This is a genomic window from Pseudomonas sp. BR20, assembly GCF_050780135.1.
Taxonomy (GTDB): domain Bacteria; phylum Pseudomonadota; class Gammaproteobacteria; order Pseudomonadales; family Pseudomonadaceae; genus Aquipseudomonas.
The window spans coordinates 5,492,964-5,680,000 of sequence record NZ_CP172012.1 but is presented as its reverse complement, the minus strand read 5'-3'; the positions used below and the strand labels follow the sequence as shown (position 1 = coordinate 5,680,000).

Annotated in this window: 158 protein-coding genes, 4 tRNA genes, 2 rRNA genes and 2 pseudogenes (2 of these 166 cut by a window edge); 96 read left to right on the top strand and 70 right to left on the bottom strand. The window is 60.4% G+C overall.

Going from position 1 to position 187,037, the window contains the following annotated elements; all coding sequences use genetic code 11:
- The 3 genes from ACHPFG_RS26185 to rrf form a co-directional block, all read left to right on the top strand.
- Window positions 1-18: transfer RNA gene (locus tag ACHPFG_RS26185), tRNA-Ala, on the top strand (it extends 58 nt beyond the left edge of the window).
- A gap of 249 nt (window positions 19-267) precedes the next feature.
- Window positions 268-3,159 (top strand): 23S ribosomal RNA (locus ACHPFG_RS26180).
- A gap of 151 nt (window positions 3,160-3,310) precedes the next feature.
- Window positions 3,311-3,426 (top strand): 5S ribosomal RNA (rrf, locus tag ACHPFG_RS26175).
- Window positions 3,427-3,891: 465 nt separating this feature from the next.
- On the opposite strand, the gene ACHPFG_RS26170 is transcribed toward rrf, so the two are convergent.
- Window positions 3,892-3,976 (bottom strand) — tRNA-Leu (locus ACHPFG_RS26170).
- Between the two features lie 108 nt (window positions 3,977-4,084).
- Between ACHPFG_RS26170 and queA the strand changes: the two genes are divergently transcribed.
- The 6 genes from queA to ACHPFG_RS26140 all read left to right on the top strand — a co-directional run bounded on the left by queA (window position 4,085) and on the right by ACHPFG_RS26140 (window position 10,162).
- Complete coding sequence (gene queA / locus ACHPFG_RS26165; protein WP_431700813.1) at window positions 4,085-5,134, top strand: tRNA preQ1(34) S-adenosylmethionine ribosyltransferase-isomerase QueA; 1,050 nt, start codon at window positions 4,085-4,087, stop codon at window positions 5,132-5,134.
- Between the two features lie 5 nt (window positions 5,135-5,139).
- Window positions 5,140-6,255: a tRNA guanosine(34) transglycosylase Tgt gene (gene tgt, locus ACHPFG_RS26160; RefSeq protein ID WP_003175976.1), complete on the top strand. Its 1,116-nt coding sequence runs from the start codon at window positions 5,140-5,142 to the stop codon at window positions 6,253-6,255.
- A 43-nt stretch (window positions 6,256-6,298) separates the two neighbouring features.
- Window positions 6,299-6,637: a preprotein translocase subunit YajC gene (yajC, locus tag ACHPFG_RS26155; RefSeq protein ID WP_003175975.1), complete on the top strand. Its 339-nt coding sequence runs from the start codon at window positions 6,299-6,301 to the stop codon at window positions 6,635-6,637.
- A gap of 62 nt (window positions 6,638-6,699) precedes the next feature.
- The gene (gene secD / locus ACHPFG_RS26150) at window positions 6,700-8,571 is read left to right on the top strand and encodes a protein translocase subunit SecD (protein ID WP_131697998.1); all 1,872 of its coding nucleotides are present in this window, start codon (window positions 6,700-6,702) and stop codon (window positions 8,569-8,571) included.
- A 9-nt stretch (window positions 8,572-8,580) separates the two neighbouring features.
- Window positions 8,581-9,495, top strand: a complete 915-nt coding sequence (gene secF / locus ACHPFG_RS26145) for a protein translocase subunit SecF (protein ID WP_259242820.1) — start codon at window positions 8,581-8,583, stop codon at window positions 9,493-9,495.
- 124 nt (window positions 9,496-9,619) lie between these two features.
- Entirely contained in the window at window positions 9,620-10,162 is a 543-nt protein-coding gene (locus ACHPFG_RS26140; RefSeq protein ID WP_131697996.1) for a glycine zipper 2TM domain-containing protein, read from the top strand.
- 114 nt (window positions 10,163-10,276) lie between these two features.
- Here the strand turns inward: ACHPFG_RS26140 and suhB are convergent, their stop codons facing one another.
- Window positions 10,277-11,092, bottom strand: coding sequence for a type III secretion system regulator SuhB (gene suhB, locus ACHPFG_RS26135; RefSeq protein ID WP_003175971.1), 816 nt, complete (start codon window positions 11,090-11,092; stop codon window positions 10,277-10,279).
- A 145-nt stretch (window positions 11,093-11,237) separates the two neighbouring features.
- Between suhB and trmJ the strand changes: the two genes are divergently transcribed.
- From trmJ to ACHPFG_RS26030, 21 genes are all read left to right on the top strand, one after another.
- Window positions 11,238-12,008 carry a tRNA (cytosine(32)/uridine(32)-2'-O)-methyltransferase TrmJ gene (gene trmJ, locus ACHPFG_RS26130; RefSeq protein WP_003210307.1) on the top strand — a complete coding sequence of 257 codons (771 nt, stop codon included), beginning with the start codon at window positions 11,238-11,240 and terminating at the stop codon, window positions 12,006-12,008.
- A gap of 2 nt (window positions 12,009-12,010) precedes the next feature.
- Window positions 12,011-12,793, top strand: coding sequence for a serine O-acetyltransferase (gene cysE, locus ACHPFG_RS26125; RefSeq protein WP_431700812.1), 783 nt, complete (start codon window positions 12,011-12,013; stop codon window positions 12,791-12,793).
- A gap of 303 nt (window positions 12,794-13,096) precedes the next feature.
- Window positions 13,097-13,588, top strand: coding sequence for a Fe-S cluster assembly transcriptional regulator IscR (gene iscR / locus ACHPFG_RS26120; protein WP_003194020.1), 492 nt, complete (start codon window positions 13,097-13,099; stop codon window positions 13,586-13,588).
- A 50-nt stretch (window positions 13,589-13,638) separates the two neighbouring features.
- Window positions 13,639-14,853 (top strand): IscS subfamily cysteine desulfurase, encoded by a 1,215-nt coding sequence (locus ACHPFG_RS26115; protein ID WP_017530022.1) that lies wholly within the window; start codon window positions 13,639-13,641, stop codon window positions 14,851-14,853.
- Window positions 14,854-14,952: 99 nt separating this feature from the next.
- The gene (gene iscU / locus ACHPFG_RS26110) at window positions 14,953-15,339 is read left to right on the top strand and encodes a Fe-S cluster assembly scaffold IscU (protein WP_010565229.1); all 387 of its coding nucleotides are present in this window, start codon (window positions 14,953-14,955) and stop codon (window positions 15,337-15,339) included.
- 28 nt (window positions 15,340-15,367) lie between these two features.
- Complete coding sequence (gene iscA / locus ACHPFG_RS26105) at window positions 15,368-15,691, top strand: iron-sulfur cluster assembly protein IscA (protein WP_048722793.1); 324 nt, start codon at window positions 15,368-15,370, stop codon at window positions 15,689-15,691.
- 8 nt (window positions 15,692-15,699) lie between these two features.
- Window positions 15,700-16,221 carry a co-chaperone HscB gene (gene hscB, locus ACHPFG_RS26100; protein WP_027605413.1) on the top strand — a complete coding sequence of 174 codons (522 nt, stop codon included), beginning with the start codon at window positions 15,700-15,702 and terminating at the stop codon, window positions 16,219-16,221.
- A gap of 51 nt (window positions 16,222-16,272) precedes the next feature.
- Window positions 16,273-18,135, top strand: a complete 1,863-nt coding sequence (gene hscA, locus ACHPFG_RS26095) for a Fe-S protein assembly chaperone HscA (protein WP_259242829.1) — start codon at window positions 16,273-16,275, stop codon at window positions 18,133-18,135.
- Between the two features lie 3 nt (window positions 18,136-18,138).
- A complete protein-coding gene (gene fdx, locus ACHPFG_RS26090) occupies window positions 18,139-18,480 on the top strand; it encodes an ISC system 2Fe-2S type ferredoxin (RefSeq protein ID WP_003175958.1) in 342 nt (113 codons plus the stop codon).
- Between the two features lie 14 nt (window positions 18,481-18,494).
- On the top strand, window positions 18,495-18,695 hold the full coding sequence (gene iscX, locus ACHPFG_RS26085; RefSeq protein WP_017846180.1) for a Fe-S cluster assembly protein IscX: 201 nt from the start codon (window positions 18,495-18,497) through the stop codon (window positions 18,693-18,695).
- Window positions 18,696-18,786: 91 nt separating this feature from the next.
- On the top strand, window positions 18,787-19,212 hold the full coding sequence (ndk, locus tag ACHPFG_RS26080) for a nucleoside-diphosphate kinase (protein ID WP_017846179.1): 426 nt from the start codon (window positions 18,787-18,789) through the stop codon (window positions 19,210-19,212).
- A gap of 29 nt (window positions 19,213-19,241) precedes the next feature.
- Window positions 19,242-20,390, top strand: a complete 1,149-nt coding sequence (rlmN, locus tag ACHPFG_RS26075) for a 23S rRNA (adenine(2503)-C(2))-methyltransferase RlmN (RefSeq protein WP_431700811.1) — start codon at window positions 19,242-19,244, stop codon at window positions 20,388-20,390.
- Between the two features lie 12 nt (window positions 20,391-20,402).
- Window positions 20,403-21,161: a type IV pilus biogenesis/stability protein PilW gene (gene pilW, locus ACHPFG_RS26070; protein ID WP_431700810.1), complete on the top strand. Its 759-nt coding sequence runs from the start codon at window positions 20,403-20,405 to the stop codon at window positions 21,159-21,161.
- Window positions 21,161-22,168: a RodZ domain-containing protein gene (locus ACHPFG_RS26065; RefSeq protein WP_431700809.1), complete on the top strand. Its 1,008-nt coding sequence runs from the start codon at window positions 21,161-21,163 to the stop codon at window positions 22,166-22,168. Before pilW ends, ACHPFG_RS26065 begins: the two co-directional genes overlap by 1 nt.
- A gap of 2 nt (window positions 22,169-22,170) precedes the next feature.
- Window positions 22,171-23,280, top strand: a complete 1,110-nt coding sequence (gene ispG, locus ACHPFG_RS26060; RefSeq protein ID WP_034115889.1) for a flavodoxin-dependent (E)-4-hydroxy-3-methylbut-2-enyl-diphosphate synthase — start codon at window positions 22,171-22,173, stop codon at window positions 23,278-23,280.
- A gap of 21 nt (window positions 23,281-23,301) precedes the next feature.
- Window positions 23,302-24,591, top strand: a complete 1,290-nt coding sequence (gene hisS, locus ACHPFG_RS26055) for a histidine--tRNA ligase (protein ID WP_431700808.1) — start codon at window positions 23,302-23,304, stop codon at window positions 24,589-24,591.
- 41 nt (window positions 24,592-24,632) lie between these two features.
- On the top strand, window positions 24,633-25,274 hold the full coding sequence (locus tag ACHPFG_RS26050) for a YfgM family protein (RefSeq protein ID WP_027605420.1): 642 nt from the start codon (window positions 24,633-24,635) through the stop codon (window positions 25,272-25,274).
- Entirely contained in the window at window positions 25,267-26,418 is a 1,152-nt protein-coding gene (bamB, locus tag ACHPFG_RS26045) for an outer membrane protein assembly factor BamB (protein WP_431700807.1), read from the top strand. The genes ACHPFG_RS26050 and bamB overlap by 8 nt, the downstream gene beginning before the upstream one ends.
- Before the next feature lie 134 nt (window positions 26,419-26,552).
- Window positions 26,553-28,022, top strand: coding sequence for a ribosome biogenesis GTPase Der (gene der, locus ACHPFG_RS26040; protein WP_053135513.1), 1,470 nt, complete (start codon window positions 26,553-26,555; stop codon window positions 28,020-28,022).
- 135 nt (window positions 28,023-28,157) lie between these two features.
- Window positions 28,158-29,306: a pyridoxal phosphate-dependent aminotransferase gene (locus tag ACHPFG_RS26035; protein ID WP_431700806.1), complete on the top strand. Its 1,149-nt coding sequence runs from the start codon at window positions 28,158-28,160 to the stop codon at window positions 29,304-29,306.
- Complete coding sequence (locus ACHPFG_RS26030; RefSeq protein ID WP_431700805.1) at window positions 29,294-30,085, top strand: amidohydrolase; 792 nt, start codon at window positions 29,294-29,296, stop codon at window positions 30,083-30,085. The genes ACHPFG_RS26035 and ACHPFG_RS26030 overlap by 13 nt, the downstream gene beginning before the upstream one ends.
- A 117-nt stretch (window positions 30,086-30,202) precedes the next feature.
- Here the strand turns inward: ACHPFG_RS26030 and leuA are convergent, their stop codons facing one another.
- The 4 genes from leuA to ACHPFG_RS26010 form a co-directional block, all read right to left on the bottom strand.
- Entirely contained in the window at window positions 30,203-31,882 is a 1,680-nt protein-coding gene (gene leuA, locus ACHPFG_RS26025) for a 2-isopropylmalate synthase (protein WP_145338389.1), read from the bottom strand.
- 324 nt (window positions 31,883-32,206) lie between these two features.
- Window positions 32,207-33,028 carry a M23 family metallopeptidase gene (locus ACHPFG_RS26020; RefSeq protein WP_145338390.1) on the bottom strand — a complete coding sequence of 274 codons (822 nt, stop codon included), beginning with the start codon at window positions 33,026-33,028 and terminating at the stop codon, window positions 32,207-32,209.
- 3 nt (window positions 33,029-33,031) lie between these two features.
- Window positions 33,032-34,411, bottom strand: coding sequence for an exodeoxyribonuclease VII large subunit (gene xseA, locus ACHPFG_RS26015; protein ID WP_167655178.1), 1,380 nt, complete (start codon window positions 34,409-34,411; stop codon window positions 33,032-33,034).
- A 10-nt stretch (window positions 34,412-34,421) separates the two neighbouring features.
- Window positions 34,422-35,312, bottom strand: coding sequence for a LysR family transcriptional regulator (locus ACHPFG_RS26010; RefSeq protein WP_431700804.1), 891 nt, complete (start codon window positions 35,310-35,312; stop codon window positions 34,422-34,424).
- 99 nt (window positions 35,313-35,411) lie between these two features.
- On the opposite strand from ACHPFG_RS26010, the gene ACHPFG_RS26005 reads away from it, so the two are divergent.
- From ACHPFG_RS26005 to guaA, 4 genes are all read left to right on the top strand, one after another.
- Window positions 35,412-36,179 carry a TSUP family transporter gene (locus ACHPFG_RS26005; protein WP_131697982.1) on the top strand — a complete coding sequence of 256 codons (768 nt, stop codon included), beginning with the start codon at window positions 35,412-35,414 and terminating at the stop codon, window positions 36,177-36,179.
- 137 nt (window positions 36,180-36,316) lie between these two features.
- Complete coding sequence (locus ACHPFG_RS26000; protein WP_065924854.1) at window positions 36,317-36,865, top strand: sugar ABC transporter ATPase; 549 nt, start codon at window positions 36,317-36,319, stop codon at window positions 36,863-36,865.
- 104 nt (window positions 36,866-36,969) lie between these two features.
- Window positions 36,970-38,439, top strand: coding sequence for an IMP dehydrogenase (guaB, locus tag ACHPFG_RS25995; protein ID WP_431700803.1), 1,470 nt, complete (start codon window positions 36,970-36,972; stop codon window positions 38,437-38,439).
- Window positions 38,440-38,520: 81 nt separating this feature from the next.
- Window positions 38,521-40,098 carry a glutamine-hydrolyzing GMP synthase gene (guaA, locus tag ACHPFG_RS25990; protein ID WP_053257860.1) on the top strand — a complete coding sequence of 526 codons (1,578 nt, stop codon included), beginning with the start codon at window positions 38,521-38,523 and terminating at the stop codon, window positions 40,096-40,098.
- Window positions 40,099-40,280: 182 nt separating this feature from the next.
- On the opposite strand, the gene ACHPFG_RS25985 is transcribed toward guaA, so the two are convergent.
- From ACHPFG_RS25985 to treR, 5 genes are all read right to left on the bottom strand, one after another.
- Window positions 40,281-42,584 carry an autotransporter outer membrane beta-barrel domain-containing protein gene (locus ACHPFG_RS25985; RefSeq protein WP_431700802.1) on the bottom strand — a complete coding sequence of 768 codons (2,304 nt, stop codon included), beginning with the start codon at window positions 42,582-42,584 and terminating at the stop codon, window positions 40,281-40,283.
- Window positions 42,585-42,914: 330 nt separating this feature from the next.
- Entirely contained in the window at window positions 42,915-43,694 is a 780-nt protein-coding gene (locus ACHPFG_RS25980; protein WP_431703524.1) for an alpha/beta hydrolase, read from the bottom strand.
- A 198-nt stretch (window positions 43,695-43,892) separates the two neighbouring features.
- A complete protein-coding gene (locus ACHPFG_RS25975) occupies window positions 43,893-45,965 on the bottom strand; it encodes a TerD family protein (protein WP_145338393.1) in 2,073 nt (690 codons plus the stop codon).
- 227 nt (window positions 45,966-46,192) lie between these two features.
- Window positions 46,193-49,249 (bottom strand): membrane-targeted effector domain-containing toxin, encoded by a 3,057-nt coding sequence (locus ACHPFG_RS25970; RefSeq protein WP_431700801.1) that lies wholly within the window; start codon window positions 49,247-49,249, stop codon window positions 46,193-46,195.
- Window positions 49,250-49,314: 65 nt separating this feature from the next.
- Complete coding sequence (gene treR / locus ACHPFG_RS25965; RefSeq protein WP_131697972.1) at window positions 49,315-50,019, bottom strand: trehalose operon repressor; 705 nt, start codon at window positions 50,017-50,019, stop codon at window positions 49,315-49,317.
- 238 nt (window positions 50,020-50,257) lie between these two features.
- On the opposite strand from treR, the gene treP reads away from it, so the two are divergent.
- From treP to ACHPFG_RS25940, 5 genes are all read left to right on the top strand, one after another.
- A complete protein-coding gene (gene treP / locus ACHPFG_RS25960; protein ID WP_431700800.1) occupies window positions 50,258-51,700 on the top strand; it encodes a PTS system trehalose-specific EIIBC component in 1,443 nt (480 codons plus the stop codon).
- Window positions 51,701-51,756: 56 nt separating this feature from the next.
- Window positions 51,757-53,403, top strand: a complete 1,647-nt coding sequence (gene treC, locus ACHPFG_RS25955; RefSeq protein WP_431700799.1) for an alpha,alpha-phosphotrehalase — start codon at window positions 51,757-51,759, stop codon at window positions 53,401-53,403.
- 53 nt (window positions 53,404-53,456) lie between these two features.
- Window positions 53,457-54,677: a maltoporin gene (locus tag ACHPFG_RS25950; protein WP_145338396.1), complete on the top strand. Its 1,221-nt coding sequence runs from the start codon at window positions 53,457-53,459 to the stop codon at window positions 54,675-54,677.
- 61 nt (window positions 54,678-54,738) lie between these two features.
- Window positions 54,739-57,264, top strand: coding sequence for a phosphoenolpyruvate--protein phosphotransferase (ptsP, locus tag ACHPFG_RS25945; protein WP_431700798.1), 2,526 nt, complete (start codon window positions 54,739-54,741; stop codon window positions 57,262-57,264).
- Window positions 57,265-57,266: 2 nt separating this feature from the next.
- The gene (locus ACHPFG_RS25940) at window positions 57,267-57,545 is read left to right on the top strand and encodes a PTS transporter subunit EIIB (RefSeq protein WP_431700797.1); all 279 of its coding nucleotides are present in this window, start codon (window positions 57,267-57,269) and stop codon (window positions 57,543-57,545) included.
- A gap of 49 nt (window positions 57,546-57,594) precedes the next feature.
- On the opposite strand, the gene mltF is transcribed toward ACHPFG_RS25940, so the two are convergent.
- Window positions 57,595-59,055 carry a membrane-bound lytic murein transglycosylase MltF gene (gene mltF, locus ACHPFG_RS25935; protein ID WP_027605438.1) on the bottom strand — a complete coding sequence of 487 codons (1,461 nt, stop codon included), beginning with the start codon at window positions 59,053-59,055 and terminating at the stop codon, window positions 57,595-57,597.
- A 286-nt stretch (window positions 59,056-59,341) separates the two neighbouring features.
- On the opposite strand from mltF, the gene purL reads away from it, so the two are divergent.
- On the top strand, window positions 59,342-63,238 hold the full coding sequence (gene purL / locus ACHPFG_RS25930; protein WP_259242899.1) for a phosphoribosylformylglycinamidine synthase: 3,897 nt from the start codon (window positions 59,342-59,344) through the stop codon (window positions 63,236-63,238).
- A 4-nt stretch (window positions 63,239-63,242) separates the two neighbouring features.
- The gene (locus tag ACHPFG_RS25925) at window positions 63,243-63,554 is read left to right on the top strand and encodes an NGG1p interacting factor NIF3 (protein ID WP_131697964.1); all 312 of its coding nucleotides are present in this window, start codon (window positions 63,243-63,245) and stop codon (window positions 63,552-63,554) included.
- 94 nt (window positions 63,555-63,648) lie between these two features.
- On the opposite strand, the gene ACHPFG_RS25920 is transcribed toward ACHPFG_RS25925, so the two are convergent.
- Window positions 63,649-69,375: a membrane-targeted effector domain-containing toxin gene (locus tag ACHPFG_RS25920; protein ID WP_431700796.1), complete on the bottom strand. Its 5,727-nt coding sequence runs from the start codon at window positions 69,373-69,375 to the stop codon at window positions 63,649-63,651.
- 251 nt (window positions 69,376-69,626) lie between these two features.
- Between ACHPFG_RS25920 and ACHPFG_RS25915 the strand changes: the two genes are divergently transcribed.
- The 3 genes from ACHPFG_RS25915 to ACHPFG_RS25905 all read left to right on the top strand — a co-directional run bounded on the left by ACHPFG_RS25915 (window position 69,627) and on the right by ACHPFG_RS25905 (window position 71,319).
- Complete coding sequence (locus ACHPFG_RS25915) at window positions 69,627-70,265, top strand: DUF6036 family nucleotidyltransferase (RefSeq protein ID WP_431700795.1); 639 nt, start codon at window positions 69,627-69,629, stop codon at window positions 70,263-70,265.
- Window positions 70,249-70,698, top strand: a complete 450-nt coding sequence (locus ACHPFG_RS25910) for a hypothetical protein (RefSeq protein WP_131697961.1) — start codon at window positions 70,249-70,251, stop codon at window positions 70,696-70,698. The genes ACHPFG_RS25915 and ACHPFG_RS25910 overlap by 17 nt, the downstream gene beginning before the upstream one ends.
- 360 nt (window positions 70,699-71,058) lie before the next feature.
- Window positions 71,059-71,319 carry a DUF6124 family protein gene (locus ACHPFG_RS25905; RefSeq protein ID WP_131697960.1) on the top strand — a complete coding sequence of 87 codons (261 nt, stop codon included), beginning with the start codon at window positions 71,059-71,061 and terminating at the stop codon, window positions 71,317-71,319.
- A 129-nt stretch (window positions 71,320-71,448) separates the two neighbouring features.
- On the opposite strand, the gene nagE is transcribed toward ACHPFG_RS25905, so the two are convergent.
- The 7 genes from nagE to ACHPFG_RS25870 form a co-directional block, all read right to left on the bottom strand.
- Entirely contained in the window at window positions 71,449-73,155 is a 1,707-nt protein-coding gene (gene nagE, locus ACHPFG_RS25900; RefSeq protein ID WP_431700794.1) for an N-acetylglucosamine-specific PTS transporter subunit IIBC, read from the bottom strand.
- Between the two features lie 26 nt (window positions 73,156-73,181).
- Complete coding sequence (ptsP, locus tag ACHPFG_RS25895; RefSeq protein WP_431700793.1) at window positions 73,182-75,692, bottom strand: phosphoenolpyruvate--protein phosphotransferase; 2,511 nt, start codon at window positions 75,690-75,692, stop codon at window positions 73,182-73,184.
- Between the two features lie 29 nt (window positions 75,693-75,721).
- Complete coding sequence (locus ACHPFG_RS25890; RefSeq protein ID WP_431703523.1) at window positions 75,722-76,732, bottom strand: SIS domain-containing protein; 1,011 nt, start codon at window positions 76,730-76,732, stop codon at window positions 75,722-75,724.
- On the bottom strand, window positions 76,725-77,831 hold the full coding sequence (gene nagA, locus ACHPFG_RS25885; RefSeq protein ID WP_431700792.1) for an N-acetylglucosamine-6-phosphate deacetylase: 1,107 nt from the start codon (window positions 77,829-77,831) through the stop codon (window positions 76,725-76,727). Before nagA ends, ACHPFG_RS25890 begins: the two co-directional genes overlap by 8 nt.
- Window positions 77,832-77,841: 10 nt before the next feature.
- The gene (locus ACHPFG_RS25880) at window positions 77,842-78,600 is read right to left on the bottom strand and encodes a GntR family transcriptional regulator (protein ID WP_131697956.1); all 759 of its coding nucleotides are present in this window, start codon (window positions 78,598-78,600) and stop codon (window positions 77,842-77,844) included.
- Window positions 78,601-78,863: 263 nt separating this feature from the next.
- Window positions 78,864-79,367 carry a L,D-transpeptidase family protein gene (locus tag ACHPFG_RS25875; protein WP_431700791.1) on the bottom strand — a complete coding sequence of 168 codons (504 nt, stop codon included), beginning with the start codon at window positions 79,365-79,367 and terminating at the stop codon, window positions 78,864-78,866.
- A 37-nt stretch (window positions 79,368-79,404) separates the two neighbouring features.
- Entirely contained in the window at window positions 79,405-79,953 is a 549-nt protein-coding gene (locus ACHPFG_RS25870) for an NUDIX hydrolase (RefSeq protein WP_131697954.1), read from the bottom strand.
- A gap of 146 nt (window positions 79,954-80,099) precedes the next feature.
- Between ACHPFG_RS25870 and ACHPFG_RS25865 the strand changes: the two genes are divergently transcribed.
- From ACHPFG_RS25865 to purT, 5 genes are all read left to right on the top strand, one after another.
- Window positions 80,100-80,702 (top strand): CoA pyrophosphatase, encoded by a 603-nt coding sequence (locus ACHPFG_RS25865; RefSeq protein ID WP_016971944.1) that lies wholly within the window; start codon window positions 80,100-80,102, stop codon window positions 80,700-80,702.
- Window positions 80,703-80,737: 35 nt separating this feature from the next.
- Complete coding sequence (locus ACHPFG_RS25860; protein ID WP_065939223.1) at window positions 80,738-81,262, top strand: gamma carbonic anhydrase family protein; 525 nt, start codon at window positions 80,738-80,740, stop codon at window positions 81,260-81,262.
- Entirely contained in the window at window positions 81,259-81,474 is a 216-nt protein-coding gene (locus tag ACHPFG_RS25855; protein ID WP_431700789.1) for a DUF1289 domain-containing protein, read from the top strand. The genes ACHPFG_RS25860 and ACHPFG_RS25855 overlap by 4 nt, the downstream gene beginning before the upstream one ends.
- Window positions 81,475-81,638: 164 nt before the next feature.
- Window positions 81,639-82,106, top strand: coding sequence for a VUT family protein (locus tag ACHPFG_RS25850; RefSeq protein WP_053135599.1), 468 nt, complete (start codon window positions 81,639-81,641; stop codon window positions 82,104-82,106).
- 69 nt (window positions 82,107-82,175) lie between these two features.
- Window positions 82,176-83,357, top strand: coding sequence for a formate-dependent phosphoribosylglycinamide formyltransferase (purT, locus tag ACHPFG_RS25845; protein ID WP_145338405.1), 1,182 nt, complete (start codon window positions 82,176-82,178; stop codon window positions 83,355-83,357).
- A gap of 96 nt (window positions 83,358-83,453) precedes the next feature.
- On the opposite strand, the gene ACHPFG_RS25840 is transcribed toward purT, so the two are convergent.
- The 3 genes from ACHPFG_RS25840 to ACHPFG_RS25830 all read right to left on the bottom strand — a co-directional run bounded on the left by ACHPFG_RS25840 (window position 83,454) and on the right by ACHPFG_RS25830 (window position 87,123).
- On the bottom strand, window positions 83,454-84,764 hold the full coding sequence (locus ACHPFG_RS25840) for an MFS transporter (RefSeq protein ID WP_431700788.1): 1,311 nt from the start codon (window positions 84,762-84,764) through the stop codon (window positions 83,454-83,456).
- Between the two features lie 295 nt (window positions 84,765-85,059).
- Window positions 85,060-86,298, bottom strand: a complete 1,239-nt coding sequence (locus ACHPFG_RS25835; protein WP_431700787.1) for a transporter associated domain-containing protein — start codon at window positions 86,296-86,298, stop codon at window positions 85,060-85,062.
- A gap of 12 nt (window positions 86,299-86,310) precedes the next feature.
- Complete coding sequence (locus ACHPFG_RS25830; RefSeq protein WP_431700786.1) at window positions 86,311-87,123, bottom strand: cytochrome C assembly family protein; 813 nt, start codon at window positions 87,121-87,123, stop codon at window positions 86,311-86,313.
- 234 nt (window positions 87,124-87,357) lie between these two features.
- On the opposite strand from ACHPFG_RS25830, the gene ffh reads away from it, so the two are divergent.
- The 9 genes from ffh to thrC all read left to right on the top strand — a co-directional run bounded on the left by ffh (window position 87,358) and on the right by thrC (window position 95,788).
- Window positions 87,358-88,734 (top strand): signal recognition particle protein, encoded by a 1,377-nt coding sequence (gene ffh / locus ACHPFG_RS25825; RefSeq protein ID WP_010207982.1) that lies wholly within the window; start codon window positions 87,358-87,360, stop codon window positions 88,732-88,734.
- A 250-nt stretch (window positions 88,735-88,984) separates the two neighbouring features.
- The gene (gene rpsP, locus ACHPFG_RS25820) at window positions 88,985-89,236 is read left to right on the top strand and encodes a 30S ribosomal protein S16 (RefSeq protein WP_003238923.1); all 252 of its coding nucleotides are present in this window, start codon (window positions 88,985-88,987) and stop codon (window positions 89,234-89,236) included.
- A 5-nt stretch (window positions 89,237-89,241) separates the two neighbouring features.
- Window positions 89,242-89,778 carry a ribosome maturation factor RimM gene (gene rimM / locus ACHPFG_RS25815; protein ID WP_408012369.1) on the top strand — a complete coding sequence of 179 codons (537 nt, stop codon included), beginning with the start codon at window positions 89,242-89,244 and terminating at the stop codon, window positions 89,776-89,778.
- On the top strand, window positions 89,760-90,533 hold the full coding sequence (gene trmD, locus ACHPFG_RS25810; protein WP_184743990.1) for a tRNA (guanosine(37)-N1)-methyltransferase TrmD: 774 nt from the start codon (window positions 89,760-89,762) through the stop codon (window positions 90,531-90,533). The genes rimM and trmD overlap by 19 nt, the downstream gene beginning before the upstream one ends.
- A gap of 45 nt (window positions 90,534-90,578) precedes the next feature.
- Window positions 90,579-90,929: a 50S ribosomal protein L19 gene (rplS, locus tag ACHPFG_RS25805; RefSeq protein ID WP_003175895.1), complete on the top strand. Its 351-nt coding sequence runs from the start codon at window positions 90,579-90,581 to the stop codon at window positions 90,927-90,929.
- A gap of 178 nt (window positions 90,930-91,107) precedes the next feature.
- Window positions 91,108-92,004: a site-specific tyrosine recombinase XerD gene (gene xerD / locus ACHPFG_RS25800; RefSeq protein WP_131697949.1), complete on the top strand. Its 897-nt coding sequence runs from the start codon at window positions 91,108-91,110 to the stop codon at window positions 92,002-92,004.
- 141 nt (window positions 92,005-92,145) lie between these two features.
- The gene (locus tag ACHPFG_RS25795; protein WP_431700785.1) at window positions 92,146-92,877 is read left to right on the top strand and encodes a thioredoxin fold domain-containing protein; all 732 of its coding nucleotides are present in this window, start codon (window positions 92,146-92,148) and stop codon (window positions 92,875-92,877) included.
- Window positions 92,878-93,006: 129 nt separating this feature from the next.
- A complete protein-coding gene (locus ACHPFG_RS25790; protein WP_027605461.1) occupies window positions 93,007-94,311 on the top strand; it encodes a homoserine dehydrogenase in 1,305 nt (434 codons plus the stop codon).
- A 67-nt stretch (window positions 94,312-94,378) separates the two neighbouring features.
- Entirely contained in the window at window positions 94,379-95,788 is a 1,410-nt protein-coding gene (gene thrC, locus ACHPFG_RS25785; RefSeq protein WP_027605462.1) for a threonine synthase, read from the top strand.
- Between the two features lie 81 nt (window positions 95,789-95,869).
- Here thrC and ACHPFG_RS25780 read toward each other — a convergent pair whose 3' ends face one another.
- Window positions 95,870-96,091 (bottom strand): hypothetical protein, encoded by a 222-nt coding sequence (locus ACHPFG_RS25780; RefSeq protein WP_122541847.1) that lies wholly within the window; start codon window positions 96,089-96,091, stop codon window positions 95,870-95,872.
- Between the two features lie 316 nt (window positions 96,092-96,407).
- Here ACHPFG_RS25780 and ACHPFG_RS25775 point away from each other — a divergent pair, with 316 nt between their 5' ends.
- Window positions 96,408-96,692 carry a DUF3509 domain-containing protein gene (locus ACHPFG_RS25775; protein WP_431700784.1) on the top strand — a complete coding sequence of 95 codons (285 nt, stop codon included), beginning with the start codon at window positions 96,408-96,410 and terminating at the stop codon, window positions 96,690-96,692.
- A gap of 170 nt (window positions 96,693-96,862) precedes the next feature.
- On the opposite strand, the gene ACHPFG_RS25770 is transcribed toward ACHPFG_RS25775, so the two are convergent.
- Complete coding sequence (locus ACHPFG_RS25770) at window positions 96,863-97,747, bottom strand: TIGR02285 family protein (protein ID WP_431700783.1); 885 nt, start codon at window positions 97,745-97,747, stop codon at window positions 96,863-96,865.
- On the bottom strand, window positions 97,747-98,946 hold the full coding sequence (locus ACHPFG_RS25765; RefSeq protein WP_431700782.1) for a CaiB/BaiF CoA transferase family protein: 1,200 nt from the start codon (window positions 98,944-98,946) through the stop codon (window positions 97,747-97,749). The genes ACHPFG_RS25770 and ACHPFG_RS25765 overlap by 1 nt, the downstream gene beginning before the upstream one ends.
- Before the next feature lie 148 nt (window positions 98,947-99,094).
- On the opposite strand from ACHPFG_RS25765, the gene ACHPFG_RS25760 reads away from it, so the two are divergent.
- The gene (locus ACHPFG_RS25760) at window positions 99,095-99,637 is read left to right on the top strand and encodes a YaeQ family protein (protein ID WP_032890801.1); all 543 of its coding nucleotides are present in this window, start codon (window positions 99,095-99,097) and stop codon (window positions 99,635-99,637) included.
- Between the two features lie 96 nt (window positions 99,638-99,733).
- On the top strand, window positions 99,734-101,443 hold the full coding sequence (gene recJ / locus ACHPFG_RS25755; protein ID WP_431700781.1) for a single-stranded-DNA-specific exonuclease RecJ: 1,710 nt from the start codon (window positions 99,734-99,736) through the stop codon (window positions 101,441-101,443).
- 136 nt (window positions 101,444-101,579) lie between these two features.
- Here the strand turns inward: recJ and ACHPFG_RS25750 are convergent, their stop codons facing one another.
- The 4 genes from ACHPFG_RS25750 to ACHPFG_RS25735 all read right to left on the bottom strand — a co-directional run bounded on the left by ACHPFG_RS25750 (window position 101,580) and on the right by ACHPFG_RS25735 (window position 106,129).
- A complete protein-coding gene (locus ACHPFG_RS25750) occupies window positions 101,580-102,860 on the bottom strand; it encodes a virulence factor family protein (RefSeq protein ID WP_431700780.1) in 1,281 nt (426 codons plus the stop codon).
- Entirely contained in the window at window positions 102,860-105,502 is a 2,643-nt protein-coding gene (mprF, locus tag ACHPFG_RS25745; protein WP_431700779.1) for a bifunctional lysylphosphatidylglycerol flippase/synthetase MprF, read from the bottom strand. Before mprF ends, ACHPFG_RS25750 begins: the two co-directional genes overlap by 1 nt.
- A gap of 266 nt (window positions 105,503-105,768) precedes the next feature.
- Window positions 105,769-105,845: transfer RNA gene (locus ACHPFG_RS25740), tRNA-Met, on the bottom strand.
- Window positions 105,846-106,052: 207 nt separating this feature from the next.
- Window positions 106,053-106,129, bottom strand: a tRNA-Met gene (locus ACHPFG_RS25735).
- Between the two features lie 281 nt (window positions 106,130-106,410).
- Between ACHPFG_RS25735 and dinB the strand changes: the two genes are divergently transcribed.
- Complete coding sequence (gene dinB / locus ACHPFG_RS25730; protein WP_115487213.1) at window positions 106,411-107,469, top strand: DNA polymerase IV; 1,059 nt, start codon at window positions 106,411-106,413, stop codon at window positions 107,467-107,469.
- Between the two features lie 75 nt (window positions 107,470-107,544).
- On the opposite strand, the gene ACHPFG_RS25725 is transcribed toward dinB, so the two are convergent.
- From ACHPFG_RS25725 to ACHPFG_RS25710, 4 genes are all read right to left on the bottom strand, one after another.
- Window positions 107,545-108,498, bottom strand: coding sequence for a hypothetical protein (locus ACHPFG_RS25725; RefSeq protein WP_431700778.1), 954 nt, complete (start codon window positions 108,496-108,498; stop codon window positions 107,545-107,547).
- Window positions 108,499-108,518: 20 nt separating this feature from the next.
- Complete coding sequence (locus ACHPFG_RS25720; protein WP_065925012.1) at window positions 108,519-110,234, bottom strand: proline--tRNA ligase; 1,716 nt, start codon at window positions 110,232-110,234, stop codon at window positions 108,519-108,521.
- Window positions 110,235-110,418: 184 nt separating this feature from the next.
- A complete protein-coding gene (locus ACHPFG_RS25715; protein ID WP_339452908.1) occupies window positions 110,419-111,951 on the bottom strand; it encodes an AmpG family muropeptide MFS transporter in 1,533 nt (510 codons plus the stop codon).
- Between the two features lie 43 nt (window positions 111,952-111,994).
- Window positions 111,995-112,357 (bottom strand): MGMT family protein, encoded by a 363-nt coding sequence (locus ACHPFG_RS25710; RefSeq protein WP_131697940.1) that lies wholly within the window; start codon window positions 112,355-112,357, stop codon window positions 111,995-111,997.
- Between the two features lie 144 nt (window positions 112,358-112,501).
- On the opposite strand from ACHPFG_RS25710, the gene ACHPFG_RS25705 reads away from it, so the two are divergent.
- The 5 genes from ACHPFG_RS25705 to groL all read left to right on the top strand — a co-directional run bounded on the left by ACHPFG_RS25705 (window position 112,502) and on the right by groL (window position 117,118).
- Entirely contained in the window at window positions 112,502-113,509 is a 1,008-nt protein-coding gene (locus tag ACHPFG_RS25705) for a DUF481 domain-containing protein (RefSeq protein ID WP_027605476.1), read from the top strand.
- Between the two features lie 94 nt (window positions 113,510-113,603).
- Window positions 113,604-114,335, top strand: coding sequence for a HugZ family protein (locus tag ACHPFG_RS25700; RefSeq protein ID WP_431700777.1), 732 nt, complete (start codon window positions 113,604-113,606; stop codon window positions 114,333-114,335).
- A gap of 66 nt (window positions 114,336-114,401) precedes the next feature.
- On the top strand, window positions 114,402-114,878 hold the full coding sequence (locus tag ACHPFG_RS25695; protein ID WP_024077215.1) for an FxsA family protein: 477 nt from the start codon (window positions 114,402-114,404) through the stop codon (window positions 114,876-114,878).
- Between the two features lie 246 nt (window positions 114,879-115,124).
- Window positions 115,125-115,421: a co-chaperone GroES gene (locus tag ACHPFG_RS25690; RefSeq protein WP_003175874.1), complete on the top strand. Its 297-nt coding sequence runs from the start codon at window positions 115,125-115,127 to the stop codon at window positions 115,419-115,421.
- A gap of 50 nt (window positions 115,422-115,471) precedes the next feature.
- On the top strand, window positions 115,472-117,118 hold the full coding sequence (gene groL / locus ACHPFG_RS25685) for a chaperonin GroEL (protein WP_131697937.1): 1,647 nt from the start codon (window positions 115,472-115,474) through the stop codon (window positions 117,116-117,118).
- Window positions 117,119-117,196: 78 nt separating this feature from the next.
- Here the strand turns inward: groL and ACHPFG_RS25680 are convergent, their stop codons facing one another.
- Window positions 117,197-117,916, bottom strand: a complete 720-nt coding sequence (locus ACHPFG_RS25680; RefSeq protein WP_431700776.1) for a phosphatase PAP2 family protein — start codon at window positions 117,914-117,916, stop codon at window positions 117,197-117,199.
- Between the two features lie 51 nt (window positions 117,917-117,967).
- Window positions 117,968-119,917 (bottom strand): LTA synthase family protein, encoded by a 1,950-nt coding sequence (locus tag ACHPFG_RS25675; RefSeq protein WP_431700775.1) that lies wholly within the window; start codon window positions 119,915-119,917, stop codon window positions 117,968-117,970.
- 201 nt (window positions 119,918-120,118) lie between these two features.
- On the opposite strand from ACHPFG_RS25675, the gene colR reads away from it, so the two are divergent.
- The 5 genes from colR to ACHPFG_RS25650 all read left to right on the top strand — a co-directional run bounded on the left by colR (window position 120,119) and on the right by ACHPFG_RS25650 (window position 123,890).
- On the top strand, window positions 120,119-120,802 hold the full coding sequence (colR, locus tag ACHPFG_RS25670) for a two-component system response regulator ColR (RefSeq protein WP_027605482.1): 684 nt from the start codon (window positions 120,119-120,121) through the stop codon (window positions 120,800-120,802).
- A complete protein-coding gene (locus ACHPFG_RS25665; protein ID WP_131697936.1) occupies window positions 120,792-122,072 on the top strand; it encodes a sensor histidine kinase in 1,281 nt (426 codons plus the stop codon). Before colR ends, ACHPFG_RS25665 begins: the two co-directional genes overlap by 11 nt.
- Before the next feature lie 189 nt (window positions 122,073-122,261).
- The gene (locus ACHPFG_RS25660) at window positions 122,262-122,942 is read left to right on the top strand and encodes a class I SAM-dependent methyltransferase (RefSeq protein WP_431700774.1); all 681 of its coding nucleotides are present in this window, start codon (window positions 122,262-122,264) and stop codon (window positions 122,940-122,942) included.
- 4 nt (window positions 122,943-122,946) lie between these two features.
- Window positions 122,947-123,666 carry a lipopolysaccharide kinase InaA family protein gene (locus ACHPFG_RS25655; RefSeq protein WP_431700773.1) on the top strand — a complete coding sequence of 240 codons (720 nt, stop codon included), beginning with the start codon at window positions 122,947-122,949 and terminating at the stop codon, window positions 123,664-123,666.
- Window positions 123,663-123,890 carry a hypothetical protein gene (locus ACHPFG_RS25650; RefSeq protein WP_431700772.1) on the top strand — a complete coding sequence of 76 codons (228 nt, stop codon included), beginning with the start codon at window positions 123,663-123,665 and terminating at the stop codon, window positions 123,888-123,890. The genes ACHPFG_RS25655 and ACHPFG_RS25650 overlap by 4 nt, the downstream gene beginning before the upstream one ends.
- Window positions 123,891-124,013: 123 nt before the next feature.
- Here ACHPFG_RS25650 and ACHPFG_RS25645 read toward each other — a convergent pair whose 3' ends face one another.
- The 3 genes from ACHPFG_RS25645 to ACHPFG_RS25635 are packed head-to-tail and all read right to left on the bottom strand — an operon-like array spanning window position 124,014 to window position 127,649.
- On the bottom strand, window positions 124,014-125,111 hold the full coding sequence (locus tag ACHPFG_RS25645; protein ID WP_167655189.1) for a DUF1513 domain-containing protein: 1,098 nt from the start codon (window positions 125,109-125,111) through the stop codon (window positions 124,014-124,016).
- Between the two features lie 2 nt (window positions 125,112-125,113).
- Window positions 125,114-126,178 carry an imelysin family protein gene (locus ACHPFG_RS25640; RefSeq protein WP_431700771.1) on the bottom strand — a complete coding sequence of 355 codons (1,065 nt, stop codon included), beginning with the start codon at window positions 126,176-126,178 and terminating at the stop codon, window positions 125,114-125,116.
- A gap of 31 nt (window positions 126,179-126,209) precedes the next feature.
- Window positions 126,210-127,649: a di-heme oxidoredictase family protein gene (locus ACHPFG_RS25635; RefSeq protein WP_431700770.1), complete on the bottom strand. Its 1,440-nt coding sequence runs from the start codon at window positions 127,647-127,649 to the stop codon at window positions 126,210-126,212.
- A gap of 140 nt (window positions 127,650-127,789) precedes the next feature.
- Between ACHPFG_RS25635 and ACHPFG_RS25630 the strand changes: the two genes are divergently transcribed.
- Window positions 127,790-128,353 (top strand): NAD(P)H nitroreductase, encoded by a 564-nt coding sequence (locus ACHPFG_RS25630; protein WP_431700769.1) that lies wholly within the window; start codon window positions 127,790-127,792, stop codon window positions 128,351-128,353.
- A gap of 124 nt (window positions 128,354-128,477) precedes the next feature.
- Here ACHPFG_RS25630 and ACHPFG_RS25625 read toward each other — a convergent pair whose 3' ends face one another.
- The 7 genes from ACHPFG_RS25625 to gap form a co-directional block, all read right to left on the bottom strand.
- Window positions 128,478-130,616, bottom strand: coding sequence for a methyl-accepting chemotaxis protein (locus tag ACHPFG_RS25625; RefSeq protein ID WP_431700768.1), 2,139 nt, complete (start codon window positions 130,614-130,616; stop codon window positions 128,478-128,480).
- A gap of 140 nt (window positions 130,617-130,756) precedes the next feature.
- The gene (locus ACHPFG_RS25620; protein WP_145337846.1) at window positions 130,757-131,158 is read right to left on the bottom strand and encodes a YbaN family protein; all 402 of its coding nucleotides are present in this window, start codon (window positions 131,156-131,158) and stop codon (window positions 130,757-130,759) included.
- Between the two features lie 112 nt (window positions 131,159-131,270).
- Window positions 131,271-131,879, bottom strand: a complete 609-nt coding sequence (locus tag ACHPFG_RS25615; protein ID WP_431700767.1) for a biliverdin-producing heme oxygenase — start codon at window positions 131,877-131,879, stop codon at window positions 131,271-131,273.
- Between the two features lie 135 nt (window positions 131,880-132,014).
- Window positions 132,015-134,579: a TonB-dependent receptor gene (locus ACHPFG_RS25610; protein WP_431700766.1), complete on the bottom strand. Its 2,565-nt coding sequence runs from the start codon at window positions 134,577-134,579 to the stop codon at window positions 132,015-132,017.
- Between the two features lie 117 nt (window positions 134,580-134,696).
- On the bottom strand, window positions 134,697-135,665 hold the full coding sequence (locus ACHPFG_RS25605; protein ID WP_431700765.1) for a FecR family protein: 969 nt from the start codon (window positions 135,663-135,665) through the stop codon (window positions 134,697-134,699).
- Window positions 135,666-135,739: 74 nt separating this feature from the next.
- Window positions 135,740-136,258: a sigma-70 family RNA polymerase sigma factor gene (locus ACHPFG_RS25600; RefSeq protein WP_167655116.1), complete on the bottom strand. Its 519-nt coding sequence runs from the start codon at window positions 136,256-136,258 to the stop codon at window positions 135,740-135,742.
- 142 nt (window positions 136,259-136,400) lie between these two features.
- Window positions 136,401-137,402 (bottom strand): type I glyceraldehyde-3-phosphate dehydrogenase, encoded by a 1,002-nt coding sequence (gap, locus tag ACHPFG_RS25595; RefSeq protein ID WP_145337849.1) that lies wholly within the window; start codon window positions 137,400-137,402, stop codon window positions 136,401-136,403.
- A gap of 221 nt (window positions 137,403-137,623) precedes the next feature.
- Here gap and edd point away from each other — a divergent pair, with 221 nt between their 5' ends.
- From edd to ACHPFG_RS25575, 4 genes are read left to right on the top strand one after another with little or no spacing between them, the layout of a single operon-like run.
- Window positions 137,624-139,450, top strand: a complete 1,827-nt coding sequence (edd, locus tag ACHPFG_RS25590) for a phosphogluconate dehydratase (protein ID WP_431700764.1) — start codon at window positions 137,624-137,626, stop codon at window positions 139,448-139,450.
- Window positions 139,447-140,403, top strand: coding sequence for a glucokinase (locus ACHPFG_RS25585; RefSeq protein ID WP_131697921.1), 957 nt, complete (start codon window positions 139,447-139,449; stop codon window positions 140,401-140,403). The genes edd and ACHPFG_RS25585 overlap by 4 nt, the downstream gene beginning before the upstream one ends.
- A 32-nt stretch (window positions 140,404-140,435) precedes the next feature.
- The gene (locus ACHPFG_RS25580; RefSeq protein WP_024077192.1) at window positions 140,436-141,170 is read left to right on the top strand and encodes a response regulator; all 735 of its coding nucleotides are present in this window, start codon (window positions 140,436-140,438) and stop codon (window positions 141,168-141,170) included.
- Window positions 141,160-142,629: an ATP-binding protein gene (locus ACHPFG_RS25575; RefSeq protein ID WP_340053490.1), complete on the top strand. Its 1,470-nt coding sequence runs from the start codon at window positions 141,160-141,162 to the stop codon at window positions 142,627-142,629. Before ACHPFG_RS25580 ends, ACHPFG_RS25575 begins: the two co-directional genes overlap by 11 nt.
- Before the next feature lie 24 nt (window positions 142,630-142,653).
- On the opposite strand, the gene ACHPFG_RS25570 is transcribed toward ACHPFG_RS25575, so the two are convergent.
- The gene (locus tag ACHPFG_RS25570; RefSeq protein WP_431700763.1) at window positions 142,654-143,583 is read right to left on the bottom strand and encodes an AraC family transcriptional regulator; all 930 of its coding nucleotides are present in this window, start codon (window positions 143,581-143,583) and stop codon (window positions 142,654-142,656) included.
- Window positions 143,584-143,910: 327 nt separating this feature from the next.
- Between ACHPFG_RS25570 and ACHPFG_RS25565 the strand changes: the two genes are divergently transcribed.
- Complete coding sequence (locus tag ACHPFG_RS25565) at window positions 143,911-144,252, top strand: antibiotic biosynthesis monooxygenase family protein (RefSeq protein ID WP_431700762.1); 342 nt, start codon at window positions 143,911-143,913, stop codon at window positions 144,250-144,252.
- Between the two features lie 42 nt (window positions 144,253-144,294).
- On the top strand, window positions 144,295-144,540 hold the full coding sequence (locus ACHPFG_RS25560; protein WP_431700761.1) for a hypothetical protein: 246 nt from the start codon (window positions 144,295-144,297) through the stop codon (window positions 144,538-144,540).
- 125 nt (window positions 144,541-144,665) lie between these two features.
- Here the strand turns inward: ACHPFG_RS25560 and ACHPFG_RS25555 are convergent, their stop codons facing one another.
- The 5 genes from ACHPFG_RS25555 to ACHPFG_RS25535 all read right to left on the bottom strand — a co-directional run bounded on the left by ACHPFG_RS25555 (window position 144,666) and on the right by ACHPFG_RS25535 (window position 151,875).
- Window positions 144,666-145,298 (bottom strand): flavin reductase family protein, encoded by a 633-nt coding sequence (locus tag ACHPFG_RS25555; RefSeq protein ID WP_431700760.1) that lies wholly within the window; start codon window positions 145,296-145,298, stop codon window positions 144,666-144,668.
- 366 nt (window positions 145,299-145,664) lie between these two features.
- Window positions 145,665-146,984, bottom strand: coding sequence for an MFS transporter (locus tag ACHPFG_RS25550; protein WP_131697917.1), 1,320 nt, complete (start codon window positions 146,982-146,984; stop codon window positions 145,665-145,667).
- A gap of 167 nt (window positions 146,985-147,151) precedes the next feature.
- Complete coding sequence (locus tag ACHPFG_RS25545; RefSeq protein ID WP_431700759.1) at window positions 147,152-148,486, bottom strand: sigma-54-dependent transcriptional regulator; 1,335 nt, start codon at window positions 148,484-148,486, stop codon at window positions 147,152-147,154.
- Window positions 148,480-150,246 carry an ATP-binding protein gene (locus ACHPFG_RS25540; protein WP_431700758.1) on the bottom strand — a complete coding sequence of 589 codons (1,767 nt, stop codon included), beginning with the start codon at window positions 150,244-150,246 and terminating at the stop codon, window positions 148,480-148,482. Before ACHPFG_RS25540 ends, ACHPFG_RS25545 begins: the two co-directional genes overlap by 7 nt.
- A gap of 105 nt (window positions 150,247-150,351) precedes the next feature.
- Window positions 150,352-151,875: a fumarate hydratase gene (locus tag ACHPFG_RS25535; protein ID WP_027605509.1), complete on the bottom strand. Its 1,524-nt coding sequence runs from the start codon at window positions 151,873-151,875 to the stop codon at window positions 150,352-150,354.
- A gap of 217 nt (window positions 151,876-152,092) precedes the next feature.
- Between ACHPFG_RS25535 and ACHPFG_RS25530 the strand changes: the two genes are divergently transcribed.
- Both ACHPFG_RS25530 and ACHPFG_RS25525 read left to right on the top strand, forming a co-directional pair.
- Complete coding sequence (locus ACHPFG_RS25530) at window positions 152,093-153,025, top strand: iron-sulfur-binding ferredoxin reductase (protein WP_431700757.1); 933 nt, start codon at window positions 152,093-152,095, stop codon at window positions 153,023-153,025.
- A 30-nt stretch (window positions 153,026-153,055) separates the two neighbouring features.
- A complete protein-coding gene (locus ACHPFG_RS25525; protein ID WP_431700756.1) occupies window positions 153,056-153,805 on the top strand; it encodes an enoyl-CoA hydratase-related protein in 750 nt (249 codons plus the stop codon).
- Between the two features lie 105 nt (window positions 153,806-153,910).
- On the opposite strand, the gene pyk is transcribed toward ACHPFG_RS25525, so the two are convergent.
- Window positions 153,911-155,362 (bottom strand): pyruvate kinase, encoded by a 1,452-nt coding sequence (pyk, locus tag ACHPFG_RS25520; RefSeq protein ID WP_027605512.1) that lies wholly within the window; start codon window positions 155,360-155,362, stop codon window positions 153,911-153,913.
- 175 nt (window positions 155,363-155,537) lie between these two features.
- Here pyk and ACHPFG_RS25515 point away from each other — a divergent pair, with 175 nt between their 5' ends.
- On the top strand, window positions 155,538-155,912 hold the full coding sequence (locus tag ACHPFG_RS25515; RefSeq protein ID WP_025854787.1) for a hypothetical protein: 375 nt from the start codon (window positions 155,538-155,540) through the stop codon (window positions 155,910-155,912).
- A 225-nt stretch (window positions 155,913-156,137) separates the two neighbouring features.
- On the top strand, window positions 156,138-156,497 hold the full coding sequence (locus tag ACHPFG_RS25510; RefSeq protein ID WP_431700755.1) for a PilZ domain-containing protein: 360 nt from the start codon (window positions 156,138-156,140) through the stop codon (window positions 156,495-156,497).
- Window positions 156,498-156,557: 60 nt separating this feature from the next.
- On the opposite strand, the gene ACHPFG_RS25505 is transcribed toward ACHPFG_RS25510, so the two are convergent.
- The 6 genes from ACHPFG_RS25505 to ACHPFG_RS25480 are packed head-to-tail and all read right to left on the bottom strand — an operon-like array spanning window position 156,558 to window position 163,219.
- Complete coding sequence (locus ACHPFG_RS25505; RefSeq protein WP_431700754.1) at window positions 156,558-157,889, bottom strand: DUF58 domain-containing protein; 1,332 nt, start codon at window positions 157,887-157,889, stop codon at window positions 156,558-156,560.
- A 7-nt stretch (window positions 157,890-157,896) separates the two neighbouring features.
- The gene (locus ACHPFG_RS25500; protein ID WP_431700753.1) at window positions 157,897-158,892 is read right to left on the bottom strand and encodes an AAA family ATPase; all 996 of its coding nucleotides are present in this window, start codon (window positions 158,890-158,892) and stop codon (window positions 157,897-157,899) included.
- The gene (locus ACHPFG_RS25495) at window positions 158,889-160,046 is read right to left on the bottom strand and encodes a DUF4350 domain-containing protein (protein ID WP_431700752.1); all 1,158 of its coding nucleotides are present in this window, start codon (window positions 160,044-160,046) and stop codon (window positions 158,889-158,891) included. The genes ACHPFG_RS25500 and ACHPFG_RS25495 overlap by 4 nt, the downstream gene beginning before the upstream one ends.
- On the bottom strand, window positions 160,043-161,563 hold the full coding sequence (locus ACHPFG_RS25490) for a DUF4129 domain-containing protein (RefSeq protein WP_431700751.1): 1,521 nt from the start codon (window positions 161,561-161,563) through the stop codon (window positions 160,043-160,045). Before ACHPFG_RS25490 ends, ACHPFG_RS25495 begins: the two co-directional genes overlap by 4 nt.
- Window positions 161,550-162,530 carry a stage II sporulation protein M gene (locus ACHPFG_RS25485; RefSeq protein WP_431700750.1) on the bottom strand — a complete coding sequence of 327 codons (981 nt, stop codon included), beginning with the start codon at window positions 162,528-162,530 and terminating at the stop codon, window positions 161,550-161,552. The genes ACHPFG_RS25490 and ACHPFG_RS25485 overlap by 14 nt, the downstream gene beginning before the upstream one ends.
- Window positions 162,527-163,219, bottom strand: a complete 693-nt coding sequence (locus tag ACHPFG_RS25480; protein WP_431700749.1) for an RDD family protein — start codon at window positions 163,217-163,219, stop codon at window positions 162,527-162,529. The genes ACHPFG_RS25485 and ACHPFG_RS25480 overlap by 4 nt, the downstream gene beginning before the upstream one ends.
- Before the next feature lie 166 nt (window positions 163,220-163,385).
- Here ACHPFG_RS25480 and sbcB point away from each other — a divergent pair, with 166 nt between their 5' ends.
- Window positions 163,386-164,813 (top strand): exodeoxyribonuclease I, encoded by a 1,428-nt coding sequence (gene sbcB, locus ACHPFG_RS25475; RefSeq protein WP_431700748.1) that lies wholly within the window; start codon window positions 163,386-163,388, stop codon window positions 164,811-164,813.
- A gap of 89 nt (window positions 164,814-164,902) precedes the next feature.
- On the opposite strand, the gene mvaT is transcribed toward sbcB, so the two are convergent.
- Entirely contained in the window at window positions 164,903-165,277 is a 375-nt protein-coding gene (mvaT, locus tag ACHPFG_RS25470; protein WP_003175830.1) for a histone-like nucleoid-structuring protein MvaT, read from the bottom strand.
- Between the two features lie 348 nt (window positions 165,278-165,625).
- Between mvaT and purU the strand changes: the two genes are divergently transcribed.
- Complete coding sequence (purU, locus tag ACHPFG_RS25465) at window positions 165,626-166,474, top strand: formyltetrahydrofolate deformylase (protein WP_131697904.1); 849 nt, start codon at window positions 165,626-165,628, stop codon at window positions 166,472-166,474.
- An 86-nt stretch (window positions 166,475-166,560) separates the two neighbouring features.
- Window positions 166,561-166,746, top strand: coding sequence for a hypothetical protein (locus ACHPFG_RS25460; RefSeq protein WP_431700747.1), 186 nt, complete (start codon window positions 166,561-166,563; stop codon window positions 166,744-166,746).
- Window positions 166,747-166,791: 45 nt separating this feature from the next.
- On the opposite strand, the gene ACHPFG_RS25455 is transcribed toward ACHPFG_RS25460, so the two are convergent.
- From ACHPFG_RS25455 to ACHPFG_RS25440, 4 genes and pseudogenes are all read right to left on the bottom strand, one after another.
- The gene (locus tag ACHPFG_RS25455; RefSeq protein WP_431700746.1) at window positions 166,792-167,535 is read right to left on the bottom strand and encodes a DUF2334 domain-containing protein; all 744 of its coding nucleotides are present in this window, start codon (window positions 167,533-167,535) and stop codon (window positions 166,792-166,794) included.
- Window positions 167,528-168,649, bottom strand: a complete 1,122-nt coding sequence (locus tag ACHPFG_RS25450; RefSeq protein WP_431700745.1) for a glycosyltransferase family 4 protein — start codon at window positions 168,647-168,649, stop codon at window positions 167,528-167,530. The genes ACHPFG_RS25455 and ACHPFG_RS25450 overlap by 8 nt, the downstream gene beginning before the upstream one ends.
- A 142-nt stretch (window positions 168,650-168,791) precedes the next feature.
- Window positions 168,792-168,974: pseudogene (locus ACHPFG_RS25445) on the bottom strand (hypothetical protein); the annotation flags it as partial.
- Window positions 168,970-169,354, bottom strand: a pseudogene (locus ACHPFG_RS25440) (chemotaxis protein); the annotation flags it as partial. The pseudogenes ACHPFG_RS25440 and ACHPFG_RS25445, both read right to left, overlap by 5 nt.
- 190 nt (window positions 169,355-169,544) lie before the next feature.
- Between ACHPFG_RS25440 and ACHPFG_RS25435 the strand changes: the two are divergent.
- Entirely contained in the window at window positions 169,545-171,023 is a 1,479-nt protein-coding gene (locus ACHPFG_RS25435) for a helicase HerA-like domain-containing protein (protein WP_431703522.1), read from the top strand.
- Window positions 171,024-171,027: 4 nt separating this feature from the next.
- On the opposite strand, the gene ACHPFG_RS25430 is transcribed toward ACHPFG_RS25435, so the two are convergent.
- Window positions 171,028-171,483, bottom strand: coding sequence for a DUF721 domain-containing protein (locus ACHPFG_RS25430; RefSeq protein WP_027605525.1), 456 nt, complete (start codon window positions 171,481-171,483; stop codon window positions 171,028-171,030).
- Between the two features lie 294 nt (window positions 171,484-171,777).
- On the opposite strand from ACHPFG_RS25430, the gene secA reads away from it, so the two are divergent.
- From secA to ACHPFG_RS25415, 3 genes are all read left to right on the top strand, one after another.
- Window positions 171,778-174,513 carry a preprotein translocase subunit SecA gene (gene secA, locus ACHPFG_RS25425; RefSeq protein WP_431700744.1) on the top strand — a complete coding sequence of 912 codons (2,736 nt, stop codon included), beginning with the start codon at window positions 171,778-171,780 and terminating at the stop codon, window positions 174,511-174,513.
- Between the two features lie 123 nt (window positions 174,514-174,636).
- Window positions 174,637-175,854 (top strand): bifunctional glutamate N-acetyltransferase/amino-acid acetyltransferase ArgJ, encoded by a 1,218-nt coding sequence (gene argJ, locus ACHPFG_RS25420; protein ID WP_027605527.1) that lies wholly within the window; start codon window positions 174,637-174,639, stop codon window positions 175,852-175,854.
- An 18-nt stretch (window positions 175,855-175,872) separates the two neighbouring features.
- Window positions 175,873-176,817 (top strand): Nudix family hydrolase, encoded by a 945-nt coding sequence (locus ACHPFG_RS25415; protein ID WP_431700743.1) that lies wholly within the window; start codon window positions 175,873-175,875, stop codon window positions 176,815-176,817.
- Between the two features lie 128 nt (window positions 176,818-176,945).
- On the opposite strand, the gene ACHPFG_RS25410 is transcribed toward ACHPFG_RS25415, so the two are convergent.
- From ACHPFG_RS25410 to ACHPFG_RS25400, 3 genes are read right to left on the bottom strand one after another with little or no spacing between them, the layout of a single operon-like run.
- The gene (locus ACHPFG_RS25410) at window positions 176,946-177,524 is read right to left on the bottom strand and encodes a cob(I)yrinic acid a,c-diamide adenosyltransferase (protein ID WP_184743942.1); all 579 of its coding nucleotides are present in this window, start codon (window positions 177,522-177,524) and stop codon (window positions 176,946-176,948) included.
- 2 nt (window positions 177,525-177,526) lie between these two features.
- On the bottom strand, window positions 177,527-179,560 hold the full coding sequence (locus ACHPFG_RS25405; RefSeq protein WP_145337862.1) for a sensor histidine kinase: 2,034 nt from the start codon (window positions 179,558-179,560) through the stop codon (window positions 177,527-177,529).
- Window positions 179,561-179,606: 46 nt separating this feature from the next.
- Window positions 179,607-180,524: a putative 2-dehydropantoate 2-reductase gene (locus ACHPFG_RS25400; protein ID WP_431700742.1), complete on the bottom strand. Its 918-nt coding sequence runs from the start codon at window positions 180,522-180,524 to the stop codon at window positions 179,607-179,609.
- 123 nt (window positions 180,525-180,647) lie between these two features.
- On the opposite strand from ACHPFG_RS25400, the gene ACHPFG_RS25395 reads away from it, so the two are divergent.
- The gene (locus ACHPFG_RS25395; RefSeq protein WP_053135814.1) at window positions 180,648-181,133 is read left to right on the top strand and encodes a YajQ family cyclic di-GMP-binding protein; all 486 of its coding nucleotides are present in this window, start codon (window positions 180,648-180,650) and stop codon (window positions 181,131-181,133) included.
- A 136-nt stretch (window positions 181,134-181,269) separates the two neighbouring features.
- Window positions 181,270-182,112 (top strand): mechanosensitive ion channel family protein, encoded by an 843-nt coding sequence (locus ACHPFG_RS25390; protein ID WP_431700741.1) that lies wholly within the window; start codon window positions 181,270-181,272, stop codon window positions 182,110-182,112.
- A gap of 188 nt (window positions 182,113-182,300) precedes the next feature.
- Here the strand turns inward: ACHPFG_RS25390 and ACHPFG_RS25385 are convergent, their stop codons facing one another.
- The gene (locus ACHPFG_RS25385) at window positions 182,301-183,599 is read right to left on the bottom strand and encodes an OprD family porin (RefSeq protein WP_098478850.1); all 1,299 of its coding nucleotides are present in this window, start codon (window positions 183,597-183,599) and stop codon (window positions 182,301-182,303) included.
- Between the two features lie 745 nt (window positions 183,600-184,344).
- Between ACHPFG_RS25385 and ACHPFG_RS25380 the strand changes: the two genes are divergently transcribed.
- Both ACHPFG_RS25380 and ACHPFG_RS25375 read left to right on the top strand, forming a co-directional pair.
- Entirely contained in the window at window positions 184,345-184,770 is a 426-nt protein-coding gene (locus tag ACHPFG_RS25380; RefSeq protein ID WP_431700740.1) for an HIT domain-containing protein, read from the top strand.
- Between the two features lie 3 nt (window positions 184,771-184,773).
- Window positions 184,774-184,980: a SlyX family protein gene (locus ACHPFG_RS25375; protein ID WP_027605535.1), complete on the top strand. Its 207-nt coding sequence runs from the start codon at window positions 184,774-184,776 to the stop codon at window positions 184,978-184,980.
- Window positions 184,981-185,049: 69 nt separating this feature from the next.
- Here the strand turns inward: ACHPFG_RS25375 and ACHPFG_RS25370 are convergent, their stop codons facing one another.
- A complete protein-coding gene (locus ACHPFG_RS25370; RefSeq protein ID WP_005790922.1) occupies window positions 185,050-185,652 on the bottom strand; it encodes a cold-shock protein in 603 nt (200 codons plus the stop codon).
- Window positions 185,653-186,081: 429 nt separating this feature from the next.
- On the opposite strand from ACHPFG_RS25370, the gene ACHPFG_RS25365 reads away from it, so the two are divergent.
- On the top strand, window positions 186,082-186,555 hold the full coding sequence (locus ACHPFG_RS25365) for a Dps family protein (protein WP_003193874.1): 474 nt from the start codon (window positions 186,082-186,084) through the stop codon (window positions 186,553-186,555).
- Between the two features lie 179 nt (window positions 186,556-186,734).
- A protein-coding gene (locus ACHPFG_RS25360) for a ribbon-helix-helix domain-containing protein (protein WP_431700738.1) crosses the window boundary here: on the top strand, window positions 186,735-187,037 show its 5' portion. 39 nt of this gene lie beyond the right edge of the window; 303 of the gene's 342 nt are visible here — the first part of the coding sequence; its start codon is at window positions 186,735-186,737; the stop codon falls past the right edge of the window.

Here is a 187,037-nt window from a genome sequence, read left to right as displayed (position 1 = left end):
TCCCGTTTGGCTCCACCACTACTGCTTCTACGTTATGAAAGCTTAGAAATGAGCATTCCATCCGTGTGATGGTGAATGTTGATTTCTAGTCTTTGATTAGATCGTTCTTTAAAAATTTGGGTATGTGATAGAAAGATAGACTGAACGTTACTTTCACTGGTAACGGATCAGGCTAAGGTAAAATTTGTGAGTTGCTCTTAATTGAGTATTATCGAATTTTCGGCGAATGTCGTCTTCACAGTATAACCAGATTGCTTGGGGTTATATGGTCAAGTGAAGAAGCGCATACGGTGGATGCCTTGGCAGTCAGAGGCGATGAAAGACGTGGTAGCCTGCGAAAAGCTTCGGGGAGTCGGCAAACAGACTTTGATCCGGAGATGTCTGAATGGGGGAACCCAGCCATCATAAGATGGTTATCTTGTACTGAATACATAGGTGCAAGAGGCGAACCAGGGGAACTGAAACATCTAAGTACCCTGAGGAAAAGAAATCAACCGAGATTCCCTTAGTAGTGGCGAGCGAACGGGGACTAGCCCTTAAGTGGCTTTGAGATTAGCGGAACGCTCTGGAAAGTGCGGCCATAGTGGGTGATAGCCCTGTACGCGAAAATCTCTTAGTCATGAAATCGAGTAGGACGGAGCACGAGAAACTTTGTCTGAATATGGGGGGACCATCCTCCAAGGCTAAATACTACTGACTGACCGATAGTGAACTAGTACCGTGAGGGAAAGGCGAAAAGAACCCCGGAGAGGGGAGTGAAATAGATCCTGAAACCGTATGCGTACAAGCAGTGGGAGCCCACTTTGTTGGGTGACTGCGTACCTTTTGTATAATGGGTCAGCGACTTATTTTCAGTGGCGAGCTTAACCGAATAGGGGAGGCGTAGCGAAAGCGAGTCTTAATAGGGCGTCTAGTCGCTGGGAATAGACCCGAAACCGGGCGATCTATCCATGGGCAGGTTGAAGGTTGGGTAACACTAACTGGAGGACCGAACCGACTACCGTTGAAAAGTTAGCGGATGACCTGTGGATCGGAGTGAAAGGCTAATCAAGCTCGGAGATAGCTGGTTCTCCTCGAAAGCTATTTAGGTAGCGCCTCATGTATCACTGTAGGGGGTAGAGCACTGTTTCGGCTAGGGGGTCATCCCGACTTACCAAACCGATGCAAACTCCGAATACCTACAAGTGCCGAGCATGGGAGACACACGGCGGGTGCTAACGTCCGTCGTGAAAAGGGAAACAACCCAGACCGTCAGCTAAGGTCCCAAAGTTATGGTTAAGTGGGAAACGATGTGGGAAGGCTTAGACAGCTAGGAGGTTGGCTTAGAAGCAGCCACCCTTTAAAGAAAGCGTAATAGCTCACTAGTCGAGTCGGCCTGCGCGGAAGATGTAACGGGGCTCAAACCATACACCGAAGCTACGGGTATCACGTAAGTGATGCGGTAGAGGAGCGTTCTGTAAGCCTGTGAAGGTGAGTTGAGAAGCTTGCTGGAGGTATCAGAAGTGCGAATGCTGACATGAGTAACGATAATGGGTGTGAAAAACACCCACGCCGAAAGACCAAGGTTTCCTGCGCAACGTTAATCGACGCAGGGTTAGTCGGTCCCTAAGGCGAGGCTGAAAAGCGTAGTCGATGGAAAACAGGTTAATATTCCTGTACTTCTGGTTATTGCGATGGAGGGACGGAGAAGGCTAGGCCAGCTTGGCGTTGGTTGTCCAAGTTTAAGGTGGTAGGCTGGAATCTTAGGTAAATCCGGGATTCTAAGGCCGAGAGCTGATGACGAGTTAACTTTTAGTTAACGAAGTGGTTGATGCCATGCTTCCAAGAAAAGCTTCTAAGCTTCAGGTAACCAGGAACCGTACCCCAAACCGACACAGGTGGTTGGGTAGAGAATACCAAGGCGCTTGAGAGAACTCGGGTGAAGGAACTAGGCAAAATGGCACCGTAACTTCGGGAGAAGGTGCGCCGGTGAGGGTGAAGGACTTGCTCCGTAAGCTCATGCCGGTCGAAGATACCAGGCCGCTGCGACTGTTTATTAAAAACACAGCACTCTGCAAACACGAAAGTGGACGTATAGGGTGTGACGCCTGCCCGGTGCCGGAAGGTTAATTGATGGGGTTAGCTAACGCGAAGCTCTTGATCGAAGCCCCGGTAAACGGCGGCCGTAACTATAACGGTCCTAAGGTAGCGAAATTCCTTGTCGGGTAAGTTCCGACCTGCACGAATGGCGTAACGATGGCGGCGCTGTCTCCACCCGAGACTCAGTGAAATTGAAATCGCTGTGAAGATGCAGTGTATCCGCGGCTAGACGGAAAGACCCCGTGAACCTTTACTATAGCTTTGCACTGGACTTTGAATTTGCTTGTGTAGGATAGGTGGGAGGCTTTGAAGCGTGGACGCCAGTCTGCGTGGAGCCAACCTTGAAATACCACCCTGGCAACTTTGAGGTTCTAACTCAGGTCCGTTATCCGGATCGAGGACAGTGTATGGTGGGTAGTTTGACTGGGGCGGTCTCCTCCTAAAGAGTAACGGAGGAGTACGAAGGTGCGCTCAGACCGGTCGGAAATCGGTCGTAGAGTATAAAGGCAAAAGCGCGCTTGACTGCGAGACAGACACGTCGAGCAGGTACGAAAGTAGGTCTTAGTGATCCGGTGGTTCTGTATGGAAGGGCCATCGCTCAACGGATAAAAGGTACTCCGGGGATAACAGGCTGATACCGCCCAAGAGTTCATATCGACGGCGGTGTTTGGCACCTCGATGTCGGCTCATCACATCCTGGGGCTGAAGCCGGTCCCAAGGGTATGGCTGTTCGCCATTTAAAGTGGTACGCGAGCTGGGTTTAGAACGTCGTGAGACAGTTCGGTCCCTATCTGCCGTGGACGTTTGAGATTTGAGAGGGGCTGCTCCTAGTACGAGAGGACCGGAGTGGACGAACCTCTGGTGTTCCGGTTGTCACGCCAGTGGCATTGCCGGGTAGCTATGTTCGGAATAGATAACCGCTGAAAGCATCTAAGCGGGAAACTAGCCTCAAGATGAGATCTCACTGGGACCTTGAGTCCCCTGAAGGGCCGTCGAAGACTACGACGTTGATAGGTTGGGTGTGTAAGCGCTGTGAGGCGTTGAGCTAACCAATACTAATTGCCCGTGAGGCTTGACCATATAACACCCAAGCAATTTGAGTCGAAAGGCCAGATTGCGGTGTGTGAAGACGCAATGAACCGAAAGTTCGATGCTCACAAAACACCGATAGCTGTCACATACCCAATTTGCTGAAGCGAGGCCAACTGGTCACGACTCAGTACCCGAATTTCTTGACGACCATAGAGCATTGGAACCACCTGATCCCATCCCGAACTCAGCAGTGAAACGATGCATCGCCGATGGTAGTGTGGGGTTTCCCCATGTGAGAGTAGGTCATCGTCAAGATTAAATTCCGAAACCCCATTTGCGAAAGCAGATGGGGTTTTGTTTTGCGCGGTCGAAAAGTGCCCTAAAATTTCTGGGTGATTTCATGAATGTTCTCAGCGATAAATTTGCTGCAGTCGCCTCATTTTTTCCTACTCGTAAGACGTCGGTTTCTCCAGGGCCTGCATCGCATCAATAAATGCGCTGACACGCTTCTGAATCCTGAAGAGTTCTGGCGCGGGCGGCATTCGTCCATCACGTGAAGCAGTATCCCCGCTCGAAGCTCGAGCGGTGCTTTGGGTGGGCTCTTTGATAATCAGAAGGGGGGTTGTAGCGGCCTTGCAAAGCCTCTGAGTGGGCTCGCTGGACTTTATAGTGGGTGGGGAGGCGGATGTGCTAACTCGCTCTCTGGGCGCCGTTGCGGCCTCAGGGCGCTTTTCTACAGACGAAAAAAAAGACCTTGAAATTCAAGGTCTTTCTTTAAGATGGTGCCCCGAGGGAGACTCGAACTCCCACTCCTTTCGAAAACGGATTTTGAATCCGCCGCGTCTACCAATTCCGCCATCAGGGCTCAATGGCGGCGAAGTATAGAGATGAGATTACCGTTGGTCAATCACGTTTCATGGTCTATTTTCACTATTTCCGCTAGACTTCCCGGCCCTGCTAGACGAACCCCATCATGCGCGTTGCTGACTTTACTTTTGAACTCCCTGATTCGCTGATTGCTCGCCACCCTTTGGCCGAGCGTCGCGCCAGTCGACTGCTGACCCTGGACGGGGCCAGCGGTACCCTCGCACACCGTCAATTCACTGATTTGCTTGAGCATTTGCGTCCGGGCGATCTGATGGTGTTCAACAATACCCGGGTAATCCCGGCGCGCCTGTTTGGCCAGAAAGCATCCGGCGGCAAGTTGGAAATTCTGGTGGAGCGAGTGTTGGACAGCCATCGTGTGCTGGCCCACGTACGCTCCAGCAAGTCGCCGAAGCCGGGTTCGAGCATCCTTATCGAGGGTGGCGGTGAAGCCGAGATGGTGGCGCGTCATGATGCGCTGTTCGAACTCCGGTTCGCCGAAGAGGTTTTGCCGTTGCTGGAGCGCGTCGGCCATATGCCGTTGCCTCCTTATATCGACCGCCCGGACGAAGACTCGGACCGTGAACGCTATCAAACGGTCTACTCCCAGCGCCTCGGTGCGGTTGCCGCGCCGACTGCCGGGCTGCATTTTGACCAGTTGCTGCTGGATGCGATCACTGCCAAAGGCGTCGAGACAGCCTATGTGACCCTGCACGTGGGGGCCGGCACGTTTCAGCCGGTGCGTGTGGATAACATCGAAGACCACCATATGCACAGCGAATGGCTGGAAGTCAGCCAGAACGTCGTGGACGCGGTTAACGCCTGCAAGGCGCGCGGCGGGCGGGTGGTTGCGGTGGGCACCACCAGCGTGCGCTCCCTTGAGAGCGCGGCGCGTGATGGCGTGCTCAAACCGTTCAGTGGCGACACCGATATCTTTATTTATCCAGGCCGGCCGTTCCATGTGGTCGATTGCCTGGTCACCAACTTCCATTTGCCCGAATCCACGCTCTTGATGCTGGTGTCGGCCTTCGCGGGTTATCCCGAAACAATGGCGGCGTATAAAGCAGCCATCGACAATGGATACCGTTTTTTCAGCTACGGTGATGCGATGTTTATCACCCGTAATCCGGCGCCGCGCGGCCCAGAGGAACAACTATGAGTCGTATGTCGTTTGAATTGCTCGCCACCGACGGCAAAGCCCGTCGCGGCCGCCTGACGTTTCCGCGCGGTACGGTAGAGACCCCGGCATTCATGCCGGTGGGCACCTACGGCACCGTCAAAGGCATGCTGCCGCGTGACATCGTCGCCACCGGTGCCGAGATCATCCTAGGCAACACCTTTCACCTGTGGCTGCGCCCGGGCACAGAGGTGATCAAGAAGCATGGCGACCTGCATGACTTCATGAAGTGGCAAGGCCCGATCCTTACGGACTCGGGTGGTTTCCAGGTGTTCAGCCTGGGTGCCATGCGCAAGATCAAGGAGGAGGGCGTGACCTTCGCCTCACCCGTGGACGGTTCCAAAGTGTTCATGGGCCCGGAAGAGTCGATGCAGGTGCAACGCGACCTGGGTTCTGACATCGTGATGATTTTCGACGAGTGCACACCGTACCCTGCTGATGAGGACGTTGCGCGGATTTCCATGGAGCTGTCGCTGCGTTGGGCCCAGCGCTCGAAGAACGCACACGGTGATAACACCGCTGCGTTGTTCGGTATCGTGCAGGGCGGCATGCACGAAAGCCTGCGCAAACGCTCGCTGGAAGGCCTCGATAAGATCGGCTTTGATGGCTTGGCCATCGGCGGTTTGTCGGTGGGCGAACCCAAGCACGAGATGATCAAGGTGCTGGACTACCTGCCAGGCCTGATGCCCGCTGACAAACCTCGTTACCTTATGGGCGTTGGCAAACCCGAAGATCTCGTAGAGGGTGTGCGCCGCGGTGTGGACATGTTCGATTGCGTGATGCCAACCCGCAATGCCCGCAATGGGCATCTGTTCATCGATACAGGCGTGCTGAAGATCCGTAACGCGTTCCATCGCCATGATGATTCGCCGCTGGATCCCACCTGTGATTGCTACACCTGCCAGAACTTCTCCCGTGCTTATCTGCACCATCTGGACAAATGCGGGGAAATGCTGGGTAGCATGTTGAATACCATCCACAATTTGCGTCACTACCAAGTCCTGATGGCTGGTTTGCGCGAGGCTATTCAACAGGGTACATTGGCCGCCTTCGTCGATGCCTTCTATGCCAAGCGCGGGCTCCCTGTGCCGCCCTTGGACTGAGTTTTCCGACCCTAAGATTCACTATTTGCAACTGGAGTGCTAAATGAGCTTTTTTATCTCTAACGCCATGGCTGACGCCGCTGCGCCTGCTGCTGCCGGCCCTATGGGCGGTGGTTTCGAGTGGATTTTCCTGGTCGGCTTCCTGGTCATCTTCTACCTGATGATCTGGCGTCCACAGGCCAAGCGTGCCAAAGAGCAGAAGAACCTGCTGGGCAGCCTGCAGAAAGGCGACGAAGTTGTGACCACCGGCGGTATCGCGGGCAAGATCACCAAGGTTTCCGATGCTTTCGTGGTTCTGGAAGTCTCCGACACCGTGGAAATGAAGTTCCAGAAGGGCGCCATCGCCGCCACGCTGCCAAAAGGCACGCTCAAAGCGATCTAAGTTCCAACCTTTACCAATCGACGGGGCGCGCAAGGCGCCCCGCGTTATAAGCGGGCGGCGTGATGCTGAACAAATACCCTCTGTGGAAATACCTACTGATCCTGGCGGTGCTGGCGATCGGTTTTATTTATTCCGCTCCCAATCTTTACCCTGATGACCCGGCGATCCAGATCACTGGCGCCAGCACTTCCCTGCAGGTCAACCAGGCTGATCTGGAACGCGCGAGCAAGGCACTGACCGACGCGGGTATCCAGGTTAAAGCGGCAACGTTGGCAGCTGGTGCGAAGGGCGGGTTGTTGCGCCTGACCAAGCAAGAAGACCAATTGCCGGCAAAAGATGTCGTACGCAAGGCCATGGGTGACGACTATGTCGTTGCGCTGAACCTGGCACAGACCACCCCACAGTGGTTGCGCAACATTGGCGCGCATCCGATGAAGCTGGGCCTGGACTTGTCCGGTGGTGTGCACTTCCTGCTGGAAGTCGACATGGACAAAGCTCTCGATGCTCGCCTGAAAGTCTACGAAGGCGACGTGAAGAGCTTGCTGCGTAAAGAGAAGCTGCGCTATCGCAGCCTGCCGCAGCTCAACGGTGCCATCCAGCTTGGCTTCTCTGACGAAGCCACCCGCGAACAGGCCCGTGCGCTGATCCGCAAGAACTTCAACGATTTCGACATCGTACCGGCCGACCTGAATGGTCAGGCTGTACTGCGTCTGGCGATGAGCCCGGCCAAAATCGCAGAAATCCGCGAATATTCCATCAAGCAGAACTTGACCACGGTACGTAACCGCGTCAACGAGTTGGGTGTGGCCGAGCCGATCGTTCAGCGTCAGGGCGCCAACCGCATCGTGGTTGAGCTGCCGGGCGTGCAGGACACCGCTGAAGCCAAGCGTATCCTGGGTAAAACCGCCAACCTGGAATTCCGTCTCGCGGCTGAGCCGGGTGCTTCCCGTGCGACTTCCGAAGAGTTCGAGTTCCGTGAAGGCAACCGTCCTCCAGCGCTGATCGAGCGTGGCTTGATCATCACCGGTGACCAGGTAACTGACGCCAAGGCTGGTTTCGACTCGCAGCACGGTAGCCCTGAAGTGAACATCCGTCTGGATGGCCATGGTGGCGAACTGATGAGCCGCGCCACGCGCAGCAACGTTGGTCGCAGCATGGCGGTGATCTTCATCGAGCAGCGCCCGGTGACCACCTACACCAAGCAAATGGTCAACGGCGTCGAGAAAGACGTACCGGTGCAGACCTTCAAGGAAGAGAAGAAGATCATCAGCCTGGCGACCATCCAGTCGCCGCTGGGTGCTCAATTCCGCATCACCGGCCTGAACGGCCAGGGCGAATCCTCGGAGCTGGCCCTGTTGCTGCGTGCCGGTGGCCTGGCCGCGCCGATGTACTTCGCTGAAGAACGTACCATCGGCCCGAGCCTGGGTGCCGACAACATCACCAAGGGTATCGACGCGGCCTTGTGGGGCATGCTGTTCGTGTCGCTGTTCATCATCGCCATCTACCGCTTCTTCGGCATCATTGCCACCGTGGCCCTGGCGGGCAACATGGTGATGCTGCTGGCCCTGATGTCGCTGCTGGGCGCTACGCTGACCCTGCCAGGTATCGCCGGTATCGTACTCACCATGGGTATGGCGGTAGACGCCAACGTGCTGATCTTCTCGCGGATTCGTGAAGAGATCGCCGCCGGCATGACCGTGCAGCGTGCAATCAACGAAGGCTTCGGCCGGGCATTTACCGCGATTCTCGACTCCAACCTGACCACATTGCTGGTCGGCGGGATTCTCTTTGCCATGGGCACCGGCCCTGTCAAAGGTTTTGCGGTAACCATGTCCCTCGGTATCTTTACCTCGATGTTCACGGCCATCATGGTGACCCGCGCAATGGTCAACCTGATCTTTGGCGGGCGTGACTTCAAGAAGTTGTGGATTTAAGGGGCTGCCATGTTACGTACAATCAACTTCATGGGCGTTCGCAACATTGCGTTCGGCGTCACCGTGCTCCTTACCGTTCTGGCGTTGTTCAGCTGGTTCCATAAGGGCCTGAACTACGGTCTGGACTTCACCGGCGGTACGCTCATTGAGCTGACCTACGAGAAGCCGGCCGACGTTACCCTGGTGCGCACAGAGCTGGTCAAGGCTGGCTATCACGAAGCCATCGTGCAGAGCTTCGGTGCGACCACCGACCTGCTGGTGCGCATGCCTGGCGAAGACCCGCAACTGGGTCACCAGGTCGCTGAAGCCTTGCAGAAGGTGGGTGGCGACAATCCGGCGTCAGTCAAGCGCGTCGAGTTCGTGGGCCCGCAAGTGGGTGAAGAACTGCGCGACCAGGGCGGCCTCGGCATGCTGATGGCGCTGGTCGGCATCATGATCTACCTGGCTTTCCGCTTTCAGTGGAAGTTCGGTGTCGGCGCCATTGTGTCGCTGATCCACGACGTGATCGTGACCGTGGGTATCCTGGCGTACTTCCAGATCACCTTCGACCTGACCGTGCTGGCGGCCGTGCTGGCGATCATTGGTTACTCCCTCAACGACACCATCGTGGTATTCGACCGGGTTCGTGAGAACTTCCGCGTGCTGCGCAAGGCGTCGCTGATCGAGAACATCAACATCTCCACCACCCAGACCCTGCTGCGGACCATGGCGACGTCGATCTCCACCTTGCTGGCGATCGCGGCACTGATGATCTTCGGCGGCGACAACCTGTGGGGCTTCTCCCTGGCTCTGTTCATCGGCGTCCTGGCGGGCACCTACTCGTCGATCTATATCGCCAACGTAGTGCTGATCTGGCTGAACCTCAACAGCGAAGACTTGATCCCTCCTGCTGCTACCGGCAAGGAGGTCGACGACCGTCCTTGATGGGCGCTTGTTGATCTGCTGTTACAAAGAAGGCACGAGTATTGAACTCGTGCCTTTTTTTTTGCTCCAAGGCTGGGTATAGCGCGGATCTTTCGGTCCGTTTGTGATGGTCAGGAGGTTCAACGTGAACAAGTCGTTACTGGTTGGTGCGGTATTGGGTGCTGTCGGTGTGACTGCCGGGGGTGCTGTTGCCACCTACAGCCTGGTAAAAAGCGGCCCTGAGTATGCGCAAGTGCTGGCGGTGCAGCCGGTGAAAACCCAGATTAAAACGCCTCGCGAGGTCTGCAAGGACGTCGCTGTGACCCGGCAGAAGCCGGTGCAGGATCAGCATCAGATCGTTGGTACCGTGGTTGGTGCACTTGCTGGTGGCCTGTTGGGTAACCAGGTCGGTGGCGGTAACGGCAAGAAGTTGGCCACCGTAGCCGGTGCGGTCGGTGGTGGTTACGCCGGTAACAAGGTTCAGGAAGGTATGCAGAACCGTGATACCTACACCACCACCCAGACTCGCTGTAACACCGTCAACGACATCAGCGACAAGGTAGTCGGCTACGACGTGCGTTACACCTTGGATGGCAAGGAAGGTTCGGTGCGCATGGATCGTGATCCGGGCGGCCAGATTCCAGTCGACAAGGAAGGGCGTCTCGTCCTGGGCCAGAACCAGCCGTAATCCCAAGGCCTGGTTCAATTCAAAGTGTGGGAGGGGGCTTACTGGTATTTAAGCCCGCATCAAATCCCAGGCATAAAAAAGCACCCCTAAGGGTGCTTTTTTTTGCTCGCTCGCTTAACGCTTCAGCGAAGCCGGCAGGTGCGGCTGGATCGCCGTCAGTACTGCCTTGAAGCATTTGGTGTTGCCGGCAACTACGTGGCCTTTTTCCAGGAAATCATGACCGCCGGTGAAGTCGCTCACCAGGCCGCCTGCTTCCTGGATCAACAGGGCGCCCGCAGCCATGTCCCACTCGGACAGGCCCGACTCCCAGAACGCATCAAAACGACCGGCAGCTACGTAAGCCAGGTCCAGGCTTGCTGCGCCAGCGCGACGAATGCCGGCGGTCTGGCCAACCAGGGCGCGGAACATACCCAGGTAGTTTTCCAGGTTGTCCATCTGGTCGTCACGGAACGGGAAGCCGGTACCCAGCAGAGCGCCATCCAGGCTGGTGCGACCGCTGACGCGCAGGCGACGACCGTTCAGTTGGGCGCCACGGCCACGGCTGGCGGTGAATTCTTCCTGGCGAACCGGGTCCAGTACAACGGCGTGTTCCAGGCGGCCACGGTATTTGCAGGCAATGCTGACAGCAAAGTGTGGGATGCCGCGCAGGAAGTTGGTGGTGCCGTCCAGTGGGTCGATGATCCACAGGTAGTCTTCGCCTTCGCCGCTGCCTTTGTGCAGGCCGGTTTCTTCGCCGAGGATGCCGTGGGTAGGGTAGGCCTTGCGCAGCGCGTCGATGATTTTCTGTTCGGCGGCGCGATCCACCTCGGATACATAATCCTTGGCGTCTTTTTCGTCGACCTTGATGGTATCCAGGCGCTCGATGGAGCGGAAGATCAATTCACTGGCGCTGCGGGCGGCGCGCAGTGCGATATTCAGCATGGGCTGCATGGATGTGTCACCTAAGGTTGTTAAAGAAAGCCGAGCATTCTAGCAGAAACTTTCTTCAGGTGAAGGACGACGTTAGCTTTCATGGCATAACCTTAGGCTGTTCTGTAAGATTTGCTCCCCTTTCCCATGTCCGAGAGCGCCTCCCTTGCTGCAAAACATTCGTGTCGTCTTGGTCAATACCAGTCATCCCGGCAATATCGGCGGGGTGGCGCGAGCCATGAAAAACATGGGGCTGACGCGCCTGGTGCTGGTCGAGCCGCGCGTGTTCCCGCACCACGAGGCCGATGCCCGTGCGTCCGGTGCCAATGACATCCTCGAAAAAGCCCAGGTCGTCGCCACTCTGGAGGACGCCTTGGTCGGCTGCAACCTGGTGCTCGGCACCAGCGCCCGTGACCGCCGTATTCCCTGGCCGCTGCTGGATCCGCGAGAGTGCGGTACCAAAGTCGTGGAAGAGGCCGCCGGCGGCGCTGAAATCGCCTTGGTGTTTGGCCGTGAAGATTCCGGCCTGACCAACGAAGAGCTGCAGCGATGTCATTACCACGTGCACATTCCATCAGACCCTGAGTTCAGCTCGCTGAACCTCGGGGCAGCGGTGCAGGTGTTGAGTTACGAAGTGCGCATGGCCTGGCTGGCCGCTGAAGGTCAGCCGAGCAAGGTAGAAAAGGATGAGGTTGCATCGACTAAAAGTGGCGAACTGGCCACCATGGACGAGCTGGAGCGGTTCTATGAGCACCTGGAGCAAACCCTGGTGGCCATCGAATTCCTCGATCCGGAAAAACCGCGGCACTTGATGGCGCGCCTGCGCCGCCTGTACGGGCGCAGCTCGGTCAGCCGGGCGGAAATGAATATATTGCGTGGCATCCTCACGGAAACCCAGAAAGCGGCCCGTGGCGAGCTTCTTAAGCGGAAGGATTAAAAATGTTCGAGCGTTTGCGAGAAGATATCCAGAGTGTTTTCCATCGTGACCCGGCGGCGCGCAACGCCTTTGAAGTGCTGACCTGCTACCCGGGCATGCATGCGATCTGGATCCATCGCCTGTCTGGTTCCTTGTGGAATATGGGCTGGAAATGGCTGGCGCGGCTGGTGTCGAACTTCGGTCGCTGGTTGACCGGGATCGAGATTCATCCGGGTGCCAAGGTGGGGCGTCGCTTCTTTATCGATCACGGCATGGGCATCGTCATTGGCGAGACTGCCGAAATTGGTGATGACGTGACCCTATACCAGGGGGTGACCCTGGGTGGTACCAGCTGGAACAAGGGTAAGCGCCACCCGACGCTGGAGAATGGCGTGGTGGTGGGCGCGGGTGCCAAGGTGCTTGGTCCGTTCACGGTAGGCGCTGGCGCCAAAGTCGGCTCCAACGCCGTGGTGACCAAGGCCGTGCCGGCCGGCGCCACCGTGGTAGGCATTCCGGGGCGGATTATCGTCAAGCCGGAAGTGGGTGATGAGCAGGAAGCCAAGCGCAAGGCCATGGCCGAGAAAATCGGCTTCGATGCCTACGGTGTCAGCGAAGACATGCCCGACCCTGTGGCGCGCGCCATCGGCCAGTTGCTTGACCACCTGCAGGCGGTGGATGGCAAGTTGGACGGTATGTGCGGCGCGCTGAAGGAGCTGGGCAGCAGCTACTGTGCGAAAGATTTGCCTGAGTTGCGCGAAGAGGATTTTGCCGAGATCAAGAGTGAGCCCGCCACCAAAGCTGGCTGAGTTCTTACATTCGCTGCAAAGCCCATGTGGAAGGGGGCTTGCCCCCGATGGCCATCTGTCAGTCACCCAATATATTGACTGATCCACCGCTATCGGGGGCAAGCCCCCTCCCACATTTTGATCTCCATTAGTCTCGGAATTCCTGTTCGGCCTTGTTCCCGCTGTTCGTCCCCACCCCATCCTGCTATGATTCGCGCGCCCTTTTTACGGGTAATCCTGACTAAAGTACTAGGTCTTATAGTTGACTTAAATACTCGGGAATCGCATACTTGCTCCCATTCTGAAACACCTTGGTACTTGTCCATGAGACTGACTACAAAAGGCCGATACGCGGTGACCGCCATGCTTGACCTGGCCTTGCACGCGCAAACTGGGCCGGTGTCCCTGGCCGATATCTCCGAGCGCCAAGGCATTTCCCTGTCCTACCTTGAGCAGTTGTTCGCCAAATTGCGCCGCAGCAATCTGGTCTCCAGCGTACGTGGGCCGGGTGGTGGCTATCAACTGTCTCGCGACATGCAGGGCATCCAGGTAGCCCAGGTGATCGACGCGGTCAACGAGTCCGTCGATGCGACCAAATGCCAGGGCCTGGGTGATTGCCACGCTGGCGACACCTGCCTGACGCACCACTTGTGGTGTGATTTGAGCCTGCAGATCCATGAATTTTTGAGTGGTATCAGCTTGGCTGATCTTGTGACTCGCCGTGAGGTGCAAGAAGTAGCCCAGCGTCAGGACCAGCGCCGTTGCAATACCAAGGCGCCGCGTCTGGACAAGATCGAAGCGTCCGCCGTCGAGTGACAGCCGAAGAGCTAACGGCACGCCAGCCAGCCTGATTTAGGAGAAAGTCCATGAAATTGCCGATTTACCTTGATTACTCAGCGACTACCCCGGTTGATCCGCGTGTCGCGCAAAAGATGAGCGAATGCCTGTTGGTCGACGGAAACTTCGGCAACCCGGCCTCCCGTTCCCATGTGTTCGGCTGGAAAGCCGAGGAAGCGGTCGAGAACGCTCGTCGCCAGGTCGCTGACCTGGTTGGCGCTGACCCGCGTGAAATCGTCTGGACTTCCGGTGCCACTGAATCCGACAACCTGGCTATCAAGGGCGCGGCGCATTTCTACGCGACCAAAGGCAAGCACCTGATCACCACCAAGATTGAGCACAAGGCTGTCCTCGACACCATGCGCCAACTGGAGCGTGAAGGTTTCGAGGTCACTTACCTCGAGCCAACCACCGACGGTATCGTCACCCCGGCCATGATCGAAGCCGCGCTGCGTGAAGACACCATCCTGGTTTCCGTGATCCACGTGAACAACGAAATCGGCACCATCAACGACATCGCGGCCATCGGCGAGCTGACTCGCTCCAAGGGTATCCTGCTGCACGTCGACGCTGCTCAGTCCACCGGCAAGGTCGATATCGACCTGTCGAAACTGAAAGTTGACCTGATGTCGTTCTCGGCCCACAAGACCTACGGCCCTAAAGGCATCGGCGCCCTGTACGTGAGCCGCAAGCCACGTGTGCGCATCGAGGCCACCATGCACGGCGGCGGTCACGAGCGCGGCATGCGTTCGGGCACCCTGGCGACTCACCAGATCGTTGGCATGGGCGAAGCCTTCCGCGTAGCCAAGGAAGACATGGCTGCCGAAAACGTACGTATCAAGGCCCTGAGCGATCGCTTCTACAAGCAGGTCGAGAACCTTGAAGAGCTGTACATCAACGGCAGCATGACCGCCCGTGTACCGCACAACCTGAATTTGAGCTTCAACTACGTCGAAGGCGAGTCGCTGATCATGGCGCTCAAGGACCTGGCGGTTTCGTCCGGTTCGGCCTGCACCTCGGCGTCCCTTGAGCCTTCGTATGTACTGCGCGCCCTGGGCCGCAACGACGAACTGGCACACAGCTCGATCCGCTTTACGTTCGGCCGCTTCACCACCGAAGAGCAAGTCGACTACGCCGCGCAGAAAGTCTGTGAAGCCGTCAACAAGCTGCGCGTCCTGTCGCCGCTGTGGGACATGTACAAAGACGGTGTCGATATTTCCAAGATCGAGTGGGCGGCACACTAACTATAGAAGCCGCCACCCAAGCTCTGTAGGAACGTGGCGGAAAACGCAGGCGTTTCTACAGGGTTCCAGAGCGGCCCTGATGAGTGAGGATTCAGTACCATGGCTTACAGCGAAAAGGTCATCGACCACTACGAAAACCCGCGCAACGTCGGCAAGATGGACGCGGAAGACCCTGATGTCGGCACCGGCATGGTTGGCGCTCCGGCGTGCGGCGATGTGATGCGCCTGCAGATCAAGGTCAACGAAGCTGGCGTTATCGAAGACGCCAAGTTCAAGACTTACGGCTGCGGTTCGGCCATCGCCTCCAGCTCCCTGGCGACCGAATGGATGAAAGGCAAGACCCTGGATGAGGCTGTGACTATCAGCAACACCCAGCTGGCCGAAGAACTGGCCCTGCCGCCAGTGAAAATCCACTGCTCCGTGCTCGCTGAAGACGCCATCAAGGCGGCCGTTCGCGACTACAAGCAGAAGAAAGGCTTGATCTAAGCATTTGGCGACGAGTAAGGAGTCAACGATGGCTATCAGCATGACAGAAGCGGCTGCGCGGCACGTGCGACGCTCCCTGGATGGGCGCGGTAAAGGTGAGGGGATTCGTCTGGGTGTTCGCACCACGGGCTGTTCCGGCCTTGCCTATGTGCTGGAGTTCGTCGACGAGGTGGTTGAGGAAGATCAGGTGTTCGAAAGTCACGGCGAGAAAGTGATCATCGACCCTAAAAGCCTGACCTACCTGGACGGCACCGAGCTTGATTTCGTCAAGGAAGGGTTGAACGAAGGCTTCAAGTTCAACAACCCCAACGTACGCGGTGAATGTGGCTGCGGCGAAAGCTTCAACATCTGAGGCTATTTGTGGGCACTCCTTGTCATTTCGCTTTATTCGAGCTGCAGCCGAGCTTTCGGCTGGACCTCGAGCAGCTTGCCACGCGCTATCGAGAATTGGCGCGTGGGGTGCATCCGGACCGCTTCGCTGACGCTTCCGAACGTGAGCAACGCCTGGCGCTGGAGCAATCGGCCAGCCTCAACGAAGCCTATCAGACGCTCAAGAGCCCTCCTAAACGCGCGCGTTACTTGCTCGCGATGAATGGTGGTGAGTTGCCGCTGGAAGTGACCGTGCACGACCCGGACTTCCTGATGCAGCAGATGCAGTGGCGTGAAGAGCTAGAAGACTTGCAGGACGAAGCCGATGTGGCGGGTGTAGCGGTCTTCAAGCGTCGTCTGAAAGTTGCCCAGGATGAGCTCAACGAAAGCTTCGCAGCCTGTTGGGATGATGCAGCGCAACGTGAACAGGCCGAACGCCTGATGCGGCGCATGCAGTTCCTCGACAAGCTCACCTACGAAGTGCGCCAGCTAGAAGAGCGCCTCGACGATTAACCCAGTGCTGTCCGTGATGCACGCCTGATAGACAGATAAGACCTGATTACCATGGCCCTACTGCAAATCGCCGAACCCGGTCTAAGCCCTCAACCGCACCAGCGTCGCCTGGCGGTGGGGATTGACTTGGGCACCACCAATTCCCTGGTTGCTGCCTTGCGCAGCGGCCTGTCCGAACCGCTGCCCGACGCTGATGGCCAGGTGATCCTGCCGTCCGCCGTGCGCTATCACGCTGATCGCACCGAAGTGGGCGAGTCGGCCAAGCTGGCGGCGTCTACCGACCCTTTGAACACCGTGCTGTCAGTCAAGCGCTTGATGGGTCGTGGTCTGTCCGACGTCAAGCAATTGGGCGACCAACTGCCGTACCGCTTTGTCGGTGGCGAATCCCATATGCCGTTCATCGACACCGTCCAGGGTCCGAAAAGCCCGGTGGAAGTGTCGGCGGATATCCTCAAGGTGCTGCGCCAGCGCGCGGAAACCACCTTGGGCGGCGAACTGGTCGGTGCGGTGATCACCGTGCCGGCTTATTTCGATGATGCGCAGCGCCAAGCCACCAAGGACGCGGCGAAGCTCGCCGGCCTGAACGTGTTGCGCCTGCTCAACGAGCCGACTGCTGCGGCGGTGGCCTATGGCCTGGACCAGCACGCAGAAGGCCTGGTCGCTATTTACGACCTGGGCGGTGGCACCTTTGATATTTCGATCCTGCGCCTGACCGGCGGTGTGTTCGAAGTACTGGCTACCGGTGGCGATACAGCGCTGGGCGGCGATGACTTCGACCATGCCATCGCGGGTTGGATCATCAGCAGCGCTGGCTTATCCGCTGACCTGGATCCGGGCGAGCAGCGTAATTTACTGCAAGCGGCCTGTGCCGCCAAAGAGGCCCTGACTGACGCAGCTTCTGTTGAAGTTTCCTACGGCAGTTGGTGCGCCCAGCTGACTCGTGAAGCCTTCGATTCGTTGATCGAGCCGATGGTCGCCCGCAGTCTGAAAGCCTGCCGTCGCGCCGTGCGTGATTCCGGTGTCGAGCTGGAAGATGTCGTTGCTGTGGTCATGGTCGGCGGTTCCACCCGTGTGCCAAGGGTTCGCGAAGCCGTTGCCGAGGCCTTTGGCCGCCAGCCGCTGACAGAGATCGACCCGGACCAGGTGGTAGCCATTGGTGCCGCCATCCAGGCCGATACCCTGGCCGGCAATAAGCGCGATGGCGGCGAACTGCTGCTGCTTGACGTGATCCCGCTGTCCCTGGGGCTGGAAACCATGGGTGGGCTGATGGAGAAGGTGATTCCACGTAACACCACCATCCCCGTCGCCCGCGCCCAGGACTTCACCACCTACAAAGATGGCCAGACGGCCATGATGATTCATGTGCTGCAAGGCGAGCGCGAGCTGATCAGCGACTGTCGCTCCCTGGCACGCTTTGAATTGCGCGGTATCCCGGCCATGGTTGCGGGTGCGGCGAAGATTCGCGTGACCTTCCAGGTCGACGCCGACGGCTTGCTCAGCGTAGCCGCGCGTGAGTTGGGTTCGGGCGTTGAAGCGAGTATCCAGGTCAAGCCGTCCTACGGCCTGACTGACGGCGAAATCGCCAAGATGCTCAAGGACTCGTTCCAATACGCCGGTGACGACAAGGTCGCGCGCGTACTGCGTGAGCAACAAGTGGATGCCCAACGCCTGCTCGAAGCAGTGCAGGGCGCCCTTGACGCCGACGGTGAGCGCCTGCTGGATGCCGAAGAGCGCATGGTTATCGACCTGCAGATGCAGGAACTGGCCGAACTGATGAAAGGCAACGATGGTTACGCCATCGAGCAACAGACCAAGCGCTTGTCGCAGGTCACCGACGCCTTTGCCGCCCGTCGCATGGATCAGACGGTGAAAGCCGCACTGGCCGGGCGCAACCTGAATGAAATCGAGGAATAATTAATGCCGCAGGTCATTTTTCTGCCACACGCCGAGCATTGCCCGGACGGTATGGTTGTTGAGGCTGAGACCGGCAAGTCCATCCTCGAAGTAGCTCATGACAACCACATCGAGATCGAAAGTGCCTGTGGTGGTGTGTGCGCCTGCACCACCTGCCACTGCATCATTCGCGAAGGCTTCAATAGCCTGGAAGAGGCCGATGAGCTGGAAGAGGACTTTCTTGACCGCGCCTGGGGCCTGGAAGCCACTTCTCGCCTAAGCTGTCAGGCTAAGGTCGGAACTGAAGACATCACCGTCGAAATTCCGAAATATTCGCTCAATCATGCTGCCGAAGCGCCGCACTGATTCAAGGAAGTGTCATGAGTCTTAAATGGGTTGATGTGCAAGAGATCGCTATCCTGTTGGCCGACGGCAACCCGGATATGGATCCCTATTCCCTGAATTTTGTTGCTTTGCGTGACATGGTCATGGCCTTGCCAGGCTTTGATGATGAGCGCGATCGCGGTGGCGAAAAGGTTCTGGAAGCTATCCAGACTGCCTGGAAAGAAGAACAGGACTGACGCCTCCCTTACGCAGTTAGGCAATACCTAAGAACCCGCGTATAATTCGCGGGTTTAATTTTTCGTAAATTACCGTTTCTGGAGTTACACCATGGCTGTTCAACGTACTTTCTCCATCATCAAGCCTGACGCTGTTGCAAAAAACGTCATCGGCGAGATCACCACTCGTTTCGAAAAAGCCGGCCTGAAGGTTGTAGCTTCGAAACTCAAGCAACTGTCCAAGGCTGAAGCTGAAGGCTTCTACGCTGAGCACAGCGCTCGTGGTTTCTTCGGCGACCTGGTTGCCTTCATGATCTCCGGTCCTGTTGTTGTTCAGGTTCTGGAAGGCGAAAACGCCATCGCTCTGAACCGTGAGCTGATGGGCGCTACCAACCCTAAAGAAGCAGCTGCCGGCACCATCCGTGCTGATTTCGCTGACTCCATCGACGCCAACGCTGTACACGGTTCGGACTCCGAAGCCGCTGCTGCTCGCGAAATCTCGTACTTCTTCGCAGCTACTGAAGTAACCACTCGCTAAGCATCGGCTTAAAGAGTGAGGGTGAATCCATGACGACATCGACTGTAAAAACCAACCTGCTGGGTCTGACTCAACAGGAAATGGAAAAATTCTTCGACTCAATCGGGGAGAAGCGTTTCCGTGCCGGTCAGGTAATGAAATGGATTCACCACTTTGGCGTCGACGATTTCGACGCCATGACGAACGTCAGCAAGGCCCTGCGCGACAAGCTCAAGACCATTGCTGAAGTGCGTGGCCCCGAAGTGGTCAGCGAGGACATCTCCAGCGACGGCACCCGTAAATGGGTGGTGCGTGTGGCGTCCGGCAGCTGCGTCGAGACCGTGTACATTCCCCAGGGCAAGCGCGGCACCTTGTGCGTTTCGTCCCAGGCAGGCTGTGCCCTGGATTGCAGTTTCTGCTCCACCGGCAAGCAAGGCTTCAATAGCAACCTCACCGCCGCCGAAGTGATCGGCCAGGTGTGGATTGCCAACAAATCCTTTGGCAGCGTCCCGGCGACCGTCGACCGTGCCATCACCAACGTGGTGATGATGGGCATGGGTGAGCCGCTGCTGAACTTCGACAACGTCATCGCGGCCATGCACCTGATGATGGATGACCTGGGCTACGGCATCTCCAAGCGCCGTGTGACCCTGTCGACCTCCGGCGTGGTACCGATGATCGATGAGCTGGCCAAGCACATCGACGTCTCCCTGGCGTTGTCGCTGCACGCACCCAATGACGCATTGCGTAACCAATTGGTGCCGATCAACAAGAAGTATCCGCTTAAGATGCTGCTCGAATCTTGCCAGCGTTATATGGCGACCTTGGGCGAGAAGCGCGTTCTGACCATTGAGTACACCATGCTCAAGGACATCAACGACAAGGTCGAGCACGCGGTCGAGATGATCGAACTGCTCAAGAACACCCCGTGCAAGATCAACCTGATTCCGTTCAACCCGTTTCCACATTCTGGCTACGAGCGGCCGAGCAACAACGCTATCCGCCGTTTCCAGGATCAACTGCACCAGGCTGGCTACAACGTTACCGTTCGCACCACCCGTGGTGAAGACATCGACGCCGCCTGTGGCCAATTGGTAGGACAGGTGCTGGACCGCACCCGTCGCAGCGAACGTTATATTGCGGTGCGCGAACTGAGCGCTGCCGACGATATGCCGCAAAGCGCTGTGAATCGAACCTGAGAGAGGATCTCTATGCCCTTGCGCCTTGCGCTGCTTCTGCTTGTTACCGGTCTCGTGGCCGGTTGTGTTTCATCGGGCCATGACAGCCCGCTGCAAACCGGCAAGGGCCGTGACGAGGCGCGAGTTGCCTATGTGCAACTGGGGTTGGGTTACCTGCGACAAGGCATGAGCGAACAGGCCAAGGTGCCGTTGAAAAAGGCCCTTGAGCTGGACAGCGACGATGCCGATGCCAATGCCGCACTGGCCCTGGTGTTCCAGGCCCAGGCCGAGCCTGAACTGGCTGACCGGTATTTCGACAAAGCTCTGGCCGCAAGGCCTGCCGACCCGAAGCTGCTGAACAATTACGGCAGCTTCCTGTTCGAGCAAAAGCGGTATGACCAGGCAGCCCTTTATTTCCAGCAAGCCAGCACTGATACCCTCTATCCTGAGCGCGCGCGGGTGTTCGAGAACCTTGGGGTGACCTCGATGCGCCTCGGCCAGCGCGACAGCGCACGGCAGCAGTTGGAAAAAGCCCTGCACTTGAACGGCCATCAGCCACGAGCGCTGCTCGAAATGGCTGAGTTGTCCTACGAAGACAGGCATTATGTGCCGGCACGTGACTATTACGAGCGTTTTAGCCTGCTCAGCGGGCAAAATGCACGTAGTCTATTGCTCGGTGTGCGCCTGGCGACGGTTCATGAAGAACGCGACACGGCCGCACGTTTTGGCCAGCAACTCGAACGACTCTATCCCGGTACGCCGGAATATCAGCAATACCTGTCGGAGCAATGATGAAAGCGGCGCACCCGGAAGTTGTAGCAGCTAATCGCGTAAACCCAGGCGACACCTTGCGTCAGGCCCGCGAAAGCAATGGTTGGTCGCTGGCGGAAGTGGCCCTCAAGCTCAATTTGACCACTACCTCCCTGGGGAACCTTGAGGCCGGCGCATTCGACAAGCTGCCTGGGCATACCTTCGCCCGCGGCTATATCCGCGCCTATGCCAAGCTGTTGGGCATTGACCAGGCCGTATTGGTCCAGCAATTCGATCAATTCACCGGTACCGACTCCCAGGGCAGCAATGTGCATGGCTTGGGTCGCATCGAAGAGCCGGTGCGGGTTTCCCACACGATTTTGCGAATTGTCAGTCTGTTGTTGCTGATTGCCGTGATCGGCGGCGGTTTTGTCTGGTGGCAAGACCAAGCGTCCCAGCGCAGCAAAGACATGACCAGCAACGCCATGGAGCACGTCGAAGTCGAGAGCGCCGACGGCACCACCCAGATTCATCCGCTGGATGAGCCGGAAGACCAGGCCGTTGCCCAAGGCCAGGCTGCCCCTGAAACCCCGGCCACCGTCGAGCAGTCCGAACCGGAAACTGCCCAGGCCCCGACAGTTGCCGTACCGACCCCAGTCACACCGGCCGCGCCAGCTCACACGCCAGCAGCCCCGGTTGCCCAGGCCCATACACCGGCCGCTCCAGCCCAGGCGCCAGCGACTACGGCGCCAGCTGCTCCGGCAGCCCCGGCGATTTCACCACCCACCACCCCAGCGTTGATCGCCGGTGACGGGCGTGTACAAATTACCTTCGTTGCTGACTGCTGGACGCAAGTCACCGACGGCAACGGCAAAGTGCTGGCCAGTGGTCTCAAGCGTAAGGGAGATACGCTCGACCTTGGCGGCAAGCCTCCTTTGACGCTGCGTCTGGGCTTTGCCCGTGGCGCGCAAGTGGCCTACAACGGCCAGCCTGTAGACGTAGCGCCGTTCACCACTGGCGAGACCGCTCGCCTGAAGTTGGGACAATAGTCATGCACGGCGAATCTCCAATCAAACGTCGCGTATCGCGCAAGATCTGGGTTGGCTCGGTGCCAGTGGGTGGCGATGCACCCATCGCGGTACAGAGCATGACCAACAGCGACACCAATGATGTCGCCGCCACCGTTGCCCAGATCAACCGTCTGGAAGCGGCCGGGGTAGACATCGTGCGGGTATCCGTCCCGGACATGGATGCTGCCGAGGCGTTCGGTCGCATCAAGCAGCTGGTCAAGGTGCCGCTGGTTGCCGACATTCACTTCGACTACAAGATCGCCCTGCGCGTGGCCGAGTTGGGCGTCGATTGCCTGCGCATCAACCCGGGCAACATCGGTCGTGAAGACCGTGTGCGCGCCGTGGTGGACGCTGCCCGTGATCGCGGGATCCCGATCCGCATCGGCGTCAACGCCGGCTCCCTGGAAAAAGACCTGCAAAAGAAGTACGGCGAGCCCACCCCCGCAGCGCTGGTCGAGTCTGCACTGCGCCACGTTGAACACCTGGAACGCCTGAACTTCCAGGACTTCAAGGTCAGCGTAAAGGCCTCCGACGTGTTCATGGCGGTCGAAGCCTACCGCCTGCTGGCTAAGGAAATCGTGCAGCCGTTGCACCTGGGGATCACCGAAGCCGGCGGTTTGCGCTCAGGCACAGTGAAATCTGCGGTCGGTCTCGGTATGCTGCTCGCCGAAGGAATTGGCGATACTATCCGCATCTCGTTGGCGGCAGACCCGGTAGAGGAAGTGAAAGTCGGCTACGACATTCTCAAATCCCTGCGTTTGCGTTCCCGCGGCATCAACTTCATTGCCTGCCCGAGCTGCTCGCGGCAGAACTTCGACGTGGTGAAAACCATGAACGACCTGGAGTTGCGCCTCGAAGACCTGCTGGTCCCGCTGGATGTTGCAGTGATCGGTTGTGTAGTCAACGGCCCGGGTGAAGCCAAGGAAGCCCATGTGGGCTTGACCGGCGGCACACCGAACCTGATTTACATCGACGGCAAGCCGTCGCAGAAGTTAACGAATGACAATCTGGTGGATCAGCTGGAAAAGTTGATCCGCGAGAAAGCGGCCGAAAAGGTCGCCGCTGACGCAGCGCTGATCGCACGCGGCTAAGAACGAATTTAAGGATTTGATGTGAGCAAGTCTCTGCAAGCCATTCGTGGCATGAACGACATCCTGCCGGAGCAAACGCCGCTGTGGCGCTACTTCGAGAGCACTGTCGCGCGCCTGCTGGATAACTACGGTTACAAGCAGATCCGCATGCCGATTGTTGAGTTCACCGAGCTGTTCAAGCGCTCCATCGGTGAAGTGACAGACATCGTCGAAAAAGAGATGTACACCTTTGAAGACCGTAACGGCGACTCCCTGACTTTGCGTCCGGAAGGTACCGCCGCGTGCGTGCGCGCCGTGCTCGAACACGGCCTCACCGGTGGCGGCCAACCGCAGAAACTGTGGTACATCGGCCCGATGTTCCGCCACGAGCGCCCACAGAAAGGCCGTTATCGCCAGTTCCACCAGATCGGCCTGGAAGTCTTCAATCTCGACGGCCCGGACATCGATGCCGAGCTGATCGTGCTGACCTGGCGCCTGTGGGGCATGCTGGGCATCCGGGATGCGGTCAAGCTTGAACTCAACAGCCTGGGCACCAGCGAATCCCGGGGTCGCTACCGCGAAGCCCTGGTCGAGTTCCTCTCCGCCCACCTGGACAAATTGGACGAAGACAGCCAGCGCCGTCTGAAAACCAACCCGTTGCGTGTGCTGGACACCAAGAACGCCGACACGCAAGCCGTATTGGTCGACGCGCCGAAAATGGCCGACTACCTGGATGACGAGTCCCGCACGCACTTCGAGGGCCTCAAGGCTCGCCTGGATGCGGCCGGTATTCCCTACGTAATCAACCCGAAGCTGGTGCGTGGCCTCGATTACTACAGCAAGACCGTGTTCGAGTGGGTCACCGACAAACTCGGCGCCCAGGGCACTGTGTGTGCGGGTGGCCGTTACGACGGCCTGGTCGAGCAGATGGGCGGCAAGGCGACCACCGGTGTAGGTTTTGCCATGGGCATCGAGCGACTGATCCTGCTGCTGGAAACCCTGGAACAGGTTCCGGAAGAAATCTCCCGTCAGGTGGACGTGTACCTGTGCGCCTTTGGCGAGGCCGCCGAACTGGCCGCCTTGGCCCTGAGCGAAAAAGTACGTGACCAGTTGCCCAACCTGCGCCTGCAGATCAATGCCGGCGCCGGCAGCTTCAAGAGCCAGTTCAAGAAGGCCGACAAGAGCGGTGCACTGTACGCACTGATCCTTGGCGATGACGAGCTGGCCCAGCAAGTGATAGGTTTCAAACCCCTGCGTGGCCAGGGCGAGCAACAGAACATTGCCTTTGATGCGCTCGCCGCGCACTTGGCCACCTGCGTCGTGCAGGGTTGAAGCTGTCGAACAGCCGAATTTAGCGATTAAGGAGTATTGGGGTGTCGAGTACTGATGATGAGCAACTGGCCGAGTTCAAGGACTGGTGGCAGCGTAACGGCAAGCCTCTGGTTACCGGCGGCCTGCTGGCTTTAGTGGTGGTGTTCGGCTGGCAAGCCTGGACCAAGTATCAGGCCAACCAATCCCAAGGCGCCTCGATCGTTTATCAGCAATTGCTGGAAACCACCCTGACGCCGGACGGCAAGCCTGATCCTGCGCAAGTGGCGGACCTGGCCGGCAAGCTGAAGAACGAATTCGGCGGTAGCACCTACGCCCAATACGGCAGCCTGTTCGTCGCGAAAGTCGCGGTCGACACCGGCAAGCTGGATGACGCCGCCGCAGAACTCAAGGCCATCGCCGACAAGCCGACCAACCCGACCCTGGGTGAAATCGCACGTCAGCGCCTGGCCCAGGTATTGGCGGCACAGAACAAGGCTGACGAAGCACTCAAACTGCTCGACGGCGATGCGGACAAGGCATTTGTAGCCACTCGCGAAGAGCTCAAGGGCGACCTGTTGGTCCAATTGGGTCGTACCGACGAAGCCAATGCTGCGTACAAGAAAGCCAAGGCGGCGCTGTCTGATGAAGCGGCGGTCGGTGGCTTACAAATCAAGCTGGACGACTTGGCCAAAGGGGATGCGTGACGTGATCCGTTGGAAACATGCAGCATTGCTGGCTCTGGCCGTTCTGGCCGCGGGTTGCAGCAGCAACAGTAAAAAAGAACTGCCTCCGGCCGAGCTGACCAGCTTCAAGGAAGAAGTCGTCCTGCAAAAGCAATGGAGCCGCTCCATCGGTGACGGCCAGGGCGAGACCTACAACATGCTGGTGCCGGCAATCGACGGTGACAACATTGTGGCCGCTGACGTGACCGGCGTGGTGATCTCCATGGATCGCATGAACGGCGACGTGAAGTGGAGGAAAGACCTCGAATTGCCCGTGTCCGGCGCCGTAGGCGTGGGTTACGGGATGGTCATGCTCGGCACGCTCAAGGGCGAAGTCGTGGCGCTGGACTCCAGCACCGGTGAAGAGAAATGGCGCGCTCGCGTGACCAGTGAAGTCCTCGCACCACCTGCCACCAACGGCGATATCGTCGTGGTGCAAACCCAGGACGACCGTGTGATCGGCCTGGACGCCAGCACCGGCGAGCAGCGTTGGTTGTACGACAGCACCCCGGCGGTGTTGACCCTGCGCGGTACCAGTGGTCCGGTTGTGACCAACAATCTGGCCGTTGCAGGCCTGTCGACCGGTAAAGTAGTCGCCCTGGACACCAGGAACGGCGTGCCGGCCTGGGAAACCCGTGTGGCCATCCCCCAAGGTCGTTCCGAGCTGGATCGCGTAGTGGACATCGACGGTGGCTTGCTGCTGTCGGGTGAAACCCTCTACGTTGCCACTTACCAGGGCCGCGTTGCCGCGCTGGACCTGCAGAGCGGCCGTGTTAACTGGCAGCGTGATGCTTCCAGCTACGCCGGTGTCGCCCAGGGGTTTGGCAGCGTCTACGTAAGCCTGTCGTCCGGCACCGTTGAAAGTGTCGACGAGCGTTCCACCACTGCACTGTGGAGCAATGACTCCCTGGCCCGTCGTCAACTGTCGGCCCCGGAAGTGTTCTCCAGCTACGTAGCGGTCGGCGACTTCGAAGGCTACCTGCACCTGCTGAGCCAGGTGGATGGTCGTTTTGTAGGTCGTGAGCGTATCGACAGCGATGGCCTGCGTGCCCGTCCGCTGGTCGTGGGCAACATGCTTTATGTGTTTGGTAACAGCGGCAAGCTGGAAGCCCTGACCATCAAGTAAGAACTATGCTTGGGGTAAAACCCAGGCGGCCCCGCTTCGGCGGGGCATGCGGCATTTGAATATGCTGCCCCGAGCACCAGCCGCTGCCTTGCAGCGGCTTTTGTATTTTCTGAAATAACGAAGTGGAGAGCCGCATGGTTCCCGTAATCGCCCTGGTGGGCCGACCTAACGTCGGCAAGTCCACCTTGTTCAACCGCCTGACCAGGACTCGTGACGCCATCGTCGGCGACTTGTCCGGTCTGACCCGTGATCGCCAATACGGTGAGGCAAAGTGGCAAGGGCGCTCCTACATTATTGTCGATACCGGTGGTATCTCCGGTGATGAGCATGGCATGGACGAAAAGATGGCCGAGCAGTCGCTGCTGGCCATTGAAGAAGCCGATGTCGTGTTGTTCCTGGTGGACGCCCGCGCGGGCTACACCGCTGCCGACCAGATGATTGGCGAGCACCTGCGCAAGCGCAATAAGCGTTCCTATCTGGTCGCCAACAAGATCGATAACATCGATCCTGAGGCGGCCCGTGCCGAATTCAGTCCGATGGGCCTTGGCGACGCGATCCCGGTCGCCGGTGCCCACGGTCGTGGTATCACCCAGATGCTGGAAATCGCCCTGCGCGACTTCCCGAAGGATGACGCCGAGGAAGAAGAAGGCGAAGAAGAGATCGTTGCCGAAGGCGAGGAAGCCAAGCGCATTCCTGGCCCAAGCGAAAAAGACGGTATCAAGATTGCGATCATCGGTCGCCCGAACGTGGGCAAGTCGACCCTGGTCAACCGCATGCTCGGTGAAGACCGGGTAATCGTCTACGACCAGCCCGGCACCACCCGCGACAGTATCTACATCCCGTTCGAGCGTAACGACGAGAAGTACACGCTGATCGACACCGCCGGTGTGCGCAAGCGCGGCAAGATCCACGAGGAAGTTGAAAAGTTCTCCGTGGTGAAAACCCTGCAGGCAATCAAAGACGCCAACGTGGTGATCTTCGTGATGGACGCCCGCGAAGGCGTGGTGGACCACGACCTCAACCTGCTGGGCTTTGCCCTCGAAGCCGGTCGGGCCTTGGTCATCGCGATCAACAAGTGGGACGGCATGACGCCGAGCGAGCGCGACTTCGTCAAGATCGAGCTGCAGCGCCGCCTGTTCTTCGTCGAGTTCGCCGATATTCACTTCATCTCGGCCCTGCACGGCACGGGTGTGGGTAACCTCTACGCTTCCGTACAGAACTCGTTCAAGTCCGCGGTCACCCGCTGGCCGACCAACCGTCTGACCCAGATCCTCGAAGATGCAGTCGGCGAGCACGCACCGCCGATGGTCAATAACCGCCGGATCAAACTGCGTTACGCCCACTTGGGTGGTGCCAACCCGCCGATTATCGTGATCCACGGTAACCAGATCGAGAAGGTGCCAAAGTCCTACGTGCGTTACCTGGAAAACACCTACCGCCGTGTCTTGAAACTGGTCGGTACGCCGATCCGTATCGAGTTCAAGGGTGGCGAGAACCCATACGAAGGCAACAAGAACACACTGACTGACCGTCAGGTGAACAAGAAGCGTCGTTTGATGACTCACCACAAGAAGGCCGACAAGAAGCGCCGCGACAAGAAATAGCCGCCGCTTCACGTTGTAAGCTACAGGCTGCAAGAGAGGGCTCCTTTGGAGCCCTTTTTTGTGCCTGGCGGTTTGTCGCTTGACCTGCTTGCAGCTTGCAGCTTAAAACTTGCAGCTCACCCGAAGGGGGCTCCCATGATCACCAGCAAGCTGCCAAACGTCGGCACGACCATTTTCACCACCATGTCGCAACTCGCTGCCGAAGCCGGCGCGATTAACCTGTCCCAGGGGTTTCCCGACTTCAATGGGCCTCAGGGCTTGCTCGATGGGGTGGGCAAACATATCGCCCTCGGTCATAACCAATATGCGCCGATGACCGGCCTGCCCGTGCTGCGTCAGCAAGTGGCGGCTAAGATTGCTCGCAGTTATGGCGCCACGGTGAATGCCGACAGCGAAGTGACCATCACTCCTGGTGCCACTGAGGCGATCTTCTGCGCGATCCAGGCAGTGATTCGCAATGGTGATGAAGTCATTGTGTTTGACCCCTGCTACGACAGCTATGAGCCCTCGGTCGAGTTGGCCGGTGGCCGCTGCGTGCACGTGCAATTGAGCCTGCAAGGCTTTGCATTGGACTTCGAGAAGATCAAGGCCGCGCTGTCGCCACGCACGCGCATGATCATCCTGAACACCCCGCACAACCCCACCGGCGCGCTGATCAGCCGTGCCGAGCTGGACCAGTTGGCCGAACTGATCCGCGACCGCGATATCTACCTGGTCAGCGACGAGGTCTACGAACACCTGGTATTCGACGGCATGCCCCACGTCAGCGTGCTGGCCCATGAAGAGCTGTACCCGCGTGCGTTCGTGGTCAGCTCCTTTGGCAAGACCTACCACGTCACCGGCTGGAAAACCGGCTACGTGGTCGCGCCACCGGCCCTGACAGCTGAATTGCGCAAGGTGCATCAATACGTCAACTTTTGTGGCGTAACCCCGTTGCAGTTCGCCTTGGCCGATTTCATGGCCGAACACCCGGAGCACGTCGACGAACTGCCGGCGTTTTACCAGGCCAAGCGCGATCTGTTCTGCGACCTGCTGGCGCCGTCGCGCTTCAGCTTTACCCGGGTGGCCGGAACCTACTTCCAGTTGGTGGATTACTCACAAATACGCCCGGACCTGGATGACGTCGCCATGTCCCTGTGGATGACCCGCGAACACGGGGTGGCGACCATCCCTGTCTCGGTGTTCTACCAGAGCCCACCGCAAGGCCAGCGCCTGGTGCGCCTGTGTTTTGCCAAGCGCGAGGAGACGCTGCGACAAGCGGCTGAAAAACTATGCGTGATCTGACTGCATTGCCTGACTTGAATATCGCCCTGGTCCAGACCACCCTGGCCTGGCACGACCGCCAAGCCAATCTCGAGCATTTCGAGGGGCTGCTGGAGCAGGCCCGCGGCGCCGACCTGATCGTGCTCCCGGAGATGTTCACCACCGGTTTCTCCATGGCCTCGCAAACCCTCGCCGAGCCGGAAAACGGCCCGACCCATCATTGGCTCCAGGCCCAGGCTGCGAAGTACAACGCGGTGATCACCGGCAGTGTGATCATCCAGGCCGCCGACGGCAGCCACCGCAACCGCCTGTTGTGGGCGCGGCCGGATGGCGAGGTGTTGCACTACGACAAGCGTCATCTGTTTCGTATGGCCGGTGAACACAATCACTACGCCCCCGGCGAGCGCCAGGTGCAGTTCGAGTTGAAAGGCTGGCGTGTTCGGCCGCTGATTTGCTACGACCTGCGCTTTCCGGTGTGGAGTCGGGATGCCCAGGACACTGACTTGCTGCTGTACACCGCCAATTGGCCGGGGGCGCGGCGCCAGCATTGGAACCGGTTATTGCCGGCGCGGGCTATCGAGAACCTGTGCTACGTGGCTGCAGTGAATCGAGTAGGCACCGACGGCAAGGGCTTTGCCTACACCGGCGATAGCCAGGTGCTGGATTTCCAGGGCGAGAGCCTGCTGAGTGCGGGGGAGGCGGACGGGGTGTTCCAAGTGTGCCTGGACGCGGCTGAACTGGCGGCGTATCGCGCGCGGTTTCCGGCGAACCTGGATGCCGATAGCTTTCAGTTTGTCTGAAGGACCGCTATCGGGGGGCTGCCCCGAAGAGTCCCTGACAGGCAACCCAAATCTGAAGCTCAATAAAAAGGCCCCTGGGTTCTCACCCAGAGGCCTTCTGTATTGCGGCAATAAAGATTACGCCGCTTTCGCTTCCTGCTGGCTCAGCGACCGGTTCAGCGCACTGAACAGCGCCTTGAAGCTCGCCGTGGTGATGTTTTCATCAATGCCCACGCCATGCACTGGACGTTCACCGTTCACACGCAGTTCGATATAGGCCGCTGCCTTGGCGTTGGTGCCCGCGCCGATCGCATGTTCGTTGTAGTCCATGATCTCCACGCCAATCGGCAAACCAGCCACCAGGGCTTCCAGTGCGCCGTTGCCCTTGCCCTTCCAGTGCAGGTTGGTTTCGCCCTGGCCCTTGCCCGAGACTTCCACTTCGACAAAGCTGTTGCCGTTCTCTTCCTGCAGGCGATGGCTGACCAGCGCGTACGGGGTGTTGGCTTGCAGGTATTCACGCTGCAGCAAGGCGTAGATCTGCGGTGCGGTCATCTCCAGGCCCACGCGGTCGGTTTCGGCCTGGACCACCTGGCTGAATTCGATCTGCATGCGGCGTGGCAAGCTGATGTCGTATTCCTGTTCCAGCAGGTAGGCGATACCGCCTTTGCCCGACTGGCTGTTCACGCGGATCACCGCCTCGTAGCTGCGACCGATATCGGCCGGGTCGATCGGCAAGTACGGTACTTCCCACAGCGCATCATCTTTCTGCTGGGTAAAGCCCTTACGGATCGCGTCCTGGTGAGAACCGGAGAAGGCGGTGTGCACCAGATCGCCGACGTACGGATGACGTGGGTGTACCTGGATCTGGTTGCACTCCTCGACGACTTTACGCACGCCGTCGATGTCGGAGAAGTCCAGCTGCGGATCGAGGCCCTGGGTGTACATGTTCAACGCCACGGTGACGAGGTCGACGTTACCGGTACGCTCGCCGTTACCGAACAGGCAGCCTTCGACGCGGTCCGCGCCGGCCATCAGGCCCAGCTCGGTGGCGGCTACGCCGGTGCCGCGGTCGTTGTGAGTGTGCAGGCTGATGATCACACTGTCGCGACGGTTGATATGGCGACCGAACCACTCGATCTGGTCGGCATAGATGTTCGGCGTGGCGCATTCGACGGTGGCCGGCAGGTTGAGGATCATCTTGTGCTCAGGCGTCGGGTTCCAGACCTCGATCACCGCGTCACAGACTTCCTTGGCGAACTCCAGTTCAGTGGCACTGAAGGTCTCCGGCGAGTATTCAAAGGTCCACTGGGTTTCCGGCTGCTGGGCGGCGTATTTGACGAACAGCTTGGCCGCGTTGACCGCGATGGCCTTGATACCGTCCTTGTCCTGGTTGAACACGATGCGGCGGAACGACGGCGACGTGGCGTTGTACAGGTGCACGATGGCCTTTTTGGCGCCGCGCAGGGATTCGAAGGTGCGTGCGATCAAGTCTTCACGGCCCTGGGTCAGCACCTGGATGGTGGTGTCCTCGGGGATGTGGTTGTCTTCGATCAGGGTACGCACGAAGTCGAAGTCGGTTTGCGACGCGGCAGGGAACGAAGCCTCGATTTCCTTCACGCCGACGGCGACCAGGGTCTTCCAGAAGCGCAGCTTTTTCACCGCGTCCATCGGCTCGATCAGGGACTGGTTGCCATCACGCAGGTCGGAGCTGCACCAGATCGGCGCGGTGGTGATGGTTTTGGAAGGCCAGGTGCGATCCGGAATATCGATGGTCGGAAACGCGCGGTACTTCGAAGACGGGTCTTTGAGCATGCTCATCGGGAAATCCTTTGTTGTAGGGGCCGAGAAAAGGCGGCCTGCCGTAGAACTGTTATTTGGGATACAGCTTTAAAGACGAGGCAGATCGATTCAGCCTGGCAGTCGTGCGCTGACGAGGCACAGGCTGCGGTGCTGGCGGAGCTGAATGAGGGTGTGAGAGGTTTTCATAAGCCCAACCCTAACCGTCGGGGTGAAAGATGGCAAGCAGTCGCTAAAAATTGAGAGAAGTTCTTTTATCTGCGTACGAAACGGGATTTTATGGTTGGGAATGACGCTGAGGCTAGATTAAATTGCGCGACCGTTATCGGGCGCGCAATCGCTTTATCACGGTTGGAACGCTCCGATGAAAATAGCCGGGTCGACTCGCGCATCGTTCAGGCTGACATTCCAATGCATATGGGGCCCGGTCGCGCGGCCGGTCGAACCGACTTTGCCCACTACTGCGCCGCGCACCAGTTGCTGACCGACCTTCACGTCGATCTTCGACATGTGGCAGAACATGCTGATAAAACCCTGGCCGTGGTCGACGAACACGGTGTTGCCGTTGAAGAAATAGTTGCCGACCAGAATTACCTTACCGTTTGCCGGCGTCTTGATCGGCGTACCGGCCGGCACCGCGAAGTCCAGGCCCGAATGGGGATTGCGCTCTTCACCGTTGAAGAAGCGGCGCACGCCAAACTTGCTCGACAGCGGCCCGTTCACCGGTTTGTCCAGCACCAGGTTGCTCGGCAGGTTCGGGCTGAAACTGCGATAGGCCTTGAGCTGTACGGCCAACTCGCCCTCGATGCGCTTGAGTTGCGCCGGGTCGGGGTTGACCTGGCTTTTGTTCTTCAAGGTGATGCGTTGTTCGGGGTACTTCTTGTAACCAACGATAAACGGCAGGTTGCGCCCGCCGCTGCTGATGCGCTCGTTGCCCGGCTTGACCGTCAGCGGGATGCCGACAATCGCCAGCCAGTTGTCCTGCTCCTTCACCACCAGCACCGGTTTGCCTTGGTACGTGGCTTTCGGCGCGGCAGCCGAAGGGCCCAGCTCAACCACCGCAACGCCGCCCGGCACCGGCTTGTTCAGGGTACGGCTGATATAGCTGTCGGCATGGGCGTTAACGGTAAGGCATAGCAGCAACAACACACTAAAGAGACGAGGCATCAATCAATCCAATAACGAAAGGGTGACGGGTGTCAGGTGGTTATCTTCCACCCGCACTTGCAATTGACCTTCACCGAGGCGCGCGGTGAGGCGTTGGCCGGTTTGGGTTTGCGCGGCGTTGCGGATGGCCTGGCCGCGCTCGTCGAGCAAGATGCTGTAGCCACGACCCAGCGTCGCCAGCGGGCTGACCACGTGCAGCGTCTGCACCTGGCTTTGCAGTTGCAGGCGACGCGCCTTGAGGCCTTCGCGCATCGCACGCGGCAGGCGTTCGGCGAGGCTGTCCAGGCGCTGGCGCAGCAGGGCCAACTGGCGGCCCGGATGCTGGCCGGCGAGGCGGGTTTCCAGGCGGATCAGGCGTTCGCGACGGGTATTGAGGCTGCGCTCGAAGGCGCGGCGCAGGCGCATATCCAGGTCATCCAGGCGCTGGGCTTGCTGGCGCAGACGTTCGCCGGGGTGACGCAGGCGCCGGGCCATGCCTTCCAGGCGCAGGCGGTCGTGGGTCAGGCGATTGCGCATCAGCATCACCAGGCGGCGATGCAGGTTTTCCACCTGGCGCACCAGATGGCTGGCGTCCGGTGCCAGCAACTCGGCGGCGGCGGACGGGGTAGGCGCGCGCACGTCCGCCACAAAGTCGCTGATGGACACATCGGTCTCATGGCCGACGGCGCTGACGATCGGCGTCACGCAAGCGTCCACCGCACGGGCCACGGCCTCTTCGTTGAAGCACCACAGGTCTTCCAGCGAACCGCCGCCACGGGCCAGGATCAGCGCGTCAAAGCCTCGGGCGTCCGCCAGCTTCAACGCCCGCACAATCTGCGGGATCGCTTCGCGGCCTTGCACGGCGGTAGGGATCAATGTCAGCTCGACGTTCGGCGCGCGACGACGGAACACGCTGATGATGTCGCGGATCACCGCACCCGTGGGCGAACTGATAATGCCGATGCGACGCGGGTGGGCCGGCAGCGGCACCTTGCGCTCGGCGCTGAACAGGCCTTCGGCGCTGAGCTTTTCCTTCAGGGCATCGAAGGCCAGGCGCAGCGCACCATCGCCGGCGGGCTCGACGGTATCTAGGATCAACTGGTAGTCGCCACGGCCCTCGAACAGCGAGACCTTGCCGCGTACCTTGACCGCCAGGCCATCCTTCAACGCCTGGCGGACCCGCGCGGCGTTATTGCGAAACAGCGCGCAACGCACCTGGGCGCCGCTGTCCTTGAGGGTGAAGTACACATGGCCGGAGGCCGGGCGGGCGAGGTTGGAGATCTCGCCTTCGACCCAGATATTGGTGAACACGTCTTCCAGCAACACCCGCGCGCGGCCGTTGAGTTGGCTGACAGTCAGGACTTCGCGGTCCAGGCCCAAGCGGGCAAAAGGATCTTTAATCATGGGCGGCAGTTTATAGGCATTCGTGCAACGTTTGACAGAATTGCTCCACCAACGCGCTCGGTGACTGCTGGCTGGCCAGGGCCACGGTGCTCAGGCAGTCCGGGTCGGCCAGGGGCAAGAAGTGCACGTTGGCCGGTGCGATGTCTTTCATGGATTTTGGTAACAGGGCAATACCGAAACCGGCTTGGATCAGTTGCAACTGGGTGGTCTTGCGTGACATCACCCGCGCAGCCTTGGGGAAAAATCCCGCACGCATGCACAACTCGGCTGACAGATAACTCAAGCCGCCACGCTGGGGATGGGGGATAGAGATAAACGCTTCATCCTTCAATTGCTCCAGTTCGATGGGGGCCTGGCTGCGCGACAGCTTATGGTTCGCAGGCACGGCCAGCAGCAATTGCTCGCTGTATAAAGGCATGACCCGCACACCTTCGCGCTGGCGCAACACGGGCAAACGCAGCACCCCGACGTCCAAGCGACCGTCGGCGATGTCTTCCAGTTGCGCTTCGGACGACAGTTTGACGATATCCATCGACACGCCGGGGCAGCGGTCCAGCCAGGTGCTGATGCCTTGCAGCAACACGCCGCTCATCGGCACAGTGCTCGAATGGCTCAGGCGCAGGGTGCCGAGTTGGCCATTGCCGACCTGTGTCGCCATTTCACTGGCCTTGTGCAGCTCACCCAGCAGGTTGCGCGCCCGAGGATAAAAGGCTTCGCCGGCAGCGGTCAGCCGGGGCTGGCGCGCGGTGCGTTCAAACAGCGGGGTTTGCAGTTGGGTTTCCAGTTCCTTGATCTGCCGGCTCAGGGCCGATTGCGCGACAAACAAACGTTCGGCGGCAGCACTGAAGCTGCCGCTGTCGGCGATTTCGACGAAGTAACGCAGTTGGCGGGTGGAAATCACGCGTCATGCCTTTTCGAGATGGGTGGAGGACTTTGAAGATATTAGTCGCAACCCTCGCCGCTGGCTAAAGTGATGGCTATCTCCTACAAGGAATACCCCATGAGCCCGGTTGAGCTGATGAATCAGTGGTCGTTTAGTGGTTTCGATTGGCTGGTGATCGGCCTGGGCATCGTCGTGGCCTATATCGTGTTTGGCATCGCGGGATTCGGCACGGCGCTGGTGGCGGGGCCGGTCCTGCTTGTGTTTATGCCACTGTCGAAGATCATCCCGTTGCTGGTGCTGCTGGATTTTGTCGCGGCCTTCGGCGGCCTGCTGCAAACGCGACGGGACGTGAACAAGCCGGAGCTGCTGCGATTGCTGCCGTGCATGGCGATTGGCTGCACCCTGGGTGTGGTGTTTCTGCTCAATTTGCATTCGGATCTGTTGCTGCTGTTGATGGGGCTGTTTATCAGCGCCTATGCGATTTACAGCCTGGCGGTGAAAACCCGGCCCACGCAATTGGCGGCGGGGTGGTCGATCCCGATGGGCACCGTGGGCGGGCTGTTTGGGGCGTTGTTCGGCAGTGGTGGCTTTTTATATGCAATCTATCTGAACAGCCGTTTGCCCAAGGACGCGGCACGCGCCACCCAAAGCGCGTTGATCAGTTGCAGCACGGTGGTGCGCCTGAGCCTGTTCCTGATCGCCGGGGTGTATGCTGATTGGCCGCTGCTGATGTTGGCACTGTGCCTGCTGCCGGCGATGGCCCTGGGGCTCTGGTGTGGGCGCAGGCTGACGATGCGCATGTCCCGTGAGGCCTTCGTCCGGTTGGTGACCTGGCTGGTATTGGCCAGTGGCATTGCATTGATTGGGCGGTACTTGAGCACTTGACCTGATTTCTTCAGGGATTAAGCTGCCGTCCTCCCGGGCGTCATCGCGGGCGAGCCCGGCTCCCACAGTTGAGTGCATTCCAATGTGGGAGCCGGGCTCGCCCGCGATGACGCCAGAAGCCACACCGCAGGACTCCCATGAATTCCCAAAGCATCCTTGTCCCGAAAATCTCCACCTTGCCTGTCCACGAACCCCGCGCCCGGGCGATCGTGCGCTGGCTGGTGCGCAAGAACATCATCAAGGAAGAACTGACCACCTGTGGCCGCACCGGCAACCGCATGGCCTACGCCCTGGCCGATGGCGCCCGCGCCGTGGTGCTGCACCCCGAAGCGCTGCCGTTCAACGAGCCGGTCAATGGCCTGGAGATCATCTACAAGCGCTGCATCTACACCCCGGCCAAGGGCTTTCTCGAAGAAGCCGGCTGCCCGGAATGCCTCAAGGAAGTCGGCGAGGCGTTGTTCGAAAGTCTTGAAGACTGGATGCCCGGCCACACCGACAACTTCACCTGCCCGCTGTGTGGGCATGAAGATGACATCAATGGGTTTCTGTTCTTGCAGGCGTGCGGGTTTTCCAACCTGGGATTCATCTTCAACAACTGGGCGGAGGCGGGGTTCAAGCAGAGCTTTATCGACGAATTCGCCGATTGGCTGGACCAGAAGATCAGTTGGGTCAAAGTCGAGCTGTAGTCCTTCTATCACTATTCCCAAATATGTCAGAGTTTTACATTGAGACCTGGGGGGTGTCTGAGTATAATGGCGCGCTTCCATTTTCCCGCTCGGGAGCCCCCGCGATGCTGCGTATCAGCCAAGAAGCTCTGACATTCGACGACATTCTCCTAGTGCCCGGTTATTCCGAGGTGCTTCCTAACGAAGTCAGTCTCAAGACCCGCCTAACCCGTGGCATCGAGCTGAATATTCCCCTGGTTTCCGCTGCCATGGACACCGTCACTGAAGCCCGTTTGGCAATCGCCATGGCTCAGGAAGGCGGCATCGGCATCATCCACAAGAACATGACCATCGAGCAGCAAGCTGCCGAAGTACGCAAGGTCAAGCGTTACGAAGCCGGTGTGGTGAAAGATCCGATCACCATCGAAGCCGACGCTACCGTGCGTGATCTGTTCGACCTGACCCGCCTGCACAACATCTCCGGCGTTCCGGTACTGTACGATGGCGACCTGGTCGGCATTGTCACTTCCCGTGACGTGCGTTTCGAGAACCGTCTTGAAGTCACTGTCCGCGAAGTGATGACGCCTAAAGAGCGCCTCGTGACTGTCATGGAAGGCGCCGACAAGAACGATGTGCGCGAACTGCTGCACAAGCACCGCATCGAGCGCGTGCTGATCGTCGACGACAAATTCGCCCTCAAGGGCATGATGACCGTCAACGACATCGAGAAAGCCAAGGCTTACCCGCTGGCCAGCAAGGACGATCAAGGTCGTCTGCGCGTCGGCGCTGCGGTCGGTACCGGTAAAGACACCGGTGACCGTGTAGCGGCCCTGGTGGCGGCCGGTGTTGACGTGGTGGTGGTCGACACCGCCCACGGTCACTCCAAAGGCGTGATCGACCGTGTTCGCTGGGTCAAGCAGAACTTCCCTGACGTGCAGGTGATCGGCGGCAACATTGCTACCGGCGCTGCCGCCAAGGCCCTGGCCGAAGCTGGCGCTGATGCGGTCAAGGTCGGTATCGGCCCCGGCTCGATCTGCACCACGCGTATCGTCGCTGGTGTGGGCGTGCCGCAAATCAGCGCCATCGCCAACGTCGCCGCCGCCCTTGAAGGCACCGGCGTGCCTTTGATCGCCGACGGCGGCATCCGTTTCTCCGGTGACCTGTCCAAGGCCATCGTTGCCGGTGCTTCCTGCGTGATGATGGGCTCGATGTTCGCCGGTACTGAAGAAGCGCCGGGCGAGATCGAACTGTTCCAGGGCCGTTCCTACAAGGCTTACCGCGGCATGGGTTCGCTGGGCGCCATGTCCCAGGCACAAGGCTCCTCCGACCGTTACTTCCAGGACTCCTCGGCAGGCGCCGAGAAGCTCGTACCGGAAGGCATCGAAGGCCGTGTGCCGTACAAGGGCACCCTGAGCGCCATCATCCATCAACTGATGGGCGGCCTGCGTTCCTCGATGGGCTACACCGGCAGCGCCGACATCGAAGAGATGCGCACCAAGCCAGAGTTCGTACGGATCACCGGCGCCGGCATGGCTGAATCCCATGTCCACGACGTGCAGATCACCAAGGAAGCGCCAAACTACCGCGTAGGTTGAGGCTTCCAGCAAAACGTTAAGTAACCGGGGCTGTTCTTTCAGCCCCGAGTTGTTTCTGATTCATTAGACGAGACTGACTTCATGGCCCTCGACATTCACGCCCACCGCATCCTGATCCTCGACTTCGGTTCCCAGTACACCCAGCTGATCGCCCGCCGCGTGCGTGAAATCGGCGTGTACTGCGAACTGCACCCGTTCGACATGGATGACGAAGCGATCCGCGAATTCGCACCGAAAGGCGTCATCCTCGCCGGTGGCCCCGAGTCCGTGCACGAAGCCAACAGCCCGCGTTGCCCGCAAGCCGTGTTTGACCTGGGCGTGCCGGTCTTCGGTATCTGCTACGGCATGCAGACCATGGCCGAGCAACTGGGCGGCAAGGTTGAAGGTTCCGAGCTGCGTGAATTCGGTTATGCCCGTGTCGACGTGGTCGGCAAAAGCCGCCTGCTGGACGGCATCGAAGACCACATCGACGCCGACGGCCTGTTCGGCCTCGATGTATGGATGAGCCACGGTGACAAGGTCACCAAGATGCCGGAAGACTTCCACATCCTGGCCAGCACCCCAAGCTGCCCGATCGCCGGCATGTTCAACGATGAGCGCGGCTACTACGGCGTGCAGTTCCACCCGGAAGTGACCCACACCAAGCAAGGCGGGCGCATCCTGTCGCGCTTCATCCTCGACATCTGCGAATGTGAAGCCCTGTGGACCCCATCGAAAATCGCTGAAGACGCCATCGCCAACGTGCGCGCCCAGGTCGGCACCGACAACGTGCTGCTCGGCCTGTCCGGCGGCGTTGACTCCTCCGTGGTCGCGGCACTGTTGCACAAGGCCATCGGCGACCAACTGACCTGCGTTTTCGTCGACAACGGCCTGCTGCGCCTGCACGAAGGCGAGCAAGTGATGGCCATGTTCGCCGAGAACATGGGCGTCAAGGTGATCCGCGCCAACGCCGAAGAGCAGTTCCTGAACAACCTGGCCGGCGAGTCCGACCCGGAGAAGAAGCGCAAGATCATCGGTCGCACTTTCATCGACGTATTCGATGCCCAGTCCAACAAACTGGACAACATCAAGTACCTCGCCCAAGGCACCATCTACCCCGACGTGATCGAGTCGGCCGGCGCCAAGAGCGGCAAGGCCCACGTGATCAAGTCCCACCACAACGTGGGTGGCCTGCCTGAGGAAATGAACCTCAAGCTGGTAGAACCGCTGCGCGAACTGTTCAAGGACGAAGTCCGCCGCCTTGGCCTGGAACTCGGCCTGCCGTACGACATGGTCTACCGCCACCCATTCCCAGGCCCGGGCCTGGGCGTGCGCATCCTTGGTGAAGTGAAGAAGGAATACGCCGACCTGCTGCGTCGTGCCGACCACATCTTCATCGAAGAACTGCGCAAGGCCGACTGGTACCACAAGGTCAGCCAGGCCTTCGTGGTGTTCCAGCCGGTGAAATCGGTTGGCGTGGTCGGCGATGGCCGTCGTTACGCCTGGGTCGTGGCCCTGCGTGCCGTGGAAACCATCGACTTCATGACCGCCCGTTGGGCGCACCTGCCGTACGAACTGCTGGAAACCGTCAGCGGCCGTATCATCAATGAAATCGAAGGTATTTCGCGCGTTACTTATGACGTGTCGAGCAAGCCACCGGCGACGATTGAGTGGGAGTAGGATTGGTCCGCAACTATCTGTTTTAAAAAATTCAGAGTGTTTGCGACTTTTCCACGTCATCAATGGTATTGCCGATATTCAGTTAGTCAGGTGACATCGCCAGACGCTTATTGGTTTTACCATCAGCCTGAAACAACAAAGCCCGCATTAGCGGGCTTTGTTGTTTCAGGCGAACACGTTGATCAGAAGTCGTAACGCACATTCGCGGTGAAGGTGTCGGCGTCGAAACCACTGCTGGTCAGGTAGTTGTACATCCCTCCCACGCTCCACGCGCCCACGCGGTAGTTCGCGCCCAGTCCCAGCTCGTAGCTGTCGCGCGCCGGTGTCGCGCCGGTGGTGGTGAACGGGGTACCGCCGAGCACGAAGGTGGAGGTGGTACCGGCCTTGTCGCCGATGAAATCGTGCCAGGCCATCAGCTTGGCTTCCGGTTCCAGGCTGCCTGCACCTACGTCAAAAGCGGCCGCCAGGCGAGCGCCCAGGCCCATTTCGCCGATTTCATAACGCTGGCTGCCGACGTTGAGGGCGGCTGAGCTGCCTTTTTCACGGTACGAATCAATCGATACGTTGGCATAGCGCGCACCGACCTGTGGTTCCAGCAACCACTGCTTGTCGAGCTGGAATGTGTAGCCTGCCAGTGCGTTGACGCCGAAGATCTCACTGTCGTAGTCGGCCTTGGCGCGGGTGCCGGCGATATAGCGTTTGGACTCGTTGTCGTTCCAGCCATACATCAGCGAGGTGTCGACAAAGAAGTTGTCACGGGCCCAGTTGCCGTACAGGGTCAGTGCATGGCCGCTGACGTCGGTTTTGTTGCCCAGGTCGGATTTGACGTCGCTGGTCAGGTAGCTGTAAGCCAGGCCCACGGTGGTATCGGTGTTGAGTTTGCCGTCGGCACCCACGGCGATGCCATTGGTGTTGGCGTCGTAGCCGTCGATACCGTGGCGGCTGTCTTGGTTGGCATCGCTGGACAGCGCTTGCAGCCATACGCCTTGTTCTGCCAGGACGTCACCGGAGGACAGACCGCTACGCGCTTTGCTGGCACGGCGGTTGATGGCACTTGCGACCAGGTTTTGGCTGTTGGTGGCGGCGTTGATCGCCCCACGGCTGACGTCCGGGGTCAAGGTTTCGGCAAGCTTGGCCAGCTCTTCACTGGTGGCAGCGTTGGCGAAACGCTGGAATACCGGGTCGCTTTCGTCCATCTGGCCCAGGACTGTGTTCTTGAGCGGCGTGATGGCGTTCACCGCGTTGCGCGAACCGCGGGCACCCAGCAGGTCTTGCGTGATCACCTCATCACTGCGGGTGGCAACCAGGGCTTTCACGTCCTGGCCTTCGATGCCGAAGTTCCTTACCTCAAGCAGCGCCGAGGAGGAAACCACGGACAGGTTCTGCGGATCTTCCCACGTGCCAGAATTAATGAGGGTGTAGCGGGTGCCCTGGGTCGACGTGCGGAAGTCGTCGGAGCGAGCCTGCAGTTCGATCTGGCTGCCTGGAGAGAAGAAGGTATTACCGGTGACTTTCAGGATCGGCGTGTTGGGCTGCGTGTTGTTATCCAGCAGCAGGCGCAGGCGCGCAGTGTCGCTGTCCATGTCGAGGTCGCCCAAGATCGTGGTCTGCGGGCGAAGCAGAGTCAGGCGGCCACCGTCGATATCGACGTAACCGGCGCGGATGGTCGAGCCATCGAACATCGCGTCCCCTTGCACCAGCACACCACTCAGGCCCAGCAGGTCACCCTTGACCTGACCACCCTGCCAGTAGAAATACGAAGGGGGGGCATTTTCGTCCGCCAGAATGGCTGCGGTGCCGCCTTCGATCAGGCCACCGGTTTGCCTGATGGAGAGGGTGTCGAAACCGCCGGAGGTGTCGAGGCTGCGAAAGCGGATACCGACCCCGTCAGCGGAGATAGTCCCGCTGTTGTTGATATCACTCTTGAAGGGAGCGCCTGTCATCTGACCCGTAAAGCGTGCCTTCTCGATGTCGATACCCACAGAGTCGATGCCGCGCGCGGTGATAGTGCCCGAGTTATTGATGCGCGCCTGGGTCGAGGTGATCAGCATGCCTTCGGAATTTGCGCCAGTCACAGTGATGTTGCCGTTGTTGTTCACTTCACCTGCGATATTTGCCAGATACAGGTCCAGCCCGAGGGCGGCGTTGCCGCTCACCGTAATGTCGCCATTATTTAACAAGTCGCCACCGACGTTGGAAGTGAGGGTCATGGCGATACCGAACGGGAAGTCAGTAGGGGTCGCAGCCGTCAGGTTGATGTTGCCCTGGTTGATCAGGTTGCCCGCCAGGGTCACATTCATCAGATCTACACCTGCGTTTTGCGACGTCCCGGTGAAGGTGGCGTTATTGAAAACATCACCGGAGCTGCTGTATGCCCCTGTGCTCAGGTCGTGATTCAGGTCGGGTGCGGGTGCGGCATGGACCGTGGCAGTGGTAGCCGCGACGGACAGCGCCAACAACGAGCGGCGCAGGTGGGAAATGTTCAAGGCAGTATCCTTACAAGGCAGAAACTGACAGGGAGTAACCCACGCGTCAGCGTCTGTTTTAGGCATCCCTGCCAGCTTGTCAGTGAAGTGCTGATTCAAGCGCGTGCAAATCTACACGATGCTTGTAGGACAATTCATCATAAAAAGAACCAATGGCGAAAAAAAAGCTAAAAAATGCGACGTTACAGACGTTTTTTGAGGATTTTTTCGATTATTCAGCAATAAGCGGAACTTTAGGGGTGTCGTTGCGGTCGCGCCCGGATCGGTCACTAGGGGGGGATAGTATGTGGATGTTTTTAAACGGACCTGCCCGCCCTGAATTTCAGGATTCTAATGTGCCAACGGTGTTTTAACCCATCGGCTCCATATCGCTTCCCACCCCCGATCATGGCTCACTCCTGGTACATGGACACATCGAGAGAGAGGCGAGCCAAGTGCCTGTTGGTACCTATCAGCTAATCCACCTGGAGTAATCAGGTCTGCTTCTCCGATGAGATGACGCTGGGGTAATAAGGCGAGTCGATTACGATAGTCCAGCGGATCCAGTGAACCGTCGAGTGGCGACAGTCCTTTCATCTTCGCCCACAGACGTGGACTGAGATTGCCAGCAAGGGTTTGCACCTGGGTAACATCATTGCGCTGCGCCGCTAACAATAATGCGAGAGCGGCTCCTCCCGAATACCCCACCAGTTCGAACTCTCTATTGCCATATCGCTGTTTTAATTGGTCCAGCGCCTGGCTGAGGCGGGTGACCACTTCCTGAGAGAATCGTCGATTGGTCCAGAGTGCTGATTGACAGGCTGCGGTCATGATGAACTGGCAGGGGCGTGCCAGGTACGCATTCGGTGTCGGATCATCGACCGCCAGCCGTGGCACTAACAGATTGTGCGGGCTCGGATCCAGGCTGGGTTGAGTGGCCGTCGCCCAGGAATGGCCATCGCCTTCCAGGTAGACACGCAGTCGAGTCATCTTGTCTGCAGTGCGCGGCGCAAGTATGACGAGGGGGAAGGCGTGTCCCGGCAGGACCTCCAATTGTCGGCCGTGCTCTTCAGCCAGTTGTTGCAGTGCCTCCCGTGGCGATTGGCAGGCGATGAGAAGCGCACTGATCATCACCATGCAGGCTTTATAGAAGCCGGCCAATGTCCGACGACAGGGAAAGTGTCTACTCATCATGTGTCATAACACAGCTTGGCAATGGAGGCGTCGGTAGGTTGTTTATCAGTATGCTGACTCGCAAATTGTTTTTGGGTAGAAAGTTTCGAAGCAAGAGCTGTCGTTTTCAATGAACGGCAAAGGCTGGCATAGGTATTAGAGAAACTGTGATCGAATCAAATCCGTATCGAACGGTGTTATCCCTTGATCAGGTGCAAACACCGCCTGTGCCTGCTGCGGTGAGGTCACTCGTTCTCCCCGTGCTCGAACATGTAAATCGAACAGAGTCTCAAGATCCGGCCTTGGTGTATGTACCAAAGCTCGCAGCATCAACGATACGCCACTGAGGTTGTTCTGGACGTTGTTCCACCGAGGAACTGAAGTGAGCCCCAGATCGGCCCAAATCATGCGTCGTTCCTGCAAGTCCATCACGAAAGGCAGGCAGATCCCTGTGTTGGATGCGATATCGATACGGTCGAATACGGAGCGCGGCTCGAATACTTCACCCGACGCCACGTCGACGCGGGCCATCCAGCCGGCGAAGCATTCTGGAAGATCACAGTACGGTTGCTGGGTGAATGAGTTGATAGAGGTGACGATATAGCGCACACCCTTCTCCACAAGGACATCGAGGTCTAGGTCGATGAACTCCGAAGCCCCTTCGGGCGCGTCTACGATGTCGCCACTGTGGTAGCCGCCGAAACCCTTCAAGTTGTAGTACGCGACCGTTTGTTTGAACACGAAGTTGGCGTCGAAAAATGCTGCGGACAAGTCGATGTCCGTGCGTTCACGGCCGTTCTTCCACCACAGGAACAGGCGAATGAAACGTGTGTCAGGCATGGGCAAGCGACTGCCTCGCACCAGCGTACGTAGCGACTTCGATGAGGCACGCTGTGCCAGCGGCACTCTGTATTCGCGTAATGCTGGATCGATGAAACAGCGGCCTAGTGGTGGTAGCGACGCAAAACGCGTTACAAGTGCGCCCTCGCAGATTCTGGCTGCACGAGTCAGTACGTCGTGAGCGAGAGGTTCGCGTCGATCCTTGATGCCATAGATTTTGGCGAATGCACCTTTCGGTGTGAAGGCTCGCAGGGGGAGGGGGCGCGGCGCACGTACCTGGGCCAGCAGCTGCAGCAGGACGGGTGACGACACCTGTGTCGCTACCGCCTCGAACGCATCAAGAACCGATTCTGGTTCAGTGGCACGCCGCAGGGTCGCGTCCAGCCGTCGTGCGAATTCACCAGGATGGCCCTGTAGGATGGGCGTAAGCGTGGCGATGTGACGCTGGGCAAGTAATGTTTCGACACGTGATCCAAATGAGTCAGGCGCTTCGTTGCGACGTGCTGCCGTGATGGCGGCCAGCGCTCGTGGGTACTTATCGGCGTAGTCGCCTGGATGAAGTACTTCAGCCAGGCGTTTCCATCGCTCAGCATGCCGCATCACGTCTTCTGCAGCGTTGGGTATGTGGTCGAGCAGGCGCAACAGCAGGCGGCGCATTGAGCGCTTCATCGCGGTGAAACGTGTCGACGCTGTCGTCAGTGACACGTCTCCCCCCGTCAGCGCGACCGCGAGTCGCAGCACGTCAGTCGCCGTTTCGACGTTTCGCTCCAGGAATGCGTCCACCCGAGCATCGCCGGCTACATGCAGGATAAGTGCGCCGCCAACCTGCGCACGGATCTCCCGGAACGGGACGGTCTCAGGCAGCAGACGGAACACATCGCTTTTGTAGTTTCGGATAAACCAGACGACGTCGGCAGTTTCCTCTTCAGAGAGCGAGGTGCGCGATGAAACCAGCGGTTCGAGCAGTGACTCGAACTCAGAGATGCTTCCCGGTTCGATAACGCGGGATATGAAGTTGCCTTCAAGCATCGCAGGTCGAGGGTGATCAGTCGGAGGTAAACGCCGAAGCGTGAGGTAGTGCCTGACGGCGTTAAGGTACAACTCCGCTTCTGATGCCGTCAGAACCTGTTCTGGAAAGTCAGGATAAAACGGCCTGTGGTGTACATGAGCGCCAGTTTCCCGCCGAAGGACTCCGACAATTTCGCGCAGCCAGTACTTGAGCTCTGTCGCTGACAACAGGCCGATTTGTTCAATCAAAGGCTCTGACAGTACGCATCGGAACGCCGTGACTTCACGAACAGCCGACGCGACCTGAGCGCGCGTGGCACCGCCAGTGCCCATCGGGACGTGAACTTTGCTACGGCGACGCAGGAACAGCGCCTGATTCATGCTTGATTTTCTCCCTGGGCCGCTGTCTTGGACGAGCTGCAGCATTGTTCTACAACTGATGTAAAAACGCCTGCAAGAAGCAGGCGCGGTGTGGAGAGCGAAACCCCTAGGTCATCAGAGGTTAGAAGGAAGGTGTTCCATAGCCACGGGGGGCATTCTACGTAAGGTTGAATCTGTTTGTCAGGTCGCTGCGTAGCTCAACGTAACAAGCTGCTTCGCCAGCTTTATCAAGCTGGAAGCCGGCTTTGCAGACTCATGCCCATATTGGTAAGGGCGCTGGACAGCTTTTCCAGCGTGGGGAACCCTATGTCATGCACGCCTGCCCAGGCCGGTCGGTCGATGTAAAAGCTGCCATCGGCCAGCCGATGGATGGGTGTCGCAACGATGCCCTTGTCTCTGCTGTGATGCCGCAAGGTGTAGTTGCCCTGGTTCTCGTCGATCAAGTACATGCCTTTGCGAAACAGTAGTCGCTGCTGTTGCTCCAGCGTCCTGAGCACTGGCGGCGCTTCCACTTGTACTCGCAGGTCGGCATGCAAGGTGTCGAAGCTATCCCCGACGCTTTCATGGGAGGGGGCATTGTCGCGATCAATGTCGATGCCGGGATCAAGGCGCACGTCGTTACCTTGGCCGGGAAGCACCTCTTCGATACGCAGCCCGATGCCACCTTCCAGTTCACTGACACCCGCGAAGCCATTGAAGGTGTTGATGTTTCTCGCGTTGGTCAGGACCAGCCATTTGCCGCCGCCGTTCAAGGTTCTGTCGGCCTGGATAAGGGTGTGCGCGAGGTAATTGCTCGTCACTTGCTCGGTAAGATCGGCGATGGGGTTGGGGTATTTGTAATGGGCTGCGCAGTCGATAGCCTGCACGCGTATGCCGTTGGCCCTGGCGGTCTTGACCAGTTCCAGTTCGTTGAATTGCCCGGATGGATCGGTGCCCAGCTTGCCAAGGTAGCTTTCCAGGTCGTCGGACATCTCGCCGGTCTGGAAATAGTGGTTCAGATCATCCTGTGCGAAGTCGTTGAGCAGGCGACGCATATACAGGGTTTTCACGCCCTTGCGCGCAAAGAGCGGCATGTTGTGGATCACCAGGCGGGTGCTGGTGATGCGGTCCAGGGTTTCGCCGATGACGTAGCCCGGTAGGTCTTCGGGCAGGCGTTCGAGGACGTCTTCGAAGGCCGTTGTCGGTTCAAACGCGGGAATGTCCGGACGAGGTGGCAGGCGGGTCCAGGACAGTTCCTTGTAGAAGTCCTGCGCCGATTGCAGCAGTTTGCGGTGCGTTTCGCCGAAGTAGTAGGTGAAGCGGTCAATGCGGCCGAAGCGGCTGTGAACATGGGTTTCAGTGAGGCCCATTGCCCAGCGTTTCACTTCCGGGCGGGTTGATGGCGGGGTATCGAAGGGGGTGGTCACCCTGCGCAGTGCGTGAGATGGCGTGGCCATCGCTTGCGGCGGTGGTGGGACTCGCGAGGGGGCCGGCCTGCGGGCGCTTTTGCTGGAGTTTCCCCCGCCGCCTTTCAAGCCGTTGCTGTCGGTCACACGCTCCCATTCGTTGAACTCGTTCAGGCGCACCGGCAGCGCGCCGGAAAAGCCATGGGGGTTGTTCGGGTCGACAATCGTCCAATAACCACGGCCGTTGGGGTTGGCTTCGTAGCGCACGTAATAGGCTTGATCATTCATCAGGATGGCTTGCTGTGGCATGCCGTCGGAAGTCCGCAGGCTATAGACCTGCTGGAACTTTCCGGGGGCGGTATCCAGGTGTTCTCCTTCCAGTATCAGGTTGGTCTGGTAGGCGGCGGGTACCGCCGGCGCAGGTATCGGCGCTGCGCTGGTGGGCTCTGTGGCTGGCATTGACCCAATGGGCTCCACCGCGACGGTGTCGGCCGCTTCGGCGATATCGGGCACGACCCCGTCGGCTTTCAACAGTGCGAGGTTAAACAGTGTGTCGATGGCACTCAGAATCGCACCCAGCTCCCCGGCACGGCGTTCGGCCAGGGTTTTGCCGTTGATGGCCTGGTCGATATTCAGGCCCAGATTGGCCACGCTGGCGCCTACCACCAAGGCCACCGGCCAGCCCGCCACCGCCATCGGGCCGAAGGTTTTGCCAAAGGCGTTCAGGTAGCCGATCCAGAGTTTCTTGCGCAGGTCGCCATTGCTGCGCAGGGAGAAGTCTGCATCGTTGTGCATGCGTGCCTGGCTCGATTGTGCCAGCCACGTAAAGGCGTCGTGTTCGATGGTTTGGTCGGTTTGATTGATCAGGTGGTGATCCCAGGTGCCCCAGTCGATAAACAGCTGGTCGAGTTGGTGGCCCAGGCCCTTGTCCACCCAGTCCGGCGGCAGGGTACCCGCCAGGGCCTGGGCGGTGCGATAGATCAGCACGGGGGTGAGCAGCATCTGCTTCCAGGTTACGGCGTCGGTGTCGTCCTGCTGGATCTGCGCCGACAGCGGGAAGTGAGCCATGAAGCGGGCGCGGTTATCCGGGTGGCTGGTCTGGTTCAGCAGCCAGAAATGCAGGTCGGCCGGGGTCTCGAAGCAGTGGAAGGCCTGAGACTCGCCCGGTACATAAAGGATTTGCCGTCCATCGCCGTCGACGATGCGCAGGATATCCGTGGCGATATGTCCGCCGATATCCAGCGCCGCCACGCGCAGCCCGCTGGCTGAAGTGACCTTGGCTTGCAGGTTGGACAGGGTTGGGGGCCAGGACAGATTGCTGGCTAGGGCCTGAAGCACTGTGTGCAACTGCGACTCGGTGAGATGCCCGGCCTGTCGCGCTTGCAGGGCCTGGGCCAGGCAGTTGACCTTGGCCAGGGTGCGGAAGTCGTCGAAGTGAACGCTCCAGAATGTCTCCATGTGTGTGGTGTAGCGGTCGCTGAAATTGATCGCCCAGAAGTCCTTGAGCACCGCGCTGGCGGACAACTGCACTTGGTTATGCTGATCGAACAACCGCGCCTCGGCACCCTCGCGATAAAAACCACCATCACCGTCGAGCAGGTCGGCATTGTCCTGGTCATGCACCTCGAAACGGTGAATGACCAACTGCGTCAGCGTCATCGACGCCTGGGGTTTTTCGTTGTGGCTCCAGCCCGTAAAGGTTGCCGGGTCACCGACACCACCGTTGAAACGGTGCCAGTACACCTGATCGGGATCCAGGCCCTCCAGGCCGTGCCTGGCGAGAATTTCACGGGCGGCCTCAATGGCCATCGTCTGCATATTCGGGCAGGCATCCAGCACCACCGGGGCCAGGGCGCGAAGTTTTTGCTGGGCTGCGGGGGATGTGTCGGTCAGCGGCATGCTGCTCTCCTTAAGGGGGAAGAGCCGAGCATGCCAAGCCGCTTAGAGGGGCGGTGGGTAGATAGTTAGCGCCTGGCGATATCCGAGAAGTAAAACTTATCCAACGTATGCCGTGACTCGGTGTACTCGAACTGCCGCCCATCCTGCAAAAACGTCTGGTTGCTCACCACGATCACATGGCTTTGGCCATCGAGGTCCAGATGGGTCTGGTCATCCTTGCTGCGGGGCAGGGCTTCGATGGTGCGCTGGGCGTAGCTGATCTGCAGTTGCAGGGTCTGTTCGATGAAGGCGTAGATCGACTGTTCGGCAATCGCCTGGTCCAGGCCGGGGATCAGGTCGGCGACGAAGTGGTTGATGTCGAGGATCACCCGTTTGCCGCCGATGCGCCGTACCCGTTTGATGCGTGTGATGAGGCTGCCGGGTTCGGCCTCGATGTGTTGCAACAGCGGGCCTTCCAGTGGCAACTGGGTGAATTCGACCACTTCGGTGCGTACGTCATCGCCCAGGTCGGCGTGGGTTTCGTGGAAGCTGACGATGCCGCCGAGTTGGAACTCAATCGGGTTGGGCGAGAGCACGAAGGTGCCCTTGCCGTGGATCTTTTGCGCAAACCCACGTTCCTGCAACTGCTCGATGGCCCGACGCACGGTGCCTCGGCTGGCCTGGTAGCTGTCCATCAATTCGGTTTCGGAGGGCAGGCGCGTGCCGCGTTGCAGGCGTTCGGTGGTGATGCTGGCAAGCAGATCGGTATAGATCTGGTTGTATTTGCTCATGGATAGGGCTCTGTGCCGCGTTGGCGTTCAAGGCAGGAACCTTAGAGGCAGAGAGGGGCTTTGTCCATTAGACCCTTGGATTTGTGCGGCTTGCAGCGGCGGGATGTCCTGCACGGAATAAACAAATCCAAACTCGTACAGACGAGTTGTTGCTTTAACTCGTCTGTACGAGTACTTTTGGCTTCGGCGTGCTGCCAATGACTGCCCCCAATAAAAAAAATCAAAGTGGAAACCAAGCATGAGCCACGACTATTCGAACATTGCCCGCGAGATCCTCGAACACCTCGGGGGCAGCGACAACCTTGAGCAAGCTGCCCACTGCGTGACCCGCCTGCGCCTGGCGCTCAAGGATCCGAGCCTGGTCAACAACAGCGCGTTGAACCAGGTCGATCTGGTCAAGGGCTCATTCTTCACCGGCGGTTTGTTCCAGGTGGTGATCGGCCCCGGCGAAGTGGAAAAGGTCTACGCCGCCCTGCGCGAACAGACCGGCCTCGCCGCCGCCACCGTCGCCGATGTGAAGAAGAAGGGCGCCGACAAGACCAATGCCATGCAGCGCCTGGTGCGGGTGTTCTCCGATGTGTTCATGCCTATCCTGCCCGCGCTGATCATTGCTGGCCTGCTGATGGGCATCAACAACCTGATGGGCGCCAAGGGCATGTTCATCGAGGGCCAGACGCTGCTGGAGGCGTATCCGAACCTGGATGGCCTGTGGAGCCTGATCAACCTGATGGCCAACACCTCGTTTGTGTTCCTGCCAGCGTTGGTGGGCTGGTCGGCGGCCAAGCGTTTTGGCGGCAGTGAAATTCTCGGCATTGTGCTCGGCCTGATGCTGGTGCATCCCGATCTGCTCAACGCCTGGAACTACGGCAAGGCGGTCGCCGGGCTCGACGGCCAGAGCCTGCCGTACTTCGATATTTTCGGCTGGTTCAAGATCGAGAAAGTCGGCTACCAGGGGCAGATCCTGCCGATCCTGATGGCGGCGTATGTGATGAGCGTCATCGAGAAATGGCTGCGCGCTCGCGTGCCCAACGCCATTCAATTGCTGGTCGTGCCGATCACTACCATCGTCGTCACCGGCGTGCTGGCGTTGGCGATCATCGGCCCGGTGACCCGTCACCTCGGCATCCTGATCACCGAAGGCGTGGTCACCCTGTTTGACCTGGCGCCGATGGTTGGCGGCGCGATTTTCGGCCTGCTGTACGCACCGCTGGTGATCACCGGCATGCACCACATGTTCCTCGCCGTGGACCTGCAACTGATCTCCACCCAGGGCGGCACGTTTATCTGGCCGATGATCGTCATGTCCAACCTGGCCCAGGGCAGCGCCGCGCTCGCGGTGTTCTACACCACCCGCAATGCGCGGGATAAAAGCATGGCCTCGACCTCAGCGATTTCCGCTTACTTCGGCATCACCGAACCGGCGATGTTCGGGGTGAACCTGCGCTTCAAGTTTCCGTTTTATGCGGCCCTGGTGGGCTCGGCGCTGGGCAGCATTTTCCTGTCGCTGAACAAGGTGCAGGCCTCGGCCATTGGGGTGGGGGGCTTGCCTGGGTTTATTTCGATCGTGCCGCAATCCATCTCGATGTTTGTGATCGGGATGGTCATCGCGATTGTCGTGCCGTTTGTACTGACCTGTGCGTTGAGCATGAAGATTGTTCGGCCCGGTTATCGCGTTGCCTGATCTACCGCTATCGGGGGCAAGTCGAACCGTCGCACCATTAATTGAAGGAACCCACCATGCAAGACTGGCAACACTCGGTGATCTACCAGATCTACCCCAAAAGCTTCCACAGCCACGCGGGTAACGCCACCGGTGACCTGCTGGGTATCGTGGACAAACTCGACTACCTCAAGTGGCTGGGCGTGGATTGCCTGTGGATCACGCCGTTCCTGCGCTCGCCGCAACGGGACAACGGCTACGACATCAGCGACTACTACGCCATCGACCCCAGCTACGGGACCATGGCCGACTGCGACCTGCTGATCAGCGAAGCGGCCAAGCGCGGCATCAAGCTGATGCTCGACATTGTGGTCAACCACACGTCCATCGAGCATGAGTGGTTCCAGCAGGCGCGCAGCAGCCTCGACAACCCCTACCGCGACTTCTACATCTGGCGCGACCAGCCCAACAACTGGGAATCCAAGTTCGGTGGTTCGGCCTGGGAATACGAGGCGCAAACCGGCCAGTACTTCCTGCACCTGTTCGACCACACCCAGGCCGACCTCAATTGGGACAACCCCCAGGTGCGTGCCGAAGTGTTCAAGCTGATGCGCTTCTGGCGTGACAAGGGCGTGGGCGGTTTCCGCCTGGACGTGATCAACCTGATCTCCAAGCCCGCCGATTTCCCCGAAGACAACAGCGACGGCCGCCGCTTCTACACCGACGGCCCGAACGTGCATGAATACCTGCAGGAGATGCACCGCGAAGTCTTTGAAGGCCATGACCTGATCAACGTCGGCGAGATGTCGTCCACCAGCCTGGAGCATTGCATTCGCTACTCGCGGCCGGAGTCGAAAGAACTGTCGATGACCTTCAACTTTCATCACCTGAAAGTTGATTACCCGAACCTGCAAAAGTGGGTGAAGGCCGACTTCGACTTCCTGCAACTCAAGCAGATTTTTTCCGACTGGCAACTGGGTATGCAAGCCGGTGGCGGCTGGAATGCGCTGTTCTGGTGTAACCACGATCAGCCCCGGGTGGTCTCGCGGTTTGGTGACGACGGTGAGTACCGCGTGGTCTCGGCCAAGATGCTCGCCACCGCGTTGCACTTCCTCCAGGGCACGCCGTTTGTGTATCAGGGCGAAGAGCTGGGCATGACCAATCCGGGCTTCGCCAGCATCGATCAGTACCGCGATGTGGAGACCCTGAACATCTTCCGCCTCAAGCGCGATGCCGGTGAATCCGAAGCGGCGAGCATGGCGGCGATCATGCAGAAGTCGCGCGACAACGGCCGCACGCCGATGCAGTGGAACGCGCAACCCAATGCGGGCTTCAGCACCGGTGAGCCGTGGATCGGCATCCCGGCGAATGCCGCGCAGATCAACGTTGAACACCAACTCGATGATCCCGACTCCGTGCTGCATCACTACCGCGCGCTGATCGCCTTGCGTCGTCACGAACCGCTGATTCAAGCGGGCGTTTACCGCCAACTGCTGCAAGACCATCTGCAGGTCTGGGCGTACCTGCGTGAAGGCCACGGCGAGCGCTTGCTGGTGCTGAATAATTTCTACCGCCAGCCCTGTGAGATCCAACTGCCTGACGACGTGATCGGCGCGGCGACCGAGCAACGCCTGCTGATCAGCAACTACCCCGACTGCCCGCAACGCACGGCCACGGTCGTCTTGCGTCCCTACGAATCGTTCGTGCTGTATCTGAAGGACTAAACCCCGGGCGCAGGGTGCTTCAAAAAAACATAATAAAAATATCGGAGTGCTTCATGAAAACAACAATAAAGCTGGGCCTCGTTGCCTCCTGCCTGAGCCTGCCATTCGGTGCGCAGGCCCTGGAATTTGCCGGTTACCTGCGCAGCGGCGCGGGGACTTCAACGGGCAGTGGCAAGCAGCAATGTTTCCAACTGCCGGGGGCGCAAACCAAATACCGACTGGGCAACGAATGCGAGCAGTACGCCGAACTGGAACTGCGTCAGGACCTGCTGACCCTCGACGATGGCTCAGTGCTCAGCGTCGACGCCATGGCATCCCTCTACAACAAATACGACCGCGCCCTTAAATTCCAGGGCGAAGACAACGGCTCGGCGCGCATGCCGCAGATGTATGCGCAGTGGTCGAACCTGCCGGCCCTCAATGGCGGTTCGCTGTGGGCCGGTCGGCGCTACTACAAACGCAATGACATCCATATTTCCGACTTCTACTACTGGAACCAGAGCGCCACCGGTGGCGGTATTGAGGACGTGCTGATCGGCGACCTGAAATACAGCTACGCGCTCTCGCGCAAGGACAACCTGTACCAGAAGGAATACGCCACCCGTCACGACTTCAACGTGGCGGGCTTCAAGACCAATCCCGGTGGCGAGCTGGAGCTGGGCTTGAGCTACATCGAAAAGGCCGGCGGGCGCGACACCAACAGCGGATGGGCGCTCACCGCGCAGCATGTGCAAAAACCCTTTCTGGGCGGCAAGAACAAATTCGCCCTGCAGTACGGCGAAGGTCCCGGCACCGGCCTGGGCTACACCGGCAATACCTTCCTGGATAACAGCAGCAAAAGTTATCGCGCCGTGGAGTTCTTCGACTGGCAAGTGACCCCGCGCTTTGGTGGGCAGATCGAAGCGGTGTACCAGAAGGATATTCGCCCCGGCAGCCAGGACCAGACCTGGATGTCCATCGGCGTGCGCCCTGCGTATGCGATCAGCGAACAATTCAAACTGGTCACCGAACTCGGGCACGATCAGGTCGATGCCACGGGCGGCACGCGCAAACTGAGCAAATTTACCTTCGCCCCGACCTGGTCGCCCAAGGGGCCGGATTTCTGGGCGCGGCCGGAAGTGCGTTTGTACTACACCTATGCGACCTGGAACGAAGCGGCCAAGCGTGCAGCGAATGAACTGGCGGCGGGCTCGGCGTTGTCCGACACCGGCGCCTATGGCACCGCGCGGCATGGGTCGAACGTTGGCGTGCAGGTTGAATACTGGTGGAAATAAGTCATCCGTGGGATAGGCATCCACCCAAGGATTTTTACAGAACAAAACAGCAGGTGACGTCATGACCGCAACTCAACCCCTGGAATTGCTCGCGCCTTTATCCGGCGTGCTGCTGGCACTGGACCAGGTGCCTGACCCGGTGTTCGCCAGCCGCATGATTGGCGACGGCCTGTGCATCGATCCCACTTCGCAGACCCTGTGTGCGCCGCTGGCCGGGGTGATCAGTAATATCCAGGACAGTGGGCATGCGGTCAGCGTCACCGACGACAACGGCGTGCAGGTGCTGATGCATATCGGCCTGGACACCGTGAGCCTGGCGGGCAAGGGCTTCACCCGCCTGGTCGAGGAAGGCCAGCGGGTGGAGGCCGGGCAAGCACTGATTGAATTCGATGCCGACTACGTGGCGCTCAACGCGCGCAGTTTGCTGACCTTGATGCTGGTGGTCAGCGGCGAGCCGTTCACGCCGTTGGCAAGCGGCCTGGTGGAACGGGGCCAACCGGTGTTGCAGGTAGCGCCCGGCAACCGGGTAGAGGAGGCCGATGAGGAGGGGGGCGATGCACGCTTCTCCAAGCCGTTGACCTTGCCCAACGCCAATGGCTTGCACGCGCGCCCGGCAGCGGTATTTGCCCAGGCGGCGAAAGGTTTTAACGCGAGCATTTACCTGCACAAGCAAACCCAGAGTGCCAACGCCAAGTCGCTGGTGGCGATCATGGCGCTGCAAACCGTACAGGGCGATACCTTGCAAGTCAGCGCAGCCGGGGAGGATGCCGAGGCAGCAATCAATGCGCTGGTTGCGCTGTTGGCTGAAGGCTGCGGCGAGGCCATTGCGGCGCCGGCTGCACAGCTTGAAGCGCGCGGGCCCGTATCGTCGTCTACGCTGCTGCGAGGCGTTTGCGCATCGCCGGGGTCGGCGTTTGGTCAAGTGGTTCAGGTCGCTGAGCCCGAGCTGAAGGTGACTGAACAGGGGGCGGGAGAAACCCTCGAACGCGCTGCGTTGGCGCGTGGCCTGTTGGCTGCAAACGAAGCGCTGCAAGCCCTGCACACCCAGGCGGCAGGCAGTGCCCAGGCGGACATCTTCCGCGCCCATCAGGAATTGCTCGAAGACCCGACGCTGCTGGAACAAGCCCACGGCTTGCTGGCCGAAGGCAAGAGCGCCGCGTTTGCCTGGAACAGCGCCACGGTCGCCACGGCCCAACTGTTCCAGGGCCTGGGCAATGCCCTGTTGGCCGAACGTGCGGCGGACCTGGCGGATGTCGGTCAGCGCGTGCTGAAACTGATCCTCGGTATTCAAGACCGCGCCTGGGACCTGCCCGACCGCGCGATCCTGGTCGCCGAACAACTGACGCCTTCGCAAACCGCCAGCCTCGATACCCAAAAGGTGCTGGGGTTTGTCACCGTCGGCGGCGGGGCAACCAGTCATGTCGCGATCCTGGCGCGTGCCCTTGGCCTGCCTGCCATGTGTGGGGTCGGGCCTGAAGTGCTGGCGCTGGCCAACGGCAAACAGGTCCTGCTCGACGCCGACAAGGGCGAGTTGCACCTGGACCCCAACCTGGCCGAGATCGAACAATTGGAGGCTGCGCGCCAACAGCAAATGCTGCGACGCCAGCGTGACGTGGCGCAGGCCTCCGTGCCTGCGATTACCCGTGACGGCCATCACGTCGAGGTGACCGCCAACGTCGCGTCGTTGCAGGAGGTGGAACAATCCCTGGACCTGGGGGGCGAAGGCGTCGGCCTGCTGCGGTCGGAGTTCCTGTACCTGGATCGCAATCGCGCGCCAAGCGTGGATGAGCAGGCCGCAACCTACAGCGCCATCGCCCGTGCCCTGGGCACCGAGCGCAATCTGGTGGTGCGCACCCTGGATGTCGGCGGCGATAAACCGCTGGCGTATGTGCCGATGGACAGTGAAACCAACCCGTTCCTGGGCCTGCGCGGTATACGCCTTTGCCTGGAGCGCCCGGAGCTGTTGCGTGAACAGTTGCGCGCGATCCTTGCGAGTGCCGGGCTGGCACGCCTGCATATCATGTTGCCGATGGTCAGCCTGCTGTCGGAGCTGCATCTGGCGCGCAAGATTCTGGAAGAAGAAGCCCAGGCCCTCGGGGTCAGCGAGTTGCCCAAACTGGGCATCATGATCGAGGTGCCGTCGGCGGCCTTGATGGCGGATGTGTTTGCGCCCCATGTGGATTTCTTCTCCATCGGCACCAACGACCTGACCCAATACACCCTGGCCATGGACCGCGATCACCCGCGCCTGGCCAGCCAGGCCGATAGCTTTCACCCGGCGGTGCTGCGCCTGATCGCCACCACCGTCACGGCCGCCCATGCCCATGGCAAGTGGGTGGGCGTATGCGGTGCACTGGCCTCCGAAGCGCTGGCGGTGCCGGTGTTGCTCGGGTTGGGGGTGGATGAGCTGTCGGTCAGTGTGCCGCTGATCCCCACCATCAAGGCCACCGTGCGCGAGCTGGACCTGGCCGACTGCCAGACCATCGCCCGTCAGGTACTGGGCCTGGAAGAAGCTGCCCAGGTGCGCGAGGCCTTGCGCCTGTACCACGCGGCCACCGTTGAAACCTCACCTGTCGTGGAGCACTGAGCATGTTCGAGAAATTGCAGCGGGCGTTCTGGAAAGCCCTGACCCCGGATTTGATTGCCGAGACGGTGGTGACTCCGACGCAGGGGCTGTTGTCGGCCGAGGTGCTGAGTGCGTTGGGAGGTGCGGATAACCTCAAGTCGCAACAGCGTGTGGCGCTGACGCGGGTGAGGGTGCAATTGCAGGATACGGGCCGGCTGGATGAGGCGGCGTTGAAAGCGGCGGGTGTGCCGGGTGTGATGGTGTTGGCGGGAGGAGTGGTCCACCTGATCACCGGCCTCTAACCCAAGTAGAGATCAAAATGTGGGAGGGGCGGTGTTGGGAGGATCAGTTTTACAGCTGCGGGGTGTCTTCCGGCGGCTTGGTCTTGTCCACACCCGGCACATGCAGATTACCTTCCACCACCTGGTTGCCTTCCAGCTGCGGCTGGGTCACCCAGGTCAGGATGTCGTAATAACGCCGGATGTTCGCCACAAAGTGCACCGGCTCGCCGCCTCGCGCATAGCCGTAGCGGGTCTTGCTGTACCACTGCTTCTGCGACAGGCGCGGCAGCATCTTCTTCACATCCAGCCACTTGTTCGGGTTCAGGCCTTCCTTCTTCGCCAGAATGCGCGCGTCGTCCAGATGGCCGGTGCCGACGTTGTAAGCGGCGAGGGCGAACCAGGTGCGGTCGGGCTCGGCGATCTTGTCGTCCAGCTCGTCCTTGATCTTGGCCAGGTACTTGGCGCCGCCCATGATGCTTTGCCTGGCATCCAGGCGATTGGACACGCCCATGGCCTGGGCGGTGTTCTGGGTCAGCATCATCAGGCCGCGCACGCCGGTCTTTGACGTGACCGCCGGTTGCCACAGCGATTCCTGATAGCCGATGGCCGCGAGCAGGCGCCAATCGACTTTTTCTTCCTTGGCGTAGGCGCGAAAGTGCTTCTCGTATTTGGGCAGCCGCTGCTGCAAATGCTGGGCGAAGGTGTAGGCACCGACATAGCCGAGTACATCGACATGCCCGTAATAGCGGTCTTTAAGGCGTTGCAGGGTGCCGTTCTTTTCCACCTTGTCCAGGTAGCTGTTGATCTCGTTGAGCAGGCTGTTGTCGTCGCCGGCCGCCACGGCCCAGCTCTGGTTGCTGGCATTGCCGAGGTCGAACGCCACCCGTACGTTGGGGAAGTACACCTGGTTCATCGCCACTTCGTTGGAGTCCACCAGGGTCAGGTCGATTTGGCCCTCGTCCACCATGCGCAGCAGGTCGACCACCTCAACGGCGTCGGATTCTTCGTATTCGATGGCCGGGTTCTGCTTTTTAAGCGCCGCCAGTTGTTCGGCGTGGGTGCTGCCCTTGAGCACCATGATCTTCTTGCCCACCAGGTCTGCCGCGTTCGTCGGCCGTGACTGGCCGTTGCGGTAGATGATCTGCGGGGTGACTTCAAGATAAGGGTGGGAGAACCGCACCTGTTGCTGGCGCTGCTCACTGCTGACCAGGCCGGCGGCGGCGAGCACCGGACCGTTGGGTTTGCCCAGTTGGCCGAACAGGTCATCGAGGTTGTCGGCGGTCTCGATCTCCAGCTTTACGCCAAGGTCATCGGCAAAACGCTTGACCAGTTCGTATTCGAAACCGGTTTCACCGTTGCGGTCCTGGAAATAAGTCGCCGGGCTGTTTCGGGTAATCACCCGCAATACGCCATCCTCCTTGATTCGCTCGAGCGTGCTGGGTTTATCAACACAGGCGCTGAGCATCAGGAAGAGTCCGGTGACGATGAGCCATCTGGCGCATCGCGGGCGCAAAGCAGTTGGGGAGAACATCTGCGCAGTATACGCAAACGGCCCACGGCGCCATATCTCGACAGCGGCGGACTTGTCTGCTAGCGCCGGAAAAACTGTGCTGCAGCCCGCAGAAACGTGGCCTGGGGGCCGATTGTGACGGTTAAAATAACTGCGCGGAATGCCTTGGATAGCGCCCCGATACCGTGCAAACCGTGCCAACTGACGTTCGGCAGCGGCCAGCGGTGCCGTTTCGGGTGCCGTTGGCGCAGGTTTACGCTAGAATGCACGGCCTCAAAGCACACCCCTTCCCGAGGCTGTCCCGAAGATGTTGATCCTGCGCGGCGCTCCTGCCCTTTCTGCCTTTCGCCACAGCAAACTCCTTGAGCAACTGAGCCAGAAGGTTCCAGCGGTTACAGGCCTGTATGCTGAATTTGCTCACTTCGCCGACGTTACCGGCGTCTTGACCGCCGACGAACAGCAAGTGCTCGCACGCCTTCTGAAGTACGGCCCCAGCGTTCCCGTTCAAGAGCCGACTGGCCGCTTGTTCCTGGTTCTGCCACGGTTCGGCACCATCTCGCCCTGGTCGAGCAAGGCCAGCGATATCGCCCGCAACTGCGGCCTGGAGAAAATCCAGCGCCTGGAGCGTGGTATCGCTTTCTATGTCGAAGGTGGGTTCAGCGATGCCGAGGCCGAGCTGATCGCCAGCAGCCTGCACGACCGCATGACCCAGATCATCGTCAGCCAGCTGGAACAGGCTGCCGGTCTGTTCAGCCACGCCGAGCCCAAGCCGCTGACCGCGATTGACGTGCTCGGCGGTGGCCGCGCCGCCCTCGAGAAGGCCAACACCGAACTGGGCCTGGCCCTGGCCGAAGACGAAATCGACTACCTGGTCAACGCCTTCACCGGTCTCAAGCGCAACCCCCACGACATCGAACTGATGATGTTCGCCCAGGCCAACTCCGAGCACTGCCGTCACAAGATCTTCAACGCCAGTTGGGACATCGACGGCGAGAGCCAGGAAAAAAGCCTGTTCGGCATGATCAAGAACACCTACGTGATGCACAGCGAAGGCGTTCTGTCGGCTTATAAGGACAACGCCTCGGTAATCGTCGGCTCGGTTGCCGGCCGTTTCTTCCCGGACCCTGAAACCCGCCAATACGGCGCGGTGCAGGAGCCGGTGCATATCCTGATGAAGGTCGAGACCCACAACCACCCGACCGCGATTGCCCCGTTCCCGGGCGCCGCCACCGGTTCCGGCGGCGAGATCCGCGACGAAGGTGCCACCGGCCGTGGTGCCAAGCCAAAGGCCGGCCTGACCGGTTTCACCGTGTCCAACCTGCAGATCCCGGGCTTCGAACAGCCATGGGAAGTGCCGTACGGCAAGCCTGAGCGCATCGTAACTGCGCTGGACATCATGATCGAAGGCCCGCTGGGCGGCGCCGCGTTCAACAACGAGTTCGGCCGTCCAGCGCTGACCGGTTATTTCCGTACGTTCGAACAGTCCATCACCACCCCGCGTGGCGATGAAGTGCGCGGCTACCACAAGCCAATCATGTTGGCTGGCGGCATGGGCAACATCCGTGAAGAACACGTCAAGAAAGGCGAGATTCTGGTCGGCTCCAAGCTGATCGTCCTCGGTGGCCCGGCGATGTTGATCGGCCTGGGCGGCGGCGCGGCTTCCTCCATGGCCACCGGCACCAGCTCGGCAGACCTCGACTTCGCTTCCGTACAGCGCGAAAACCCTGAGATGGAACGCCGCTGCCAGGAAGTCATCGACCGTTGCTGGCAGTTGGGTGACAAGAACCCGATCAGCTTCATCCACGACGTCGGCGCCGGCGGTTTGTCCAACGCCTTCCCGGAGCTGGTCAACGATGGCGACCGCGGTGGCCGCTTCGAACTGCGCAACATTCCAAACGACGAGCCGGGCATGGCCCCGCACGAAATCTGGAGCAACGAATCCCAGGAACGTTACGTACTGGCGGTCGGCCCTGAAGACTTCGCGCGCTTCCAGGCCATCTGCGAACGCGAGCGTTGCCCGTTTGCCGTGGTCGGCGAAGCCACTGCCGAGCCGCAACTGACGGTCACCGACAGCCACTTCGGCAACAGCCCGGTGGACATGCCCCTCGAAGTGCTGCTGGGCAAGGCCCCGCGCATGCACCGTTCGGCGGTACGTGAAGCCGAATTGGGCGATGATTTCGACCCAAGCGCCCTGGACCTGGCCGACAGCATCGAACGTGTGCTGCACCACCCGGCCGTGGCGAGCAAAAGCTTCCTGATCACCATCGGCGACCGCACCATCACCGGCCTGGTGGCCCGTGACCAAATGGTCGGCCCATGGCAGGTACCGGTGGCCGACGTTGCCGTCACCGCCACCAGCTTCGACGTCTACACCGGTGAAGCCATGGCTATGGGCGAGCGTACGCCGCTGGCCCTGCTGGACGCCCCGGCGTCGGGCCGTATGGCCATTGGTGAAACCCTCACCAACATCGCCGCGTCGCGCATCGGCAAGCTGTCCGACATCAAGCTGTCGGCCAACTGGATGTCCGCCGCCGGTCACCCAGGTGAAGACGCGCGTCTGTACGACACGGTAAAAGCGGTCGGCATGGAGCTGTGCCCGGAACTGGGCATCACCATTCCGGTGGGCAAGGACTCCATGTCCATGGCCACCCGTTGGAACGATGAAGGCGTGGACAAGAGCGTCACCTCGCCGCTGTCGCTGATCGTCACCGGCTTTGCGCCGGTCACCGACATCCGCCAGACCCTGACCCCGCAACTGCGCATGGACAAGGGCACCACCGACCTGATCCTGATCGACCTGGGCCGTGGCCAGAACCGCATGGGCGCCTCGATCCTCGCGCAAACCCACGGCAAGCTCGGCAAGCACGCGCCGGACGTGGATGACGCCGAAGACCTGAAAGCCTTCTTCGCCGTGATCCAGGGCCTCAACGCCGACGGCCACCTGCTGGCTTACCACGACCGTTCCGACGGTGGTTTGCTGACCAGCGTGGTCGAGATGGCGTTTGCCGGTCACTGCGGCCTGAACATCGTGCTCGACAGCGTTGCCGAGGATGCCTCGGAAATCAACGGCATCCTCTTCAACGAAGAGTTGGGCGCCGTGATCCAGGTTCGCCAGGACGCTACTCCGGACGTCCTCGCACAGTTCAGCGCCGCTGGCCTGGACGACTGCGTGGCAGTGATCGGCCAGCCGATCAACAACGGCGAGATCAACATCTCCTTCAACGGCGACACCGTGTTTGCCGGCCAGCGCCGCTTGCTGCAACGCCAGTGGTCCGAGACCAGCTACCAGATCCAACGCCTGCGTGACAACGCCGACTGCGCCGAGCAGGAATTCGACGTGATCCTGGAAGAAGACAACCCGGGCCTGAGCACCAAGCTCAGCTTCGACGTCAACCAGGACATCGCCGCGCCGTACATCAAGAAAGGCATCCGCCCGCAAGTTGCCGTACTGCGTGAGCAGGGCGTCAACGGCCAGGTGGAAATGGCGGCCGCGTTCGACCGCGCCGGCTTCAATGCGATCGACGTGCACATGAGCGACATCCTCGCCGGTCGCGTTGACCTTGACGCGTTCAAAGGGCTGGTGGCCTGCGGTGGTTTCTCCTACGGCGACGTGCTCGGTGCCGGCGAAGGCTGGGCCAAATCGGCCCTGTTCAACAGCCGTGCCCGCGATGCGTTCCAGGGCTTCTTCGAACGCAACGACAGTTTCACCCTGGGTGTATGCAACGGTTGCCAGATGATGTCCAACCTCCACGAACTGATCCCGGGCAGCGAGTTCTGGCCGCACTTCGTGCGTAACCGCTCCGAGCAGTTCGAAGCCCGTGTCGCCATGGTGCAGGTGCAGGAATCCAACTCGATCTTCCTGCAAGGCATGGCCGGTTCGCGCATGCCAATCGCCATCGCCCACGGTGAAGGTCATGCCGAGTTCGAAAGCGAAGAAGCCTTGCTCGAAGCCGACCTGTCCGGTTGCGTGGCCATGCGTTTCGTCGACAACCACGGCAAGGTCACCGAAAGCTACCCGGCCAACCCGAACGGCTCGCCGCGCGGGATCACCGGCCTCACCAGCCGCGACGGTCGCGTCACCATCATGATGCCGCACCCGGAGCGTGTGTTCCGCGCCGTGCAGAACTCGTGGCGCCCGGAAGAGTGGAACGAAGACGGTGCGTGGATGCGCATGTTCCGCAACGCCCGCGTATGGGTGAACTAAGGCCGTGTACAAGCTTGCCTTCTTTGTGCCCGACAGCCATGTGGAGGCGGTGAAAACCGCCGTCTTCGCGGTTGGCGGCGGACGCATCGGCGACTACGACAGCTGCGCCTGGCAAGTGCTGGGCCAGGGCCAGTTTCGCGCGTTGGACGGCAGCCAGCCGTTTATCGGGCAGGTTGGCCAGGTTGAAGTGGTGGAAGAATGGAAGGTTGAGCTGGTAGTGGCCGATGAGTTGATCAACGCGGTGGTCGCCGCGTTGAAGCTCAGCCACCCCTATGAGACACCGGCTTATGACGTGTGGCAGTTGGCGGACTTCTGATCCGCCGACGGTAAAGACAAGAAACCCGCTGGGCCAGTTTGGCCAGCGGTTTTTTTGTTGACGGTCACGAACCCCGCGTCAAAGCCTCAGTGGCTCAGGGTGCCGGAACCAACCCCACTTCCACCTTCAACGCATCGATCAAGATGTTTTCGTAGCTGAAACGCTTGCCCTGCATCGGCTCCCAGCGTTCGACATAAAACAGGCCGTTGTTGTCGACCTTGATTGGCGTCGACACGATCTCCCCGCTGCGCGAGCGATGCAGCACGTTGTTCTGCGACGGCGACGGGCGTTCGATCAGGAACAGGCCGGGCCGGTTCAGTCGTGCCCTGTCCACCGCAACGAACGGGGCGGGGGCGTTGATACCGGCAACACCGGCGTCCAGGATGAAGTCGCTGCGCAAGGCTTTCCTGTACGGACTCATCCCTTCGGCAAACGACTCCCAGGCACCCGGACGAATATTCCGGGCCAGCGCGGGGGCGGTGTCCCGGACATGCAGGCTGACCGCACCTTGCAGTTCCGCCAGGCCTTGCACGCCCAGGTGCGTATTGGTGTGGGTGCTGCCAATGAAGGCAACCCACTTGTGAGACCCCTGTGCCGCCTGGTCGGCCGTGATTACCTGGTTGGCGAAGTAACTGAACAGCTGGTTGCGCGAGACGTCCGCATCCCCCAGGCCCTTGACGTGATAACTGGCGGTGCAGTCCAGGGCCCGGATGCGCAGGCCCTGTTTGGCCGCCGCCTGGATCACCTCAGTGTAGGTATCGTTGCCTTTGTAGCCTGGCATATGGCCCCGATCCAACTGGGTGAGGTAGCGCTTGAGGTTGTCCGGCAGCCGCTGGGAACGCAGAAAAATATCCAGCTCTTCCTGGTGGATATCGGTCAGCAGGTGCTCCATGTACAGGGTCTTGAATTCCAGGTCCTTGAGTTTTTTCATGTAGTCGCGCAACCAGCGTTTGCTGGACTGCGCGCTGTGTCCTTCACCGATTACCAGCCCCGAGAACTCGCTTTGACGGACGTTCTCCAGCAGCGCCTCCGGGCTTTTCGGTGAGGCGAGGACGGAGGGATCGGGCCTGGCGGGGGGTACGTGGCTGGCCAGGTAGGTATCTGCATCGGTGACCAGGCGTGCCCTGGCGTTTTGAAACGCCAGGAAGGCCTCGGTATGGTCAGGGTTCTGTGGGAAGTAGCGAGTGTCCAGCCCGTGCCGGGTATCGGTCTGGCGGACGATGCTTTCCCTGAGAGGGCGGGCAATGTCGTAGTCGTCGTAATGTGCCACCGCCGCCGTGACTGTGTTGGACGATGCTATCGGCTCGGGCGCTTTGTACGAGGTTCGCAGGGCCAACTGGTAATCGCCCCTGGCCAGCGCGTCACCCGCCAGGGCGCCGGGGGCGTCGACCCACACGCCCGCCGGTTGGTCCGCGCCCACATCCACCACGCGCAGCGCAACCGCATCCTGCAGGTCCGCCAGGCCAGGGGTTTTCTCGAAGGTACGCAGGCGGGAGTGATCCACCAGGGCAATCCAACGTTCATCCTGTTCGCTGAGGGCATCGGCCTCAATGACTTTATGGGAGTAGAAGTTCCTGACGCTGTTACCCCGTGGCGTGGTCGGTGGGGTATCGCCCATTTGCAGCACATCGTCCAGCAGGTAGGACGTGGAAGCGTCCAGGGCTTTGACCTGCATGCCCTTTTCCTGGGCTTTGCGCACCAATGCTACGTAGGAGTACTCGGCATCCTCGGCGAAACCGAGGGCTTTATCGACGGCCCTGAGGTGCCGTTCGATATGCTGCCAGGATTTGCCGCTGTTGAGTTTCTCCAGTTTTAGGCGGAATACATCGGTGGGCAGGTACTCGATGTACACATGCTTGAAGCCGCGCTCAATCAAGGCGTCCATCTGGGTGATCAACAGTTGTTTGCTGGCGATGGAGCCCGGTAGTGCGCCAATGACCAGGTTCTTGTTGCCGCTGAAGGCGTCGCTGGCAATCAGCTGTGCAAACGATGTGTTGGCCTCCAGGGCCGGGGGCGCGGTACGGGGCGGCAACGGGTCGAGGTGCTTGAAAAAGTCCTCGGCGTCAGTCGCCAAGCGTTTGGCCTGTTGCAGGTAAGCCGTGCGCAGGGATCGCAGGTCGCTGATGCCACTTCCCCGACCGACGTTTGTGGTACCGAACTCCCATTCGGAACGTGACAGGATTTCGGCTCGCACCTGCGGGTTAAGGGCCAACTCCAGCTTGCTGGCGTATTTCCCCGGTACCTCGTAAGGCTTGAGCGGCTCCGGTGTGTCCGGCAATTTTTCATACTTGGGCGCGCCGCCCGTGGCCCCGGTGCGGCGCCACACCCCTTGTGCATCAGGCGCAGCCACGCGAGTCGTGGAGATCAATTTGCCGGTAGGCGGATCGAGTCGGTACAGCAAATAACGTCCGATCGGGTCCGGGGTGTTCTTCGCCCAAAGCAACTCGCCATCGAACAGCACCGCCTGCATGTCTGCCGGTGCAAGAGCCTGGGCTTGCAGGGGTTGCACCAGCTTCACGGCCTCGCTGGCAGCGGCGGCGCTCTTGGCTGCCTCGCGCGGCGCCGGTCTTGCCAGTTGCCTAAGGGAAACCAATGCCGGGCGCAGATCGGTAAAAGCCGCGCCGGCGCTGTTGAGCACGTAACCGATCAAGTGTTCCACGGCAGCCCCGGTGTCGCCTTGCTCATAAGCGTTCAGGGCGAGCATGCCGTCCTTGAACGCCAGCAGCATGCCCAGGCTCAGGCTGACGGTGGGAAACGGCGCGGTAGCAATGGCAGTGACCCATTCCACGCAGGTCCAGAGGATGCCCGTGATCATCTGGGTGCGATTGGCCGTGGTGCCTTCAACGTCATCGATCTTGCGCTGCAGCTTCATGTCGTACAGTGCTCGACGCAGATCCGTCAGCGGTGGTTGTGCACGGATTGTGTCGTAGCGTGCCGGGCTGGTGTCGGTTTTGTTCAGGTCCTCGGGCAGCTGTGCCTTGGCATTTTCGAGAAAGGTACGCACTTTGGCCTGGGAGTGGGCGCCAACCCGCAGGGTGAAATAGCCGACCATGCCGGGCACCTTTTTCAGCAGGTAGTTGAACTGCCTGGCCTCGCGAAAGCTGATGCCGTCCGGGGCATTGGGGGTGTAGAGCAGCGTCGGGAAAGTGGCGTGGCTGAAGAGGAAATTGCCCATCACCCATTCGCCATCGATGAGCAGGCGATGAATGGCGTAGGTGTTGCGTGTGTCGGTGGCGGTGTCACCCATGCTGGCTATGGCGAGCTCCAACCAGGTCCAGTCGACACCAGCGATGTAGCCTTCAAGCCGGCACTCCAGGGCGGCGCTCTGCATCTGGCGCTGGGTGATGCTCAGCGTCGCATTGCGCCGCAGGTCATAGTCCGCGTTGCCAACGTTGAGCAGGCGGCGCCTGACCTCGTTGATGTAACGCTGGCCGACCCAGGTGCCGGTGATCGAGCGGGCGACTTTTTCTGCCGTCAGCGCACTCAGGTCCACCCCTTTGGGGCCTTTGAACCGGGCGGCGCGCGAGAACTTCTCGTCGATAAACCCCACACCGTCGGCGTAGCCGTCGCGGTAGAGCTGGGTGTAGGTCATGGGCGCGGGGGTCAATGAGCCGAGCAGCGCCGGTGGTGAAAAGGCCCAGACGGTGTCGGGGTCGACATCGTTCTGAGGGCGTGCCAGCAGCAGGTTAAGGCGTTTTTTGGCCTGTTCATGCAGGTAGTCAGCGAAGCTGGGAAACTGCGCGTCAGACAGCGGAAAGTCCTGGTAGGTGAGCAGCGCACATTCGCTGTCCTCGGCCAGTTTCAACAACTTGCGGCGGGTGTCGGAGTGAGCCGCGCGGTACCAGGTCGGGGTGCTGAACGCGTAGTCGTCGAGGCGGGTCGCCAGCACATGGGCGGACATGGCCTTGAGGCAGTCGGCGTGGCTGCCGACATTGCCAAAGCTGATCGCTGTGTACTCGCGGTCCTGAACCTTGAAGCTCAAGCCGCTCAGGACGCGCTTCATGGCCCTGCGAAAACGCAGGGCGACCCGTTTGATCAGGTAATCGGTGAGGGTGCCCGGCGGTTTTTTTTCGCCGTTGTCCAGGCTCCAGCCGAGGATGTGATTCTGGCACGCGACCTCGCTGTCGAAAGCCTGGAACTGCTGCTCCCGTGGCGCTTCGGGCGTGCACAGCAACAGGCGGATGATCGCGCCGCTGGCGTCGCGTTGGCGCAGTACCCATATGTCCTGCAACTGCGCTTCGTGCAATGACAGGGTGGCGGCGCTCAGGCGCGTGTCGGTGCCCAGGCGCACGTCCTGGACCAACTGAAAGTCCTCTTCACCGAGATGACCCTGGAGCATCGCGGTGTAGGCCAGCGCGTTGATCCGCTGGTCGAGCATTGCTTCGATCGCACGGCTGACCACAGGTTTGGCATGTATCTGTTGCTGCAACTCACCGAACTCGATACGCGGCTGCAAGGTGGTCAGTACCTGCGCCAGCCAGGCGGGAGTCAGGTCCTGGTAGGCCTCGGGCAGCGGTGCCTCCTGGTAGGTCAGCGTGGTTTTGGTCAGGAAGTCCGAACCCGGCGCATCATCACCGGCGTGCAGCCCGCGCAGGGCCAGCTCAACCAGGTTGCGGTCGTGTTCGTATTCGCCGATGGGGTCCACGTAGCGGCGCGTGTTGATCACCAGGTGTTCCGGCGCCAGGTCGTGGATGTCCAGCTCATCGCTGAGGTGTTGCAACAGTCGATAACGGGCCAGGGCTTCGGGGCTGGTGACCGGGCCGAGCACGTCGAGAAGCTGCTGGCGGGCCTCGTTATAGCTCGCCAGGTGAGCGGCGAGTGCGGCGCGGCGAGCTTCGGTGGCGCTGCGATACCAGTCCGGAGCGCTGTGGCGCAGGTGCCGCTCCAATAGACGTCGGCTGCGCCATTGCAGGCGTGCGCTGAAATTCGGCAACCCCCCCGCTATGGCACGGTCCAGGGCGTCGATCAACTGAGCCGCCGCGTGGGCGGGGTTGTCCACCAGGCTCAAGGCGCGCTCGATGTCCTGGGTGCGCTTGTCGACCAAGGCGTTGTAGGTGTGCTCAAACAGCGGCTTGTCCTGGATGGGCGTCAGTTCCAGCGGCCAGATGGCGGCGGGCGTCACATCGCGATAACGCACGGGCAACAGCGCCATGAAGTCGCGTCGCCGCTCGGCATCCTCCATGCCTTGCAGCACGTGCGTATTGAGTTGCGCCAGCGAGCCGAAGGACTCGATCCCGTGTGAGGGCGTGAACAGCATCACTTCACCTACAGTCGGCGCAGCGCTTAGATCAGCGACCACAGGGCTGGAATTTTCGGTCAGGACAAAGGCACCGGCCAGTTCAACCGTCTGCTCCTGATAACGAAAGGTCAGTGCATACAGGCCTGGACGCAACGTAGCGCCCAGCGGTACGCGCTCAAGCATGGCCTGTTGTTGCGGATGCAGCAGGCGGTCCTGGGCACTGACCGCCATTTCGTTGGCCAGGGCCGTGTAGCCGGCTTCAAAGGTCATGAAGGATTTGCGGGGCTTGCCATCAATTTGCTCATTGCGATCAAGTGCCAGCAGATACGTATTCAAGGTGGTCTTGAGTGCTTCGACTCGGGCGAGCAAATCGCTCTGGGTGATGTCCTGATAGAGGGCGCGGCTCTTGGCCAGGAACTGCTGGCGGTAACGCGTCAGGATGCCGTTGGTTTTTTCCAGGTAGGCCAGTTCGGCAGACGGTGTGTGTTCGGGCACTAGCGGCTTTTCGATCTGGAGCAGGTGGTGCCCGATCTGATTGAGGTGACCTTTGATACCTTCAAAGGTCTGGGGGGTTGTGCTCACAGGTACGCTCTCCATGCGGGGATAAGAACCTTGAGCATGCGCAGGCGGGCCATTGGCAGAGAGGTAGATAAGTAAGTTTTTTGATTTGTGGGAATGAATCTACCCGACGACAATCTGCATGTTTCCTACAACCCTTTCAGGTTGTCCCTAGGAACCCGCCTTAATAACCTTCGCCGGTCGCTGACAATTCAGTGATCGGGGTTTGAACTCAAGACCCGTTCAGTAACGTTGCACCGGCTTGAGATTCAATAATGGAGTTACCAGACGTCGTCGTTCCTAGACTCAATACGAGTACTGCACTGGGGCAAGCATTGGTTTCGATGTTCAAGTCCATCGAGGTGGAGTTAATGCTTGAGGGCGCCGCGTCAGGCGCGGTCAAGGTCATTGTATTCGGTGGTTGCGCTGTTCATTTATATACGCACCACCGTGTTTCCACTGACGTGGATGCAGAGATTTATTGCGCGAATATTCAGGACAAGCTGCGTCTGCGGACATTGCTGGCCGAGTTTCCAGAGCAGTTTTTCGACCAGCAGTCTGGCCGTGTAATGGAACTGAATTACGATCTTCAGTACAACACGGGTTTTGGCCCGCTTCACGAAGATTACTGGGAACGCAGTCTTCCCCTCGAAGAGTTTCCTGATGAGTCTGCATTGCATCTGCGTATAGCTGCGCCTATCGATATTGCAATTTCCAAACTGGGTAGAGCGACTGATCAGGACATTGGCGATATCATGGCGTTGCTTAGGGCCGGCTTCATTGTGACCACTGAGTTCCGCCTGCTGGCGTTGCAGGTGATTGATATGTATGTTGGTAACAAAGAGCCACCTAGATCCATTCTGACCAATATTTTGCACGATTATCTGGACACTGAAGTTGACGAAGCCTTTTGATGGTCCAGTCCTCTCTTGCGCCTTGGGGACTCTGGTCAAAGAACCTTTGAATCAGGCTGATGACACTGCTCTTGTCAGTGCAGCGAAAGCGGTTTGGTACTCGGAAGCGAACCTTGTGGGCGAGGTGAGAGCTTTTCTGGAGGAACACTCCAGTGAGGTGGAACTTCGTCGCGCAGGCTACTTGCTTGAGCGATTCACGCGTTTTTCGTGTGCGACAGACAGTCGGGTAATGGAGGCGTTGAAGGCGCTTGAGTTGTTTTCTGCTTCCAGGCAAGACGTGAAACCACAAGGTACTGTTGCGCTTCGCCGTCGTCGTGATGAGTTGGCAGTGTCTTGGGGGTTGAGTGAAGGGCTGGGTTTGAAGGCTCAGGCATTGATACCTTTTCAGACCCGCCACTACGAGGCGCAACAACGTGCGGCAGCATCTACCTAAGCGTTGGTCGCGATCAGAGGACCCGGTTCAGGCCGGTTTTTTATTGTCTGCGATATCTTCAGCTCTCGGAGATTTCCCACAAGGTGTTCAGGTTGTCCCTCGGAACTCACCTCACTAACCTTCGCCAGTCGCTGCTCATTCAGCGATCGGGACTGCAAGCCCGCCGAAGTTATGTTGGAGCTCATGAGCGCCGCTATAATCGTGGCGCTTTTCATGGTCATCGCTTTTATGGTGGCTGTGTGCGGGAGACCTTCGGGTCTACCCGGGATGCTCCTTCCTTGGTCTTGCAGGCCCGCACACAGCTGCCACCCATCATCTGCAAGTGATGTGGGTAGTTCCCATTATTTGAGGAGCATTACCATGATCAAAGACAGTCCAAATCCCCCATCCGCCTCTCAACCCACCGACCAACTCTTCACCGTACTGCCCCATCTGAACAGCGAAACCTTGCTTGCCAATGCATCCCAGGACCTGGCGTCCGTGCAGGCGCTGGCGGCCCATCTGGCGTTTGACATCGACGGCTCGCAGCGTGATGCGGTGCTGGGCATTCACCGGATGGTGGAGGGGATCCAGTTGATGGTGGATCGAGTGCTGGATTTATCCGAGGTGCCTGCGCAGTAGTAATTCGGCGCCGATGAGGCCCATTCGCGAGCAAGCCCGCTCCCACATTTGACCGTATTGCCAAGTCGGGCACCGATCAAAATGTGGGAGTGGGCCTGCCCGCGATTGGTCAGTACGGTCACCGCAGCTCTATACCCTGGCGCCTACGTCACGGCCACTGACCAAGCGCTCCAGTGCTTCTCCCAATCCCGACGCCTTGTCACCCATCACCAGGTGCCAGACCCCGCTGTCCAGCTGGCTCATACCCTGGCAACCCAACGCCGACAGTTGAGCTTGGGACACCACCGAATCATCGCCCAACTCCACCCGCAGCCGCGTCATCGCCACCGCTTCCAGCCGGCGCACATTCCCCCGACCGCCCAGCGCGCTCAGCCATTGTTCGGCCTCCTGCACATTCACCGCAGCCGGCTTATCCACAGGCACAGCCGCTACGGGTGCAGAGGCTACAAACGATGGCATCGCCAACCGAATTTCATCGGCAATGCTGTCCGCCAGCGGCCCGACCACCACCTGCAAACTCCCCCCATTGCCAGGCCGCACCACGGCCATCGCACCCAGGGCTTTCAATTCGGCATCCACGGCTTTGTTGCGGTCGACCATGTCCAACCGCAGGCGCGTGGTGCAGGCGCCCACACTGAGCAAGTTGGCCGCACCGCCCAAGGCCCGGATGTAAGCCGTGGCGCGCTGGTTATCACTCATCGCTTCGGCCTTCGCCACCTGGATATCCTCACGGCCCGGGGTTTTCAGGTTGAAACGGCGGATGCAGTAACTGAAGACGCTGTAGTAGATCGCGGCATACGCCAGGCCCACCGGGATCACCAGCCAGCCGTTGGTGGACTTGCCCCAGCCCAGCACCATGTCGATAAACCCACCGGAGAAGGTAAAGCCCAGGTGGATATTCAACATATTGGTCACCGCCATCGACAGGCCGGTGAGCAGCGCGTGGATCAGGTACAGGAACGGTGCGAGGAACATGAACGCGAATTCAATCGGCTCGGTGACCCCGGTCAGGAACGACGTCAGGGCCATCGACAGGAAGATCCCGCCCATCACCTTGCGCCGCTCCGGCAGGGCGTTGCGGTACATCGCCAGGCACGCGGCGGGCAGGCCGAACAGCATCACCGGGAACATGCCGGTCATGAACTGGCCGCCTTTCGGGTCGCCGGCAAAGTAGCGGGTCAGGTCGCCGGTGACGACGGCGCCGGTGACCGGGTCGGTGAAGGTACCGAACACGAACCACGCCATATTGTTGAGGATATGGTGCAAGCCGGTGACGATCAGCAGGCGGTTGAACACGCCAAACACGAACGCGCCGAAGCTGCCACTTTCCATCAGCAACACGCCGAAGCTATTGATGCCGTGCTGGATCGGCGGCCAGATCAGGCCAAAGATCACCCCCAGCGCAACGGCCGAAAACCCGGTGACAATCGGCACAAACCGCCGCCCACCGAAGAACGCCAGGTATTCCGGCAGCTTGATGTCCTTGAAGCGGTTATACAGCGCACCGGCCATCAGGCCGCTGGCGATACCGGCGAGCATGCCCATGTTGATGCTGCTGTCCATCACCTTGAGGGTGGAGACCATTACCAGGTAACCAATCGCACCGGCCAGCCCGGCCGTACCGTTGTTGTCGCGGGCAAAGCCCACGGCGATGCCGATGGCGAAGATCAGTGCCAGGTTGGCGAAGATCGCCTGGCCGGCATCGTGCATCACCGCGATGTTCAACAGGTCGGTGTCACCCAATCGCAGCAGCAGGCCGGCAATCGGCAAGATGGCGATGGGCAGCATCAGCGCGCGGCCCAGGCGTTGCAGCCCTTCGATGAATAATTGGTGCATGGCGGGTCTCCTTTTTCTTGTTGTTGTCAGCTCAGCGGCCAGTGGTGTTGACAGGCTTGGCGAACCGCCTTGGCGCTGCTGAGGTCAAGCAGGCCTCGGCTGAGTTGCCGGCATTGCGCCGCGTCCAGGTGACGGACGCGGTCCTTGATTTCTGCGATCTGCGGCGGGCTCACCGACAGTTCGCTGACCCCCAGGCCGACCAGCACCGGCGTGGCCAGCGGATCGGACGCCAGGGCGCCGCACACGCCGACCCAACGCCCGTGTTTGGCTGCGCCGGCACAGGTCTGGGCGATCAGCCGCAACAGCGCCGGGTGCAGCGCATCGACACGCGCGGCGAGGCCGGCGTGGTCGCGGTCCATGGCCAAGGTGTACTGGGACAGATCGTTGGTGCCGATGGACAGGAAGTCCGCGTGCTCGGCCAACTGCTCGGCCATCAGCGCCGCGGCGGGCACTTCGATCATCACCCCCAGCTCGGGGCGTTGGGTCAGTTCCAGCTCTGCACATAACTCATCCAGGCGCTGGCGAATCTGCAGCAGTTCGTCGACTTCGCTGACCATCGGCAGCAGGATGCGGCAGCGCGCCAACGGCGAAACTCGCAGCAGCGCCCGCAGTTGCTGGTCGAGCAGTTCCGGACGTACCTGGGCCATGCGGATGCCGCGCAGGCCCAGCACCGGGTTGGCTTCGGCGGGCAGCGGCAGGTAGTCGAGTTGCTTGTCGCCACCGACGTCGATGGTGCGGATGATCACCGACTTGTCGCCCATGGCGTCCAGCACGGCTTGATAAGCGTGGCATTGTTCCTCCTCATCCGGCGCGGTGCGGCGGTCGACGAAGAGGAATTCGGTGCGCAGCAGGCCGACGCCATCGGCGCCGTTCTCAAACGCTATGTGCGCCTCGGCACTCGACGCAACATTGGCGGCCACTTTGATGCCCACGCCATCGCGGGTCAGGGCCGGCGATTGGGCCTGGGCCTGTTGATGCTGGCGGCGCAGTTTTTGTGCGTCACGCAACTGGTGTACTTCGGCATGGCGCGCCTCGCTGGGGGCCAGCTCCAGGCGGCCGTTGACGGCGTCGAGCACCACGCGCTGGCCTTGCGGTACAGCGAGCACTTCAGCACCCAGGGCGACCACGCAAGGCAAGCCCTTGCCCCGGGCCAGGATCGCCACATGGGAGGTGGCGCCGCCTTCGGCCATGCAGATCCCGGCAGTCTGTTGCGCGCTCAGTTGCAGCAAATCCGAAGGGGTCAGTTCATGGGCACTGACAATCGCCCCCGCAGGCAACTCGAAATGCCAGGCTTCGCCCAACAGTGCGCGCAGCACCCGTTGTTGCAGATCGCGCAGGTCGTTGGCGCGTTCGGCGAACAGCGGCTTGCCCAGGGCCAGCAATACCGCGCACTGCGCCTGGATTGCATCGCGCCAGGCGTGGGTGGCGGCGCTGCCGTGTTCGATGGCGTCGGTGGCGGCCCCCAGCAGGGCCGGGTCTTCGAGCAGGGCGAGGTGGGCGGCGAAGATATCTTCTTCTTCGACGGCCTTGCGTTGGCGAGCCTGGTCCAGGGTGCTGCGGATCTCACCGCGCACCTGCTCCAGGGCTGCGTCCAGGCGTTGCAGTTGTTCGTCGGTGACGTGATTGCCGGGGTCTGACGGCAACTCGATACCCGCCAGCCGGAACAACGGCCCGCAGACCAGGCCCGGCGCCGCACACACGCCCTGCAACACATCTGCCTCAGTAGTTGCCCGGCGTGGCATGGCGACGACCGGTGCGTGGTGTTCTTGCTTAACCGCGACGGACAAGGCCGCGACCAGCGCCTGCAGCGCGGCCTCGGCGTCCTTGCCGCGACAGGTCACGCGCACCTCGTCGCCTTCGCCAATGCCCAGCCCCATCAGGCCGATCAGGCTGTCGCAAGCGGCCGACTTGGCGCCGAAGTGCACCTTTGCCTGGCTGCTGAAACCCTGGGCGGTCTTGCGGATCAGCGCCGCCGGTCGTGCGTGCAGGCCGCCACGGTGAGTCACGCGCACGCTGGCGCTGGCTTCGGCGACGACGTTATCCACAGCCGTTTGCAGCGGCGCGGTTGCGCGCGGCACGACCTGCAACAGCGGTTCGCCCAGCTTGACGGTTTTCGCGGCAAACGGGCGCAGTTCAAAGTGTTCGCCATTGGTGAGGATGATCAGGCTGATCAGGCTTTTGCACTGGCGGGCGATACGGTCCAGGTCAAAGCGCACCAGCGCCTGCCCATTGCGGACCCGGGCGCCTTCCTTGATCAGCAGGGCAAACCCTTCGCCATTCAATTCGACCGTGTCGATGCCGATGTGCAGCAACACTTCGGCGCCATTGTCGGCACGAATCGTCAAGGCGTGGCCGGTGCGGGCGACATGGATGATTACGCCATCACACGGCGCATGCAGGCAATCGTTGAGCGGGTCGATAGCCATGCCGTCGCCCATGGCGCCGCTGGCGAACACGTCGTCAGGCACGCTGCCCAGGGCCAGTAACGGCCCGCTTAGGGGCGCGTTGAGGGTTAATTCATTATTGTTGTAGGACATGGGCACGGTACTCATCAGGAAAGCGCGACTCAGTGAGTGCGGGTAACTTTGCTCAGGTGGCGCGGCTGGTCCGGGTCCATGCCTCGGGCGACGGACAGGCCGGCCGCCATGACGTAGAAACTCTGGATCGCCAGGATCGGATCCAGGCTCGGGTGTTCGGCGCGGCTCAGGGTCAGGTCGCGTTCGGCGATATCGTCCGGCGCGGCGAGCAGCACGCGGGCACCGCGTTGGCGCATATCGGCGGCCAGGCTCAACAAGCCGGCTTGCTCGGCGCCCCGTGGTGCGAAGACCAGCAGCGGGTAGTCCGCGCCGATCAAGGCCATCGGCCCGTGGCGCACCTCGGCGCTGCTGAAGGCTTCGGCCTGGATCGCCGAGGTTTCCTTGAGCTTGAGCGCTGCTTCCTGGGCGATGGCAAAACCGGCGCCACGGCCGATCACCATCAGTTGCTGGCAGCCACGCAGCGCCTCGATGGCGTGCGTCCAGTCCTGCCCGGCGGCCTCACGCAGGCCAGCGGGCAGGGCCTGGCAGGCTTGCAGCAAGTCGGGCTCCTGGTTCCAGTGGCCGATCAGCAGCGCGCTGGCGCTGAGGGTGGCGATAAAGCTCTTGGTCGCTGCGACGCTGAGTTCCGGCCCGGCGCACAGGGGCACATGGAATTCGCAGGCGGCTTCCAGTGGCGAGTCTTCGGCGTTGACCAGCGAGATGCTCAAGGCGCCACGCTTGCGCAGCAGGCGCAGGCTGTTGACCAGGTCCGGGCTTTGCCCCGACTGGGAGAAACCGAACGCTACCTGGCCGCTGACTTTCATTGGCGCTTGCAACAAGGTCACCACCGACATCGGTAACGACGCCACCGGGATGCCGACATGCTGCATGGCCAGGTAGGCGAAGTAGCTGGCGGCGTGGTCCGAGCTGCCCCGCGCAATGGTCATCGCCACTTGTGGCGGCTGGCGGCGCAGGCGGCCGGCGACTTCTTCCAGCAACGGTTCCAGGCGTTGCAGTTGCGCCGCGACGGCGTCACAGGAGGCCAAGGCCTCTTCAAGCATCTTTGAAGACAATGGTTTCTCCTTCGACCATGACGTCGGTGAGGTGCAGGGAGCGGTCCAGGCGCACGCAGTCGGCGAAGCTGCCGGGTTGCAGGCGACCGCGTTGTTCCAGGCCCAGGTAGTCCGCCGGAAATTGCGACAGGCGTTGTGAGGCTTCGCTGATGGGCAGGCCGATTTTCACCAGGTTGCGCAGCGCCTGATCCATGGTCAGGGTGCTGCCGGCCAGGGTGCCGTCGGCCAGGCGCACGCCGCCCAGGCATTTGGTCACGGTGTGGCTGCCCAGCTTGTACTCGCCGTCGGGCATGCCGGCGGCGGCGGTGGAGTCGGTGACGCAGTACAGGCACGGGATCGCGCGCAGGGCCACGCGCATGGCGCCGGGGTGCACGTGGAGCAAATCCGGGATCAACTCGGCGTACTTGGCATGGGCCAGCGCGGCGCCGACGATGCCCGGTTCGCGGTGATGCAACGGGCTCATGGCGTTGTACAAATGGGTGAAGCTGGTGGCGCCGGCAGCGAGGGCGGCGACGCCTTCTTCATAGCTGCCCAGGGTGTGGCCGATCTGCATACGCACGCCGCGCTCGCTGAGGGCGCGGATCAGGGCGTCGTGGCCGGCGATTTCCGGGGCGATGGTGATCACCCGGATCGGCGCCAGGCGCAGGTAGGCTTCGACTTCGGCCATCAATGCGGTATGAGCGAAGTTGGGTTGCGCGCCGAGTTTTCCCGGATTGATGTAGGGGCCTTCCAGGTGCACGCCGAGTACCCGGGCGCTGCCTGCAGGACGCTGTTCGCAGAAGCGGCCGAGTTGGCCCAGCACGCTGGAGATTTCCTCCACCGGGGCAGTCATGGTGGTGGCCAGCAGCGACGTGGTGCCGAAGCGCACGTGGGTGCGAGTGATGGTCTCGAAGGCGTCGGCGCCTTCCATGATGTCTTTACCGCCGCCGCCGTGGACGTGCAGGTCGATAAAACCCGGCAGCAGGTACGGCAAGTCATTTTCAGCCGGATCGCAAGGCTCGCCTTCAATGGCGATGACCTTGCCGTGCTGGTGCACCAGGCGGCCGCGCATCCAGCCGTGGGGCGTGAGGATATTGTCTTCGGACATGGGCAGTTCTCTAAGGCCGCAACTCGGCGGCAAAGTCATAGCGGCGAAGCTCTGCGACAAAGTCGTAGTAGTCGTTGCGGCAGTAGGTGTCGGTGATTTCGATCGGCGTGTTGTCGGCGGTGTAGCCGACCCGGGTCATCAGCAGCATGGCGGTGCCGGGGGCGATGCCCACCAGCTTGGCGAATTCATCCGAGGCGTTGATCGCCTGGATGTGTTGCAGGGCGCGAACGATGGGTTTGCCGATGCCTTCCAGGTATTCGTACAGCGAATTGCCGATGGCTTGCGGCTGCGGCAGTACCGAGGCGGGCATGGCGGTCATCTCGATCGCCATCACGGTGTCATCGGCCTTACGCAGGCGTTTGAGGCGCGCGACCTTGTCGTTCGGCGACAGGCACAGGCGGATCAGTTCTTCATGGGTCGGCGGGGTGATGTCACGTTCCAGCCATTGGGAACTGGGCACAAAGCCCTTGAGGCGCAACATCTCGCTGAACCCCGACAGGCGCGACAGCGGCTGCTCCAGGCGTGGCGTGATAAAGGTGCCGGAGCCCTGACTGCGGCGGATCAGGCCTTGGGCAAACAACACTTCCAACGCTTTACGGGCGGTGACCCGCGAAATGCTCAGCTGCTCGCTGAGGGCACGTTCCGAGGGCAGGGCCTGTTCGGATTTCCACTGGCCGGCATGGATCGCCGCTTCCAGGTTGCGGGCCAATTGCAGGTACAGCGGTGTGGATTGCTTGTCGTCGGGACGCAGCGTCAGGATAGGGTTCATCTATGGGGGTTTCCGATGCGGTTATTGGAGTGTTGTCGCCCGGTATTGGCCGGAAGCTAATACCACTTAAATACCATGTCAATGCTTCCAAAACGGTGCATGTACCGGTTTAAGGGCACCTTAACGGTGCCTGGTATCAAGTGGTATTAGAGAGGTCTTTATCGCGCGCAGAGGTGCGCAGCCCGCGCGGTGAATTGGTATTCACCGGCAGGGGCTGCCGAGGGCAGGAATCTTTTTTGATTTATTTTACGAGCGGTTCAACGTCAGGGCCGAATCTCGATCAGCGTGCCGTCCTTGACCAGGTTCCAGACTTCGCGCATGTCGACGTTGCGCATGCCGATGCAGCCGTCCGTCCAGTCCAGGGTGTGAAACCACTGCTCCGGGTACTCTTCGGTGTCGGGCGTGCCGTGGATCATGATCATGCTGCCGGGCTTCACCCCTTCGCGGCGGGCGCGGGCGGCATCGCTGATATTCGGGTAGGAGATGTGCATGGACAGGTAGTAGCGGTCGCTGGTCTTGCGCCAGTCGATCCAGTACAGGCCTTCCGGTGTGCGGCGGTCGCCTTCGATCAACTTGTGGCCCTTAGGGTTTTTGCCCAGGGAAATCCGGTAGGTCTTGAGGGGCTTGCCGTCGTTGATCAACTGCAATTGGTGGGCGGACTTGAGCACCAGGACTTTTTCGACCGTCTTGCCACCCAGGGTTTCCACGGTAGAGGCTGACGACAGCGTGGCGAACGACAGGCAGATCAGAGCAAGCAACCAACGCATTAAAACGGTATCCCTGTGGCGACGAGCGGCCGAATGGTTATTGGGCGGGCTTGGAAAGAGGTGGCACGGCTTCGCTGCGCACCGGGAACGACTGCTGGCGGCGGTCGGCGAAAAAGTATTCTAGGGTACGCCCGACCGTGCGGAAAGCCAGCTCGGACCAAGGGATGTCAGCCTCGTCGAACAGCTGCACTTCGAGGCTTTCGGGGCCTGCGGCGAAGTCCAGGTCGACCAGTTCGGCACGGTAGAAGATATGCACCTGGCTGATGTGCGGCACATCAATCAGGGTGTAGATGCTCAGGTTGCGTACGTGGGCGCAGGCTTCTTCCAGGGTTTCGCGCATGGCGGCCTGTTCCACGGTCTCGCCGTTTTCCATAAAACCTGCGGGCAGGGTCCAGTAACCCAGGCGCGGCTCGATGGCGCGGCGGCACAGCAGCACCTTATCGCCCCACACCGGCACGGTACCGGCGACGATATTGGGGTTTTGATAGTGAATGGTCGAGCAGTGATCACACACAAAACGCAGGCGGGCGTCGCCGTCGGGAATGCGCTGGGTAACCGGTTTACCGCACTGGCTGCAGAAATTCATGCTGGGGTTCCTGGAAAGTGCGTCTATCTTGGCTTGGCTGGCAGGGCCCTGCAAGTTGTCGTTTAGCGACAGCCCTAAGGTTTTGGGGTTGGGCACCCGGCGGCTTTGGTGCATGATGCAAGGTAGCCAACAGACCGAGATGACTCATGCTGGACGAGCTACTTCGCCGGGTAAGCAACCACACCCCCCACACGCTGGAAACCGACGGGCGTTTCCCCGAGGCCGCGGTACTGGTGCCGATTACCCGCAGTGACGAACCTGAGCTGATCCTGACCCTGCGCGCCAGCGGCCTGTCGACCCATGGTGGCGAAGTGGCCTTTCCCGGCGGGCGCCGCGACCCCGAAGACCCGGACCTGATCTTCACCGCCCTGCGTGAAGCTGAAGAAGAAATCGGCCTGCCCCCCGGCCTGGTGGAAGTCATCGGCCCGCTCAGCCCGCTGATCTCCCTGCACGGCATCCGGGTCACGCCCTATGTGGGGGTGATCCCCGATTACGTCGAATACCTGGCCAACGATGCCGAGATTGCCGCCGTCTTCAGCGTGCCCTTGGATTTTTTCCGACAGGACCCGCGCGAACATACCCACCGAATCGATTACCAGGGCCGCAGTTGGTACGTGCCCAGTTATCGCTTCGGCGAATACAAGATCTGGGGCCTGACGGCAATCATGATCGTCGAGTTGATCAACCTGCTTTATGACGACGCCAAGATCAGCCTGCACCAGCCGCCCAAGAGCTTCATCAATATTTAAGCCGTCGTTTGAACGGCCAGCCGTGAGGGAACACCATGAAATACCGCCTGGGCGATGCCCGCGTCGAGACCCATCCACACAGCTGGGTGGCGCCGAATGCCACGCTGGTGGGCAAGGTCAAGCTGGAGGAGGGCGCCAACGTCTGGTTCAACGCGGTGCTGCGCGGCGACAACGAACTGATCCTGATCGGCAAGAACAGCAACGTGCAGGACGGCAGCGTGATGCATACCGACATGGGCTACCCGCTGACCCTGGGCACCGGCGTTACCATCGGCCATAACGCAATGCTGCACGGCTGCACGGTCGACGATTACAGCCTGATCGGTATCAACGCGGTGATCCTCAACGGCGCCAAGATCGGCAAGCACTGCATTATCGGCGCCAACTCGTTGATCGGCGAAGGCAAGGAAATCCCTGACGGTTCCCTGGTGATGGGCTCGCCGGGCAAAGTGGTACGTGAATTGACTGACGCGCAGAAACGCATGCTCGAAGCCAGCGCCGCACACTATGTGCATAACGCCCAGCGGTATGCGCGTGACCTGGTCGAGCAGGAAGAATGAACCCGATTGAACGCCCCGTCGCCTCGCCGTGCGTGAGCATTTGCGCGCTGGATGACGACGATATTTGCACCGGCTGCCAGCGCAGCGTGGATGAAATCACGCGCTGGAGCCGCATGGACAACGCCGAACGCCGGGTGGTGTTGGGGTTGTGCCATGAGCGGGCGGTGGCGGGAGGGTTGGTGTTTATGGCTTCTGGTAAATCCGGCGCCTGATAGATCGCCATCGGGAGCAAGCCCCCTCCCACACTTAACCGCGTTTGATCTGTAAGAATGCGGTCAAAATGTGGGAGGGGGCTTGCCCCCGATGAGGCCCACCCAGACGACATATTTCCAAATGTGAAGTACCCTGTGCCCCTTGTTCACAGGTCCCTCGCCCCATGCTCTTCCTGATCGCCTACATCAGCAGTGTCGTGCTGATCAACTTCGCCTTCTCCACCGCCCCGCACCTGGACGTCATCTGGTCGGCCTGGGGTGGCCTGGTGTTTATCCTGCGTGACATGGTGCAAACCCGCTTTGGCCACGGTGCGATCATCGCCATGCTGGCGGCGCTGGTGTTGTCATATATCACCTCCGACCCGTCCATCGCCCTGGCCAGCGCCACGGCATTCGCGGTGTCGGAATGCATCGACTGGCTGGTGTTCAGCATCACCAAGCGTCCGCTCCACGACCGCCTGTGGATAAGTTCGGCGCTGAGCATTCCCCTCGACACGTTTATCTTTTTCGGCCTGATCGGCGCACTCACTCCTGCCGTGGTGGGCACGGCCCTGGCGTCGAAGTTCGCCGGGGTCACGGTGGTGTGGCTGATCATGGCCTGGCGTATCCGCAAGCGGGCCGTCGCCAACTGAGGCCAATTTTTACAGTTCATGTAAAATGCCGGCCTTTCTCCCCATGATCCGCTCCCCTGAGGACCTGAGATGACCCGAATCGGAACTCCATTGTCGCCAACCGCGACCCGCGTTTTGCTGTGTGGCTGCGGTGAGCTGGGCAAGGAAGTGGTGATCGAACTGCAACGCCTGGGCGTTGAAGTGATTGCCGTGGATCGCTATGCCAATGCACCGGCCATGCAGGTTGCCCACCGTAGCCATGTGATCAATATGCTCGACGGCGCCGCCCTGCGTGCGGTGATCGAAGCGGAAAAACCTCATTTCATCGTGCCGGAAATCGAAGCCATCGCCACCGCGACCCTGGTGGAGCTGGAGGCCGAAGGCTTCACCGTGATTCCGACCGCCCGCGCCGCGTCGCTGACCATGAACCGCGAAGGTATCCGTCGCCTGGCCGCCGAAGAGCTGGACCTGCCGACCTCGCCGTACCACTTCGCCGACACCTTCGAGGACTACAGCAAGGCTGTCCAGGACCTGGGCTTCCCTTGCGTGGTCAAGCCGGTGATGAGTTCGTCGGGCAAGGGCCAGAGCCTGCTGCGCAGTGCCGACGATGTGCAGAAAGCCTGGGACTACGCCCAGGAAGGCGGGCGTGCCGGTAAAGGCCGGGTGATCATCGAAGGCTTTATCGATTTCGACTATGAAATCACCCTGCTGACCGTGCGTCACATCGGCGGCACCACCTTCTGCGCGCCGGTGGGTCATCGTCAGGAGAAGGGCGACTACCAGGAGTCCTGGCAGCCGCAAGCCATGAGCCCGATTGCCCTGGCCGAGTCCGAGCGTGTGGCCAAGGCAGTGACCGAGGCGTTGGGCGGTCGTGGCCTGTTTGGCGTGGAGCTGTTCATCAAAGGCGATCAGGTGTGGTTCAGCGAAGTGTCGCCGCGCCCCCACGACACCGGCCTGGTGACCCTGATTTCCCAGGACCTGTCGCAGTTTGCCCTGCATGCGCGCGCCATCCTGGGCCTGCCAATCCCGTTGATCCGTCAGTTCGGGCCTTCGGCTTCGGCGGTGATTCTGGTGGAAGGGCAGTCGACCCAGACCGCATTCGCCAACCTCGGCGCCGCCTTGAGCGAGCCGGACACGGCGTTGCGTCTGTTTGGTAAGCCAGAAGTGAATGGCCAGCGCCGCATGGGCGTGGCGTTGGCGCGGGATGAGTCGATTGAAGCGGCTCGGGCCAAGGCGACCCGTGCGTCCCAAGCGGTTGTTGTAGAGCTCTAAAAGCATCGGGGACAAGCCCCCTCCCACACTTGACCGCGTTTAATCTGTAGGAATGCGGTCAAAATGTGGGAGGGGGCTACCCCCGATAGCTGTTAATCAAGCAACCCTGTTCAAATCGTTATCCCGCGTTTCTTTCAGGCACAGCACAGCAATCAAGCTGAGCAACGCTGCCGCCGACACATACCCGCCGACATAACTCAGCCCACCCATCGCCACCAGCTTGGTCGCGAAGAACGGTGCGGCCGAAGCGCCCACAATCCCACCCAGGTTATACGCCGCCGAAGCCCCGGTATAACGCACGCGAGTCGGGAATAATTCTGGCAACAGCGCACCCATCGGCGCGAAGGTCACGCCCATCAGGAACAGCTCCAAGGCCAAAAACAGTGCTACGGCCCAGGTCGAACCGTGGGTCAACAGCGGTTCCATGGTAAAGCCCGACAGAATCGCCAGGACTGCGCCGACGATCAGCACCGGCTTGCGCCCGTAGCGATCACTGGCCAGCGCCGCCAGCGGTGTGGCCAGGCCCATGAACAGCACTGCAAAGCACAGCAACCCAAGGAACGTCTCGCGGCTGTAGCCCAGCGTCGAAACGCCGTAGCTCAGGGAAAAGGCCGTGGTGATGTAGAACAGCGCATAGCACACCACCATCGACGCGGCGCCCAGCAGGACCGGCAACCAATGCTGGCTGAACAGCTCCATCAGCGGCACTTTCACCGGGGCTTCCTTCGCCACGGCATTGGCGAACACCGGGGTTTCATGCAGTTTCAGGCGTGCATACAGGCCGACCATCACCAAGGCTGCGCTGAGAATGAACGGGATACGCCAGCCCCAACTGCGGAACTGCTCGTCATTCAGGCTCATCGCCAGGATCAGGAACAAACCGTTGGCCGCCAGGAATCCGATCGACGGGCCCAGTTGCGGGAACATGCCGAACCAGGCGCGCTTACCTTTCGGCGCGTTCTCGGTGGCCAGCAACGCTGCACCTCCCCATTCCCCGCCAAGCCCCAGGCCTTGGCCGAAACGCAGCACGCACAACAGGATCGGCGCCCAGGCACCGATGCTGTCATAGCCGGGCAGCAAGCCGATCAGCGTCGTGCACACGCCCATCAGCAGCAGCGAGGCAACTAGGGTCGACTTGCGGCCGATGCGATCGCCAAAGTGGCCGAACAGCGCTGAGCCCAGTGGGCGGGCGATAAAGGCGATGCCGAAGGTCAGGAACGACGCCAGCATCTGCGCGGTACCGGAGGTCTGCGGGAAGAACACCGGCCCGATCACCAGCGCGGCAGCCGTGGCGTAGATATAGAAGTCGTAGAACTCGATGGCGGTGCCGACGATGCTCGCGGTGGCGACACGTGCGGTCGAGTTGGTCGGGGCGGCGGGCGCGGCCTCGTTATAGGTGGTGCTCATGGAGGTATCCCTGACGGTCGTTGCGCGTTTGGACGCGGATTATTATTGGGTCGAACACCCTTGGATCAGGGCAGTGCTCGGGGCGGCTCGGGATGGGAGCGGACACCGGTCGGACATGGTAAAGCGGTGCCTGGACGCGCTGAGTGCGGGTAGCACGCGGTCGGGCGGGGGCTTGGGTAAGCCGCAGGGATTATAGGAAGGGGTTTGGAATTACAACAAGTGACTGGAGCGCCGCAAATCAAAATGTGGGAGGAGGCTTGCCCGCTCCCACACTGGATTGTGGTTTATCAGGAAGTTATGCGGCTACTGGCACGTGGCTGGTATGCCAGATCAGCACCTTGCTGACGCGGTTGTCCTCGGTCTCAAGGATTTCCAGGCGGTAGCGGCCGATCTTCAGGCACACCGCACAATCCGGAATGGTCTCCAGTGCTTCGGTCACCAGGCCGTTGAGGGTCTTGGGGCCGTCGCTGGGCAGGTGCCAGCCCAGGCTCTTGTTCAATTCGCGGATCGAAGCGGCGCCGTCGATGATATAGCGGCCATCCGGCTGCGCTTCGATATGCGGGTTGTCCGCACTTTGCTCGTTTTCGAATTCGCCGACGATTTCTTCGAGAATATCTTCCAGGGTGACGATACCCAGTACTTCGCCGTATTCATCCACCACCATGCCCAGGCGTCGCTGCTGTTTGTGGAAGTTCAGCAGTTGCAGTTGCAGGGGCGTGCTTTCGGGGACGAAGTAGGGTTCGTAGGAAGCGTCCAGCAGGGCTTCCTTGGTCAGGCTGGCGTCCGGCAGCAGGTGCTGGATCAGCCGGGTGTTCAGTACGGCTTCAACCTGGTTGATGTCACTGTGGAACACCGGCAGGCGAGTGCGCGAGGAGGTGCGCAATTGCTCGATGATTTCTTCGATCGAGTCATCCAGGTTGATACCGTCCACTTCGCTGCGGGGCACCAGGATGTCATTGACGGTGATGTTGTCCAGGGCGTGGATGCCCGGCATGCCAGTGCTGCGGCCGTCGTCGGCCTCGGGCTGCGGTTCATCGTCGTGGCCGGGCTGTGGCTCATCGCTGTTTTTCACCACGCCGGGCTTTCGGGCAAACGGGCGCAGCAGCAACAGGCTGATGCCATTGAGCAGCCAGGCGGCGGGATAGAGGATTTTCAATGGCACGCCCAGCAGCGTGTTGCCGAAGCCCAGCACCGCCTGCGGATGACGGGTTGCCAGGGCGCGTGGCAGGTAGTCGGCCAGGATCAGCAGAACGGCGCAGGAGATCAGCCAGCCGAGCCACGGGCCGTTCTGTGCCCAGGCATAAATCGCCAGCAGGGTGCAGAGGATTACCACGGCCGCACGGCACAGGCTGTTGCAGAGGATCAGGCTGTGGCGCGGGAAACTCAGGCGGGCGGCAGCCTTGTCGCCCTGGCGTGTACCGGGGCGCAGGGCCAGCAGGTGTTGTTGTGCGGCTTCGATGGCGGTAAACAGCGCCGCCCATAACACCAGCAAGGCGATTACCGCGAGCATCGGCCCCAGGGGCAAGTTGTCCATTTTTGCTGCCCGTCAGATATGCAGGATGTATTCGCGAACCAGCTTGCTGCCGAAATAGGCCAGCATCAGCAGGCAGAAACCGGCCAGGGTCCAGCGAATCGCTTTGTGCCCGCGCCAGCCAAGACGGTTGCGGCCCCACAGCAATACGCTGAACACCACCCAGGCCAGGCACGCCAGCAGGGTCTTGTGCACCAGGTGCTGGGCAAACAGGTTTTCGACGAACAGCCAACCGGAAATCAGCGACAGCGACAGCAGCGTCCAGCCGGCCCACAGGAAACCGAACAACAGGCTTTCCATGGTTTGCAGCGGCGGGAAGTTCTTGATCAGCCCGGAAGGGTGCTTGTGCTTGAGCTGGTGGTCCTGCAACAGCAGGAGCAAGGCCTGGAACACCGCGATGGTGAACATGCCGTAGGCCAGGATCGACAGCAGGATATGGGCGAGGATGCCTGGCTCCTCGTCGATCACCTGCACCGTGCCGGTGGGGGCGAACTGCGCGAGCAGCACCGTCAGCACGCCCAATGGGAAGAGCAGGACCAGCAGGTTCTCGACAGGAATCCGATAACAGGCCATCAGCGTCAGCGCAATGACCGCCGCCGCGATCAGGCTGGCGGCGCTGAAGAAGTCCAGGCCAAGGCCAACCGGCGTCATCAGGTGGGTGAACAGGCTCGCGGCATGGGCCAGCAGGGCGAGGACGCCCAGGCCGACCAGCAGGCGTTTGTCCGCCTTGGCGCCTTTGGCCAGACGAGTGCTCTGATAGAGGGTCGCAGCGGCATACACGATGGCGGCGGCGAGGCTGGGTAGCAAACTGGGTGACAAGGGGAGCATAAATCCTGATAGGCAAGCCCGAAAGGCGCTGAGTTTGGCATACACCTGCGTTCCACGAAAGACTCCAGGGCCAGACAGCGGGTGTGCATGGGCGCAGTCTTCGCTATAATCCGCGACCTGCCCACGCCGCAGGCTCGCCGAGCGCTGTTTTTAATAGCGATTTACCACAGCCTGGGCCGCCATTACCTCGGTCTACCAATGCATTTCGATGAATAGGGCCTGAAAGGATCGCGCATGTTTGAAAACCTGACTGACCGTCTCTCGCAGACGCTGCGCCACGTAACCGGCAAGGCCAAGCTGACCGAGGACAATATTAAAGACACCCTGCGCGAAGTGCGCATGGCGTTGCTGGAAGCCGACGTCGCCTTGCCTGTGGTCAAGGACTTCGTCAACTCGGTCAAGGAGCGCGCGGTCGGCACTGAAGTGTCCCGCAGTCTGACTCCGGGCCAGGCCTTTGTGAAGATCGTCCAGGCCGAACTCGAAAGCCTGATGGGCGCGGCCAACGAAGACCTGAACCTCAGCGCCGTGCCACCGGCCGTCGTGTTGATGGCCGGCCTGCAAGGTGCGGGTAAGACCACCACCGCCGGCAAGCTGGCGCGCTTCCTTAAAGAGCGCAAGAAGAAGTCCGTGATGGTGGTGTCGGCTGACGTGTACCGTCCGGCGGCCATCAAGCAGTTGGAAATGCTCGCGGGCGAAGTGGGTGTGACCTTCTTCCCGTCCGACCTGAGCCAGAAGCCGGTCGACATCGCCAACGCCGCTATTAAAGAAGCAAAACTGAAATTCATCGACGTGGTCATCGTCGATACCGCCGGTCGCCTGCACATCGATGAAGAGATGATGGGCGAGATCAAGGCGCTGCATGCCGCGATCAATCCGGTCGAGACGTTGTTCGTGGTCGACGCCATGACCGGCCAGGATGCGGCCAATACCGCCAAGGCCTTCGGCGACGCACTGCCGCTGACCGGCGTGATCCTCACCAAGGTCGACGGCGACGCCCGTGGCGGTGCCGCGCTGTCGGTGCGTGCCATCACCGGCAAGCCGATCAAGTTCATCGGTATGGGCGAGAAGAGCGACGCGCTCGAACCGTTCCACCCTGAGCGTATCGCCTCGCGTATCCTCGGCATGGGTGATGTGCTCAGCCTGATCGAACAGGCCGAAGCCACCCTCGACAAGGACAAGGCCGATAAACTGGCCAAGAAGCTGAAGAAGGGCAAGGGCTTCGACCTCGAAGACTTCCGCGACCAACTGCAACAAATGAAGAACATGGGCGGCCTCGGCGGCCTGATGGACAAGCTGCCGAACATCGGCGGTGTGAACCTGGCGCAAATGGGCAATGCCCAGGGCGCGGCAGAGAAGCAGTTCAAGCAGATGGAAGCCATCATTAACTCCATGACCCCGGCCGAGCGCCGCGACCCTGAGCTGATCAGTGGTTCGCGCAAGCGTCGGATCGCCATGGGTTCCGGCACCCAGGTGCAGGACATCGGTCGCTTGATCAAGCAGCACAAGCAGATGCAGAAAATGATGAAGAAATTCTCCGCCAAGGGCGGAATGGCCAAGATGATGCGCGGCATGGGCGGTATGTTGCCCGGCGGTGGCATGCCGAAAATGTAAAGAATTCGAGCGGGAGTTCACTCCTGCTCCGACCCACAGGGATGTGGGATCCCCAGCAAACCCGCCGTTGGCGGGGGCTGACCTGCCGTTTTAACCGACGGCTCTCTAGCAGATCTGAATGGCACGCTGATAGGCGCCAGAAAAAGACATTTGCAAAAGTCCGGATATTCCTTAGAATATGCGGCCTTTCGGGCACCTATGCCCGCTGTGCATTTAGATTTGCAGCACCGACTACAGGAACGATGTTCACATGCTAACAATCCGTCTTGCCCTTGGCGGCTCCAAAAAGCGCCCGTTTTACCACTTGACCGTAACTGACAGCCGCAACCCACGTGACGGCTCTCACAAGGAACAAGTAGGTTTCTTCAACCCGATCGCTCGTGGTCAAGAAGTCCGCCTGTCCGTGAACCAAGAGCGCGTAGCCTACTGGCTGAGCGTTGGTGCACAACCGTCTGAGCGTGTTGCCAAGTTGTTGAAGGACTCGGCTAAGGCCGCAGCCTGAGCAATATGAACGCGACGCCAACTGTTGCTGATGATTTGATCGTTATTGGCAAGATTTATTCTGTTCATGGCGTTCGCGGCGAAGTGAAGGTGTATTCCTTTACTGATCCGACTGAAAACCTGTTGCAGTACAAAACCTGGACGCTCAAGCGCGAAGGTAGTGTGAAGCAGGTCGAGCTGGTCAGTGGACGCGGGAGCGATAAGTTCCTGGTCGCAAAGCTCAAGGGTCTTGATGATCGTGAAGAAGCTCGTCTTCTGGCCGGTTATGAGATCTGCGTGCCGCGCAACCTGTTCCCTGAATTGACCGATGGCGAGTACTACTGGTACCAGCTGGAAGGTCTGAAGGTTATTGATCAACTCGGGCAATTGTTCGGGAAAATCGATCATCTTCTGGAAACCGGCGCCAATGATGTAATGGTGGTCAAGCCTTGCGCTGGCAGCCTGGATGATCGCGAACGCCTGTTGCCCTATACCGAGCAATGCGTGTTGGCTGTCGACCTGGAAGCGGGCGAGATGAAGGTGGAATGGGACGCGGACTTCTAAGCGTGGCTAATTTGCGCATTGAAGTGATCAGTTTGTTTCCCGAGATGTTTTCCGCCATCAGCGAGTACGGTATCACCAGTCGGGCGGTGAAACAGGGGCTGTTGCAGCTTACCTGTTGGAACCCGCGAGACTACACGACGGATCGACATCACACTGTGGACGATCGCCCATTTGGCGGTGGCCCGGGCATGGTGATGAAGATCAAGCCCCTGGAAGACGCGTTGGCTCAGGCCAAGGTCGCTGCCGGGGAGAAGGCGAAGGTTATTTACCTGTCCCCTCAAGGCCGCCAGCTGAAACAGGCTGGGGTCCGCGAACTGGCGAATGAGGAAGCACTGATCCTGATTGCCGGTCGCTATGAAGGCATTGACGAGCGTTTTATTGATGCTCATGTCGATGAAGAGTGGTCGATTGGGGACTATGTCCTGTCTGGCGGCGAGCTGCCGGCGATGGTCCTGATAGATGCGGTTACACGACTGCTGCCTGGAGCTTTAGGGCATGCGGACTCCGCGGAGGAAGATTCCTTCACGGACGGTTTGCTGGATTGCCCGCACTACACCCGACCGGAGGTGTATGCGGATCAGCGTGTTCCCGACGTATTGCTAAGTGGCAATCACGCACACATCCGGCGTTGGCGTTTACAGCAGTCCCTTGGTCGGACCTATGAACGACGCGCCGATCTTCTGGAAAGCCGCTCGCTTTCTGGAGAAGAGAAGAAGCTGCTCGAGGAATACATCCTCGCGCGGGACGATAGTTAACAACGTATCGATGGTAGGTCCATTGACTTACCTTAGGAGCACAGCATGACTAACAAAATCATCCTTGCACTCGAAGCAGAGCAGATGACCAAAGAGATCCCTACCTTTGCCCCAGGCGACACCATTGTCGTCCAGGTGAAAGTGAAGGAAGGCGACCGTTCGCGTCTGCAAGCGTTCGAAGGCGTGGTAATCGCCAAGCGTAACCGTGGTGTGAACAGTGCTTTCACTGTTCGTAAAATCTCCAACGGTGTTGGCGTAGAGCGTACTTTCCAGACCTACAGCCCGCAAATCGACAGCATGGCCGTTAAGCGTCGCGGTGACGTACGTAAAGCCAAGCTGTACTACCTGCGTGACCTGTCCGGTAAAGCAGCTCGCATCAAGGAAAAACTGGCTTAAGTCCAGCTTCCCGATGCAGAAAAAAGCAGCCTACGGGCTGCTTTTTTGTGCCCGCGATTTGAGCTGCCTTTGGCGGAAAATGCGGCCTGCTGCGACGGTTCATACCTTCAAGCGTGTGTACATGGCTGGCCTGCGATAGGATCTACCCGATACCCGCACTTTCCTTACCTGAGCCCTCATGCCTGCCATTGACCACCCCCTGATCGACCGCTTCCTCGACGCCCTCTGGCTGGAAAAAGGCCTGTCAGACAACACCCGCCAGGCCTACCGCAGCGACCTGGCGCTGTTCAACGGCTGGTTGCAGGAGAAACACCTGGAACTGATCAATGCCGGCCGCGAGCTGATCCTCGATCACCTGGCCTGGCGTTTGGAGCAGAACTACAAACCCCGTTCCACTGCGCGGTTTCTCTCCGGTGTGCGTGGTTTTTATCGCTATTTGCTGAGGGAGAAACTGATCGCCCTCGATCCAACCCTGCAAATCGATATGCCGCAACTGGGTAGGCCTTTACCCAAATCACTGTCGGAAGCCGACGTCGATGCCTTGCTTGCTGCGCCCGACCTCAGCGAAGCCATCGGCCAGCGTGACCGCGCGATGCTGGAAGTGTTGTATGCCTGCGGCCTGCGGGTCACGGAGCTGATCAGCCTGACACTCGAGCAAGTCAATCTGCGCCAGGGGGTGCTGCGGGTAATGGGCAAGGGCAGCAAGGAGCGGCTGGTGCCAATGGGCGAGGAAGCAATTGTGTGGGTCGAGCGCTATATGCGCGATGCCCGTAGCGAGCTGCTTGGCGGGCGGCCAAGCGATGTGCTGTTTCCCAGTCAGCGTGGCGAGCAGATGACCCGCCAGACGTTCTGGCATCGCATCAAGCACCAGGCCAAGGTGGCGGGGATCGGCAAGAGCCTGTCGCCCCACACCTTGCGCCATGCATTCGCCACCCATTTGCTCAACCACGGCGCGGATTTGCGCGTGGTGCAAATGCTGCTCGGGCACAGTGACTTATCCACCACCCAGATCTATACCCACGTGGCGCGTGCGCGCTTGCAGGAAATGCATGCCAAGCACCACCCGCGAGGCTGAAAACCGCCAATTTATCCCGCCACGGGCTGCCCTGCGGCCCAACTGTGGTAGGCTTTGCCGGTTAGCAAAGGGACGGCCCGCACCCGTGTTTGCGTATCGGCGTGCCTGCGCCCGTCCCTGCATCTGCCTTCAGGAGTTTCCATGCGCTTGACCCAGATTATTGCCGCCGCAGCCATTGCGTTGGTTTCCACCTTTACCGTCGCCGATGACGCTGCTGAGCAGACCATCCGCAAGAGCCTGGCCAACCTGCAGCTCGACACCCCGATCGAAAGCATCAGCGCCAGCCCGATGGCCGGCCTGTATGAAGTCAAGCTCAAGGGCAGCCGTGTGCTGTACGCCAGTGCAGACGGTCAGTACATCGTTCAGGGCTACCTGTTCCAGCTCAAGGACGGCAAGCCGGTCAACCTGACCGAGAAGGCCGAGCGCCTGGGTGTATCCAAGCTGATCAACGGCATCCCGGTGGCGGAAACCGTGGTTTACCCAGCTATCGGCGAAACGAAGACCCATATCACCGTGTTCACCGACACCACCTGCCCGTACTGCCATAAGCTGCATGCCGAAGTGCCTGCGCTGAACAAGCTGGGTGTTGAAGTACGCTACGTAGCGTTCCCGCGCCAGGGCCTGGGTTCGCCGGGCGACGAGCAGTTGCAGGCCGTATGGTGCTCGGCCGACAAGAAAGCGGCCATGGACAAGATGGTCGATGGCAAGGAAATCAAGGCCGCCAAGTGCGCCAACCCGGTGTCGAAGCAGTTTGCCCTGGGCCAGTCCATCGGCGTCAACGGTACACCGGCCATCGTTTTGGCTGACGGCCAGGTGATTCCGGGCTACCAGCCGGCACCACAAGTTGCCAAACTGGCGCTGAGTGCCAAATAAACCAGCATCGTCGAACCTTTGACGATCATGGCCCGCGGATAAGTCGACGGGCTATTAATTGAAAGCCGCAGTTGTGCGGCTGTTTTCCACGGCCGACCTAGCGTCGGCCGTTTCATGGGGAGTTCTTCAGTGAAACCGGTCAAAGTAGGCATTTGTGGGTTAGGGACCGTCGGTGGCGGCACCTTCAACGTACTTCAGCGTAATGCTGAAGAAATTTCCCGCCGTGCAGGGCGTGGGATTGAAGTGGCGCAAATTGCCACGCGTTCGCCAAAGCCTCAGTTCCAAACGACCGGTATTGCGATTACCAACGATGTCTTCGCCGTGGCCACCAACCCTGAAATCGATATCGTCATCGAGCTGGTGGGCGGTTACACCGTGGCCCGCGAGCTGGTGCTCAAGGCTATCGAAAACGGCAAGCACGTGGTCACCGCCAACAAGGCGCTGATTGCCGTGCACGGCAACGAGATCTTCGCCAAGGCCCGCGAGAAGGGCGTGATCGTCGCGTTCGAAGCTGCGGTTGCCGGTGGTATCCCGGTGATCAAGGCGATCCGTGAAGGCCTGTCCGCCAACCGCATCAATTGGGTAGCCGGTATCATCAACGGCACCGGTAACTTCATCCTCACCGAAATGCGCGAGAAGGGCCGTACCTTCGAAGACGTGCTGGCCGAAGCCCAGGCCCTGGGTTACGCCGAAGCCGACCCGACATTCGACGTGGAAGGCATCGACGCGGCGCACAAGCTGACCATCCTGGCGTCCATCGCCTTTGGTATCCCGTTGCAGTTCGACAAGGCCTACACCGAAGGCATCACCAAGCTGACCACTGCCGACGTGAACTACGCCGAAGCCCTGGGCTACCGCATCAAGCACCTCGGTGTCGCGCGTAGCACTCCGGCGGGTATCGAGTTGCGTGTGCATCCGACGCTGATCCCGGCCGACCGCCTGATCGCCAACGTCAATGGCGTGATGAACGCCGTGATGGTCAACGGTGATGCCGCCGGTTCCACCCTGTTCTACGGCGCCGGTGCCGGCATGGAGCCGACCGCTTCGTCGGTGATCGCCGATCTGGTGGACGTGGTTCGCGCTATGACCAGCGACCCGGAAAATCGCGTGCCGCACCTGGCCTTCCAGCCGGATTCGCTGTCGGCCCACCCGATCCTGCCGATCGAGGCCTGCGAAAGCGCCTACTACCTGCGCATCCAGGCCAAGGATCACCCAGGCGTATTGGCCCAGGTGGCCAGCATCCTGTCGGAGCGCGGTATCAACATCGAGTCGATCATGCAGAAGGAAGTCGAGGAGCAGAACGGCCAGGTGCCGATGATCCTGCTGACCCACCGCGTGCTCGAGCAGCACATCAACGATGCCATCACTGCTCTGGAGGCCTTGCAAGGCGTCGTGGGCCCGGTGGTGCGGATTCGCGTCGAACACCTGAACTAACCGATCTGTTCCAGAGGCCCCGCGTGTGCGGCGGCCTCTGTTCGAGAATGTTTTAGAGGAGCCAGTCATGCGTTACATCAGCACCCGCGGCCAGGCACCGGCCCTGAATTTCGAAGACGTCTTGCTGGCAGGCCTTGCCACCGACGGCGGCCTGTACGTGCCGGAAAACCTGCCACGCTTTACCCAGGAAGAAATCGCTTCGTGGGCCGGCCTGCCGTACCACGAACTGGCGTTCCGGGTGATGCGCCCGTTCGTCACCGGCAGCATCCCCGATGCGGATTTCAAAAAGATTCTGGAAGAGACGTACGGCGTGTTTTCCCACAGCGCCATCGCCCCTTTGCGCCAGCTCAACGGCAACGAATGGGTGCTCGAGCTGTTCCATGGCCCGACCCTGGCGTTCAAGGACTTCGCCCTGCAACTGCTGGGTCGTCTGCTGGACTACGTGCTGGAGAAGCGCGGCGAGCGCGTGGTGATCATCGGCGCGACCTCGGGTGATACCGGTTCGGCCGCCATCGAAGGCTGCAAGCACTGCGAAAACGTCGACATCTTCATCCTGCACCCGCACAAGCGTGTGTCGGAAGTGCAGCGCCGCCAGATGACCACCATCTTCGGTGAGAACATCCACAACATCGCCATCGAAGGCAACTTCGATGACTGCCAGGAAATGGTCAAGAACAGCTTCGCCGACCAGGGCTTCCTCAAAGGCACGCGACTGGTGGCGGTGAACTCGATCAACTGGGCGCGGATCATGGCCCAGATCGTCTACTACTTCCACGCCTCGCTGCAATTGGGCGGCCCGGCGCGCTCGGTGTCGTTCTCGGTGCCGACCGGCAATTTCGGCGACATCTTCGCCGGCTACCTGGCCCGTAACATGGGCCTGCCGATCAACCAGTTGATCGTTGCCACCAACCGCAACGACATCCTGCACCGCTTCATGAGCGGCAACCAGTACGTCAAGGAAACCCTGCACGCCACCCTGTCGCCGTCCATGGACATCATGGTGTCGTCGAACTTCGAGCGTCTGCTGTTCGACATGCACGGTCGCAACGGCGCAGCCATTGCCGGCTTGATGGACACCTTCAAGAGCGGCGGCGGTTTCAGCGTTGATGAAGAGCGCTGGACCGAAACCCGCAAGCTGTTCGACTCCCTGGCCGTGGACGACGCGCAGACCTGCGAAACCATCGCCGAAGTCTACGCCCAGACCGGCGAGTTGCTCGACCCGCACACCGCCATTGGGGTGAAGGCCGCCCGCGAATGCCGTCGCAGCCTGGATATCCCGATGGTGATCCTCGGCACCGCCCATCCAGTGAAATTCCCGGAAGCGGTGGAGAAGGCTGGCGTTGGCAAGGCGCTGGAGCTGCCGGTGCACCTGACAGACCTGTTCGAGCGTGAAGAGCGTTGCACGGTGCTGCCGAATGACTTGAAGGCGATGCAGGCGTTTGTCAGCCAGCATGGCAACCGTGGTAAGCCTTTGTAAGGCAAATCACGAAGACAAAAACGCCGCTTTCCCTTCCTTGGGTCAGCGGCGTTTTTTGTTTCTGGCAGGCCCGGTCTCGCGTTACGAGAATAGTTTCTGCGCGACCACTATGACCGTGCCCACGGCGGCATAGAAGCCTGTCGCGATAGCCACCGGGTACCAGAAAGTCTCACAGGTTATCTTCAGGGATTCTTTGTTGAGTTTGTTTTGCTCTGCGTTCATACGTGCTATTTCAGCAAAAATACGTGATACCTCGGCGTGCATTCTGTCTGTCGACGTTTGTTGCTCATTTTGTTCCGCCATCGATATTTATCCTTCGCAATAAGGGCCTGTTGACATGCGCTTTTATCTGCATAGCAGCGTAACCAGCGCTCACCGAGTATAGGATTCACTTCCGGCCTCAGCGCCTGGCAAACCCCCAAAAACAGCAGCCCATTGCGTGAGCATTTATGTGCCGCCGTTTTTTGCCTGTCATGTTGCAAGCGCATGCTGGAAACGTCATCCCCCGACAACCCCACATAAACGAAAAAGCGAACTTTCCTACGTCACAACCAGTCACTTAGGATAGATGCAGCTCCCGTTTACAAGAATGTTTGCGAACTATTGAGTGGTGATCGAGATGGAAAGTATCAGCCTATTGCTCGAAGAAGCACTGAGCCCTTATCAGGTGACGTTGACCACCGCAGGTGTGCAGGAAGAGTGCCTGGTAACCGTGAAGAACCCCGCCGGCGCGATCATGGTCGAGCGTGAAGTCGACCGGGCGCAATTGCTCGATAAGCGCCTATTGGTGGATGTGGTGGATTGCCTGCTGCGTGACCTCAAGATCGCTGAAGGACGCCTGGAGCCCTCGGTCATCGCGGCCTTGCGCAGCGCTGCCCAGACCCGCAGCGCTGCCGTTGCATGAAGAATTGTTTATAGATGGAAACTTCCCACGTCATGGCCGGTCAGATTTCGTAACAGCAAGAGCAAACATTGTGCTCCGGTGTTTGTGCCTTGTTGTACTGGTCTTTGCAGGCCACGTTTAACCCCGAAGTGTCTCCCCACTCTTCGGGGTTTCTTTTTGCCTGGGATTTGTCAGGGTTCTGGTGAATCCTGGAAAAAACTCGGGTTGTCTCGCAGGTAATGTTCACGCATCGCAGGGTCTAGCCAGGCGGCATAGGACTGTTGTACTTGTGCCAGCGGGAGGCTGAGCAGAACCTGGTTGATCCGTTCCATGGCCTCGCGCCCCTGAGGCGTATCCGAGCAGCCGATATACGTGCGCTGGTAAGGTGCTGTGCCCTTGATGGGGTAGAAGCTGAGGTCTTCGGTTGCGATCCCCTGTTGCATCGCGTGGTAGCGGATTTCCGGCCAATAGCCCAGCACTGCCTCCAGCCGGCCCAGGCGCTGCATCTGCAGCAAGCTGCCAAGGGCATCGTTGCCGTAGTGCAGTGCCAGTTTGTGTGTGTCGGCCTGTTTCAGCCGCTCATCGATAACGGGGCCGTAGCTGCGTTCCGCAATCGCGCCGACCCTTGCCTTAGGGGCGGCGAAGAAGGCCTGCAGGTCAAACTGGCCGTCTACGATAAACGCCGCCAAGGCGTCCTGCTGGCTGTGTCGAATCGTGACGCCATTACTGGCGACCACAAACGCCTGCCTGGAAAATACGATGTACCTGGCCCGCTCTGCCGTCCACAGCAATGATGGATCGCAGGTGAGCGTGGGCTCGCGCAGCATCTGCATGCCGCGCGCGCGATTGACGTGCATTACCTGGTGGCGATACTCCGGCAAGTGTCCGATCAGTATCGGCAGCAACTGGTCGAGTGCACCCTGGCCTTTGCTTGGCCCTTCGAAGATGGTCAGCGGCGGCAAGTCGCGCAACAACCAGATCAACGTGCCCTCGGCACTCGCCGGTACGGGCCAGCTGCCGGCCAGCATGACGGCCAGGTACAGCGCAATGAGCCAGTGTTTGCAGCCGTGGGGCATCAGATTGCGCCTTTCTCACGCAGGCGAACAATGGCGGCGGCGTCGTATCCCAGCTCGCCCAACACCACGCCGTTGTGTTCACCCAGTTGCGGCCCCACCCATTCGCAACTGCCCGGTGTATCCGACAGCTTGGGCACGATGCCCGGCATCTTGAAGTCCTTGCCGCCGGGAAGCCGGGCCTTGAGGAACATCTCGCGCGCGAGGAATTGCGGGTCGCCCAGCATGTCTTCGGCGCTGTAGATACGGCTGGCGGGCACTTCGGCCTTGTTAAGTTGCTCCACCACTTGCTCCAGCGGCAGCGAGTTCACCCAGCGATCAATCACGCCATAGAGTTCATCACGACGGCTATCGCGCCCGTCATTACTGGCCAGTTGTGGATCGTGCGCCAGGTCTTCCCGGCCGATGGCACTCATGAAACGTTTGAAGATGGCATCACCGTTGGCGCCGATCTGAACGTGCTTACCGTCCGCGCTGGTGTGGATCGACGACGGCGTGATGCCGGGCATGATGTTGCCGGTGCGTTCGCGAATAAACCCGAATACGTCGAATTCGGGGATCATGCTTTCCATCATGGCGAAGATGGCTTCATACAGCGCCACATCCACCACCTGGCCCACACCTCCGTTGACCTCGCGATGACGCAGCGCCATCAAGGCGCCGATGACCGCCCACAGCGCGGCGATGGAGTCGCCAATGGAGATCCCGGTGCGTACCGGCGGGCGATCTTCGAAACCGGTGATATAGCGCAGCCCGCCCATGGACTCGCCCACTGCGCCAAACCCGGGTTGGTCTTTCATCGGCCCGGTCTGGCCGAAACCCGAGAGGCGCACCATGACCAGTTTCGGGTTCAGTGCGTGCAGGGTTTCCCAGCTCAGGCCAAGCTTTTCCAGCACGCCGGGGCGGAAGTTTTCGATAAGGATGTCGGCGTCGGCCAGCAGTTGCTTGAGAATCGCCAGGCCGTCCGGATGCTTGAGGTTCAGCGTCAGCGACTTCTTGTTGCGCGCCTGCACAAACCACCACAGCGAGGTGCCTTCATACAGCTTGCGCCATTTGCGCAGCGGGTCGCCGCCGTCCGGGGATTCGACCTTGATCACCTCCGCGCCGAATTCGGCGCAGATACGTGAAGCGAACGGTCCGGCGATCAGGGTGCCGAGTTCGATGACTTTCAGGCCTGCAAGTGGTTTGGCATTAAACGACATGGGGATCCTTGTCTGCGCAGAACGATGATGTGAAGCCTTTTAACATAGGCGAGTAGCCCAGGGATAAGGATGATGCAGCGCAGGATTCGGTGAATGACCTCGCCATCGGTTAGACTGGCCGCCTTTCCCTGTCTCTAGAAGCCCGTTCATGGCCCAGCCGTCCACGACCTATAAATTCGAACTCAACCTCACCGACCTTGATCGCTCGGTGTACGAGAGCGTCAAGCAGACCATCGCCCGTCACCCGTCGGAAACCGAAGAACGCATGACCGTGCGTCTGCTGGCCTACGCCCTTTTTTACAACGAACAGTTGGCGTTCGGTCGTGGCCTGTCAGATGTAGACGAGCCAGCCCTGTGGGAAAAAAGCCTGGACGATCGGGTCCTGCACTGGATCGAAGTCGGCCAGCCGGATGCCGACCGCCTGACCTGGTGCTCGCGCCGCACCGAGCGCACCAGTCTGCTGGCCTACGGCAGCCTGCGCGTGTGGGAAGGCAAGGTCGTGCCGGTGGCCAATAACCTGAAGAATGTCCACATCGCAGCGGTGCCTCAGGAGATTCTGGAGGTTCTGGCCAAGGACATGCCCCGCGTGATCAAGTGGGACGTGATGATCAGCGAAGGCACGATCTTCGTCACTGACGACCGTGGCCAGCACGAAGTACAACTGCAATGGCTGGTGGGCGAACGCGGTTGAAAATGTGGGAGGGGGCAAGCCCCCTCCCACATTTGATCTGTGTTGCCTTCAGAGTTGTCGTTTAACCGTTGTATTCAAGAGAAGCTCCCGTCACCCATGCGTATCGATCCCCGCCCATTGCCCGCCGTCCTGCCCTTCCTGGGTGAATTGCCGCCACTGTTGACCCGTCTTTACGCCGCTCGTGGTGTGCAGTCCGAGGCTGAGCTGGACAAGAGCCTGGCGCGGTTGATTCCCTATCAGCAGCTCAAGGGCATCGACGCGGCAGTGGACTTGCTGGTGACGGCACTGGAACAGCGCCAGCGCATCCTCATCGTCGGTGACTTCGATGCCGATGGCGCTACCGCCAGCACCGTTGGCACCCTGGGCCTGCGTCTGCTCGGTGCGGCGCATGTCGCTTACCTGGTGCCCAATCGCTTCGAGTACGGCTACGGCCTGACCCCGGAGATCGTCGCCGTGGCGCTGCAGCGCGAGCCGCAGTTGCTGATCACCGTGGACAACGGCATCTCCAGTGTCGAAGGCGTGGCGGCGGCGAAAGCAGCGGGGTTGCAGGTGTTGGTGACCGATCACCACTTGCCTGGCGACGAGTTGCCGGCGGCGGATGCCATCGTCAACCCGAACCAGCCGGGCTGTGAGTTCCCGAGCAAGGCCCTGGCCGGCGTTGGCGTGATCTTCTACGTGCTGATGGCCCTGCGCGCGCGTTTGCGCAGTCTGGGCTGGTACGAGAACACGCCTCAACCGAATATCGGCGAACTGCTCGACCTGGTGGCCCTCGGCAGCGTCGCCGACGTGGTGCCCCTGGACGCCAATAACCGCATCCTCGTGCATCAGGGCCTGGAGCGTATTCGCGCCGGTCGCGCACGGCCGGGGATCAAGGCGATCCTCGAAGTCGCCAAGCGCGATGCGGCGCGCATCACGTCCACCGACCTCGGCTTTATCCTCGGGCCACGCTTGAACGCCGCTGGGCGCCTGGACGATATGAGCCTGGGCATCGAATGCCTGCTCACCACGGATTTCGCCGCGGCACGGGAAATGGCCGCGCAACTGGACGGCATGAACCAGGACCGCAAATCCATCGAACAAGGCATGCAGCGCGAGGCCCTGGCCCAGCTCAAGGACTTGCCGGTGGAATCGATGCCCTACGGCTTGTGCCTGTTTGATCCGGACTGGCACCAAGGTGTGATCGGCATTCTTGCGTCGCGCATGAAGGAGCGGTACTTCCGCCCGACCATCGCCTTCGCCGATGCCGGCGATGGGCTGCTGAAGGGCTCTGGACGCTCTGTGCAGGGCTTTCACATCCGCGATGCGCTGGCGGTGGTCGCGAGCCAGCATCCCGACCTGATCACCAAATACGGCGGCCACGCCATGGCGGCGGGGCTGACCTTGCCCGAGGAAAATTTCCCACTGTTTGCCGAAGCCTTTGACGCCGAAGTGCGTCGGCAACTGCGCGAAGAAGACCTCACCGGGCGCCTGCTGTCCGATGGCACCCTCGCGGTGGAAGAGTTTCACCTGGAACTGGCGCGCGCATTGCGGCATGCCGGGCCGTGGGGGCAACACTTTCCAGAGCCGCTGTTCCATGGCGTGTTCCAGCTGGTAGAGCAGCGAGTGGTGGGGGAGCGGCACCTGAAAGTCGTGCTCAAGAGCGAGTGCGGGTCGGTGAAGCTCGATGGCATTGCCTTTGGCGTCGACCGGGAAGTCTGGCCGAACCCGTCCGTACGTTGGGTGGAGTTGGCTTACAAGCTGGACGTGAACGAGTTTCGTGGGAATGAAACCGTGCAACTGATGATTGCCCACATCGAGCCGCGCTAGATCTTACCGACGCCGCAAAAAACTGTGGGAGGGTGCTTGCCCTCGATAGCATTGGGTCAGTCACAGCATTGTTGACTGACACTCAGCTATCGGGGGCAAGCACCCTCCCACAGTTTGATTTGTGTAAGGCTCGGGTTTATTCGGTTTTGGCCTGGTGCTTCACGATGATATCCACCAACCGCTTGGCCAGCGCCGGGTAGTTCTCATCGAAGTGATGCCCGCCCGGCAGCTTCACAGCCTCGCCCACGGCAGTCTTGTCGGTGCAGCCACTCTCGTCGACTTCTTCGGCACCGTAGATGCACACCACCTTGTCAGCCGGCAGCTTGGCCATTTCCGGACCGGTCGCGGCTTCTTTGCCGGCGTTGCCCAGCCAACCTTCCACTTCGATTTCAAAGCTGCCGGTGCGGGCGAATGCCAGCAGGATGATGACGTCCACACGCTGCTGTTCGTTTTCCGGCAGGCGGTTGTAGATCGCCGGCAGGACGTCGGCACCGAACGAGTAGCCGGTCAGTACAAAGCGCTTGGTGCCCCACTTCTGCCGGTAGTGCTGCATCAGCTCGGTGAGGTCCTTGGCGCTTTGTTCCGGGGTCTTGTGCTGCCAGTAGTAGCGCAGGGTGTCGATGCCGACCACCGGGTAGCCGATCTTGGCCATCTCGCCGGCCACATCGCGGTCGAGGTCACGCCAGCCGCCATCACCGGAAAGGAACAGGGTCACGGTGTCCTTGGCCTGGCCAGCCGGTACTTCCACGACGGGAATCGCCAGGCCGCCGTTGTCCGAACCCACCAGTTGCTTGCGCAGTTCGTTGTTCAGCACTTGCGGATAGTGAATGTCGTAGTCGCTGATACTGGTGGTGGCACGTGGGGTGTCACGTACGAAACTGGCGCTTTCATCGTCAGGGTTGTCGTTCCAGGCCACCAGCCAATTACCGTGTGCGGCGGTTTTCGGCAGTGGGTCCTTGCAACCTTCCTGCACCAACGCGAAGCCGACGGAGATGGCGTTGGCCTTGTCGTCGTTCTGTGTGGCCAGCCAGCGCCAGGCGAGGGCGGCGCCAGGACCGATACCGCTGACCAGGGTCGCGGGCCCTTTGAGCTGGCCCAGGGCGCTTTGCAGCGCTTGTTCCTGCAGCTTGCAGTCATCCTTTGGCAGGACCACCTGGACGATCTGCGCCTTGCCGCCCTGGCTCAGGGTAATCAGTTGGCTATCCGTCAGGGTTTCGCCAGCCATCACCGCCACCGCGACGCGGGCTTTCGGGGTGCCGGCTGGGGTCACACGGGTCATCACCGAGCCGTCGGCCTGGGGCAGTTGCTCCAGGGTCGGCTGTGGGGCAGGGCGGTTCCAGAACCAAAAGCCGCCACCCAGGACCAGGGCGAGCAGCACTACAAAGGCCAATACATACCGCCAGGAGCGTCGAATCATCAGCGTTTCACCAATCCAGTCAAGCCGCCCGCGATCAGGGCGGCGGTATCGGCCAGTGCCACCAGTGGGTCAAGTCCCGCGGGCACGGCCATGTAACGGGGTTCCCAGTCAGGCTGGAACTTGTCTTTGAAGCGGCGCAAGCCTTGGAAGTTATACAGTTGCTCGCCGCGACGGAACACCATCGAGCCCAGACGCTGGGTCAGTGGCGCGCCGCGTCGCGGTTGCAGGCCCGACAACGGCACCATGCCGAGGCTGAAGCGAGCATAGCCGTGACTCTTATAGTGTTGAATCAGGCCGACCATCATGAATTCCATGGTCAACTTGGGCGCATCCGGGTGGGCGCGCATCAGGTCGAGACTGGCCAGGTCGTGGTTGTAGGTCTCGAGCAGGTTGGCGAAGGCCACCGGGCGACCTTCGAAGCGAATGATCGCGATGCGAAAGTGCTTGAGGTAGTCGTCGCTGAAGCGTCCGAGGGAAAAGCCCTTTTCCCGCACATTCTTACCGGTAAGCCAGGCATCCGAGATGACTTTTAATTCATCCATCGGCGCCGTGCCGGGTTCAAAAATCTCCAGGGACAGGCCGTCCCGGGTGCCACGGTTCCAGGTGTAGCGCAGGTCCTTCATCTCTTTGCCCTTGGCTTCCAGGTCAAAGCGTTTCAGGTCGACGCGGGCCTCTTCCCCCAGCTTGATCGCGGTGAGACCGATGTCCATGTAATAGGGCAAGTTCTCGGCGCGTACCTGATAGAACACCGGGCGCGCATGATGGATGTCGCACAGGTCACGGAACTGCCAGATCATTTCGGCACGGGGTTGAGTCGGGCCGATCGGGTCATACAAGGCCACCAGGCTGCGCCCGCGACGGGCGTACATCAGGAAGGCTTCATCGTTGGGGTGGAACAGCAGCGCCTTGTCGCCGGTCAGCGCCAGGCCGCCGTCGGGTTGCGACGATGCCATCAGGATCTTGGTGGCGCGTTCCAGCTCATCGGGTGTCGGCAGGTGGATCACCGGGCGTGCGGTGCGCAGCAGCCAGGTCAGCGAAACGATGACCAGCAGCACGGCGGCGCCCAGCAGTGAGCGCAGGCCGCGCGGGGCGTTGGCATCGAGGGTGAACTGCCACCACAGTTGATGGCTGTACGGTACATCTTGATACGCGAACAGCAGCAGCCAGATAGAAGCCCCCAGCACACAGACACTGGCCACCAGGTACAGCGGTGAAAAAGGCAGCTCGGTCAGGCGGCTGGCGCGATAGAACGAGCGGCGGAAGATCGCCAGCAGTATCGCCGTCATGGTCATCAGGCTGGCTTCTTCCCAATCGAACCCCTTGAGCAGCGAGAGCAGGGCCCCCACCAGCAGCAGCACCATGGTCAGCATCCACGCAGCCGACAAGCGTCGACGCAGACCCTGGGCCAGCAAGAGGCACAGCACGCCGATCAGGCTGGCACCGAAGTGCGAGGCGTCAATCAGGCGGTGGGGAATCAGGAAGCCGATGTTTTCCAGGCGTGAGTCGATCTCCGGCGTGGCGCCGGAAAACAGCAGGACCACGCCGGACAAAAAAACCAGTACGGCCAGCACCGGGGCTGCCAGGCCAGAAGCCACCCGCAGACTCTGTTGGGTCTGGAACAGGCGCTGCGCTTCGTTGACCAGCAGGAACACGCAGGCGATCAGCAGCGGTAATACAACGTAGATCATGCGATACAGCAGCAGGGCGGCCGCCAGTGGCGCTGCACCGAGCTTGTCGGCGAAGGCCGCGAGCAGGATTGCCTCGAATACCCCGACACCGCCTGGTACATGGCTGAGCACACCCGCGGCCAGCGCCAGCAGATACACCAGCAGGAACGGGCCGAAAGGCGGTGCTTCCGGCAGCAGCATATAAAGGACGGTAGCGGCAGCGGCAACGTCCAGTGCGGTGATGATCAGTTGCAGGAACGTCAGGCGCCGGCCAGGCAGGCGCAAGGTCCGACGCCCGGCTTTTACCAGCAGGTTGTCAGGGTAGGGCTGTTCCGGCAGGCGGCGGCGATAGATACCGATGCACAATACGGCCGACAGCAACAGCACCGCGCCGGCAACGCCGCCGAGCACAGTTTGTGGCAAATGCAGGTAGGTCGACGCTGCCGGCAAGTTGCTCAACGTGGCCAATGCAGCCAGCGGGGGCAGGGCGCAGCCCAGTGCCAGGCTGGCGAACACGGTCATGTGGGCGACTTCCGAAGCCCCGATGCCATGGCGTGCATATAAACGGTAGCGCACCGAGCCGCCCGAGAGCATCGAAAGGCCAATGGCATTGCCGATCGCAAAGGCAGTAAAGCCGCCGAGGGCCAAGGTCTTGGCAGGCAGGTTCACCCCGGCATAGCGTGCGCCGGAAAACTCATAGCCCAACAGAATGACGAACCCCGCGATGGCGGCGGCGAACGCACCGAGCAAAGCGGGTTTGGGCACTTCCAGGATCGAGTCGTGGAGGGCGTAGAGGTCCAGCTCCAATAGCAGGTGTCGGCAGGCGATCAGCGCGATTGCGAACAGCAACAAGGTCACGGCCAGCCCTATGGGTTGCCGGTATTTGCTCAACAGATCCAGCCAGCGCAAGCGGGTCGGAGCGATAGGTTGTTCTGCTGTGACGGTGTCTTGTGGTTCAGACGAGTTGGCGCGCATCAATCACCTCGTGGATTGTGCGCGACAGGATGGAGGTATCCAGCCAAGTTACCAATCCCTATGGACAAAATAATTACAAATATTAACGCGGATCACCGGGTGCGGCGACTGCGGCCATTGGTCGTAGAGGCGTAAGCATAGCGTGCGATGAGATGGACTCTACAAACCGCGTACGGTTTCATGAAAGATGCCATGCCATTGTTTCAGATGAACTTTTTCATCGGATACAAAAAAGGCCACTCTTTCGAGTAGCCTTTTTTGATGTTTGGTTGCGGGAGCCGGATTTGAACCGACGACCTTCGGGTTATGAGCCCGACGAGCTACCAGACTGCTCCATCCCGCGTCTGTGGCCGGCATTCTACAGCCCAGCGGCGAGGTGTCAACCGTTAATGAGCCGATGGGTCAAATAAGTGTGAAATGAGCGGTGAAGGGCGACTGTTGAAGGTAAGTGCGCGATGGGTAAAGATTTTTTTGTCTTACAATTTTCGTACAGACACAAAACAGGCGCGCACAAAAAAGGCCACTCTTTCGAGTAGCCTTTTTTGATGTTTGGTTGCGGGAGCCGGATTTGAACCGACGACCTTCGGGTTATGAGCCCGACGAGCTACCAGACTGCTCCATCCCGCGTCTGTGTGTCGGCATTCTACAGAGGATCGCGTGTGTGTCAACCTGTGAATCGAAGAAAAGGGCTTGTGGTTCAATCGGTTAGCTCTCCAAACAGAGCCATTTCAATGGTGCGGGCCAGTAGGGCTAAGGGTTTCAGCTCTATTGCGGGGCTAATTTCGATTGAGAAAATAAATTCATCTGGGAATTTTCCTACCGCGTAGGCGGAAGATTCAAACTACTGGTGCTATATACAGGGGTGAATGCGATACTGCTCACCCGTTGGATTACACCCCCTTCTATCTATGACGCAGCGCAAAATCATCCACGTCGACTGTGATTGCTTCTACGCCGCCATTGAGATGCGCGATGACCCGAGCCTGGCGCAAAAGCCCCTGGCGGTAGGTGGATCGGCAGATCGAAGGGGCGTGATCGCTACATGCAATTACGAAGCGCGGGCGTATGGGGTGCGTTCAGCCATGTCGTCGCGCCATGCCCTGAAGCTCTGCCCGGACCTGACCATCGTCAAGCCGCGCATGGATGCATATAAGGAAGCGTCGAAGGAAATCCAGACGATCTTCCGCGACTACACCGACCTGATCGAGCCCCTCTCGCTGGACGAGGCCTACCTGGATGTCTCCGACAGCCCGCACTTTGGCGGCAGCGCCACGCGCATTGCCCAGGATATTCGGCGCCGGGTCTCCAACCAGTTGCACATCACCGTGTCCGCCGGCGTGGCACCGAACAAGTTTTTGGCCAAGATCGCCAGCGATTGGAAAAAGCCCAATGGCCTGTTTGTCATTACCCCGGATCAGGTCGAGGACTTTGTCTCCCAACTGCGGGTAAGCAAGTTGCACGGCGTGGGCAAGGTGACGGCGGACAAGCTGGCGCGCCTGGGCATCGAAGACTGCCTGCAATTGCGCGAGTGGAACAAGCTGGCGCTGGTGCGTGAGTTCGGCAGTTTTGGCGAGCGGCTGTGGAGCCTGGCCCGTGGGATAGATGACCGTGTGGTACAGAACGACAGCCGGCGGCAATCCATCAGTGTGGAAAATACCTACGATGTGGACCTGCCGGATCTCTCAAGCTGCCTGGCGAAACTTCCAGAGTTGATGGAAACCCTGGCCGGGCGCATGGCGCGTATCGACAGCAGCTATAAGGCGGGAAAGCCGTTCGTTAAGGTGAAGTTTCATGACTTTACCCAGACGACGTTGGAGCAGGCGGGAGCGGCGCGGGATCTGGAGAGTTATCAACAGTTGATGACCCAGGCGTTCAATCGTGGCGGCAAACCGGTGCGGTTGCTGGGGATTGGCGTACGGTTGCTGGACCTGAGTGGCGGGAACGAACAGTTAGAGTTTTCTTGGTAGAAACCGGGGAAAAAATGTGGGAGAGGCAAGTCGCACCGCCCCTCCCACATTTGGATCTATAGCGTTTTCGAAGTCTCAGCGTGCTCCGGGATCTGCGACTAACCGCCCCGCATCCTTGGTCAACGCTTGCAGGAATTCCTGCTGCAACTCGGGATCATTGCGGGTCAATTCGATCAGGCTTTGTTCCAGCTCACTGGCTTCTTCTTCCAGGCCCAGCTCCGACAGACGCTTGACCCGGTGCACCCACTGGCTGACTTCATCGTCTTCGAGATCGTCGTAGATCAGTCCGTGGGCTTCCAGCAATTTGCCGCGCAGGGTGCTGCTGATTGCCAGGGTCGAGTCCGAGTGCACGTCGTCCTGGCCATCTTCCACGCTGATCTTCAAGGTCGTGACGCGGTTCAGGTCCTGCTCGGCAAACGGGCTGTCCAACAGGTTCAGGCGCAGGACGCCGTTGCGGTCGGTGGTCAGCTCATGGGTCTGTTTGCCGGCGGTGACCTGGACCGGGCGTTCGCTCCAGGGGAGGCTCGAATATTCCACGCGCTTGTCACGCTGGACCTCATCGATACCGGCCAGGTTCTGTTGCGCACGGCCATGGGACTGCACGTTCATGAACGGGTTGAGGCCGTCCACGCCGTAGGTCAGCCAGTCGTGGGTCATGCTGGTCGGCAGGTTGCCGAGGGCGAAGATGTTCGCCACGTTGGCGCCCGCGCCCGCGACCAAAGCCACTGCACCCAAGGGCATCTCATAGAGTTTGCGCCAGGGCTGGTAGGGCGTGTAGCGGTCGTAACGACGGGTGACTTCGAATTCGGTGACCTCAAAGGTCTTTTGCTCGTGAATACGAACCCGGCGTTGCGGCAGTTCCAGCACTTTGGGTTCGCCTACATCGATCTGCAGGCTGTGGTCGAGCAACTTACGCTCGACCCGCTCCTCGTGCTCACTGCGTTGCGACATCTGATTGGCGCAGCCGCTGACCAGCAGGGCGCCGCACATGGCGGCGCCCCCCAGGGCTCTGGTGTTTCGCTTGAACATGACTTCTCTTGATCTGGTTTTCAGCGACGAATACGCGCCTGGAGGAAAGACAGCACGTCAGCCACCGGCAACGGTTGGGCTTCGGCTTCGGTCCGGCTCTTGTATTCCAGATTGCCATCGGCCAGGCCGCGGTCACTGACCACGATCCGGTGCGGGATGCCAATCAGCTCCATGTCGGCGAACTTGATGCCCGGGCTGGTTTTCTTGTCCCGGTCATCCAGCAGCACTTCAAAACCAGCGGCCGTCAGTTCGGCATACAGCTTGTCGGTGGCTTCGCGTACTTGCTCGGTTTCGTAACGCAGCGGTACCAGGGCAACCTGGAAAGGCGCCAGGGCGTCACTCCAGATAATGCCTTTCTCGTCGTTGTTCTGCTCGATGGCAGCGGCAACCACGCGGGAAACGCCAATGCCGTAGCAGCCCATGTCGAGGGTGATCGGCTTGCCGTTCTCGCCCAGCACTTCGCACTTCATCGCCTTGCTGTACTTGTTGCCCAGCTGGAAGATGTGCCCGACTTCGATGCCGCGCTTGATTTCCAGGGTGCCCTTGCCGTCCGGGCTTGGGTCGCCGGCCACCACGTTGCGCAGGTCGGCCACGGTCGGAACCGGCAGGTCACGCTCCCAGTTCACGCCGAAGTAGTGCTTGTCGTCGATGTTCGCGCCGATACCGAAGTCGCTCATCAGCTCGACTGAGCGGTCGATGATGATCGGCAGCGGCAGGTTCAGCGGGCCGAGGGAGCCGGCACCGGCGCCAATGGCGTCGCGCAGTTCGGCATCGCTGGCCATGACCAGCGGGCTGGCCACGCCAGGTTGCTGGGCGGCCTTGATTTCGTTGAGTTCGTGGTCGCCACGGATCACCAGGGCGATCAGCTTGCCTTCTTCTTCGGCGTGCACGATCAGGGTCTTGATGGTCTTTTCAATCGGCAGATTGAATTTCTCCACCAGGGCCGCGATGGTCTTGGTCTCTGGCGTATCCACCAGGCGCAGTTCTTCAGCCGGGGCTGGACGGGACGTTTCCCGTGGCACGGCTTCTGCTTTCTCGATGTTCGCCGCGTAGTCGGAACCGTTGCTGAACGCGATATCGTCTTCGCCGGACTCGGCCAGCACGTGGAATTCGTGGGAGCCGGCACCGCCGATGGAGCCATTGTCCGCTTCAACCGCCCGGAACTTCAGGCCCAGGCGTGTGAACACGTTGCAGTAGGCCTGGTGCATGCGGTCGTAGGTAGCCTGCAGCGATGCCTGGTCGGCGTGGAACGAATAGGCATCCTTCATGATGAATTCGCGGCCGCGCATCAAACCGAAGCGTGGGCGGATTTCATCGCGGAATTTGGTCTGGATCTGGTACAGGTTGAGGGGCAGCTGTTTATAGCTGCTCAACTCGTTGCGCATCAGGTCGGTAATCACTTCTTCGTGGGTCGGGCCGGCGCAGAAGTCGCGGCCATGACGGTCCTTGAAGCGCAGCAACTCAGGGCCGTACTCTTCCCAGCGCCCGGATTCCTGCCACAGCTCGGCCGGTTGGGTGCTCGGCATCAACACTTCCAGAGAGCCGGCGGCGTTCATTTCTTCACGAACGATGGCTTCGACCTTGCGCATCACCTTCAAGCCCATGGGCAGCCAGGTGTACAGGCCGGAGGCCAGTTTGCGGATCATGCCGGCGCGCAGCATCAGCTGATGGCTGATCACGACCGCGTCGGAAGGCGTTTCTTTCTGTGTGGCGAGCAAATATTGACTGGTACGCATGGTAGGCCGTTGTCGGTTGCTTGGACTTGAAATGACTTGGGATTGTACGGGCGCAAACTGCTGGAGTACAGGCATCAGAATGCAGAGGGGGATGTGGGAGGGGGCTTGCCCCCGATAGCAGGGTGTCAGGCGCTTATGTGTCACTGACCCACCGCTATCGGGGGCAAGCCCCCTCCCCGCATTGTCAGTCTTCGGCGGGTGGATTCAACCGAATCCGCCGATTCTCCTGATACCAGTGCAACGCAATCAGCAACAGTGTCGGCACACCCAGCATGCAGGTGATCAGGAAGAAATTGTGGTACCCGAATTTCTCCACCATCACCCCCGAATACCCGCCGATCAGGCGAGGCAGCAACAGCATGATCGAGCTGAGCAGCGCATATTGGGTGGCGGAAAACTTGAGGTTGGTCAGGCTCGACAGGTACGCCACGAATGCCGACGTGGCCAGGCCCGAGCTGAAGTTATCCAGGGAGATGGTAAAGATCAGCATCTGCAGGTCGGGCCCCATGTCGGCAAGCATCACGAACAGCAGGTTGGTCCCCGCCGAGGTCACGCCGCCGATAAACAGGATCGGCAGGATGCCGAAGCGCACGATCAGCAGGCCGCCCATGCCGGCGCCGAGCAGGGTCATGATCAGACCGAAGATCTTGCTGACCCCGGCGATCTGGTCCTTGGTAAAGCCCTGGTCGATGTAGAACACGTTGGCCATCACGCCCATCACTGTGTCGGACATGCGATAGGTGGCGATCAGCCCCAGCAGCAGCAATGCCTGCCAGCGGTAGCGCAGGATAAAGTCGTTGACCGGCGTGAGTACCGGCGCCAGGCCCCGCCGACCCATGGCCGAAAGGCATAACGCGGTGAGGGTGATATAGAGAATGGCACGCAGGAAAGCGCGGTCGTCCATCAGCAAGTCCCACAGGCTGACACCCTGAAACAGCACGCTGGCGAAGTCGGTGTTGAACAGCTGGGTGAACATCGCCGGTACGGACACCAGCAGGACGATCAGTACGAACACCGACACCAGTTGATGCACGAAGCTGTAGCGTCCGGCCTGCAACTGGGTGCGCAGCGGCACATTCGGTTCGCGCATGAACAGGGTGGTCAGCAGCGCCGGGATCATCAGCACGCCGAACAGCACATAGGTGCCGGTCCAGGCCGAGTGCTTATAGTTGAAGCCAGTGGAGCCGAAGCCTTCGGCAAAGAACAGCGCACCGGCCGTGGCCAGCAGGGCGGCGATGCGGTAGCCGGACATATAGCTGGCGGCCAGGGCGGCCTGGCGGCTGTCGTCGGCGATTTCCAGGCGATAGGCGTCGACCGCGATGTCCTGGGTGGCGGAAGCGAAAGCAACCACGACGGCAATGGCGATCAGCCAGGACAGGTGTTTCTGCGGGTCGCAGAAGCCCATGCCGATCAATCCGAGGATCACCAGCGACTGTGCAAGCACAAGCCAGGAGCGACGACGTCCGAGTTTACCGAGCAGTGGCAGGCGCCATTGGTCGAGCAGCGGCGACCAGACCCATTTGAAGGCATACGCCAAACCGATCAGGCTCGCATAGCCGATGGTCTCGCGGGCCACACCGGCCTCACGCAGCCACACCGAAAGCGTCGAGAACACCAACATGTAAGGCAAACCGGCGGCAAAGCCGAGCAACAACAGCACTAACGTCGAGGGGCTGGCATAGGCGGCGAGCGCGGCGCGCCAGGTTTTACGGGGCATGGGCTGGAGTCTGCCTCAGATTCACGGAAACAAAGCGCGCACTCTAACCGCTGTGCTCTACCGGGCGCCAGCCATGGCGCTGAATATCCACGCGATTGTTGCGCACCGTGACGCCCTCATCGCGCAAGCGCGCCCGCTGCTCGTCCCCTGAGACGCTGCCCACCGGCAGGCTTATCCGACCACCGGCACCCAGCACGCGGTGCCAGGGCAATGTGGTGCCCTCGGGAAGTTGGCTCAAGGTGCGCCCGACCCAGCGTGCCGCGCGTCCCAGCCCGGCCAGTTGTGCCAGCTCGCCGTAGCTCACGACGCACCCTGGCGGGACTTGCGCCAGTGTCAGGTACAGCGCAGTGCGGCGCATCTCGGCGGGGTTTTGTGGAGCATCGGCAGGCTGATTCACTGTGGGCATATCCGTTGGGATCGTCGGTCTTTTGTAAGAAACGTCTGTAAGTATGCTGTTGAGAATTGAACTCAACACAAATCCTTGAGTCAGTCCTAGCTATCTAACACGATAATCGCCCCTTTTCGCCAACCTTGAGCTCCCCATCCGCTTATGTTGTCCAGAACCCTGCTGTGCCTTGCTGTCTTCAGTGCCTCCACGCCCCTGCTGGCCGATACCGTCTGGTTAAAAAACGGTGACCGCCTGACCGGCAAGATCAAGGTCTTCGACGGTGGCAAGCTACTGATCCAGACCGACTACGCCGGCGCCATTCCGGTGGACTGGAAGCAGGTGAAAACCCTGGAGAGCGACCAGGAGCTGCTGGTCAAGCAGGACGCCTACACCGGCGAGAAAGCCAAGTCCCTGCAGGCGGCGGACGATGGCAAGGTGGTGCTGGCCAATGGCGAGGCGCCCAAGACCGTCGAGCTGGCAAGTATCCAGCAGATCATCAAGCCCAAGCCGGTGATCGAAGACCTGGTGTGGAAGGGCAATGTCGACATGGCGCTGGACTACAAACGCGCCGAAAAAGACACCAACGACTACGACATCGACTTCAAGACCACCGCGCGCCATGGCCAATGGCGCCATACCGGGCAGGGTGAATACAACCGCGAGTTCCAGGACGACGTCACCACCACCGACAACTGGGCCCTGGAGTATGACCTGGACCGCTTCATCACCGAGCACTGGTTCTGGCAGGGGCGTCTGACCTACAAGCGCGACAAGGTTGAAGACCTGGCGCGCCAACGTACCGTCGGTACCGGCCCGGGCTACCAGTTCTGGGACGACGAACTGGGTGCATTCTCCCTCGGTTCGTTGGTCAACCGCACCGATTACGAATATGCCGATGGTGGCAAGGACAACTTCTATTCCCTCGCCATGAAGTGGAACTACAACCGCTACCTGGTGGGCAAGACCGTTGAGTTCTTCACCAATGGCGAGGTGGGCAAGCCTATCGACGGCCCGGCGGAGTACTCCCTGGATGCGGAAATGGGCCTGCGCTATAAAGTCACCGAGTGGGCGTCGCTCAATCTTAAGGCCGAGCGCGACGTGATCAGCGGCGATTCGGAAAGCAGCCTGAGCAAGACCCGCTATACCGCAGGCTTCGGCGTCGCCTGGTAATCGAGCCCCTGGCAACCGGCGCGTAGATTGATTACCTTGTGTTGAGATCCATTCCCATACGCTATGGGCGGCTGAATACCCGAGGAGTCATACGTTGAGCACGCAGGTTGCCAAGAACGCCCGAGAGCTGTTGCTCAAGGAGTACCGTGGGGCTCTCTCCACATTGTCCAAAGCCATGCCCGGCTTTCCGTTTGGATCGGTTGTCCCTTATTGCCTGGACGAGCAGGGCCGCCCGTTGATCCTGATCAGCCGCATCGCCCAGCACACCCATAATCTGCAAAAAGATCCCAAGTGCTCGCTGCTGGTCGGCGAGCGCGAAGCGGATGATGTGCAGGCCGTGGGGCGCCTGACCTACCTGGCCGAAGCCGAGAAACTCGAGGAGGTGGCCGCCATCGAGGCGGCCGCCGAGCGCTATTACCGCTACTTCCCCGATTCGGCCAACTACCACAAAGCCCACGATTTCGATTTCTGGATGCTCAAACCGGTACGCCACCGTTATATCGGCGGGTTTGGCGCGATTCACTGGATCGACCAGTTGACCCTGGCCAACCCCTTCGCGGGCAAGGCCGAGCGCAGCATGATCGAGCACATGAACAGCGACCACACCAAGGCCATTGCCCACTACGTCGAGTTGGCCGGCTTGCCGACGTTCGAGCCTGCGCAATTGGCCGGCATCGACAGCGAAGGCATGCACCTGCGTATCGGCCAAGCCCTGCATTGGCTGCCATTTGCCGAGTCTTGCAACACGCCGACACAAGTACGCGAAGCCCTGGTTTCATTGGCCCACGCCGAGATCTGGCCGAAAAAAGCCGCTGCTGAAGCTTGAATTCACGAAACGGCGACGTCATCTAAGGTGGACTGGCAAGGCATTCTTGCGTTGAGGAACCATTTGATGCGCCCTTTTTTATTGCTCTTTCTGCTGTTCCCGGTGTTGGAGCTGTTCGTATTCGTTCAAGTCAGCGGTGCGATCGGGTTCTTCCCGGCCCTGTTGCTGATCATTCTCGGCTCGATGCTCGGCGTCCTGGTGCTGCGCGTCGCCGGCCTCGCCACGGCGCTGCGTGCCCGTGAGAGCCTGAACCGCGGCGAACTGCCGGCCCAGACCATGCTCGAAGGCCTGATGATGGCGTTGGCGGGCGGCCTGTTGATCCTGCCGGGCTTTATCAGCGATGTAGTGGGCCTGGTCATGCTGCTGCCGTTCACCCGCAAATTGCTGGCGGGCAAGATGCGCCAGCGCGCCGAAGAGGCCGCGATTCGCCAACGTGCGTTCGCCGACGACCTGCAACCCCGTGGCGGCCCGGCTCCGCGCCAACCGTTGGGGCGAGAAGGCGATGTGATCGAAGGCGAGTTCGAGCACCGCGACAGCAAATAACCGCTTCACTGGCACGGCACCTTCGGGTGCCGTGTTGCTTTTATAGGCTGGCAGACGCAAAAAAATCATCGCCGGCCCCTTGTAATAAGCTTATGCGCCCTTATGTAACGGTCACCGCAAGGTTTCTGGTGGCGACACCGGACAGACTTCCGTGTTTCGCCCAGCGAACCGCGACCGGCACTGCCGGAATACAACCCGCCGGTATCGATACCGGCCGATGAAAAACATAATTAGGAGAGATCGACAATGAGCAAGCTTCGTCCTCTGCACGACCGCGTCGTAATCCGTCGCAGCGAAGAAGAAAAGAAAACCGCTGGCGGTATCGTTCTGCCAGGTTCGGCTGCTGAAAAAGCCAACCACGGTGTGATCGTCGCTGCAGGCCCAGGCAAGACTCTGGAAAACGGTGACGTACGTGCGCTGGCCGTTAAAGTCGGTGACAAGGTTGTATTTGGCCCTTACTCCGGCAGCAACACTGTGAAAGTCGACGGCGAAGACCTGCTGGTTATGGCTGAGAACGAGATTCTCGCTGTTCTGGAAGACTGATTTCCCCGCTCATTTTCCCGTTACTACAAAGTATTTAAGGAATATCGATCATGGCTGCTAAAGAAGTTAAATTCGGCGATTCCGCCCGTAAGAAAATGCTCACCGGTGTCAACATCCTGGCTGACGCAGTAAAAGCGACCCTGGGCCCGAAAGGCCGTAACGTGATCATCGAGAAGAGCTTCGGCGCTCCGACCATCACCAAGGACGGCGTTTCCGTCGCCAAAGAAATCGAACTGGAAGACCGTTTCGAGAACATGGGCGCGCAGCTGGTCAAAGACGTTGCCTCCCGTGCCAACGATGACGCAGGCGACGGCACCACCACGGCTACCGTTCTGGCTCAGGCCATCGTCAACGAAGGCTACAAGGCCGTTGCTGCCGGCATGAACCCGATGGACCTCAAGCGCGGCATCGACAAGGCGACCATCGCCATCGTCGCTGAGCTGAAAAACCTGTCCAAGCCTTGCGCCGACACCAAGGCTATCGCCCAGGTAGGCACCATCTCCGCCAACTCCGACAGCTCCATCGGCGACATCATTGCCGAAGCCATGGAAAAAGTCGGTAAAGAAGGCGTGATTACCGTTGAAGAAGGCACTGGCCTGGAAAACGAACTGTCGGTTGTTGAAGGCATGCAGTTCGACCGTGGCTACCTGTCCCCGTACTTCGTCAACAAGCCGGAAACCATGGTTGCCGAGCTGGACAGCCCGCTGATCCTGCTGGTCGACAAGAAAATCTCCAACATCCGCGAAATGCTGCCAGTGCTGGAAGCCGTCGCCAAAGCCGGCCGCCCACTGCTGATCGTTTCCGAAGACGTTGAAGGCGAAGCCCTGGCGACCCTGGTTGTGAACAACATGCGTGGCATCGTTAAAGTCGCAGCCGTCAAGGCTCCAGGCTTCGGCGACCGTCGCAAGGCCATGCTGCAGGACATCGCCGTCCTGACCGGCGGTACCGTTATCTCCGAAGAGATCGGCCTGAGCCTGGAAAGCGCCACCCTGGAAAACCTGGGTAGCGCCAAGCGCGTGACCATCTCCAAGGAAAACACCATCATCGTTGACGGTGCTGGCGTTGACGGCGACATCCAATCGCGCATCACTCAGATCCGTGCGCAGGTTGCCGAGACTTCCTCGGACTACGACCGTGAAAAACTGCAAGAGCGCCTGGCCAAGCTGTCCGGTGGCGTTGCAGTGATCAAGGTTGGCGCTGGTTCCGAAGTTGAAATGAAAGAGAAGAAAGCCCGCGTTGAAGACGCCCTGCACGCAACCCGCGCAGCCGTCGAAGAAGGCGTGGTACCTGGCGGTGGCGTTGCGCTGATCCGTGCTCTGGAAGCGCTGACTAACCTGACCGGCGACAACGCTGACCAGAACGTCGGTATCGCTGTGCTGCGTCGTGCTGTTGAAGCACCGCTGCGCCAGATCGCTGCCAACTCCGGCGACGAGCCAAGTGTTGTGGTCAACGAAGTCAAGAACGGCAAAGGTAACTACGGTTACAACGCTGCGACTGGCGTCTACGGCGACATGATCGAAATGGGCATCCTGGACCCTACCAAGGTGACTCGTTCCGCTCTGCAAGCAGCATCCTCCATCGGCGGCCTGATCCTGACCACCGAAGCTGCGATCGCTGATGCACCGAAGAAAGAAGGCTCGGCTGGCGGCGGTATGCCAGACATGGGCGGCATGGGTGGCATGGGCGGCATGATGTAAGCCAGCCTTACCCCTGTACTGAAAAAGCCCCGCCTGCAGTGATGCAGGCGGGGCTTTTTTGTGGGCGGTGCCTTGGCTTCAGGTGGGCATTGCGCGCGTGGATGGCCGGTACAGCAACAGGCAATACAGCCCCAGGCAGATCAGCCAGCAGAAAATCGCCGTCCACACGTTATGGGAAAAGAAGTGCGCGCCTTGCATCATACGGCTGACGGAAAACACGCTGCCCAAGCCGATGGCGAAGATGAATGCGTAGCGCGCCATGCGCGGCTGCCGGTCACGCAGGGCAAAAAACAGCGCGAACAAGGCGAACCCGGTGGCGGCATGACCGCCGGGCCAGCAGCGCCCGGGTTTATCGGTGGGCGGGCGAGGGCTCAGCAGTTTGCTGTAGGTTTCCTGACCGCCGAATTCCTGGACGCTCCACGGGCACTGGACGCCGGTGATGGTTTTCAGCGGAGAGACAAACGCGGTCGCCAGCCCGAGTGACAGCACCAGGCAGCCCAGTTCACGACGATAGGGTTTGAGCCGTCGGAGAACAAACGTGCCGGCAAATCCCAGGATCGCCAAGACCGAGAACAGGATGACCAACTGTTTGGCGCGGTCATGCAGGATATCTTCGAGGAAGAAACTGTAACGCCCGATGAAGCCTCCCTCCGCGCCGTTGTAGAACAGCTTGGCGAGGTCCATGTCCAGCGAGGTCAGCTCCAGCAACAGCAATAGGAGCGCAGCGCCGCCGGGGATGCCCAGGCAGAGCCATAAGTTGAGAGGTTTGCAGACCGGTATGACGGGGGTGGTTCGCATGGTGAACCCTGGTGAAAAACGTCCCGTACTGACCTGTATGGGACGTTTTGGTTAGCGCGTGCTCAGTGCCGGGGCCTCTTCCTTGGGCGCTCTCCAGCTCAGTAACTGTTGTTTGAAGTCATAGCTGGCGGTCTGGTAGTAGGTGATCGCCCGCTGGATCAACGGGTCATCGCTGCCGACCCGCAACTCCTGGCTCTCACCCAGGGCCTGGTCGTGGCGGCGCAGGCCCAGGCGTGGGCTGAGAATGGCCAGGTCCTTGCCGTCGAACAACCCCAGGTGCTGGTAGTTGCCGATCACGACCCGAGGTGGCAGTGGGTTGTCCAGCAGCAGGTTGCGGCCAAAGAAGGTGGATTCGTAGCTCAGGTTGAGCAGGCCCAGCAGCGTGGGCGCCAGGTCGATCTGGCTGGCCAGTTGTGCGCTTTCCCGTGGGTCGATCAGCTTGGGCGCATAGATGAACAGCGGAATCTGGTAGTTGGTGATGGGCAGGTCTTCCTTGCCTGCGCTGCCGGCGGTGTGGTCGGCGACGAAGATGAAGATCGTGTTATCGAACCAGGGTTTTTGGCGGGCGGCTTCCAGGAATTGGCCGATGGCGTGGTCGGTATATTTCACGGCGCCGTCGCGGCCATTCCCGGATTTGATGTCGATACGCCCATCCGGGTAGGTGTAGGGGCGGTGGTTGGAGGTGGTCATCAGTTGCAGCAAAAAGGGCTGCTGCTTGGCGTAGTCGGCGTCGGCCAGTTTCAGGGTTTGGTTGTACAGGTCCTCGTCAGCCATGCCCCAGGCGTTCTTGAACGAGATTTGCGACTCGGGCACGCTGCTCTGGTCCACGACGCGATAACCGTTGCCGCTGAAAAACGCGTTCATGTTATCGAAGTACCCGCGCCCGCCGTACACAAACACGCTGTCGTAACCGACGGCTGTGAGTTGTTGCCCCAGGCTGGCGAAGCCGCTTTCACGACCAATGCGCTTGACGATCGAGCGCCCAGGGGTAGGGGGGATCGCCAGGGTAATCGCTTCCAGGCCACGGTCGGTGCGGGTGCCGGTGGCATAGAAATTATTGAAATACAGGCTCTGTTTACGCAGCGCATCGAGGTTAGGCGTGAGGTTGCGCTCGTCGCCGTTGCTGCTCATGTACTTGGCGCTGAAACTTTCGATGGTGACCAGCACGATATTGGGTTTGCGCGGCGTGCCCGGGTTGGTGATGGCACGGCGAATATCCAGCGGGTCCTGCCCGATAAAGCGGGCGTTAGGTTCGTTCAGCTCTGCACGCAGTTGCTTGGCGGTAACGTCGGTTGGCAAGCTTTTGTAGAACTGTGGGTAATCCAGCTCGTTGTTACGGAATGCGGCGAAAAACTGATACGGACCATTACTGGCCAGTTCGTTCTTGTAGGCATTGCCGCCCTGGGCACGCGGGCTGTCCTGGCTGATCAGTTGCAGGCTGAGGCCGGCAACCACCAACAGGGCCAGGGCATTCACCAGGCGGCCACGCATCGGCGGCAGTGGGGCGCTCATCGCCGCATTGAACGGCTTGCGCAAGGCCAGGCTCAAGACAATCGCCAGCATGGCGAGCAGGCTCAGCAGTTTGCCGATCGGGTAGGACTCCAGCAGGTTGTTCAACACCTCATCGGAGTACACCAGGTAATCGACGGCAATGAAGTTGAAGCGCACGCCGAATTCATCCCAGAACAGCCACTCGGCTACGGAGGTAAACAGCATGGCGAACAGGCTGAGGGTGAGCACCGTCTGCAGGAACCAGCGGTGGCCGCGACGGCGCCACAGCGCGGGTGGGCACAGCAGCAAATACAGACCCAGCGGCAGTGCCGCATAGGCCAGGAAACCCAGGTCGTACAGCAGGCCCACGCCAAACACCGGCAGCAGGTTGCCGCCGACTTCATCCAAATGGGTGATCAGCAGCACGCTGCGAGTGAGCAGGAAAATAACCAGCCAGGCACCGGTTACCAACAGCAAATAGCGCATTGGCGCCGTCTTGAGCAACCCCATGTCCATGTTCCTTATTTCAATGGGGGGCGATCTTCTGCCTGACACTGTAGTCAGTTTGTGAAGCTATAGTGAAAAACTCGTTGGTAGACGGAATCGGTTGAAAACCTTTATAGGCATGCCTTTCCGCTCTATCCCTGAGTCACACTTGGCCTTAAGCTGCGCGAGCCAACACGGCCGTTACCGCGTACGGAGACACTGCCCATGCGAATTCTATTGGTTGAAGACAACCGCGATATTCTGGCCAATCTGGCCGACTACCTGGGGCTAAAAGGCTACACCGTGGACTGTGCGCAGGACGGTTTGTCGGGCCTGCATTTGGCCGCGACCGAGCATTACGACTTGATCGTGCTCGACATCATGCTGCCTGGCATCGATGGCTACACCTTGTGCAAACGCCTGCGTGAAGACGCTCGCCGCGACACGCCGGTGATCATGCTCACAGCCCGCGACCAGTTGGATGACCGGCTGCAGGGCTTCAAGTCCGGCGCCGATGATTATTTGCTCAAACCGTTTGCCCTGTCGGAATTGGCCGCGCGTATCGAAGCCGTGCTGCGCCGTGCCCAAGGTGGCGGTCGTCGCGCCCTGCAAGTGGCCGATCTGAATTACGACCTTGATACCCTGGAAGTGACCCGCGAAGGGCGCCTGCTCAAACTCAACCCGGTCGGCCTCAAGCTGCTCGCCGTATTGATGCAGAAAAGTCCCCACGTACTGCGTCGGGAAGTACTTGAAGAGGCCCTGTGGGGCGATGACTGCCCGGACAGCGACAGTCTGCGCAGCCACGTCCACCAGTTGCGTCAAGTGATCGATAAGCCGTTCGCCAAACCGTTGCTGCAAACGGTGCATGGGGTGGGTTACCGCTTGGCCGAGGGCCGTGATGGAGTTTAAGCAAAGCCTTGCCCAGCGGATCATCATCGCCTTTGCCTTAATGAGTGCGTTGGTGGCGGGGGCCTTCGCCATGGGTATCGTCGCCACCGTGCACCTGGTGGAAGAGAAGTTGATCTCGGCAGGCTTGGGCGGTGACTTGCAGCGCCTGCTGCTGATGGACACCGTCGAGGACTGGCGGCACCGGCCCGAGCCCGACCAGCTGTTTTACTTCAGCGGTGGCCCCGGCGATTTTGAATTGCCCAAGGACCTGCGGCATCTGGAACCAGGGTTTCATGAGGTGTTTCGCGAGGCGCTGTCGTACCACGCGATGGTAGAAGTGGTCGACGGTCGGCGCTATGTGCTGCTGCAGGATCAAAGCGATTTCGAAGAGCGCGAGCGCGTGCTGTTTGCCGTGGTGCTGGTGGGCTTCGTGCTCAGCTTGGCGCTGGCGGTGTTCCTCGGCTGGGTGCTGGCCCGTAAGGTGATGGCGCCGGTGGTGCGCCTGGCCCGCCAGGTGCGGCACCGCGACCAGTTGCTGGGCCTGGCGCCGCCCCTGGCACCGGACTACGCCGCCGACGAAGTAGGGGAGTTGGCCGTGGCCTTCGACGCCACGCTGGGGCGCCTGCGCCAGGCGTTGTCCCGCGAGCAGCTGTTTACCAGCGATGTCAGCCACGAACTGCGCACACCGTTGATGGTGCTGGCCAGTTCCTGCGAACTGCTGTTGGAAAACCCGGCCATCGATCAGCGTGGGCGTAACCAGGTCGAGCGAATCGCCCGTGCCTGCGAAGAAATGCGCGAACTGGTGCAAACCTTCCTGATGCTGGCCCGGGCTCAGCATGATGACGGGAGCATGTCGCCCAAGGTCAATCTGTCCCAGGTGGCTGATGATCTGCTCGGCATCTGGCGCGAGCCTATCGAGCACAAGGGCCTGGAGTTGATCTACCAGCCGGGCAACCCTCTGGATACGCGCTACAACGCGACCTTCCTGCATGCCGTGATGGGCAACCTGTTGCGCAATGCCCTGCATTACACCGAACGCGGCTTTATCCGGCTTACCCTGGAACCGACCGGTTTTGTGGTGGAAGACAGCGGCGTCGGCATTCCCGAAGACAAGCGCGAAGCGATGTTCGAGCCGTTCGTACGCGGCAGTGAGAAACGCGGTGAGGGCCTGGGGTTGGGGTTGTCGCTGGTCCAGCGCATCTGCGAGAACCAGGGCTGGAGCGTTACCCTCAGCACCATGGAGCCCCATGGCTGTCGCTTTCATGTCCAGCTGAGTCAGGTCAACGCCTGACCGTTCCCCCCTGCCGCTATCCTGCCAGAGATCCCCGTAAATCGGCGAAGATGGCCCCATGATATTGCCCGTATCTGTAAAGTCTTGAAATATATGAGATTGGACAGGACAAGTTTTTCACAATGGGTTGACCTGTTGATCACAGGTCGCTGCTTAAGGTTGTAGGCATCAGCAACTGGAGATCCGTTGATGCCTACCCCGATCAAACTCGAATTTTCCGAAAAGTACGACGACCAGCACGCCCACGAATATTTGCTCAAGCATCAGGACAATCTGGCGCGCCGGTTGTCCCACAAACGCGACGAGCAACTGGCCCGTGGCGCGTTGGCGATGGCCGGCGAGCCTGGCCTGGTGCTGGACCTGCCGTGCGGCGCCGGGCGTTTCTGGCCGTTGCTGGCGGAAAAGCCCAACCGCGTGATCATCGGCGCCGATAATTCGGCGTCCATGTTGAAGGTCGCGACGGTCGCCCAACCCGCGGATGTGGTGAAACGGGTACGGCCCTTGCAGACATCTGCCTTCGATATCGATTTGCCGGATAACTCGGTCGACAGCATTTTCTGTATGCGCCTGCTCCACCACATTGGTGATCCGGCGCACCGTCAGGCAATTCTGCGGGAGTTTCAGCGGGTTACCCGCGACAGCGTGATCATTTCGTTGTGGGTCGATGGCAATTTCAAAGCCTGGAAGCGCAAGCGTCTCGAAGGAAAACGTCGCAAGAAAGGTGAGCAGGAAGGTTACCAAAACAGATTTGTGTTACCGGCTGCTACTGTTGAGGCAGAGTTCGAGCAAGCCGGATTCCGTGTTCAGGAATCCCTGGACTTCATACCGCTGTACGCCATGTGGCGGGTGTATGTATTGCGCAAGAGGTAACAGGATGGCAGTTGAGTGCGTAGCAGGCAGTCACGTAGCTCCGGAAGAACGCTTCGATTATTTCTGGCGTCAGCAAGGCGAATGGGTCGAAGAGCCCAATCGCCGGCGTGGCGGTGAAAGTGGTGTACAGCGTGTAATGACTGCCAATGGCCGTTTGCTCTACAGCAAGCGCCAGACGGACCATATCTACCGCAGTTGGCTGCACCCGTTTGGGCGCCCCACGGTGCTGCGCGAGCGTGATGCCCTCAGGGGCCTGCGGGGGTTGGATGTGCGTGTCCCCGAAATGGTCTTTTGCGAGGCGCGTCGTGACCCCGAGCACCGCTGGAAGGCACTGCTGGTAACCGCCGCCCTCGACGGCTTCGACGAAATTGAACACTGGTACGCCGCCGGTGGCCGCGAACAGTATGGCGAGCGGGTGCACGAGCGCTTGCTCAAGGAGTTGGCCGGCACCCTGGCCCGCATGCATAAAGGGCGCTGGCAGCACGGTTGCCTGTACATCAAGCATATTTTCGTGCGGGTGACGGGCGAGGGTGACTCGGCCCAGGTGGAAGTGGCGCTGCTGGACTTCGAGAAATGCCGCCAGCGCTTGACCGCCTATCGGGCAGCTTCCCATGACATGTTGCAACTGCGTCGCCATTCGTCGTGGAACAGCACCGACTGGGAAAAACTCAGCTACTTTTACGAGACGGCGTTTGGCAGCGCTATCAAGGGTTTAACCAAATGAAGCTAGAAATAGCACGAGGTTTGTTCCTGGTCGGGGCGTTGGGCATTGCTGCCCTGGCCCTGGCCGCATGGGAGCAACCTCGCACACAGGTGCTCAGCGCGGTGCAAGGTGGCGGGCAATGCTTGTTGCCCCGCGTCGCCAAGGCGAGTGTGGCGGCCAGGCCTGATCATGAATTGCTGTTGTTCATGTTTGGGATGTCCCAAGGGATGAGGCCGCAGAGTTGAAACGATTCAAACCCCCGAAAAGGGCCTTGCGATGCGAGGCCCTTTTTTTTGCCTTTCAAACCTTACCCGCAGCGCGGCTGCTACGGATTTGTGCGGTGGTGGATTAGACGGTATCTACGCAGGTCAGATCAGATGCAGGTGGTTATCCCAGAGCCCCGCCGGTAATTCCAACGGTTTGGCGACCAGCTGTTTCTGGCGGCAATCGTAGTAGCGGCAACGGCCCTGGCCCGAAGTGACGACAAACCCGTCCGCCACGGCACCGACGCCTGCGCAATCGGGCAACGGTCCATCCAGGCGCAGCTCGGCGGTGTCCATGTCCCAGATAAAGAAGCGGTTGCCACGCGGTGCGGTCAACGCCACCAGGCGCAGTTCGCTGTGTACGGCGACGCTGGCGGTGTAATGCCCCATGGCCTGCAACTGCTCATCGGCCACCGGGAAGGCCACGAACGGCTGCCCCGGACGCTTGATTGCCAGCAACTCGGAACGCTCCTGGGAAGGCCCCATGAACTGCTGGCCGGTGAGGACGGTGCCATCGCTGGCGATGCCCATATGGCGCACGCTGTTCATCTGCTGGCCAAGGGTTTCCTTGCTGATCAAGGTGCCGTCGCGCTGCATCAGCACCAGGCTCGGTTCCATGGCGTTGAGGTTCATCTCCACGCGGCTTTCGGCTTCGGTGCGAATGCCGCCGTTGGCCACCACCAGGGTTTCGCCGTCGGGCATCCACGACACCTGGTGCGGGCCGATGCCATGGGTTGAGATCTCGCCGCTGTGCACCAGGCGCTCGCCTTCGAACTTATACACACCGAGCAGGCCACGGCCGGGGTCGGACGTGTCGTTCTCGGTGGCGTACAGCCAATCGCCGCTCTTGTGGATGACCGCATGGCCATAGAAGTGGCGGTTGGCGTTCGAGGTGATGGTTTGCAGCAGGGTGCCATCGCGCAGGTCGATCAGGTAGCTCTCGGTGCCCGGGCGGCGGGCAACAAACAGTGCAATCGGCAGCGTTGGGTGGTTGATGATGTCGTGGCAGCGCTGGCCGACCTGAGTGGCAAACACCTGCTTGCCGTCCAGGTGAAAGCCCACGGCGTAGTGCTTGCCGTCTGCATCATCGCGCGCCGACAGCAGCAGCGGGCGCTTGTCCTTCCCTTTGAACAGCGTCCAGCCACCCAACGTAAGTGCGCTGAGCAGCACGCTGCCGATCGCCAAAGCCTGTCGCCTGAGCATCATCAGTCACCGTCGTTGGCATTGAAGCCCAGTTGGATCCCCAGCGCCTTGGCCAGCTCGCCTTCGTGCAGGCGGTGGACCACGTTGAGGCTGTCGTAAATGTCGTTAAGCTGCTGGCGCCCGGCGTCATCGTTCAACAGTTCGTTGAGGGTGCGCTGGTTGCTGGCGAACAGTTTCAGCGAGGCGGCATAGGCCGCGTCGATCTTGTCGGCCAATGGCTTTTGATCCGCCGGCAGCAAACCACGCAGGCCCTTGTTGTCGACGCCGACCCACACGGTCTGGGCGGCGGCGAGGCTGGCTTCCAGGCTTTGCAGGGATGACTGGCTGCGCCATGCATCGGCCTGGAACGGCTGCGGGATGCCCTTGGTCTGGCGACCCATGGGCGTGCCGAGTTTTTTCTTCAGGGTGTCCAGTGCGGTCACTTGTACGCGCAGCAGATCGGCGATGGCTTCGTGGGAATCAGCGTAGCGCTGGTTCGGAAACTTGCTCATCTGCGCGAGCATGCCGTCGGTGCTGTTCCAGCTGGCCAGGATCTCTTCGGCCAGGGCTTTCTGACGATCACCAATGGCCACCAGCAGCGGGCAGTAGCGGGCTTTCTGCGCGTCGTCGGCGATGTCGGTCTTGGCGTCGTAGAGGATGTATTCGTAGGCCGACAGGCCCTGTACCACCACGCTGGATTTGGCCAGTGCGGCGCCGTCGATCTGCGGCTGGGCGGCGACCAGTTGCTCCACTTGGCGGCCCACGAGGTTCTTCTTGTCCGGCCAGAACTGCACCTGCCACGAGCGGTTGCCCTCAGCCAGCGGGCCGATCAGCAGCGGTTGCAACTCGGCCCAGGCTTTTTGCGCGTGGAGGAAGTCGGCGCGGGCGGTGTCCAGGCTTTGCTTGCCCTGGCAGTAGGCCAGGGCGCTGACGGCTAACTGGCGGTCGGCTTCGACCCAGCGGCTGTAGGTCGGCAGGATCACCTGCTTGGCGATCGCCGCCGAGGTCACGGCTTGCGGGTCTTGTGGCGAGCAGGCACCCAGAGCGAGGGCGGCCAGGCTGGTGAACAACAACTTGGGACGGAACATGTCGAGCTCCCTTCTGTAATTGGGGCGAAGCTTATAAAGAATTCAGGAACGCCAGCAACGCAGCACGCTGCTCGGCATTGAAGGACAACACATGCTGCTGCGCCGCTTGTGCTTCGCCGCCGTGCCACAGCACGGCTTCGAGCAGGTTGCGGGCGCGGCCGTCATGCAGGAACTGGGTATGGCCACTGACGGTCTGCGTCAGCCCGATGCCCCACAACGGCGGCGTGCGCCAGTCGCGGCCACCGGCCTTGAATTCTGTGCGGTTGTCGGCCAGGCCTGGGCCCATGTCGTGCAACAGCAAATCGCTGTAGGGACGAATCACTTGGTTGGCCAACTCGGGTTCAGCGGCATTCGCAGCGGTGGTGAACGTCGGCTTATGGCAACCCTGGCAACCGGCCTGGTAGAACAGGTTTTTCCCGGCCAGCACCTGCGGCGTGTTGACGTCGCGGCGCACGGGCACGGCCAGGTTGCGGGTGTAGAACAGCACCAGGCGCAGGATGTTATCGCTGACTTCCGGCTCGCCATCGGGACCATTGCCGTTGGGCGCCTGTTTGCAGGCGACTTGGGCCGCGGTGCAGTCATCGAACGGTCTCAGGGAGGTGGTGAGGCCCATATCACCAGAAAACGCGTGAACATTTTGTTGGTTGAGGTTGGGTTGCCCGGCTTTCCAGCCAAAACGCCCGAGTACGGTTTTTTGCTCGGCGTCATCCCAGACCCAATTCGCCCGGCCGACGAGGGCTTCTTTGTCGGCGGTCTTCGGCTCGGTATTGCGCAGGATGTCCGCGTCGCTGATGGCTTCGAGCAGGCCCAGGCCGATCATCGGCGGGGCGATGCGCGCGGAGAAGCGCGTGTCCGGGTGCATCGGGCCATAGCCGAGCTGGGTGATCTGCAGATCGGGCTTGCGCAACTCGACGACGCTGCCGTCCTTGAACGTGACGTTGACCGGCGTGTAGTCGACCCGCACCTTGCCTTCCGGCAGTACGCCTGGCACTGCCATGTCCTGCAGTTGCCCACCGTAGACGGGCTCGGGTACCACCCCGGCTTGCTCGATGAGCTTGGCGTAGGGCGGCTGTTCCTGGATAGACACGGGGATCGACAGGCGCACCAGCATCGACACCGCATTGGCCGCGTCGGGCAGTGGCGGGTGGCCACGGCCGTCCTTGATATGGCAGTTCTGGCAGGCGTTGGTGTTGAACAGCGGGCCTAGGCCATCACGGGCGGTGGTGGTGGACGGCGCGATCACCCAAGGGCTGCGAAAAAAGCTGTTGCCCACGCTGAAATCCAGACGGCGCGTGGGCGACAGGTTGGCCGAGGGCAGGGAAAACGCATTCTGGTCGCGCTTGTTCACCGTCGTCGCGCCGCCGGCTCGCGATTCACCCGGCTCGGCCTTGGTGAAGCGAGGGGCGTCATCGCAGGCGGTCAGGCTCAAGGCCATCAATGCTGCGCACAGGCGAAAAAGCGAACGAAACATCGAGTTTCCTGGACGAAGGCTGAAAATAAGGTCGCAAAGTCTAACAGGGCGGGGCGGATTGAATAAGAGCAATTATCGTTTGGTGGCATCCCGATTCATTCCCGCTAGAATGACCGCACATTTTTTTCTGGAGGTGGCCAATGCAGGCTCTCGACGCTTTGCTCAACCGTGTTTCCGTGCCGCGTTTGCTGGAACCGGCACCGACCCAGGAGCAGCGCGATGTGCTGTTCGCCGCGGCCATGCGTGCGCCTGATCACGGCCAACTGCGCCCTTGGCGTTTCCTCACCGTGGAAGGTGCCGCCCGCGAGCAGATGGGCACGCTGCTGGCCGAAGCCGCCCGACTGCAAGACCCCGATGCCCCGCAAGCTGCCATCGACAAGGCCCAGAACGGCCCGTTGCGTGCGCCGCTGGTGGTGGTGGTGATTGCCCGTCTGCAGGAGCACTTCAAGGTGCCCAAATCCGAACAACGGCTGGCAGCCGCCTGCGCGGCCCACGGCATTCTGCTGGCGGCCTATGCCCAGGGGATTGGTGCGGTGTGGCGCACGGGTGAGTTGTCCTACTCGGCCCACGTCGCCAAAGGCCTGGGGCTGACCGCGGATGAGGAGGTGATTGGCTTCCTCTATTTGGGTACACCGCAGAACCCGCCGCGTACGGCCGCAAAGGAAGATGTGGCGGCGTTTGTGAAGGCCTGGACGGGTCTCTAAGCAGTACGCGGTCAAAATGTGGGAGGGGGCTTGCCCCCGATAGCGGTGTGTCAGCTACAGATAAGTAGACTGACACTCAGCCATCGGGGGCAAGCCCCCTCCCACATTTGACCGTTGGTGTGTCTTACACCTTGAATTGATCCATGAGTTTCATCTGCTGGCTGGCCAAGGCATTGAGCTGGCTGCTGATGGCCGCCGATTCGGTGGCCTGGCCGGTGAGGGTTTCGGTCACAGTGCGGATCGCCGAGACGTTGCGGTTGACCTCTTCGGCCACGGCGCTTTGCTGCTCGGCGGCGCTGGCGATTTGCAGGTTCATGTCACTGATCACCGTCACTGCATCACTGATCTTGCCCAAGGCCTGTACGGCTTGATGGATCTGCCCGGCATTGCTCTGGGCCTGGCTCTGGCTGGAGTGCATGGTCGCCACTACGCCACGGGTACCGCTCTGGATGCGTTCGATCACCAGGCGGATTTCCTCCACCGAATCCTGGGTGCGCTTGGCCAGGTTGCGCACTTCGTCGGCCACCACCGCAAATCCCCGGCCGCTTTCCCCGGCGCGTGCGGCTTCAATTGCTGCGTTGAGCGCCAGCAGGTTGGTCTGCTCGGCAATGCTACGGATCACTTCCAGGACTGAACCGATTTGTTCGCTGTTGACCGCCAGGGCTTCGACTTCGCCCACGGCCTTGCTGACTTCTTCGGCGAGGGTGGTGATGTCGCGGGTGCTCTGCTCGATGATCGACATGCCTTCACGTGCCGACTGGTCGGCACCGCGCGCTGCGTTGGCGGCATTGGAGGCACTGTTGGCGACGTCATGGGCGGTGGCGCTCATTTCGTTGGACGCCGTGGCCACCTGGTCGATTTCGCGGAACTGCACCTGCATGCCTTCGCTGGTCTGGCGCGCGATGGCCGAGGACTGGTCAGCCGTGCCACGCGCTTCGGTGATGCTTTGCTTGATCTGGGCGATGGTCGGTTGCAGCTTGTCGAGGAAACGGTTGAACCAGTTCACCAATTCGCCCAGCTCATCCTTCTTGGCGTAGGCCAGGCGCTGGGTGAGGTCGCCGTCGCCGCTGGCGATGTCCTTGAGCATGGCGGCGACGCTGTTGATCGGACGAGTCACACCGGTGGCGGTGAGCCAGATCAGCAGCAAGCCGAGCAGACCGGCGGCGGCACCGACCAGCAAGGCCTTGAGGGTGCCGCTGGCTTGGGCTGCGTCGAGCACGCCTTGAAGTTTCATGCTGTCGGCAAGCATCACGTGTTTGGGCAGTTTGATCACGACGCCCCAGGCTTTGGCATCGGCAATGGGCTTGACCGGGTAAACCGCGCGGATGGTATCGCCTTGTTCGCGGTTGACATAGCTGCCACTGGCGAGCAGTTGCACGATCTCCTTGCCTTCTGCACCGAGGGTGTCGACCAGGTTTTTCCCAACCTTGGCGGGCTCGCCACTGTAGGCAGCAATCAGGCCGTTGCTGGAAATGATCTCCAGGTGTGCCGCACCGTTGAACAACTCTTTTTGCGCGGCGTCCGCGCTGGCTTGCAGGGTGTTGAGGGCGATATCGACACCGACCACGCCAATGACTTTACCGTCCACGATCATCGGCAAGGAGATGGTGGTCATCAGTACCGGTGTGCCGGTCACTGTGTCTTCATATGGGTCCAGCAGGCAGGTGCTTCGGGTGTCCCGGGGGCAGGTGTACCAAATGTTGTAGGGCGTTCCGCTGAGGTTGAGCGTGGTCTTGGTCAGGTCTTCCTCGAGCATAATGGTGTTCAAGGCTTCACCTCCGACGCGGTTCCAGTAGCTGGAGAAGCGGCCTTTTTCGTTGGACGCGCGGGACTTGTCATTGGCGAACTCGCTGTCCTTGCCGTCCAGGCCATTGGGCTCGAACGCCAGCCAGATGCCCAGCACTTTGCTGTTGCGTTCGAAGGTGGTTTTCAGGCTCTGGTTGAGTTCTTCACGCAAGGCGCCGGGGTCCAGCGAGCGCTTGGTGGCCAGGTTGCGCAGGTCTTTGACCTGATCGGCGATGGCCGTGATCACGGTAAGATTTTCGCCAAAGGTTTTCTGCAGCAGCACGGCTTGCTCCGCTGCCCTGGCTTGCAGCAGGTTCTGCACGCTGCTGGTGAGCATTTGCGAGCTTGAATCGCTGATCAGATGGTCGTTCTGGTTGGTTTCGTAAAGGTTGATGCTGATGATCAACGCTATTACGCCCAGTAGACATAGCCCGGACAGCAGCACGATTTTCAAACGTATGGAGAGGGTGTCGAACATAGGTTCACTCGCGAATGGGCGTGTGGAAATGCATGCAATCCAGGGCCAAGTCCATTCAGCGCTATGTCTGAAACATCGGCGTAACAAATCAATTCATGAGAGATAGGCGATGGGCGGTAGGAAAACACCTACAGCCAGCGTCACACGGGCTGTGCGAGTCGTTCGGGGCGTGACCAGATCCACAGGTTGCCCAGGCTCATCCCGGCAATCGCCAGGTAGATCGGCCAGCCGTGGTCGAGCATTAGCAGCATCAGGATGGCGCACAGCAGCATGCTCACGGTGGCGCTGACCTTGGCCCGACGCGCGATGATCCTGCCGTTGCGCCAGTTGAACAGGATCGGTCCGAACAGGCGGTGGTTTTCCAACCAGGCACTGAGGCGCGGCGAACTTTTGGTCGCGGCCCAGGCGGCCAGGAGGATGAATTCGGTGGTGGGCAAACCCGGCACCACAATCGCCACCAGCCCGATGCCCAGGCTGACGTAGGCCAGCAGGCCGAAGAGGATCTGTGCGATTTTCGAGGTGGATTGGGGTTTGCCGGTCATGGTGAAGCTTTTCTTGGAGGAAGGTTTACAAAAAGTCCGAACTCAAATGCGATCAAAATGTGGGAGGGGGCTTGCCCCCTCCCACAGTTGATTGCATTTCAATTTTGGGGGATCAGGCCAGTTCAGGGGCGCCAGCGTACGCCTGTTCCAGCAGCACGGTGAAGCGCACAAACGCATCCACCGCGCCTTTTTCCGCTGCGGCTTCTTCTTCGGCGCTCAACTCCAGGGCGTCGAGGGTGCGGGTGAAGCTTTTCCAGCCTTCGGCGCGACCACCGGCGGGCTCACCCAGGTGGCGGGCACCGAAGGTTTCGCTCAGGCCCAGGCCTACGGCGCGCTTGATCAGGAACGCGGCGCCCAGTTTGGAACCTTCGGATACGAACAACCAGCCCAGGGCTTCGGCCTTGCTCGGGTTCTTCAGTGCGCCCACGACCGGGGCAGGCACTTCGGTATCCAGGTCTGCCAGGTCCAGCCTGGCGGCTTCGGCGCGGCACCGTTCGGCCAGGTCAGGCACGATCTTGATCAGTTCGGCATCGTTGTACAGGGGCACCAGTTCCGACTGGAACAGGTACTGCGCCACCACGAAACGCGCGAAGTTGGCCTGGGTTTCGAACGGGGCGTGGGCCTTGACCAGTGCATCCAGCTTGGTGTGCGGCTCGTGGGTGATCTGGTTCAGGCGCTGGGAGCGCAGGCTTGGGCGTTCTGCGGTAGGAGAAGCGGTCATGAAAAAGTCCTTGAGAAGGGGAGCGCCTTGTTGCCCTTAAAGAGAGCTGTTATCAACTAGACGAACAAGAAGACGCGGCACAGTAAAAAATCCTCACCTCGCCGCTGAAATTTCGACGAGGTGAGGGAAGCTTTGTCAGATGTCCCAGATCACGTTGATCGCAAAGTTGCGGCCCGGCTGGGTCAGGCGGTCGAGGTTGGCCGGTCCGGTCACAGCGGCTTCGCCGACACTGTCGTAGCTGCGCACGTCATCCCAGTTCCAGTACTTCTTGTCGGTGAGGTTGTAGAGGCCGCCGTTGATGGTCACGTCGTTGGTGACTTTGTAGAAGGCGGTCAGGTCGACAACACCGAACCCTGGGGTCTTGAAGGGCCCGCTGGTGTCGCCGTCCGGCGCGTGGAAGGTAGTGCTGTCGACGCGATCCTGCTTTTTCACCAGGGTCCAGCTCAACAGGCCACCGTAGTTGTCCTGGTCGTAACCCAGGCCGAAGACGCCCTTGAGCGGGTTGACGCTGTTCAGCGGCTCGCCGTTATCGTCGTTGCGGCCGTAGGCATAGGACACCGAACCCTGGGTGTAGAGGCCTTGCGGGGCGCCGAATGGATCCAGGTTCAGGCGCCCTTTGGCCTCTGCTCCCTTGATGGTGGCGCGCTTGATATTGACGGCCTGGAACTGTTCGACGGTGCCGCCGACGACGGCGTTGTCTTCGTCGATAAAGTCGCGGTACTTGTTGTAAAACACGGCGATCTCGAAGGAGCCTTCGTCGAACTTGCCGCGAATCCCGGTTTCGATGCCTTTGCTGGTTTCTGGCTTGAGGTCGGGGTTCGGCTCGACGGTGTAGCCCAGGTTCAGGTTTTCAAAGCGGCCGTACAGCGCCTTGGCCGATGGCGTACGGAAACCTTCGGCATATTGGCCGAACCAGGTGTATTGATCCGTCAGGGCGTAAGTCAGGCCGAACTTGGGGGTCACACGGTGCCAGGTTTTTTCCTTGTCGCTCACCGGGTCCGCACCTGTCGGGTTGACGGTGTTGAGGAACTCCTGGGTCAGCTTGGGTTTGAGCTGGGTGTAGTCGTAGCGCACGGCGGGCAGGAAGGTCCATTTGTCCCAACTGATCTGATCCTGTGCGAACAGCGAATACGTGTTGATGGTCGGGTCGGGGAAGTCGCTGGACTTCTTCACGCTGTCAGTGGCAATCGGGCTGGGCGCGCCGATGGCGGTGCAGCCACTGCCGACGGCCACACAGGTCGCGCCGCCCTCGCGCGAGCCTGTGACTTTCTGCTGCTTGAGGGTGGTGCCATAGGTCACTTGGTGATCGGTTTCACCGAGGCTGAACGCTTTGTCCAACTGCGCATCGAAAATCCACTGTTTTTCCTGGTACAGCGTGTCGCGGGTGCGCAGGACACGACGACCTGACTGATAGATCTCGGCAGTGGTCTGGTCGGTCTTGGCGATCTGGTAATTGAGGCTGGTCTTGATCCGGTCGGCAATCGGCGACTCAAGGGCGAAGCTGTTTTCCAGGCCGAAACGTTCACGGGTAATGGTGTCGTTACCACGACGATCTCGGTAGAGGTTGAAGCCTCGGCCGCCGATGAACGGGCCGCCCACCGCGTTCTTCAGGTTGACGTCGCGATCATCCTTGTACTTTTCATAGGTCAGGCCCAGGCGGTTGTCATCGCCATAGTTCCAGCCGAGCTTGGCCAGCACGTTGGTGGTGCGCGCATCCTCGGGGTTGGCGCCGGTACGGGCCAGGCCGGTGGCGTTGTTGCCGTCGTAGGACTCGGTCTCATGGCCATTGCGCTGGCTCAGGTGCAGCAAACCGTCGAAGTCCTGCACGCGGCCGGCGACGGTGCCGGAGGTGAGCCAGCTTTCATCGGCGGAGCTGTAGCCGGTCTTCAGGCGTGCGCCGACGTCCTGGCCGGGCTTGATGATGTCGTCCGGGTCGAGGGTGAAGTAACTCACGGCGCCGCCGATAGCGCTGCTGCCGTACAGCGCCGAGGCCGGGCCGCGCAGGATTTCGACGCGCTTGACGATCTCCGGGTCGACGTAGTTTCGGCGGGTCTTGGCGTAGGGGCCGTTGAAGAAGTTGTCGGGCACTTCCACACCGTCCACCTGGGTAAGGATACGGTCGCCGTCGATACCGCGGATGTTGAACCCGGCATTGCCGGCACGGGTGCCAGCGCCGCCCACCGAGACGCCGGGCTCGTAGCGCACCAGTTCGCGGATGTTGTTGACGTTCTGGCGGTCCAGCTCTTGGCGATCCTGCACGCTGACGGTGCTCGGTACGCTGTTCACATCCTGTTCGTTACGGGTGGCGCTGATGGTCACCTGTTGCAGGTTGAGGGTGCTGCCCGCCGTGCGCTTTTCCAGGACGATGTTGTTATTGCCCAGCTTGCGGTAGCTCAGGTTGGTCCCCACCAACAGCCGGTCCAGGGCTTTCTCCGGCGACAGGGCGCCGCGCACGCCAGGGGACGAAACGCCCTGGGCCAGCTCGGCGGGCAGGCCGACTTGCCAGCCGGTTACGCTGGTAAAGGCGTTCAGCGCCGAGACCAGCGGCTGTTGCTCGATGCTGAAACTGTAGTTGCCGTGGCTGCGGGCGGCAGGTTCGGCGGCCGTCGCGGTCATCACTGGTGAACCGGCCAGCAGGATGGCGGCGGTCAGCAAGGACAGCACGGGCGAGGAGGACCGGTGGTTGAAACGAGAGGACATCGAGAGCGCTCCGGAAGGTACGAATCTTATAGTTGCGAACTGAACCAAATGGGAATCAGTTGCATTGGCTAAGACGAGACGTACCGTCGAGGGCTATCGAGTAAAAATAATTCTCATTTAGTTGAGGATCACCAGCGCGGGGTATTCCGACAACTTCGCTGAGGTGATGTGGGCCAGGGAGCGCACCACATCCAGGGGTTGGTCGAGGCGGTAGTTGCCGGTGACGGCAACGCTGGCGAGCTTGTCGTTGGTGTTGACGATCCAGCCGGGGTAGTAACGACGCAGCTCGGCGAGCACTTCGCTCATCGGGCAATTTTCGAAAATCAGCCGGCCTTGCACCCAGGCCAGGTCTTTATTGGCATCCAGCCTGGCCGGTTGGCCAAAGCCCTTGGGCCCGATGCGGATGCTTTCGCCCGCGCTCAGGCGTACGCGGGCATCGTCGACGGTGTTGCTCAGGTCGACATCGCCGCGCTGCACCTGTACCTGTGCTTCGCCATTGAGGTAGCGCACGGCGAAGGCAGTATCCCGCACGCTGGCGCGCACGGGGCCGGCATCGATCTCCAGGGGCAGACCGTGGCCGGGCATGATTTCGAAAAAGGCTTCGCCCTGGTACAGGCGGGCGATGCGCTGGTGGTCCTTGATGCTGCTGGAAAACGCCGAATTGGTGTTCAGCAACACTTTCGATCCATCGTCCAATTGCAGGCGCTGGCGTTCGCCCACCACCGTGAGATGGTCGGCTTGCAGGCGCACCGGCAGGTTGCTGAAGCTGAACAGGCCGATCAACAGCACGGCGGCGGTGGCCAGCGGCTTCCAGTGCGGCTTGATCCGGCGCCAGCCGCTGGGCGTGCGCGGCGCAGCCAGGGCCACGGCGGCGCTGTGCACCGGCGCGCCACCCCAAGCGGCCTGGGCCTTGCCGAAGGCGTGGACGTGGGCGGGGTCTTGGGCCAGCCAGGCTTCAAACTCGGCCTGCTGCCCAGGCGCTGGGCACTGCAAGGCGATCAGCCAGTCGAGGGCTTGGTCCATAGCCGTGTCTTGCAACACCTCATGAGCCAGCTCATGGGGGCGCAGTTTATTCGGGTCCGTCACGGTGTTCCTCGGGTCTTCGCCACGTTCTATTCATCTTTCCTACAGCTTGGGTCCACTCTTCTGTCGGCTGAAGCTTAAGGCTGATCCAGTCTTTCGGCCACACCTACGCAAATAGCCATGATCAATTTCAGTTCCTTTTGCACGGTGCTCAAGGACACGTCCAACTGATCGGCGATCTCCTGGTAGCTGCAACCGTGCAGGCGGCTGAGGATGAAAATCTGCTGTTGGCGCGCGCTCAACTGGCCGAGGCTGATGCTCAGGTGTTCAAGCAATTGCTCAGCCTGGGTTGCGTCTTCGGGGGTGCTGATGGGGGCAGCGACGCTTTGCAGGATGTCCAGCGGTACATCTTCCTGCAGCGTGCGCGCCTGAATCCTGCGTGAACGTAAGTGATCCAGCGCCAGGTTACGCGCGGTTTGGTAGACGAAGGGTTCGAGGTGATCGATCGGCCGCTCGCTGAGGGCCCGGGTGACGCGCAAGTAGGTTTCCTGCAACAGGTCCTCGGCGGTGCTGTGGTTATTCACCATCCGCTGCAAGGTGCGTAGCAGAATCACCCGTTGGGTGAGAAAGACTTGGTTGAAGCGAGATTGGCTCACAGTGATACCAGACCGATTTGCAGTTAATGATAATGCTTATCATCAACTCAAATGGCAAGTGGCTATTTCTCTGGGTCTACATAGAACAAATGTGGGGGGAGGGCAGTGCGACGATTCGACTGGCCCCTCCCACAGGACCGCATTATTCGGCGTTGCACAGCGCCAGGCAGTTATCCAGCATGCGGTTCGAGAAGCCCCACTCGTTGTCATACCAGGCCAGTACTTTCAGCAACTTGCCGCTGACCTTGGTGTGGTTGGCGTCGAAGATCGACGACAGCGGGTTGTGGTTGAAGTCACTGGAAACCAGCGGCAGGGTGTTGTAACCGAGGATCTTCGAGTGCTGGCTGGCTTCTTTGAGCAGCGCGTTGACTTCATCGGCAGTGGCTTCTTTCTTCAGTTGCACGGTGAGGTCCACCAGCGACACGTTGATCACCGGCACACGCACGGCCATGCCGGTCAGCTTGCCTGCCAGTTCCGGCAGTACAAGGCCGACCGCTTCGGCAGCGCCGGTCTTGCTCGGGATCATGTTCTGGGTGGCCGAGCGCGCGCGGTACGGGTCGGTGTGGTAGACGTCGGTCAGGTTCTGGTCGTTGGTGTAGGCATGAATCGTGGTCATCAAGCCGCTTTCGATGCCTAGCTCACGGTGCAGCACCTGGGCGACCGGCGCCAGGCAGTTGGTGGTGCACGATGCGTTGGAGATGATCTGGTGGGATTGACGCAGGATGTCGTGGTTCACGCCGTAGACCACGGTCGCGTCCGCGCCTTTGGCGGGGGCGGAGATGATCACCTTGCGCGCACCGGCGCTAATATGGGCGGCAGCCTTGTCACGGTCGGTGAACAGGCCGGTGCATTCGAACACCACGTCGATCTTATGCGCAGCCCACGGCAGGTCGGCCGGGTTGCGAATGGCGCTGACGGCAATCCGGTCACCATTGACGGTCAGGCTTTCCTGATCGTGGGCGACCTCTGCATCGAAAGTGCCATGCACGGTGTCGTATTTAAGCAGGTGGGCGTTGATCGAGCTGTCGCCCAAATCATTGATGGCGACGATCTGCAAATCCTGGCGATAGCCTTGGGTATACAGTGCGCGCAGGACATTACGGCCGATACGGCCAAAACCATTGATTGCGATACGAAGAGTCATTGGAAAGTGCCTGTCGTCGATTTGTTGTAAGAATTACAAGATTATTCGCATAAAAATAGAAAACAAGCCTTTTTAGTGGCAATATTTTGTTCAATCTACAACGAGTGACCTGAATCAACTGGTCCGATGATCCAAACGACTCTCTGCCATCCCATGAGCTGCGGGCGTTTGATCAGCATAGACACTCAGGTCGCCACATCCGTTAGCCTGGAGTTCTACACATGCATCCCCGCGTCCTTGAGGTCACCGAACGGCTTATCGCCCGCAGCCGCCCCACTCGTGAGGCTTACCTTGCGCTCATTCGCGGCGCAGCCAGCGACGGTCCGATGCGCGGCAAGCTGCAATGCGCCAACTTCGCCCATGGCGTGGCCGGTTGCGGCACCGAAGATAAAAATAGCCTGCGCATGATGAACGCCGCCAACGTGGCAATTGTTTCGTCATATAACGACATGCTCTCGGCGCATCAGCCGTACGAACATTTTCCTGAACAGATCAAAAAAGCCCTGCGCGAAGTCGGCTCGGTCGGTCAGTTCGCCGGCGGCACCCCCGCCATGTGCGACGGCGTGACCCAAGGCGAGCCCGGCATGGAGCTGAGCCTGCTCAGCCGTGAAGTCATCGCCATGTCCACGGCGGTAGCGCTGTCCCACAACATGTTCGACGCCGCGCTGATGCTGGGCATCTGCGACAAGATCGTGCCAGGCCTGATGATGGGCGCGCTGCGCTACGGCCACCTGCCGATGATCTTCGTACCCGGCGGGCCGATGCCGTCGGGCATCTCCAACAAGCAGAAGGCCGACGTGCGCCAGCGCTACGCCGAAGGCAAGGCCAGCCGCGAGGAGCTGCTGGAATCGGAGATGAAGTCCTATCACAGCCCCGGCACCTGCACGTTCTACGGCACCGCCAACACCAACCAATTGCTGATGGAAGTGATGGGCCTGCACTTGCCGGGCGCCTCGTTCGTCAACCCGTACACGCCGCTGCGTGACGCCCTGACCCGCGAAGCCGCGCACCAGGTCACGCGCCTGACCAAGGCCAACGGCAACTTCACGCCGATCGGCGAGATCGTCGATGAGAAATCCATCGTCAACGCCATCGTTGCGCTCAACGCGACGGGCGGCTCCACCAACCACACCCTGCACATGCCGGCCATCGCCATGTCGGCGGGCATCATCCTCACTTGGGACGACATGGCCGACCTCTCCGAGGTGGTGCCGACCCTGTCCCACGTGTATCCAAACGGCAAGGCCGACATCAACCACTTCCAGGCGGCGGGCGGCATGTCGTTCCTGATTCGCGAGCTGCTCGAAGCTGGCCTGCTTCACGACGACGTCAATACCGTGGCCGGCAAGGGCCTGAGCCGCTACGTCCAGGAACCGTTCCTGGTCGATGGCGAGCTGGTCTGGCGCGACGGCCCGATCGAAAGCCTCGACGAAACCATCCTGCGCCCGGTGGCGCGCGCGTTCTCGCCGGAAGGTGGCCTGCGTGTGATGGAAGGCAACCTCGGCCGGGGCGTGATGAAAGTTTCCGCCGTGGCTCCGGAGCACCAGATTGTCGAAGCACCGGCGGTGGTGTTCCAGGACCAGCAAGACCTGGCCGATGCGTTCAAGGCCGGCCAGCTGGAAAAAGACTTCGTCGCGGTCATGCGCTTCCAGGGCCCGCGCTCCAACGGCATGCCGGAACTGCACAAGATGACGCCGTTCCTCGGTGTGTTGCAGGACCGTGGCTTCAAAGTCGCACTGGTGACAGATGGGCGTATGTCCGGCGCGTCGGGTAAGATCCCCGCCGCGATTCACGTCAACCCCGAAGCCCAGAGCGGCGGACCACTGGCACGGGTCAAAGATGGCGATATCATTCGCGTCGATGGCGTCAAAGGCACCTTGGAGCTTAAGGTGGACGCCGAAGAATTTGCAGCGCGCACGCCTGCCACGGGCCTGTTGGGCAATAACGTGGGGGCCGGTCGCGAGCTGTTTGCATTTATGCGCTTGGCCGCAAGCTCCGCAGAGCAGGGCGCCAGCGCCTTTACCTCTGCCTTGGAGACGCTTAAGTGAAGCTAGCGCTGGTCGGTGACATCGGGGGTACCAACGCCCGTTTTGCGTTGTGGCGAGATCAGGCACTGCATTCGATTCGGGTGCATGCCACGGCTGATCACCAAAGCCCTGAGGACGCGATCAAGGTCTATCTCAAGGAAGAAGGCCTGCAAATCGGCGACATCGGTGCGGTGTGCCTGTCCGTCGCCGGGCCGGTGAGCGGGGATGAATTTAAATTCACCAACAATCACTGGCGCCTGAGCAAGACTGCGTTTTGCCAGGCCTTGCAAGTGGATGAGCTGCTGCTGGTGAATGATTTTTCGGCCATGGCCCTGGGCATGACTCGCCTTAAACCCGACGAATTCCGCGTGGTCTGCGAAGGCACGCCGGAACCGTTGCGTCCGGCGGTGGTAATCGGTCCGGGCACCGGCCTGGGTGTCGGTACCCTACTGGACCTCGGCGCAGGTCGTTACGCGGCGTTGCCAGGGGAGGGCGGCCACGTCGACCTGCCCCTGAGCAGCCCACGGGAAACCCAGCTGTGGCAGCATATCTACAACGAGATCGGCCACGTCAGCGCCGAAACCGCCTTGAGCGGTGGCGGTCTGCCGCGGCTGTACCGGGCGATTTGTGCGGTCGATGGCCACACACCGGTGCTCGACACGCCCGAAGCCATCACGGCAGCGGGCCTGGCCGGCGACCCGGTGGCCATGGAAGTGTTGGATCAATTCAGCATCTGGCTGGGCCGGGTAGCGGGCAACAATGTGCTGACCACCGGTGGACGCGGGGGTGTGTATATCGTGGGTGGGGTGATTCCGCGGTTTGCCGACTTTTTCATCAACAGCGGATTTGCCAAGAGCTTCAGTGACAAAGGCTGCATGAGCGACTACTTCAAAGGCATTCCGGTGTGGTTGGTGACCGCGCCGTATTCCGGGTTGACCGGGGCTGGCGTCGCATTGGAACAGGCGTTTGCCTGATCCGCATCACCTATAACAACAAGGAGGACCCCGTGAGCGTAATCAGTAAATCGATTCTCCTCGTCGATGACGACCAGGAAATCCGCGAATTGCTGCAAACCTACCTCAGTCGCGCCGGTTTCCAGGTGCGTGGCGTGCCGGACGGCGCGGGGTTCCGCCAGGCGATGAACGAGGCACCGTGCGACCTGGTCATCCTCGATGTGATGCTGCCGGACGAAGACGGTTTCAGTCTCTGCCGCTGGATTCGCCAGCACCCGCGCCAGGCGCAGGTGCCGATCATCATGCTCACCGCCAGTTCCGACGAAGCCGACCGCGTGATCGGCCTGGAACTGGGGGCTGACGACTATATCGGCAAGCCGTTCAGCCCCCGCGAGTTGCAGGCACGGATCAAGGCCCTGTTGCGTCGCTGCCAGTTCGGCCAGGAGCGCAGCGGAAATGGCGATGTGCTGGTGTTCGATGAATGGCGTCTGGACATGATCAGTCACCGGCTGTTCCACGTGGATGGCGAAGAGGTGATCCTCTCCGGTGCCGACTTTGCCCTGCTCAAGCTGTTTCTCGATCACCCGCAACAGATTCTCGACCGTGACACCATCGGCAACGCCACCCGTGGCCGTGACCTGATGCCCCTGGACCGGATCGTCGACATGGCTGTCAGCCGCCTGCGTCAACGCCTGCGCGATACCGAAAAACCCCCGAGGCTGATCCGCACCGTGCGCGGCAGCGGTTATCAACTGGCAGCCAGCGTGGTTGCCGGCAATGCCCACTGAACTGCTGACCGAGCGTCGCCGGCGCTTCCCGGTCCCGCGCTCATTGCTGGGGCGCATGTTGCTGCTGACCTTGCTCGCGGTGCTGTTCGCCCAGGCGCTGTCCAGCGTGATCTGGGTTTCGCAGTTGCGTGCCACCCAGCTCGAAGGCCTGGTCACCAGCGCACGTAGCCTGGCGCACTCGATGACCGCCAGCGTGAGTTATTTCCGTTCGTTGCCGGTGGCCTATCGGCCGTTGGTCCTTGACCAGTTGCGCAGCATGGGCGGCACGCGTTTTGTCGTGACCCTCAATGACCGGCCACTGGACATGCAAGTGCTGCCGCAAACCCCGCGTAAACAGGCGGTGCTGGTGGCCGTGGATGAAGTCCTGCGCCAGACCCTGGGCGCCGACGTGCCTATCTCGGTGGAGTTCGTCAGCGCTGAAGACCTGCGCATCTTCAACGCCGGCTTGAAACTGGATGAGTTGCCGCGCTCCTGGGCGCATTACGCGCTGACCCTGGAACCCGTCAACCCGCCGGTGTTAGTGACCCAGATCGAACTCGCCCCCGGTGAATGGCTGTACATTGCTTCGCTGTTGCCCGAGCCCTACACCAGCCTGGAAGAACAGGGCCTGCCGTCCCAGCAGGTGTGGTTTATCGTGCTGACCAGCGGCTTTCTGCTGCTGTTCATCGGTCTGCTGGTGCACTGGCAAAGCCGGCCGCTCAAACGCCTGGCGCGGGCGGCGCGGGACATGTCCCTGGGTGCCGATGTGGAACCGGTGGCCGAAGGCGGCGGCAGTGAGGTGGTGGAAGTGGGCCGCGCGTTCAATGCCATGCGCGAACGCATCAGCCGTTACCTCACGGAACGCAGCCAGTTGTTCAGCGCGATCTCCCACGACCTGCGCACACCGATTACCCGCCTGCGCCTGCGCGTGGAATTGCTCGAAGACGAGAACCTGCAAACCAAGTTCGGCCGTGACCTGGATGAGCTGGAATTGCTGGTCAAAGGCGCGCTGCAATGTGTGAAAGACACCGATATTCACGAGAACATCCAGCCGGTCGACCTCAACCATGTGCTCGAATGCCTGGTGGAGCCTTATGTGGCGCCCAACGGTAACGGCCGGGTCACCTTGGACGGCGCAGCGGTGGCGGCTTACCCAGGTAAGCCGCTGGCGCTCAAGCGCTGCATCGGCAACCTGATCGACAATGCTTTGAAGTATGGGCAGAACGCCCATTTGCGTATCGAGGACGATGGCGCAGAGTTCATCCTGCACGTCGACGATGAAGGCCCTGGCGTGCCGGAACAGCGCCTGGAACAGGTCTTCGAACCGCACTTTCGCCTGGCCGGCCAGCAGCAGGGTTACGGTTTGGGCTTGGGTATTGCCCGTAACATCGCGCACAGCCATGGCGGTGAAGTGAGCTTGCAGAATCTGCGTGAGGGGGGCTTGCGGGTCACTCTGCAACTGCCCCGGACCCTGGACTGAAAAACACGGTTGGGCAAATGTGGGTCAGACGCTTTGGCGCAGTCTGGCCAAATCCCTCAGCGGCGGTGCCCCAAATAACCGGCTGTACTCCCGGCTGAACTGCGACGGGCTTTCATACCCCACCCGATACCCCGCCGCCGACGCTTCCAGCCCTTCGGCAATCATCAGCCGACGTGCCTCCTGCAAACGCAGCTGTTTCTGGTACTGCAGCGGGCTCATGGCCGTAATCGCCTTGAAACGGTGATGCAGGGTCGAGACGCTGAGGTTCACTTCCTTGGCCAGGTCATCGATGCGCAACGGTTGTTCGTAGTTGCCATTGAGCCACTTGATCGCCTGGCTGACGCGATGGCTCTGGCTGTTGGCTACGGCGATTTCATACAGGCGATAACCCTGCGGCCCGCGCAGCAGGCGGTAGAGAATTTCACGATTGATCAGCGGCGCCAGCATGGCGATGTCTTTGGGCGTATCCAGCAGGCGCACCAGGCGCAGCACGGCGTCGAGCAACTGGGGGTCGATGCGGTCCACATACATCCCGCGCGATGTCGGGCGCGTGGGCACGCCCATGGGGCCGGCCTCGGCGATCAAGGCGGTGAGCTGCGCCGGGTCGATATTGATGCGCACTGACAGGTTCGGATCTTCCGGCGTGGCATCGATGATCCGCCCGGCCACCGGCATCGCCACCGAGAACACCAGGTAATTGAGCGGGTCGTAGGCAAAGATTTCGTCGGCCAGGCGCACTTCCTTGCTGCCGTTGGCGAGGATGCACAACGCAGGCTCCACCAGCACCGGCATGAAGTCACGCGGCGTGTTGTGGCGGTTCAGGAACAGTGACGTAATCGCGGTGCCATAGGAGCCGTCTTCCCAGGTATGGCGATGCACGATGCTCGCCAGCTCGGCGCGCTGTTTTTCCGTCTCGGCGTCGAGGGGCATGGACTGATGTTCGGGCGACGGCATAAGGCGTCCTCTGCATGCTTTTCTGATGGGCTCAGCTTAGCGGCGGCTTTTCAAACAGTGTTAGGTCGATTCTGCACAATCCTTGCCTGATCCTGCGACACCGCGTGAATCAGGCAAGCGCCGGGGCTGTCAACTCCCTGAAATAAGGCGTCGGTCTGTGGAATAAACCGGCGGGCCGAACGTCCTGTCTACGCTTCTCGCAGGATTGTGCAATAAGCCTGCAGGAATTGACTAACCGCGCCCGCACCCGCGCCGTTATCTTTGATCCTGTGGCAACACGCCCTCACAGTGCTTGCCGAGCATCACTTCTCAACGGGAGAGTCGAACATGTCCACCCCCATTCCCGCGAGCCATATGGCCTTTGTCCGCGCCCGCACCGGGTGCAGCACCGAACTGGGTGCACGCTTGAGCAGTTTGATCGAACCGGGCCGTCAGGCTCAGGGTTGCCTGCAGTTCTCGTTGCAGCATTCCCAGGTCGATCCCGATGTCTGGTTGATCTCGGGTTTCTGGAGCAGCGAGCAGGCGATGAGCGCCTACTTCAACTCACCGGCCCTGATGATCTTTACCGAGCTGTTGAACGACATGGTCGTGCGCAGCATGGACTTCCAGACCTTCACCGATGCCTCTGCCGCCAATGCCTACGGCGAGTACCTGCAACTGGCCGGTTAATGGTTAGAATGGCCCACTTTTCCATTGGCCAGGACCTGCAACATGGCACGTAAACAATTTGCCCACCACGAAGCCGTTTCCGCCGTAGTACCGGGTGAAGGGGGCTACAGTGCCGCCGTCGCCGTCAAGGCACTGGATGGCATGGGCGCACCGCAGTTTCACAAGATCCTGGATGGACAGACGTTCAAGACTGCCTCCGATGCCGATGATGCAGCCACCGTGCAGCTTGAACGGTTGATGGGTGTGGATGAAGAGGGTCAACTGACCTGGGCGAGCGCCGCGAGCTGAACAACGCCGACCATCGAATGTGGGAGGGGGCTTGCTCCCGATAGCAGTGTGTCAGTCAACAACGATGTTGGATGTGCCATTGCCATCGGGGGCAAGCCCCCTCCCACTTTTTTGGTGTATTTCAGTCAGGGTTTGCTGGCGCCTGGGCGGTACATCTTGAACAACGCCTCCGGCCCCAGTTGGAAGTAATCCGCCGGGCCGCCACCGCGCAAAATCGGCTCGGCGGCGGCGGTGTCGTACACCCCATCCTTGAGCAGCCACTTGGCAATGTGCACCGCGACCACCTCGCCCAGCACCAGCCAGCTTGGCACCAGCTGTTTGTCGGCGCGCTGCAGCTGGATGATCTGCGTCACCCTGCACTCGAACGAAACCGGGCTCTCGCCCACCCGCGGCACGCCGACGATTTTCGACGCCACCGGCGTCAGGCCGGACAACTCGAACTCATTCACATCCGGCGAGACGGCCGCGCAGCTCTGGTTCATCTGCTCGGCCAACGGGCGGGTGGCCAGGTTCCACACAAACTCGCCGGTCTGTTCGATGTTGTTCAGGCTGTCTTTACGCCCGATGCTGGAAAACCCAATGATCGGCGGAATGTAGTTGAACGCATTGAAGAAACTGTAGGGCGCCAGGTTCAGGCGGCCGTTGCTGTCGTGGGATGAAATCCAGCCAATCGGCCGTGGTCCGACGATGGCATTAAAGGGGTCGTGGGGCAGGCCGTGGCCGTTGGCGGGTTCGTAGAAATGGATAGCGTCAGACATGGCCGGGGTTCCTGCTGCGGGGTTCTGGGAGGCAGCCATAGTGCAATCCATGGCGGCGAATTTCCATCGGCCGTATGGAATTTTGCGCGCTTGGGCGACCTCCTGACCTAGCCCCATGAAAAGGGCGGGTTGGATTTCGGCACCATTGGATCATCGGCGGTATTGGCGGCGGTGCTGGTGGTGGTAATTGCCGGGGCGTCGTATGCACAGCGTCGGTATGGCCGGAGGCCGGTAGCAGAGGTGTCCTGATTCAAAATGTGGGAGGGGGCTTGCCCCCCGATGGCAGTGTTTCAGCTAATACAACCCTGGCTGGTCCACCGCCATCGCGGGCAAGCCCGCTCCCACATTTGTTACTGCATCCAACCGTCAGTCCGTGGTAATCCGCGAATGCTTGCGCGTGTCCTTCATGGTCACATAGACCACCAGCGACACCGCGATACACGCGGTCACGTACCAGTAGTAACCGGTTTCCATGCCGATGCTCTTGAACCACAGCGCGATGTATTCAGCGGTACCGCCGAAGATCGACACGGTCAGCGCATACGGCAGGCCCACGCCCAGGGCGCGGATTTCGGTCGGGAACAGTTCAGCTTTGACCACTGCGTTGATCGAGGTGTAGCCGCTGACGATGATCAGCGCCGCCATGATCAGGAAGAACGCGCCCCACCAGGTCTGGATCGTGTGCAGGGTGGTGAGGATCGGCACGGTGAACAGGGTGCCGAGGATGCCGAAGGCGATCAGGATCGGCCGACGGCCGACTTTGTCCGACAGCCCACCGACGATCGGTTGCAGGCACATGAACAGGAACAGCGTTGCCGCCGAGATGGTGGTGGAGTCGGAAATGCTCATGCCGACGGTGTTCACCAGGTACTTCTGCATGTAGGTGGTGTAGGTGTAGAAGGCCAGGGTACCGCCCATGGTCAGGCCGACCACGGTCATCAGTTCTTTGGGGTGGCGCATCAAGGTGCGCATGGCGCTTTCCTTGGCTTTTTCCTTCTTGGTGAACGACTCGGTTTCTTCCATGCCGCGACGCAGGTACAGCGCGACCACTGCGCACAGGGCGCCGATGGCGAACGGGATACGCCAGCCCCAGTCGTACAGTTGCTCGGTGGTGAGCACTTGTTGCAGCACGATCAGTACCGCCAGGGCGATGAGCTGGCCGGAGATCAGGGTCACGTACTGGAAGCTGGAGAAGAAGCCGCGACGTTCCTTGGTCGCCATTTCGCTCAGGTAGGTGGCCGAGGTGCCGTATTCGCCACCGACCGACAAGCCTTGCAGCAGGCGCGCGAATACCAGCAGGATCGGCGCGCCGACGCCGATGGTTTCGTAACCGGGGCTCAGGGCGATGATCAATGAGCCGAAGCACATCAACAGGACCGAAGCCATCAGTGCCGCTTTACGACCCGCACGGTCGGCGTACAGGCCCATCAGCCAGCCACCGATCGGGCGCATCAGGAAGCCCACGGCGAAGATCGCGGCGGTGTTGAGCAATTGGGCGGTGGTGTCGCCTTTCGGGAAGAAGGCTTTGGCGAAGTACAGCGAGAAAGCGGCGTAGACGTACCAGTCGTACCACTCGACCATGTTGCCGACCGACCCGCTGAAGATCGATTTGATCCGGCTGGAGGTGGAGCGTTCTTTAGCCGGCGCGGCCGCCGACCCCAGAGGCAAGGTGTTGGAGTTATCCATTGAAGGATCCTTCATCTAGTTGTTTTTATGGAGCGGCGCGAGCGCAGCCTGGCTGGGGCTATAGCAGGAGCTGTGCCAGATAGATGAAGGTCCGGTCTAGAAGGGTCTGGGGTTTATTTTGAGCGGAAAGTCGCTGATGTTTTTTAGGGAGATGAGCGGAAATCCGCTCATTCATCTTTCAGGAACATGTCCCTGGCCAACCCATGGCGCTGCATCTTTTCGTTGAAGGTGCGCCGTGGCAGTTGCAACTCCGCCAGCACCGCCTTGATGTCGCCTTTATGCCGGGTCAATGCAGCCTTCAGGCAATGGGCTTCGAACGCCTCCTGCTGCGCGGCCAACGATTGCCCGGCTTCGATCCCTTCCGGCTCCGGCTCGCCAAGGCCCAACACCTGGCGTTCGGCGACGTTGGCCAACTCGCGCACATTGCCCGGCCAGTCATGGCTGAGCAGGCGCCCCAGTTGCACGCCGCTCAGTGGTTCGACGCTGCGGCCCAGGCGCTCGGCGGCGCTTTGGGCAAAGTGGTCGAACAGCAGCGGAATGTCTTCGCGGCGCTCGCGCAGGGGCGGCAGGCGCAGCTGTGCAACGTTGAGCCGATAGGCCAGGTCTTCGCGAAAGCGCCCGGCGCGGGCTTCTTCCAGCAGGTCCGGCTTGGTGGCGGCGATAATGCGCAAGTCCACGTGGATGCTCTGGTTGGAGCCTAACCGCTCTAACTTTTGCTCCTGCAGTACGCGCAACAGCTTCACTTGCTGGGCGAGGGGCATGCTTTCGATTTCATCGAGGAACAGCGTGCCGCCATGGGCGTACTCCAGTTTGCCGATGCGCTTGCCCTGGGCGCCGGTAAAGGCGCCGCTTTCGTGGCCGAACAGTTCGGCCTCGAATAACTGCTCTGGGATCGCCGCGCAATTGAGCGCCACGAACGGTTTTTTCGCGCGTGGGCCGAAGTCATGCAGGCAGCGGGCGACCAGCTCCTTGCCGCTGCCGGTCTCGCCACGGATCAGGACGTTGACCGGCAAGCTCGCCAGGTCGAGTACCTGCCGGCGCAGGTTCTGCAAGCCACGGGACACACCGAGCAGGCTCGATTCCAACTGCGCCCGATGATCAGCTTGTTGGTGCAGGCGGCGGTTTTCGAGGATCAGCCTGCGCTTGTCCAGCGCGCGGCGCAGGCTGTTGAGCAAGGCATCGGGGCTGAAGGGTTTTTCGAGGAAGTCGTAGGCACCGTCGCGCATGGCTTCGACGGCCATCGGTACATCGCCATGCCCGGTCAGCAGGATGACCGGCAGGTCGGCGTCACGGCGTTGCACTTCGGCCAGCAGCTCCAGGCCGCTGAGCCCGGGCATGCGCACGTCGCTCAAGATCACCCCGGGAAAGTCCTTGGGCAGTTGCGCCAGGCAGGCTTCGGCGCGGCTGAACAACTGCACCTCGAACCCCGACAAGCTCAACCATTGCTCGACGGCCGTACGAATGCTGGCTTCGTCATCGACCACAATCACCGCGTTCAACATAAGTCGGGTGTCTCCAGCGCGATAGGCAAGGTCAGGGTAAATACCGCGCCGTCGCCATGGTTACTGGCGACCAGGCGACCGCCCAATTCGTGCACGATAGCGTAGGAAACTGCCAGGCCCAAGCCGAGCCCGTCGCCCACCGGCTTGGTGGTGAAGAACGGGTCGAACACGCTGTTGAGGTGCTCTTCGGCAATCCCGCCGCCGCTGTCGCTGACCGTGAGTTGCCACAGTTGCTGATCGGCGTGCAGGCGGATTTCCAGGCGCTTGCGTGGTTTGTCGGCCATGGCGTCGAGGGCGTTGCGCAGCAGGTTGATCAGCACCTGTTCGAGGCGGATCGCATCGCCACGTACCCAGGCGGGGCGGGTCAGGTCCAGCACGGTGCCGATGGCTTCATCACGCAGGCGTGCGTCGAGCAGGTGCAGGGACTGGTCGACCACGGTGGCCAGGTCCAGGCGTTCGCGCAGGCCGCTGGGGCTTTTGCGCGCAAAGGTCTTGAGGTGGCCGGTCAGCGCGGCCATGCGTGTGAGCATATCGTCCAGCGGGGCCAGGGCCTTGTAGGCGTCGTCCACCCGACCGTGGTCCAGCAGTAACCGCAGGGTCGCCAACTGCATGCGCTGGGCGGTCAGTGGCTGGTTGATCTCATGGGCGAGGGCGGCGGACATCTGCCCCAGCGCCGCCAGCTTGGCCGATTGCACCAAGCCATCCTGGGCGGTGCGCAGGGCCTGGGTGCGCTCCTCCACAAGCTGTTCGAGTTCTTCGCGGCTGCGCTGGCGTAAACGGGCCAGGCGCCAGCGTTGGCTGAGGAACAGCGCCAGGAACACCAGTGCCAGCCAGGAACCGGCGGCGGCGAGGCCGGCGTTGCGTTGGTCTTCAAAGGCGAACTGGGGTTTGCGCAACAGGTGCAGGGTCCAGCCCTCGGCCTTCAGCGGCAGGGATTCCCAGATGTAATTGGCGTTGCCATCCGGGCCGTTGACGCGCATCAGGTGGCTGTTTTCGTCGAAACGTTGCAACGTTTGGGTGTCCAGCGGCTGCAGTTGTTTCTTGTCGTATTGGCGGGTGGCCTTGAGTTCGGCGAGGTCGCTGGCGGACAGCGCGCGCAGGTTGCGATAACGCCAGCCCGGTTGGTTGGCGATAAACACGATGCCGCGTGCATCGCTGACCAGCAACAGGTCATTGCCCTGGGCCCATTCGCGCTCCAGCTCAGGGAACTCCAGCTTCACCACCATGGCACCAAGGAACTGCTCGTGTTCATCGAGCACCGCGCTGGAGAGGAAATACCCCGGAATCCCTGTGGTCACGCCTACCGCGTAAAAGCGTCCGGCGCCTTGGCTCTTGGTCTGGCTGAAGTACGGCCGAAACCCGTAGTTATGCCCGACGTAACTGCTCGGCAAGTTCCAGTTACTGGCGGCCACGGCCAGGCCTGTGCGGTCCATCAGTTCCAGCGTGGAGGACTGGGCTGCACCGTTGATGCGTTCGAGCTTGCGGTTGAGCAGGTCCTGGGTGCTGGCGTCCAACGGGCCTTTGAGCGCGTTGATCATCTCCGAGTCCAGCGCCAGCACGGCGGGCAGGGCGCGGTAGCGTTCGATCAGGGTGTGCAGGGAATTGGCGTACAGCGCCAGTTGCTGGTTGGCGCGTGCCGCATCGTCCACCAATGCCTGGCGTTCGGCATGGCGCGTGGCCAAGGCGGCGGCCAGCAACGCACCGGCGATGATCAGCAGGGAATAGAAGGTCAGGCGCAGGGGACGAGGGATCACGATCATACGGTGATAGGCAGGCACGGTAAGGGGAGTGCACCATAGCATGAGCCATAAAAAAGGCGACTGGGCCATGGGGCCGCAGTCGCCTTTATCCTTGCGGGAAAGTGCTTACTGCACTTCTACCGCCAGGCTTTCACTGATCTTTTTCTGCCAGATGGCAGGACCGGTGATGTGGACGGATTCGCCCTTGCTGTCCACCGCAACGGTGACCGGCATGTCTTTTACGTCGAACTCGTAGATCGCTTCCATGCCCAGTTCGGCGAAGGCAACCACGCGCGACTTCTTGATGGCTTGCGCCACCAGGTAAGCGGCGCCGCCCACGGCCATCAGGTACACGGCCTTGTGGTCCTTGATCGCTTCGATCGCGGTAGGGCCGCGCTCGGATTTACCGATCATGCCCAGCAGGCCGGTTTGCTCGAGGATCTGACGGGTGAACTTGTCCATCCGCGTCGCGGTAGTCGGGCCAGCCGGGCCAACCACTTCTTCGCGCACCGGATCAACCGGGCCGACGTAGTAGATAAAGCGACCCTTGAGGTCCACCGGCAGGCTTTCGCCCTTGTTCAGCATCTCGACCATGCGCTTGTGCGCCGCGTCGCGACCGGTGAGCATCTTGCCGTTGAGCAGCACGGTTTCGCCCGGCTTCCAGCTCTGTACTTCTTCCGGGGTCAGGGTGTCGAGGTTGACGCGACGGGCCGATGGGCCGGCTTCCCAGACGATTTCCGGGTAGGCGTCCAGCGGAGGCGCTTCCAGCGACGCCGGGCCCGAACCGTCGAGCACGAAGTGCGCGTGACGGGTGGCGGCGCAGTTGGGGATCATGCACACCGGCAGCGAAGCGGCGTGGGTCGGGTAGTCCATGATCTTCACGTCGAGCACGGTGGTCAGGCCACCCAGGCCCTGGGCGCCGATGCCCAGTTGGTTGACCTTCTCGAACAACTCCAGGCGCATCTCTTCGATACGGTTCTGCGGGCCGCGCTTTTTCAGCTCGTGGATGTCGATGGATTCCATCAACACTTCCTTGGCCATCACCGCGGCTTTCTCGGCGGTGCCGCCGATGCCGATGCCGAGCATGCCCGGTGGGCACCAGCCGGCGCCCATGGTCGGAACGGTCTTGAGCACCCAGTCGACAATGGAGTCGGACGGGTTGAGCATGGCCATTTTCGACTTGTTCTCGGAACCGCCGCCCTTGGCCGCCACGTCCACTTCCACGGTGTTACCCGGGACGATGGAGTAGTGGATCACGGCCGGGGTGTTGTCCTTGGTGTTCTTGCGTGCGCCGGCCGGGTCGGCCAGGATCGATGCACGCAGGACGTTTTCCGGCAGGTTGTAGGCGCGACGCACGCCTTCGTTGATCATGTCGTCCAGGCCCATGGTGGCGCCATCCCAACGTACGTCCATGCCCACGCGCACGAACACGGTGACGATACCGGTGTCCTGGCAGATCGGGCGATGGCCGGTGGCGCACATGCGCGAGTTGATCAGGATCTGCGCGATGGAGTCACGGGCTGCCGGCGATTCTTCGCGCAGGTAGGCCTCGTGCATCGCCTGGATGAAGTCAACGGGGTGGTAGTAGGAAATGAATTGCAGGGCGTCGGCAACGCTCTGAATCAGGTCGTCTTGCTTGATCACGGTCATGAGTCGCGCTCCTCTATAAGGGAACATTCAATAAAGGTGGGCTCAGTGGGGTGCATCGGTCGGCTGAGTCCACCTTTCCAAGGCACGCCACGTGGTGCAGGCGCGACGCTAAAAAGGCGCGGCAGTATAACCCGGCACGGTGGCCGATACACCCGACTATGGTCAAACTGTCGCAGGCATGATTCCCTGTGCGCACCCCTTGTGATTGAGTCCTTCCATGCCTGAACTGTACGTCGGCGAACGCCATTGGTCGGTAGCCACCGGCAGCAACCTGCTGGACGCCTTGAACCAGGCGGGTGTGGCCGTGCCTTACAGCTGCCGAGCCGGCAGTTGCCATGCGTGCCTGGTGCGGTGCCAGGGTGAGGTCGAGGACCAGCAGCCCGAAGCCCTGAGCCCGGCACAACGTCAGGAGGGCTGGCGCCTGGCCTGTCAGTGCCAGGTGATCGGCGATCTGCAGGTCGAAGCGTTCGACCCGCTGCGTGACGGTTTGCCGGCCCAGGTGGTGGGTGCCGATTGGTTGAGTGCCTCGGTGCTGCGCCTGCGGCTGCAACCGGAGCGCGGGTTGCGGTATCGCGCCGGGCAGCACCTGGTGGTGTGGGCCGGGCAGGTGGCACGGCCTTACTCCCTGGCCAGCCTGCCTCAGGAGGATGCTTTCCTGGAGTTCCATATCGATTGCCGGCAGCCCGGCGCATTCAGCGATGCCGCGCGAGCATTGTCGGTGGGTGATCGCCTGCGCCTGGGAGAATTGCGTGGCGGCGCACTGCAATACGATCCCGACTGGCAATCCCGGCCGCTGTGGCTGCTGGCTTCCGGTACCGGCCTGGGCCCTTTGTGGGGTGTGCTGCGCGAGGCGTTGCGCCAGGATCACCAGGGCGCCATCCGCCTGATTCACCTGGCCCATGATGCCGACGGTCATTACCTGGCCGGGCCCCTGGCCGAGCTGGCTGCGCGTCATCCGAACCTGACGGTGGAGCTGTGGACTGCGGCCGAGTCGGCCCAGGCATTGGCGCAACTGCGGCTTGTTTCCCGGCAAACGCTGGCCTTACTCTGCGGGCATCCTGTCAGCGTCGAGGCCTTCTCCAAGCGCCTGTTCCTGGCGGGACTGCCGCGCAATCAACTGCTGGCCGATGTGTTCCTGTCCCGTGGTTGAGTGCTGAATTCCACTGCCGTGAGATTCGCCATGACCGACGCCATCCTGCTGCAACGCGAGCGCGGGCTGCTGACCCTGCAGCTCAATCGCCCGGACAAGAAAAACGCCCTGACCCGAGCCATGTACAGCCAATTGGCCCAGGCGTTGGAGCAGGCCGACGCGGACCCGGACATCAACGCCGTGCTGATCCAGGGCAGCAGCGGGTGTTTTACCGCCGGCAACGACATCGGCGATTTTCTCGAACAACCGCCCAGCGACCTCGACAGCCCGGCGTTTCACTTCATGAAAAGCCTGCTCAACTGCCGCAAGCCGGTGATTGCAGCCGTAGCGGGTGCAGCGGTGGGTATCGGCACGACCCTGTTGCTGCATTGCGACCTGGTGTACATCAGCCGCGATGCACGGTTGCGCATGCCGTTCGTCAATTTGGGGCTGTGTCCGGAGTTTGGGGCGAGCCTGATCCTGCCGCGTTTGCTGGGGCACGCGAAGGCGGCTGAACTGCTGTTGTTGGGCGAGGGTTTTACTGGCGAACAAGCGGCAGCGTGGGGGATTGCTACCGAAGCGTTGGGCAGCGGCGAGGCAGCGTTGGCCAAGGCACGGGAGATGGCCGAGCGCTTTGAAGCCCTGGCGCCGGGGGCGGTACAGGTGAGCAAGCAGTTGATGAAGAGCGTGGACCGTGAGCAGTTACGGCAAGTGATCGAGGAGGAGGGGGCGCTGTTTGTGCAGCGCTTGAAGTCACCGGAAGCGATTGCGGCACTGTCGGGGTTTATGGATAGGCGTTAACCAGATGTGGGAGGGGCGGTGCGACGATTCGACTTTCTCCCTGCCACACGGAAAGCAAAAAGCCCCGCCATTCACAGGGCAGGGCTTTTTTTCTCAGCCTGTCACTCAGACCATTGGGTCGCCAACGTGCAGGATTTTCATGCCGTTGGTGCCGCCGATGGTGTGGTAGCTGTCGCCCTTGGTCAGGATAACCCAGTCGCCTTTCTCCACCACGCCGCGCTTGATCAGCTCGTCGATTGCAGCCTGGCTGACTTCATGGGGCGGCAACGACGCCGGGTCAAACGGTACGGTGTACACGCCACGGAACATGGCCGCACGGGCCTGGGTTTCGCGGTGCGGGGAGAACGCGTAGATCGGCACCGAAGAACGGATACGCGACATGATCAACGGCGTGTAGCCACTTTCGGTCAAGGCGATGATCGCCTTCACGCCCGGGAAGTGGTTGGCGGTGTACATGGCTGCCAGGGCGATGCTCTGGTCGCAGCTTTCGAACACTTTGCCGATGCGGTGGCTGGAGGTCTTGCTGGTCGGGTGCTTTTCGGCACCGACGCAGATACGCGCCATGGCCTGCACGGCTTCCAGTGGGTACGGGCCGGCGGCACTTTCGGCCGAGAGCATCACGGCGTCGGTGTAGTCGAGCACGGCGTTGGCCACGTCGGACACTTCGGCGCGGGTCGGCATCGGGTTCTGGATCATCGACTCCATCATCTGGGTCGCGACGATCACCGCTTTGTTATGGCGGCGGGCGTGCAGGATAATCTTCTTCTGGATACCGATCAGTTCGGCGTCACCGATTTCCACACCCAGGTCGCCACGGGCAACCATCACCGCGTCGGACGCCTTGATCAGGCCGTCGAGGGTTTCGTCATCGGCCACGGCTTCGGCGCGTTCGATCTTCGCCACCAGCCAGGCGGTACCGCCGGCTTCGTCGCGCAGTTTACGGGCGTATTCCATATCGGCGGCGTCGCGCGGGAAGGACACGGCGAGGTAGTCCACTTCCATTTCAGCGGCGAGCTTGATGTCGGCCTTGTCTTTTTCAGTCAGGGCTGGCGCGGTCAGGCCACCGCCGCGACGGTTGATGCCTTTGTGGTCGGACAGCGGGCCGCCGATGATCACCGTGCAATTCAATTCAGTCGGGGTAGCGGTGTCGACGCGCATCACCACGCGACCGTCGTCCAGCAGCAGCTCGTCACCGACGCCGCAATCCTTGACCAGGTCCGGGTAGTCGATACCCACGACGTCCTGGGTGCCTTCGGTCAGCGGGTGGCTGGTGGAGAAGGTGAATTTGTCACCGATCTTCAGCTCGATACGCTTGTTGGCGAATTTGGCGATACGGATTTTCGGGCCTTGCAGGTCACCCAGCAGTGCGACGAAGCGGCCGTGCTTGGCGGCCAGGTCACGCACCAGCTTGGCGCGAGCCTTGTGCTCGTCCGGGGTGCCGTGGGAGAAGTTCAGACGGGCAACGTCCAAACCAGCCAGAATCAGCTGTTCGAGGACTTCCGGCGAGTTGCTGGCCGGGCCAAGGGTGGCGACGATTTTGGTACGACGGACGGACATGCACAGACTCCTGAGTTCAAGCGCTGAGGAAGGCTACTATGCTCTTTGGTTGTAGTCATTGTTCGTTTGCACTACTTATCGACGATTCGCTTGTTTTCGCGCCGGTTGAATAGATGAACATCCTTGAAGATTTTTGACGAGGGGTCGATACACTGCACAAGACAGGAGAACCTTCATGCGAATTTTGCTCATTGCTGCCCTGGCCGTCAGTGTTGTCGGCTGCACCCGTTGGTCGATGGACCACCATTTGAACAATGCCTACCGGGCGTACAAGGTCGGTGATTGCGAGCGCGTCACTTTGGAACTATCCCAGGTCGACCGCGAGAGCCGTACACGGCGTTATGTACAACCGGAAGTTTCGATGTTGCGCGGGCAATGCCTGGAACGCCAGAAACTGTTCGTCGACGCCGTGCAAACCTATCAATTCATCATTAACCAGTACCCGTCGAGCGAGTACGCCTACCGTGCCCGCGCGAGGCTGGACACCTTGCAACAACTGGGTCATTACCCCGGTGCGAGCGTGGCACAGCCGCGTCCAGCCTCTTTGTAATGGCATTCGTCATTTAATAACTGGCCCGTTGCCAGTCTTGGGCTATTCTTTGAATGTTCGTTTGTACAAGTTTCTATTCGAACGGATGCAGGGCCCGGATTCGGCAGCTGTCGAGTGACAAAATGTTGTCCGTTGTCACACCGATATCCAGGGAGAGCGGGCAATTGCGCTCGTTCCGAATCACTGGCACGGCCAGAGTCATGGCCACTGGATGGCGATCTCACCATGTTTACCGACCGACGGATCGAGCGGCATCAACTACCGTATTTCCTGCAAGTATTTAACCGCGTCACCGACAAAACCATAGGTTTTTTGGGTAACGTCTCTGAAGACGGGCTGATGTTGATCAGCCAATTACCGATGATGGTCGATGTGGATTTCGAGTTGTGTTTGAAGATACCCGGAGCTGGCGACACGTTCCATGCCATCGACATCACGGCGACCTGCCTGTGGAGCCATGAAGATATCAACCCGCAGCACTACGATTCCGGGTTCAGCGTGCTTGAGGCTCCCCAGGAGTATGGGCAACTGATCAACGTGCTGTTGCAGTACTTCAGTTTTGATCCCTTGCAGGCTTCGGCCTAGAAGCCGCGCGTCCTCGATGCGGCCGGAAGCTACTGTCCCTGCCGCAGTCGTGCGCTTTTTTTAGAATACTCCGGCTTTCTTCCAGCCCAGGTAGCGTGTCACCAGGGCCGCGCCCATTTCTGATGGCAACGTATCCAACAGCGACAGGCCGTGGGCGTTCATGCGGTCATGCAATTCATCCCGAGTATTGAGGTAGTCGACAGTACCGCTGTAGGCCAGGGCTTCGGGCAAGGTTTGTACGGGGGATTGGCGCAGTCGATCGAGTACTTCCTCACGCATACTCGCCACCAGCACCCGATGTTGGCGACTGATGCGCTTGACGGCGGAGAGCAACGCTTCATCGTCTTCATCCCGCAGGTTGCTGACAATAATGACCAATGCCCGACGTTTCTGCCGGGCCAGCAGTTGGCTGACCGCTGCCTGGTAGTCGGCGGTTCGGCGGGTGGTGTCCAGGTCATAGACCGTATTGAGTAACAGGTTCAACTGGCTGCTGCCCTTGACCGGCGCCAGGTAGCGGGGCTGGTCAGCGGCAAAGGTGCACAACCCCACCGCATCGCCCTGACGCAGGGCCACATAACTGAGGAGCAGGCAGGCATTGAGGGCGTGGTCGAAATGGGACAGCTCGTCATCCTGGCTGCGCATGCGGCGGCCGCAATCGAGCATGAACACGATCTGCTGGTCGCGCTCGTCCTGATATTCCCGGGCGATGGGGGTACGTTGCCGCGCGGTAGCTTTCCAATCGATTTGCCGCAGGCTGTCGCCTTCACGAAACTCGCGCAACTGATGAAACTCCAGTCCCAATCCTCGTCGTTGCCGTTGGCGTACCCCCAGTTGACTCAGCCAGTTATCCACACCCAGCAGTTGTGCCCCGTACAGGCGGGCGAAATCCGGATAGACGCGGGTGGCATCCTCGGCTTCGATAAAGCGCCTTGCAGACCAGAGCCCCAAGGGGCTGGGCAGGTGGATTTCGCAGCGACTGAACGTGAAATGCCCACGCCGCAAGGGGCGCAGGCGATAACCCAGCTCACTGCGTTCACCAGGGCGCAATTCGATGGACTGGGGCAGGTTTTCCACGCTTAGACCATCGGGGACGTGATCGAACACCTGCACCGTCAGCGCCTGTGGGTAGTCATATTCCAGGGACAGGCGTACTTCGCCCCAGCGGCCCAGCGCCAGGCTGCCGGGCATCTGCCGGTGCACGCGTGGCGAGGGTCGGCGGCGCAGACGCAGTGCGTCCAGCATGGCCAGCAGCAACAGCGCCAGGAGCAAGCCCCACGCTATTGAGTGCAAGGTGTCGGGTACCTTGAACTGCAAGGCTGCCGCAGCGCCCAGCAGGATGCTCAAGCCCAGCAGTACGCTAAGCCAGGCTAATAACAGACGGGTCGGTTTCATGGACGGGTCATTGCCGGGGGGCCGGAATCTGGTCCAGCAACTGCTTGAGCACCTGGTCGACCTCCAGCCCGTCTATATCCAGTTCTGGCGCAAGACGTACCCGATGACGCAGTACCGCCAGGGCACAGCCCTTGATGTCGTCCGGTGTGACGAACTCGCCTGCACGTAACAAGGCCCGTGCGCGGGCGCCGCGTACCAGGGCGATGGAGGCTCGCGGGCCGGCGCCTATGGCCAGTCCCGGCCAACTGCGGGTTGCTCGCGCCAGGCGCACGGCATAGTCGAGCACGTGTTCATCCAGGGCCAGTTCACTGGCGACCCGTTGCAGTTGCAGCACGTCCTCGGCCTTCAGCACGGTGCGCAACGGTTGCACATCCAGCATGTCGGCCCGTGATGAGCGCGTCACTTCGCGCACCATATCCAGTTCCTGCTGAGCATCGGGGTAGTCCATGCGTACCTTGAGCATGAAACGGTCCAGTTCCGCTTCCGGCAGGGGATAGGTGCCTTCCTGTTCGATGGGGTTTTGCGTGGCAAGTACCATGAACGGCTGGCCGATGGGCAGCGCCTCGCCTTCGAGGGTGACTTGCCGTTCCTGCATGGCTTCGAGCAGGGCAGCCTGGGTCTTGGCCGGGGCGCGGTTGATTTCGTCGGCCAGCAACAAGTGGGTAAATACTGGCCCCTTGCGCAGCTTGAACTGTTCGGTGTGCAGGTCGTACACCGCGTGGCCGGTGACATCGCTGGGCATCAGGTCCGGGGTGAACTGGATCCGCGCGAATTCGCCGTCAAAGCAACGGGCCAGGGCACGTACCAGCAAGGTCTTGCCCAGCCCGGGGACACCCTCGAGCAATACGTGGCCGCCGGCGATCAGCGCGGTGAGTACATCATCGATCACCTGATCCTGCCCGATCACCGCCTTGCGCAGTTCAATGCGCAGGGCCTGGGCCTGCTGGCTGGCACGTTGCAGAGAGTCGCCGGGCAGGGTGTTAGCGCTGGGAAATTCGCTCATAGGGCATTCCTGAGGGTTTGCAGGCACGCCACCTGCCGGCTGAAATCGGCACTGGAAAGCCGTTTTGCCGGGAGTGGGCCGAGGGCCTGGCTGATGACGTGAGAGGGTTGGCGCGTCAGGTGGGCAAGTACTCGCCCCTGTTCCGTGTTGTCGAGATGTTCAAAGCCGGGATGACGCCGCCGTGCGGCGCGCAGGATGTCGCGCTGCAAGGCCTGCAATAGTGTGCCTTGGCCGCTGCGACGCAGCAGGAAGTCGGCACTGGCTTTCAGATGCTCCTGCAATTGCCGGCGTGCCTTGGGGGCGGGCGCCTGGATTGGGCCCTGGCGCATACCTGCCTGCCAGAGTGCCAGGGCAATCAGGGCAATGAGCGCCACCAACGCCTGGGGGAAATAACGCAGCAGCAGGGTGAACAGGTCATCTACGTCGCTGTTGAACAACAAGGTCACGGCTGTGCCCTGGGCCAGGTACCACAGCAGCCAGGCATTGTCGTGTTTGCCAATAGCCGGTGTTTTCCACAGGTCGCTGTCGGTGATCACCGTGACGCGGCCCTGCCCGACATCGAGTTGCATCAAGTGGCTCGACCTGGCGCTATTGGCTGAAAATTGTGCCCGGTGCTTGGGGTCGATGAGATTGAAGTCGGTGTCGAAACTGAAATAGGCCGGGGCGGTGTCGTTGTCGACATAGAGTTTGGTCAGGTCCGGTGCTTTGTTTTTGCGGGCCGGTGCGGGGTCATCAGGTTCATCGCTGAGGGCCTGGTGGATATGCAGGCGATCGAGCAGCATGTCGCCGCTCTTGCCGGCTTCTTCGTCCCACAGGGCCTCGGCGACTACCAGTAGATGGCCGCCGGACTTGGCCCAGTCCAGGAGTTGCCCTACCTGGCGTGGCGACATGTTGCCGCGCTCGCCCAGTAACAACAGGCTGTTGCCCTTGGCGGGCAGGGTAGTCAGGCGTTCCAGGCCATTGGCGTGTTCCACGGCCAGGCCTTGCTGGCGCAGAAAGTGTTCGGCCGCCAGGTAAGGGTTGGCCATGGCTTCCGGGGAGGGGCCGCGGTCCACCACTTCTTCATAGGGGATCGCTTTGCTCCAAGCGTAAAAGCCGCCCGCTCCAAGCAGGCACGCCAACAGTAGCCCCACCCACAGTAATGGCCGGTTCATTGGGCGCCTCCCGAACTGAACAGGGCACGCCAATCGTTGCACAATTTCTGCTGGGCTGAGACCGGGGGCAGGTGGTGGCCATAGGCAAGATTCTGCCAGTGCCGAGTCAATTCATCACTGAAGGCCAGTAACTGCGGCTGCTGCAACTGGTGAATGCGTTGCAGGACCTGACCTTCGGTGTCGGCGCTTTTAAGGGGCAGGTTGAAGTCATGCAACAACCTGCTCAGCAGGCCACGATACAAAAGGCCGAGGGCTTCCCGTGGCTGGGTAGACCAGAGTTGCTCGGCAGTGCTGGCGATATCCTCAGGCAGTGTCTCGGTGCCCAGCTCCAAGCCGAACAATTGTGCGGGTGATGGTTTCGCCGCTTTGGGTGTACGTGCCCCGCGCAGGCTGACAAAGGTGCGCAACCAGTCCCGATAACGCCATGCCAGCAGGGCCACGCCACCGATCAGCAGGCTCCATAACAGTACTTCCAGGCCTTGGGCGACAGGCTTGAAAGTATTGCTGTTGAGGTTGTCCAGCAGTGCTTGCAGCCATGCCGGAAGTTTGCCGTCACTGTGTGCCTTGTTTTCAACGACGGACTTTTCTTCGCCAAAGCGATAGCGGGTGACGGTTTCCGGATTTTTGAAGGGAGGCTTGTCCAGCAGCGATTTGATGGATTGGCTTGCGCTTTGGAGGGGCAGTGGTTTGGCTTCATCCGCCATGGCGGGCGGGTTGAATGACAGCAAGGTCAGTCCGATCACCAGCATTAACAGTGGCGCTGCACTGCTCAGGCGCTGGCGCAGCCGGCGGAATACCAGTTCCAGGTCCCACGCCTCCAGTAGGGTGCGACGATTGAGATAAAGGCTGAAACCACAGGCGACATAGATGGGCTCCCAAAACACCAGGATCAAGGCGTAGAAGGCATTGCTCAAGTGTTCCAGCCAGACCCCCTCGGAGCCCGTCGCCAGCGCCAACCGTTGCCAATCCCAATCCAGTTCAAGTTGTTGCGGAATGAATAGATAGAACAGTGCCATGCAGCCGAACCACAACCCGATTTCCAGGTGCACCCCAACGGCGGTCAACCACCGCGCGGCACCGGCATTGCGCTGCTGCAGCACGCCCAGGCGTTTCTGACGCGCCTGGCCGTCCAAACCTTCGAGCTGGCTGACCGGCATTACAAAACTACGGCTGAGGCTAAGTCGGCGCCAGGTCAGGCTGGCCAGCAGTTGGTGGTTAAGCAGTCTTGGCCATTCGCGCACAGCCTGTTTAAGGCTGGGCGTTTCGCCGAACAGGGCTTTGGAGAGGATATATAGAGGCAAGCGGTCGAAGGCCGGTTTGAACCACCAGAACAGGAACATGGCTGCGGATGGGTAGTTCCATAGCAACGCGCTAAGCAGGGCAAAAACCGGCAGGGTCACCAGCGCCCAACTGCTCATCAACAGCAGGCGATGTTCCCGGGCCATTAATACCCCAAGGTCCATGGCCTCCCATGCGGTACGCGGTCGAATCGCCACGCTGGCATTACTCAGGCGCATGGCGAGTCCGTCCGGCAAAGGTGAGGTAAGCCGCCACCAGCAGCCAAAGTGCAGCGCCCACCAGGTATTTGACCCAAGGGGCGACCTGGGTGGTGGAAGACCAGTAGGCCTCGATAAATGCCGCGATCAGCAGGAACACCATGACACCGCACAGCAGTTGCACACTCTTGCGAGCTGCGAGCCGCAGGGATTCGCCACGGGTCAGTTGCCCCGGGGCGATCAACGCCCAGCCCAGTTGCAAGCCCGCGGCACCGGCGAGTGCAATGGCCGTCAACTCAAAGGCCCCATGGCCGATGACGAATGACCAGAAGGTCTGCCCATAGCCGATTTCGGTCAGGTGCCCGGAAATCGCGCCGATGATCAGCCCATTGAATATCAGGAAAAACACACTGCCCAGGCCGAACAGCAAACCGGCGGCAAATGTCTGAAAGGCGATACCGATGTTGTGCATTACGTAGTAGCCAAACATCATCCAGTCTTCGCTCGAAGCACGTTCTGCAGCACGCCCCAGCCGGCTGGCTTCGGGGTCATACATGCCCTGCATCTCGGCCACCTGCTGGGGGCTGACAATGCTGTAGATCAGGTCGGGAAACAGATAGACCAGCAGGGCAATGCCCAGCAGGCTGCCAAAGAACAGCAGGCTGGCAATCAACACGAAACGCCACTGTTCTCGTACCAGTCGCGGAAAGTCGGCCAGGATGAAACTCAGCAGATTCGCCGCCAATTGGCTGCGGTGGCGATACAGTTGTTGATGGCCGCGCAATGCCAGTTGTTGCAGGGGGTCCACCAGGTAACTGCTATAGCCGCGCTCCTGGGCGAGGGCCAGGTGCTGGCATAGACGCCGGTATTGATGAGGGAAATCGGCCACGTCACTGGCCTTGGCCTTGCCGTGCTCCAACAACTTCAGCTGTTCGGCAAAGGATTGCCATTGGTGCTGGTAACGGCTTTCGAAGAGACTCTGCTTCATGTCGGCCCCAACAGGCCACGGGCCACACCATTGAGTTGCTCCACGGCGCGGGCCGGGGATACTTGCAGCGGCGTTGCAAGGATCGAGGCGAGCTCGTGTACCCGTTCGGCGGACAGTTCACCCTGGCGTTCCGCGAAGCCAAGAATCGCTCGCTGCTCACTCAGGTCCAGGGCAAACGGTAAGCGCAGTGCCGCAGCTTGAGGTACCTGGGGGCGTGCCAGAGGCTGTTCGCGGTAGACCACCAAGGTGCCAGCGGCCAGGTCGCCAAGGCGTTTGAAGTGAGGATGTTGCAAGCAACTGATTGCGCCGAGAAAGTAGCCGAAAGGCAGCATGTCGACAAACCGCAGGAGGTTGCGGATCAGCGACGCCGACCAGCCTATGGGGGTGCCGTCGTCCTGCACGACCCGTAAGCCCATGACCTGTTTGCCCGGTGAGCAGCCCTGGTTGAGTACCTCGAACAGCACCATGTACCACCAACTGACCAGGAACAGCAGAAGCGACCCCAGGCCGATACCAATATTGCCGAGCAGCGCCAACGGCACCAGCAGCACGCCCATGATCACTGCGCGTGCGCCGAGGTCGAAGGCAAATGCCAGCGCCCTCGGTACCAGGCCGGCTGGGCGCAGTGGCAGGTCGATGCCTTCCGGCGTCTCGATCTGGTAGCGGGTATCCAATGGGGCTGATGGCATCGCGATCCTTGGCAGTGCAGAGCGGCTGGAGACACGGATGCTAACAGTGTCGGCGATGGAAGCAACTATCCAAGGTTTTGCTGGGTATTTGTACAGTGTAATTGGTGCTGGCCGCGAATACGGCTGAACGCCTAGACTTTGTCGATCTTCAGCACAGGAATAGCCCGTGACCTCCATTTTCTGGTACGACTATGAAACCACCGGCATCAACCCGCGCAGCGATCGCCCACTCCAGGTTGCCGGCATTCGTACGGATCTCGATCTCAACGAGGTCGGCCCGCCGGTCAATCTTTACTGTCAGCCGAGCGACGACATCCTGCCCCATCCCGCCGCTTGTGCCATCACCGGCATCACCCCTGTAATACTGGCGGAAAAAGGTCTGGCCGAGGCCGATTTCATGACCCGTGTACATGCCGAACTGGCGGCCCCGGGGACGTGCGGCGCAGGTTACAACACGTTGCGGTTTGATGATGAAATGACGCGCTACAGCCTGTATCGCAATTTTTTCGACCCCTACGCGCGGGAGTGGCAGGGCGGTAACAGCCGCTGGGACCTGATCGACGTGGTTCGCACTGCCTACGCCCTGCGTCCGGAAGGCATCGAGTGGCCGCAGCAGGACGGGCGCGTGACCCTCAAGCTTGAGCGCCTGACCGCCGCCAACGGCATTGACCACGGCCAGGCCCACGATGCGTTATCCGACGTGCGTGCCACTATCGCCCTGGCGCGCCTGGTGCGCGAGAAGCAGCCCAAGCTTTACGACTGGTTGTTTCAACTGCGCAGCAAGCAACGGGTGATGGACCAGGTGCGCTTGCTGCAACCCATGGTGCATATTTCCGGACGTTTTTCTGCCGAGCGTCATTACCTGGGTGTCGTGCTGCCCCTGGCCTGGCACCCGCGCAACCGTAATGCGCTGATTGTCTGCGACCTTGGGCTCGAACCCCAGGGGCTGCTGGACATGGATGCCGCTGCCTTGCGCCAACGCCTGTACACCCGTCGTGAGGACCTTGCCGAAGGAGAGCTGCCGGTGCCGCTCAAGTTGGTGCATATCAACCGTTGCCCCGTGGTCGCGCCCTTGAACGTACTGCGGGCCGAGGACCGCGAACGCCTGCAATTGGATATGGATATTTGCCAGGCGCGGGCCCTGCGGCTAACTGACGCACAGGAACTTTGGCGCGATAAGTTGGCGGTCATTTACGCCGAGGAAGATTTTGCCCCGAGCTCAGACCCGGAACAGCAGCTTTACGAGGGTTTTATCGGGGATCGTGATCGGCGGTTATGCGAGCAAGTCCGGGCGGCTGATCCTGCGCAGTTAGCCAACCGGCAGTGGCCTTTTGATGATCACCGTTTGCCTGAATTATTGTTTCGTTACCGGGCGCGTAACTTCCCCGATACGCTGAACAGCGAGGAGCTACAACGCTGGAAACTTTTCTGTCAGCAGCGTTTGGCAAATCCTGAATTCGGCGCGCCGAATACCCTTGAGGCATTTAATCAAGCTCGGCAGGAGTTGGCCGTTAGTGCGACGCCGTTTCAGCAGCAGGTGCTGAAGCAGTGGCAGGGATATGCTGAGTCTTTAGCGGCTCGTGTGAATCGGTAATAGCGGGTTGTAGAAAAGACGGACAATAAAAAACGCCAGCAAGCTGGCGTTTTTAATGGGTCGCGTATCAAGCGCAGACCAGGCGAAGCTTAGCCCAGCAGGGTAGCCCAGCCTTCAACCACGTCACCGCCCCACTTGGCTTTCCACTCTTTCAGGGTTTTGTGGTTGCCGCCTTTGGTTTCAATCACTTCGCCGTTGTGCGGGTTTTTGTATTGCTTGACCTTGCGAGCACGCTTGGTACCGGTAGTTTTTACGGCGCCACGTGGTGCTTTAACTTTCGACTCTGGATCCAGCAGCGCGATGATGTCACGCAGGGATTTGGAGTATTCACCCATGAGGGTGCGCAGTTTGCCTTCGAATTCCAGCTCGGTTTTCAGTTTGTCATCTTGGGACAGGTTCTTCAAACGAGCTTGCAGCTCTTTGATAGCTTCTTCGGTGGCACGGTATTCGTTGATCAGGGACATGTGGACTACCTTATGTAGAACGCTGATTGACAGGGAGAGTGGCCCAATAATAGTCAGGCGGTTTCCTCAAGTAAACATTTAAGAACGCATTTAGGTGAATTACTTTGAATGTTTGTAAAGGCGCTATGCAATCGAGTTAATTAGTAGCGGCTACCCCGGAAATAACCTGCTTAATTTTTCCATAATTGCCGCCGCTTGCGCTGTTCATTCATATAGCGCCGGTAAAACCATGCGCTATTAAGGGATGTGACCAGCGCGGTGGATCAGAATAAGGCTCATCGAATACTGCAGTTTTTCTGCACAATCGCTAGAATGGCGGCCTTTGCGAAGTTCTGGAGTTCCCCCCTAATGCGCACTTTTCGGCTGGTGATTGCTTGCCCGGACCGGGTCGGCATCGTTGCCAAAGTCAGTAACTTTCTGGCCTCCCACAACGGCTGGATCACCGAGGCGAGCCATCACTCGGACAATCTCAGCGGTTGGTTCTTCATGCGTCACGAAATCCGTGCCGACACGCTGCCCTTTGGTCTTGAGGCTTTCCGCGAGGCGTTTGCGCCAATCGCAGAAGAGTTTTCGATGACCTGGCACATCACCGACACCGAGCAGAAAAAGCGCGTAGTGTTGATGGCCAGCCGCGAATCCCACTGCCTGGCCGACTTGCTGCACCGCTGGCACAGCGACGAGCTGGATTGTGAGATCGCGTGCGTGATCTCCAACCATGACGACCTGCGCAGTATGGTCGAGTGGCATGGCATCCCCTACTACCACGTGCCGGTCAACCCACAGGACAAGGAGCCGGCGTTCGCCGAGGTCTCTCGCCTGGTCAAGCGGCATGAGGCCGACGTGGTCGTGCTGGCGCGCTACATGCAAATCCTGCCGCCGCAGCTGTGCCGCGAATACGCGGGCAAGGTGATTAACATCCACCACAGCTTCCTGCCGTCGTTCGTGGGGGCCAAGCCTTACCACCAGGCTTCCTTGCGTGGCGTGAAGTTGATTGGCGCAACCTGCCATTACGTCACCGAAGAGCTGGATGCCGGTCCGATCATCGAGCAGGACGTGGTGCGTGTCAGCCACAGCGACAGCATTGAGGACATGGTGCGGTTTGGCCGGGATGTCGAGAAGATGGTGCTGGCCCGTGGCCTGCGCTATCACCTGGAAGATCGCGTGTTGGTGCACGGCAACAAGACTGTCGTGTTCTGATCAACGCGTTTGGATTGAAGAATGGAGGGCCTGGGCGTTAAATCGCTGCAGGCCCTTTTTCTTTGTCGGCCATTGAGGAGTCGGCGATGCGCGATCCACTTGATAAAGCCACGTCCAAAGCGCCGGCTACGTTGGGCGAAGGATGTCTGAGTCGCTACGACCCTGACGCGCTGGGTGCCGAGGATGGCACCGACTTTCCCGGAGCTGCCCAGCTGTGGGAGCAGTTGCAATTGCCGGACGAGCCGCAAGAGTCTTCTGAAAAAGACGCTTGAGCAGCGCCGGCGAATACCCGTCCGACAGCCGTCAAACCACCCGACTCAGGGTTGCGCTGCCAGCCACGCCACTTTGGTCTGCGGCGTGCGGCCAGCGGCCAGCAGGCGTTGCAGGGTTTCAATCCAGTAACGACGGGAAAAATCGTGGCGCATATCCACGGGATGCAGCCCCAGTCGAATCACCGGGGCGTTCTGCCAGCGCTGTTCACGGCGGTCGCTGACGAGTTTGGATAAGCCCCGACGCCAGCTGCTACGGGCACTCCACACCAGGCCCGGGGCGTCGATACGGCTGAAGTCGGGGAGCCGGTACAGGTGTTGTGGATCGCTGGTGTAGTTCAGCGGCAATTGGCGCAAGGCATCACGGGTGCCTTGGCTCATCAACCAGGCGGGTGCAACGAACCCATGAAGTGGCCAGTCGTTGCGGCGAAATACCTCGATGCCGGCGCGAATACGTTCCAGGGCCTGGGCCTGTGGCAATTGGTAGAACTCACCTTCGTGAGTATAGATGCGACGCATGAACCATTCTTTGGGCGTGCGCGGTGGCGGTTGATCATCGCTATGGAAGTAGCCATGCAGGGCCAGTTCATCGCCCCGCTCCAGGCGGCGGTCCAGCAGTCGTCGAAAGTCTCCTTGGGTGGACAGTGCATCACGATGATGAAAGTCCGGCACTACCAGCCAGGTGACAGGCACCGCTCCCAGCGCGTCAACGGCTTCGACAAACGGTCGGTAGTCGGCCCAGTTGTGCGGTGCCACGTCATGCAAGACCAGCAACACCGAGCGCTCAGCCATGGGAAAGCATCGGCTTGTGGCTGCCGAGTACCGCACGATAATGGCCCAGCAGGCTGTCGACCACCGCATCCCACGCATAATGCTGCGCCACATATCGGCGTGCCTGTGCGCCCAGGTGACGGCTGTCGGCGCTGAACAACTCGCGCACCTTATCGGCCATAGCCTTGGGGTTGTTCGGGGGGCACAACAGGCCGCAGTGCTCATGGACAATTTCAGTGAAGGCGCCAGCGGCCACTGCAACTACCGGGATCCCGCAAGCCATGGCCTCCAGGATTACCAGGCCAAAGGTTTCCTGGTCCCCGCCATGCAGCAGCGCATCGGCACTGGCCATCAACCGCGCGACATGCGGGGCAGGCCTGAACCCATCGATGACCGTGACATTGTCCGGCACGCTGGCAGGCATGCTGGAGCCTACCAAGAGCAGGTGATAGCCACTCCCCAGGCGTTTCATGCAGTTGAGCAGCACTGGCAGGTTCTTTTCCTTGGAGCCGCGCCCGGCGAAGATCAGCAGGCGCGTGTCTTCACTGACCCCCAACTCCGCACGCAACCCCGGGTCGCGCCTGTCCGGGGTGAAGGTCTGCAGGTCCACCCCCAGGGGCTGAACGAAAACATTCTTCACCCCAAGCCCCGTGAGCTTGTCGGCCATTCCCCGGCTGGGCGCCAGGACGCGATCGAAATTCCCATAGAGCTTGCTGACGTAGGCTTCGACATTCGGGGTAAGCCAGGGCCCCATGCGGTTGCGCACCAACAACGGCAGGTCGGAGTGATAAAAGCCGATCACCGGCACATCCAGCTGGCGCCGGGCATCCAGCGCGGCCCAGGCGGTCAGGTAGGGGTCACCCACCTCGATCAGATCAGGCTGTAAATCGTGTAGGACGTTTCGCCATGGCGCCAGGCGCAGCGGGAACCGGTAGCCTTTGCCGAAGGGCAGGGCGGGGGCCGGTACCTTGAATATTCCATCCTGTTCGCTCAGGTGTGCACCGGGGATCAGCAGGCTGTGGCGGATGCCCGGCTTGAGCGCCAGGCGCCGGTGCTTGGCGTCGAGATAAGTGCGTACGCCACCGCTGGCTGGGGCGTAGAACATGGTTATGTCAGCGATATGCACGATGAACATCCCTCCGATCCATTGCTCTCCCCTACGTGGACCTGAGGTAAGGATAGATGTTCGATCGGGATAGGTGTCGCTGCAGTCGTCAGCTGGAAACGGGTCAGATGTGGGAGCAGGGCTGCTCCCACAAGGTTTTTTACAGTGTGTGTCAGATCCGGAAGCTGCCCACCAGCTGTTTCAACCGCGCCGCCTGCTGTTCCAGGTCGGCGCAGGCGCGCAGTGTCGACTGCAGGTTTTCCACGCCTTCCTGATTGAGGGTTTTGATCTTGGTGATGTCCATGTTGATCGACTCCACGACCGAGGTCTGCTCCTCAGTGGCGGTGGTCACCGAAGTTCAGTGCCCCGATGTTGTCCACCAGGGTCTGCAGGCTCAGGTCGCCGCGGACCACACCGATGCTTTGGCTATCTTGGTGCTGGGGGGGCGATGGAGATTCAGGGTTTCTGCTCCAGCAGGCTGGCAACCGCACCAGGTTCAGGGTTGATGGCGATGTTCTGTGCGGCGTTTTCTACCAGCGCGATAAGTCAGGTCAGCCAGGTCTGGATACTGTTGGCGGTGACGTCGCCCATCTCGGGCAGGTAGCTATTGAGGTCGTCGCGTATCGCATTACGTTGCAAATAGTCGTTACAAAGGGTGAACAGCGTAAATGCGGCGATGACGATACGGGAGGCTGCAAGCAGGATTTTATGGCTGAAACGCAGATTTTTATTTATAGCTTGAAGGGTCCGCTAAGGTCTTAATATCCGAGGCGCGTCCTTGTGGAATACGCGGGAGGGTAGCGTCAAAAAAGTTTGATATTTCCGTTGGTCCCTGTAGGAACTATCTGAGCGTTTTTTAGACTTTGTAGGTCTCACATCTGTCTTATAGACCTGGCGACACTAAAGATTAACCATGGGTGACGAAATGCCTGACTCCACGCAACTCCTTATCGGTGCCGGTCTTGACGGCCAGCCCATTGCCCAGGCCATGCGCCTGGCCAACCGTCACGGGTTGATCGCCGGCGCCACGGGCACGGGCAAAACGGTCACATTGCAACGCCTGGCCGAAGCCTTCAGTGATGCGGGCGTGGCGGTATTTGCGGCTGATATCAAAGGTGACCTCTGTGGCCTGGGTGCCGCCGCCAGCCCCCAGGGCAAGGTGGCCGAGCGTATCGCCGGCATGCCTTTCCTTAATTACACGGCCAAGGCGTACCCCGTGACGCTGTGGGACATCCACGGGCAGTCCGGTCATCCGCTGCGCACCACCATCAGCGAAATGGGTCCGTTGTTGCTCGGCAGTTTGCTGGAACTCACCGATAGCCAGCAGTCGGCCCTTTACGCGGCGTTCAAGGTGGCGGATCGCGAGGGCCTGTTGCTGCTGGACCTCAAGGACCTCAAGGCTCTGCTCAACCACCTGCGCTATCACCCGGAGTTGCTCGGCGAAGACGCGGCGCTGATGACTACTGGCTCCAGCCAGGCGCTGTTGCGGCGTCTGGCAGTATTGGAGCAGCAGGGCGCCGAGGCCTTGTTTGGCGAGCCGGCCCTGCAGCTTGAAGACATCTTGCAGCCCACCAGCGACGGACGCGGGCGTATCCATCTGCTGGACGCCAGCCGCCTGGTGCATGAAGCGCCGAAGGTGTACGCGACCTTCCTGTTGTGGCTGCTGGCGGAATTGTTCGAGCAACTGCCCGAGCGCGGCGATGCCGACAAACCGTTGCTGGCGCTGTTTTTCGACGAGGCGCATTTGTTGTTTGCCGACACGCCCAAGGCTTTGCAGGAGCGGTTGGAGCAAGTGGTGCGGCTGATCCGTTCCAAAGGGGTGGGGGTGTATTTCGTCACCCAGTCGCCGGGCGACCTGCCGGACTCCGTGCTGGCGCAACTGGGTTTGCGGGTCCAGCATGGCCTTCGGGCGTTCACCACGAAAGAACAGAAATCCTTGCGGGCGGTAGCGGACGGGTTCCGGCCGAACCCGGCGTTTGATGCTTTATCGGTGTTGACCGAGCTGGGCACCGGAGAGGCATTGGTGGGCACCTTGCAGGAAAAAGGTACGCCGGAAGTCGTCCACCGCGTACTGGTCGCGCCGCCGCAATCGCGAATCGGGCCGCTGAGTGCCGCTGAGCGCGCCACATTGGTGGCCAGTTCGCCGTTGCAGGGGCGCTATGACAAGCCGATTGATCGCGAGTCGGCCTACGAGGTATTGATGGCGCGCAAGGAGCTTGGACCCACCGAGGAGGCCAGGCAGTCCGACGAGGAGCCTAGCTTCACTGACAAGGCCGGGGCGTTTCTGGGAACCACCGCAGGCAAAGCGCTGAAATCCGCGATGCAGCAGGCCGCCAATCAGATGGGGCGTCAACTGGTGCGTGGCTTGCTGGGGTCTTTGCTGGGAGGTAGTAAGCGTAAGTAGCGGTTCAGGGTTTGGGCTTGCCATGGGCGGCCAGCCGCTCAAGTGCCGCGCGCAGGCCCGGATCGCTGATCCCGTCGGCCGTGGCCTGAATCGTCTCGGCCGCTGTCTCCGATAAATCCATCGTGTGGCCCGCCGCGCCTTGCTGCACGGTCGGCGGCTGCACCTTGAACTGGATGCGTGTCAAGCTGGCGAACTCATCGAATGCCATCAATTGACGTTGCAGGCGTTTTTGCTGATAGCGCAAGCGCGTCGCCCAGTGGCCATCTGTGACAATCAGCAGCAGGTTGCCTTCACGCCAGGACGCCACATGGCAGTGTTCACGGGCGGCTGGTTGCAGTTGGCTTTCGAGCAGGCGTTGCAAATGGCCCAAGCGTTGCGCATGGCCAAAGATGGCTTTCAACGGCTTGGCTTCGCGAAGCAACACGCTGGGCGCGCGGGCTGTAAGAGGGCGAAATGCCATGTTTGGACACCTTAAGTAACAGAGCGGCCATCTTAGCAGAAAGCGTCTGCGCGGCCCTGGGCAATGCATTGCCGGGACTTTATCCACAAAATCAATGAGCTCCACGGGTTGAAGTTCGCGCAAAAGCCCTTATTTTAAACAAGCCCTCTCACAGCCCCTTGCCCGCCTCGGGGAACAACGCCACTTTCCTCACCCACGATTCCGGGTAGAATGCGCGTTCGCATGCGGCCGTGAGGGCTGCTCGGGCCACTCACGGTGCGCCCTCCATCCCTATGTGTGGAAGAACCTGCCGATATGTTTGCGCCTTTGTTAAAGAAACTTTTTGGAAGCAAGAATGAGCGCGAAGTCAAACGCATGCTCAAGACGGTGCAGCTGGTCAATGCCTTCGAAGAGCAGATGGTTGCCCTTTCGGACGAGCAATTGCGCGCCAAGACCGAAGAGTTCAAGGCCCGCATAGCCAAAGGTGAAACCCTCGACAAGCTGCTTCCCGAAGCCTTTGCGGTTGCTCGTGAAGCCGGTAAGCGTGTCATGGGCATGCGCCACTTCGACGTCCAGTTGATCGGCGGCATGACCTTGCATGAAGGCATGATTGCCGAAATGCGTACCGGTGAAGGTAAGACCCTGGTAGCAACCCTGGGTGTTTACCTCAACGCACTGTCCGGCAAGGGCGTGCACGTTGTGACGGTGAACGACTACCTGGCTCGCCGGGACGCCAACTGGATGCGCCCGCTGTATGAATTCCTCGGCCTGACCGTCGGCGTGGTAACGCCGTTCCAGCCGCCGGAAGAAAAGCGCGCCGCCTACGCCGCCGACATCACCTACGGTACCAACAACGAATTCGGCTTCGACTACCTGCGCGACAACATGGCGTTCAGCATGGAAGAAAAATTCCAGCGCGAACTCAACTTTGCCGTGATCGACGAAGTCGACTCCATCCTCATCGACGAAGCCCGTACCCCGCTGATCATCTCCGGCCAGGCCGAAGACAGCTCACGCCTGTACACCGAGATCAACAAGTTGATCCCGCGTCTTGAGCAGCACATCGAGGAAGTGGAAGGCGTGGTGACCAAAGAAGGTCACTTCACCATCGACGAGAAGACCCGCCAGGTCGAACTCAACGAAGCCGGTCACCAGTTCGTCGAAGACATGCTGACCCAGATCGGCCTGCTGGCTGAAGGCGAGAGCCTGTACTCGGCCCACAACCTGGGCCTGCTGACCCACGTGTATGCCGGCCTGCGTGCCCACAAGCTGTTCCATCGCAACGTCGAATACATCGTGCAGGATGGCCAGGTCGTACTGGTCGACGAACACACCGGGCGTACCATGCCGGGCCGTCGTCTGTCCGAAGGCCTGCACCAGGCCATCGAAGCCAAGGAAATGCTCAACATCCAGGCCGAGAGCCAGACGTTGGCGTCCACCACCTTCCAGAACTACTTCCGCCTGTACAACAAGCTGTCCGGCATGACCGGTACCGCCGACACCGAAGCGTTCGAATTCCACCAGATCTACGGTCTGTCGGTGGTGGTCATCCCGCCGAACAAGCCGCTGGCCCGTAAAGACTTCAACGACCTGGTGTTCCTGACCGCCGAAGAGAAATACGCGGCGATCATCAACGACATCAAGGACGGCATGGCCCAGGGTCGTCCGATCCTGGTGGGTACCGCCACCATCGAGACTTCCGAGCACGTGTCCAACCTGCTCAACAAGGAAGGCATCGAGCACAAGGTCCTCAACGCCAAGTTCCACGAAAAAGAAGCCGAGATCATCGCCCAGGCCGGTCGCCCAGGCGCGCTGACCATTGCCACCAACATGGCCGGTCGTGGTACCGACATCCTGTTGGGCGGTAACTGGGAAGTGGAAGTGGCCTCGCTGGACAACCCGACCCCCGAGCAGATCGCCCAGATCAAGGCAGACTGGCAGAAACGCCACCAGGCCGTGCTGGAATCCGGTGGCCTGCAGGTGATCGCGTCCGAGCGTCACGAGTCCCGTCGTATCGACAACCAGTTGCGCGGTCGTGCCGGCCGTCAGGGTGACGCCGGTTCCAGCCGTTTCTACCTGTCCCTGGAAGACAGCCTGATGCGTATCTTCGCCTCGGATCGGGTGAAGAACTTCATGAAGGCCCTGGGCATGCAGTCCGGTGAAGCGATCGAGCACCGCATGGTGACCAACGCCATCGAGAAGGCCCAGCGCAAGGTAGAAGGCCGTAACTTCGACATTCGTAAGCAACTGCTCGAGTTCGATGACGTCAACAACGAACAGCGTAAAGTGATCTATCACATGCGTAACACGTTGCTGGCCGCCGACAACATTGGCGAGACCATCGCCGATTTCCGTCAGGACGTGCTCAACGCCACCGTCAGCGCCCATATCCCGCCACAATCGCTGCCTGAGCAGTGGGACGTCGCCGGTCTGGAAGCGGCGTTGAAGAGCGACTTCGGTGTCGACTTGCCGGTCCAGCAGTGGCTCGACGAAGACGACCACTTGTACGAAGAGACCCTGCGCGAGAAGCTCATGACCGAGCTGCTGGCCGCGTACAACGAGAAAGAAGAGCAGGCGAGTGCCGAAGCACTGCGCACCTTCGAGAAGCAAATCGTACTGCGTGTGCTGGACGACCTGTGGAAAGACCACCTGTCGACCATGGACCACCTGCGTCACGGTATCCACCTGCGTGGCTATGCCCAGAAGAACCCGAAGCAGGAGTACAAGCGCGAGTCGTTCACGCTGTTCTCCGAGTTGCTGGATTCGATCAAGCGCGATTCGATTCGCGTGCTGTCCCACGTTCAGGTGCGTCGCGAAGACCCGATCGAGGAAGAGGCTCGCCTGCGCCAGGAAGCCGAGGCACTGGCGGCGCGCATGCAGTTCCAGCACGACGAGGCACCGGGTCTGGAAGCGCCTGAAGTATTGGGTGAAGAGGTCGATGTGGTCCTGGCCCAGACCCCGGTACGCAATGAACAGAAGCTGGGCCGCAACGAACTGTGCTATTGCGGTTCGGGCAAGAAATTCAAACACTGCCACGGCCAGATCGAATAAGATTTTCGCCTGACGCTGCTACACCCCGCGCCGCGACCGGCCCCTGCCGTCGCGGCGTTTTGCCATTAATTTCACCGTCGATCACGACGGCACAGACATCACCTATTTTTAAGGAGCGCATTCATGGCTGTTGGTCTTGGTCCTTTGCCCACATTGCACCCGGTTGCCGGTTTTGAGCTCGGTATCGCTTCGGCCGGCATCAAGCGCCCAGGGCGCAAGGATGTGGTGGTGATGCGCTGTGCCGAAGGCTCGACCGTTGCGGGCGTGTTCACCCTCAACGCCTTCTGCGCCGCGCCGGTGATCCTGGCCAAGCAGCGTGTTGCCGGCTCGATCCGTTACCTGCTGACCAACACCGGCAATGCCAACGCCGGTACCGGCGAGCCTGGGCTGGTCGCCGCTGCGCGCACCTGCGCCAAGCTGGCCCAACTGGCCGGCGTGGACGCCAGCCAAGTGCTGCCGTACTCCACGGGCGTCATCGGTGAGCCGCTGCCGGTCGAGAAAATCGAAGGCGCCCTGCAAGCCGCGCTGGATGACCTGTCTGTGGATAACTGGGCAGCTGCCGCCACCGGCATCATGACCACCGATACCCTGCCAAAGGGCGCGAGCCGCCAGTTCGTGCACGACGGTGTGACGGTTACCGTGACTGGTATCAGCAAGGGCGCAGGTATGATCCGCCCGAACATGGCCACCATGCTTGGCTACATCGCCACTGACGCCAAGGTTTCCCGCGATGTGCTGCACAGCCTGATCCTGGACGGTGCCAACAAGTCGTTCAACCGCATCACCATTGATGGCGATACGTCCACCAATGACTGCTGCATGCTGATCGCCACCGGCCAGGCCAACCTGCCGGAAATCACCGAGGCCAGCGGCCCGCTGTTCGCGGCGCTGAAGCAGGCGGTGTTCGAGGTGTGCATGGACGTGGCCCAGGCCATCGTGCGTGACGGTGAAGGCGCGACCAAGTTCGTGACGGTTGAAGTCAACGGCGGCGGCAACCACCAGGAATGCCTGGATGTCGGCTACACCGTGGCCCACTCGCCGCTGATCAAGACCGCGCTGTTCGCCTCCGACCCGAACTGGGGGCGCATTCTGGCTGCCGTTGGCCGTGCCGGCGTGCCGGACCTGGACGTGAGCAAGATCGACGTGTTCCTTGGCGACGTATGCATCGCCAGCCGTGGCGCCCGTGCCGAGACCTACACCGAAGCCCAGGGCTCGGCGGTGATGCAGCAGGAAGAAATCACCATCCGCATTGAACTCGGTCGCGGTGAGTGCAGCGAAACCATCTGGACCACCGACCTGTCCCACGAGTACGTGAAGATCAATGCGGAATACCGCACCTGATAGAAGAGGATAAGCGCGGTGAGACGAGTGCATGTAGCAGCAGCGGTGATCCGCGGTGTCGACGGCAGGATCCTGCTGGCGCGCCGTGCCGATACCCAGCATCAGGGCGGCCTGTGGGAGTTTCCCGGTGGCAAGGTGGAGGCCGATGAGTCGGTCGCCACGGCCCTGTCCCGTGAGTTGCAGGAAGAACTGGGCATCCAGGTCACCACGGCGAGACCGCTGATCAAGGTGCAGCATGACTACCCGGACAAACAGGTATTGCTGGATGTCTGGGAAGTCTCGGCCTTTACCGGCGAGCCCCACGGTGCCGAGGGACAACCGCTGGAGTGGGTGGCCCCGCGCGATCTGCCCAACTATGAGTTCCCAGCGGCCAACGCGCCGATTGTGGCTGCTGCACGCTTGCCCGCCGACTACCTGATCACGCCGGGCGAGCTGGAAACGCCGACGCTCTTGCGCGGGATTCAGAAGGCTGTCGCCGGCGGTATCAAGCTGATCCAGCTGCGGGCGCCCAACGGTTACGACCCCAAATACCGCGATCTCGCGGTAGATGCGGTGGGCCTGTGCGCCGGTAAGGCGCAGTTGATGCTCAAGGGGCCGTTTGAATGGCTCGGGGACTTCCCGGCGGCCGGCTGGCATATGACCTCGGCCCAACTGCGCAAATATGCGAGCAAGGGCCGGCCGTTGCCGAAGGATCGCTGGTTGGGGGCTTCATGCCATAACGCGGAAGAATTGGCGTTGGCGGAATTGATGGACGTGGACTTTGTCACGCTGTCGCCGGTGCAGCCGACCCAGACCCATCCCGATGCCCAGCCGTTGGGCTGGGAGCAGGCAGCGGAGTTGATCCGTGGGTTCAGCAAACCGGTGTTTCTGTTGGGTGGGGTAGGGCCTGCGCAGCGGGAGCAGGCGTGGGAAGCCGGGGCTCAAGGTGTCGCAGGGATTCGGGCGTTCTGGCCTGAGGTTTGATGGTGCTCTGAAGGGCCCTATCGGGGTAAGCCCCCTCCCACATTCGACCGAGTTCCAACTTTGGAATGTGATCAAAATGTGGGAGGGGGCTTGCCCCCGATGAGGCCCTGTCAGTCAACGAATCATCATCAGTGTGGCTTTGCCGCCGCCTGCCACAACACTTCTGCAACACCCTGGCGCTTGGCAATCACCCGCGCGGCCACAAACAGCAAATCCGACAGCCGATTGATATACGCCAACCCCACCCCTTCCAACGGCTCGACAGCATTCAAATGCTGACAGCGCCGTTCGGCACTGCGCGCCAGGCTGCGGCATACATGGGCCTGGGCAATCAGCGCAGAACCACCAGGCAAGATAAAGTTTTCAAGCGGTCCGACTTCCTCGTTCCAGCGATCAATCGCCGCTTCCAGCCGATCAACTTCCGCCGCGTTCAGTGCCTTGTACTCCGGCATCGCCAACTCGCCGCCCAGATCGAACAATCGATGCTGGCAAGGCGTAAGCACCTCGATCACGTCCTGTAAGCCTGGATGCTGCCCGCCGAGGGCTTCGAGATACGCCAGCAGTAACCCCAACTGGCTATTCAGCGTATCGACCTCGCCGATGGCTTCCACCCGGGGATGGTCCTTGGGCACGCGGCGACCGTCGCCCAGGCCAGTTTCGCCTTTATCGCCGGTGCGGGTATAAATCTTCGACAGGCGAAAGCCCATGGTCAGTGCTCCAGTTGGGTGAGTTCGTAAGGTGGCAGTTGGCCCGCCAAGGGCAGGCGCAAGGTGAAGCAGGTGCCTTGGCCGAGGGTGGAATGCACTTCCATCTGGCCTTTGTGGTTGTTGGTGATGATGAAATACGACACCGACAGCCCAAGCCCGGTGCCCTGGCCGATTTCCTTGGTGGTAAAGAACGGTTCGAAGGTGCGTTTGCGCACGTTCTCGCTCATGCCGATGCCGTTGTCTTCCACTTGGATTTCCGCCCACGGCGGGTTAAGGCGCGTGCGCAGGATGATGCGCCCCGGTTCGCTGTCGTCTTCGCGCAGATGAATGGCCTGGGCGGCGTTTTTCAGCAGGTTGAGCAGCACCTGTTCCAGTTCGTTGGCCGTGCCGGGCACGGGGCCCAATTGCGGGTCGAACTGACGGATGATCGCCTGGCCCTTGAAGTCGAAGCCAATAGCCAGGTCAAAGTCGTTACCGGCGATTTCTACCGCCTGGTCGATCAGCGCCGGCAAGTCGCAAGGCGCCATCTGCCGGTTGCTGCGGCGGCTGAAGCTGAGCATGTGGGTGACGATTTTCGCCGCCCGCGCCCCTGCCTGTTGGATACCGTCGAGCAGTTGCGGCACTTCGCGGCTTTGCAGGTAGCGGTTGACCGTGCCCAGCTCAATGCCCACCTGTTCGGCATGCTCCAGGTTCTTGGGCAGGTCCGGGGACAGGCGACGGCGAATGTTCTGCACGTTATGCAGGATCGCCCCCAGCGGGTTGTTGATCTCGTGGGCCATGCCGGCAGCAAGCCCGCCGACGGACAGCATTTTTTCCGACTGCACCATCATTTCTTCCAGTGACAGGCGCTGGGTGATGTCGTCGATACGGATCACCACGCCGCGCCCGGCACCGCCCATCAGCGGATAGAAGGTCAGGGCGTAATGCTTGGGTTCGTCGTCTTTGATCCAGGTAACGCGTTCGATGCGTTCCACCGTGTGTTGCTCCACCGTGGCCTTGATCTGCGGCAGGTATGGCTTGAGCGGCTGGAAGGCGAGGTAGATCGGTTGATTCAGCGCTTCATCCAGGCGCGTGCCGGACAAGGCCGTGGCCTCCTGATTCCATTGGGTGACGTAGAGCTGTTCGTCCAGGGCGATCAGTGCCGAAGGCATCGAGTCGATGATGCTGTTCAGGTAGTTCTGGAAACCGGTGAGCTTTTTCTCGATCTTGCTGCGCACCTGGACTTCCAGCTCCAGCTTGCGGTTGGTGTGACGTGTCTCTTCGGCCAGACCTTGTGCCTGGTCGTAGGCCGCCTGGGAGTCGTCCCGCGCGCGCTTGAGCTGCTGCTCCCGGGCTTCGATGCGCGACAGCATCGTGTTGAAGGCTTCGGCCAGGCTGCCGATTTCGTCGCGGTTGCCCCGGCCGGCACGCAAGGCGTAGTTCTCTTCGCGGGTGACCTGGCGTGACAGCTCTTCGAGTTCATGGATCGGCCGGGTGATCAGGCGTTTGATCTGCCGGGCGATGATCAACCATAGCAGCACACTGAAAATCAGGATGCCCAGGCTCGCCGTCAATGTGCCGGTATAGAAAGCCACCGGCAGCTCACTGCTGGCCACCAGCAGCAGGTGACCGGACGGTTGGCCGGGGCGGGGCAGGGTGATGACCTGGTTACTGCGAAATTCGGTCACTCGCCAGGCTTCGATATGCCGGTAGTTGTCCGGCAGGTGCAGGCGATCGCCGTGTTGCATCTGCGCAAGGCGATTGCCTTCGCCGTCGTACAGGGCGGCGGCGCGCAGGGGCGAATAGCTGGTCAGTTCATTGAGCAGCGCATCAGCCTTGGCCGGGGATTCAAGGGCTTCGGCGGCGAGGGCCGGGTTGGACACCAGCCGGCCGATGGCCTGCAAGGCCTGGGGTGCCATGCTTTCCTGGGAGATCCAGTAGGCGGCACTGATAAAGGTCAGGTTGGCCACCAGCAGGACAGTGGTGAGCAGCACCAGCAGGGCGGCCAGCAATTTCTGCCCGACCGGTAGGTTTTCTAGACGCTGGCGCAGCGGCATCAGGGTTTTCCCAGGTGATAGACAGGCGGGCAGGGTAGCGCGTGGCTCAGTCGCTGGGCAATCCGCGTGCAAGTAACTGCTCGACCAGGCGCACTTGCAGTTGTTGCAAATGCGGCAGGCTCAATTGGTGACGGACGGCCGCCTGGCAAGCATAGCCCAACAAGTAGCTGATTTCGGTGCGGCGGGCATTGGCCACGTCCTGGTACATGGACGAGTAATTGGCAGCCGTGGCCTGGATCACCCGTTCTACTTCGTGCTGCAGATCCAGCGCGGCAGCGGGCTGGCCGCAGCATTCCAGCAGTTCGCCAAGTTCGGCGCACAGGGTAGCGATTTCACATTGATGGTTCTGCAGTTCGCCGTTGCGGCACTGGTAAAGCACAGTCAGCGGGTTGATCGCGCAATTGAGCGCCAGTTTGCGCCACAGGCGCGTCAGGATGTCGGTACTCCATTCGTGGGGGATGCCGGCAGCGTGCAGGTCATCCAGCCACAGCGGTGGGGTAGGGTGGCTCGCGTCCCCCAGCCAAGTGTAGCCGTGGCCGGCGAACACCACGCGCCAGTCACCGTCGCGAAACGCGCCTTCGGTGCTGGAGGCAAAAAGGCAGCGAGCCTGGGGCAGTTGCGCGGCCACAGCGTCCTGGCTGCCGAGGCCGTTTTGCAGCAGGATCAGCTCGGCGTCCGGTGCCAGGCGATGTTGCAGTTGTGCGACAGCGCCCTCGGCGTCGTAGGCCTTGCAGGCCACCAGCAGGCGATGAATCGGCTCGGGGCTGTCGGGTTTTTCGGCGAACACCGGGTAGGTATGGGCTACGCCCTGTTCCACCAGGGTCAAGCCGGGTGACGCCCGGTAGCTGGCCAGGCGCGCGGCATCGCGCAGGATCAACCTGACGGGCAAGCCGGCGCGAGCCAGGCGGGTGGCCCACAACGTGCCCAGGCTGCCGGCGCCGAGAATATGCCAGGTGGTCGACATCAGTTTTTGCTCCGTAGGGTCGCTCACAGTGAACGGGACGAAAGAACCGCTATAATGCCCCGGCATTTTAGCTCGGGCGCGCTCCATCTCTACTGAGCCCGCCCCTTATATTGGAGAAATCACATGCCTTCGTTCGACGTGGTATCTGAACTGGACAAACACGAAGTCACCAACGCCGTCGAGAATGCCGTCAAGGAGCTGGACCGCCGCTATGACTTGAAAGGCAAGGGCAGCTTCGAATTCAAGGAAAAGGAGCTGACCGTCAACTTGACCGCTGAAGCCGATTTCCAGCTGGAAGCGATGATCGAGATCCTCAAGCTGTCGCTGGTCAAGCGCAAGATCGACGCACAGTGCCTTGAAATCAAGGACGCCTACGCCTCCGGCAAGCTGATGAAGCAGGAAGCCGTACTCAAGGAAGGCATCGACAAGGAGCTGGCGAAGAAGATCGTCGCCCATATCAAGGATGCCAAGCTGAAAGTCCAGGCTGCCATCCAGGGTGAGCAGGTTCGCGTCACCGGCAAGAAGCGTGATGACCTGCAGGACGCCATTGCGGCCCTGCGCGCCAAGACCTTCGACATGCCGCTGCAGTTCAATAACTTCCGCGACTGATGGCACATTGGGGAACCTGCGGGCGTTTTCGACGTCCCACGCCCCAGAACCCGCGCCTGCAAATGAGCCCCACGGGGCTCATTTGCGTTTCCAGGCAGTCAATAAAGCCGCACATCCGCCACACAGGAGAAGCTACATGGATTTAAACGCTGAAATGGATCACTTGATCAAGACTTCGCAGTCGTGGATCCCGATGATCATGGAATACGGCAGCCGGGTATTGCTGGCGGTGATCACCCTGGCCATTGGCTGGTGGCTGATCAACGTTTTGACCCACCGAGTGGGCCGCCTGCTGGCCATGCGTAACGCTGATCTGGCGCTGCAGCACTTCATCACCAGCCTCGCGAACATCGCGCTGAAAGTCATGCTGATTGTCAGTGTGGCGTCGATGATCGGCGTGGCGACCACCTCGTTCGTGGCTGCCATCGGTGCCGCTACCCTGGCCATCGGCCTGGCGTTGCAAGGCAGCCTGGCCAACTTCGCCGGTGGCGTGCTGATTCTGTTGTTCCGCCCGTTTCGCATCGGTGACTGGATCGAAGCCCAGGGCACCTCGGGGACTGTCGACAGCATCCAGATCTTCCATACCGTGCTGCGTACCGGCGACAACAAGACCGTGATCGTGCCCAACGGCATCCTGTCCAACGGCATCATCACCAACACCAACCGTCAGCCGACCCGCAAGGTAGTGTTTGATGTGGGTGTGGACTACGAGGCCGATCTGCAAAAAGCCCGTGAAGTGCTGCTGGAACTGGCAAAAGACCCGCGCGTACTGACTGATCCTGCTGCAGTGGCCGTGGTGTCGACCTTGGGCGATAGCTCAATCACCGTTTCCCTGCGGTGCTGGACCAATACGGCGGATTATTGGGATGTGATGTTCATGTTGAACGAGCTGACACGAGATCGCTTGAAAGCGGCGGGTATCGATATTCCCTTTCCGCAGCGAGTTATTCGCGTGATGCAGGAAGCAACACCGAAGTAAACGAAAGAAGCGTGTTTAACTTGGCCGACAGGTCAGGTTAAACGTGTCACCTGAATCTCGTTAGTTAGCTTGCTAGTTATTATTTGTCGAAATAAAACTGCAATGAAAAAGCCGCTCCCTTGTAAGCAGGGGAGCGGCTTTTTGTTTAAGGCCGAGGCCTTAAGTCATCGTTGTAATTGAACCAGCAATTACAAGATGTTCAGCGGGTATTGTGCGATCAGGCGCAGTTCGTCGATGGACGAAGAACCGTAGTACACGCCGTCAGACGAGCGATAGGTCGCTTGGCGAATACGCAGGCTCAGATCTTTGGCTGGGCCGCTCTGGATCACGTATTTACCTTCGATGTCGCGTTCCCACTCTTTACCGTTCGACGTCGTGGCGGTGTTGGCGCCGCTACCGGTCACGTAACGAGTCATGAAGCTCAGGCCAGGAATGCCGAAGGTTGCCATGTTGATGTCGTAACGAGCCTGGTAGGACTTCTCGCCTTCGGCGTTGAAGTCGGAACGGGCAACGGAGTTGGCCAGGAACACTGTGCCGCCGCCGTCTACACCGTAACCGTAGTCGCCGTCGCCGGTAACCTTCTGAGCTGCCAAGGTAAAGGTGTGAGCGCCGATGGTGTAGGCACCTTGCAAGCTGAATGCGCGGTTGTCGAGCTTGGTACGCTGATCAAATGGCAGCGCGCTGTCTTTGGAAGCGCGTTGCAGGCCTTCGCCTTCGCTCTTGGTGTCGTAGATGTTGAAGTCCAAGGCGAACGACTGGTCGTCGCTAAGCGCATGGGTCCAGTTCAGGTTGCTGTAGTACTTGCGGAAGTAATCTTCGGTTTTCGCGTAGTACAGGCTGCCGGTGAACTCTGGGGTAAACGAGTAGACGCCGCCGACAAAGTCGGTCTTCGTCAGGCCCAGGCTGTCATGGTAGGTCTGGTTCTGCGCAACGCTGGAAGTGAAGTGACCGCCTTCCAGTTTCAGGCCCTTGATCTCGTTGCTGGTGATCGAGATGCCTTGTGGCAGCTCTGGCAGCAGACGGCTGTCATCGGACGCGAATACTGGAGCTGTGGTGTACTGGTCACCGATTTTCAGGACGGTATCGGAGATACGGAACTTAACGGCGCCACCGCCTTTGGAGTAATCGTCTTGTGAACGACCATCGGAGCCGGTTGGGAACAGACCGGTACCCGCACGACCCTTACCGCTGTCGAGCTTCACGCCCAACAGGCCGATTACGTCAACACCGACACCGATGGTGCCTTGGGTGAAGCCCGATTGGTACAGGGCGTTGAAGCCCAGGCCGGACTCTTCAGCGCGGCTTTGTGAGGTCGGGCCCGACGGGTTGTTACGGAAGTCGCGGCTGAAGTACAGAGCGCGAGTGTTAATGCTGAACGTACTGTCTTCAACAAAGCCCTTGGAATCGTCCTGGGCGGACGCCATTGCGAACTGCGAGGTGCCTGCTGAAACAGCCAGGGCGATCATGCTCCACTTCATCACGCGCATCGTGATTTGCTCCTTTGGTTTTAGGAAGAGTACTGCCGTCCCACCTGTATTTTTATCTGGGCGGCTCTTTCTTTTTTGTGTCGGCGCAAAGTTATATCACGCAGACTCTATTGACGATACTTACCCATCTTTCCTTTCAGCTTCTTTACGAGGCTGTCGTAAATTGCTAGCTCCATGTCGCAAATTCACAGTCCGAATGTAACGGGACTGACAACTTCAATGCTGTTTCCAAACGCCTTTCAGCGTTTGCCGTCTTCCTTGGTGCGCACTGAAACGCCACTGTTTGTTATCGCGAAACACTCACTTCCCTGCAGGTGCCGTTGTCGACGATATGGGGGTGAATGCAACAAGCGCGCCCAAACTGGTAACTGAATGTCATTTTTTCGTGAAAAACGTTACGGCGGTGTAAAAACCGCATAAGCACGGGCTTTTTACGCCGTTTGGTTTGAGCTTGACGCCCGTGTGTTACCTCTGTTGGGGGGTGCAAAAAAACGTTCCCAGAGACAAACGTTACCGGTCCACCCTCATGAGTGGGTAGTTGGCGGATCTCTTTGAAGCACAAGTGGGTCATTTTGGTGCATCCCGGTGAGGCCCGAGTTAGCGTAGCTCAATTATTCGCCTGCCTCGAAAGAGTGCGGTTTTTTTCTCGAGATGCGCCGGGGCTCTCCCGCATTCGCCGTGAAGCCGCGTGCATTCGAAGGTATGCTGGGCGCCAGAACTTGACCTGCCAAACGGAGTGCCCGTGGTGTTCGCCTTAGATCAACGCCTGCAACAAGACACACTGGTTATCGGGGACTTCCCGTTGTGCCGCCTGCTGCTGTCCAATGACTCGAATTACCCCTGGTTCATTCTGGTGCCACGCATCAACGGTATCAGCGAAGTGTTTCAGCTGGATGTCGCAGATCAACAAATCCTCTGGAAAGAAACTACGTTTCTGGCGCAGTTACTCAATGAAGGCCTGGGTGCCGACAAGATGAATATCGGTGCGCTAGGTAATGTCGTCAGCCAATTGCACGTGCATGTGATCGTACGCAAGCGTGATGACGCCGCCTGGCCGGCACCCGTGTGGGGCAAGCATCCGGCAAAGCCGTACACTGAAGAACAAGTGGCGGCCATTCGTGTGCGCCTGCGCGAGTTGCTGCCGGTCGACTTCATCTTTACCCAGGGCTGAATCATGGATCTGCAAGACCGCGTTACCGATCTGGAAAGCCGCCTGGCCTTTCAGGACGACACCATCGAAACCCTCAATGACATCCTGGTCGCCCAGCAGCGCGCGGTTGAACGCCTGCAACTGCAGATGACCGCGCTGCTCAAGCGTCAGGAAGAAATGGGTGGCCAGTTCGAGACGTCCGAAGAAGAGGCGCCGCCACCGCACTATTAATCCGAGTGCAATAAAAAACCGCGACCCAGCCAAGCTGGATCGCGGTTTTTTTTGCTGCGACGGCTGGAATCAGCGGCGCGGCAGGGCAGCGATCACGTCTTCGGCTTGCAGGCCTTTGTCGCGGTTCATGACGGAGAATTCCACGCGCTGGCCTTCCACCAGGACGCGATGGCCTTCGCCACGGATGGCCCGGAAGTGGACGAAGATATCGTCGCCCGAATCGCGGGAAATAAAGCCGAAGCCTTTGGAGGTGTTGAACCACTTGACGGTACCGGTATCCCGATTGGTCATGTCGTAGTTTTGCGACGCGGCCGCCGGGGACGAACGGTAGAAGCTGATGGCCAGATGAAGAACGATGGCGACCACAGCAATCACCAGGCTGAGCAGGATGGCCGGGTGGCCGCCGACTTCAGGCATAGGTGCCAGGAGGGTGAGGGTTTGTACGACAACGGTCAGTACCAGCAGCGCGCTGACCAGGTTTTGCAGTTGATGACGCGTGCCTTTGTTCCAGTAAGGGATTACCGGAGCGAGCGTCAGGTTAAGAAGGCCGAACAAGGCCAGGTACAGAGCGTCGTGTTGTTGCAGGTAGGGCAGGCTTTCAGGCTGCAGGCTCGGGATAAAGGACAGCAGCAACGCTGCAACGCCCGTTAGCAGGTGGACGATTTTCAACATTTTGATTAACTCACGTTAAGACGGATCACAAGGAAGAGCTGACTGGCACGGTTCGCTTCTGAACAATGGGAGGCGCTGGGCACGTGCGCGGGTATCAGCCTATGCCGCTTGCCGTGGAAATTAACGGCGGCGACACGCTGCCTATTTAACAGCAAAGGCCGTGCCTACTCAAATCAAGCATTTTCCGGGGTTGAAAGGGGCACGGCATTTCTGCGGGAAACGCTTGTCCTAGACATGTGCAGGTGTTTCAGGCGGCTTCAAAGGAAATTTCCTATGCGCCCTAAAGGCTTGTCCTGCAAGTGCTGATCGTTCGTGCAGGGGCGATTTGCCGCATCTCGCCCGAGGGTGTCGGGCTGCGTATCTCCGGCGCTCTTGCTAGAGTGGTCCTGCACCTGATCAATGAATGCTTGTCAATTGAAGGGGATAAACATGGCAATCGATATCGGTATCAGTGAAGAAGATCGTAAATCCATCGTCGATGGGCTTTCACGACTGCTTTCCGATACCTATGTACTGTACCTGAAGACCCATAACTTCCATTGGAACGTCACGGGCCCCATGTTCCGCACGCTGCACCTGATGTTCGAAGAGCAGTACAACGAGCTGGCGCTGGCGGTGGACTCCATAGCCGAGCGTATCCGTGCCCTGGGTTTCCCGGCACCGGGCGCCTATTCGATCTATGCCCGTCTTTCCTCCATCAAGGAAGAAGAGGGCGTACCCAGCGCAGAAGAGATGATCAAGCAACTGGTGGCGGGCCAGGAGGCGGTCACACGTACCGCACGCGGTATTTTCCCGTTGCTCGACAAGGTCAGCGATGAGCCGACCGCGGACCTGCTGACCCAGCGCATGCAGGTTCACGAGAAAACCGCGTGGATGCTGCGCTCTCTGCTCGAAAACCAGTAGCCGTCACCCGCAGTGGCGCTGTTATGGCGCCACTTGCTTGTTTCCACGCATTTCCTGGCGTTGTCCTACGCCTATCAACGCCCCGTCTTCTGGCTGCCTGCCTCGTCCTGCTGTCTTATAGGGCCACTGTCCAATGGGAGAACCCATGGGCTGTTGTTTGGCAATGGAGTGTCAGGTGTATGTCACGTGGAGTGGATATTGGAGTGATGGAAACCGGTGGTTTCCACAAGATAAACGTCGACCCCTTCGCCAAGGGTTTCGATATGGGGCTGGCCAAGCCATTGTCCCGATCGGTAAGGCTCAATGGGTTTTCCACTTGTCTTCGGCTTGAGCAGATCTATTGGAATATCCTCACGGAAATAGCCAGGATCAATGCCTGCTCTGTCAGTGCATTGCTGTCCTATGTCGATCGGGAAGTGCACTTGCGGTATGGAGGAGTGAAGAACTTCAGTGGGTTGGTCAGGGTGGTGTGTGTGGTTCAT

Excerpts from the sequence above, each read along its gene's own strand:
- ACHPFG_RS25680 (WP_431700776.1), bottom strand. The coding sequence starts at position 117,916 with ATGCGAACCACCCCCGTCATACCGGTCTGCAAACCTCTCAACTTATGG.
- ACHPFG_RS25500 (WP_431700753.1), bottom strand. The coding sequence starts at position 158,892 with ATGAGCGAATTTCCCAGCGCTAACACCCTGCCCGGCGACTCTCTGCAA.
- dinB (WP_115487213.1), top strand. The coding sequence starts at position 106,411 with ATGACGCAGCGCAAAATCATCCACGTCGACTGTGATTGCTTCTACGCC.
- ACHPFG_RS25560 (WP_431700761.1), top strand. The coding sequence starts at position 144,295 with ATGGCACGTAAACAATTTGCCCACCACGAAGCCGTTTCCGCCGTAGTA.
- guaA (WP_053257860.1), top strand. The coding sequence starts at position 38,521 with ATGGCCCTCGACATTCACGCCCACCGCATCCTGATCCTCGACTTCGGT.
- ACHPFG_RS25765 (WP_431700782.1), bottom strand. The coding sequence starts at position 98,946 with ATGTCGTTTAATGCCAAACCACTTGCAGGCCTGAAAGTCATCGAACTC.
- secF (WP_259242820.1), top strand. The coding sequence starts at position 8,581 with ATGTTACGTACAATCAACTTCATGGGCGTTCGCAACATTGCGTTCGGC.
- ACHPFG_RS25535 (WP_027605509.1), bottom strand. The coding sequence starts at position 151,875 with ATGACCGTGATCAAGCAAGACGACCTGATTCAGAGCGTTGCCGACGCC.
- purT (WP_145338405.1), top strand. The coding sequence starts at position 82,176 with ATGACCCGAATCGGAACTCCATTGTCGCCAACCGCGACCCGCGTTTTG.
- secA (WP_431700744.1), top strand. The coding sequence starts at position 171,778 with ATGTTTGCGCCTTTGTTAAAGAAACTTTTTGGAAGCAAGAATGAGCGC.
- ACHPFG_RS25625 (WP_431700768.1), bottom strand. The coding sequence starts at position 130,616 with ATGTTCGACACCCTCTCCATACGTTTGAAAATCGTGCTGCTGTCCGGG.
- iscX (WP_017846180.1), top strand. The coding sequence starts at position 18,495 with ATGAGTCTTAAATGGGTTGATGTGCAAGAGATCGCTATCCTGTTGGCC.
- ACHPFG_RS25660 (WP_431700774.1), top strand. The coding sequence starts at position 122,262 with ATGCCTACCCCGATCAAACTCGAATTTTCCGAAAAGTACGACGACCAG.
- ACHPFG_RS25630 (WP_431700769.1), top strand. The coding sequence starts at position 127,790 with ATGCAGGCTCTCGACGCTTTGCTCAACCGTGTTTCCGTGCCGCGTTTG.
- trmD (WP_184743990.1), top strand. The coding sequence starts at position 89,760 with ATGGGACGCGGACTTCTAAGCGTGGCTAATTTGCGCATTGAAGTGATC.
- ACHPFG_RS25485 (WP_431700750.1), bottom strand. The coding sequence starts at position 162,530 with ATGAAGCAGAGTCTCTTCGAAAGCCGTTACCAGCACCAATGGCAATCC.
- thrC (WP_027605462.1), top strand. The coding sequence starts at position 94,379 with ATGCGTTACATCAGCACCCGCGGCCAGGCACCGGCCCTGAATTTCGAA.
- ACHPFG_RS26030 (WP_431700805.1), top strand. The coding sequence starts at position 29,294 with ATGCGTGATCTGACTGCATTGCCTGACTTGAATATCGCCCTGGTCCAG.
- ACHPFG_RS25410 (WP_184743942.1), bottom strand. The coding sequence starts at position 177,524 with ATGGGCTTTCGCCTGTCGAAGATTTATACCCGCACCGGCGATAAAGGC.
- cysE (WP_431700812.1), top strand. The coding sequence starts at position 12,011 with ATGTTCGAGCGTTTGCGAGAAGATATCCAGAGTGTTTTCCATCGTGAC.
- ACHPFG_RS25675 (WP_431700775.1), bottom strand. The coding sequence starts at position 119,917 with ATGGGGTTGCTCAAGACGGCGCCAATGCGCTATTTGCTGTTGGTAACC.
- ACHPFG_RS25490 (WP_431700751.1), bottom strand. The coding sequence starts at position 161,563 with ATGCGCCTGAGTAATGCCAGCGTGGCGATTCGACCGCGTACCGCATGG.
- ACHPFG_RS25550 (WP_131697917.1), bottom strand. The coding sequence starts at position 146,984 with ATGGATAACTCCAACACCTTGCCTCTGGGGTCGGCGGCCGCGCCGGCT.
- ACHPFG_RS25875 (WP_431700791.1), bottom strand. The coding sequence starts at position 79,367 with ATGCGTTGGTTGCTTGCTCTGATCTGCCTGTCGTTCGCCACGCTGTCG.
- ACHPFG_RS25620 (WP_145337846.1), bottom strand. The coding sequence starts at position 131,158 with ATGACCGGCAAACCCCAATCCACCTCGAAAATCGCACAGATCCTCTTC.
- ACHPFG_RS25480 (WP_431700749.1), bottom strand. The coding sequence starts at position 163,219 with ATGCCATCAGCCCCATTGGATACCCGCTACCAGATCGAGACGCCGGAA.
- ACHPFG_RS25840 (WP_431700788.1), bottom strand. The coding sequence starts at position 84,764 with ATGAGCACCACCTATAACGAGGCCGCGCCCGCCGCCCCGACCAACTCG.
- ptsP (WP_431700798.1), top strand. The coding sequence starts at position 54,739 with ATGACCGCAACTCAACCCCTGGAATTGCTCGCGCCTTTATCCGGCGTG.
- ACHPFG_RS25860 (WP_065939223.1), top strand. The coding sequence starts at position 80,738 with ATGAAATACCGCCTGGGCGATGCCCGCGTCGAGACCCATCCACACAGC.
- ACHPFG_RS25640 (WP_431700771.1), bottom strand. The coding sequence starts at position 126,178 with ATGTTCCGTCCCAAGTTGTTGTTCACCAGCCTGGCCGCCCTCGCTCTG.
- ndk (WP_017846179.1), top strand. The coding sequence starts at position 18,787 with ATGGCTGTTCAACGTACTTTCTCCATCATCAAGCCTGACGCTGTTGCA.
- leuA (WP_145338389.1), bottom strand. The coding sequence starts at position 31,882 with ATGAGCATGCTCAAAGACCCGTCTTCGAAGTACCGCGCGTTTCCGACC.
- ACHPFG_RS25710 (WP_131697940.1), bottom strand. The coding sequence starts at position 112,357 with ATGCCCACAGTGAATCAGCCTGCCGATGCTCCACAAAACCCCGCCGAG.
- ACHPFG_RS25555 (WP_431700760.1), bottom strand. The coding sequence starts at position 145,298 with ATGTCTGACGCTATCCATTTCTACGAACCCGCCAACGGCCACGGCCTG.
- hscA (WP_259242829.1), top strand. The coding sequence starts at position 16,273 with ATGGCCCTACTGCAAATCGCCGAACCCGGTCTAAGCCCTCAACCGCAC.
- ACHPFG_RS25970 (WP_431700801.1), bottom strand. The coding sequence starts at position 49,249 with ATGCCGCTGACCGACACATCCCCCGCAGCCCAGCAAAAACTTCGCGCC.
- queA (WP_431700813.1), top strand. The coding sequence starts at position 4,085 with ATGCGCGTTGCTGACTTTACTTTTGAACTCCCTGATTCGCTGATTGCT.
- ACHPFG_RS25455 (WP_431700746.1), bottom strand. The coding sequence starts at position 167,535 with ATGGCTGAGCGCTCGGTGTTGCTGGTCTTGCATGACGTGGCACCGCAC.
- ACHPFG_RS25770 (WP_431700783.1), bottom strand. The coding sequence starts at position 97,747 with ATGCCCCACGGCTGCAAACACTGGCTCATTGCGCTGTACCTGGCCGTC.
- ACHPFG_RS25870 (WP_131697954.1), bottom strand. The coding sequence starts at position 79,953 with ATGAATTTCTGCAGCCAGTGCGGTAAACCGGTTACCCAGCGCATTCCC.
- ACHPFG_RS26115 (WP_017530022.1), top strand. The coding sequence starts at position 13,639 with ATGAAATTGCCGATTTACCTTGATTACTCAGCGACTACCCCGGTTGAT.
- purL (WP_259242899.1), top strand. The coding sequence starts at position 59,342 with ATGTTGATCCTGCGCGGCGCTCCTGCCCTTTCTGCCTTTCGCCACAGC.
- ACHPFG_RS25775 (WP_431700784.1), top strand. The coding sequence starts at position 96,408 with ATGGAAAGTATCAGCCTATTGCTCGAAGAAGCACTGAGCCCTTATCAG.
- edd (WP_431700764.1), top strand. The coding sequence starts at position 137,624 with ATGCATCCCCGCGTCCTTGAGGTCACCGAACGGCTTATCGCCCGCAGC.
- ACHPFG_RS25975 (WP_145338393.1), bottom strand. The coding sequence starts at position 45,965 with ATGAATCAGGCGCTGTTCCTGCGTCGCCGTAGCAAAGTTCACGTCCCG.
- ACHPFG_RS25780 (WP_122541847.1), bottom strand. The coding sequence starts at position 96,091 with ATGGCGGAACAAAATGAGCAACAAACGTCGACAGACAGAATGCACGCC.
- ACHPFG_RS25830 (WP_431700786.1), bottom strand. The coding sequence starts at position 87,123 with ATGCTCCCCTTGTCACCCAGTTTGCTACCCAGCCTCGCCGCCGCCATC.
- ACHPFG_RS25400 (WP_431700742.1), bottom strand. The coding sequence starts at position 180,524 with ATGTCGACCACCTGGCATATTCTCGGCGCCGGCAGCCTGGGCACGTTG.
- ACHPFG_RS25430 (WP_027605525.1), bottom strand. The coding sequence starts at position 171,483 with ATGGCATTTCGCCCTCTTACAGCCCGCGCGCCCAGCGTGTTGCTTCGC.
- ACHPFG_RS25545 (WP_431700759.1), bottom strand. The coding sequence starts at position 148,486 with ATGTTGAACGCGGTGATTGTGGTCGATGACGAAGCCAGCATTCGTACG.
- ffh (WP_010207982.1), top strand. The coding sequence starts at position 87,358 with ATGTTTGAAAACCTGACTGACCGTCTCTCGCAGACGCTGCGCCACGTA.
- ACHPFG_RS25525 (WP_431700756.1), top strand. The coding sequence starts at position 153,056 with ATGACCGACGCCATCCTGCTGCAACGCGAGCGCGGGCTGCTGACCCTG.
- ACHPFG_RS25460 (WP_431700747.1), top strand. The coding sequence starts at position 166,561 with ATGCGCGATCCACTTGATAAAGCCACGTCCAAAGCGCCGGCTACGTTG.
- colR (WP_027605482.1), top strand. The coding sequence starts at position 120,119 with ATGCGAATTCTATTGGTTGAAGACAACCGCGATATTCTGGCCAATCTG.
- ACHPFG_RS25505 (WP_431700754.1), bottom strand. The coding sequence starts at position 157,889 with ATGAAACCGACCCGTCTGTTATTAGCCTGGCTTAGCGTACTGCTGGGC.
- groL (WP_131697937.1), top strand. The coding sequence starts at position 115,472 with ATGGCTGCTAAAGAAGTTAAATTCGGCGATTCCGCCCGTAAGAAAATG.
- rlmN (WP_431700811.1), top strand. The coding sequence starts at position 19,242 with ATGACGACATCGACTGTAAAAACCAACCTGCTGGGTCTGACTCAACAG.
- ACHPFG_RS25370 (WP_005790922.1), bottom strand. The coding sequence starts at position 185,652 with ATGTTGAAAATCGTCCACCTGCTAACGGGCGTTGCAGCGTTGCTGCTG.
- ACHPFG_RS25570 (WP_431700763.1), bottom strand. The coding sequence starts at position 143,583 with ATGCCGTCGCCCGAACATCAGTCCATGCCCCTCGACGCCGAGACGGAA.
- nagA (WP_431700792.1), bottom strand. The coding sequence starts at position 77,831 with ATGTCCGAAGACAATATCCTCACGCCCCACGGCTGGATGCGCGGCCGC.
- xseA (WP_167655178.1), bottom strand. The coding sequence starts at position 34,411 with ATGATTAAAGATCCTTTTGCCCGCTTGGGCCTGGACCGCGAAGTCCTG.
- fdx (WP_003175958.1), top strand. The coding sequence starts at position 18,139 with ATGCCGCAGGTCATTTTTCTGCCACACGCCGAGCATTGCCCGGACGGT.
- ACHPFG_RS25890 (WP_431703523.1), bottom strand. The coding sequence starts at position 76,732 with ATGCTTGAAGAGGCCTTGGCCTCCTGTGACGCCGTCGCGGCGCAACTG.
- ispG (WP_034115889.1), top strand. The coding sequence starts at position 22,171 with ATGCACGGCGAATCTCCAATCAAACGTCGCGTATCGCGCAAGATCTGG.
- ACHPFG_RS25610 (WP_431700766.1), bottom strand. The coding sequence starts at position 134,579 with ATGTCCTCTCGTTTCAACCACCGGTCCTCCTCGCCCGTGCTGTCCTTG.
- ACHPFG_RS25435 (WP_431703522.1), top strand. The coding sequence starts at position 169,545 with ATGCCTGACTCCACGCAACTCCTTATCGGTGCCGGTCTTGACGGCCAG.
- ACHPFG_RS25695 (WP_024077215.1), top strand. The coding sequence starts at position 114,402 with ATGCGCCCTTTTTTATTGCTCTTTCTGCTGTTCCCGGTGTTGGAGCTG.
- guaB (WP_431700803.1), top strand. The coding sequence starts at position 36,970 with ATGCTGCGTATCAGCCAAGAAGCTCTGACATTCGACGACATTCTCCTA.
- ACHPFG_RS25865 (WP_016971944.1), top strand. The coding sequence starts at position 80,100 with ATGCTGGACGAGCTACTTCGCCGGGTAAGCAACCACACCCCCCACACG.
- rpsP (WP_003238923.1), top strand. The coding sequence starts at position 88,985 with ATGCTAACAATCCGTCTTGCCCTTGGCGGCTCCAAAAAGCGCCCGTTT.
- ACHPFG_RS25390 (WP_431700741.1), top strand. The coding sequence starts at position 181,270 with ATGGATTTAAACGCTGAAATGGATCACTTGATCAAGACTTCGCAGTCG.
- ACHPFG_RS25915 (WP_431700795.1), top strand. The coding sequence starts at position 69,627 with ATGGAGTTACCAGACGTCGTCGTTCCTAGACTCAATACGAGTACTGCA.
- ACHPFG_RS26035 (WP_431700806.1), top strand. The coding sequence starts at position 28,158 with ATGATCACCAGCAAGCTGCCAAACGTCGGCACGACCATTTTCACCACC.
- mprF (WP_431700779.1), bottom strand. The coding sequence starts at position 105,502 with ATGCGCGCCAACTCGTCTGAACCACAAGACACCGTCACAGCAGAACAA.
- ACHPFG_RS25575 (WP_340053490.1), top strand. The coding sequence starts at position 141,160 with ATGCCCACTGAACTGCTGACCGAGCGTCGCCGGCGCTTCCCGGTCCCG.
- ACHPFG_RS25855 (WP_431700789.1), top strand. The coding sequence starts at position 81,259 with ATGAACCCGATTGAACGCCCCGTCGCCTCGCCGTGCGTGAGCATTTGC.
- ACHPFG_RS25850 (WP_053135599.1), top strand. The coding sequence starts at position 81,639 with ATGCTCTTCCTGATCGCCTACATCAGCAGTGTCGTGCTGATCAACTTC.
- suhB (WP_003175971.1), bottom strand. The coding sequence starts at position 11,092 with ATGCAGCCCATGCTGAATATCGCACTGCGCGCCGCCCGCAGCGCCAGT.
- ACHPFG_RS25615 (WP_431700767.1), bottom strand. The coding sequence starts at position 131,879 with ATGACCGCTTCTCCTACCGCAGAACGCCCAAGCCTGCGCTCCCAGCGC.
- ACHPFG_RS25635 (WP_431700770.1), bottom strand. The coding sequence starts at position 127,649 with ATGTTTCGTTCGCTTTTTCGCCTGTGCGCAGCATTGATGGCCTTGAGC.
- ACHPFG_RS25905 (WP_131697960.1), top strand. The coding sequence starts at position 71,059 with ATGATCAAAGACAGTCCAAATCCCCCATCCGCCTCTCAACCCACCGAC.
- ACHPFG_RS25385 (WP_098478850.1), bottom strand. The coding sequence starts at position 183,599 with ATGCGCGTGATGAAGTGGAGCATGATCGCCCTGGCTGTTTCAGCAGGC.
- nagE (WP_431700794.1), bottom strand. The coding sequence starts at position 73,155 with ATGCACCAATTATTCATCGAAGGGCTGCAACGCCTGGGCCGCGCGCTG.
- argJ (WP_027605527.1), top strand. The coding sequence starts at position 174,637 with ATGGCTGTTGGTCTTGGTCCTTTGCCCACATTGCACCCGGTTGCCGGT.
- ACHPFG_RS26000 (WP_065924854.1), top strand. The coding sequence starts at position 36,317 with ATGAATTCCCAAAGCATCCTTGTCCCGAAAATCTCCACCTTGCCTGTC.
- ACHPFG_RS25980 (WP_431703524.1), bottom strand. The coding sequence starts at position 43,694 with ATGATCAGTGCGCTTCTCATCGCCTGCCAATCGCCACGGGAGGCACTG.
- mltF (WP_027605438.1), bottom strand. The coding sequence starts at position 59,055 with ATGTTCTCCCCAACTGCTTTGCGCCCGCGATGCGCCAGATGGCTCATC.
- ACHPFG_RS25450 (WP_431700745.1), bottom strand. The coding sequence starts at position 168,649 with ATGTTCATCGTGCATATCGCTGACATAACCATGTTCTACGCCCCAGCC.
- treP (WP_431700800.1), top strand. The coding sequence starts at position 50,258 with ATGAGCCACGACTATTCGAACATTGCCCGCGAGATCCTCGAACACCTC.
- ACHPFG_RS26020 (WP_145338390.1), bottom strand. The coding sequence starts at position 33,028 with ATGCCTCGTCTCTTTAGTGTGTTGTTGCTGCTATGCCTTACCGTTAAC.
- pyk (WP_027605512.1), bottom strand. The coding sequence starts at position 155,362 with ATGTCCGTCCGTCGTACCAAAATCGTCGCCACCCTTGGCCCGGCCAGC.
- ACHPFG_RS25940 (WP_431700797.1), top strand. The coding sequence starts at position 57,267 with ATGTTCGAGAAATTGCAGCGGGCGTTCTGGAAAGCCCTGACCCCGGAT.
- tgt (WP_003175976.1), top strand. The coding sequence starts at position 5,140 with ATGTCGTTTGAATTGCTCGCCACCGACGGCAAAGCCCGTCGCGGCCGC.
- mvaT (WP_003175830.1), bottom strand. The coding sequence starts at position 165,277 with ATGTCCCTGATCAACGAATACCGTGCCACCGAAGAAGCTATCAAAGAG.
- ACHPFG_RS25650 (WP_431700772.1), top strand. The coding sequence starts at position 123,663 with ATGAAGCTAGAAATAGCACGAGGTTTGTTCCTGGTCGGGGCGTTGGGC.
- ACHPFG_RS25795 (WP_431700785.1), top strand. The coding sequence starts at position 92,146 with ATGCGCTTGACCCAGATTATTGCCGCCGCAGCCATTGCGTTGGTTTCC.
- iscR (WP_003194020.1), top strand. The coding sequence starts at position 13,097 with ATGAGACTGACTACAAAAGGCCGATACGCGGTGACCGCCATGCTTGAC.
- rplS (WP_003175895.1), top strand. The coding sequence starts at position 90,579 with ATGACTAACAAAATCATCCTTGCACTCGAAGCAGAGCAGATGACCAAA.
- ACHPFG_RS25395 (WP_053135814.1), top strand. The coding sequence starts at position 180,648 with ATGCCTTCGTTCGACGTGGTATCTGAACTGGACAAACACGAAGTCACC.
- ACHPFG_RS25405 (WP_145337862.1), bottom strand. The coding sequence starts at position 179,560 with ATGCCGCTGCGCCAGCGTCTAGAAAACCTACCGGTCGGGCAGAAATTG.
- xerD (WP_131697949.1), top strand. The coding sequence starts at position 91,108 with ATGCCTGCCATTGACCACCCCCTGATCGACCGCTTCCTCGACGCCCTC.
- ptsP (WP_431700793.1), bottom strand. The coding sequence starts at position 75,692 with ATGTCCTACAACAATAATGAATTAACCCTCAACGCGCCCCTAAGCGGG.
- ACHPFG_RS25835 (WP_431700787.1), bottom strand. The coding sequence starts at position 86,298 with ATGGACAACTTGCCCCTGGGGCCGATGCTCGCGGTAATCGCCTTGCTG.
- bamB (WP_431700807.1), top strand. The coding sequence starts at position 25,267 with ATGCGTGACGTGATCCGTTGGAAACATGCAGCATTGCTGGCTCTGGCC.
- ACHPFG_RS25515 (WP_025854787.1), top strand. The coding sequence starts at position 155,538 with ATGCGAATTTTGCTCATTGCTGCCCTGGCCGTCAGTGTTGTCGGCTGC.
- ACHPFG_RS25540 (WP_431700758.1), bottom strand. The coding sequence starts at position 150,246 with ATGATCGTGATCCCTCGTCCCCTGCGCCTGACCTTCTATTCCCTGCTG.
- ACHPFG_RS25495 (WP_431700752.1), bottom strand. The coding sequence starts at position 160,046 with ATGAACCGGCCATTACTGTGGGTGGGGCTACTGTTGGCGTGCCTGCTT.
- gap (WP_145337849.1), bottom strand. The coding sequence starts at position 137,402 with ATGACTCTTCGTATCGCAATCAATGGTTTTGGCCGTATCGGCCGTAAT.
- pilW (WP_431700810.1), top strand. The coding sequence starts at position 20,403 with ATGCCCTTGCGCCTTGCGCTGCTTCTGCTTGTTACCGGTCTCGTGGCC.
- ACHPFG_RS25655 (WP_431700773.1), top strand. The coding sequence starts at position 122,947 with ATGGCAGTTGAGTGCGTAGCAGGCAGTCACGTAGCTCCGGAAGAACGC.
- ACHPFG_RS25365 (WP_003193874.1), top strand. The coding sequence starts at position 186,082 with ATGGCAATCGATATCGGTATCAGTGAAGAAGATCGTAAATCCATCGTC.
- ACHPFG_RS25720 (WP_065925012.1), bottom strand. The coding sequence starts at position 110,234 with ATGCGTACCAGTCAATATTTGCTCGCCACACAGAAAGAAACGCCTTCC.
- recJ (WP_431700781.1), top strand. The coding sequence starts at position 99,734 with ATGCGTATCGATCCCCGCCCATTGCCCGCCGTCCTGCCCTTCCTGGGT.
- treR (WP_131697972.1), bottom strand. The coding sequence starts at position 50,019 with ATGAGCAAATACAACCAGATCTATACCGATCTGCTTGCCAGCATCACC.
- ACHPFG_RS25705 (WP_027605476.1), top strand. The coding sequence starts at position 112,502 with ATGTTGTCCAGAACCCTGCTGTGCCTTGCTGTCTTCAGTGCCTCCACG.
- ACHPFG_RS25645 (WP_167655189.1), bottom strand. The coding sequence starts at position 125,111 with ATGCTCAGGCGACAGGCTTTGGCGATCGGCAGCGTGCTGCTCAGCGCA.
- ACHPFG_RS26065 (WP_431700809.1), top strand. The coding sequence starts at position 21,161 with ATGAAAGCGGCGCACCCGGAAGTTGTAGCAGCTAATCGCGTAAACCCA.
- ACHPFG_RS25725 (WP_431700778.1), bottom strand. The coding sequence starts at position 108,498 with ATGTTCAAGCGAAACACCAGAGCCCTGGGGGGCGCCGCCATGTGCGGC.
- secD (WP_131697998.1), top strand. The coding sequence starts at position 6,700 with ATGCTGAACAAATACCCTCTGTGGAAATACCTACTGATCCTGGCGGTG.
- treC (WP_431700799.1), top strand. The coding sequence starts at position 51,757 with ATGCAAGACTGGCAACACTCGGTGATCTACCAGATCTACCCCAAAAGC.
- ACHPFG_RS25760 (WP_032890801.1), top strand. The coding sequence starts at position 99,095 with ATGGCCCAGCCGTCCACGACCTATAAATTCGAACTCAACCTCACCGAC.
- ACHPFG_RS25950 (WP_145338396.1), top strand. The coding sequence starts at position 53,457 with ATGAAAACAACAATAAAGCTGGGCCTCGTTGCCTCCTGCCTGAGCCTG.
- ACHPFG_RS25880 (WP_131697956.1), bottom strand. The coding sequence starts at position 78,600 with ATGAACCCTATCCTGACGCTGCGTCCCGACGACAAGCAATCCACACCG.
- iscU (WP_010565229.1), top strand. The coding sequence starts at position 14,953 with ATGGCTTACAGCGAAAAGGTCATCGACCACTACGAAAACCCGCGCAAC.
- ACHPFG_RS25665 (WP_131697936.1), top strand. The coding sequence starts at position 120,792 with ATGGAGTTTAAGCAAAGCCTTGCCCAGCGGATCATCATCGCCTTTGCC.
- ACHPFG_RS25690 (WP_003175874.1), top strand. The coding sequence starts at position 115,125 with ATGAGCAAGCTTCGTCCTCTGCACGACCGCGTCGTAATCCGTCGCAGC.
- ACHPFG_RS25750 (WP_431700780.1), bottom strand. The coding sequence starts at position 102,860 with ATGATTCGACGCTCCTGGCGGTATGTATTGGCCTTTGTAGTGCTGCTC.
- ACHPFG_RS25375 (WP_027605535.1), top strand. The coding sequence starts at position 184,774 with ATGGATCTGCAAGACCGCGTTACCGATCTGGAAAGCCGCCTGGCCTTT.
- der (WP_053135513.1), top strand. The coding sequence starts at position 26,553 with ATGGTTCCCGTAATCGCCCTGGTGGGCCGACCTAACGTCGGCAAGTCC.
- ACHPFG_RS25510 (WP_431700755.1), top strand. The coding sequence starts at position 156,138 with ATGTTTACCGACCGACGGATCGAGCGGCATCAACTACCGTATTTCCTG.
- purU (WP_131697904.1), top strand. The coding sequence starts at position 165,626 with ATGCGCACTTTTCGGCTGGTGATTGCTTGCCCGGACCGGGTCGGCATC.
- yajC (WP_003175975.1), top strand. The coding sequence starts at position 6,299 with ATGAGCTTTTTTATCTCTAACGCCATGGCTGACGCCGCTGCGCCTGCT.
- ACHPFG_RS26005 (WP_131697982.1), top strand. The coding sequence starts at position 35,412 with ATGAGCCCGGTTGAGCTGATGAATCAGTGGTCGTTTAGTGGTTTCGAT.
- rimM (WP_408012369.1), top strand. The coding sequence starts at position 89,242 with ATGAACGCGACGCCAACTGTTGCTGATGATTTGATCGTTATTGGCAAG.
- ACHPFG_RS25715 (WP_339452908.1), bottom strand. The coding sequence starts at position 111,951 with ATGCCCCGTAAAACCTGGCGCGCCGCGCTCGCCGCCTATGCCAGCCCC.
- ACHPFG_RS25565 (WP_431700762.1), top strand. The coding sequence starts at position 143,911 with ATGTCCACCCCCATTCCCGCGAGCCATATGGCCTTTGTCCGCGCCCGC.
- iscA (WP_048722793.1), top strand. The coding sequence starts at position 15,368 with ATGGCTATCAGCATGACAGAAGCGGCTGCGCGGCACGTGCGACGCTCC.
- ACHPFG_RS25530 (WP_431700757.1), top strand. The coding sequence starts at position 152,093 with ATGCCTGAACTGTACGTCGGCGAACGCCATTGGTCGGTAGCCACCGGC.